The 221,364-nt window shown below is 68.1% G+C and carries 212 protein-coding genes, 3 tRNA genes, 1 other RNA gene, 6 pseudogenes and 2 riboswitches (2 of these 224 only partly in view); of the genes and pseudogenes, 123 read left to right on the forward strand and 99 right to left on the reverse strand.

Annotated features, from left to right (window positions below):
- The 6 genes from QM701_RS13680 to QM701_RS13705 form a co-directional block, all read right to left on the reverse strand.
- Positions 1–205, reverse strand: the 5' end (the start) of a protein-coding gene (locus QM701_RS13680) for an SDR family NAD(P)-dependent oxidoreductase (protein ID WP_415167600.1). 557 nt of this gene lie to the left of the window's left edge; the window shows 205 of its 762 coding nt (coding positions 1–205); its start codon is at positions 203–205; the stop codon falls past the left edge of the window.
- Between the two features lie 264 nt (positions 206–469).
- On the reverse strand, positions 470–1,525 hold the full coding sequence (locus QM701_RS13685; protein ID WP_415167601.1) for an NAD(P)-dependent alcohol dehydrogenase: 1,056 nt from the start codon (positions 1,523–1,525) through the stop codon (positions 470–472).
- On the reverse strand, positions 1,522–1,758 hold the full coding sequence (locus tag QM701_RS13690) for a hypothetical protein (RefSeq protein ID WP_415167602.1): 237 nt from the start codon (positions 1,756–1,758) through the stop codon (positions 1,522–1,524). Before QM701_RS13690 ends, QM701_RS13685 begins: the two co-directional genes overlap by 4 nt.
- 28 nt (positions 1,759–1,786) lie before the next feature.
- The gene (locus QM701_RS13695; RefSeq protein WP_415167603.1) at positions 1,787–3,010 is read right to left on the reverse strand and encodes an MFS transporter; all 1,224 of its coding nucleotides are present in this window, start codon (positions 3,008–3,010) and stop codon (positions 1,787–1,789) included.
- Between the two features lie 106 nt (positions 3,011–3,116).
- Complete coding sequence (locus QM701_RS13700) at positions 3,117–4,226, reverse strand: alpha/beta hydrolase (RefSeq protein WP_415167604.1); 1,110 nt, start codon at positions 4,224–4,226, stop codon at positions 3,117–3,119.
- Between the two features lie 33 nt (positions 4,227–4,259).
- The gene (locus QM701_RS13705; protein ID WP_415167605.1) at positions 4,260–4,769 is read right to left on the reverse strand and encodes a cyclophilin-like fold protein; all 510 of its coding nucleotides are present in this window, start codon (positions 4,767–4,769) and stop codon (positions 4,260–4,262) included.
- 107 nt (positions 4,770–4,876) lie between these two features.
- On the opposite strand from QM701_RS13705, the gene QM701_RS13710 reads away from it, so the two are divergent.
- A complete protein-coding gene (locus QM701_RS13710) occupies positions 4,877–5,842 on the forward strand; it encodes a LysR family transcriptional regulator (RefSeq protein ID WP_415167606.1) in 966 nt (321 codons plus the stop codon).
- A gap of 117 nt (positions 5,843–5,959) precedes the next feature.
- On the opposite strand, the gene QM701_RS13715 is transcribed toward QM701_RS13710, so the two are convergent.
- The 3 genes and pseudogenes from QM701_RS13715 to QM701_RS13725 form a co-directional block, all read right to left on the reverse strand.
- On the reverse strand, positions 5,960–6,826 hold the full coding sequence (locus tag QM701_RS13715) for a MurR/RpiR family transcriptional regulator (protein ID WP_415167607.1): 867 nt from the start codon (positions 6,824–6,826) through the stop codon (positions 5,960–5,962).
- Positions 6,827–6,832: 6 nt separating this feature from the next.
- Positions 6,833–7,003, reverse strand: a complete 171-nt coding sequence (locus QM701_RS13720) for a 3-keto-5-aminohexanoate cleavage protein (RefSeq protein WP_415169396.1) — start codon at positions 7,001–7,003, stop codon at positions 6,833–6,835.
- 73 nt (positions 7,004–7,076) lie between these two features.
- A pseudogene (locus tag QM701_RS13725) lies at positions 7,077–7,592 on the reverse strand (3-keto-5-aminohexanoate cleavage protein); the annotation flags it as partial.
- Positions 7,593–7,737: 145 nt separating this feature from the next.
- Between QM701_RS13725 and QM701_RS13730 the strand changes: the two are divergent.
- From QM701_RS13730 to QM701_RS13740, 3 genes and pseudogenes are all read left to right on the forward strand, one after another.
- Complete coding sequence (locus QM701_RS13730) at positions 7,738–9,075, forward strand: aspartate aminotransferase family protein (protein ID WP_415167608.1); 1,338 nt, start codon at positions 7,738–7,740, stop codon at positions 9,073–9,075.
- Between the two features lie 130 nt (positions 9,076–9,205).
- A pseudogene (locus QM701_RS13735) lies at positions 9,206–9,508 on the forward strand (glutamate--tRNA ligase family protein); the annotation flags it as partial.
- A 115-nt stretch (positions 9,509–9,623) separates the two neighbouring features.
- A complete protein-coding gene (locus tag QM701_RS13740) occupies positions 9,624–10,139 on the forward strand; it encodes a glutamate--tRNA ligase family protein (RefSeq protein ID WP_415167609.1) in 516 nt (171 codons plus the stop codon).
- Here QM701_RS13740 and QM701_RS13745 read toward each other — a convergent pair whose 3' ends face one another.
- Both QM701_RS13745 and QM701_RS13750 read right to left on the reverse strand, forming a co-directional pair.
- Positions 10,140–11,252, reverse strand: a complete 1,113-nt coding sequence (locus QM701_RS13745; RefSeq protein WP_415167610.1) for an NAD(P)/FAD-dependent oxidoreductase — start codon at positions 11,250–11,252, stop codon at positions 10,140–10,142. It abuts the gene before it with no gap.
- 16 nt (positions 11,253–11,268) lie between these two features.
- The gene (locus QM701_RS13750) at positions 11,269–11,730 is read right to left on the reverse strand and encodes an Lrp/AsnC family transcriptional regulator (RefSeq protein ID WP_415167611.1); all 462 of its coding nucleotides are present in this window, start codon (positions 11,728–11,730) and stop codon (positions 11,269–11,271) included.
- Positions 11,731–11,904: 174 nt separating this feature from the next.
- Between QM701_RS13750 and leuA the strand changes: the two genes are divergently transcribed.
- Together leuA and QM701_RS13760 are read left to right on the forward strand one after the other, a co-directional pair.
- The gene (gene leuA / locus QM701_RS13755; protein ID WP_415167612.1) at positions 11,905–13,578 is read left to right on the forward strand and encodes a 2-isopropylmalate synthase; all 1,674 of its coding nucleotides are present in this window, start codon (positions 11,905–11,907) and stop codon (positions 13,576–13,578) included.
- Positions 13,579–13,737: 159 nt separating this feature from the next.
- A complete protein-coding gene (locus tag QM701_RS13760) occupies positions 13,738–15,099 on the forward strand; it encodes a citrate transporter (RefSeq protein ID WP_415167613.1) in 1,362 nt (453 codons plus the stop codon).
- A gap of 71 nt (positions 15,100–15,170) precedes the next feature.
- Here the strand turns inward: QM701_RS13760 and argC are convergent, their stop codons facing one another.
- Positions 15,171–16,109, reverse strand: coding sequence for an N-acetyl-gamma-glutamyl-phosphate reductase (argC, locus tag QM701_RS13765; protein WP_415167614.1), 939 nt, complete (start codon positions 16,107–16,109; stop codon positions 15,171–15,173).
- A gap of 76 nt (positions 16,110–16,185) precedes the next feature.
- On the reverse strand, positions 16,186–17,103 hold the full coding sequence (locus QM701_RS13770) for a DMT family transporter (RefSeq protein ID WP_415167615.1): 918 nt from the start codon (positions 17,101–17,103) through the stop codon (positions 16,186–16,188).
- 366 nt (positions 17,104–17,469) lie between these two features.
- Between QM701_RS13770 and QM701_RS13775 the strand changes: the two genes are divergently transcribed.
- The 12 genes from QM701_RS13775 (at position 17,470) to QM701_RS13830 (ending at position 30,767) form a co-directional block, all read left to right on the forward strand.
- Positions 17,470–19,410 carry a sigma 54-interacting transcriptional regulator gene (locus QM701_RS13775; RefSeq protein WP_415167616.1) on the forward strand — a complete coding sequence of 647 codons (1,941 nt, stop codon included), beginning with the start codon at positions 17,470–17,472 and terminating at the stop codon, positions 19,408–19,410.
- 222 nt (positions 19,411–19,632) lie between these two features.
- Positions 19,633–20,436, forward strand: a complete 804-nt coding sequence (hyi, locus tag QM701_RS13780; RefSeq protein WP_415167617.1) for a hydroxypyruvate isomerase — start codon at positions 19,633–19,635, stop codon at positions 20,434–20,436.
- Positions 20,437–20,457: 21 nt separating this feature from the next.
- Positions 20,458–21,354 (forward strand): 2-hydroxy-3-oxopropionate reductase, encoded by an 897-nt coding sequence (gene garR, locus QM701_RS13785; protein WP_415167618.1) that lies wholly within the window; start codon positions 20,458–20,460, stop codon positions 21,352–21,354.
- Between the two features lie 65 nt (positions 21,355–21,419).
- A complete protein-coding gene (locus QM701_RS13790) occupies positions 21,420–22,439 on the forward strand; it encodes a TRAP transporter substrate-binding protein (protein WP_415167619.1) in 1,020 nt (339 codons plus the stop codon).
- A 105-nt stretch (positions 22,440–22,544) separates the two neighbouring features.
- Positions 22,545–23,081 (forward strand): TRAP transporter small permease, encoded by a 537-nt coding sequence (locus QM701_RS13795; protein WP_415167620.1) that lies wholly within the window; start codon positions 22,545–22,547, stop codon positions 23,079–23,081.
- A complete protein-coding gene (locus QM701_RS13800) occupies positions 23,078–24,349 on the forward strand; it encodes a TRAP transporter large permease (protein WP_415167621.1) in 1,272 nt (423 codons plus the stop codon). Before QM701_RS13795 ends, QM701_RS13800 begins: the two co-directional genes overlap by 4 nt.
- Positions 24,350–24,368: 19 nt before the next feature.
- Positions 24,369–25,394: a zinc-dependent alcohol dehydrogenase gene (locus QM701_RS13805; protein WP_415167622.1), complete on the forward strand. Its 1,026-nt coding sequence runs from the start codon at positions 24,369–24,371 to the stop codon at positions 25,392–25,394.
- Between the two features lie 127 nt (positions 25,395–25,521).
- Positions 25,522–26,355: a transketolase gene (locus QM701_RS13810; RefSeq protein ID WP_415167623.1), complete on the forward strand. Its 834-nt coding sequence runs from the start codon at positions 25,522–25,524 to the stop codon at positions 26,353–26,355.
- Positions 26,352–27,299: a transketolase family protein gene (locus QM701_RS13815; RefSeq protein ID WP_415167624.1), complete on the forward strand. Its 948-nt coding sequence runs from the start codon at positions 26,352–26,354 to the stop codon at positions 27,297–27,299. Before QM701_RS13810 ends, QM701_RS13815 begins: the two co-directional genes overlap by 4 nt.
- A gap of 20 nt (positions 27,300–27,319) precedes the next feature.
- Entirely contained in the window at positions 27,320–28,456 is a 1,137-nt protein-coding gene (locus tag QM701_RS13820; RefSeq protein WP_415167625.1) for a glycerate kinase, read from the forward strand.
- Between the two features lie 230 nt (positions 28,457–28,686).
- Positions 28,687–29,877 carry a class I SAM-dependent rRNA methyltransferase gene (locus QM701_RS13825; RefSeq protein ID WP_415167626.1) on the forward strand — a complete coding sequence of 397 codons (1,191 nt, stop codon included), beginning with the start codon at positions 28,687–28,689 and terminating at the stop codon, positions 29,875–29,877.
- A gap of 44 nt (positions 29,878–29,921) precedes the next feature.
- Positions 29,922–30,767 carry an NAD(P)-dependent oxidoreductase gene (locus QM701_RS13830; RefSeq protein WP_415167627.1) on the forward strand — a complete coding sequence of 282 codons (846 nt, stop codon included), beginning with the start codon at positions 29,922–29,924 and terminating at the stop codon, positions 30,765–30,767.
- 96 nt (positions 30,768–30,863) lie between these two features.
- Here the strand turns inward: QM701_RS13830 and QM701_RS13835 are convergent, their stop codons facing one another.
- Positions 30,864–31,127 carry a hypothetical protein gene (locus QM701_RS13835; protein WP_415167628.1) on the reverse strand — a complete coding sequence of 88 codons (264 nt, stop codon included), beginning with the start codon at positions 31,125–31,127 and terminating at the stop codon, positions 30,864–30,866.
- A gap of 94 nt (positions 31,128–31,221) precedes the next feature.
- Here QM701_RS13835 and QM701_RS13840 point away from each other — a divergent pair, with 94 nt between their 5' ends.
- The 5 genes from QM701_RS13840 (at position 31,222) to QM701_RS13860 (ending at position 36,337) form a co-directional block, all read left to right on the forward strand.
- On the forward strand, positions 31,222–32,079 hold the full coding sequence (locus tag QM701_RS13840) for a formate/nitrite transporter family protein (RefSeq protein WP_415167629.1): 858 nt from the start codon (positions 31,222–31,224) through the stop codon (positions 32,077–32,079).
- 81 nt (positions 32,080–32,160) lie between these two features.
- A complete protein-coding gene (gene pflB / locus QM701_RS13845; RefSeq protein ID WP_415167630.1) occupies positions 32,161–34,497 on the forward strand; it encodes a formate C-acetyltransferase in 2,337 nt (778 codons plus the stop codon).
- Between the two features lie 79 nt (positions 34,498–34,576).
- A complete protein-coding gene (gene pflA / locus QM701_RS13850) occupies positions 34,577–35,338 on the forward strand; it encodes a pyruvate formate-lyase-activating protein (protein ID WP_415167631.1) in 762 nt (253 codons plus the stop codon).
- A gap of 184 nt (positions 35,339–35,522) precedes the next feature.
- Positions 35,523–35,756 (forward strand): hypothetical protein, encoded by a 234-nt coding sequence (locus QM701_RS13855; RefSeq protein WP_415167632.1) that lies wholly within the window; start codon positions 35,523–35,525, stop codon positions 35,754–35,756.
- Positions 35,756–36,337: an AAA family ATPase gene (locus QM701_RS13860; protein WP_415167633.1), complete on the forward strand. Its 582-nt coding sequence runs from the start codon at positions 35,756–35,758 to the stop codon at positions 36,335–36,337. The genes QM701_RS13855 and QM701_RS13860 overlap by 1 nt, the downstream gene beginning before the upstream one ends.
- Before the next feature lie 25 nt (positions 36,338–36,362).
- Here the strand turns inward: QM701_RS13860 and QM701_RS13865 are convergent, their stop codons facing one another.
- The gene (locus QM701_RS13865; RefSeq protein WP_415167634.1) at positions 36,363–37,283 is read right to left on the reverse strand and encodes a LysR family transcriptional regulator; all 921 of its coding nucleotides are present in this window, start codon (positions 37,281–37,283) and stop codon (positions 36,363–36,365) included.
- A 151-nt stretch (positions 37,284–37,434) separates the two neighbouring features.
- Here QM701_RS13865 and QM701_RS13870 point away from each other — a divergent pair, with 151 nt between their 5' ends.
- From QM701_RS13870 to QM701_RS13880, 3 genes are all read left to right on the forward strand, one after another.
- Positions 37,435–38,514, forward strand: a complete 1,080-nt coding sequence (locus QM701_RS13870) for a Gfo/Idh/MocA family protein (RefSeq protein ID WP_415167635.1) — start codon at positions 37,435–37,437, stop codon at positions 38,512–38,514.
- Positions 38,515–38,518: 4 nt separating this feature from the next.
- The gene (locus QM701_RS13875) at positions 38,519–38,788 is read left to right on the forward strand and encodes a hypothetical protein (protein WP_415167636.1); all 270 of its coding nucleotides are present in this window, start codon (positions 38,519–38,521) and stop codon (positions 38,786–38,788) included.
- A gap of 87 nt (positions 38,789–38,875) precedes the next feature.
- Positions 38,876–39,166 carry a hypothetical protein gene (locus tag QM701_RS13880; RefSeq protein ID WP_415167637.1) on the forward strand — a complete coding sequence of 97 codons (291 nt, stop codon included), beginning with the start codon at positions 38,876–38,878 and terminating at the stop codon, positions 39,164–39,166.
- Between the two features lie 79 nt (positions 39,167–39,245).
- On the opposite strand, the gene QM701_RS13885 is transcribed toward QM701_RS13880, so the two are convergent.
- Positions 39,246–40,178, reverse strand: a complete 933-nt coding sequence (locus QM701_RS13885; protein ID WP_415167638.1) for an FCD domain-containing protein — start codon at positions 40,176–40,178, stop codon at positions 39,246–39,248.
- A gap of 134 nt (positions 40,179–40,312) precedes the next feature.
- On the opposite strand from QM701_RS13885, the gene acnA reads away from it, so the two are divergent.
- The 4 genes from acnA to QM701_RS13905 all read left to right on the forward strand — a co-directional run bounded on the left by acnA (position 40,313) and on the right by QM701_RS13905 (position 46,086).
- Positions 40,313–42,916 carry an aconitate hydratase AcnA gene (gene acnA / locus QM701_RS13890; RefSeq protein ID WP_415167639.1) on the forward strand — a complete coding sequence of 868 codons (2,604 nt, stop codon included), beginning with the start codon at positions 40,313–40,315 and terminating at the stop codon, positions 42,914–42,916.
- Between the two features lie 133 nt (positions 42,917–43,049).
- Positions 43,050–44,201 (forward strand): 2-methylaconitate cis-trans isomerase PrpF, encoded by a 1,152-nt coding sequence (gene prpF, locus QM701_RS13895; RefSeq protein WP_415167640.1) that lies wholly within the window; start codon positions 43,050–43,052, stop codon positions 44,199–44,201.
- A 126-nt stretch (positions 44,202–44,327) separates the two neighbouring features.
- Positions 44,328–45,248: a LysR family transcriptional regulator gene (locus QM701_RS13900; protein WP_415167641.1), complete on the forward strand. Its 921-nt coding sequence runs from the start codon at positions 44,328–44,330 to the stop codon at positions 45,246–45,248.
- A 49-nt stretch (positions 45,249–45,297) separates the two neighbouring features.
- A complete protein-coding gene (locus tag QM701_RS13905; RefSeq protein WP_415167642.1) occupies positions 45,298–46,086 on the forward strand; it encodes an enoyl-CoA hydratase/isomerase family protein in 789 nt (262 codons plus the stop codon).
- Between the two features lie 50 nt (positions 46,087–46,136).
- Here QM701_RS13905 and ftsX read toward each other — a convergent pair whose 3' ends face one another.
- The 3 genes from ftsX to ftsY are packed head-to-tail and all read right to left on the reverse strand — an operon-like array spanning position 46,137 to position 48,800.
- Positions 46,137–47,036 (reverse strand): permease-like cell division protein FtsX, encoded by a 900-nt coding sequence (ftsX, locus tag QM701_RS13910; RefSeq protein WP_415167643.1) that lies wholly within the window; start codon positions 47,034–47,036, stop codon positions 46,137–46,139.
- Positions 47,033–47,695, reverse strand: a complete 663-nt coding sequence (ftsE, locus tag QM701_RS13915) for a cell division ATP-binding protein FtsE (protein WP_415167644.1) — start codon at positions 47,693–47,695, stop codon at positions 47,033–47,035. The genes ftsX and ftsE overlap by 4 nt, the downstream gene beginning before the upstream one ends.
- 7 nt (positions 47,696–47,702) lie before the next feature.
- On the reverse strand, positions 47,703–48,800 hold the full coding sequence (gene ftsY, locus QM701_RS13920) for a signal recognition particle-docking protein FtsY (protein ID WP_415169397.1): 1,098 nt from the start codon (positions 48,798–48,800) through the stop codon (positions 47,703–47,705).
- Positions 48,801–48,835: 35 nt separating this feature from the next.
- On the opposite strand from ftsY, the gene QM701_RS13925 reads away from it, so the two are divergent.
- The 5 genes from QM701_RS13925 to QM701_RS13945 are packed head-to-tail and all read left to right on the forward strand — an operon-like array spanning position 48,836 to position 52,884.
- Positions 48,836–50,215: a M16 family metallopeptidase gene (locus QM701_RS13925; protein WP_415167645.1), complete on the forward strand. Its 1,380-nt coding sequence runs from the start codon at positions 48,836–48,838 to the stop codon at positions 50,213–50,215.
- Between the two features lie 20 nt (positions 50,216–50,235).
- Positions 50,236–51,531, forward strand: a complete 1,296-nt coding sequence (locus tag QM701_RS13930; protein ID WP_415167646.1) for a M16 family metallopeptidase — start codon at positions 50,236–50,238, stop codon at positions 51,529–51,531.
- Between the two features lie 12 nt (positions 51,532–51,543).
- Entirely contained in the window at positions 51,544–52,107 is a 564-nt protein-coding gene (gene rsmD, locus QM701_RS13935) for a 16S rRNA (guanine(966)-N(2))-methyltransferase RsmD (protein ID WP_415167647.1), read from the forward strand.
- Positions 52,094–52,597: a pantetheine-phosphate adenylyltransferase gene (gene coaD, locus QM701_RS13940; protein WP_415167648.1), complete on the forward strand. Its 504-nt coding sequence runs from the start codon at positions 52,094–52,096 to the stop codon at positions 52,595–52,597. The genes rsmD and coaD overlap by 14 nt, the downstream gene beginning before the upstream one ends.
- A 32-nt stretch (positions 52,598–52,629) precedes the next feature.
- On the forward strand, positions 52,630–52,884 hold the full coding sequence (locus QM701_RS13945) for a YfhL family 4Fe-4S dicluster ferredoxin (RefSeq protein ID WP_415167649.1): 255 nt from the start codon (positions 52,630–52,632) through the stop codon (positions 52,882–52,884).
- A gap of 72 nt (positions 52,885–52,956) precedes the next feature.
- Here QM701_RS13945 and QM701_RS13950 read toward each other — a convergent pair whose 3' ends face one another.
- Together QM701_RS13950 and QM701_RS13955 are read right to left on the reverse strand one after the other, a co-directional pair.
- The gene (locus QM701_RS13950; protein WP_415167650.1) at positions 52,957–54,906 is read right to left on the reverse strand and encodes a dynamin family protein; all 1,950 of its coding nucleotides are present in this window, start codon (positions 54,904–54,906) and stop codon (positions 52,957–52,959) included.
- Between the two features lie 59 nt (positions 54,907–54,965).
- Entirely contained in the window at positions 54,966–55,628 is a 663-nt protein-coding gene (locus QM701_RS13955) for a hypothetical protein (protein WP_415167651.1), read from the reverse strand.
- Between the two features lie 155 nt (positions 55,629–55,783).
- Here QM701_RS13955 and QM701_RS13960 point away from each other — a divergent pair, with 155 nt between their 5' ends.
- The 6 genes from QM701_RS13960 (at position 55,784) to QM701_RS13985 (ending at position 63,508) form a co-directional block, all read left to right on the forward strand.
- On the forward strand, positions 55,784–57,034 hold the full coding sequence (locus QM701_RS13960; RefSeq protein WP_415167652.1) for a hypothetical protein: 1,251 nt from the start codon (positions 55,784–55,786) through the stop codon (positions 57,032–57,034).
- Positions 57,035–57,043: 9 nt separating this feature from the next.
- On the forward strand, positions 57,044–57,469 hold the full coding sequence (locus QM701_RS13965; RefSeq protein ID WP_415167653.1) for a hypothetical protein: 426 nt from the start codon (positions 57,044–57,046) through the stop codon (positions 57,467–57,469).
- Between the two features lie 55 nt (positions 57,470–57,524).
- Entirely contained in the window at positions 57,525–59,894 is a 2,370-nt protein-coding gene (locus QM701_RS13970) for a putative bifunctional diguanylate cyclase/phosphodiesterase (RefSeq protein WP_415167654.1), read from the forward strand.
- A gap of 73 nt (positions 59,895–59,967) precedes the next feature.
- Positions 59,968–60,582, forward strand: a complete 615-nt coding sequence (gene thrH, locus QM701_RS13975) for a bifunctional phosphoserine phosphatase/homoserine phosphotransferase ThrH (RefSeq protein ID WP_415167655.1) — start codon at positions 59,968–59,970, stop codon at positions 60,580–60,582.
- 7 nt (positions 60,583–60,589) lie between these two features.
- On the forward strand, positions 60,590–61,459 hold the full coding sequence (gene purU, locus QM701_RS13980; protein ID WP_415167656.1) for a formyltetrahydrofolate deformylase: 870 nt from the start codon (positions 60,590–60,592) through the stop codon (positions 61,457–61,459).
- Positions 61,460–61,576: 117 nt separating this feature from the next.
- Entirely contained in the window at positions 61,577–63,508 is a 1,932-nt protein-coding gene (locus QM701_RS13985; protein ID WP_415167657.1) for an ABC-F family ATP-binding cassette domain-containing protein, read from the forward strand.
- An 81-nt stretch (positions 63,509–63,589) separates the two neighbouring features.
- Here the strand turns inward: QM701_RS13985 and QM701_RS13990 are convergent, their stop codons facing one another.
- Positions 63,590–64,384 carry an NF038132 family protein gene (locus QM701_RS13990; RefSeq protein ID WP_415167658.1) on the reverse strand — a complete coding sequence of 265 codons (795 nt, stop codon included), beginning with the start codon at positions 64,382–64,384 and terminating at the stop codon, positions 63,590–63,592.
- A 283-nt stretch (positions 64,385–64,667) separates the two neighbouring features.
- Between QM701_RS13990 and bfr (QM701_RS13995) the strand changes: the two genes are divergently transcribed.
- From bfr (QM701_RS13995) to QM701_RS14005, 3 genes are read left to right on the forward strand one after another with little or no spacing between them, the layout of a single operon-like run.
- Positions 64,668–65,153: a bacterioferritin gene (gene bfr, locus QM701_RS13995; protein WP_415167659.1), complete on the forward strand. Its 486-nt coding sequence runs from the start codon at positions 64,668–64,670 to the stop codon at positions 65,151–65,153.
- A gap of 10 nt (positions 65,154–65,163) precedes the next feature.
- Entirely contained in the window at positions 65,164–65,646 is a 483-nt protein-coding gene (gene bfr / locus QM701_RS14000; RefSeq protein WP_415167660.1) for a bacterioferritin, read from the forward strand.
- A gap of 32 nt (positions 65,647–65,678) precedes the next feature.
- Entirely contained in the window at positions 65,679–65,903 is a 225-nt protein-coding gene (locus QM701_RS14005; RefSeq protein WP_415167661.1) for a (2Fe-2S)-binding protein, read from the forward strand.
- Positions 65,904–65,923: 20 nt separating this feature from the next.
- Here the strand turns inward: QM701_RS14005 and gabT are convergent, their stop codons facing one another.
- The 6 genes from gabT to QM701_RS14035 form a co-directional block, all read right to left on the reverse strand.
- On the reverse strand, positions 65,924–67,234 hold the full coding sequence (gene gabT, locus QM701_RS14010; RefSeq protein WP_415167662.1) for a 4-aminobutyrate--2-oxoglutarate transaminase: 1,311 nt from the start codon (positions 67,232–67,234) through the stop codon (positions 65,924–65,926).
- Between the two features lie 181 nt (positions 67,235–67,415).
- Positions 67,416–68,876 carry an NADP-dependent succinate-semialdehyde dehydrogenase gene (gene gabD, locus QM701_RS14015; RefSeq protein ID WP_415167663.1) on the reverse strand — a complete coding sequence of 487 codons (1,461 nt, stop codon included), beginning with the start codon at positions 68,874–68,876 and terminating at the stop codon, positions 67,416–67,418.
- Positions 68,877–68,912: 36 nt separating this feature from the next.
- Positions 68,913–69,734 carry an ABC transporter permease gene (locus QM701_RS14020; protein ID WP_415167664.1) on the reverse strand — a complete coding sequence of 274 codons (822 nt, stop codon included), beginning with the start codon at positions 69,732–69,734 and terminating at the stop codon, positions 68,913–68,915.
- Positions 69,735–69,746: 12 nt separating this feature from the next.
- The gene (locus QM701_RS14025; RefSeq protein ID WP_415167665.1) at positions 69,747–71,012 is read right to left on the reverse strand and encodes an ABC transporter permease; all 1,266 of its coding nucleotides are present in this window, start codon (positions 71,010–71,012) and stop codon (positions 69,747–69,749) included.
- Between the two features lie 213 nt (positions 71,013–71,225).
- Positions 71,226–72,272, reverse strand: coding sequence for an ABC transporter substrate-binding protein (locus QM701_RS14030; RefSeq protein WP_415167666.1), 1,047 nt, complete (start codon positions 72,270–72,272; stop codon positions 71,226–71,228).
- Between the two features lie 68 nt (positions 72,273–72,340).
- The gene (locus QM701_RS14035; RefSeq protein WP_415167667.1) at positions 72,341–73,459 is read right to left on the reverse strand and encodes an ABC transporter ATP-binding protein; all 1,119 of its coding nucleotides are present in this window, start codon (positions 73,457–73,459) and stop codon (positions 72,341–72,343) included.
- A gap of 112 nt (positions 73,460–73,571) precedes the next feature.
- Between QM701_RS14035 and QM701_RS14040 the strand changes: the two genes are divergently transcribed.
- The 9 genes from QM701_RS14040 to QM701_RS14080 all read left to right on the forward strand — a co-directional run bounded on the left by QM701_RS14040 (position 73,572) and on the right by QM701_RS14080 (position 83,483).
- A complete protein-coding gene (locus tag QM701_RS14040) occupies positions 73,572–75,053 on the forward strand; it encodes a PLP-dependent aminotransferase family protein (RefSeq protein ID WP_415167668.1) in 1,482 nt (493 codons plus the stop codon).
- A 260-nt stretch (positions 75,054–75,313) separates the two neighbouring features.
- Positions 75,314–76,903: a sigma 54-interacting transcriptional regulator gene (locus QM701_RS14045; RefSeq protein WP_415167669.1), complete on the forward strand. Its 1,590-nt coding sequence runs from the start codon at positions 75,314–75,316 to the stop codon at positions 76,901–76,903.
- Between the two features lie 265 nt (positions 76,904–77,168).
- Positions 77,169–77,996, forward strand: a complete 828-nt coding sequence (nifH, locus tag QM701_RS14050; protein ID WP_415167670.1) for a nitrogenase iron protein — start codon at positions 77,169–77,171, stop codon at positions 77,994–77,996.
- A gap of 46 nt (positions 77,997–78,042) precedes the next feature.
- Entirely contained in the window at positions 78,043–79,626 is a 1,584-nt protein-coding gene (anfD, locus tag QM701_RS14055; protein WP_415167671.1) for a nitrogenase iron-iron protein, alpha chain, read from the forward strand.
- A gap of 11 nt (positions 79,627–79,637) precedes the next feature.
- On the forward strand, positions 79,638–80,066 hold the full coding sequence (gene anfG, locus QM701_RS14060) for a Fe-only nitrogenase subunit delta (protein ID WP_415167672.1): 429 nt from the start codon (positions 79,638–79,640) through the stop codon (positions 80,064–80,066).
- A gap of 11 nt (positions 80,067–80,077) precedes the next feature.
- A complete protein-coding gene (gene anfK / locus QM701_RS14065; RefSeq protein ID WP_415167673.1) occupies positions 80,078–81,475 on the forward strand; it encodes a Fe-only nitrogenase subunit beta in 1,398 nt (465 codons plus the stop codon).
- A 45-nt stretch (positions 81,476–81,520) separates the two neighbouring features.
- Positions 81,521–82,339 carry a Fe-only nitrogenase accessory protein AnfO gene (gene anfO, locus QM701_RS14070; protein ID WP_415167674.1) on the forward strand — a complete coding sequence of 273 codons (819 nt, stop codon included), beginning with the start codon at positions 81,521–81,523 and terminating at the stop codon, positions 82,337–82,339.
- A gap of 3 nt (positions 82,340–82,342) precedes the next feature.
- Entirely contained in the window at positions 82,343–82,885 is a 543-nt protein-coding gene (locus QM701_RS14075) for a gamma-glutamylcyclotransferase family protein (protein WP_415167675.1), read from the forward strand.
- 64 nt (positions 82,886–82,949) lie between these two features.
- Entirely contained in the window at positions 82,950–83,483 is a 534-nt protein-coding gene (locus QM701_RS14080) for a pyridoxamine 5'-phosphate oxidase family protein (protein ID WP_415167676.1), read from the forward strand.
- A 56-nt stretch (positions 83,484–83,539) separates the two neighbouring features.
- On the opposite strand, the gene QM701_RS14085 is transcribed toward QM701_RS14080, so the two are convergent.
- The 4 genes and pseudogenes from QM701_RS14085 to QM701_RS14100 all read right to left on the reverse strand — a co-directional run.
- The gene (locus QM701_RS14085; RefSeq protein ID WP_415167677.1) at positions 83,540–84,367 is read right to left on the reverse strand and encodes an NAD(+)--dinitrogen-reductase ADP-D-ribosyltransferase; all 828 of its coding nucleotides are present in this window, start codon (positions 84,365–84,367) and stop codon (positions 83,540–83,542) included.
- Between the two features lie 356 nt (positions 84,368–84,723).
- On the reverse strand, positions 84,724–85,827 hold the full coding sequence (locus QM701_RS14090) for an ABC transporter ATP-binding protein (protein ID WP_415169398.1): 1,104 nt from the start codon (positions 85,825–85,827) through the stop codon (positions 84,724–84,726).
- Positions 85,824–86,705: an ABC transporter permease gene (locus tag QM701_RS14095; protein WP_415169399.1), complete on the reverse strand. Its 882-nt coding sequence runs from the start codon at positions 86,703–86,705 to the stop codon at positions 85,824–85,826. The genes QM701_RS14090 and QM701_RS14095 overlap by 4 nt, the downstream gene beginning before the upstream one ends.
- A 271-nt stretch (positions 86,706–86,976) precedes the next feature.
- Positions 86,977–87,522, reverse strand: a pseudogene (locus QM701_RS14100) (ABC transporter permease); the annotation flags it as partial.
- Between QM701_RS14100 and QM701_RS14105 the strand changes: the two are divergent.
- A complete protein-coding gene (locus tag QM701_RS14105; RefSeq protein WP_415169453.1) occupies positions 87,443–87,661 on the forward strand; it encodes a hypothetical protein in 219 nt (72 codons plus the stop codon). The pseudogene QM701_RS14100 and the gene QM701_RS14105 overlap by 80 nt on opposite strands.
- Before the next feature lie 350 nt (positions 87,662–88,011).
- Here the strand turns inward: QM701_RS14105 and QM701_RS14110 are convergent, their stop codons facing one another.
- From QM701_RS14110 to QM701_RS14120, 3 genes are all read right to left on the reverse strand, one after another.
- Entirely contained in the window at positions 88,012–89,043 is a 1,032-nt protein-coding gene (locus tag QM701_RS14110) for an ABC transporter substrate-binding protein (protein ID WP_415167678.1), read from the reverse strand.
- 82 nt (positions 89,044–89,125) lie between these two features.
- Positions 89,126–89,968 carry an inositol monophosphatase family protein gene (locus QM701_RS14115; RefSeq protein ID WP_415167679.1) on the reverse strand — a complete coding sequence of 281 codons (843 nt, stop codon included), beginning with the start codon at positions 89,966–89,968 and terminating at the stop codon, positions 89,126–89,128.
- A gap of 142 nt (positions 89,969–90,110) precedes the next feature.
- On the reverse strand, positions 90,111–91,157 hold the full coding sequence (locus QM701_RS14120) for a LacI family DNA-binding transcriptional regulator (RefSeq protein WP_415167680.1): 1,047 nt from the start codon (positions 91,155–91,157) through the stop codon (positions 90,111–90,113).
- 359 nt (positions 91,158–91,516) lie between these two features.
- Here QM701_RS14120 and QM701_RS14125 point away from each other — a divergent pair, with 359 nt between their 5' ends.
- The 5 genes from QM701_RS14125 (at position 91,517) to QM701_RS14145 (ending at position 96,091) form a co-directional block, all read left to right on the forward strand.
- Positions 91,517–92,623, forward strand: coding sequence for an ABC transporter ATP-binding protein (locus tag QM701_RS14125; RefSeq protein ID WP_415167681.1), 1,107 nt, complete (start codon positions 91,517–91,519; stop codon positions 92,621–92,623).
- A gap of 70 nt (positions 92,624–92,693) precedes the next feature.
- On the forward strand, positions 92,694–93,845 hold the full coding sequence (locus QM701_RS14130; RefSeq protein ID WP_415167682.1) for an extracellular solute-binding protein: 1,152 nt from the start codon (positions 92,694–92,696) through the stop codon (positions 93,843–93,845).
- A complete protein-coding gene (locus tag QM701_RS14135; protein ID WP_415167683.1) occupies positions 93,845–94,696 on the forward strand; it encodes an ABC transporter permease in 852 nt (283 codons plus the stop codon). The genes QM701_RS14130 and QM701_RS14135 overlap by 1 nt, the downstream gene beginning before the upstream one ends.
- Positions 94,693–95,535, forward strand: a complete 843-nt coding sequence (locus QM701_RS14140; protein WP_415167684.1) for an ABC transporter permease — start codon at positions 94,693–94,695, stop codon at positions 95,533–95,535. Before QM701_RS14135 ends, QM701_RS14140 begins: the two co-directional genes overlap by 4 nt.
- Before the next feature lie 34 nt (positions 95,536–95,569).
- Positions 95,570–96,091, forward strand: coding sequence for a 2'-5' RNA ligase family protein (locus tag QM701_RS14145; protein WP_415167685.1), 522 nt, complete (start codon positions 95,570–95,572; stop codon positions 96,089–96,091).
- Between the two features lie 12 nt (positions 96,092–96,103).
- Here QM701_RS14145 and QM701_RS14150 read toward each other — a convergent pair whose 3' ends face one another.
- From QM701_RS14150 to QM701_RS14170, 5 genes are all read right to left on the reverse strand, one after another.
- The gene (locus QM701_RS14150) at positions 96,104–96,388 is read right to left on the reverse strand and encodes an XRE family transcriptional regulator (protein WP_415167686.1); all 285 of its coding nucleotides are present in this window, start codon (positions 96,386–96,388) and stop codon (positions 96,104–96,106) included.
- On the reverse strand, positions 96,385–96,732 hold the full coding sequence (locus tag QM701_RS14155; protein WP_415167687.1) for a type II toxin-antitoxin system RelE/ParE family toxin: 348 nt from the start codon (positions 96,730–96,732) through the stop codon (positions 96,385–96,387). The genes QM701_RS14150 and QM701_RS14155 overlap by 4 nt, the downstream gene beginning before the upstream one ends.
- 116 nt (positions 96,733–96,848) lie before the next feature.
- A complete protein-coding gene (gene nudC, locus QM701_RS14160) occupies positions 96,849–97,625 on the reverse strand; it encodes an NAD(+) diphosphatase (protein ID WP_415167688.1) in 777 nt (258 codons plus the stop codon).
- 12 nt (positions 97,626–97,637) lie between these two features.
- Positions 97,638–98,813: an EAL and HDOD domain-containing protein gene (locus QM701_RS14165; RefSeq protein WP_415167689.1), complete on the reverse strand. Its 1,176-nt coding sequence runs from the start codon at positions 98,811–98,813 to the stop codon at positions 97,638–97,640.
- A 64-nt stretch (positions 98,814–98,877) separates the two neighbouring features.
- Positions 98,878–99,912 carry a CDP-6-deoxy-delta-3,4-glucoseen reductase gene (locus QM701_RS14170; RefSeq protein ID WP_415167690.1) on the reverse strand — a complete coding sequence of 345 codons (1,035 nt, stop codon included), beginning with the start codon at positions 99,910–99,912 and terminating at the stop codon, positions 98,878–98,880.
- A 39-nt stretch (positions 99,913–99,951) separates the two neighbouring features.
- Between QM701_RS14170 and QM701_RS14175 the strand changes: the two genes are divergently transcribed.
- Genes QM701_RS14175 through QM701_RS14185 form a run of 3 tightly spaced genes read left to right on the forward strand, consistent with a single transcriptional unit; the run spans position 99,952 to position 102,418 of the window.
- Entirely contained in the window at positions 99,952–100,845 is an 894-nt protein-coding gene (locus tag QM701_RS14175) for an SDR family oxidoreductase (RefSeq protein ID WP_415167691.1), read from the forward strand.
- Positions 100,832–101,254, forward strand: a complete 423-nt coding sequence (locus QM701_RS14180; RefSeq protein ID WP_415167692.1) for a CopD family protein — start codon at positions 100,832–100,834, stop codon at positions 101,252–101,254. The genes QM701_RS14175 and QM701_RS14180 overlap by 14 nt, the downstream gene beginning before the upstream one ends.
- A gap of 6 nt (positions 101,255–101,260) precedes the next feature.
- Positions 101,261–102,418, forward strand: coding sequence for a THUMP domain-containing class I SAM-dependent RNA methyltransferase (locus QM701_RS14185; protein ID WP_415167693.1), 1,158 nt, complete (start codon positions 101,261–101,263; stop codon positions 102,416–102,418).
- A gap of 21 nt (positions 102,419–102,439) precedes the next feature.
- Here the strand turns inward: QM701_RS14185 and QM701_RS14190 are convergent, their stop codons facing one another.
- The 5 genes from QM701_RS14190 to QM701_RS14210 all read right to left on the reverse strand — a co-directional run bounded on the left by QM701_RS14190 (position 102,440) and on the right by QM701_RS14210 (position 106,871).
- Positions 102,440–103,102 (reverse strand): hypothetical protein, encoded by a 663-nt coding sequence (locus QM701_RS14190; protein ID WP_415167694.1) that lies wholly within the window; start codon positions 103,100–103,102, stop codon positions 102,440–102,442.
- Between the two features lie 11 nt (positions 103,103–103,113).
- On the reverse strand, positions 103,114–103,986 hold the full coding sequence (locus QM701_RS14195) for a hypothetical protein (RefSeq protein WP_415167695.1): 873 nt from the start codon (positions 103,984–103,986) through the stop codon (positions 103,114–103,116).
- Positions 103,987–104,480: 494 nt separating this feature from the next.
- Positions 104,481–105,266, reverse strand: a complete 786-nt coding sequence (locus tag QM701_RS14200; protein ID WP_415167696.1) for an endonuclease/exonuclease/phosphatase family protein — start codon at positions 105,264–105,266, stop codon at positions 104,481–104,483.
- Positions 105,263–106,360: a quinolinate synthase NadA gene (nadA, locus tag QM701_RS14205; RefSeq protein ID WP_415167697.1), complete on the reverse strand. Its 1,098-nt coding sequence runs from the start codon at positions 106,358–106,360 to the stop codon at positions 105,263–105,265. The genes QM701_RS14200 and nadA overlap by 4 nt, the downstream gene beginning before the upstream one ends.
- 58 nt (positions 106,361–106,418) lie before the next feature.
- Positions 106,419–106,871: a rhodanese-like domain-containing protein gene (locus QM701_RS14210; RefSeq protein WP_415167698.1), complete on the reverse strand. Its 453-nt coding sequence runs from the start codon at positions 106,869–106,871 to the stop codon at positions 106,419–106,421.
- Positions 106,872–107,256: 385 nt separating this feature from the next.
- Between QM701_RS14210 and glnA the strand changes: the two genes are divergently transcribed.
- The 13 genes and pseudogenes from glnA to QM701_RS14275 all read left to right on the forward strand — a co-directional run bounded on the left by glnA (position 107,257) and on the right by QM701_RS14275 (position 118,512).
- On the forward strand, positions 107,257–108,672 hold the full coding sequence (gene glnA / locus QM701_RS14215; RefSeq protein ID WP_415167699.1) for a type I glutamate--ammonia ligase: 1,416 nt from the start codon (positions 107,257–107,259) through the stop codon (positions 108,670–108,672).
- 152 nt (positions 108,673–108,824) lie between these two features.
- Positions 108,825–109,313: a DUF4124 domain-containing protein gene (locus QM701_RS14220; protein ID WP_415167700.1), complete on the forward strand. Its 489-nt coding sequence runs from the start codon at positions 108,825–108,827 to the stop codon at positions 109,311–109,313.
- A gap of 20 nt (positions 109,314–109,333) precedes the next feature.
- Positions 109,334–110,428, forward strand: coding sequence for a nitrogen regulation protein NR(II) (gene glnL, locus QM701_RS14225; RefSeq protein ID WP_415167701.1), 1,095 nt, complete (start codon positions 109,334–109,336; stop codon positions 110,426–110,428).
- 54 nt (positions 110,429–110,482) lie between these two features.
- Positions 110,483–111,910 (forward strand): nitrogen regulation protein NR(I), encoded by a 1,428-nt coding sequence (ntrC, locus tag QM701_RS14230; protein ID WP_415167702.1) that lies wholly within the window; start codon positions 110,483–110,485, stop codon positions 111,908–111,910.
- Between the two features lie 84 nt (positions 111,911–111,994).
- Positions 111,995–112,798 (forward strand): biotin--[acetyl-CoA-carboxylase] ligase, encoded by an 804-nt coding sequence (locus tag QM701_RS14235; protein WP_415167703.1) that lies wholly within the window; start codon positions 111,995–111,997, stop codon positions 112,796–112,798.
- Positions 112,795–113,118 (forward strand): annotated as a pseudogene (locus QM701_RS14240) (type III pantothenate kinase); the annotation flags it as partial. The gene QM701_RS14235 and the pseudogene QM701_RS14240, both read left to right, overlap by 4 nt.
- Before the next feature lie 118 nt (positions 113,119–113,236).
- Positions 113,237–113,512, forward strand: a complete 276-nt coding sequence (locus tag QM701_RS14245) for a type III pantothenate kinase (RefSeq protein WP_415169400.1) — start codon at positions 113,237–113,239, stop codon at positions 113,510–113,512.
- A 73-nt stretch (positions 113,513–113,585) separates the two neighbouring features.
- Positions 113,586–114,950: a TrpB-like pyridoxal phosphate-dependent enzyme gene (locus QM701_RS14250; protein ID WP_415167704.1), complete on the forward strand. Its 1,365-nt coding sequence runs from the start codon at positions 113,586–113,588 to the stop codon at positions 114,948–114,950.
- Positions 114,951–114,967: 17 nt separating this feature from the next.
- Positions 114,968–115,651 carry an SPOR domain-containing protein gene (locus QM701_RS14255; RefSeq protein ID WP_415167705.1) on the forward strand — a complete coding sequence of 228 codons (684 nt, stop codon included), beginning with the start codon at positions 114,968–114,970 and terminating at the stop codon, positions 115,649–115,651.
- Positions 115,648–116,274, forward strand: coding sequence for a dephospho-CoA kinase (gene coaE, locus QM701_RS14260; protein WP_415167706.1), 627 nt, complete (start codon positions 115,648–115,650; stop codon positions 116,272–116,274). The genes QM701_RS14255 and coaE overlap by 4 nt, the downstream gene beginning before the upstream one ends.
- Before the next feature lie 182 nt (positions 116,275–116,456).
- Positions 116,457–117,218 (forward strand): cell division protein ZapD, encoded by a 762-nt coding sequence (gene zapD / locus QM701_RS14265; RefSeq protein WP_415167707.1) that lies wholly within the window; start codon positions 116,457–116,459, stop codon positions 117,216–117,218.
- Between the two features lie 52 nt (positions 117,219–117,270).
- On the forward strand, positions 117,271–118,125 hold the full coding sequence (locus QM701_RS14270) for a dienelactone hydrolase family protein (RefSeq protein WP_415167708.1): 855 nt from the start codon (positions 117,271–117,273) through the stop codon (positions 118,123–118,125).
- 129 nt (positions 118,126–118,254) lie between these two features.
- Positions 118,255–118,512, forward strand: coding sequence for a DNA gyrase inhibitor YacG (locus QM701_RS14275; RefSeq protein ID WP_415167709.1), 258 nt, complete (start codon positions 118,255–118,257; stop codon positions 118,510–118,512).
- 180 nt (positions 118,513–118,692) lie between these two features.
- Here the strand turns inward: QM701_RS14275 and QM701_RS14280 are convergent, their stop codons facing one another.
- Positions 118,693–123,363 carry an NAD-glutamate dehydrogenase gene (locus QM701_RS14280; protein WP_415167710.1) on the reverse strand — a complete coding sequence of 1,557 codons (4,671 nt, stop codon included), beginning with the start codon at positions 123,361–123,363 and terminating at the stop codon, positions 118,693–118,695.
- A gap of 215 nt (positions 123,364–123,578) precedes the next feature.
- Between QM701_RS14280 and QM701_RS14285 the strand changes: the two genes are divergently transcribed.
- The gene (locus QM701_RS14285) at positions 123,579–124,502 is read left to right on the forward strand and encodes a LysR family transcriptional regulator (RefSeq protein ID WP_415167711.1); all 924 of its coding nucleotides are present in this window, start codon (positions 123,579–123,581) and stop codon (positions 124,500–124,502) included.
- Positions 124,503–124,612: 110 nt separating this feature from the next.
- On the opposite strand, the gene proB is transcribed toward QM701_RS14285, so the two are convergent.
- The 4 genes and pseudogenes from proB to rplU all read right to left on the reverse strand — a co-directional run bounded on the left by proB (position 124,613) and on the right by rplU (position 127,515).
- Positions 124,613–125,731, reverse strand: a complete 1,119-nt coding sequence (proB, locus tag QM701_RS14290; protein WP_415167712.1) for a glutamate 5-kinase — start codon at positions 125,729–125,731, stop codon at positions 124,613–124,615.
- A 13-nt stretch (positions 125,732–125,744) separates the two neighbouring features.
- Positions 125,745–126,828, reverse strand: a pseudogene (cgtA, locus tag QM701_RS14295) (Obg family GTPase CgtA).
- A gap of 81 nt (positions 126,829–126,909) precedes the next feature.
- Complete coding sequence (gene rpmA / locus QM701_RS14300) at positions 126,910–127,173, reverse strand: 50S ribosomal protein L27 (protein ID WP_415167713.1); 264 nt, start codon at positions 127,171–127,173, stop codon at positions 126,910–126,912.
- Between the two features lie 30 nt (positions 127,174–127,203).
- Positions 127,204–127,515 (reverse strand): 50S ribosomal protein L21, encoded by a 312-nt coding sequence (gene rplU, locus QM701_RS14305; protein ID WP_415167714.1) that lies wholly within the window; start codon positions 127,513–127,515, stop codon positions 127,204–127,206.
- A 162-nt stretch (positions 127,516–127,677) separates the two neighbouring features.
- On the opposite strand from rplU, the gene ispB reads away from it, so the two are divergent.
- The 7 genes from ispB to QM701_RS14340 all read left to right on the forward strand — a co-directional run bounded on the left by ispB (position 127,678) and on the right by QM701_RS14340 (position 133,823).
- A complete protein-coding gene (gene ispB / locus QM701_RS14310) occupies positions 127,678–128,646 on the forward strand; it encodes an octaprenyl diphosphate synthase (RefSeq protein WP_415167715.1) in 969 nt (322 codons plus the stop codon).
- Positions 128,647–128,661: 15 nt separating this feature from the next.
- A tRNA-Pro gene (locus QM701_RS14315) sits at positions 128,662–128,738 on the forward strand.
- Between the two features lie 103 nt (positions 128,739–128,841).
- Positions 128,842–129,072, forward strand: a complete 231-nt coding sequence (locus tag QM701_RS14320) for a PP0621 family protein (protein ID WP_415167716.1) — start codon at positions 128,842–128,844, stop codon at positions 129,070–129,072.
- Positions 129,073–129,096: 24 nt separating this feature from the next.
- Positions 129,097–130,665, forward strand: coding sequence for a two-component system sensor histidine kinase NtrB (locus tag QM701_RS14325; RefSeq protein ID WP_415167717.1), 1,569 nt, complete (start codon positions 129,097–129,099; stop codon positions 130,663–130,665).
- A complete protein-coding gene (locus QM701_RS14330) occupies positions 130,662–132,044 on the forward strand; it encodes a sigma-54-dependent transcriptional regulator (protein WP_415167718.1) in 1,383 nt (460 codons plus the stop codon). Before QM701_RS14325 ends, QM701_RS14330 begins: the two co-directional genes overlap by 4 nt.
- Before the next feature lie 14 nt (positions 132,045–132,058).
- Positions 132,059–132,604: a 1,6-anhydro-N-acetylmuramyl-L-alanine amidase AmpD gene (gene ampD / locus QM701_RS14335; protein ID WP_415169401.1), complete on the forward strand. Its 546-nt coding sequence runs from the start codon at positions 132,059–132,061 to the stop codon at positions 132,602–132,604.
- A 484-nt stretch (positions 132,605–133,088) separates the two neighbouring features.
- Positions 133,089–133,823, forward strand: a complete 735-nt coding sequence (locus QM701_RS14340; protein ID WP_415167719.1) for a histone H1-like repetitive region-containing protein — start codon at positions 133,089–133,091, stop codon at positions 133,821–133,823.
- A gap of 149 nt (positions 133,824–133,972) precedes the next feature.
- On the opposite strand, the gene QM701_RS14345 is transcribed toward QM701_RS14340, so the two are convergent.
- Positions 133,973–134,914 carry a LysR family transcriptional regulator gene (locus QM701_RS14345; protein WP_415167720.1) on the reverse strand — a complete coding sequence of 314 codons (942 nt, stop codon included), beginning with the start codon at positions 134,912–134,914 and terminating at the stop codon, positions 133,973–133,975.
- Between the two features lie 114 nt (positions 134,915–135,028).
- Here QM701_RS14345 and QM701_RS14350 point away from each other — a divergent pair, with 114 nt between their 5' ends.
- From QM701_RS14350 to trhA, 4 genes are all read left to right on the forward strand, one after another.
- Positions 135,029–135,544: an SRPBCC domain-containing protein gene (locus QM701_RS14350; RefSeq protein WP_415167721.1), complete on the forward strand. Its 516-nt coding sequence runs from the start codon at positions 135,029–135,031 to the stop codon at positions 135,542–135,544.
- 15 nt (positions 135,545–135,559) lie between these two features.
- Positions 135,560–136,279, forward strand: a complete 720-nt coding sequence (locus QM701_RS14355) for a type 1 glutamine amidotransferase domain-containing protein (RefSeq protein ID WP_415167722.1) — start codon at positions 135,560–135,562, stop codon at positions 136,277–136,279.
- Between the two features lie 79 nt (positions 136,280–136,358).
- The gene (locus QM701_RS14360) at positions 136,359–137,459 is read left to right on the forward strand and encodes an NADH:flavin oxidoreductase/NADH oxidase (RefSeq protein WP_415167723.1); all 1,101 of its coding nucleotides are present in this window, start codon (positions 136,359–136,361) and stop codon (positions 137,457–137,459) included.
- 163 nt (positions 137,460–137,622) lie between these two features.
- Entirely contained in the window at positions 137,623–138,240 is a 618-nt protein-coding gene (gene trhA / locus QM701_RS14365) for a PAQR family membrane homeostasis protein TrhA (RefSeq protein ID WP_415167724.1), read from the forward strand.
- 30 nt (positions 138,241–138,270) lie between these two features.
- Here the strand turns inward: trhA and QM701_RS14370 are convergent, their stop codons facing one another.
- Positions 138,271–139,575, reverse strand: a complete 1,305-nt coding sequence (locus QM701_RS14370; RefSeq protein ID WP_415167725.1) for an MFS transporter — start codon at positions 139,573–139,575, stop codon at positions 138,271–138,273.
- Positions 139,576–139,869: 294 nt separating this feature from the next.
- On the opposite strand from QM701_RS14370, the gene QM701_RS14375 reads away from it, so the two are divergent.
- The 3 genes from QM701_RS14375 to QM701_RS14385 all read left to right on the forward strand — a co-directional run bounded on the left by QM701_RS14375 (position 139,870) and on the right by QM701_RS14385 (position 143,168).
- Positions 139,870–141,861, forward strand: coding sequence for a tannase/feruloyl esterase family alpha/beta hydrolase (locus QM701_RS14375; protein WP_415167726.1), 1,992 nt, complete (start codon positions 139,870–139,872; stop codon positions 141,859–141,861).
- Positions 141,862–141,912: 51 nt separating this feature from the next.
- Positions 141,913–142,143 (forward strand): peptidylprolyl isomerase, encoded by a 231-nt coding sequence (locus QM701_RS14380; protein ID WP_415169402.1) that lies wholly within the window; start codon positions 141,913–141,915, stop codon positions 142,141–142,143.
- A gap of 116 nt (positions 142,144–142,259) precedes the next feature.
- On the forward strand, positions 142,260–143,168 hold the full coding sequence (locus QM701_RS14385) for a helix-turn-helix domain-containing protein (protein ID WP_415167727.1): 909 nt from the start codon (positions 142,260–142,262) through the stop codon (positions 143,166–143,168).
- 45 nt (positions 143,169–143,213) lie between these two features.
- Here QM701_RS14385 and QM701_RS14390 read toward each other — a convergent pair.
- From QM701_RS14390 to ruvC, 16 genes are all read right to left on the reverse strand, one after another.
- Positions 143,214–143,289 (reverse strand) — tRNA-Lys (locus QM701_RS14390).
- Positions 143,290–143,331: 42 nt separating this feature from the next.
- Positions 143,332–143,407, reverse strand: a tRNA-Lys gene (locus QM701_RS14395).
- Between the two features lie 60 nt (positions 143,408–143,467).
- On the reverse strand, positions 143,468–144,166 hold the full coding sequence (gene queC, locus QM701_RS14400; RefSeq protein WP_415167728.1) for a 7-cyano-7-deazaguanine synthase QueC: 699 nt from the start codon (positions 144,164–144,166) through the stop codon (positions 143,468–143,470).
- A 47-nt stretch (positions 144,167–144,213) separates the two neighbouring features.
- Complete coding sequence (locus QM701_RS14405) at positions 144,214–144,576, reverse strand: PilZ domain-containing protein (protein WP_415167729.1); 363 nt, start codon at positions 144,574–144,576, stop codon at positions 144,214–144,216.
- Between the two features lie 23 nt (positions 144,577–144,599).
- On the reverse strand, positions 144,600–145,259 hold the full coding sequence (queE, locus tag QM701_RS14410) for a 7-carboxy-7-deazaguanine synthase QueE (RefSeq protein WP_415167730.1): 660 nt from the start codon (positions 145,257–145,259) through the stop codon (positions 144,600–144,602).
- 4 nt (positions 145,260–145,263) lie between these two features.
- Complete coding sequence (ybgF, locus tag QM701_RS14415; protein WP_415167731.1) at positions 145,264–146,052, reverse strand: tol-pal system protein YbgF; 789 nt, start codon at positions 146,050–146,052, stop codon at positions 145,264–145,266.
- 1 nt (position 146,053) lies between these two features.
- Complete coding sequence (gene pal, locus QM701_RS14420; RefSeq protein WP_415167732.1) at positions 146,054–146,578, reverse strand: peptidoglycan-associated lipoprotein Pal; 525 nt, start codon at positions 146,576–146,578, stop codon at positions 146,054–146,056.
- A 48-nt stretch (positions 146,579–146,626) separates the two neighbouring features.
- Positions 146,627–147,925: a Tol-Pal system beta propeller repeat protein TolB gene (tolB, locus tag QM701_RS14425; protein ID WP_415167733.1), complete on the reverse strand. Its 1,299-nt coding sequence runs from the start codon at positions 147,923–147,925 to the stop codon at positions 146,627–146,629.
- Between the two features lie 104 nt (positions 147,926–148,029).
- Positions 148,030–148,869, reverse strand: coding sequence for an energy transducer TonB (locus QM701_RS14430; RefSeq protein ID WP_415167734.1), 840 nt, complete (start codon positions 148,867–148,869; stop codon positions 148,030–148,032).
- Positions 148,870–148,887: 18 nt separating this feature from the next.
- Positions 148,888–149,289, reverse strand: a complete 402-nt coding sequence (locus QM701_RS14435) for an ExbD/TolR family protein (protein ID WP_415167735.1) — start codon at positions 149,287–149,289, stop codon at positions 148,888–148,890.
- A gap of 12 nt (positions 149,290–149,301) precedes the next feature.
- Positions 149,302–149,979, reverse strand: coding sequence for a protein TolQ (tolQ, locus tag QM701_RS14440; RefSeq protein ID WP_415167736.1), 678 nt, complete (start codon positions 149,977–149,979; stop codon positions 149,302–149,304).
- Entirely contained in the window at positions 149,976–150,431 is a 456-nt protein-coding gene (gene ybgC / locus QM701_RS14445; protein ID WP_415167737.1) for a tol-pal system-associated acyl-CoA thioesterase, read from the reverse strand. Before ybgC ends, tolQ begins: the two co-directional genes overlap by 4 nt.
- 74 nt (positions 150,432–150,505) lie before the next feature.
- Positions 150,506–151,579 (reverse strand): Holliday junction branch migration DNA helicase RuvB, encoded by a 1,074-nt coding sequence (gene ruvB / locus QM701_RS14450; RefSeq protein ID WP_415167738.1) that lies wholly within the window; start codon positions 151,577–151,579, stop codon positions 150,506–150,508.
- Position 151,580: 1 nt separating this feature from the next.
- Positions 151,581–152,657, reverse strand: coding sequence for an AI-2E family transporter (locus QM701_RS14455; protein WP_415167739.1), 1,077 nt, complete (start codon positions 152,655–152,657; stop codon positions 151,581–151,583).
- A complete protein-coding gene (gene ruvA / locus QM701_RS14460) occupies positions 152,657–153,232 on the reverse strand; it encodes a Holliday junction branch migration protein RuvA (RefSeq protein WP_415167740.1) in 576 nt (191 codons plus the stop codon). The genes QM701_RS14455 and ruvA overlap by 1 nt, the downstream gene beginning before the upstream one ends.
- A complete protein-coding gene (gene ruvC / locus QM701_RS14465; RefSeq protein WP_415167741.1) occupies positions 153,233–153,802 on the reverse strand; it encodes a crossover junction endodeoxyribonuclease RuvC in 570 nt (189 codons plus the stop codon).
- Positions 153,803–154,084: 282 nt separating this feature from the next.
- Here ruvC and QM701_RS14470 point away from each other — a divergent pair, with 282 nt between their 5' ends.
- The 4 genes from QM701_RS14470 (at position 154,085) to QM701_RS14485 (ending at position 158,938) form a co-directional block, all read left to right on the forward strand.
- Positions 154,085–155,608 (forward strand): DASS family sodium-coupled anion symporter, encoded by a 1,524-nt coding sequence (locus QM701_RS14470; protein ID WP_415167742.1) that lies wholly within the window; start codon positions 154,085–154,087, stop codon positions 155,606–155,608.
- Positions 155,609–155,737: 129 nt separating this feature from the next.
- Entirely contained in the window at positions 155,738–155,959 is a 222-nt protein-coding gene (locus QM701_RS14475) for a hypothetical protein (RefSeq protein WP_415167743.1), read from the forward strand.
- Between the two features lie 22 nt (positions 155,960–155,981).
- Entirely contained in the window at positions 155,982–157,601 is a 1,620-nt protein-coding gene (locus QM701_RS14480) for a sensor histidine kinase (protein WP_415167744.1), read from the forward strand.
- Positions 157,598–158,938 carry a sigma-54-dependent transcriptional regulator gene (locus QM701_RS14485; RefSeq protein ID WP_415167745.1) on the forward strand — a complete coding sequence of 447 codons (1,341 nt, stop codon included), beginning with the start codon at positions 157,598–157,600 and terminating at the stop codon, positions 158,936–158,938. Before QM701_RS14480 ends, QM701_RS14485 begins: the two co-directional genes overlap by 4 nt.
- 243 nt (positions 158,939–159,181) lie before the next feature.
- Here QM701_RS14485 and QM701_RS14490 read toward each other — a convergent pair whose 3' ends face one another.
- The 7 genes from QM701_RS14490 to ilvD all read right to left on the reverse strand — a co-directional run bounded on the left by QM701_RS14490 (position 159,182) and on the right by ilvD (position 168,200).
- Positions 159,182–161,578, reverse strand: coding sequence for a protein kinase domain-containing protein (locus tag QM701_RS14490; protein ID WP_415167746.1), 2,397 nt, complete (start codon positions 161,576–161,578; stop codon positions 159,182–159,184).
- A 2-nt stretch (positions 161,579–161,580) separates the two neighbouring features.
- Positions 161,581–162,237: a 4Fe-4S single cluster domain-containing protein gene (locus QM701_RS14495; protein WP_415167747.1), complete on the reverse strand. Its 657-nt coding sequence runs from the start codon at positions 162,235–162,237 to the stop codon at positions 161,581–161,583.
- Between the two features lie 20 nt (positions 162,238–162,257).
- Positions 162,258–164,102 carry an AAA family ATPase gene (locus QM701_RS14500; protein WP_415167748.1) on the reverse strand — a complete coding sequence of 615 codons (1,845 nt, stop codon included), beginning with the start codon at positions 164,100–164,102 and terminating at the stop codon, positions 162,258–162,260.
- A complete protein-coding gene (locus QM701_RS14505; RefSeq protein WP_415167749.1) occupies positions 164,099–164,842 on the reverse strand; it encodes a hypothetical protein in 744 nt (247 codons plus the stop codon). Before QM701_RS14505 ends, QM701_RS14500 begins: the two co-directional genes overlap by 4 nt.
- A gap of 472 nt (positions 164,843–165,314) precedes the next feature.
- Complete coding sequence (locus tag QM701_RS14510; RefSeq protein ID WP_415167750.1) at positions 165,315–165,656, reverse strand: c-type cytochrome; 342 nt, start codon at positions 165,654–165,656, stop codon at positions 165,315–165,317.
- Positions 165,657–165,719: 63 nt separating this feature from the next.
- Positions 165,720–166,337: a homoserine/homoserine lactone efflux protein gene (rhtB, locus tag QM701_RS14515; protein WP_415167751.1), complete on the reverse strand. Its 618-nt coding sequence runs from the start codon at positions 166,335–166,337 to the stop codon at positions 165,720–165,722.
- A 3-nt stretch (positions 166,338–166,340) separates the two neighbouring features.
- Complete coding sequence (ilvD, locus tag QM701_RS14520; RefSeq protein WP_415167752.1) at positions 166,341–168,200, reverse strand: dihydroxy-acid dehydratase; 1,860 nt, start codon at positions 168,198–168,200, stop codon at positions 166,341–166,343.
- A gap of 93 nt (positions 168,201–168,293) precedes the next feature.
- Between ilvD and lgt the strand changes: the two genes are divergently transcribed.
- The 5 genes from lgt to dsbD all read left to right on the forward strand — a co-directional run bounded on the left by lgt (position 168,294) and on the right by dsbD (position 173,463).
- Positions 168,294–169,091 carry a prolipoprotein diacylglyceryl transferase gene (gene lgt, locus QM701_RS14525; RefSeq protein WP_415167753.1) on the forward strand — a complete coding sequence of 266 codons (798 nt, stop codon included), beginning with the start codon at positions 168,294–168,296 and terminating at the stop codon, positions 169,089–169,091.
- Between the two features lie 117 nt (positions 169,092–169,208).
- Positions 169,209–169,619: a methylmalonyl-CoA epimerase gene (gene mce / locus QM701_RS14530; protein WP_415167754.1), complete on the forward strand. Its 411-nt coding sequence runs from the start codon at positions 169,209–169,211 to the stop codon at positions 169,617–169,619.
- Between the two features lie 112 nt (positions 169,620–169,731).
- On the forward strand, positions 169,732–171,360 hold the full coding sequence (locus QM701_RS14535; protein ID WP_415167755.1) for a hypothetical protein: 1,629 nt from the start codon (positions 169,732–169,734) through the stop codon (positions 171,358–171,360).
- Between the two features lie 13 nt (positions 171,361–171,373).
- Entirely contained in the window at positions 171,374–171,709 is a 336-nt protein-coding gene (gene cutA, locus QM701_RS14540; protein WP_415167756.1) for a divalent-cation tolerance protein CutA, read from the forward strand.
- Positions 171,709–173,463 (forward strand): protein-disulfide reductase DsbD, encoded by a 1,755-nt coding sequence (gene dsbD, locus QM701_RS14545; RefSeq protein WP_415169403.1) that lies wholly within the window; start codon positions 171,709–171,711, stop codon positions 173,461–173,463. Before cutA ends, dsbD begins: the two co-directional genes overlap by 1 nt.
- On the opposite strand, the gene QM701_RS14550 is transcribed toward dsbD, so the two are convergent.
- The 5 genes from QM701_RS14550 to QM701_RS14570 form a co-directional block, all read right to left on the reverse strand.
- Positions 173,435–173,710: a TIGR02647 family protein gene (locus tag QM701_RS14550; protein ID WP_415167757.1), complete on the reverse strand. Its 276-nt coding sequence runs from the start codon at positions 173,708–173,710 to the stop codon at positions 173,435–173,437. The two genes, dsbD and QM701_RS14550, sit on opposite strands and share 29 nt — an antisense overlap.
- A 51-nt stretch (positions 173,711–173,761) precedes the next feature.
- Positions 173,762–175,315 carry a protein adenylyltransferase SelO gene (locus QM701_RS14555; RefSeq protein ID WP_415167758.1) on the reverse strand — a complete coding sequence of 518 codons (1,554 nt, stop codon included), beginning with the start codon at positions 175,313–175,315 and terminating at the stop codon, positions 173,762–173,764.
- 138 nt (positions 175,316–175,453) lie between these two features.
- Positions 175,454–175,638, reverse strand: a non-coding RNA gene (gene ssrS / locus QM701_RS14560) — 6S RNA.
- Positions 175,639–175,651: 13 nt separating this feature from the next.
- The gene (locus tag QM701_RS14565) at positions 175,652–176,002 is read right to left on the reverse strand and encodes a cell division protein ZapA (protein ID WP_415167759.1); all 351 of its coding nucleotides are present in this window, start codon (positions 176,000–176,002) and stop codon (positions 175,652–175,654) included.
- Positions 176,003–176,010: 8 nt separating this feature from the next.
- Positions 176,011–176,217, reverse strand: a complete 207-nt coding sequence (locus tag QM701_RS14570) for a hypothetical protein (RefSeq protein WP_415167760.1) — start codon at positions 176,215–176,217, stop codon at positions 176,011–176,013.
- A gap of 141 nt (positions 176,218–176,358) precedes the next feature.
- A riboswitch (cobalamin riboswitch) is annotated at positions 176,359–176,566 on the forward strand.
- A 123-nt stretch (positions 176,567–176,689) separates the two neighbouring features.
- Here QM701_RS14570 and QM701_RS14575 point away from each other — a divergent pair.
- The 7 genes and pseudogenes from QM701_RS14575 (at position 176,690) to QM701_RS14605 (ending at position 184,591) form a co-directional block, all read left to right on the forward strand.
- On the forward strand, positions 176,690–178,516 hold the full coding sequence (locus QM701_RS14575) for a TonB-dependent receptor domain-containing protein (protein ID WP_415167761.1): 1,827 nt from the start codon (positions 176,690–176,692) through the stop codon (positions 178,514–178,516).
- A 5-nt stretch (positions 178,517–178,521) separates the two neighbouring features.
- Positions 178,522–179,511 carry a FecCD family ABC transporter permease gene (locus tag QM701_RS14580; RefSeq protein WP_415167762.1) on the forward strand — a complete coding sequence of 330 codons (990 nt, stop codon included), beginning with the start codon at positions 178,522–178,524 and terminating at the stop codon, positions 179,509–179,511.
- A gap of 1 nt (position 179,512) precedes the next feature.
- Positions 179,513–180,289, forward strand: coding sequence for an ABC transporter ATP-binding protein (locus QM701_RS14585; RefSeq protein ID WP_415167763.1), 777 nt, complete (start codon positions 179,513–179,515; stop codon positions 180,287–180,289).
- Between the two features lie 176 nt (positions 180,290–180,465).
- Complete coding sequence (cobO, locus tag QM701_RS14590) at positions 180,466–181,092, forward strand: cob(I)yrinic acid a,c-diamide adenosyltransferase (RefSeq protein WP_415167764.1); 627 nt, start codon at positions 180,466–180,468, stop codon at positions 181,090–181,092.
- A 2-nt stretch (positions 181,093–181,094) separates the two neighbouring features.
- A pseudogene (locus tag QM701_RS14595) lies at positions 181,095–182,379 on the forward strand (cobyrinate a,c-diamide synthase).
- 77 nt (positions 182,380–182,456) lie between these two features.
- Positions 182,457–183,803, forward strand: coding sequence for an NfeD family protein (locus tag QM701_RS14600; RefSeq protein ID WP_415167765.1), 1,347 nt, complete (start codon positions 182,457–182,459; stop codon positions 183,801–183,803).
- Positions 183,800–184,591, forward strand: coding sequence for a slipin family protein (locus QM701_RS14605; protein ID WP_415167766.1), 792 nt, complete (start codon positions 183,800–183,802; stop codon positions 184,589–184,591). Before QM701_RS14600 ends, QM701_RS14605 begins: the two co-directional genes overlap by 4 nt.
- Here QM701_RS14605 and cobA read toward each other — a convergent pair.
- From cobA to QM701_RS14675, 14 genes are all read right to left on the reverse strand, one after another.
- Positions 184,588–185,349, reverse strand: coding sequence for a uroporphyrinogen-III C-methyltransferase (gene cobA, locus QM701_RS14610; protein WP_415167767.1), 762 nt, complete (start codon positions 185,347–185,349; stop codon positions 184,588–184,590). The two genes, QM701_RS14605 and cobA, sit on opposite strands and share 4 nt — an antisense overlap.
- An 82-nt stretch (positions 185,350–185,431) precedes the next feature.
- Complete coding sequence (gene cobJ, locus QM701_RS14615; RefSeq protein ID WP_415167768.1) at positions 185,432–186,415, reverse strand: precorrin-3B C(17)-methyltransferase; 984 nt, start codon at positions 186,413–186,415, stop codon at positions 185,432–185,434.
- On the reverse strand, positions 186,412–186,807 hold the full coding sequence (locus QM701_RS14620) for a cobalamin biosynthesis protein (protein WP_415167769.1): 396 nt from the start codon (positions 186,805–186,807) through the stop codon (positions 186,412–186,414). The genes cobJ and QM701_RS14620 overlap by 4 nt, the downstream gene beginning before the upstream one ends.
- Positions 186,804–187,547, reverse strand: a complete 744-nt coding sequence (locus tag QM701_RS14625; RefSeq protein WP_415167770.1) for a cobalamin biosynthesis central domain-containing protein — start codon at positions 187,545–187,547, stop codon at positions 186,804–186,806. Before QM701_RS14625 ends, QM701_RS14620 begins: the two co-directional genes overlap by 4 nt.
- The gene (gene cobI, locus QM701_RS14630) at positions 187,544–188,335 is read right to left on the reverse strand and encodes a precorrin-2 C(20)-methyltransferase (protein ID WP_415167771.1); all 792 of its coding nucleotides are present in this window, start codon (positions 188,333–188,335) and stop codon (positions 187,544–187,546) included. The genes QM701_RS14625 and cobI overlap by 4 nt, the downstream gene beginning before the upstream one ends.
- On the reverse strand, positions 188,332–189,627 hold the full coding sequence (gene cbiE / locus QM701_RS14635) for a precorrin-6y C5,15-methyltransferase (decarboxylating) subunit CbiE (protein WP_415167772.1): 1,296 nt from the start codon (positions 189,625–189,627) through the stop codon (positions 188,332–188,334). Before cbiE ends, cobI begins: the two co-directional genes overlap by 4 nt.
- Before the next feature lie 111 nt (positions 189,628–189,738).
- A complete protein-coding gene (locus QM701_RS14640; RefSeq protein WP_415167773.1) occupies positions 189,739–190,872 on the reverse strand; it encodes a cobalt-precorrin-5B (C(1))-methyltransferase in 1,134 nt (377 codons plus the stop codon).
- Between the two features lie 196 nt (positions 190,873–191,068).
- The gene (locus QM701_RS14645; RefSeq protein WP_415167774.1) at positions 191,069–191,743 is read right to left on the reverse strand and encodes a precorrin-8X methylmutase; all 675 of its coding nucleotides are present in this window, start codon (positions 191,741–191,743) and stop codon (positions 191,069–191,071) included.
- Between the two features lie 26 nt (positions 191,744–191,769).
- Entirely contained in the window at positions 191,770–192,657 is an 888-nt protein-coding gene (locus QM701_RS14650; protein WP_415167775.1) for a sirohydrochlorin chelatase, read from the reverse strand.
- Positions 192,650–193,441, reverse strand: a complete 792-nt coding sequence (gene cobM, locus QM701_RS14655; RefSeq protein WP_415167776.1) for a precorrin-4 C(11)-methyltransferase — start codon at positions 193,439–193,441, stop codon at positions 192,650–192,652. The genes QM701_RS14650 and cobM overlap by 8 nt, the downstream gene beginning before the upstream one ends.
- Positions 193,442–193,464: 23 nt before the next feature.
- Positions 193,465–194,340 carry an energy-coupling factor ABC transporter ATP-binding protein gene (locus QM701_RS14660; RefSeq protein WP_415169404.1) on the reverse strand — a complete coding sequence of 292 codons (876 nt, stop codon included), beginning with the start codon at positions 194,338–194,340 and terminating at the stop codon, positions 193,465–193,467.
- A 5-nt stretch (positions 194,341–194,345) separates the two neighbouring features.
- The gene (gene cbiQ, locus QM701_RS14665; RefSeq protein WP_415167777.1) at positions 194,346–195,086 is read right to left on the reverse strand and encodes a cobalt ECF transporter T component CbiQ; all 741 of its coding nucleotides are present in this window, start codon (positions 195,084–195,086) and stop codon (positions 194,346–194,348) included.
- A gap of 6 nt (positions 195,087–195,092) precedes the next feature.
- Positions 195,093–195,449, reverse strand: coding sequence for an energy-coupling factor ABC transporter substrate-binding protein (locus QM701_RS14670; protein WP_415167778.1), 357 nt, complete (start codon positions 195,447–195,449; stop codon positions 195,093–195,095).
- Positions 195,446–196,123, reverse strand: a complete 678-nt coding sequence (locus QM701_RS14675) for an energy-coupling factor ABC transporter permease (RefSeq protein ID WP_415167779.1) — start codon at positions 196,121–196,123, stop codon at positions 195,446–195,448. Before QM701_RS14675 ends, QM701_RS14670 begins: the two co-directional genes overlap by 4 nt.
- Before the next feature lie 152 nt (positions 196,124–196,275).
- Positions 196,276–196,500, reverse strand: a riboswitch (cobalamin riboswitch).
- Between the two features lie 160 nt (positions 196,501–196,660).
- On the opposite strand from QM701_RS14675, the gene QM701_RS14680 reads away from it, so the two are divergent.
- On the forward strand, positions 196,661–197,473 hold the full coding sequence (locus QM701_RS14680) for an acid phosphatase (protein ID WP_415167780.1): 813 nt from the start codon (positions 196,661–196,663) through the stop codon (positions 197,471–197,473).
- Positions 197,474–197,559: 86 nt separating this feature from the next.
- Here the strand turns inward: QM701_RS14680 and QM701_RS14685 are convergent, their stop codons facing one another.
- The gene (locus tag QM701_RS14685; protein WP_415167781.1) at positions 197,560–198,813 is read right to left on the reverse strand and encodes an MFS transporter; all 1,254 of its coding nucleotides are present in this window, start codon (positions 198,811–198,813) and stop codon (positions 197,560–197,562) included.
- Between the two features lie 2 nt (positions 198,814–198,815).
- Positions 198,816–199,283 (reverse strand): rhodanese-like domain-containing protein, encoded by a 468-nt coding sequence (locus tag QM701_RS14690; RefSeq protein ID WP_415167782.1) that lies wholly within the window; start codon positions 199,281–199,283, stop codon positions 198,816–198,818.
- Positions 199,284–199,404: 121 nt separating this feature from the next.
- Between QM701_RS14690 and QM701_RS14695 the strand changes: the two genes are divergently transcribed.
- From QM701_RS14695 to corA, 7 genes are all read left to right on the forward strand, one after another.
- On the forward strand, positions 199,405–200,229 hold the full coding sequence (locus QM701_RS14695) for an undecaprenyl-diphosphate phosphatase (RefSeq protein ID WP_415167783.1): 825 nt from the start codon (positions 199,405–199,407) through the stop codon (positions 200,227–200,229).
- Positions 200,226–200,795, forward strand: coding sequence for a YqiA/YcfP family alpha/beta fold hydrolase (locus tag QM701_RS14700; RefSeq protein ID WP_415167784.1), 570 nt, complete (start codon positions 200,226–200,228; stop codon positions 200,793–200,795). Before QM701_RS14695 ends, QM701_RS14700 begins: the two co-directional genes overlap by 4 nt.
- An 8-nt stretch (positions 200,796–200,803) precedes the next feature.
- The gene (locus QM701_RS14705) at positions 200,804–202,726 is read left to right on the forward strand and encodes a ribonuclease catalytic domain-containing protein (RefSeq protein WP_415167785.1); all 1,923 of its coding nucleotides are present in this window, start codon (positions 200,804–200,806) and stop codon (positions 202,724–202,726) included.
- A 13-nt stretch (positions 202,727–202,739) separates the two neighbouring features.
- A complete protein-coding gene (locus QM701_RS14710) occupies positions 202,740–203,633 on the forward strand; it encodes an energy transducer TonB family protein (RefSeq protein WP_415167786.1) in 894 nt (297 codons plus the stop codon).
- A 49-nt stretch (positions 203,634–203,682) separates the two neighbouring features.
- Positions 203,683–204,498, forward strand: coding sequence for a shikimate dehydrogenase (aroE, locus tag QM701_RS14715; RefSeq protein WP_415167787.1), 816 nt, complete (start codon positions 203,683–203,685; stop codon positions 204,496–204,498).
- Positions 204,495–205,214 carry a monofunctional biosynthetic peptidoglycan transglycosylase gene (gene mtgA / locus QM701_RS14720; RefSeq protein WP_415167788.1) on the forward strand — a complete coding sequence of 240 codons (720 nt, stop codon included), beginning with the start codon at positions 204,495–204,497 and terminating at the stop codon, positions 205,212–205,214. Before aroE ends, mtgA begins: the two co-directional genes overlap by 4 nt.
- A gap of 119 nt (positions 205,215–205,333) precedes the next feature.
- Complete coding sequence (gene corA / locus QM701_RS14725) at positions 205,334–206,638, forward strand: magnesium/cobalt transporter CorA (RefSeq protein WP_415167789.1); 1,305 nt, start codon at positions 205,334–205,336, stop codon at positions 206,636–206,638.
- A gap of 18 nt (positions 206,639–206,656) precedes the next feature.
- On the opposite strand, the gene hemL is transcribed toward corA, so the two are convergent.
- Together hemL and thiE are read right to left on the reverse strand one after the other, a co-directional pair.
- Entirely contained in the window at positions 206,657–207,940 is a 1,284-nt protein-coding gene (hemL, locus tag QM701_RS14730) for a glutamate-1-semialdehyde 2,1-aminomutase (RefSeq protein ID WP_415167790.1), read from the reverse strand.
- Positions 207,937–208,584, reverse strand: coding sequence for a thiamine phosphate synthase (thiE, locus tag QM701_RS14735; RefSeq protein WP_415167791.1), 648 nt, complete (start codon positions 208,582–208,584; stop codon positions 207,937–207,939). The genes hemL and thiE overlap by 4 nt, the downstream gene beginning before the upstream one ends.
- A gap of 378 nt (positions 208,585–208,962) precedes the next feature.
- Between thiE and QM701_RS14740 the strand changes: the two genes are divergently transcribed.
- Genes QM701_RS14740 through QM701_RS14760 form a run of 5 tightly spaced genes read left to right on the forward strand, consistent with a single transcriptional unit; the run spans position 208,963 to position 218,075 of the window.
- Positions 208,963–209,322, forward strand: a complete 360-nt coding sequence (locus QM701_RS14740) for a response regulator (RefSeq protein ID WP_415169405.1) — start codon at positions 208,963–208,965, stop codon at positions 209,320–209,322.
- Between the two features lie 56 nt (positions 209,323–209,378).
- A complete protein-coding gene (locus QM701_RS14745; RefSeq protein ID WP_415167792.1) occupies positions 209,379–209,741 on the forward strand; it encodes a response regulator in 363 nt (120 codons plus the stop codon).
- Between the two features lie 13 nt (positions 209,742–209,754).
- Positions 209,755–210,264: a chemotaxis protein CheW gene (locus QM701_RS14750; protein WP_415167793.1), complete on the forward strand. Its 510-nt coding sequence runs from the start codon at positions 209,755–209,757 to the stop codon at positions 210,262–210,264.
- 52 nt (positions 210,265–210,316) lie between these two features.
- A complete protein-coding gene (locus tag QM701_RS14755; protein ID WP_415167794.1) occupies positions 210,317–212,485 on the forward strand; it encodes a methyl-accepting chemotaxis protein in 2,169 nt (722 codons plus the stop codon).
- Positions 212,486–212,519: 34 nt separating this feature from the next.
- Complete coding sequence (locus tag QM701_RS14760) at positions 212,520–218,075, forward strand: Hpt domain-containing protein (protein ID WP_415167795.1); 5,556 nt, start codon at positions 212,520–212,522, stop codon at positions 218,073–218,075.
- On the opposite strand, the gene QM701_RS14765 is transcribed toward QM701_RS14760, so the two are convergent.
- Entirely contained in the window at positions 218,056–219,501 is a 1,446-nt protein-coding gene (locus QM701_RS14765) for a cryptochrome/photolyase family protein (protein WP_415167796.1), read from the reverse strand. The two genes, QM701_RS14760 and QM701_RS14765, sit on opposite strands and share 20 nt — an antisense overlap.
- A gap of 67 nt (positions 219,502–219,568) precedes the next feature.
- Between QM701_RS14765 and QM701_RS14770 the strand changes: the two genes are divergently transcribed.
- The 4 genes in view from QM701_RS14770 to QM701_RS14785 are tightly spaced (each overlapping or abutting the next) and all read left to right on the forward strand, a layout consistent with a single transcriptional unit that may run on beyond the window.
- Entirely contained in the window at positions 219,569–220,132 is a 564-nt protein-coding gene (locus QM701_RS14770; RefSeq protein WP_415167797.1) for a YqgE/AlgH family protein, read from the forward strand.
- Positions 220,125–220,613 carry a Holliday junction resolvase RuvX gene (gene ruvX, locus QM701_RS14775; RefSeq protein WP_415167798.1) on the forward strand — a complete coding sequence of 163 codons (489 nt, stop codon included), beginning with the start codon at positions 220,125–220,127 and terminating at the stop codon, positions 220,611–220,613. The genes QM701_RS14770 and ruvX overlap by 8 nt, the downstream gene beginning before the upstream one ends.
- Positions 220,582–221,097, forward strand: coding sequence for a bifunctional pyr operon transcriptional regulator/uracil phosphoribosyltransferase PyrR (gene pyrR, locus QM701_RS14780; protein ID WP_415167799.1), 516 nt, complete (start codon positions 220,582–220,584; stop codon positions 221,095–221,097). Before ruvX ends, pyrR begins: the two co-directional genes overlap by 32 nt.
- Positions 221,090–221,364, forward strand: partial view of an aspartate carbamoyltransferase catalytic subunit gene (locus tag QM701_RS14785; protein ID WP_415167800.1) — the beginning only. Its footprint extends 685 nt past the window's final position; 275 of the gene's 960 nt are visible here — the first part of the coding sequence; the start codon lies at positions 221,090–221,092; the stop codon falls past the right edge of the window. Before pyrR ends, QM701_RS14785 begins: the two co-directional genes overlap by 8 nt.

The raw sequence follows: 221,364 nt of genomic DNA on the forward strand, positions 1-221,364 counted from the left end.
GGTCCGACAGGTCGCCGATCGTGGCGGCGGCGCCCTGGTCCACGAGTTCCTTCACGGCCGGCAGCCGGGCCTCGGAGCGGACATGCACGACGACTTCGTGGCCGTCGGCGAGCAGGGTTTTCGCCGCGGCACGGCCCAGCCCGTCGGCGGAGCCGGTGATGAACACGCGGGCCTTCCGGCCTGCGCCCTGTCGCGCGTTGGACATGGGGGACTCCTTTCGGGCATTCGGCGTTGTCTGCGCCCGGGCGGGCGTGGCGGCCAGCAGCGATCCAGCGGCCAGTGCCGAACCCAGTCCGGCGCCTGCGGCGATAAATCTTCGACGATCCATGGGCATCTCCTCCGATCAGGTCGCCAGGCCCTTCGCGGCACCCGGCGCCTTGCGATTCTCAAAGCGATTCATCGGGATGAAGCGGGCGGCGGCGCAACTTGTCCTTTGCAGTGGCGGGGAACGTTCATGAATGTCCTCCGGTCAGGTTCGGACCGCCAACGAAGCGTTGTCGATCACGAAGCGGTACTTCACATCGCCCTTGAGCATGCGTTCGTAGGCGGCGTTGATCTCATCGGCGCGGATCATCTCGATGTCCGCCACGATCCCGTGCCCGGCGCAGAAATCGAGCATCTCCTGCGTCTCGGGGATGCCGCCGATCATGGAACCGGCCAGGCTGCGGCGCTTCATGATCAGACTGAACACCTGCGGCGACGGGTGCGGCGTGGCAGGCGCGCCGACCAGGGCCATCGTGCCGTCGCGCTTGAGCAGGTTGAAGAACGGATCCAGGTCGTGCGGCGCGGCCACCGTGTTGAGGATGAAGTCGAAGCTTTTGGCATGGGCCGCCATCTCGTCCGCGTTGCGCGACACCACGACCGCATCGGCGCCCAGGGCGAGGGCCGCCTCGCGCTTGGATTCGGAGGTGGTCAGCGCCACCACGTGCGCGCCCATGGCATGCGCGAGCTTGATGCCCATGTGGCCCAGGCCGCCGATGCCGACCACGCCTACCTTGTGGCCCGGCCCCACCTGCCAGTGGCGCAGCGGCGACCAGGTGGTGATGCCCGCGCACAGCAGCGGCGCGGTGGCAGCCAGTTGCGACTCGGGGTGGCGGATGCGCAGCACGTAGCGCTCATGCACCACGATCCGCTGGGAATAGCCGCCCAGCGTGTGGCCGGGCGCGTCGGGCGTGGGGCCGTTGTAGGTGCCGACCATGCGGTCGCAGTAGTTCTCCAGCCCTTCTTCGCAGTCGGCGCAGTGCTTGCAGCTATCGACGATGCAGCCGACGCCGACCAGATCGCCGACCGCGAAGCCCGACACGTGCGCGCCGACCGCGGACACGCGGCCCACGATCTCGTGGCCCGGCACGCAGGGATACAGCGTGCCCGCCCATTCGGAACGCACCTGGTGGATGTCCGAGTGGCACACGCCGCAGTAGGCGATGTCGATCTGCACGTCGTGCGCGCCGGGCGCGCGCCGCGTGATGTCCATGGGTTCGAGGGGAAGGTCGCCCGCATGGGCTCCGTAGGCTTTGATGTTCATGAGAATTTCCTTAGGTTGGGGATGTGGGAATCAGATTGAGGATCGTTGAGTTGCCTTGCCGTATCTCTTTCGACGTATTTCCATTGGCGCCGATAAGAATCACGTTCTTCATTTTTGAACCAGCCTTTTGTGCGCCCGCTTGCATGAGAGCCGCCGGCGCCGTTGAATACGTTGACCCCAATGCCCGGGAAAGATGCGGCGAGGAAGCCGAACAGCAGGGCGATCTCCCGCATCAATTCGACATCCGGTTTGACGCGCGGCTCAGGCCGCTTGCCGGGGCTGCGAGCGCGAGGCCAGCAAGATCAGGCCCGCCGCGATCAGCAGCATGGCCGCGCTGGCCACGAAGGCGCTCCGGTAGCCGCCGTGGTCGAACAGCAGCCCGCCCACGGTGGAGCCCAGGGCGATGGACAACTGGATCATCGCCACCATCAGCCCGCCGCCCGTTTCGGCGTTCTTCGGAAACGTCCGGGGCACCCAGGCCCACCAGCCCACGGGCGCGGCGGTGGAGATCAGGCCCCAGAAACCCAGCAGCCCGACGACGGCCGCCGTCCGGCCGCCAAGCGCGATCAGGGACAGGGCGATGGCGGCCATCAGCACCGGGATGGCGATCAGCGTCTGATAGAAACCCCGTTTGAGCACACTGCCGATCAGGATCGTGCCAACGAAGCCCGCGACACCGATCACCAGCAGCACGAGCGTCACCGTGGATACATTCACCCGCGTCACCGTTTCCAGGAACGGCCGCACGTAGGTGAACAGCGTGAACTGCCCCATGAAGAAGAGGCCCACGCCTAGCATGCCCAGGGCCACGACCCTGCTGCGGAACAGTTCGAAGACGCTGCCCGGCCCGGCGCCGCGCTGCTCGATGCGCATGGACGGCAGGCTGATCCATTGCCAGACGAAGGCGATCAGCGCCACCGGCACCAGGCAGAAGAAGGCACCGCGCCAGCCGATGACGGAACCCAGCCAGGCGCCCAGAGGGGCGGCGATCACCGTGGCCAGCGCATTGCCGCTGTTGAAGATGGCCAGGGCGCGAGGCACCTTGCCGGGCGGCACCAGCCGCATGGCGGTCGCCGCCGACATGGACCAGAAGCCGCCCACGACCACGCCGATGAGCGCCCGGCCCGCCATGTAGGCGAAATAGTTCGGCGCCAGCCCGATGATCGCGCCGGACACGGCCATCGCCCCGGTCAGGCCCAGCAGCAGCGTCTTGCGGTTCATGTTGCCGGCCAGCACGGAGATGAACAGGCTCGTCACCACGGCGAAGGCGCCGGAGATGGCGATGCCTTGGCCGGCCATGCCTTCGGTGACGTGAAGATCCGCCGCCATCGGCGTGAGCAGGCTGACGGGCATGAATTCCGAGGCAATCAGCGCGAAGACGCACAGCGTCATCGCCAAGACGCCGCTCCAGTGAGCGGTTTGATGTCCAGCGTCCGGCCGGGAGCCGGTGCCGCCCATCGGGGCGTCGATTACGGTGGTGGTCATGAAGGACTTGGTCGTTCTGACGGGCTCAACAGGAAACGCCGCGCGCCCCGGAAGGTGCGCGGTCATGGAAGCGAGCGTGGGAGGCGGCCCGCACGCCCGGATGGCCTTACGCCGGTCTTGCCAGGTTCTTCCGGAAGAATGCCGTCAGCGCGTCCCAGGGAATCAGGCCCACGCAGTCGTACAGGTCGACGTGGCCCGCGCCCGGCACGACGTGCAGTTCCTTCGGCTCGGCGGCCAGCCGGTAGGCGTCCTCGCTGAACTCCCTGGAGTGCGCCTGGTCGCCGGTGATGAACAGCAGCGGGCGCGGCGAGATCGTCTCGATGTCGTTGAACGGATAGAAGTTCATGAACTTCACGTTGCTCGTCAGCATCGGGTGCGTGGTGGTCTGCGGCGTGGCGCCCGCGGGCGTGACCTCGCCGCGCGGCGTGCGGTAGAACTCGTAGAACTCGCGCTCGATCGGCGTGGACCGGGCGGTCAGTTCATGTACCGTGCCGCTGGTGTACTTGAGCGGGCCGCCGGCGAACTCCACGTCGCGCTGCCGCGCCGCCTCGGCGATGATGGCCTGGCGCTGCGCCGGCGTCAGCGATTTGTTCAGCGCATGGCGGTTGGCCGCGCCCATGTCGTACATGCTGACGGTGGCGACGGCCTTCATGCGCGGGTCGATCTTGGCCGCGCTGATGGCGAAGCTGCCGCTGCCGCAGATGCCGATGACGCCGATGCGCTCGCGGTCGATCATCGGCTGCGCGCCGAGGAAATCGACCGCCGCGCTGAACGCCTCGGCGTACATGTCCGGCGCAACGAGGTTGCGCGGCCCGTCGCTCTCGCCCCAGCACGGCAGGTCGATGGACAGCGTGACGAAGCCGCGTTCGGCCATCTTCGTGGCGTACAGGTTCGCGCTCTGCTCCTTGACCGCGCCCATCGGGTGGCTGACGACGAGGGCCGGATTCCCGGCGTTGCGGTCCAGCGACCTGGGCGCGTAGAGGTTGCCCGCCACTTCCGTCTGGTACTGGTTCTTGAAACGCACCTTCTGCACGGTCACTTGGTCGCTCGTGTAGAAATTGTCGGCATCGTCGGGTTTGGCCGGCGCTTGTGCCCGGGCTTGTGCGGGCGAGGCGGCCAGCGCGCCGCCAACGACCGACAGCGCGCCCAGCGCGGCCGCGCCGGTGCCTACCGTGCTCAGGAATTCGCGCCGCTTGGCGTCTTGCGGATCGGACATGGTTCGTACTCCTTGCGATTGGGGTCGGATGATTCAGGGCTCGATGCGCTCGATCCGCACCTGGTACGGCCCGGGCCGGGCCAGGGTGGACAGACCTTGATCCACCTTGCCCAGCGGCAGCAGGCTTCGCGACCAGGGGCGGCCCTGGATGAAGATCGCCAGGTTGCCCCAGGGGGCGTAGTGGGCCAGTTCACCGGCCACGGGCGCCATGCCCTCGGGCGCGCCCCGCGTGGACAGCTTGCGCGGCAGGTCGGAGACGCGCTCGATGCCGGCGTAGTCCGTCAGCGTCAACGACAGCGGCAGCAGCGTCGCGAAATCTCTCGCGGTGGCGTTGTCGTACAGCGTGGCGGTGGCGACTTGTTCGCCAACGATCAGGCGAATCTTCATGGGGAACTTCTTTGCGGGCGCGGACGAAGCGCCGGACGATGGCTGGGCCACCGCGCCATCCGAGGCGCAAGCTGTCAGCCCGAGGAACGAACTGGCCAGCAGCGCCAGCGTTCCGCGCCGCAACTGGCGCATGGACATGGGGATGGGCTTTTCCATGCCCCATATGATCCTTGTCGGAGGCCGGCTTGACTAGCTAATGAATACTTAAAACCGTTATAAGCTATGCTAATCAGTATTGCATGGGATTCATGGGAAACTGAGCCATGGCCAGACGCAACCTCAACGATCTTTTGTCCTTCGTCACCATCGCGCGCGAAGGCAGCTTCACGCGCGCCGCGGCTCTGCTTGGCGTGACGCAGTCGGCGCTGAGCCAGGCGATCAACGGCCTGGAGGCGCGACTCCAGATTCGTTTGCTGACCCGCACCACGCGCAGCGTCTCGCCCACGGCGGCGGGCGAACGCCTGTTGAACGCCATCGGCCATCGTTTCGACGAGATCGAGGCGGAACTGGACGAGCTGACGGAGCTGCGCGACAAGCCCGCGGGGACGGTGCGCATCACCTGCGGAGATCACGTCTTGCGGACCACGCTGCTGCCCAGGCTCGCGCCCTTGCTGCAGGGATATCCCGACATCAAGATCGAATTCGATGTGAACTACGGTTTCCGCGACATCGTGGCGGATCGTTTCGATGCGGGCGTTCGGCTGGGCGACACCATCGACCGGGACATGATCGCCGTGCCCATCGGGCCGCAACTGCGCATGGCGGTAACCGCGTCGCCCGGGTATTTCGCCGCGCACCCCAAGCCCAGGAGTCCGCGGGATCTCATGAACCACAACTGCATCAACATGCGCATGCAGTCCGGCGGCGGGCTTTACATTTGGGACTTCCAGCGGCGGGGCCGGCAGTTGAACGTGCGCGTGGACGGGCAGCTCGTTTTCAACACGTCGCCCAACATCGTGGATGCGGCCCTGGCGGGACTGGGCGTCGCGTGGCTGCCCGAGGAGGAGTTCGCGCCGCACCTCGAGGACGGCCGCCTGGTGCGTGTGCTGGACGACTGGTGCGCTCCCTTTTCCGGGTACTACCTGTACTACCCCAGCCGCCGGCAGCCGTCGCCGGCTTTCTCGCTGGTTGTCGATGCGCTGCGCTACAGCGAGCCTGACTCGAGCAGGGGGCGGCCTGGCATTGCCCCCGGGAAAGCTGGATCAGGGCGGAAGACCTCCGCGCAATAAGCCGGTTGCGGCTTCAGTTACTTCTCCTTCCTGCACGGGCTTCCTGACGGCCGCGTGGATTTCTCTCCGTTTCCCGGCCACCCTCCCGCGAAGCCTGTCCGCCGGCGGGCCGGATGCTCAGGAATGCCGCCGCTGCGGACGCTGGAGATAGGCTCCCGCTTCAAAAAGCTGGCTTTCCGACGCTTCCAGTTTTTTTACCCCCATTGCGCCCGCCTCCACGACAAGGAGTTCGAGCAATGCCTCGGTCAGCGCCACGGCGGCGGCGACCGAGGGAAAGAACGACGGGCTGCCGGCGGCGAACAGCAGGGATTCATCCGCCCCCAGCGCCAGCGGAGATGCCTGGCTGTCGGTAAGCGCAATGACGCGGGCGCCCACGCGCTTCGCCGTCTCGACGACGAATGCCGCCTCCCTGGAATAGGGCGCGAAGCTGGCGACGACCACGGCATCCTTGGCCTCCACGAGGCGCAGCTGCATTTCGATGCCGCCGCCGTTGCCGTCGATGAGCTGCACGGAGTTGCGGAACAGCCGGTATCCGTACGCCAGGGAATAGGTAATGGGCAGGCTGGCGCGGAATCCAGCGACATGCACCGTCCTGGCGCGCGTCAATGCCGTCGCCACATCCTTCAATGCCGATGAACACTTCGCTTCCGTGGCATCGAGGTTTTCGTGCTGCGCGGCGAAAAATTCCCCGAGCAGCCGCGCATCGGCGCCGCGCATCGCCAGGTCCTTCGCGCGCTGGCCGTACTGCGCCGTCTGCAGGCCCATGTCCGCGGCGAACGCCACTTTCAGTTCGGGCCACCCCGAATAGCCGAACAGCCGGGCGAGACGCACGAAGGTGGCCGGCTGGATGCCGGAACGTTCCGCGATGCCGCGCATGGACAGCACCACCACTTCGTTGGGATGGTCGAGGACGAAGCGCGCCGCCTCCTGCATCCTGGGAGGCAGGGCGGTGAAGCGTGCCAGGATGGCGTCCTTGACGTTCATCGCGGCCTACTTCCCCGACCAGATGCGCTTGACGTCTTCTGGCGTCGCCAGCTCCCGTCCGACCGCCCTGGCGATGCCGGCGATCCGTTCCACGAGCGCCGCGTTGGTCGAGAGCACGCCTTTCGAGAAGTACACGTTGTCCTCGATGCCGACCCTGACGTGTCCGCCGAGGGCGATGGCGACCGTCGAACAGGGCGACGTGCTGCGGACCGATGACGGACACGCTCCACAGGGCGCTGGGCGGCAGGCTGTCCACCAGGAAGAACAGGTTCCTGGCCGTCGCGGGCAGCGAGCCCTTCACGCCGAGAACCAGATTGAACAGCAGCGGCGCCTCGATCAATCCTTTCTTCTGCAACTCGACGGCGTTGGCGATCATCGCGCAATCGAAGACCTCGATCTCCGGCTTGATCTTCCGTTCGAGCATGACCTGCGCCATGTATTCGACCAGCTTGGGCTCATTGGCGTTGACGCTGGCCGGGAAATTGGACGAGCCGGTGGCCAGGCTCGCCGACTCAGGGCCGAGGGCGAGCGCCTCGCAGCGCGCCTCGCCCGACTTGCCGCCGCGCGCGCCGGTCGAGATCTGCTTGACGATAGGACACCGCGCCGCATCGAGCTTGCCGACGATCTCGGCGAAATACCTGAGGTCCGTGGTCGGCTGCCCGGCTTCGTCCCGCGCGTGGATGTGGGCGACCGAAGCGCCCAGCGCGTGGCAGGCGATGACGTCCTGGGCGATCTCATCGGCGGTGATCGGAACGTGCGGCGTCATCGCCTTGGTCGGGACGTTCCCGGTCGGCGCCAGCGTGATGATCAGTTTTTCCACGATGCTGCTCCTCTCGATCGGATTACAACGTTTGTTTCTTTGACTTAGTATATACTACATTTGTTTCAAAATACCGGACTGGAGAGAACGCATGAGCAACATCATCCACCGTTCGCTGCTCTCGACCCCCGCGATCGCCGAGACAGCCCATGGAATGTATTTCACGGACAAGCAGGGGAACACCTTCCTGGACGCCTGCGGAGGCGCGGCGGTGTCGTGTCTCGGCCACGCGCACCCCGACGTGCTCGCGGCCATGCACGCGCAGATCGACAAGCTGGCCTATGCGCACACCAGCTTCTTCACCAACGAGCCTTCGGAGGAACTGGCGGATTTCCTGGCCAAGGCGGCGCCTCCGGGTCTCGACAAGGTGTATTTCGTCTCGGGCGGGTCCGAGGCGGTCGAAGGGGCGCTCAAGTTCGCCCGGCAATACTTCGTCGAAATCGGCCAGCCGGAGCGGACGGTCTTCGTGGCCCGGCGGCAGAGCTACCACGGAAACACGCTCGGCGCGCTCGCCGTCGGCGGCAACGAATGGAGAAGGAGGCAGTTCGCGCCGCTGCTGATCGACGTCGGGCGCGTCTCTCCCTGCTACGAGTACCGCGACCGGCGCGCCGACGAAAGCCGGGACCAATACACGCAACGCCTGCTGGCGGAACTGGATGCCAAGTTCCAGGAAATCGGCCCCGAAAAGGTCATCGCCTTCGTGGCCGAGACCGTCGTCGGCGCCACGGCCGGCGCGCTGACGCCGACGCCCGGCTACTTCAAGGGCGTGCGGGAGCTCTGCGACCGCTACGGCATCCTGTTCATCGCCGACGAAGTGATGTGCGGCATGGGGCGCACCGGAACGCTGTTCGCTATCGAGCAGGAGAACGTCGCCCCCGATCTGGTCACCATCGCCAAGGGCCTCGGCGGCGGTTACCAGCCGATCGGCGCGTTCATGGCGTCATCGAGGATGGTGGAGGCGATCCGCAGCGGCAGCGGGCTGTTCCAGCATGGGCACACCTACATCGGGCATCCCGTCGCCTGCGCCGCGGCCCTGGCGGTGCAGAAAACGATCGAGCGGGACGGCCTGCTCGCCGCCGTCCGCGAGAACGGCGCGTACTTCAAGGCTGGGCTCGACGAACGGCTCGGCGCCAGTCCCTTCGTCGGGGACGTTCGCGGCCGAGGACTGTTCCTCGGCGTCGAACTGGTCCGGGATCGCGCGGACAAGACGCCGTTCGATCCCTCGCTCAGGCTGCATGCCAGGGTGAAAGCGCAGGCGATGAAGAACGGGCTGATGGTCTATCCGATGGGCGGCACCATCGACGGCCGCCTGGGGGATCACGTGCTGCTGGCGCCGCCGTTCATCGCCACGAAGGAAGACCTCGACCGGATCGCCGATCTCCTGGCCGTTTCGATCGGGCAGGCGATCGAAGCGGCCATGGAAGGATGATCGTCCGGCCCGGCTAGTCCGGGCGTTTTCGCCCGCAAATCGATACACTCCCATCTCCGCCCGGTACGGACGGCGAGCCGTCCAGGTATCGGCCTACTTGATGGGTTTCTCCGTGATTCGTGACACTGCAATGCCCGGCGGGCGCCGGATCGACTCTCCGGCGCCCTGTCGCGGCCGCTTCGCGCCGTCGCCGACCGGGCCGCTGCATTTCGGTTCGCTGGTGGCGGCCGTCGGCAGCTATCTCGACGCCAGGGCCCGCGGCGGCGAGTGGCTGGTGCGCATCGAGGACATCGACGCGCCGCGCACGGTGCCCGGCGCCGCCGACGGCATCCTGCGCACGCTGGAGGGGTTCGGCTTCGAGTGGGACGGCGAGGTCGTCTTCCAGAGCCGGCGGCTCGACCTGTACCACGCGGCGCTGGTGCGCCTGCAGCTGGCCGGGCTGGCGTATCCGTGCTCCTGCTCGCGCAGCGAGATCGCGGCGTCGGCCACGCGCCGCTCGGTCGAACGGCGGCCTGCTCTATCCCGGCACCTGCCGCGCCGGCCTGCGCGTGGGCGCCGCGGCGCGCGCCTGGCGGCTGCGCGTGCCCGACCGCGAGTTCGTCTTCCGCGACCGCGTCCAGGGCGAAGCGCGCCAGAACCTCGAACGCGAGGTCGGCGATTTCGTCCTGCTGCGCGCCGACGGCCAGTATGCGTATCAGCTGGCGGTCGTGGTGGACGATGCCGATCAGGGCATCGATTCGGTCGTGCGCGGCGTCAACCTGCTCGATTCGACGGCACGCCAGATCTGGCTGCAGCACTGCCTCGGGCTGCCGGTGCCGAGCCATGCGCACCTGCCGGTAGCCGTTAACGCGACAGGGGAGAAACTGTCCAAGCAGACGCGTGCGCCGGCCGTCGATCCGGCGCAGGGCGTCGGCCTGCTGGCGCGCGTGCTGCGCTTCCTCGGCCAGCCGGTTCCCGGCGAGGCGGAGGGCATGGCGCTCGCCGAGTTCTGGCGCTGGGCCGTCGAGCGCTGGGACATTGCCCGGGTGCCGGCGGTGCGCGCCGTTTTCCCCGGCGACGCCTGATCAGTCGCGCAGCCGGTCGCAGGCGTAGGCCGCGAGCGGCAGGCAGGCGGTGAGGCCCGGCGATTCGATGCCGAACAGGTTGATCAGGCCGGCGATGCCATGTTCCGCCGGCCCCTGGATCGCGAAGTCGGCGTTCGGCGCGCCCGGACTGGCGATCTTGGGGCGGATGCCGCTGTACGCCGGCTGCAGGGAATCGTCCGGCAGGCCGGGCCAGTATTTGCGGACCTCCGCGTAGAAACGCTCGGCGCGGCGCGGGTCGACGCCGTAGTCGATGGTTTCGATCCATTCCACGTCCGGGCCGAAGCGCGCCTGTCCGCCGAGGTCGAGCGTGAGGTGGACGCCCAGCCCGCCCGCCTCCGGCACCGGGTAGATCAGCCGCGAGAACGGCGAGCGGCCGGCCAGCGCGTAGTAGTTGCCCTTGGCCAGCCAGGCGCGGGGCAGCCGCGCGGCCGGATAGCCGGGAACGGTCCGTGCCAGCGCGACAGCCGAGAGTCCGGCGGCGTTGATCACCGTGTCCGCGTCGAGCAGCAGGGTTTCCCCCGCGCTGTCGAGGGTCAGCCGGATGGCGCCGTCGCCGGCCCCGATCGCGCGGACTACCGTGTTCGGCGCGAACATCGCGCCGCGGCTTTCGGCGTCGCCGAGCAGCGCGAGCATCAGCGCGTGCGAGTCGACGATGCCGGTGGAAGGCGAGTGCAGCGCGGCGGCGCAGCGCAGTGCCGGCTCCATGCGCACGGCTTCCCCGGCGTCGAGCAGCCGCGTGTCGTCGACGCCGTTGCCGGCGGCCTGCTCCTGCAACGTGCGCAGGTAGTCGAGCTGCGCGTCGCTCGCGGCGACGATGAGCTTGCCGCAGCGCCGGTGCGCGATGCCGCGCTCGGCGCAGTACGCGTACAGCGCCCGGTTGCCTTCGACGCAGAGCCGGGCCTTCAGGCTGCCCGTAGGATAGTACAGGCCGGCATGGATGACTTCGCTGTTGCGCGAGCTGGTCTCCTGGCCGAACGTCTCGTGGCGCTCGACGATGATCGTCTCGACGCCGCGGCCGGCCAGTTCGCGCGCGCAGGCCAGTCCGACGACGCCGGCGCCGATCACCACGGCGCCCGTTTTCTCGATATTCACGATGTTCTCCGCTGGATCAGACCGGCAGGACGGTCGTGTCGACCACCCGGCGCAGGACGAAGCTGGATTGCACGCCGGTGACGCCCTGGATGCGCGTGATGCGGTTGAGCAGCAGTTCCTGGAAGGCGTCCATGTCCTTGACCACGACCTTGATCTGGTAGTCGGCGTCCTGCCCGGTGATCATCAGGCATTCGAGGACTTCGGGGTTATCGCGGATCTGCCGCTCGAAGTTGTCGAAGCGTTCCGGCGTGTGCATGTCCATCGAAATGTAGATCAGCGCCATCAGCGAATAGCCCAGCGCCTTGGCGTCGAGCAGCGCGCGGTAGCCCTTCACGATGCCGGCCTCCTCCAGCGCGCGCACGCGGCGCAGGCAGGGCGACGGCGACAGGCCGATGCGGTCGGCGAGGTCCTGATTGCTGATGCGCCCGTCCTTCTGGAGATGCTCCAGAATCTGCCGATCGTAGCGATCCAGTTCCATTAAATTGCCCTCGTTTCGTCAATGTGGGCATTTTATTGCCATTTCGTATTTGAAGATTTATTTTTATTCTAAAGTTCCTCGTTTCTTGGTCGAACAACGCAAACATCTGCCTCGCCTTCGCGCCTATCATTTCACCATTGCGACAGGCCCGTCGGCCAGACAAAGGAAAACACCATGATGTTGAAGAATCCCGCCGCCAAGTACACCGCTTTCCCGCCGGTCAGGCTCGCCGACCGCCAGTGGCCCGGCCGCACCATCACCGAGGCGCCGATGTGGATGAGCACCGACCTGCGCGACGGCAACCAGGCGCTGTTCGAGCCGATGAACGTCGAGCGCAAGATGCGCATGTTCAAGCGGCTCTGCGCGATCGGGGTGAAGGAGATCGAAGTGGCCTTCCCGTCGGCCTCGCAGACCGACTTCGATTTCGTGCGCAAGCTGATCGAGGAAAAACACATTCCCGACGACGTCACCATCGAAGTGCTGACCCAGGCCCGCGAGCATCTGATCCGCCGCACCTTCGAATCCCTGAAGGGTGCGCGCCGGGCCATCGTGCACGTCTACAACGCCACCAGCCCGACCTTCCGCGAGCACGTGTTCAACATGAGCAAGGCCGAGGTCGTGGCCATGGCCACCGACTCGGTGCGCCTCATCCGCGCGCTGGCCGAGGAAATCCCGGTAACCGAGATCATCCTCGAATACAGCCCCGAGCTGTTCACCGCCACCGAGCTCGACTTCGCCAAGGAAGTCTGCGACGCCGTCACCGCCACCTGGGGCGCCACGCCGGACCGCAAGGTCATCCTCAATCTGCCGACCACGGTCGAGATCGCCACGCCGAACGTGTACGCCGACCAGATCGAATGGATGCACCGGCATCTCGCCCGGCGCGACAGCGTGATCATCAGCCTGCACCCGCACAACGACCGCGGCACGGCGGTGGCCGCCGCCGAACTCGGCATGATGGCCGGCGCCGACCGCGTCGAGGGCTGCCTGTTCGGCAACGGCGAGCGCACCGGCAACGTCAACCTCGTCACGCTGGCGCTCAATCTCTACACCCAGGGCGTGCCGCCGAACCTCGACTTCTCCGACATCAACGCCGTGGCGCGCGACTACGAGCACTGCACCCAGCTGCCGATCCATCCGCGCCATCCGTACGTCGGCGACCTGGTGTTCACCGCCTTCTCCGGTTCGCACCAGGACGCGATCAAGAAAGGCTTCGCCCGCCAGCGTCCGGAAGAGTTGTGGAATCTGCCCTACCTGCCGATCGATCCGGCCGACCTCGGGCGCAGCTACGAATCGGTGATCCGCATCAACAGCCAGTCCGGCAAGGGCGGCATCGCCTACCTGCTGGAGAACGAATACGGCGTCGCCATGCCGCGCCGTCTGCAGGTCGAGTTCTCCGGCGTGGTGCAGCGCCACACCGACGAGCACGGCGGCGAGATGGAAGCGGCCGACATCTGGGCGCTGTTCTCGCAGACCTACCTGGAAAACGACCAGCCGTTCCGCTACGTCGGGCACCACCTGTTCGAGGAAGGCCAGGCGCAGGGCATCCGCCTGTCCGTGGAGAGGAACGGCGAGACCTACGTCCTCACCGGCAAGGGCAACGGCCCGATCGACGCCGCCGTGCATGCGTTCGGCACGCTCGGTGTCGCCGTGCAGGTGCGCAGCTACGAGGAAAAATCGATGGGCAAGGGCGAGGACGCCAAGGCCTGCGCGTTCATGGAGGTCATGCTGGCCGGCGGCGACCGGGAATGCTTCGGCGTCGGGATGGACGCCAACATCGTCACCGCGTCGATCCGCGCGCTGGTGAGCGGCGTCGATCGCCTGTCGGCGGGCGCGGCGGGCAAATAAGCCCCCGTCGTCACGCGCGAACGGGCCGCCGCGAGCGGCCCGTTCCTTTTTCCGGGCGCCTCGGGAAGCGCCACATTCGTTTCACGCCCGTTCCTTTTGTATTAGGGTTCGTAGATAATCAAAAATTGTGGTTTTTTATCTTTAGCCAGGGAGAAAAAGATGGGCCGGGGCGTGTTGCGTGCCGTTTTGTCGATGTCGGTGTTGTCGGGGATCGCGCTGCCCGCGGTGGCCGGCGAGCTGGTCATGGTGGGCGGGATTCCGCTGGATTTCATCCTGTTCGCGCTGACCCTGCTCGGCGTGGCCCTGTTCCACGGGCATACGCTGTACGTCGGGCTCGCCGGACTGGTGACGATCACTCTCTACAAGCTGCTGTTCACCGGCTTCAAGACGGGCGACGGCGTCGCCGGGCTGGTGGCGCACTTCGGCCACGAGTGGGTGATCCTGGTCAATCTCTTCTGCCTGCTGATGGGTTTCGCCATCCTCTCCCGCCATTTCGAAAAGAGCCACGTGCCGGTGATCCTGCCCAAGTACCTGCCCGAAGGCTGGAAAGGCGGCTTCGCCCTGCTGGTGATGGTCTTCGTCCTGTCGAGCTTCCTCGACAACATCGCCGCCGCGCTGATCGGCGGCGCCATGGCGCACCAGCTGTTCAAGGCGCGGGTGCATATCGGCTACCTCGCCGCCATCGTCGCCGCGTCGAACGCGGGCGGCTCGGGCTCGGTGGTCGGCGACACCACGACGACGATGATGTGGATCGACGGCATCAGCCCCATCGCCGTCTTCCACGCCTACGTCGCCGCCGGGGTGGCCCTGTGCATCACCGCGTACTTCGCCGCCAAACAGCAGCATGCCTACTCGCCGATCATCAAGGGGGCGCACGAGCACACCAAGGTCGATCAGGCGCGCGTCGGCATCGTGGTGCTGATCCTGCTGTTCGCCATCATCGCCAACGTGGTGGTGAACCTGCAGTTCAACGAACTGGCCGATCACTTCCCGTTCATCGGCGTCGCCGTCTGGCTGGCGATCCTCCTGTCCGTGCCGGTGCGCCGGCCGGACTGGGAAATCCTGCCGGAAACCTGCAAGGGCTCGATCTTCCTGCTCTCGCTGGTGACCTGCGCGTCGATGATGCCGGTCGAGCAGCTGCCGCCGGCCTCGGCGATGGCGGCGCTGAGCCTCGGCTTCGTCTCGGCGGTGTTCGACAACATCCCGCTCACCGCGCTGGCCCTGAAGCAGGGCGGCTACGACTGGGGCTTCCTCGCTTACGCCGTCGGCTTCGGCGGCTCGATGATCTGGTTCGGCTCGTCGGCGGGCGTGGCCCTGTCCAACATGTACCCGGAAGCCAAGTCGGTCGGCAACTGGCTGCGCCACGGCTGGCACGTCACCCTGGCCTACGTGGTCGGCTTCGCGGTGCTGTACTTCACGCTCGGCTGGCAGCCCACGGAACCGCACAAGTCGGCAATGTCCGACCCGGACCGGCCGGCGGCGGTCGCGGTGGAACAACGGAGCGGCATGGCCGCGCTATAAGGTGGCGGGCAGCCCGGAAAGCAAGACGCCACCTGCGCGGTGGCGTCTTCGTTTCGGGGATGCGGGAAGCGTCAGACCAGCCCGAGGCTTTCCTCGACGCCCAGGTGCACGTTCATCGCCTGCACGGCGGCGCCGGACGCGCCCTTGCCGAGGTTGTCGAGGCGGCCGACGACCAGCATGCGCTCGTCGTTGCCGAAGACGAACAGGTCGACGCGGTTGGTGTCGTTGTTCGCCTCGACGTCGAAGAACCCGCCGTCGGTGTTGGCGTCCAGGTCGACCGGCGCGACGCGGATGAAGGCTTCGCCGGCGTAGTAGTCGGCGAGGATCTGGCGCACGTCCGCGGGCGTCGCCCGGCGGGAGAACTGCCGCGGATGCAGGTAGGCCGTGACGGCCAGGCCCTTGTAGAACGGTCCGACGATCGGCTGGAAGATCGGCGCGACGGACAATCCGGTGTAGGCGCGTATTTCCGGCAGGTGCTTGTGGGTCAGGCCGAGCGCGTAGGGGCGCGGCGCGTCGACGCGCTGCGGACCGCGGTAGCTCTCGATCATCTTCTTGCCGCCGCCGGAGTAGCCGGTGATGGAGTTGGCGGCGATCTGCGTGTCCGTGGGCAGCAGGCCGTCGGCGACCAGCGGGCGCAGCGCCAGGATGAAGGCGGTGGCGTGGCAGCCGGGGTTGGCGATGCGCTTGCCGGCGCGGATCTTTTCACGCTGGTCCTTGGCCAGTTCGGGCAGGCCGAAGGTCCAGGCGGGATCGACGCGGTGCGCCGTCGAGGCGTCGATGACGCAGGTGCGCGGGTTGTCCACCAGCGCCACCGCCTCCCGCGCGGCGGCGTCCGGCAGGCACAGGAAGGTCACGTCGGAGGCGTTGATCAGGCGCTTCCTCTCGGCGGGGTCCTTGCGCTTTTCCGGATCGATGCGCAGCACCTCGATGTCGGCGCGCCGCGCGAGGTATTCGTTGATCTGCAGGCCGGTGGTGCCTTCCTGGCCGTCGACAAAGATTTTGTACGCCATGCGGAACCTTCGCTGGAGGGGTTGTACGGAGCGGCCATTATCCCACAGGGAGATGGCGGCACGACGGACGCGGCGGTCAGCCGGTGGGGCTGCCGGCGCTCGTATCGTCCAGCCGCGCCAGGCGGCGCTGGCGGGTCGCGATGTACACGCCGCTGGCGATGAGGATGGCGATGCCGCACAGCGACCAGCCGTCCGGGAAGTCGCCGAAGGCGATGAAGCCGATGAGCGCCACCCAGATCAGTTGCGAGTAGCTGAACGGCGCCAGGCGCGACGCGGGCGCGTGGTCGTAGGCCTTGATCAGGATCAGGTGCCCGAGCGCGCCGAGTAGGCCGATGGCGGCGAACAGGGCCGCGTGTTCCAGGCTTTGCGGCGGTGTCCACACGCCGGGGACGACGGGGGCGAACAGCACGGTGCCGACCAGTCCGGCGTAGAAGATCGAGGTGTAGGGGCTCTCCACGCCGGCCAGCCGCCGCGTGACGAGCTGGTAGGTGGCGAACGAGGTGGCGTTGGCGACCGGCAGCAGCGCGGCCCAGGTGAACACGCCGCTGCCCGGACGGATGATCACCAGCACGCCGATGAAGCCGCAGAAGACGGCGACCCAGCGCGCCGGCTCGACCTTTTCCTTGAGGAAGACGACCGACATCAGGGTGACCAGCAGGGGCGCCAGGTAGGCGATGGCCGTGGCTTCCGCGAGCGGCATGAATTTCAGGGCGGCGACGAAGAACAGCGAGCCGAGCAGCAGCAGCACGCCGCGCAGGATCTGGGTCCCCGGCCGCGTGGTGCGCACCAGCCGGCGCCCGTAGCGCGGCCCGAGCAGGGCGACGACGAGCAGCAGGTGGATGGAGAAGCGCGCCCAGACGATCAGCGGGATCGGATAGAAGCGCGTCAGATACTTGGCCGAGAGGTCGCCGACGGAGAAAAAGATCACCGCCGTCATGACCATCAGGATGCCGCGGGAAACGTCGGCGTGGACGGTGGACGTGGTACTGCTCATGGCGATTGGACGATGGGGGCGGGTGGGAAAGGGGCCGGGTCGACGCGCGGCGGAAGCGCGCGCAAACGCTATTTTATTCCGGTTTCAAATCGAGACGGCGGGTGCAGTGAGAGCTTTTTAACCACGGCGACACGGCGGGCACGGCGAGAGGCAAGAATGTTTTAACCACAACGGACACGACGGGCACAACGCAAAACAAGAAACAAGATTTTTGCTTTTCGCCGTGCCCGCCGTGTCGCCGTGGTCAATTCAAGATTTTGTCTTTCGTCGTGCCCGTCGTGTTCGTTGTGGTTAACAACGTTCTTTTTCAAAACCCGGAGTATCCTCGCTGCCAATCGCGGAAGATACCGCCTGCCCAGGAGGACCATGAAGGAAATCGTCGTCGTCACCCCTTTCAGTTCCATGGCGGAGGTCACGCGCCGCGTCATCGCCGAGAACGGCTACGTCAACGTCAACCTGCTGGAGGCCGAGCCGGGCAACGTGCTCCAGCGCGCGCGGCAGGCCGTTGACGGCGGCGCCAAGGTGATCGTCTCGCGCGGCGGCTTCTACGAGCTGATCCGGTCCGAGTTCGACATTCCCGCGGTCGAGGTCAAGGTCACCGCCTTCGACCTGATCGACGCCTTCAGCAAGGCCAGGGACGGCGGCTGCGCGGAGCCGGTCGGCGTCGTCGGCTTCGGTAACGTGATCTACGGTGCGGACATCATCGCCCGGGTCATGAACCTGCCGGCGGTCTGCTGCGAGATCACCAAGAACAGCGACGTCGTGGCCGAGGTCGAGCGGCTGCTCGGCCTGGGCATCCGCACCTTCGTCGGCGACAACAACGCCAAGATGGCGGCGTCCCGCGCCAACTGCTGGGCCTATCTCGTCCATTCGGGCAGCCAGGCCATGCAGATCGCTATCCAGCAGGCCAAGGACATCCTCTATGCCTCCCGCCTGCAGAAGGAAAAGGCGCAGCAGTTCGCCACGATCATCGATTTCGTGCGTGACGGCATCATCGCCATCGACCGGCAGGGCAGCGTCACGGTGTTCAACCGCGCGTCGGAAAAGATCACCGGCTTCGGCCGGCAGGACGCGATGGGCCGGCGGATCACCGAGATCATCGCGGAGACCCGCCTGTTGAGCGTGCTCGAAAGCGAGCAGCCGGTGATCGGCGACATCCAGACGCTGGAGAACGGCACGGTGGTCGCCACCAACCGCATCCCCGTGGTGGTCGACGGGGAGGTGCGCGGCGCCGTGGCGACGTACCAGGACATCACCGACGTGCAGCGGCTCGAACAGAAGATCCGCATCAAGCTGGCCGAGCGCGGCTTCGTCGCCCAGTACGGTTTCGCCGACATCATCCACCGCAGCGAGGCGATGGCCGAATGCATCCGGGCCGCGCAGAAATTCGCCCGCTACGACACCTCGGTGCTGATCTTCGGTCCCTCCGGCGTCGGCAAGGAGCTGTTCGCGCAGGGCATCCACAGCGGCAGCGGGCGCCGGAACGCGCCCTTCGTGGCGATCAACTGCGCCGCCCTGCCGGAAACGCTGATCGAGAGCGAGTTGTTCGGCTACGCGGAAGGCTCCTTCACCGGCGCGGTGCGCAAGGGCAAGGCCGGGCTGTTCGAGATGGCGCACGGCGGGACGATCTTCCTCGACGAGATCAGCGAACTGCCGCTGCTGCTGCAGGGGCGCCTGCTACGCGTGCTGCAGGAAAGGCAGGTCATGCGCCTCGGCGACAACAAGCTGATCCCGGTGGACGTGCGCATCGTCTGCGCCACCAACCGCGACCTGCGCGGGCTGGTCGACTCCGGCCAGTTCCGCGGCGACCTCTACTTCCGCATCGCCATCCTCAGCCTCTACGTTCCCCCGCTCAACGACCGCGTCGAGGATGTCGAGCTGCTGAGCGACCACTTCCTCAAAGAATTCTCGGGCCGCTACCGCAAGGGGCCGATGCGCTTCAGCCCGGAGGCCATCGACTATCTCTGCCGCTACGACTTCAAGGGCAACGTGCGCGAACTGCGCGGCATGGTCGAGCGCGCCGTGGTCGTCGCCGAGGAAAGCGCCATCGGCATCGCCGACCTGGAAGGCATGCCGCGCCTCGCCGGCCAGCCGTCCGATGCCGGCGACTCCGCCGAGCGCCTGTTCCGGGAGGACATGACGCTCAAGGACATGGAGGAGGCGTACATCGGCCACGTCTTCCGGAAAACCGGCGGCTCGATCAAGGCGTCGAGCGCCATCCTCGGCGTGGGGCGGACGACCCTGTGGCGCAAGGTGCGCGGCAAGGCGGAGCTGCGCGGGCGGCGGGAGGCCGAGGACGAGGCCTGAGGCGTGCCGGCGCCAATGTTCCGAAATGAAACACCGGTGTTTCTTTCTGAAATTTGACCGGCCGCTCCGCCGGCCCGGCGCGCCCGGCGAGACGGTTCCGGATAAAAAATGAAAACAAGAGGTTAGAGCCGTTTCCGGGCGGCTGGCCCGGATATTGCCATAAGCCTTCCATCGCCGCGGCGGCAGCGCCTGCCGCCGCCAGACCAACTACAAGGGGGACACGTGGACGCATGCGCACGGGCGCCGAAATTTTCGGCCAATCTATCGATTCTTTTCCAGGAAGTGCCGTTTCTCGAACGCTTCGGCGCGGCGGCCAGGGCCGGATTCAAGGCCGTCGAGTTCATGTTTCCCTACGAGTACGCCGTCGCGGACCTGCGCAAGGCGCTGTCGGACAATGGCCTGCAACTGGTGCTGATCAACCTGCCGGCCGGCAATTTCGCGGCGGGCGAGCGCGGCATCGCGGTGAACCCGGCGCGCCGTGAGGAATTCCGGGAGGGCGTGGCGCGGGCGATCGAGTACGCAAAGGCGCTCGGCGTGCCGCAGATCAACTGCCTGGTCGGCCGCACGCTGCCCGACGTTCCCGCCGCCGAGCAGCGGCAGGCGCTGGTCGAAAATCTGCGCTTCGCCGCCGAACGCCTCGCCGAAGCGGGCATCCGCCTGCTCGTCGAGCATCTCAACTCGCGCGACGTGCCGGGCTTCGCGCTGGACACCACGGCCAAGGTGCTCGACGTGCTCGCCGAGGTTGACCATCCGAACGCCTGGCTGCAATACGACATGTACCACGCGCAGCGCATGGAGGGCGAGCTGGCGGGCACCCTGCGCGCCCACCTGCCGCGCATCGCGCACATCCAGATCGCCGACAACCCCGGCCGCCACCAGCCGGGCACCGGCGAGATCAACTACCGCTGGCTGCTCGCCGAGATCGTCGCTGCCGGCTACTCGGGCCACATCGGCCTGGAATACGTCCCGACGCCGGACAGCGCGGGCTCGCTCGGCTGGGTGGGCGAGTTCGGTTATTCCCTGTAACCCATGCATTCAGGAGAACGTATGAGCAAGAAGATCGGTTTCATCGGCCTGGGCATCATGGGCAAGCCCATGAGCAAGAACCTGCTCAAGGCGGGTTACGACCTGACCGTCTGCGACATCAACGCCGCCGCCGTGGCCGAGGTCGTCGCGCTCGGCGCAAAAGCGGCGGCCACGCCCGCGGCAGTGGCCGCGCAGACCGAGATCGTGATCACCATGCTGCCGAACTCGCCGCAGGTCAAAACCGTGGCGCTCGGCGCGGGCGGCATCGCCGAGGGCGCGCGTCCCGGCACCATCGTGATCGACATGAGTTCGATCGCCCCGCTGGCGGCGCAGGAAGTCGCCAAGGCGCTGGCCGAGAAGGGCGTGCGGATGATCGACGCGCCGGTCAGCGGCGGCGAGCCCAAGGCCATCGACGCCACGCTGTCGATCATGGTCGGCGGCGATCCGGCCGTGTTCGAGGAATGCCTGCCGATCCTCAAGTGCATGGGCGCGTCCGCCGTGCGCGTCGGCGACGTCGGCGCCGGCAACGTGACCAAGCTGGCCAACCAGGTCGTCGTAGCGCTCAATATCGCCGCGCTGTCCGAGGCGATGACGCTCGCCACCAAGGCCGGCGTCGATCCGGAGCTGGTCTTCAACGCCATCAAGGGCGGCCTGGCCGGCAGCACGGTGATGAACGCCAAGGCGCCGCTGATCCTGGAGCGCAAGTTCGCGCCGGGATTCCGCATCGGCCTGCACATCAAGGACCTCGACAACGCGCTGGACACGGCGCACGAGGTCGGCGCGCCGCTGCCGCTGACGGCCGGCGTGATGGAAATCCTGCAGGCGCTCAAGGTGGACGGCTGCGCCGGGGACGACCACGGCGCCATCGTCAAGTACTACGAAAAGCTGGCTCAGGTCGAGGTGCGCAGGCAGGCATGATCCGGCAGTCCCGAGTAGTTCGCTGTTCCAGGAAGCACCACAACCAATAACGAGGAGGCTCAAAAATGCATCGTTCCATTACCAGAAAACTGCTTGTCTCGACGCTCGGCGCGGCGGTGTTCGCCACTTTCGCAGCCTTGCCGACGGCCGCCTCGGCGGCGACCACGCTGCGCTTCGGCCACGTGCACGTCAATGGTGAACTGGCGGCCGAGCTCGAACAGGAGTTCGCCGACCGCGTCACCCAGCGCACCAAGGGCGAGGTGACCGTCAAGGTCTTTCCGGGCGAGCAGCTCGGCAAGGAAGTCGACCTGATCCAGCAGGTCAAGTCCGGCGCGCTCGACATCACCACGCCGTCGATGGCCGCGCTGTCGAACCTGGTGCCGGCGCTCGAGATCGCCAGCGCGCCCTTTCTCTGGAACGACTGGACGCAGGCGGAAAACATCATCCGCGGCCCGGCCTTCCAGCCGATCTTCGACGAACTGCGCGACAAGCACAACGTGCTGATGCTGTCCAAGATCTGGTACTGGGGCTGGCGCAACCTGACCACCGGCACCAAGGCGGTGAACAAGCCGGAAGACATGGCGGGCCTGAAGATCCGCGTGCCGGAATCGCCCGTGTGGGTGGAGATGATCCGCGCCATGGGCGCCGCGCCGACGCCGGTGCCGTTCGGCGAGGTCTACACCGCGCTGCAGCAGAAGCTGGTCGACGGCCAGGAAAACCCGATTCCGACGATCTACGCGCGCAAGTTCTACGAAGTGCAGGGCAACCTGTCGATGACCAAGCACATGCTGCAGAACAACGTGTGGATCATCAACAAGCGCTCGCTGGAAAAACTCTCGCCTGAAATGCAGAAGGTGCTGCTTGAGGAAGCCGCGGCGGTCTCGGAAAAGAACACGAAGCTGCAGCAGGAGCAGGAAACCAAGATGCTCGAGGACATCCGCAAGGCCGGCAAGACGGCCGTCGTCGACAAGCCCGACCGCGCGGCGTTCGCCGCGAAGATGGGGCCGGCCTACAAGAACCTGGAGGCGCGCTGGGGTTCCGCCAACCTGCAGCGGGTTAAGGCGGCCATCGAATCCGCCAAGTAATCCGTCCGTCCGCATGCCCCGCGGCGCATCCCGGCGGTCACGCTGCACCGCCGGCGGCCGGGTTGCGCCGGGCAGACGCGCTTCTCCATAACAACAGGGTGGTCCATGAACTCTCTTCGTCAACTTTTCCGCCGGCTCGATGACGCCATCGCCGCGGTCGAGGATTTTCTCCTCATCGTCCTGCACGGACTGATCGCCGGCCTGGTGGTCCTGGCCGTGATCCTGCGCTATGTCTTCAACGATCCGCTGACCTGGGGCGAGGAACTGATCGTCGCCCTGCTCACCTGGATGGTCTTCCTCGGCGCCGCCGCCGCCGTCCGCTCGCAGATGCACATCCGCATCGACGTCATGGCGCCGGTCTTCCGCAAGCCCATGTTCGCCTGGCTGAACACGGTGACCGTGCTGTGCGGCATCGTCATCCTCGGCGTCGCGGCCTGGGCCTGCACCGAGCAGTTCATGCTGGAACTGGTCGTCAACTCGCCGATGATGGGCGTCTCCAAGGCCTGGTTCTTCGCCGGCATGCCGATCGGGCTTTTGCTGATGCTGTTCCACGTGCTCCGGGTCTGGATGGATTCCGGCGCGGCGCCGGTCTTCCGCGGCGAGACCGAGGCCCTGGTGATCAAGGAAGGGGGCCTGCAATGACCCTCCTGCTCATCTCGTTTGCCCTGCTGCTGCTGGTCGGCCTGCCGATCGCCCTGGCCATGCTCGGTTCGTCGCTGCTGGTCATCGGCCTGGAGGGCGTGCCGCTGTCGCTCGTCGCGCAGCGCGTGGTGACCGGCGTGCAATCCTTCCCGCTGCTGGCCATCCCGCTGTTCACGCTGGCCGGTTCGCTGATGAACGATTCGGGCATCAGCGAACGCCTGTTCGGCTTCACGCGCGCCGCGATCGGCCACATCCGCGGCGGCGTGGCGCACACGGCCGTCGTCGGGGAAGTCTTCCTGTCGGGCATCTCCGGCTCGTCGGTCGCCGACTGCTCCGCGCTGTCGCGGGTGTTCGGCGCGGAGTTCAGGCGTTCGGGCATCGGCGCCGGCTTCGGCGCCGCGCTGTGCGCCATCGCCGCGACGCTGGGGCCGATCATCCCGCCCTCGACGCTGATGGTCATCTATGCCTGGCAGGCCAACATTTCGCTCGGCGACCTGTTCTGGGCCGGCATCTTCCCCGGTCTGCTGATGGCCGGAGGGATGATGGCCGTGGTGGCCTACGTCGCCCGCAAGCGGCAGTTCCCCAGGGAGGAGCGGGGCTTCGCCTGGAGCAACCTGAAGACGGCCTTCCGCGAAGCGTTCTGGGCGCTGATGATGCCGGTGCTGATCCTCGGCGGCTTCCGCGCGGGCTTCTTCACCGCCACCGAGATCGCCGGCGTGGCCGCCTTCTACTCGCTGCTGGTCGGGCTGTTCATCTACAGGACGCTGAAATGGTCGCACATCCCGGCCATCCTGCTGCAGACGGCCAAGGAAACGGCGGTCATCCTGCTGATCGTCGCGGCGGCGTCGCCGTTCAGCTGGTTCATCGGCGTCGCCGAGATGCCGCAGGTCCTGTCCACGGCGCTGACCCAGGCCACCGACAAGCCGTGGGTCGTCCTGCTGCTGCTCAACGTCGTCCTGCTGGTCCTCGGCTGCTTCATGGAGACGATCGCCATCATGATCATCCTGGTGCCGATCCTGATCCCCGTGCTCAACCAGTTCCACATCGACCTGGTGCATTTCGGCATCGTGCTGCTGGTCAATCTGACCATCGGCCAGGTGCATCCGCCGGTCGGCGTGCTGCTGTTCGTATCCAGTTCGGTGGCCAAGGTCCGCTTCGGCGAGATCGTCAGGGAAGTGTGGCCGTTCCTCGGCATGCTGGTCGTCGTGCTGGCCATCCTGACCTATGTCCCGGCGGTCTCCGTGTGGCTGCCCTACGCACTCAAGTAACGCGATTCAGGAGAAGACGATGCTGCAAGTGAAGATGACGGAAGCCTTCAAGATGAGCTTCCTGGACGCGCCGGTCCCCGAGATCGGCGAGGACGAGGTGTTGATCCGGATGAAGCGCGTCGGCGTCTGCGGCTCCGACATCCAGATCTACCACGGCCGGCACAAGTACATGACCTTCCCCGTCGTGCAGGGGCACGAGGGTGCCGGCGTGGTCGAGCGCGTCGGCGGCAAGGTCGCCGGCTTCAAGGCAGGCGACAAGGTGACCGTGCAGCCGCAGGTGTTCTGCGGCGCGTGCGCGCCGTGCCGCAGCGGCCACTACAACGTCTGCCAGAACCTCAAGGTCTACGGGGTGCATACCGGCGGCATGCTCGCCGAGTACTTCGCCGCGCCCGCCGCCAAGGTGCTGCGGCTGCCGGATGCGATGAGCCTGGATGAAGGCTCGCTGGTCGAGCCGGCCGCCGTCGCCACCGGCGCCATCCGGCGCTGCGGCGACCTCGCGGGCGCCAACGTCGTCGTGCTCGGCGCCGGCACCATCGGCAACCTGGTGGCGCAGGTGGCGCGCGCCTCGGGAGCGAGGAAAGTGGCGATCACCGACATCAACCCGAGGCGCCTCGACATCGCGCGGGCGTGCGGCATCCCGGCGTGCGTGGACACCCGCGGCCGGAAGCTCAAGGACGTCATCCTGGAACAGTTCGGCGAGGACGAGGCGGACGTCATCATCGACTGCGCCGGCGTCAAGGCCATCTTCAACGAGGCCGTGGCCGCCGCGCGCTGCTCGTCGAAGCTGGTCGTCGTCGCCAACTACAAGGAGCCGGTCGAGGTCGAGCTGCCGCTGTTCCAGCGCCGCGAGGTCGACATGCTCGGGATCATGATGTACCTGCGCCAGGACTTCGAGCGGGCCATCGACCTGATGACCCGCAAGGCGATCGATACCGCGCCGCTGATCAGCGACCACTTCGACATCCGCCGGATGGAGGACGTCTATCCGTACATCGACGACAACCCCGACAGCGTGATGAAGGTGGTCATCGACATCGGGGATTGAACGCGCGCCGGAATCCGCCGCCGGGCGGATTCCGCGCCCATGCCACGAAGGTTTCGGCAACGCGGCGCCCATGCCGGGCGCCGCAGGGCGGTCGTGTGCCCGGAATTTGAACGACAAGGAGAAACAGATGAGTTTGAGCAAGGAAAGAAAGGACGAGCTGGAACGGCTGTGCCTGCGCCTGCGGCAGGACCTGATCCGGCTCCTGTACGGCATCCAGACCGGCCATCCCGGCGGGTCGCTGTCGGCGACCGAGATCCTGGTGACGCTGTACTTCGAGAAGCTGCGGGTCGATCCGAAGAATCCCAGGGACCCGGACCGCGACCGCTTCATTCTCGGCAAGGGACACGCCGCGCCGATGCTGTACCAGATCCTTTCGGAACGCGGCTTCTTCCCGCAGGACGACCTGGTCACGCTGCGCCAGCTCGACAGCCATTTGCAGGGCCATCCCTGCGCCCGCAAGACCTGCGGCGTCGAGCTGTTGACCGGCCCGCTCGGGCTCGGCCTGCCGGCCGGGCTGGGCATGGCCATGGCCGCCCGGCTGGACGGCCGCGCCTACCGCACCTACGTGCTGATGGGCGATGGCGAGCTGCAGGAAGGCATCGTCTGGGAGGCGGCCATGTCGGCGGCCAAGTTCGGCGCCGACAACCTGCTGGCGATCGTGGACAACAACGGCGTGCAGCTCGACGGCACCGTCGAGGAAATCATGCCGATGGGCGACATCGCCGCCAAATGGCAGGCCTTCGGCTGGAACGTGATCAACATCGACGGCCACTGCGTGTCGGCGATCGCCGACGCGGTCGACCTGGCCGCCACGGTCAAGGGCCGGCCGACGGTGATCGTCGCCAAGACGGTCAAGGGCAAGGGTGTGTCGTTCATGGAAGGCAAGAGCGCCTGGCACGGCAAGCCGATCAGCAAGGATGAATACGTGAATGCGATGAAGGAACTGGGGGTGACGGTATGACCGCTGTGAAGAGAGCCATCCGCGACGTCTACGGCGAGACGCTCGCGCAACTGGGGCGCGAAAACCCGGACGTCGTGGCGCTGGACGCCGACGTCGGCAGTTCGAGCAAGAGCATCGTCTTCGGCAAGGAATTCCCGGCGCGCTACTTCAACGTCGGCGTGGCCGAGGCCAACATGGTGGCCATGGCCGCGGGCCTCGCCACGGCCGGCAAGATTCCCTTCGCCAACACCTTCGCCGCGTTCATGGTGCTGCGCGCGGCCGATCCGGTGCGCAGCCTGGTGGCCTACACCGGCCTCAACGTCAAGCTGGCCGGCACCTACGCCGGCCTTTCGGATTCGTACGACGGCGCCAGCCACCACGCGATCGCCGACATAGCCTTCATGCGCGCCCTGCCGAACATGACGGTGGTCTCGGTGTCCGACCCGGTCGAGGCCGAACTGGCGACGCGCGCCGCCGCCGCCTTCAAGGGGCCGGTCTACCTGCGCCTGAGCCGCGCCGAAGTGCCGGTAGTGCTGGACAAGGCCACCTACACGTTCGAGATCGGCCGGGGCGTGACGCTGGTCGAAGGATCGGACCTGACCATCGTGGCCACCGGCTACATGCTGGTCAAGGCGCTGGAAGCGGCCGAGACGCTGGCGGCCAGGGGCGTCAAGGCGCGCGTGGTCAACATGCACACCATCAAGCCGATCGACAAGGAACTGCTGATCGCCTGCGCGCGCGACACCGGCGCCATCGTCACCGCCGAGGAACACAGCGTGTTCGGCGGCCTCGGCGGCGCCGTGTCCGAGGTGCTGGCGAAGCACTGCCCGGTGCCGCTCGAATTCGTCGGCGTCGAGGACACCTTCACCGAGTCCGGCGACTACGAGAAGCTGCTGGTCAAGTACGGGCTGTCGGCCGCCAACATCGTGGCCAAGGCCGAACGGGTCCTGCGCCGGAAGAAGTGACGAAACAGGAAGGATGCGTCGTGCGCATAGTCGTCGCCCCGGATTCGTACAAGGGAAGCGTTTCGGCGCCGGACGTGGCCGAGGCCATGGAACGCGGCATCCTGCGGATATTCGCCGAGGCGGACGTGCGCAAGGTGCCCATCGCCGACGGCGGGGAAGGGACCGTCGCGGCGCTCGTCGCCGCCACCGGCGGGGAGCTGCGGCATAGCCAGGTCCTCGATCCGCTGGGGCGGCGGATCGACGCGCAGTGGGGCATCCTGGGCGACGGCGCCACCGCCGTCATCGAGATGGCCGCCGCGTCCGGGCTGCCGCTGGTTCCCGAGCGGCTGCGCGATCCGGAGCGGGCCACCTCGTTCGGCACCGGCGAGCTCATCCACGCCGCGCTCGACGCCGGATTGCGCCGGATCATCCTCGGCATCGGCGGCAGCGCGACCAACGACGGCGGCGCGGGCATGGCCCGCGCGCTCGGCGCGCGCTTCGTTGACGCGGCCGGCAGGGAACTGGCCGAAGGCGGCGCCGCGCTGGCCGGCCTCGCCGCCGTCCATCTCGACGGACTCGATCCCCGCCTGCACGAAACGGAAATCACCGTCGCCTGCGACGTCGACAACCCCTTGTGCGGCCCGCGCGGCGCGTCCGTCGTGTTCGGGCCGCAGAAAGGGGCGACGCCCGGCATGGTCGCCGCGCTCGATGCCGCGCTCTGGCACTACGCCCTGATCGCGCAGGCGGCGACCGGGCGCGTCGTCGCCGAGGTGCCGGGCGCCGGCGCGGCCGGCGGGCTGGGCGCCGGCCTGCTGCTGTTTACTCCCGCCGTGCTCCGGCCCGGCGTCGAGATCGTGCTCGAAGCGGTCAAATTCCAGGAACTCGTCGAGGGCGCCGCCTTCGTCCTCACCGGCGAAGGGCGCACCGACTTCCAGACCGCCTTCGGCAAGGCCCCGGTCGGCGTGGCGAAAGCCGCCAAACGCCACCGCGTTCCCGTCTTCTGCCTTTCCGGCAGCCTCGGCGAAGGGGCGGACGAAACCTTGTCGCAAGGGGTTGACGCGGTGATGAGCATCTGCGACCGGCCGATGGGCCTTGAGGAATGCATGCTGCGCGGCCAGGAACTGATCGAAGCGGCCTCGGCGCGCCTGTGCCGGATTCTCCGGGCCGCACGCCTGTAGCGCGGCCAAAAAAAATCCCGAACCGGTGTGGTTCGGGATATAAATCCCATCGTTGCGATGGGTCAGGGAGGGTCAAACATTGCCAGCGGGGGACGCTGAAGCAACGAGTGCATCTTAGGACCGCGCCCCTCCAGAGTCTGTTGCGCTTGTGCGGTCGTTGCGTAACCGAGTGTAATCGGCGCGCCGGGCGGCCGCCGGCGCCGCCGCCGCGGTGGCGTAGAATGCCGCCCATGCCGGAACTCTTACTCAAGCCGGGCAAGGAGCGCTCGCTCTTTCGCCGCCATCCCTGGATTTTCGAAGGCTCGATCGAACGCCTCGTGGGCCGCGCGCGGCCGGGCGACACGGTCGACGTGCTCGCCGCCGACGGCCGTCCGCTGGCGCGCGCGGCGTGGAGCCCCAGGTCGCAGATCCGCGCGCGCGTCTGGAGCTTCGATGCGCAGGCCATCATCGACGACGCCTTTTTCCGGCGCCGCGTCGACGCGGCCGTGGCGCGCCGCCGGGCCATGGGCCTGCTGGCGGCGCAGGACGGCGTGCGCCTCATCCACGGCGAATCCGACGGCCTGCCCGGCGTGATCGCCGACCGCTACGGCGACACGATTTGCCTGCAATTGACCGCCGCCGGGCCGGACAAATGGCGCAAGGCCATCGTCGGCGCGCTGGCCAGGTTGACCGGCGCGGCGCGCATCTACGAGCGTTCCGATTCCGACGTGCGCGGGCTGGAAGGGTTGGCGCCGGTCACCGGCTGGGCGCACGGCGAAGCGCCCGGCGCGCCGCTGTCGATCGACGAGAACGGCGTGCGGCTGGGCGTCGACGTGATCGACGGGCACAAGACGGGCTTCTATCTCGACCAGCGCGACAACCGCCTGTTGACGCGCGAACTGGCGGCCGGCCGCAGCGTGCTCAACTGCTTCTGCTACACCGGGGGGTTTTCGCTGCAGGCCCTGGCCGGCGGGGCGGGCCGCGTGCTGTCGATCGATTCGTCCGGCCCGGCGCTGGCCGGCGCGCGGGCGAACCTGGCGATGAATCCGGGGCTCGACGCGGCGCGCGCGGAATGGCTGGAGGCGGACGTGTTCGAGGCGCTGCGCGTCTTCCGCAAGGAGGAGCGGCGCTTCGACCTGATCGTCCTCGATCCGCCCAAGTTCGCGCCCTCGGCGGCGCATGCCGAACGGGCGGCGCGCGCCTACAAGGACATCAACCTGCTCGGCTTCCGGCTGCTCAATCCGGGCGGCTACCTGATGACCTATTCGTGTTCGGGCGGCATCGGGCTCGAACTCTTCCAGAAGATCGTCGCCGGCGCCGCGGTCGACGCCGGGCGCGACGCGCGCATCCTGCGCCGGCTCGCCGCCGGTCCCGATCATCCGGTGGCGCTGCATTTCCCGGAGGGCGAGTATCTCAAGGGACTGCTGGTCCAGGTCGACTGAACCGGGCGGGTCCGTTCTTCCGTAACCTTTCAAGGAGCATGATCATGGCGAAAGTGGCATTTCTCGGTACCGGACTGCTCGGCGGCGCCTTCGCGGAGGCGGCGGCCAAACGCGGCGACACGGTGGCGGCCTGGAACCGCTCGGCGGACAAGGCGCGGGCGCTGGCGCAATTCGGCGTCGCGGCCGCCGCCACGCCGGCCGAGGCCGTGGCGGGCGCGGACAGAGTGCACCTGATCCTCAAGGACGACGCCGTGGTCGAGGAGGTCGTCGCGGCGGCGCGTCCGGGGCTGCCGGCGGACGCCGTCCTGATCGACCATAGCACGACCCTGCCGGCGCTGACCGCCGAGCGCGCCGGCCGGCTCGCCGCGCAGGGCGTCGCCTATCTGCATTGCCCGGTGTTCATGGGGCCGGCGGCGGCGCGGAAGGCGCAGGGGTCGATGCTGGCGGCGGGGCCGAAAGCGGTGTTCGAGCGCGTCAAGGAGGCGCTGGAAGGCATGACCGGCCGCCTGGAGTACCTGGGCGAGCGTGCCGACCTGGCCGCGGTGTACAAGCTGCTCGGCAACGCTATGTTCATCGGCACCTGGGGCGTGCTGGCGGACATCCTGGCCGTTGCCCGGGGCGGCGGCGTCGCCGCCGAGGACGCCGTGAGGATGCTCGGCATGCTGGACCTCAACGCGGTCGTCGCCGGGCGCGGCATGAGCATGGCCCGGAGCGACTTCACCCCGACCTTCGAACTGTCGATGGCGCGCAAGGACGTGCGGCTGATGCTGGAGACGGCCGGCGGCCTGCCGCTGGCGGCGCTGCCCGGCATCGCCGCGCGCATGGACGCGCTGATCGCGGCCGGGCTGGGCGAGCGGGACGCGAGCGTGCTGGCCGTCGATTCGGTGTGACGAGTCCGTTCGCTGCGGAAGGCTGCCGCTGAAGCCCGGCACGCTTTCCTCGCTGCTTCGCCTCGGGTGCAATCGGTTCCGCCGGTTGCACCCGCTTCATTTGCGCATCAGGTTGCCCAGGCATTCCATTTGTTGCCAGGGAAGAACATTTTGTGTCAAAAATTTCACATACAAAAACGACTTTTCATATAGCGGAAAATTGTCGGCTCGATTACAATACCCGGATTGATTTTTTCCGGTTCCCGGATTCCGCTTGCCGGTCTGCATGTTTCGTGGGTCGTCCGGCGTTCTCCGTTGAATCAATTGGCCTGATCCAGCCAGATTCCCAAGGCTGGTTCCCCGGGCGGAAAGTTCAAGCAAGTTTCTCCTCATCCGGCGGGGCGCGCATCGTCCTGCCGTGCGAATCCGGTCAGCGGACCGGACGGCGGTATTTTTTTGTTCTTTGGACGTGGCGATGTATCTCGAAACAGTCGACAAGTTTGCCGATCTGGCGGCCAAGAAGGTCAAGTACCAGAAAAAGTCACCGGGCGCCTTCTTCGTCGGCGCGATGATGGCCGGCGCCTACGTCGGCCTGGCGATCATCCTGATCTTCACGCTCGGCAACGACGTCGATCCTTCGGTGCGGCGGCTGGTCATGGGGGCCTGCTTTGGCATCTCCCTGACGCTGGTGATCTTCGCCGGCTCCGAGCTGTTCACCGGCTACACCATGTACATGTCGCTCGGCTGGCTGCGCGGCCGCACCGCGCTGGGCGATTCGGTCCGGCTGTGCGCGATCACCTGGCTCGGCAATCTGGCCGGCGCGCTGCTCGTCTCCTCGCTGTTCATCGTCGCGGGCGGCGGCAACCTGGTCGGCGGCACGGTCCTCTACGACATCGTCGGCCACAAGATGCACGCGCCGGCGCTGCAGATCTTCGCCAAGGGCATGCTCTGCAACTGGCTGGTCTGCCTGGCCGTGTGGATGACGGCGCGCACCACCAACGACGCGGCCAAGTGCATCCTGATCTTCTGGTGCCTGCTCGGCTTCATCGCCAGCGGCTACGAACACAGCGTCGCCAACATGACCGGCCTGTCGATCGGCGTGCTGGGCGGCGGCGATCCGACGGTGAACGTCGCCGGCTGGCTGCACAACCTGCTGTGGTCCACGCTGGGCAACGCCACCAGCGGCGTCTTTTTCATGGGGGCCGCGTACTGGTACGCATCGCGCCCGTCGATCTCGGAAGAAACGCTGCCGGGGGAGGTCGAGGAGCCCGCGACCGCCCTGCGCATGAGCGCCCGCAAGATCGACAAGGTTTTCGAGGAAGTGAATCGTTGAGCGCGCGTCGTGCGCGCAGTCGCATTTCGCGAATGTCGCGGGTGCGGCGGCCAATTTTCTGCAAACAGGAGGTAGTGAATCATGGCTAGAAGCTCTGCGAAATCCGCAGCCAAGGCGAAAGTCGTCCCGATCTCGGACAGCGTTTCTGTTCCCGACGTCGCGCCCGGCCGCGAAAACGCCTGGGAAGGTTTCGAGGCGGGAACGTGGACCAAGGAAATCAACGTCCGCGACTTCATCCACCGCAACTACACGCCGTATCTGGGCGACAGCGCCTTCCTCGCGCCGGCGACCGAACGGACGCAGCAGCTCTGGCAGCAGGTGCTCGACCTCTACAAGCAGGAAATCGCCAAGGGCGGCGTGATCGACGCGGACACGCATGTGGTCGGCAACATCGCCACGCACGCGCCGGGCTACATCGACCAGGGCCTGGAGAAGATTGTCGGCCTGCAGACCGACAAGCCGCTGAAGCGCGCGATGATGCCGTTCGGCGGCATCCGCATGGCGGCGCAGGCGCTCAAGGAATACGGCTACCAGATCGATCCGGAGATCGAGCGGGTGTTCAGCGAATACCGGCGCACGCACAACCAGGGCGTGTTCGACGCCTACACCGATGACATGCTGCGCGCGCGCAGCTCGGCGATCATCACCGGCCTGCCCGACGCCTACGGCCGCGGCCGCATCATCGGCGACTACCGCCGCGTGGCGCTGTACGGCCTCGACCGCCTGATCGAGGACAAGCACGCCCAGAAGCACGAGCTGCGCCTCGACGTGATCAAGGAAGAGACGATCCGCCTGCGCGAGGAGCTGTCGCGCCAGATCGCCGCGCTCGGCGAGCTCGGGCAGATGGCCAGGAGCTACGGCTTCGACATCGCCAAGCCGGCGCGCAACGCGCGCGAAGCGATCCAGTGGACCTATTTCGCCTACCTGGCCGCGATCAAGGAGCAGAACGGCGCGGCGATGTCGCTCGGCCGCGTCAGCACTTTCCTCGACATCTACATCGAGCGCGACCTGCGCGAGGGCCTGCTGACCGAAGCCGAGGCGCAGGAGCTGATCGACGACCTGATCATCAAGCTGCGCATGGTGCGCTTCCTGCGCACCGAGGACTACAACGCGCTGTTCTCCGGCGACCCGACCTGGGTCACCGAGGCCATCGGCGGCGTGGGCATCGACGGCCGGCCGCTGGTGACCAAGAACAGCTTCCGCTTCCTGCACACGCTGACCACGCTCGGCGCGGCGCCGGAACCGAACCTGACCGTACTCTGGTCGCACCTTCTGCCGCAGGGCTTCAAGGACTACTGCGCGGCGCAGTCGATCGAGACCAGCTCGATCCAGTACGAGAACGACGACCTGATGCGCCAGTACTGGGGCGACGACTACTCCATCGCCTGCTGCGTCTCGGCGATGCGCACCGGCAAGCAGATGCAGTTCTTCGGCGCGCGCGTCAACATGGCCAAGGCGCTGCTCTACGCGATCAACGGCGGCCGCGACGAAATGAGCGGCAAGCAGGTGACCACGCCGTTCGCGCCGATCACCGCCAACGTGCTCGACTACGACGAAGTCATGTCGCGCTTCGACATCATGCTCGACTGGCTGGCCGGCACCTACGTCAACGCGCTGAACGTCATCCACTACATGCACGACCGCTACGCCTACGAGCGCATCGAGATGGCGCTGCACGACATGCACATCCTGCGCACCATGGCCTGCGGCATCGCCGGGCTGTCGGTGGTGGCCGATTCGCTGTCGGCGATCAAGTACGCCAAGGTGCACGTGATCCGCGACGAGAGCGGCCTGGCGATCGACTACCAGATCGACGGCGAGTACCCGGCCTTCGGCAACGACGACGACCGCGTCGACGAGATCGCCACCACGGTGACCAAGAGCTTCATGGAAAAGCTGCGCCAGCACCCGACCTACCGCGACGCGCTGCACACGCAGTCGGTGCTGACCATCACCTCGAACGTGGTGTACGGCAAGAAGACCGGCAACACGCCCGACGGCCGCAAGGCCGGCGAACCCTTCGCGCCGGGCGCCAACCCGATGCACGGCCGCGACAAGAAGGGCGCGCTGGCGTCGATGCGCTCGGTGGCCAAGATCGACTACGAGCATGCCCAGGACGGTGTCTCCTACACCTTCTCGGTGGTGCCCAAGGCGCTCGGCAAGACGGGGACGGAGCGGGTCGGCAACCTGGTCGGCCTGCTCGACGGCTACTTCGGCGAGGGCGGCCAGCACATCAACGTCAACGTGTTCACCCGCGAGACGCTGCAGGACGCCATGGACCATCCGGAGAAGTACCCGCAGCTGACCGTGCGCGTCTCGGGCTACGCGGTGAACTTCATCAAGCTGACCCGCGAGCAGCAGCTCGACGTGATCAGCCGGACCTTCCACGAGAAGTTGTCAACGGCGGCGAACGCCTGAGTAGTGCCTGATTGAGCAAGGCCGATTGAACTTCCGCGGTTCAATCGGCCTCTTTGTTTGATCCCGGAGCTAGCAAGCCATGAGAATCCGATCCGGTCCGCGCCAGACGCAATCCGTCAACGGCTACATCCATTCGGTCGAAACGCTCGGCACGGTGGACGGGCCGGGGGTGCGTTTCGTCATCTTCACCCAGGGCTGTCCGCACCGCTGCCTTTACTGCCACAACCCCGACACCTGGCGCCTCAAGGCCGGCCGCCAGGTGGCCTCGGCCGACCTGCTCGACCAGATCGAGAACGCCGCGACCTTCCTCAAGCGCGCCCGCGGCGGCGTGACCCTGAGCGGCGGCGAGCCGTTGGCGCAGCCGAAGTTCATCGCCTCCATCCTGCGCGGCTGCAAGGAAATGGACCTGCACACTGCGCTCGACACGACCGGCTATCTCGGCGCCAGGGCGAGCGACGAACTGCTCGACGACATCGACCTCGTGCTGCTCGACATCAAGTCCTACGACCCGGAGACGTATCGCCGCGTGTGCGGCGTCGAACTCGCGCCGACGCTCGATTTCGCCCGGCGCCTGGAAAGCCGGGGACGCAAGATGTGGGTCCGCTTCGTGCTGGTGCCCGGCCTGACCGACGCACAGGCCAACGTCGAAGGCCTGGCCGACTTCGTGGCCTCGCTGAAGATGGTCGAACGGGTCGAAGTCGCGCCGTTCCACAAGCTCGGCGAATTCAAGTGGAAGGAACTGCGCATGCCCTACCGGCTGAGCGAAACACAGCCGCCGACGCCGGAATCCGTCGCCGAAGTCCGGCGCGCGTTTTCGTCGAGGGGGCTGACGGTCGTTTGAGGTTGGTTATTGGTTAACCACAACGACACAACGAAAAGCCAATTCCTTGTTTTTTTGCCATGCCGGCGTTCCGCCACGCCTTCCGCAGTCTGGCATCGGTCTGGCCGTAACCTTAGCGGGGCGGCTGCAATAGGCCAGCCGCCACCGTACAATGTGTCTGTGAAGTCAGATGAAAGGACGTGCCATGCTTTCCAGCGCCATGACGACGAATGAAACCTTCCTGTCCTCGGTAGAACTTGAAAAGGCGATTACCGACGATGACGGGCTGGCGGCACGGCAGCACCTGGCGGCGGGGCGTCCGATTTATTACGGCGACGCGGATTACCCCGAAGGCTTGGTGAAGAAATACCCGGACGGTCGAAAGCAACTCGTATCGGTCAGCAATGACGGCAAAATCACCGTCATCCGCGATCTCTGATGCCGCAGCTTTGGATCGTGGCAGGGCCAAACGGGGCAGGTAAAACGACAATTGCCGACCGTTGGCTCGCGCCGCGTATTCCCGTGGTGTCGCCCGATGCCATTGCCGTGTCGAACCGTCTCAGCCCAATCCAGGCAGGGAAAGCAGCCATAACGGAACAAGAGCGGTTGCTGGCCGCTGGAGCGGATTTCGGGCTGGATACCACTTTTTCAGGAACTCGCGAGCTGTCGCTGATGAGCCGGGCTGCCAGCGCCGGCTACAAAATCAGCCTGGTTTTCGTTTGCGTCGATACGCCGGCGCTCTGTCAGGCGCGCATCGTCGAGCGGGTAGAGAGCGGCGGGCATTCCGTCCCGCCGCAGGACGTCGCGCGTCGATACGGCAGAAGCCTTGCCAACCTGGCCGGCGCCTTTGACCTGGCCAACCGTGTATTTGTACTGGACAACACCGGAGAAAAGCGACGGCTCTTGTTCTCGGCGGAAAATGGTCGCGTCAAGCACCGAGCCGGCAATCTTCCGTCGTGGGCGCGAAAAGCCATTCCCGACCGACTGCTCCTCTCTCACAGAAAGCGGTTCGAGCCTTGAACGAAGCGGTTACGCCGATTGTGGATCAAGGGCCTTTGGCTCGCAGGGAATAGGGGCCTTCCCGCAGTTGGGCCACGAGGAATTCCACGGTGTGGCGGATCTTGGCGCTCGACGCCGAACGGGTGGTGGTCACGGCCATCACGTCGGCCGGCTGCGCGTGGTTGGGCAGCACGCGGACCAGGGCGCCGCTGTCCAGGTCGGCGGCCACGTCCCAGTCGGACAGCATGATGATGCCGTAGCCGTCGAGCGCCCAGTTGCGCATGATGTCGCCGTGGTTGGAGCCGGCGCGGCCGCTCACCTTGATCGACTCGACGCCGCCCGGGCCTTCCAGGCGCCAGACGCCGAACGGCTGGTCGCGGCCGCGGAACAGCAGGCAGTCGTGCCGGGCGAGCTCGGCCACGCCGGCCGGCGTGCCGCGCTTTGCGAGATAGGCGGGCGAGGCGCATAGAATCCGCTCGCTGCTGACGACCCGCTGGGCGATCAGGTTCTGCTCGCTGACCTCGCCGACGCGGATGTCGATGTCGATGCCTTCCTCGATCATGTCCATGCGGCTGTTGACCAGCTCCAGCCAGATCTCCAGCTGCGGATACTTCTTGCCGAGCAGCGCCAGGATCGGCGACACGTGGTTGCGGCCCAGGCGCAGGCTGGTGCTCACGCGCAGCGGTCCGGACGGGGCGGCCTGCGCGTTCGACATCTCGGTGGCCAGCCCGTCAACGTCGGCGAGTATGCGGCGCGCCCAGGCATACGCGGCCTCGCCCTGCGTGCTGAGGTGCACCCGCCGCGTGGTGCGGTGGAACAGCGTGACGCCGAAACGCCGCTCAAGCTCGGCGATGCGCTTGCTGACGTAGGCCGGCGAGATGCCGAGTTCCTGCGCGGCCGCCACGAAGCTCGACAGGCGCGCGACGCAGCACAGGACACGCAGGTCGATGAACTCGATGTCGCTCATTTATTATTCACTAATGGTGAATTGTGATTTCAACAAATCGGTGATTATAGTCCAAACGGTTTTTAGTATCGTTACGCCTCACCAGTGATCGCGGGAGGCTCCGTCCGGTTGGCGGCGAGGCGTTCCGCCCAGAACCAACGAGGAGCCCGTAGTGAAAAAAGTGCGTATCGCGGTGGCTGGCGCCGGCTTGATCGGCTACCGCCATATCGAGGAAATCCAGAAGAACCCGGCATGCGAACTGGCGTCCATCGTCGATCCGCATCCGCCCGCCAGGATCGCCGGCCTCGGCGCCAACGCCGGGCTGGCCGCGACGGCGGGCGTGCCGATGTACGCCTCGCTCGGCGAGATGCTGGCCAAGGACAAGCCCGACGGGGTAATCCTGGCGACGCCGAACCAGCTGCATGCGGAGCAGGCGCTCGAATGCATCGCGGCGGGCGTGACGGTGTTCATCGAGAAGCCCGTCGCGCACACGCTGGCCGAGGGGCTGCGCGTCTGCGCGGCCGCCGAGCGGGCCGGCGTCAAGGTGCTGGTCGGCCATCACCGCCGGCACAGCCCGATCCTGCACAAGGTGGTCGAGGTGGTGCGTTCCGGCGTACTCGGGCAGATCGTCGGGGTAATCGGCAGCGCGGTGTTCTACAAGCCGGACAGCGACGGCTACTACGACGGCCCGAACGCCTGGCGCCGCGAACCGGGCGGCGGCCCGATCCTGCTCAACCTGATCCACGAGGTCGGCAACCTGCGCGCCATGGTCGGCGAGATCGTCGCGGTGCAGTCCTTCACCTCGAACGCCACGCGCGGCTTCAACGTCGAGGACACGGCGGCGATCAACTTCAAGTTCGCCAACGGCGCGCTCGGCAGCTTCCTGCTCTCCGACGCCGCGGCCAGCCCGCGCAGCTGGGAACAGACCTCGCAGGAAAACAAGCGGTACACGACCTATCCCGACGAGGACTGCTACACGATCATCGGCAATCGCGGCTCGCTGGCCGTGCCGACCATGCGCCTCAAGTATTACCGGCAGGACGCGGACCGCTCCTGGTACAAGCCGTTCGTCTGCGAGACGCTGCCCGTCGAGCGCACGGACCCGCTGGCCGAACAGATCGCGCATTTCGCCGCGGTCATCCGCGGCGAGGCCGAACCGCTGGTTTCGGCGCGCGACGGCTTGCAGAACCTGCGCGTGACCGAAGCGGTCGTCGAAGCGGCGCGGACCGGCTCGGTGGTCAAGACGGTTTGAGGCAATGGCCGTTTGCCGCACGGCGGTTCACCCGCAAACGGGTAAAACGGCCGAAAGCAAGCGTTTCAGCTCTTTGACGCGCCATCCTCCGGCGAAGCCTCTCCCTTGGCTTCGCCGGATCGGCCATGACATCGGCGGTTCAGGCGCGGGTTCGCCGGACAGCCTGAAGAAGACGATGACGGTGATCGCGCCGTCGCCCGGGGAACCGACCAGTATCCGCGCCAAGATCGAGCCGATCTCGACAAAGGCCGCAAGAAACGGCGGTTGCGGATGAGGGGTGTGGCGGAAGCCGTCTCGTCCTCCTTGGCATGGGCGTCCGCAGTCGGGATTTTTCCAACATTCCAGGGAAAAGGTGCCAAGAATGCTTGCCAAAACAGAACGCAGTTCGGATCGCGCCGTGTGGCGGCGCGCTGGTGGCGCGCGGCTTTCGGAGGCGGAGCTCAGGCATTGCCGGTACTCGGCCAGAATCCTCGAGGCCTGCGTTCGCCTGGAGTTGAACGTGCCGTTCGGGCAGGTCCTCGACGAACTGGTCGCCACGGGGATTTCGGAGATCGAGGCCCGGTACTTCATGGAGCTGGGCTTCGCCGGGGCGTTCAGCGCGCTGACCGAGCGGGCCGCGGGAATACGCGGCGCGGCGACCCCTCCCGATTGAGCCTGCGTGCCGCGGGCGGAGGAAGGTCGACGGCGCGCGCGCAGAATATCGTTGCTCCGCTCGGAAGCGGGGTTTCGGCTCATGCCAAAAGATTGTCCGACAGCACCTTTTCCCGTAACGCCCCCGCGAGATGCGCGCGCATCAATGCCGCCGCCCTTTTTTTGTCGTTCGCGGCGATCGCGTCGAGGATCTCCAGGTGCTCGATCACTTGCGCGCGCCGCGGGCCGCGGCCTTGGCTGGCGTTGCGGTATTCGATCAGCCGGCGCAGGCGGTTGGTGCCGCGCACGCCTTGCAGGATGAAGCGGTTGCCCGACCACGCGGCCAGCGTCTCGTGGAAATGGCAGTTGGCTTCGAACAGTTCGAAAGCCGTCATCGTGGCGTACCCCCCCGCGACGATCGTTTCCTGTTCCCGGCGCAGGGCGGCGAGTTCGTCCGGGTCGGCGCGGAAGCGGCGGCTGCCCAGCCCGACCGGTTCGATGGCCAGGCGGAAGACGTAGCTCTCCCCATAGGCCTCGGCCGAATCGATCATCGGCTGGAACGCCCAGCCGTAGCCGGCCGACTTCTCGATCCAGCCTTCCTGCTGGATGCGCTGCAGCACCTTGCGCAGCGCGCTGCGCGAAACGTCGTAGAGGCGCATCAGGTCGAGTTCGCTGACCTCGTCGGCCAAGCGCCGCGCCAAGCGGTCCTCGGCGATGCGCAGGTACAGCGGATCGTCCGGCTGCGCGGCGATCTGGCCGGCCAGCTCGCCGAGCGTGGCGGCGTCGCGGTTCAGGAAATAGCCGCGGTGCAGGTCGTGCGACAGCACGCCCTGCGCGGCGAGGTGCCGCAGCGCGACGTTGATCGGCGAGCGCGAGGTGCCGATGCGCTGTGCCAGGCTGCTTTCGACCAGATGATCCCCCGTTTGCAGGTTTTCGCGCCGGGCGAAGGCGACGATGTCGCGCACGGCGCGCGCCTGCAGGCGGGTCAGGGGCAACGCTGCGGCGTCGCCGGAATTTTCGAGGGTGGCGTTCATGGAACCGATCCTACCTTTCGTGCCGCGGAGCGGCAACGGCGCCGCCATGCGGGAGTGAAATGGCTTGACATTGCGTTTTGTGGTTATAAAATGCGTTTATTCGACATTTTACACAATCGTTCCGGAGAACATCAGTGACGCCAACCATCCTCCCATTGCCCGGCTTCGACTGCCGCGTGATCGCCCTGCGCGACTGCGTCGAAGCCTGCCGCCCCGGCCTGTTCGAACGCCTGCCCTATGCCCGGCGCGTCTTCGCCGAGAACGTCCTGCGCCGCGCCGCGCCGGCCGACCGCGAAGCGGCGCTGGAGCAGGTGCTGGACGGGCGCTCCGACCGCGACTTTCCGTTCCATCCGGCGCGCGTCGTGCTGCAGGACATCCTCGGCGGCACCGCGCTGGTGGACATGGCCGGGCTGCGCGACGCGGTGGCCGAGGGCGGCGGCGATCCGCGCCGGATCAACCCGGTGGTGCCGTCGCAGCTGGTGGTCGACCACTCGCTCAACGTCGAATTCGCCGGTACCGACGCCGAGGCCCTGCGCAAGAACATGGCCGTCGAGGCGCGCCGCAACGCCGAGCGCTTCGAGTTCATGGCCTGGGCGCAGCGCGCCTTCGACAACGTCAGCGTGGTCATGCCGGGCAACGGCATCCTGCACCAGATCAACCTGGAGAAATTCTCGCCCGTCGTGCAGTTGCAGGACGGCCTGGCCTTCCCCGACACGCTGGTCGGCACCGACAGCCACACGCCGATGATCAACGCGCTCGGCGTGCTCGGCTGGGGCGTCGGCGGCATCGAGGCCGAATCGGTGATGCTCGGCCGGCCGATCTGGATGCGCCTGCCCGAGATCGTCGGCGTCGAGCTGCACGGCCGGCGCCGGCCGGGCGTGCAGGCCACCGACATCGTGCTGGCGCTGACCGAGTTCCTGCGCGCCCAGGGCGTCGTCGGCGCGATCCTCGAATTCCACGGCGAGGGCGTCGCCCAGCTCTCCTTGCCCGACCGCGCGACGATCGCCAACATGTCGCCGGAGTTCGGCGCGACCGCCGCGCTGTTCGCTATCGACGCGCAAACCATCGACTACCTGCGCCTGACCGGCCGCGCGCCGGAAGTGGTCGCGCTCACCGAGGCGTATGCCCGCGCGCAGGGGCTGTGGGCCGACGACCTCGCCCGCGCCGAGTACCCGCGCCGCCTGCGCTTCGATCTCTGCCAGGTCGAGCTGGCCATCGCCGGCCCGGCCAATCCGCACCAGCGCGTGCCGCTCTCGGCGCTCAGGGCGGCCGGCGTGGCCCGCGCCGTCGGCGAGCGCGACGAGCCGCGCGCCGGCGGACCTCTGCCCGAAGGCGCGGTGGTCATCGCCGCGATCACCAGTTGCACCAACACCTCCAACCCGCGCAACCTGATCTCCGCCGCGCTGCTGGCGCGCAACGCGGCGCGGCGCGGGCTCACGCGCCAGCCCTGGGTGAAGACCTCGTTCGCGCCCGGCTCGCGCGCCGTGGCCGGCTACCTGGCCGCGGCCGGGCTGCTCGACCCGCTGCGCGAACTGGGCTTCGGCATCGTCGGCTTCGCCTGCACCTCGTGCAACGGCATGTCCGGCCCGCTGGACGCGGCGATCGAGGCCGAGATCCTAGCGCGCAAGCTGCCGGTCGCCGCCGTGCTCTCGGGCAACCGCAACTTCAACGGGCGCATCCATCCGCGCGTGCAGGAGGCGTTCATCGCCTCGCCGGCGCTGGTGGTGGCCTACGCCATCGCCGGCAGCATCCGCATCGACCTGCAGCACGAAGCGCTGGCCGTCGACGCGCAGGGGCGGCCGGTGACGCTGGCCGATCTGTGGCCGGACGACGCGGAAGTCGACGCGCTGCTCGCCGAGCACGTGCGCGGCGAGCATTTCGCCGCCGCCTACGCCGGGCTGTACGGCGGCGCGGACGGCCAGGCAGGCGCGGCCGACGCGGCGCCGGTTGCCCCGCGCTTCGCCTGGCGCGAGGACAGCACCTACATCCGCCGGCCGCCCTACTGGCAGAGCGACCTGACGCGCCCGGCGCGCGCCGGCGCGATGCGCCCGATCGCCATCCTCGGCGACAACGTGACCACCGACGACCTGTCGCCCTCCGGCGCCATCCTGCCCGAGAGCCCGGCCGGCCAGTACCTGCTGGCGCGCGGCGTGCCCCAGGAGGAATTCAACACCTACACCACGCACCGCGGCGACCACATCGTCGCCGTGCGCGCGACCTTCGCCAACAACCGCCTGAAGAACGAGATGTGCCCCGGCGTCGAGGGGCCGTTCACGCGCCTGATGCCCGAAGACGCGGTGACGCCGCTCTTCGAGGCCGCGCAGAAATACCTCGAACGCGAGCAGGAACTGATCGTCGTCGCCGGCCGGAACTACGGCTGCGGCTCGTCGCGCGACTGGGCGGCCAAGGGCGTGCGCCTGATCGGCGTGCGCGTGGTGGTGGCCGAGAGCTTCGAGCGCATCCACCGCACCAACCTCGTCGGCATGGGCGTCCTGCCGCTGGAGTTCGCGCCGGGCGTGACGCGCCTGACGCTCGGCCTCGACGGTTCGGAGCTGTACGCGCTGGAAGACTACGACGGCTCGCCGCCGCCGGGCGCCACGCTGACCCTGGCGATCACCCGCCGCGACGGCAGCGTCGTGCGCACGCCGGTGCGTTCGCGCATCGACACCGACGACGAGCGCGCGATGTTCTCGGCCGGCGGCCTGCTGCCGCGCATCGCCGCCGAGCTGCTGGCGTAGGAGAAAAAGCAAAAAATCGTTTTAACCACAACGACACGACGGGCACAACGAAAAAAACAGGATTTTGTCTTTCGTCGTGCTCGTTGTGCCCGTTGTGGTTAACGAAGTCTTCACATACGAAAGGAGCACGACCATGACCCAGCGCCGCATCCCCGCCGTCTACATGCGCGGCGGCACCAGCAAGGGCGTTTTCTTCCTCGCCGGCGACCTGCCGGCCGATCCGGCCGAGCGCGACCGCATCCTGCTGCGCGTGATCGGCAGCCCGGACCCGTACGGCAAGCACATCGACGGCATGGGCGGGGCCACCTCCAGCACCAGCAAGGTGGTGATCATCGCCAAGTCGGCGCGGCCCGACTGCGACGTCGATTACCTGTACGGCGGGCTGGCGGTGGACAAGGCGACGGTCGACTGGAGCGGCAACTGCGGCAACCTGACCACGGCGGTCGGCCCGTTCGCCATCGCCCGGGGGCTGGTCGCCGCGCCGGCCGAGGGCTGGGCCACGGTGCGCATCTGGCAGGCCAACATCGGCAAGCGGATCGTCGCGCACGTGCCGATGCGCGGCGGCGAAGTGCAGGAGGAGGGCGATTTCGAGCTCGACGGCGTGACCTTCCCGGCCGCCGAGATCAGGCTCGAATTCCTCGATCCGGGCGCCGGCGACGGGGAAGGCGAGGGCGGCGCCATGCTGCCGACCGGCCATGCCACGGACCTCCTCGACGTGCCGGGCGTCGGCCGGCTGGAAGTCTCGCTGGTCAATGCCGGCCTGCCGACGATCTTCGTGGCGGCGGAGAGCCTGGGCTTCAAGGGCACCGAACTGCAGCCGGACATCAATCCGCATCCGGAAATCCTGGCGCGCATCGAGAAGATCCGCACGCACGGCGCCGTGGCCATGGGCCTGGCCGCCTCGCCCGACAAGGCGGCGACGCACACGCCGAAGCTCTGCTTCGTCGCGCCCAGCGCGGACTACGCCGCATCCGACGGCCGCATGGTGAAGGCGGCGGACATCGACCTGCTCGCCCGCGTCTTCTCGATGGGGCCGCTGCACCACGCGATGACCGGCACCGGCGCGGTGGCGATCGCCGCCGCGGTGGCGCTTCCGGGCACCATCCCCAACCGGCTGGCCAGGAAGAGCGCCGACGGCTGGGTGCGCTTCGGCCATCCCTCGGGCACGTTGAGCGTCGGCGCCGAGGCGCGCGAGGAGAACGGCGCGTGGTCGGTGAGCAAGGTGATGATGAGCCGCTCGGCGCGCCGCCTGATGGAAGGCGTGGTGTTCGTGCCGGAAAGGTAAGGAACGCCGGAGCGCGGACGGCGTCCCCGGCGCCCGCGTGAAATCGAAAATCGCCGCGTTTCCTTGGTGGCCGTATTCGTTGGGCCGATAATACGGCACCCGGCGGACGGCCACGGAGGCGCGACGATGCACGATCACCACGACACCAGCGATTACTTCGACGTCAGGCAACTGCAGCTGCTCGACGTGCTGTACACCACGCGCAGCGTCACCCGCGCGGCCGAGCGCCTGGGGCAGACGCAGCCGACGGTGAGCACCTGGCTCAAGCAGATCCGCGACAAGGTGGGCGATCCGCTGTTCGTCCGTACCGCCAAGGAGATGGTGCCGACGCCGCGCGCCGACGTGCTGGTCGAGAAGGCGCGCGAAATCCTCGAAGCGATGCGCCAGATCAGCGGCGCGGTGCCGCGCTTCGATCCGGCCACGTCGAACCGCGTCTTCCGCATCTGCGCGCCCGATTCGGCGCACATCACCATGATTCCCCGCCTGCTGCAGTGCATCCGCGGCATCGCGCCCAACGTCCAGGTCGAGACCCTGCCGGTCAACGACAATTCGGCGCGCCTGCTCGAAAGCGGCGAGGCCGATCTGGCCTACGGCGGCTTCATCCCCGGCATGGACACCGGTTTCTACCAGCAGGCGCTGATCAAGCAGGACTTCATCTGCCTGGCCAGCATGGACCATCCGCGCATCCAGGGGCGGATGGCGCTGGAGGACTACGGGCGCGAAGCGCACGTGGCGGTCAGCTACGGCGGCATCCACGGAGTCAACGCCTTGATCAAGTCGGCCCTGCACGCCAGCCACATCGAGCGGCGGGTGCTGCTGACGCTGACCGGCTTCCTCGGCATCGGCAAGGTGATCGCCACCACCGACCTGATCACCACCCTGCCGCGCAACATCGGCGAGACGCTTGCCAGCCAGTACGGCCTGCAGATCCTGGAATGCCCGGTGGGCATCCCGACGTACATGATCAAGCAGTACTGGCACGCCCGCTATCACCGCGATCCGGGCAACCAGTGGCTGCGCAAGCTCTGCGCGCAGTACGCGGAGTAGCGCCTCCGGCGCCACCGCTCCGGCCACACCTTTCCCCCGAAAGAACCCAATGGACTACACCAATTTCGACTACCGCCTCGAAAACCACGTCGCCCACATCACCATCGACCGTCCCAAGGCCTACAACGCCCTCGACCTAGAGTGCATGAAGGAGCTCTGCGACATCGTCAACCGCTGCGGCTCGGATCGCTCGGTGCGCGCCGTGGTCATTACCGGCAGCGGCAGCAAGGCGTTCTGCGCCGGCGGCGACGTCGCGTCCTTCGCCCGCGATCCGGAAACCGTCGATCTGCTGCTCAAGGAAGTGACGGGATTCATGCACCTGGCCATCTCCCGCCTGGCCTGGATGGACGCGCCGGTCATCGCGGCGGTCAACGGCGTCGCCGCCGGGGCCGGGCTGGGGCTGGCCGCCGCGTGCGATCTGGCGATCGCGGCGGACAACGCGGTATTCACCAGCGCCTACACGTCGATCGGCCTGACGCCGGACGGCGGCGCCAGCTATTACCTGCCGCGCCTGATCGGCCGCCGGCGGGCCATGGAGCTGTTCTTGACCAATCGCGTGCTGAGCGCGCAAGAGGCGCTCGACTGGGGGCTGGTCAACCGCGTGGTGCCGCAGGCCGACCTGGAGAAGGAGGCCGGCGCCCTGGCCGAGCAGCTGGCGAACGGCCCGACGCGGGCCTGTGGCGGCGTCAAGAAGCTGCTGGCGCTGGCGCAGAACGATTCGCTGGAGTCGCAGATGGAACGCGAATCCAGGCAGATCGCTGAACTCGCCCGCTCGCCCGACGGACTTGAAGGGGGGCGCGCCTTCGTCGAGAAGCGCAAGGCGGCGTTCGCCGGCTGAATGCGCGGCGCGCCCGCCGCGCCCTGGGCGCCGGCGGCGGAGCGCAAGGATCAGCCGATGCGCCGCAGGTGGATGGCCACCGAAATCTGCGCGCCGAGCCAGCCGAGCGCGGCGCCGAGGCCGACGACCGCGCCGGCCTCCGGCAGCGTCGGACCGTGCGGGGCGAAGGCGGCGCCGTAGAGATCGAGCAGCTCGCCGGCCGGTGCGGCCAGCGCCCCACCGATGCCGGCGACGAGCAGCAGTGCGAACAGCCCGCCAAGCGCGCCCTGCAAGGCGCCGAAATAGTGGAACGGCCGGCGGATGAAGGCGTCGGTGGCGCCGATCAGCCGCGAGACCTCGATTTCGGCGGCCTGGGCCAGGATCTGCAGGCGGATGGTGTTGAAGGTGACCGCCACCAGCGCCCCCGCGAACAGCCCGGCAAGCAGCGTCACCGCCAGCCGGCCGATGCGCAGGAAGGCCTCCAGGCGCCGGCTCCAGGCCGAGTCGAGCTGGACGTGCGCCACGCCGGGCCAGCCCTTGAACGTCTCCGCCAGGCGCTCCAGCGTGGCCGGCCGGCCATCGTCCGGCTCCACGACGAAGGCATCGGGCAGCGGATTGCGCGCCAGGCCGGCGACGATGTCGGCCATGCCCTCGGTTTCCTTCAGGCGCTTCAACGCTTCGTCGCGCGCGACGAAGCGCCATTTGCCGGGCTTCGCCTCGCGCAGGCGCGCTTCGATTTCCGCCGTTTCCTTCCTGCCGCCGTCGGTCGTCATGAACACGCTGATCTGCTGCACGCCCGAGACGTCGCCGGCGAAGCGCTGCAGGTTGTCGAGCACCACCCAGCCGGCGGCGGGTAGCGCCAGCGCGGTGCCGATGACGATCAGCGACAGCAGCGTGTTCAGCGGCGAGGAAACGAGGCGGCGCACCGCGCTTTTCAGCGCCGCCCCGTGCTGGAAGAACACTCCGTTCATGCGCCGTCTCCGACCAGCCGGCCGTGTTCCAGGCGCAGCACGCGCGGCGCGAAGCGGGCCATCCACTGCGGGTCGTGCGTGGCGACGACCAACGTGACGCCGACCTGGTGGAAGGAGCGGAAGATGTCCAGGATGCGGCTCGCCGATTCGCTGTCCAGGTTGGCCGTCGGCTCGTCGGCGAGCAGCAGCGACGGGCGGTTGACCACGGCGCGGGCGATCGCCAGGCGCTGCTGCTCGCCGCCGGACAGGGCGATCGGGCGGGCGCGCTCGCGGTCGAGCAGGCCGACCTTGTCCAGCGCGGCACGGGCGCGGCGGTGCGCCTCGCGCGCCGGCAGGCCGACGATGGACAGCGGCAACAGCACGTTGTCGAGGACGCTGCGGTCGAAGAGCAGCTTCTGGTCCTGGAAGATCAGGCCGAGCTTGCGGCGCAGGTAGGGAATCGCGCGGCGCCGCAGGGCGGCGAGGTTCTGGCCGTCGACCACGATGCTGCCCGCGGTCGGCTTCTCGATGGCCGCCAGCAGGCGGAACAGCGTGGATTTGCCGGCGCCGGAATGGCCGGTGATGAACACCATCTCGCCATCCGCGATCTCGAAGCTGACGTCCCTCAGGGCTTCGAGGCCGTGCGCATAGCGCTTGGTGACGGCGCTGGCGGAAATCATCGCGGGGCTACTCGAAGAGGGCGTCGACGAAGTCCCGGGCGACGAAGGGGCGCAGGTCGTCGATGCCCTCGCCGACGCCGACATAGCGGATCGGCTTGGGGCACTGGCGGGCGATCGCCGCGATGACGCCGCCCTTGGCCGTGCCGTCGAGCTTGGTGACCACCAGGCCGGTGACGCCGATCGCCTTGTCGAAGGCCTTGACCTGCGCCAGGGCGTTCTGCCCGAAGTTGGCGTCGAGCACCAGCAGCGTTTCGTGCGGCCCGCTCGGGTCGGCCTTCTGGATGACGCGGCGCACCTTGGCGATCTCCTCCATCAGGTGCAGCTGCGTCGGCAGGCGGCCGGCGGTGTCGGCCAGCACCACGTCGATGCCGCGCGCGCGGGCCGCCGAGATGGCGTCGAAAATGACCGCCGCCGGGTCGCCGGCTTCCTGCGCGATCACGGTCACGCCGTTGCGCTCGCCCCAGGCCTGCAGCTGCTCGCGCGCCGCGGCGCGGAAGGTGTCGCCGGCGGCCAGCAGCACGGATCGGCCCTGCGCCTGGAAGTGCTTGGCCAGCTTGCCGATCGAGGTGGTCTTCCCGGCGCCGTTGACGCCGGCGATCATGATGATGAACGGCCGGTGCGCGCTCACGTCGAGCGGCTGTTCGAGCGGCAGCAGCAGGTCGTGCAGCGCGCCGGCCAGCGCCTCCTGGATGCCTTCCGGCGTGTCGATGCGGTCGCGGCGGGAACGGGCCTTCAGCTCGTCGAGCAGGTACTCGGTCGCGTCGAGGCCGACGTCGCTGGTCAGCAGCAGGCTTTCGAGCTCTTCGAGCAGTTCCTCGTCGACCTTGCCGCGCGAAAAGATGGATTTGAGCTTGCCGCCGAGTTGGGCGCGCGTGCGCGCCAGCCCGGCCTTCAGGCGTTCGCGCCAGGACGGCGCGGGCGTCGGCGCGGCGGGCGTCGCGTCGTCCGGCGCGGGCTCGGCGGATTTCTTCAGGAAACCGAACATGGGGCTTTGGTGTCTCTGGGGATCGGGAGTGATGGCGGGGGTAGTGGCAGAATCGGACGCCGGAGACCGTCGTGGCCGGAATCGATTAAGATGCCGAGTCCGTGTGTCGCTCTCCGTCAATCTGTCCACGATTTTATCAGAAGCCGTTTCCGCCTATGTCCCAGATACCGCGAATCATCCGCCTGGCCGCCGCCGCGGCCGTCCTCGCGCTCGCCGCGTCCGCGTGGGCCAACCCGTTCGAGCGGCAGCTGACGAACGGGTTGCGCATCATCGTCAAGGAGGACCGGCGCGCGCCGACCGCCGTGCACATGGTCTGGTACCGCGCCGGCAGCATGGACGAAACCAACGGCACGACCGGCGTCGCGCACCTGCTCGAACACATGATGTTCAAGGGCACGCCGGCGGTCGGCGCCGGCGAGTTCAGCCGCCTGGTGGCGGCCGCCGGAGGGCGCGACAACGCCTTCACCAGCCGCGACTACACCGCCTATTTCCAGCAGGTGCCGAAGCAGCAGCTCGAACGCATGATGCAGCTCGAAGCCGACCGCATGCGCCACCTGACGCTCGACCCGAAGGAGTTCGAGCAGGAGATCAAGGTGGTCATGGAGGAGCGCCGGCTGCGCACCGACGACCAGCCGCCGGCGGCCTTGGGCGAACAACTGCACGCGGTGGCCTTCCAGGCGCATCCGTACCGCGTGCCGGTGATCGGCTGGATGAACGACCTGGAGGCGATGACCGCGCAGGACGCGCGCGACTGGTACGACCGCTGGTACGTGCCGAACAACGCCTACGTGGTGATCGTCGGCGACGTCGATCATGACGAGGTCTTCCGCCTGGCCGAGCACTACTACGGCCCGCTCGCCGCGCGCCCGCTGCCGACGCGCAAGCCGCAGCAGGAGCCGGTCCAGGCCGGCATCCGGCGGCTGGTGTTCAAGGCGCCCGCCGACCTGCCGGTGCTGCTGATGGCCTACAAGGTGCCGGTGCTGCGCGACGTCGAGCGCGACGTCGATCCCTACGCCCTGGAAATGCTCTCGGCCATCCTCGACGGGCACGAGGCGGCCCGCTTCTCCCGCCGGCTGGTGCGCGAGCAGCGCCTGGCGGTGTCCGCCGGCGCCGGCTACGACGCCACCGCGCGCGGCCCCGGCCTGTTCTACCTGCAGGGCTCGCCCAGCGCCGGGCGCACGCGCGTCGAGCTGGAGGCCGGTTTCCGCGCCGAGATCGCGCGCATCGCCCGCGAGGGCGTCGGCGACGACGAACTGGCGCGGGCCCGCGCGCAGCTCGTCGCCGGCGAGGTGTACAAGCGCGATTCGATGTTCGCCCAGGCCATGGAGATCGGCCAGTTCGAAGCGGTCGGCATCCCGTACGGCGAGGACCGGCGGCTGATCGAGAAGCTGCAGGCGGTGACCGCCCCGCAGGTGCAGGACGTGGTGAAGCGCTACCTGGTCGACGACGGCCTGACGGTCGCCGAGCTCGACCCGCAGCCGCTGTCCCGCGCCCCCGCCCGTCCGGCGCCGCCGGCCACCTCCCACCGTCACTGAGCAGGCAAGCGATGAATGCAATGAAGAAAATCAGGGTGTTGGGCGTCATCTTCCTGGCGGCTGTCAGCGGCTTGGCCGCGGCCGGGCCGCGGATCGAGCACTGGGTCGCGCCGTCCGGCGCGCGCGTCTACTTCGTCGAAAACCGCGCCCTGCCGATGCTCGACGTGCAGGTCGACTTTCCCGCCGGCAGCGCCGGCGACCCGGCCGGCAAGCCGGGGCTGGCGTCGCTGACCCACGCGCTGCTCGACATGGGCGTCGAAGGCCTGGACGAGAACGGCATCGCCGACCGGCTGGCCGATCTCGGCGCGCAGATTTCCGGCGGCGTGGAGATGGATCGCGCGTCGGTCAGCCTGCGCACGCTGTCCGCCCCGGCAACTCGCGGGTCGGCGCTGGCAGTCTTCCGCGCCGTGCTGTCCACGCCGCAATTCCCGGCCGACGTGTTCGAGCGCGAGAAGGCGCGCAAGGTGGCATCGCTGAAGGAGGCGCTGACCCGCCCCGACACGATCGCCAGCCGCGCCTTCTGGGCGGCGCTGTATCCGGGCCACGCCTACGGCCGCAGCGCCACGCCCGAGTCGATCGCGGCGATCGCGCGCGACGATCTCGCACGCTTCTACAGGACGCATTACGGCGCCGGCGGCGCGGTGGTCACCATCGTCGGCGACGTCGGGCGCGGCGAAGCCGAGGCCCTGGCCCGGGAACTGACGGCGCAACTGCCGGCCGGCGCCGTGCCGCCGCCGGCCGGGGCGCCCGGCCCGGCCGCGGGCGGCGAGCAGCGCCTGCCCCATCCGGCGGCGCAGGCTCACGTGCTGATCGGCCTGCCGGCGTTGAAGCGCGGCGATCCGGACTTCTTCGCGCTGCAGGTCGGCAACTACACGCTGGGCGGCGGCGGCTTCGTCTCGCGCCTGATGCGCGAAGTGCGCGAAAAGCGCGGCTTCGCCTACAGCGTGTATAGCGCCTTCCTGCCGATGGCGCAGGAGGGGCCGTTCCAGATCGGCCTGCAGACCCGCAAGGAACAGGCCGGCGAGGCCCTGCGCGTGGTGCGCGAGGTGCTCGCCGGCTTCCTGGCCGAGGGGCCGGACGAAGCGGAACTGCTGGCCGCCAAGCAGTATCTCGCCGGCAGCTTTCCCCTGCGCCTCGACAGCAACCGCAAGCTGCTCGACAACGTGGCGGTGATCGGCTTCTACGGCCTGCCGCTCGATTACCTGGACACCTACGTGGCCAACGTCGAGAAGGTGACGGCGGCCGAGGTGCGCGCCGCCTTCGCCCGGCACGTCCGGCAGGAAAACCTGGCGACGGTGGTGGTCGGCGGGGAGTAGGGCGGGACGGCGATGAATTCGGTGCGCATCATCGGCGGCGCCTGGCGGCGGCGCGTGCTGCGCTTCCCGGACGGCGAAGGCCTGCGCCCGACGCCGGACCGGGTGCGCGAGACGCTGTTCAACTGGCTCGGGCAGGACCTGTCGGGCCTGGCGTGCCTGGACCTGTTCGCCGGCAGCGGCGCCCTCGGCTTCGAGGCCGCCTCGCGCGGCGCGGCGCGCGTGGTCATGGTCGAGCGCGCGGCCGGGGCGGCCGCCGCGCTGCGCGCCAACGCCGGGTCGCTGGGAGCGGCGGAGCGGGTGGAGATTGTGCAGGCGGATGCGGTAAAATTCGCGTCCTCGCGCGCCGCGGCCGCGCCGCGCTTCGACGTGCTCTTCCTCGATCCGCCCTACCACCAGGGCTGGCTCGGGCGCCTGGAACCGCTGCTGCCGGAGCTTCTGGCCGACGACGGCGCGCTGTACGTGGAGGCCGAGGCGGCGCTGGACGGCTGCGGCCGCTGGCGCACGGTGCGCAGCGGGAAAGCGGGACAGGTCTTTTATCACTTGATGCGGAACGGAGAGCCCGATGGCGCTCAATAAACGGATGGCGATCTACGCCGGAACCTTCGATCCCCTGACGCGCGGGCACGAGGATCTGGTGCGCCGGGCGGCGAACCTGTTCGATCACGTCATCGTGGCGATCGCCGCCAGCCACGCCAAGCGCCCCTTCTTCACCCTGGAGGAGCGCAGGGAGATGGCGCAGGAAGTCCTCGAACGCTACCCGCAGGTGGAAGTCTGCACCTTCGACGGGCTGCTCATGGACTTCCTCCACGCGCGCGGCGCGAAGGTCATCCTGCGCGGCCTGCGCGCCGCGTCGGACTTCGAGTACGAGTTCCAGATGGCCGGGATGAACCGCAATCTGTATCCCGAAGTCGAAACAGTGTTCCTGACGCCCAGCGAGAAATACATGTTCATTTCGGCGACGATGGTGCGCGAGATCGCCATCCTCGGCGGCGACGCGAGCAAGTTCGTCCATCCCTCCGTCAGCGAGCGCCTGAAGCGGAAGGTGGCCGGCCAGCAGCCGGCCTGACCCCGCCCTTAAATATACGGAAAGAGAGCACCATGTCTTTGATTATCAGCGATGAATGCATCAACTGCGACGTCTGCGAGCCGGAATGCCCGAACGGGGCCATTTCGCAGGGCGACGAAACCTACGTCATCGATCCGGCGAAGTGCACCGAGTGCGTCGGCCACTACGACACGCCGCAATGCGTCGAGGTCTGCCCGGTGGACTGCATCTCCAAGGACCCCGCGCACGCCGAGAGCAACGACCAGCTGTGGGTCAAGTACGAGAAGCTGACCGGCAACAAGCGCTGACCGGCGCCGTCAACGAAGCGAGCCGCCACCCGGCGACGGGATGGCGGCTCGTTCTTTTCGATCCTGCGCGCGTCAGGCGGCGTCGCGCAGGGGCGTTTCGGCGGTGCGCGCGCGCAGGACGCGGCGCACGGCCTGCGCGGCGTTGTCAACGTCGCGCATCTCGTCGAGCAGCTGGCATTCGACGTGCAGCAGCTCGTTGATGCGCTCTTCCAGCGTGTCGGTCGCCTGGTGGATGCGCTTGATGCTTTCCAGCCGGCGCTTCAACTGGATCTGGCGCTCCCGGATCTGCGTCTCCATCGGCGCGATCAGCGCCTTGATCCACGATTCGGCGTCGCGGTTGGCGCTTTCGAAGAGCCGCCGGACCTGATGCGCGACCTCGTCGAAGAAGCGCTGCGTGAGCTGCCGCTTCTGGTGCGTCATCAACTGGAAGACGGTGTTCAGGTGGGTGTCGCACCACTGTTCCAGGCGGTCGATCTCGCGGTGGCAGCGGTTGAGCGAGAGCGTGGCCGGGTTGCTCAGCTTGAGGCCGTGCTCGACGACGAATTTCCTCTGGATGGCGTCGATCATTTGCGTGATTTCGCCGATCTCCGTTTCCGATTCCTTCAGGCTGCGCCGCGCTTCGGCGAAGAACCTGCGCATGGCGTCCGACAGCGTGCGCGAGAACGTCGCGTCGAGCATGGCTTGGCGGGTCGAGGCGGTCAGCGCGCGCAGCGAATCCATGCCGAGGCGCCCGAACAGCCGGTTGCTCAACTGCGAGAAGACGCTGCGCACGGCATAGAAGCGCTGCAGGCCGGTCTCGAATTCCTCCTTTTCCACCCGCACCTTGCCCATCATGTATTCGACCACGCCTTTGTTCTTGCCGCGCAGTTCGGCCATTTCGCCGAGCTGTTCGCGCAGGCCGGCGAGGCGCGCCTCGAGCAGGCCGCGCACGCGCGCGTGGATGTCGGCGAATTCGGCCTCGGTGCTTTCGCGCACGATGTCCTGCTTGGCGGGGATCAGCTCGAACGACAACGCGTGTTCGAGCGCCGGCAGCCGGCTGCGTTCGAGCAGCGCCTCGTCGCCGTTGACCCGCGCCACCAGCCCCTTCTGCGCGGACACCGGAAAGATCTGGTCGGCGGGCAGGCCCAGCGTCTGCGCGCTTTCCTGCACCTGGCGGTCGATCTCGGCCGAGATTTCCTCCTCGGACTTGAGGCCGTCCCACAGGCCGTCGATCTTGTTCAGCACGACGATGCGCCCGCGCGTGCTGTCGCCCCGCTGGCCGATGTGCTCCTTCCACACGGTGAGGTCGGACTGCGTCACGCCGGTGTCGGCCGCCAGGATGAACAGGATGGCGTGGGCGCTGGGCAGCAGCGACAGGGTGAGCTCGGGCTCCGTGCCGATGGCGTTGAGGCCGGGCGTGTCGAGGATGACCAGGCCCTGCTGCAGCAAGGGATGCGGGTAGTTGATGACGGCGTGGCGCCAGCGCGGGATTTCGACCAGCCCGTCCGCGTCGGCGTTGGCGGCGTGCTCCCCGTCCTCGGGAAAGCCCAGCCGGACGGCGGTTTCGCGCGGCACCCGGCGCACCTCGCTGACCGAGCGCAGCGTTTCCTGCATGGCGTCCGGCGCATCGACGTCCAGCGGCAGCGACGTCCACTCGGCCGGGTAGCGCTTGTAGTCGGCGATGCCGATCTCGCTGGCGCGGGTCTCGATCGGCAGCAGCTCGATGCAGGGCTCCTTGCCCGAGTCGTACATCAGCTCGGTCGGGCACATGGTCGTGCGCCCGGCCGTCGACGGCAGCATGCGGTTGCCGTGATAGGCGAAGAAGACGGCGTTGATGAGTTCCGACTTGCCGCGCGAAAACTCGGCGACAAAGGCGACGTTGAGGCGATCCTCGCGCAGCTTTTCGAACAGGCGCTCGAAGCGCAGATCGGTCTGCGCGTCGCCGAGCTCGTTATCGGCCAGCCGGCGGTGGAAATCGGCCAGGCTCCCGGAGAGCCGGTTGCGCCATTCGGAATAGGCGGCGAACTGTTGGGCAAGCGTCATGATTCATTCCATGAGAATACTTCCCCGGCACTCTACCACAGCCGTCCGGGCAATCAAGCTCACGGTTCCTTGCCCGTCCCGGCCGCGGGTGGCGGCAGGGGCGAGCCGCCCTGGTTTTCCCTGGCCGCCTTCTCGGCCGCCTTTTGCTCGGCCTTGGCGCGCTCCCGGGCTTTCTTCTCGATCTGCGCGGCCTGTTTCTGCGCGCGCTTTTCTTCCTTCACCTGGCGCTTGGCCTGTTCCTCGGCCGATTTCCTGCGGTTTTCCTCGGCCTTGCGTTCCTTGTCCAGCCGTTTCTCTTCGCGCGCAGCCGCCTTGGCGGCTTCGTCGGCCCGGTAGCGTTCGGCCCGTTCCTGCTGCTCGGCTTCGCGGGCCGGGCGTTCGGCCGCGCGCCGGTCCTTTTCGGCCTCGATTTCGCCGCGCCGGGATTCCCGCTCGAATTCGCGGGCCGGCGCCTCCAGCCGCCGCGCCCCGACGATCGTGTTCGTGTAGCGCTCCTTGGCTTCCTTGAGGCAGTCGTTGACCAGGATCTTGCGGTAGCAGGCGGCTTCGTCCGCCGCGTAGCGCCGCTCGGCGTCCTGGCGCATGGCTTCGGCCCGCTGGCGCTGCGCCGCGGCCTGTTCGAGCGTCTGCGGCACGGGCGCGGCGTCCGCCGGCTGGGCCCGCAGCGGCGGGCCGGCGGCCAGCAGCAGGACGGCAAGGAGCGGGTGGAACGGGCAACGCATGGTGATTCTCCTGGGAAGCTGCGGCACCGCCGGCGGCACGCGGCGCGGCGGGCCGGAACCGCCTAATCTATCAGAAACGCGGCGGCGTGTTGCGCATCCGGCCGCGGGGTGCGTGCTACCATCCGGGGGTTCCGTTCTCCACGGTTGCCGCCATCATGATGATCGAAAATCGGCACGGGCTTTGCGCGGGAGGCTGCCTGATCGCCCTGCTTTCCATCTCGCATGCCGTGCCGGCGCAGGAACAGAGCAGCGGCATGGCCGCCCTGACCGTGCGCGGCTTCGGCACGCTGGGCGTGGCGCGGTCCACCAACGGGCAGGCGGAGGTGGCGCGCGACCTGCTGCAGCCGCGCGGCATTCCGGACCACTGGTCGGCGCGGAACGATTCCAACCTCGGCGTGCAGGCCAATTATCTGGCGAGCGATACCGTCGAGGCGGTGGCGCAGGCGGTCAGCCGCTACAACTACAAGGGCAATTTCACCCCGGAGGTGACGGAGCTGCTCGTCAAGTACGATCCGAGCGCCTACCTGAGCCTGCGCGGCGGCCGTATCGGCACCGATTTCTTCATGCACGGCGACAGCCGGCTGATCGGGTATTCCCAGCTCGCCGTCCGGCCGAACATCGATTATTTCTCGTCGCTGGCGGTCACCTACCTCGACGGCGGGGACGGGCAGGTCACGCTGCCGCTCGGCGACGGGCTGCTGCGCGGCAAGCTGTATTACGGCTTCCTCGCCGAAAAGCTGCCGTTCGCCGGCGGCCAGCTCGACCTGCGCGGCTCGCGCTCGATCGGCGGCTACGTCGATTACCAGACGGGGGGCTGGCAATGGCGCGGCGGCATGGCGCAGATCAGCTTCAAGCATGCGATGCCGGCGGCCGTCGGCGAGCTGCAGGCGGACCTGCGCGACACGGGCGCCGCCTCGGCGGCGCGGGCGGCGGACGCGCTGGAGCTGCAGGGCACGGACGTCCGCTATTACTCGATCGGCGCGGTGTACGACCGCGGGCCCCTGCTGCTGCAGTTGATGCTCAGCCGGCTGAGCTACGAGTCCGAGGCCGTCCGGGACCAGGATTCCGCGATGTTCCTGGCGGGCTACCGCATCGGCGAGGTCAAGCCTTTCGTCGGCTATTCGCGCGTCAGGTCGCGGCGCGCGCACCTCGCCCCGGGCCTGCCGGACACCGGCAGCGGCGCGCAGCTCAACGCCGCGCTGGCCGGCGTGCTGGCGCAGTCGTACGCCGACCAGCATACCGTGTCGCTGGGCATGCGCTGGGATTTCCGTCGCGACATGGCGCTCAAGTTCCAGGCCGACGCGATCCGCGGCAGCGACGATTCGATCTACATGGTCCGCCAGGAGACGCCCCGTTGGAACGGGAAGACCAACGTCTTCACCGTGGCGCTGGATTTCGTCTTCTGAGGGGCGGGCGTGTCGGGACGGCTGCTCATCCTCCTCATGCTGGCGCTGCTGGCCTTCGCGGCGCGCGCGGAGAGCATCGTGGTGGTGGTCAATCCGGGCAGCGGCGTGGAGTCGCTCAGCCGCAACGACGTGATCAACATCTTTCTCGGCGGCTTCCGCCAGTTTCCGTCGGGCATCCCGGCGCTGCCCATCGACCTGCCGCAGGGGCATCCGGTGCGCGAGGAGTTCTACCGGCTGCTGGTGGGCAAGAATCCGTCGGAAATCAACACCTACTGGTCGCGTCTGATATTCTCGGGAAAAACACGCCCGCCGATCCAGGCCGGGCGCGTCGAGGACGCGCAGTCCATGGTTCTGGGCTCGGCCGGCGCGATCACGTACATGGAGCGCAGCAAGGCCGGCGGGCGCGTGAAGATAGTTTTCGAACTGACGCCCTGAAGCGCGCGGCCACGGCCGCGCCGGGGGACTTCGGGCATTTTTTACGGGTGGGGGCATGCAGGCTTTCTGGCGGCGGAGCATTCTCGTGCGCGCGGCGATGCAGGTCGTCGGTATCGGGCTGGTGGTCGGCCTCGGCTTCGTCTTCCTCACCGCGCACCTGACCGAGCGCTATCACCAGCAGGGCGTCTCGCAGCGCATCCGCGAGCTGATGACCACCGTCGAGAGCACCGCCCAGATCGCCTGCTTCACCAAGGACCCGGCGCTGGCGCTGGAAGTGGTGAACGGCCTCGCGCGCAACAGCGAGGTGTTCGGGGCGACGATCGTCGGCGGCTCGGAAATCCTGGCCGAGCGCAGGAAGAACGGCGAAGGCGCCGACCGGCTCCGGCTGGCGACGAACGGGCGCATCAGCAAGGCGATCGCCTCGCCCTTCGACGCCGCGCAGATCGTCGGCGAGCTGATCATCGACCCGGACCCGGAGATCGTCAGCACGCGGGTGAAGGAAAGCGGCGCCTTCGTCGCCCTGCTGCTGGGCCTGCAACTGCTGGTGGTGGTGTCCGCGGTGGCGGCCGCCGTGCTGCTGTGGATCGTGCGCCCGATCAAGCGCATGTCCGACAAGCTGCACGTGATGGACGCGCATTCGATCGAGCAGCTGGCGGTGCCCCGCGGCCACGAGAACACCGAGATCGGGCGCCTGGCGGCCGACATCAACCAGCTCGGCCAGCGCCTGGTGGCGTCGCTGGACGAGGAGCGCCATCTGCACGTGCAGCGCGAAATCGGCGAGCGCAAGTACCGCGCCATCTTCGAGAACGCCGACTCGGGCATCTTCGTGGTCGATCGGCAGCTGGCGCTCGAATCCTGCAACCACGCCTTCTACCGCCAGCTCGGCCTGCCGCCCGGCGAGAAGCCCGACCTGCCGCGCCTGCGCTGGCGCGATCCCGAGGCGCTGCCGCGGCTCGTCGAGCAATGCGCCGTGTTGAACCGCTCGGTGTCGGACGACTGCGAGTACGCGGTCGGCGACGGCGCGGTGCGCTGGTTCAGCGTGACCCTGACGCCGATCGGCGACGGGCTCATCCAGGGGCAGCTGACCGACATCTCCCGGCACAAGCAGGCGGAACTGTCGGCGCAGCAGGAAGCCGTCACCGACGCGCTGACCGGCCTGCTCAACCGCGCCGGCTTCCTGCAGAAGATCGACGATGAGGTCGCTGCCTGCGCGGACGACGAGAATGCCGGCTTCGCGCTGCTGATCGTCGATCTCGACGGCTTCCGCCGGGTCAACGAATCGCTGGGCCTGGCCTCGGGCGACCGCATCCTGTCGATCACCGCCCATCGCCTGCGCGCCTGCGTGAAGAGTTCGGACCACGTCTCGCGCCTGGGCAACGACTCCTTCGGCATCGTGCTGCGCGCCACGGCCGACGAGAAGGCGGCGGCCGGCGTCGCCATGCGCATCTCCGTTTCCCTGAAAGGCTTCTTCGAGGTCGGCAGCGCGCCGCTGCAGCTCGGCGCGAGCATCGGCATCGCGCTGTTCCCGCACGACGGAGGCGACCGGGAGCTGCTGCTGCGCAACGCCGAGATGGCGCTCGAACACGCGCGGCTCGGCGGCAGCCGGTACTGCTTCTTCGACTTCACCATGGCGCGCAACGCCGAGTACCGGCGCCACCTGGAGAACGACCTGCGCTTCGCCGTGCGGCGCAACGAGCTGATCATCCATTTCCAGCCGATCATCGACCTGTCCGTGCGCCGGATGGCCGGCGCCGAGGCGCTGATCCGCTGGGCGCACCCGCAGCGCGGGATGATCCCGCCCGACGTCTTCGTGCCGCTGGCCGAGGAGACCGGCGCGATCATCAACATCGGCCTGTGGATGGTCGAGGCCGTATGCCAGCAGCTGGCGAACTGGAAGCGGCAGGGCCGCGCCGACCGCTACATCTCGATCAACGTTTCCGCGCGGCAGATTCCCGACGGGCTGCCGCCGATCACCCTGATCGAGACGGCCAACCGCTACGGCGTCGATCCCGGCAATCTGGCGATCGAGATCACCGAGAGCGTGTTCATGGGCGACTCGGAGGCGGCCAAGACGTGGCTGGACGCGGTGCACGAGCTCGGCTTCCGCATCTATCTCGACGACTTCGGCACGGGCTACTCGTCGCTGTCGTACATCAAGCGCTTCCCGGTGGACGTGCTCAAGGTGGACAAGTCCTTCGTGCGCGACATGAGCGAGGACAACAGCGACCGCGCCCTGGTCGGGGCGATCATCAACATGGCCCGCAGCCTGGAACTCACGGTGGTCGCCGAGGGCGTCGAGTCGCAGCGCCAGCTCGACCTGCTGGAGGCGGCCGGCTGCCGCTGCGTGCAAGGCTACTATTTTTCCCGCCCGGTGCCGGCGGATGCGATCGAGGACGCCAGCCGGCGCATCGAACAGCTGCTCTGAACCGGCGGCCGCGCCGGCTTTTGGTAGAATCACGGGTTCGTTCCGCCACCCACCACCAGCCAGGGAGTTTCCCGTGAAGATCGTCTGCCTCGACCTCGAGGGCGTGCTCGTCCCCGAAATCTGGATCGCGTTTTCCGAGCGGACCGGCATCCCGGAGTTGCGCCGCACCACGCGCGACGAGCCGGACTACGACAAGCTGATGCAGTTCCGCCTGGACATCCTGGCGCGGCACCAGCTCGGGCTGAAGGACATCCAGCAGGTGATCGGCGCCATGGGGCCGCTGCCGGGCGCGCGCGAATTCCTCGACGCGCTGCGCGAGGATTACGAGGTGATCATCCTCTCCGACACCTTCTACGAATTCGCCCACCCGCTGATGCGCCAGCTGGCCTGGCCGACGCTGTTCTGCCACAGCCTGGAGACCAGCGCCGACGGCATGGTGGTCGACTACCACCTGCGCATGCCCGAGCAGAAGCGCGAAGCCGTCAAACGCTTCCGCGAGATGAACTTCACCGTGGTCGCCGCCGGCGATTCCTACAACGACACGAAGATGCTCGGCGAGGCGCATGCCGGCATCCTGTTCCACCCGCCCGAGAACGTCATCCGCGAATTCCCGCAGTACCCGGTGACCCGGACCTACCCCGAACTGCGGACGCAGATCGACCAGGCCTTCGCGCGCCTCGCCGGCTGATCCCGTCATGTACTCACAGCAACGCTACTACACGCTTTCCGCCTCCTGCCCCGACCGCGTCGGCATCGTCGCCCGCGTGGCCGGCTTCATCGCCGAGCACCACGGCTGGATTCTCGAATCGCGCTACCACTCCGACGACAACAACGGGCACAGCCAGTATTTCATGCGCATCGACATCAAGGCCGATTCGCTGCCCTTCCACCTCGCCGAGTTCCGCGAACGCTTCCGCCCGATCGCCGAGGCGCTCGAGATGGACTGGAAGATCAGCGATTCGGCGGTCAAGAAGCGCGTGGTGATCATGGTCAGCAAGCAGGAGCACTGCCTGTACGACCTCCTGGCGCGCTGGCAGTCGAAGGAGCTGGACATCGAGATCCCGTGCATCATCTCGAACCACGACACCTTCCGCGGCTTCGTCGAATGGCACGGCATCCCCTTCCACCACGTGCCGGTCGCGGCGGACCACAAGGAGGCGGCCTACGCCGAGATCCGGCGCCTGTTCGAGGAGGTCAAGGGCGACACCATGGTTCTGGCGCGCTACATGCAGATCATCCCGCCGGACATGTGCGCCGCCTACCCCGGCCGCATCATCAACATCCACCACTCCTTCCTGCCCAGCTTCGTCGGCGCGCGGCCGTACCACCAGGCCCACCAGCGCGGCGTCAAGCTGATCGGCGCGACCTGCCACTACGTGACCAGCCAGCTCGACCAGGGGCCGATCATCGAGCAGGACGTGATCCGCATCGACCACACCGACTCGGTCAACGACATGGTCCGCTACGGCAAGGACATCGAGAAAGCCGTGCTCGCGCGCGGCCTGCGCTACCACCTCGAAGACCGCGTGTTGGTGCACGGCAACAAGACGGTGGTGTTCCGATAAAACGAAATCAACCACGGCGACACGGCGGGCACGGCGAGAAGCGGACTTCATGAATCCATTTCGTTTTTCGCCGTGTGCGCCGTGCCCGCCGTGGTTGAAGGTCTTTGAGTTTTTCCCATGATCACCCTCAAGGGCGTCACGCTGCGGCGCGGCGCCAAGGTTCTGCTCGATGACGCCTCGGTCGTCGTCAATCCCGGCGAGAAGGTCGGGCTGGTCGGACGCAACGGGGCGGGCAAGTCGTCGCTGTTCGCGCTGATCAACGGCAGCCTGCACGAGGACGGCGGCGAGTTCGCCATGCCGCCCGGCTGGCGCATCGCGCAGGTGGCGCAGGAGATGCCGGAGACGGCGGCCGGCGCCACCGCCTTCGTGGTGGCCGGGGATTCGGCATTGACCGCCGCCCAGGCCGAAGTCGCCGCCGCCGAGGCCGCCGGCGACGGCGAGCGCATGGCGCACGCCTACATGGCGCTGCACGACGCCGGCTCGCACGACGCCGAGGCGCGCGCGCAGGCGCTGATTCTCGGCCTTGGCTTCAAGACGACGGAACTGGAGAACCCGGTCAACAGCTTCTCCGGCGGCTGGCGCATGCGCCTGCAGCTGGCGCGCGCGCTGATGTGCCCGTCCGACCTCTTGCTGCTCGACGAGCCGACCAACCACCTCGACCTCGACGCCCTGGTCTGGCTGGAAGCCTGGCTCAAGCGCTACGCCGGCACGCTGCTCGTGATCAGCCACGACCGGGAATTCCTCGACGCCATCACCGACGTCACGCTGCACATCGAGGCCGGCCGGCTGGCGCGCTACGGCGGCAACTACAGCACCTTCGAGGAAACGCGCGCGCAGCAGCTCGAACTCCAGCAGAACGCCTACCTGCGGCAGCAGGAAAAGATCGCCCATCTGCAGCAGTTCATCGACCGCTTCAAGGCCAAGGCCACCAAGGCCCGCCAGGCGCAGAGCCGGGTCAAGGCGCTGGAGCGCATGGAACGGCTGGCGCCGGTGCTGACCAGCGCCGAATTCACCTTCGAGTTCAAGGAGCCGGCCAGCCTGCCCGACCCGATGCTGGTGCTGCGCGACGCCGACTGCGGCTACCCGCCGGCGGACGATGCGCCGCCGGGCACGCCGCCCGCGCTGATCGTGCGCAAGGCCACGCGCACGGTCACCGCCGGCCAGCGCATCGGCATCCTCGGCGCCAACGGGCAGGGCAAGTCGACGCTGGTCAAGACGATCGCGCGCGTGCTGGCGCCGCTCGGCGGCACGGTCAGCGAGGGCAAGGGGCTGGCCATCGGCTATTTCGCCCAGCAGGAACTCGACGTGCTGCGCCCGCAGGACAACCCGCTCGAACACATGACGCGGCTGGCCCGGGAGGCGCTGCCCGAGGGCGAATCGGGGCGCGAGCAGGACCTGCGCAATTTCCTCGGCTCGTTCAACTTCACCGGCGACATGGTCAAGCAGCCGGTCGGCACCATGAGCGGCGGCGAAAAGGCGCGGCTGGTGCTGGCCATGCTCGTCTGGCAGCGGCCGAACCTGCTGCTGCTCGACGAGCCGACCAACCATCTCGACCTCGCCACGCGCGAGGCGCTGGCCGTGGCGCTCAACGAGTTCGAGGGCACGCTGATGCTGGTCAGCCACGACCGCGCCTTGCTGCGCTCGGTGTGCGACGAGTTCTGGCTGGTCGCGCGCGGCGGCGTGGCGCCGTTCGACGGCGACCTGGACGACTACCAGCAGTTCCTGCTCGACGAGGCGAAGCGCGTGCGCGAGGAAGTGAAGGTCGCGCAGAAGGAGGAAAGGAACGCCGTCCAGGCGCCGCCGCCGCCGTCGGCCAACCGCAAGATCACGCCGCAGATGAAGGCGCTGAAGCGAGATCTCGGCAAGGCCGAGCAGCGCCTGGCGGAGCTGGAAACCCGGCGGGCGGATCTGGAGGCGCGTCTCGGCGGGGAACTCTCGCCCCAGGAGATCGGCGAACTCGGCCTCGAACTGCAGGCGGTCAACGACGCGCTGGCCGAGTGCGAGGAAACGTGGCTCGCCCTGTCGGAACGGATCGAGGCGGCAGACTGAGGCCGACAAAAAACCCCGCAACGAAGGCGTTGCGGGGTTTTCCCGGAGTCCGCAGCGTCACGCGCTCCGGACCCAGCGAACTCACTCCCTGCGCCGGCGCAGGGTGCCGAGTCCGGCCAGACCGAGGCCGAGCAGCGCCAGCGTCGCGGGTTCGGGCGTCTCGTTGATGGGCACGTCGTTGATCGCCACGCCGGCGATCGCGAAGGCCGTGTCGTACGCCGTGTCCAGCGCATTCGTCACGCCGAAGCCGAGGGAATACGTGCCGGCGGTAGTGAAGATGTATTCCATCTTGATCCAGTCAGTGTAGCCGCAGCCGGTACTCCAGCAGTCCCCCGAGGAACCTCCCAGCGGCGAGAAGTCCGGACCGCCGGGGATGATCGCCGTCGATGCCGGATCAAGCGTCACGCCGGACCCGAGACCGGGCAGCCCGAACCCCGGCACGGTGTTGCCGGAGGTCGTGGTGCGGGCGGTGAACAGGAACGAATCGAAGACGCTCGTGCCCTGGAACAATCCGGCCCAGGCATACTCGGTGTACTGCGCGCCGTCCGAGGTGATGTAGTTGAAGTAGAAGTTCAGCTTGTCGCCGGAATTCACCGTAAAGGTCGGCGTCTGCGCGTACGAACCGTTGGTCTCCTGCCCGGTCGCTCCGACGGGCAGCTTGCCGGCACCGGTCGGGCTGCTGGTGGTCGAAATCCACTGGTAGGAACCGAAGCCCGGGGCCAGCGTCACGTCGCCGTCGGCGGCGGTATTGGTGCCGCAATTGCCCACGCAACTCCAGCCGCTCGGCAGCGGGGCTGCCACCGCCGAGGTTCCCGTCAACGCCAATGCGACGGCGGCACTGGCGAATCCCAGGCTTGCTCCAAGTTTCTTGCTCATCATCTTCGCCTCCTCACATTTGCAGTTGACCTGCACTCAGGCCTGCCAAAGCAAATCCGGGACCATGCATCGAAAGATTTTTTTAATCATATCGTTAGGTGGTCTTTGTGGCTTCGCGTAGCCGGCCACTGTAAGAAAATTCGACGTCGCCGGCGGATACTCTTCCCGGTCTCCCGAAGCCAGGGTCGCCGCCGCGCCGGCCGGAACTCGCCTCGCCACCGGCAGTCTATCGGGAGCGCCGAATTCCAATGCCGTCGGACCAACACTGCGGAGAAAAGACACCATGAAAGGCGACAAGAAAATCATCGAAATCCTGAACGAACTGCTGGCCGGCGAGCTGACCGCCGTCGACCAGTACCTGGCCCACGGCGAGATGTACGCCAACATGGGCTTCCAGCGCCTCGCCGAGAAGGCGCTGCACGAGTCGGAGCACGAGCGCCAGCATGCGCGGGCGCTGATCCAGCGCATCCTCTTCCTCGAAGGCGCGCCCAACCTGGCCAAGCGCGAGGCGCTCCGGATCGGCGCGGAGGTGTCCGAAATGCTCAAGGCCGACCTCTCCGTCGAATACAAGGTCGTCGGCGACCTCAAGCGGGCCATCGCCGCCTGCGAGAAGGCGCAGGACTACGTTTCGCGCGACATGCTGAAGATCCAGCTCGAGGATACCGAGATGGATCACGCCTACTACCTCGAAAAACAGCTGCGCCTGATCGAGCAGGTCGGCGTGCAGAACTACAAGCAGAGCCAGATCGACGGCGCGGCGGCGGCCTGAGGGGCGGGCGATGAAAGGCGACAAGAAGGTCATCGAGGCGCTGAACGGCGTGCTCAGGAACGAGCTGACCGCGATCAACCAGTATTTCCTGCACGCGCGCATGTTCCGCAACTGGGGGCTGGAGAAGCTCAACGACTACCGCTACCGGCAGTCGATCCGGGTCATGAAGGAGGCCGACGAGCTGATCGAACGCATCCTCTTCCTGGAAGGGCTGCCCAACCTGCAGAACCTGGGGCGGCTGCTGATCGGCCAGAGCGCCGCCGAGTGCCTGGCCTGCGACCTCAAGCTCGAACGCGGCGTCAACCGGCCGGCGCTGGTCGAGGCCGTGGCCCTGGCCGAGGCGCAGCAGGACTACGTCAGCCGTGACCTGCTGGAAGACCTGCTCGAACACTGCGAGGAAGCCATCGACTGGCTGGAGACGCAGCAGGACCTGATCGAAAGCGTGACGCTGCCCAACTACCTGCAGGCGCACATGGGGCCGGACGGCGACTGAGCGCGGCGCGCGGTGCGCCGCCGGGAGATGAAATGTACGTCTGCATCTGCAAGGCGGTCAGCGAGCAGGACATCCGGGATGCGGCCGCGCGCGGCGCGCATTCGCTGAAAGACCTGCGGCGCGAACTCGGCGTCGCCAGCGAATGCGGCCAATGCGCGGAGGACGCCAAGCGCTGCCTGAAAAAGGCGCTGGAGGAATCTGGCCACGCGCATCACCACCACCATCACGGTCATCACCATCACCACAAGAAGCACTGACGGGGACGGCGCGGCGTCGTTTACCGGTCGCCGGCGACGGCGGCGAGCGCCGCTTCCAGGATGGCGAATCCTTCGTCCAGCACCGCGTCCTGGATCGTCAGCGGCAGCATCAGGCGCAGGGTGTTGCCGTAGCTGCCGCAGTTGAGCAGCAGCAGGCCGCGTTTGGCAGCCTCCGCCTTGAGCGCCTCGGCGACGTCCCTGGCCGGTTTTTTCGGATCGCCGTCGTGGCAGAACTCGACGGCGGTCATCGCGCCCAGCCCGCGCACGTCGGCGATGCAGGAGAAGCGCGCGCGCAGGGCCTCGAAGCGCGCGCGGCAGGTCTCGCCGAGCCGCGCCGCGCGTTCGGCCAGCTTTTCCTCCTCGATCACGTCGAGCACCGCCAGCGCGGCGGCCACCGCCACCGGATGCCCGGCGTAGGTGGAGCCGAGGCCGCCCGGCACGGCGGCGTCCATCACCGCCGCCTTGCCGATCACCGCGGACAGCGTCATGCCGCCGCCGAGGCCCTTGGCCAGGGTGATCACGTCGGGTTCGATGCCGGCGTGCTCGACAGCGAAGAAGCTGCCGCAGCGCGCCGCGCCGGTCTGCACCTCGTCGACGATCAGCACGATGCCGTGCCGGTCGCACAGCGCGCGCAGGCGTTGCAGGAAGTCGGCGGGCGCCGGCAGGTAGCCGCCTTCGCCCTGCACCGGCTCGACGACGATCGCGGCGACGCGGTTCGGGTCGATGTCGTTCTTGAAGATCAGTTCGATGCCGTGCAGCGCGTCGTCGACCGTGACGCCGTGCAGCGGATCGGGGAAGGGCGCGTGGAAGATTTCGCCCGGGAAGGGGCCGAAGCCCTTCTTGTACGGATCGACCTTGCCGGTCAGCGCCAGCGTCATCATGGTGCGGCCGTGGAAGGCGCCGTTGAAGGCGATGACGCCGCCGCGCCCGGTGTAGGCGCGCGCCACCTTGATGGCGTTTTCCACCGCCTCGGCGCCGGTGTTCATGAAGAAGGTCTTCTTCGGCGTCCGGCCGGGGGCCAGCGCGTTCAGGCGTTCGGCGAGACGCACGTAGGATTCGTAAGCGACCACCTGGAAGCAGGTGTGCGTGAACCGGTCGAGCTGGTCGCGCACGGCGGCCATCACGCGCGGGTGGCGGTGCCCGGTGTTGACCACCGCAATGCCGGCGCAGAAGTCGATCCAGCGGCGCCCTTCCACGTCCCAGATCTCCGCGTTCTCGGCGCGCACGGCGAACACCCCGTGCGATTGCCCGACGCCGCGCGGCAGCGCCGCCGCGCGGCGCGCCATCAGGGCGTCGTTGGTCTGGGTGTTCAGATCGGTCATGGAATTCATGGAAGCTCTCCTGTTGGGCAATAGTGAGATATGAGAATTGGTTTGAACCACAACGACACGACGGGCACAACGAAAAGCAAATGAAAGACATGCTCCGGAGGAGTTCGGTGCTGCCCGATATCGGGTTGGCGTCGTGTTCGTCGTGTCGTTGTGGTTAATTTCCTTCTTCAGATTCAATTCATCAGCGGCTCAGACCCGCGATGCAGACGTACTTGATCTCAAGGTAATCGTCGAGGCCGTGGCGCGAGCCTTCGCGGCCGAGGCCGGAGGATTTCACGCCACCGAAAGGGGCGATCTCGGTCGAGATGGCGCCGGTGTTGACGCCGACCATGCCGTATTCGAGCGCCTCGGCGACGCGGAAGATGCGGCCCACGTCGCGGGCGAAGAAGTACGATGCCAGGCCGAATTCGGTGTCGTTGGCCAGGCGCACGGCGTCTTCCTCGGTGGTGAAGCGGAACAGCGGGGCGACGGGGCCGAAGATTTCCTCGCGCGCCACGCGCATCGCGGGCGTCACGTCGGCGAGGATCGTCGGTTCGTAGAAAGTGCGTCCCAGCGCATGGCGCCTGCCGCCGCACACCACGCGCGCGCCCTTGGCACGGGCGTCGGCGACGAGTTCCTCGACCTTTGCCAACGCCGGGGCGTCGATCAGCGGGCCCTGCGTGACGCCCGGCTCGACGCCGTTGCCGACCTTCAACTCGCCGACCGCGCGGGCCAGCTTTGCGGCGAAGGCGTCGTAGACGCCGTCCTGCACCAGCAGGCGGTTGGCGCACACGCAGGTCTGCCCGGCGTTGCGGTACTTCGAGGCGATCGCGCCGGCCACGGCGGCATCGAGGTCGGCATCGTCGAAGACGATGAACGGCGCGTTGCCGCCGAGTTCCATCGACAGCTTCTTGACCGTCGGCGCGCACTGCGCGATGAGCTGCGCGCCGATCTCCGTCGAGCCGGTGAACGAGAGCTTGCGCACGCTCGGGTTGGCGCAGAGCTCGCCGCCGATGGCCGCGGCCGAGCCGGTGACGACGTTGAACACGCCGGCCGGGATACCGGCGCGCGCGGCGAGCTCGGCCAGGGCGAGCGCCGAGAACGGCGTCTGGCTGGCGGGTTTGGCGACCATCGTGCAGCCGGCGGCGAGCGCGGCGCCGGCCTTGCGCGTGATCATCGCGGCCGGGAAGTTCCACGGCGTGATCGCGGCGCACACACCGACCGGCTCGCGCGTGGCCAGGATGCGCCGGTCGGCGAGGTTGGGCGGGATGATCTCGCCGTAGGCGCGCCTGCCTTCCTCGGCGAACCATTCGAGATAGCCGGCGGCGTAGGCGATCTCGCCCTTGGCCTCGGCGAGCGGCTTGCCCTGCTCGGCGGTCATCAGCAGGCCGAGGTCGTCCTGGTGGGCCATCAGCAGGTCATGCCAGCGGCGCAGCAGCCGCGCGCGCTCGCCGGCCGTCCGGGCGCGCCAGGCGGGCAGCGCGGCCTGGGCCGCCGCGATGGCCCGGCGCGTTTCCGCGGCGCCCATCTTCGGCACCGTGCCGAGCGCTTCGCCGGTGGCCGGGTTGTGGATGGCGAGCGTCTCGCCCGAGTCCGCGTCCGGCCAGTTGCCATCGATGAGGCATTGCTGGCAGAAAATTCCGTTGTCCTTTAGATTGAGCATGTCCGGCTCCAGTGGGGTATCCGTTGAACGGGAAAATCAGCGTCCGCCGCGCAGGCGCTCGCCGCGCCGCCGCAGCCATTCCAGTGTAATCAGCATCAGGGTCGAGAGCACGGTCAGCAGCGTCGCCACGGCGGCGATGGTCGGGCTGATGTTCTCGCGGATGCCGGCGAACATCTGGCGCGGCAGCGTGCTCTGCTCGGGACCGGCGAGGAAGAGGGTGACCACCACCTCGTCGAACGAGGTGCCGAAGGCGAACAGGCCGCCCGAGACGACGCCCGGCGCGACCAGCGGCAGGGTCACCTTGAAGAAGGCGGTCAGCGGATTGGCGCCAAGGCTGGCGGCGGCGCGCACCAGGTTGAAGTCGAAGCCCTGCAGCGTCGCCGACACGGTGGTCACCACGAAGGGTACGCCGAGCGCGGCGTGCACCAGGATCAGCCCGAGGTAGCTGCCCGACAGCCCGGCCGGGGCGAACACGAGATACGTGGCGACGCCGACGATGACCACCGGCACGACCATCGGCGAGATCAGGATCGAGGTGAGCAGCGCCTTGCCGGGAAAGTCGATGCGGGTGAGGCCGACCGCCGCGGGCGTGCCGAGCAGCATGGCCAGCAGCGTGGCGAACGGCGAGACGATGCAGCTGTTGACGAAGGCCTGCCGCCACGCCGGCGAGGTGAAGAAGTCCTCGTACCAGCGCAGCGAGAAGCCGGACATCGGGTAGAGCATGAACGAGTCGGCGTTGAACGACAGCGGCGCGATGACCAGGATCGGCAGCATCAGGAACACCAGCACCAGGCCGCAGATGATGCGGAAGGCGTAGTGCCAGGCGCGTTCGAGCGGGGAAGCGTAGGCGGCGATCATGCTTTTTTCCTCTCAGCGGATCTGGGCGGCGGGGTCCTGCCGGCCGACCAGGCGCGCATAGACCATGTACAGCAGCAGGGTGGCGACGAACAGCAGCGTGGACAGCGCGGCGGCCATGCCCCAGTTGATCGTCTGGTTGGTGTAGAAGGCGACGAAGTAGCTGGCCATCTGTTCCTTGGGGCTGCCGAGCAGGGCCGGCGTGATGTAGTAGCCCATGCACAGGATGAACACCAGCAGGCCGCCGGCGCCGACGCCGGGCAGGGCCTGCGGGAAATAGACCTTCCAGAAGCTCCGGAACGGCGGGCAGCCGAGTGAGATCGCCGCGCGCACGTAGATCGGCGAGATGCCCTTCATGACGCTGTACAGCGGCAGGATCATGAACGGCAGCAGGATGTGCACCATGGCGATGTACACGCCGGTGCTGTTGAAGACGAGCTGCAGCGGCCGCTCGATGACGCCCAGCGCGCGCAGCGCCTGGTTGACCAGTCCCTCGCTCTGCAGCAGCACCAGCCAGGCGGCCACGCGCACCAGGATCGAGGTCCAGAACGGCAGCAGCACGAAGATCATCAGCACGTTGGCCACGCGCGCGGGCTGCGTGGCCATCAGGTAGGCCAGCGGGAAGCCGAGCAGCAGGCAGAGGCCGGTGACGACGGCCGACATGCCGAAGGTGCGCTTCAGGACGTCGACGTAGATGGCCTCGTCGGCGTCGGCGCGCACGATGGCGCCGGCATCGTCGTACTTGCGGTCGACCGAGGCCAGCAGGTAGCGCGCGGTGTAGGGCGAGGCGTTGCGTCCGAGGTACTGCCAGGTGGCGACCTCGCCCCAGCGCGCATCGGCGGCGACCAGCGCCGCGCGCGCCGGCTGGCCGTCCCCGGGCGGCAGCGCCCGGGCGGTCTTCATCATCAGCGAGCGGAAGCCGGGCAGTTCCATGTTCAGGCGCTTGGCGGCGCTGGCGAAGACCGGCGTGCCGCGCGTCCCGGCCATCTCGTCGGCGAATGCCGTGAAGACCGCGTCGTCCGGCAGCGATTGCCCGTCCCATTGGCGCAGCAGTTCGCTGGTCGCCGGGAAGGCGGCGACGATCTCGGGGTTGTCGACGCTGCGCTTCAGGAGCGCGGCGATCGGCCAGACGAAGGTGAACAGCAGGAAGACCACGAGCGGGAGGATCAGCGCCCCGTACTTGAGCTTCTTCATCCGCTCGGCGCGGCGCAGCCGGGTCTTCAGCGGCAGGCTGGCGCCGTCCGCGGCCGGGACGGGCAGGATGGCGGCCAACTGGCTCATATCGTGATCCTCGCTCATGAAAGTGCCTTGATCCGAAGGAAACGGGCGGGCGCGGTCAGGACAAGCGCACGCATGTCCGGCGCATCGACTCCTCCCCCTTCAAGGGGGAGGCTGGGTGGGGGATGGGGCAAGGCGCGGCTACCCCATCCCCACCCCAGCCCTCCCCTTGAAGGGGAGGGAGAGGATGTGCCCGGCCGTCATCGATCGTCGCAACTACTTCGCCGCCCAGGCGTTGAAGCGCTGCTCCAGATCCTCGCCGTGCTCGACCCAGAACTGCACGTCGCTGGCGAAGGCGCCCTTCATGTTCTGCGGCGCGGTCGGCAGCTCGGGGACGATGGCCTTGGCGACCAGCGGCGTGCCCTTGACGTTGGTCGGCCCGTAGGGAATCTCGCCGGCGAAGACGGCCTGGTTCTCCGGCTTGCTGGCCAGCGCGATGAACCTGTATGCCTCGTCCCGCTTCGGCGTGCCGACCGGGATGGCCCACGAATCGAAGTCGTAGATGTTGTTGGTCCACACCATCTTCAGGTTGGTCTTGCCTTCCTTCTGCGCCGTCGAGATGCGGCCGTTGTAGGCCGTGGTCATTACCACGTCGCCGGCGGCGAGCAGTTGCGGCGGCTGGGCGCCGGCCTCCCACCACTGGATGTGCGGCTTGATCTGGTCGAGCTTCTTGAAGGCGCGCTCGACGCCGGCTTTGGTGGCGAGCGTCTTGTAAATGTCCTCGGGCTTGACGCCGTCGGCGATCAGCGCGAATTCGAGGGTGAACTTGGCGCCCTTGCGCATGCCGCGCTTGCCGGGGAATTTCTTGACGTCCCAGAAATCGGCCCAGGACGTCGGCGCGGTCTTCAGCGCGTCCGAGTTGTAGGCGAGTACCGTTGACCACACGAAGATGCCGATGCCGCATTCGGACACGGCGGCGGGAACGAAGTCGCCTTTCGGCCCGATCCTGCTCATGTCGAGCTTTTCGTAGATGCCTTCCTCGCAGCCGCGGGCGAGCTCGGGCGACTCGACCTCGACCACGTCCCAGGAAACGTTCTTGGCTTCGACCATGGCCTTGATCTTGGCCTGCTCGCCGTTGTACTCGCCGGGAACGACCTTGCCGCCGGCCTTGGCGAAGGGCTCGTAGAACGCCTTGACCTGCGCCTTCTGGTTGGTGCCGCCGAACGAGATGACGGTGACGTCGGCGCTGGCCGCGCCCGCCAGAAGACTCATGGCGGCGAAGGCGGCGGCGATCGGGCCTGCATGCGGAAGAGCGTGTTTCATCTGTTTCTCCTGAGTGGATGGATTGCGGGCTGCGGGGTTGAAAAACACGGGTGGAAAAAAAGAGCGGTTCACGCGCCGGCCGACGGACCGAGCGCGCGCAGCTGCTCGGGGTTGATGCCGACGTGGATCGCGTCGCCCAGGTCGAAACGGTGCTTGTGCTGCGCCGCCGGCGCCTTGACGATGAGCTCGCGGCGTCCGGCCAGCTCGACGCGCACGCGCAGGTGGTCGCCCAGGTAGATGACCTCGCGCACGTAGCCGCCCAGCCGGTTGGCGCAGCCGAGCGACTGGACGTTCAGCTGGACGCACTCGGGGCGGACCGAGAGGACGGCGCGGTCGCCGCGCTTGACCGGCGCGCCGCAGCTCGCCTGCACGCGCGAACCGTTGTCCAGCCGGACCTGGCAGGTTTCGCCATGCACCGACTCGACGCAGCCGTCGAGCGCGTTGTTCTCGCCGATGAAGTTGGCCACGAAATCGTTGGCCGGCTTCTCGTAGAGCGCCATCGGGTCGTCGATCTGCTGGATGACGCCGTGGTTGAACACGGCGATGCGGTCGGACAGGGTCAGCGCCTCGCCCTGATCGTGGGTGACGAAGACGATGGTCACGCCCAGCTCCTGGTGGATGTGCTTCAGCTCGATCTGCATGTGCTCGCGCAGCTGCTTGTCGAGCGCGCCGAGCGGCTCGTCCATCAGCACCAGCTCCGGGTCGAAGACCAGCGCGCGGGCCAGCGCCACGCGCTGCTGCTGGCCGCCCGACATCTGCTGCGGATAGCGGTCGCCGAAGCCGCCGAGCCGGACCATGTCCAGCGCGCGCGCCACCTTCCCGTCGATCTCGGCGGCGGGCAGCCTGCGGATGGCGAGCGGGAAGCGCAGGTTCTCGCGCACCGTCATGTGCGGGAACAGCGCGTAGTTCTGGAAGACCATGCCGATGTTGCGCTTGTGCGGCGGCACGCTGTTGATCACCCGGCCGGCGAGCCGGATCTCGCCGCCGGTCGGCGTCTCGAAGCCGGCCAGCATCATCAGGCAGGTGGTCTTGCCCGATCCCGACGGGCCGAGCAGCGTCAGGAACTCGCCGCGCCGCACGTCGAGATTCAGGTCGCGCACGATCAGGTTCTCGCCGTCGTAGGTCTTCTGCACCTTGCGGAAGGTCACGTGCGGCGTGGCGTCGGTCGGTGTGGCGCGGGTCGTCATGATGGGCTCCTTCTGCCGCCGGAGAATGTGTTTTTCTCGGCGTCGGGTTGATCATAGGTCGTCCATTGGTCAAAATGAGAACCAATTTTTTTGACTTTGGTGGGACCAATCCATGGAACCGCACCTGATCGTCGAACTGGTCATGCAATATCTGGACCGCCAGCCGGCCTCGGACAAACTGCGCATCCGCCTGTACATGGCGCTGCGCCAGGCCATCCTCGACCGGGCGCTGGCGCCGGGCGTCCGGCTGCCGCCGACGCGCGCGCTGGCGGCCGACCTGGGCTTCGGGCGCAACACCGTGGTGCGTGCCTACGAGCAACTGCTGGTCGAGGGCTACCTCACCGGGCGCGTGGGCGACGGCACCTACGTTTCCGACGTGGTGGACGCGGCCGGCAAGCCGGCCGCGCCGAGGCGGCTGATCGGCACCCGGCGCGAAGGGTTGTCGCGGCGCGGCACCGCGGTGGTCAACAGCGCGGCCAGCAGCGTGATCCAGAATGGTGCGTTCATGCCCGGCGTGCCCGATGTCGAACTCTTTCCCTTCGGCCTGTGGCGCCGCCTGCTGGCGAAATACCTGCACGCCGGGCAGGCCCGCCTGCTGCACTACTCGCACCTCGGTTACGGGCCGCTCAAGGTGGCGCTGGCCGGCTACCTGCGGGTGACGCGCATGATGGTCGTCGATCCGAAGCAGATCGTGGTGGTCAACGGCTCGCACCAGGCCTTCGACCTGTGCGCGCGCATGCTCGCCGACCACGGCGACGGCGTCTGGGTCGAGGAACCGGGCTACTGGGGCGCGCGCAACGTGTTCGCAGCCGCCGGCCTCGCCATCCGGCCGATCCCGCTCGACGCCAGGGGGTTGGCGCCGGCGCCGGACGACTGGGCGGCGCCGCCGCGCCTGATCTTCACCTCGCCGTCGAGCCAGTACCCGACCGGCGTGGTGATGACGCTCGACCGCCGGCTGGAACTGCTCGAACGCGCCTTCGAGTCCGGCGCCTGGATCATCGAGGACGATTACGACAACGAGCTGCGCTACGACGAGCGGCCGGTGGCCTCGCTGTTCGGACTATGCCGCCGGCAGCGCGTGATCTACCTGGGCACGCTGAGCAAGGTCATGTTCCCCGGCATCCGCCTGGCCTACATGGTGCTGCCCGAGGACCTGGTCGACGCCTTCGTCATCGGCAACTCCGAGCTCTACCGGGGCGGGCGCATGACCGAACAGGCGGCGCTCGCCGAATTCATCGACGACGGCCATTTCACCGCGCACATCAAGCGCATGCGCGGCATCTACCGGGCGCGCCGCGACATCCTGCGCGGCGAGATGGAAGCGCGCCTCGGCGGCGCCGTCGGCGTCTCGGGCGGGCATGCGGGCCTGCAACTGCTCTTCCGCTTCAACGCGCCGGTCGACGACGCGCAGATCGCCGCGCAGGCGCTCGCCGAAGGCGTCGTCACGCGGCCGCTGAGCACCTACTACGCCGACCCGCGCAACGGTAGCCCCGGCCTCAACCTCGGCTTCGCCGCCGTGCCGGAAAAGGCCATCGCGCCCGCCGTCGCCACGCTGACCCGCGTGATCGAACGGCATTGGGGCGGAAGCTCATGATCAAATACTGGCGGCACGCTGCATGCGGCTCGTTATGTGCGAGACAAGACAATAATGTGCCGGTCCGAACAAAACCGTCGAACCGCTTTTTGGCCGAAAGTGCCTGAAATCCGTCGGATTCCCCCTTCGGACGTATCGGAACGTTATTTGCTTTTGTATATAACGCAGTGATCGGCCTGCCGCGTGTGCCGGCGATCGCGCATGGGATGCGCCGGAACGTGCCTGCCTCCGGGCCGTCGTTTCCGGGCAGGAGAACGACGATGCAAGCGACCAGTCAGCCAATCGCGGGTCCGTATCCGCGCTTTTGCGAGATCGATCTTGGAGAATGCCGGACCGATCTCATTCCCCTGCTCAACGAAATGAGCGAACTCGCCGGCGGCAGCGGCGAACTCGGCCAGCTCCTGAGGATCCTGCTGCGCATCATGCAGCGGCACATGAAAGTGATCCGCGGCATGGTCAACCTGTACGACCCGACGACGGGGAAGATCTTCATCCACCGGAGCCTCGGGCTGAGCGAGGAGGAACAGGCCAAGGGGGTGTATCTGCTCGGCGAAGGCGTCACCGGCAAGGTGGTGGAAAGCGGCGAGGCGATCGTCGTTCCCCGCATCGGGGACGAGCCGGATTTCCTCAACCGCACCGGAAGCCGCGGCGCCGGTCCGGCCGACACGCAGCGCTCCTTTCTCTGCGTGCCGATCAAGCGCGGCCGGAAGGTCATGGGAACGATCAGCGCCGAGCGCCTGTACGACAATCCGCGCCTGCTCGAACTCGACCTCAAGATCCTGTCCGTGCTGGCCGCCATGACCGCGCAGGCCGCCGAACTCTACCTCGTCGAGCATCAGCTCACCCAGGAGCTTGAGGACGAGAACCTGCGCCTGCGCAAGGCGCTCAGGGAAAAATTCCGGCCGACCAACATCATCGGCAATGCCAAGCCCATGCTTGAGGTGTACAAGCTGATCGAACGGGTCACCCGCTCCAAGACGACGGTGCTCATTCTCGGCGAGAGCGGCGTGGGCAAGGAGCTGGTGGCCAGCGCCATCCATTTCAACAGCCCATGGGCGAACGGTCCCTTCGTCAAGTTCAATTGCGCCTCGCTGCCGGAAAGCGTCATCGAAAGCGAACTCTTCGGCCACGAAAAAGGCGCCTTCACCGGGGCGACGGCCCAGCGCCGGGGACGCTTCGAAGAAGCGGACGGCGGCACCATCTTCCTCGACGAGGTCGGCGAGATGTCCTTGCCGATGCAGGCCAAGCTGCTGCGCGTATTGCAGGAGAGAAGCTTCGAGCGCGTCGGCGGCAATGCGCCGATCCACGTGGACATCCGCATCCTGGCCGCCACCAACCGCAACCTGGCGGAGATGGTGGAGAAGGGGAGCTTCCGCGAGGATCTGTACTACCGTCTGCACGTCTTTCCGATCACCATTCCGCCGCTGCGCGACCGCGGCAACGACGTCATCGCGCTGGCCGACCACTTCGTCGCCAAGTTCTCGCGCGAAATGGAAGTTCCGGTCGAGCGCATCTCGACGCCGGCGATCAGCATGCTGTTGTGCTACCACTGGCCGGGCAACGTGCGCGAACTGGAGAACGTCATCGAGCGCGCCATGCTGCTTGCCGAGGACGGCGCGATCCACGGCTACCACCTGCCGGCATCGCTGCAGATGCCGGTCGTCGAGGCCGCCGCCTCCGGCGGCAGCCTCGACGCCAGGCTGGCCGCCGTCGAATACGAAATGATCGTCGACGCCCTGAAGGCCAATCACGGCAACATGACGGTCGCCGCCGCACAACTCGGTCTGACGCGGCGCATCCTCGGCCTGCGCATGGATCGCTACAAGCTGGCGTACAAGGATTTCCGCTGACCCCGCGCCGGCTGTACGGGTAGGAACTAATCCCGACAAAGCGTTCGCGCGCGAACTGCGCGGACGTGCAAAATCTCCTGCGATTTTGCCGGCTTATTCGTGAAATCAACGGGTTGTGCAAGTGGCACGCTTTCTGCAAAGAGACGGACGAGTTCGTAGCATTCCGTGAATGCCGTCTGCGTCCGCGGGCGTTCCGATGCGTCGAATGGCAAGTCGTCCGGGCGCCGCAAAGCCCGGCGTCCGTTTCGAAAGACAGGAGACCAGCATGACACGCAAGATTGCAATCTACGGCAAGGGCGGCATCGGCAAGTCGACCACCACGCAGAACACGGCGGCGGCGATGGCCTATTTCCATGACCAGAAGGTGTTCATCCACGGCTGCGATCCCAAGGCCGACTCGACGCGCCTGATCCTCGGCGGCAAGCCGCAGGAGACGCTGATGGACGTGCTGCGCGACAAAGGCGCGGAAAAGGTCACCAACGACATGGTGATCAAGGTGGGTTTCAAGGACATCCGCTGCGTCGAATCCGGCGGACCGGAACCGGGCGTGGGCTGCGCCGGCCGCGGCGTCATCACCGCCATCGACCTGATGGAGGGCAACGGCGCCTATACCGAGGATCTCGATTTCGTTTTCTTCGACGTGCTCGGCGACGTGGTCTGCGGCGGCTTCGCCATGCCGATCCGCGACGGCAAGGCGCAGGAGGTATACATCGTCGCCTCCGGCGAGATGATGGCCATCTACGCCGCCAACAACATCTGCAAGGGCCTGGTGAAGTACGCCAAACAGAGCGGCGTGCGCCTGGGCGGCATCATCTGCAACAGCCGCAAGGTGGACGGCGAGAAGGAGTTCCTTGAGGAGTTCACCGCCGCCATCGGCACCAAGATGATCCATTTCGTGCCGCGCGACAACATCGTGCAGAAAGCCGAGTTCAACAAGAAAACCGTGACCGAATTCAGCCCCGGCGAGAACCAGGCGCTCGAATACAGCGAGCTGGGGCGCAAGATCATCGAGAACGAGGACTTCGTGATTCCCCGGCCGCTGACCATGGACCAGCTCGAATCCATGGTGGTCAAGTACGGCCTCGTCAACTGAGCGGGCGGCCGGGCCGATTGCCGCGCTCCACCTCCGGAGAATCCATATGCCATACCATGAGTTCGAATGCAGCAAGGTCATCCCCGAGCGCAAGAAGCACGCGGTGACCAAGGGCCAGGGCGAAAACCTCACGTCCTGTCTGCCGCTGGGCTACCTGAACACCATTCCGGGCTCGATCTCGGAGCGCGGCTGCGCCTACTGCGGCGCCAAGCACGTGATCGGCACGCCGATGAAGGACGTGATCCACATCAGCCACGGTCCGGTCGGCTGCACCTACGACACCTGGCAGACCAAGCGCTACATCAGCGACAACGACAACTTCCAGTTGAAGTACACCTTCGCCACCGACGTCAAGGAGAAGCACATCGTCTTCGGCGCCGAGAAGCTCCTGAAGCAGAACATCAAGGAAGCCTTCAAGGCCTTCCCCGACACCAAGCGCATGACCATCTACCAGACCTGCGCGACGGCGCTGATCGGCGACGACATCGACGCCATCGCGCAGGAGGTGATGGACGAAATGCCGGAGGTGGACATCTTCGTCTGCAACTCGCCGGGCTTCGCCGGCCCGAGCCAGTCGGGCGGCCACCACAAGATCAACATCGCCTGGATCAACCAGAAGGTCGGCACGCTGGAGCCGGAGATCACCAGCGACTACGTGATCAACTACGTCGGCGAGTACAACATCCAGGGCGACCAGGAGGTGATGCTCGATTTCTTCAAGCGCATGGGCATCCAGGTGCTGTCGACCTTCACCGGCAACGGCAAGTACGACGACCTGCGCGGCATGCACCGCGCCCATCTCAACGTGCTCGAATGCGCGCGTTCGGCCGAGTACATCTGCGACGAGCTGCGCGAGCGCTACGGCATTCCGCGGCTGGACATCGACGGTTTCGGCTTCAAGGCGCTGGGCGACTCGCTGCGCAAGATCGGCCTGTTCTTCGGCATCGAGGAGCGCGCCGAGAAAATCATCGAAGAGGAAACGGCCCGCTGGAAACCGGAACTCGACTGGTACAAGGCGCGCCTGCAGGGCAAGAAGGTCTGCCTCTGGCCGGGCGGCTCCAAGCTGTGGCACTGGGCCAACGCCATCCAGGAGGAAATGGGCGTCAAGGTGGTGTCGGTCTACACCAAATTCGGCCACCAGGGCGACATGGAGAAGGGCGTGGCGCGCTGCGGCGAGGGCGCGCTGGCAATCGACGACCCGAACGAGCTGGAGGGCCTCGAAGCGCTGGAAATGCTCAAGCCCGACGTGATCTTCACCGGCAAGCGGCCGGGCGAAGTGGCGAAGAAGGTCAACGTGCCTTATCTCAACGCGCACGGCTACCACAACGGGCCGTACAAGGGCTTCGAGGGCTGGGTGCGTTTTGCGCGCGACATCTACAACGCCGTCTATTCGCCGATCCACCGCCTCGCCCTGCTCGACATCAGCAAGGACGAGATTCCCGCCGGCCAGGGTTTCGTCACGCGCCGCATGCTTTCCGACCAGGACTTGCCCGAAAACGTCGCTTCCTCGACGGATACGCGGCCATACACCGGCAAATTCGACAGCGTCAGCTACCTGCGCCAGAAGACCTACCCGGTTTTCGAGCGCGCCACGGAGCCGGACGCCGAAGCCCGCGTCGTCAACGGCTGAGGAGTCGCCACATGCAATACACATCGAGCCCGAAGGTCCTGGCCGCCCGCAAATACGAGCGCGTGTACCAGGAAGATCCGCTGGCCGGCGCTGATCCGGAAATGCGCGAACGCGTCGCGCCGCTGGAGAACTACATCATGAAGCACTGCCTGTGGCAGTTCAATTCGCGCGGCTGGGACCGCCGCAAGCAGAACGCCGGCATTCTCGGCAAGGCGACGCTGCTCCTGTGCGGCGAACCGGTCGAGAATCCGACGCTGCAGGAGAAGTGCTACTGGGTGGACGCGGTGATGCTCGACCGCAATTGCCGCGAACGCTTTCCGTGGCTGCCGGCGCTGCCCAAGGACCAGATCAAGGCCTTGATGGGGCTGCTGCATGCCCGCATGGACTGGCTGACGATCGACGGTTCGCTCAATCTCGAATTGACCGTACTGAATTATTGAGGAGACCCGGCATGGCCTGCGAAATCAAGGAAAAAGAGCGCATCGGCACGATCAATCCGATTTTCACCTGCCAGCCGGCCGGTGCGCAGTTCGCCAGCATCGGCATCAAGGACTGCATCGGCATCGTGCACGGTGGGCAAGGCTGCGTGATGTTCGTGCGCCTGATGTTCTCGCAGCACTACAAGGAGAGCTTCGAACTGGCTTCGTCCTCGGTGCATGAGGACGGCGCGGTGTTCGGTGCGCTCGACCGCGTCGAGAAAGGCGTTGACGTGCTGCTGGCGCGCTACCCGCACGTCAAGGTGGTGCCGATCATCACCACCTGCTCGACCGAGGTGATCGGCGACGACATCGATGGCGTCATCCGCAAGCTCAACGAAGGCCTGCTCAAGGAGAAGTACGCCGGGCGCGAAGTCTATCTGGTGCCTGTCCATTCGCCCAGCTTCGTCGGCAGCATGATCAGCGGCTACGACGTGGCGGTACGCGACTTCGTCAAGTATTTCGCGGCGAAGAGCAGGAACGGCGAATCCAATGGCAAGCTCAACCTGATCACCGGCTGGGTCAACCCGGGCGACGTCAAGGCGCTCAAGCACCTGCTGCGCGCCATGGACATCGACGCCACGGTGCTGTTCGAGATCGAGAAGTTCGATTCGCCGATGCTGCCCGACGGCAGCGCCGTCTCGCACGGCAACACCACGGTCGAGGATCTGCGCGGCACGGCCGACGCCATCGGCACCGTCGCGCTCAACCGCTACGAGGGCGGCAAGGCCGCCGAATGGCTGCAATCCGAGTTTGGCCTGCCGACCATCGTCGGCCCGACGCCGATCGGCATCCGCAATACCGATACCTTCCTGCGCAACCTGAGGACGCTCACCGGCAAGCCGATTCCTGCTTCGCTGGTCGAGGAGCGCGGCGTGGCCATCGATGCGCTGACCGACGTCACGCACATGTTCCTGGCGGACAAGAAAGTCGTCATCTACGGCAATCCGGACCTGGTGATCGGTCTGGCCGAATTCTGCATCGATCTGGAAATGAAGCCGGTCCTGCTGCTGATGGGCGACGACAACGTGAACTACAAGAACGATCCGCGCCTGCTGGCCATGACCGAGCACGTTGACTGGAAGATGGAAGTCGTCACCAACGCCGACTTCTGGGAACTGGAAGACCGCATCAAGAACGGCGGCCTTGAAGTCGACCTGATCCTCGGGCATTCCAAGGGACGCTTCGTCGCCATCGACAACGCCATTCCGATGGTGCGCGTCGGTTTTCCGACCTACGACCGCGCCGGCATGTTTCGCCATCCGGTGCTGGGTTACGAGGGGGCCATATGGCTGGCCGAACAGATGTCCAACGCCTTGTTCGCCGACATGGAGTACAAGAAGAACAAGGAATGGATACTCAACGTCTGGTAGGCCGCATGCCCGCCAACGGAAACGCGGAGGAGAGGAGACGGGGCCATGAGAATCGCCTGCTATCTCGATGCGCAAGGCCGGCCGGCCAGCCTCTACCGGCCCGGCCGGGTGCATCTCTTCGAAGAGGTGGACGGACGCTGGCGGGAATGCGGTCGGTTCGCCTTTCACCTCGACCATGGGATGTCGCTGGCGGCGGTCAAGGAAGCGCTCGCCGGACTGGCCGCGGCGCTCGATCCCGGCTGCCGCGTGCTGCTCTCCGACGAGGTGCGCGGCCTGCCGTATTCGCTGCTGCAGGAGCAGTACGGCTTCCGCGTCTGGAAATCCGACGGAGCGCTGGAGCAGCAGCTGGCCGAAGTGCGGGAGCACGAGGACAGGGCACGGGCCCGGCGCAAGTACGAAATCGTCCTGCGCGCCAGCCAGCCCGTGCCGTCGCCGGTCCGCCTCGCCGACGGCCGGCCCGGCCATTACTGGATCGATCTGCGCGCGGCGCTCGAACATCATTCCAATCCGACGTCGCGCAACATCCTCATTCCCTTCCTGGCGGCGGGGCAGTTCGTCAAGCTCGAAGTGCTTTGCGACCACCTGCCGAAATGGATGGCCTGGGAACTCGAACGCATGGACCTGAGCGCCGAATCGGAACCCGTTGACGCGACCGGCGCCGGACTGCGCGTAAGCATCCACTCGCGCAAGTCGCCCGAGGGACGCATGCGTCCGCCGGGGCTCGCCGACGGTGCCAGGGTGCTCTGTCTGCCCTGCCCGCGCGAGCACGGAAGCGGCAACGCGCTGCCGCTCTCCCGGCCCCTCGAATCGCTGGACTGGCAGCGCCTTCCCGCCGAACCGGCCGGGGCGCCCCCGGAGGGATGACGGATGACCGACACCCACCTGGTTTTCATTTTCGACGCGCTGATGCATCCGGCCCAGATCGCCGCTTGTTGCGAGGCTCCGGAAATCGCGGCCGTCGCCTGCCTGCCGGACCACCGGCTTGGCTTCCATGGCCTTTCGATGCGTTGGGACGGCGGCAATGCGGCCATCGTGGCCGAACGCGGCGCCGAAACCTGGGGCGTGGTCTATGCCCTGTCGCTGCTGGACGCACAGCGGCTGGACCTGATGTACGCCGTGCGCGAGGACGGAACCGGCCTGCATTTCCATTGGCCCGGCGAAGTGCGGGATGCACGCGGAAACCGCCACGACGTGGTTTGCCATGTGCGCAACACGCTGGGCGAGCCGTGTCCGCCGAGCACCGAGCATCTCCGGGTTCTTTCCGAGGGGGCTCGATTGCGGGGCTTGCCTTCCTCCTATATACACTTCCTGCAAACCGTTCCCAGCCAGGCGGCCAGGTTCTCGGTACCCCGTTTCAGCCATCTCGATCCGCGGCGCATCACGCAGTTCGGCTGCGAAAGCTGCGTCTAGGCAGGATGGTTGAAGCCGCCCCGGGAGCAAGCACGATCTTTCCAAGTACCCAAGGACAAACTTCATGGACAACGCACCGCACTCTCACTCCCAGCCCAGCACCATGCCGCCGGGCCATCCGCATCGCGCCATGCGCCGCAGCGACCGGGAAATCACCGACCGCCAGGCCATCGACGACATCCTGCGGCGCGGCAAGGTGATGCGCATCGCCCTGGTCGACGGCGACCGGCCTTTCCTGGTGCCAGTGTTCTACGCGTACGACGGCAAGTCGCTGTATTTCCACTCCGCGCAGTCGGGCAGCAAGGTGGAGATCATGAAGAAGAATCCGCGCGTCTGCTTCGAAGTCAGCCTCGATCACGGCCTCATCGAGGACAAGATGGCCTGCGACTTCGAGGCCCGGCACCGCACCGTCATCGGCCAGGGTGAAACGCATTTCGTCGGCGACGCCGAGGAAAAGGTGCGGGCGCTCGACGCCATCGTCGCCCGCTTTACCGACCGGCATTTCGACTATCCGTCCGAGAATCTCAAGCGCACCCTGGTCGTGCGCATCGACATCGGGACGATCGCCGGCAAGCAGCACGGCGTTGCGGGATTCTAGGAAGAGCTTGCGGAGCGCTGCGACAGGAAAGGGGGTGGCGCCGGCGGCGATGCCGTTCAATGCGGCCAGCCGCGATGCGTATCGACCTCGTAGCAGCCGCCGATCACCAGATACTCCCCTTCGCTGCGCAAAACCGGATCGGCGAGCAGACCCGGAAAAAGCAACATCTTGGCGTGCGGCACGGCTGCCTGCAGCAGCCAGTCGCCGAAAACCTCCGCTGCGTCTGGCCGGCTGCTGAACGAGACCAGGTTGTTCAGGCGCATGACGCAGCAGCCGTCGCGCAGCCGGCCCTCGACGAGCTGGCATTCGCAATCGTTGCTGCCGCGCCAGAGGGAAACGTGGCCGGCAGTGTTTCGAGAACCATCGCCGAAGCGCGCCAGGCTCCATTGGCAGTATTCGTACAGCATGTCCAGCTGGAGTTGGATGCAGTTGTTGTGGAAGCGGCTGTGGTACTTCTCTTCCAGGTAGCGCACCCAGGCCGGCGAGGGAAAGCGTTCCAGGCGTTCGCCGTGGAACACCGGGAGCAGCCCGAAACGGCTTTCCACCCAGCCCTTCAGCACGGCGCCCTGCGGGCTGCTCGAATCGAAGCCCCAGCCGCGCAGTAATTCCACGTAGCTGCTGCTACGGTAGCCGGTTTCGCCGGCTTCGCGGCGACTGTCGGCCAGATTGAACTGCAAGGCCATGTAATGCTGGAACACCTCGGCGGCTTCGTCCTGCGCGCGGCAGCTCTCGAGCAGGCGGAACAGGCCGGGGTTGGCCGCCCGCGTGCCGTGGATGCACAACGACCGGGGATGGCGGTTGAACGCGGTCGATGCCAGCAAGGACGACGACAGACCGACCAGATTGGTGCAGTACCAGCGCTCGGGGTCGTCTTCCGTGGCCATGGGGCTAAGCGAGCAGCCCCCTGGCGGCATGGTTTGCGCGGATATTCCGCCGGTTGGCAACGCAAGTGGTGAAGGGAGGGGACTTCATGATTTCCCTCGTCAAGGCAGGAAAACGGCCTGGAGTGAGACCGGAAAGTCTGCTCCGAGCAATATATGCGCCAAGATGGCGAAAGACTCGCCCGAGCCTTTCCCTCGATACCCGGGCGCCTGCTTTTGCATTTATCGACATGTTTTTGCCGATGAATACCGAGGCCTACCCGGCGTGCCTTGTCACGAACGCGACACGGGCTTGTGTGGAGTCGTGGACAAGATGACGAGTTGACGACGGGGCGCGGCTCATGGAGCCGCGCATGCGCTCACCGCGCGGACCCGGCGGCGCCGACGATCGCCAGCCCGCGCTCGGCGAAGCCGATGCCGACGCGGCTGCCCAGCGGGTGCGGCTCGGCCACCTCGTCCGAGCGGACGAACAGTTCGCCGAGCGGCGTGTGCAGTGTGTACTGCATCTCCGTGCCGAGGAAGGACGCATAGACGACCTCGCCCTTGAGCGGGTGCGGCTCGGCGTCGCCGAACAGCCGGATCGCGTCCGGCCGCACCGCCACCCGCACGTCGCCGAGGCGCGCCTGGCGGTCGGGAATGGTGGCGAGCACGCCGCCGATCACGCATTCACTGCGGCCGGCCTCGCTGCGCCGCGCCTCGCCGGTGACCAGGTTGGCGTTGCAGATGAAGTCGGCGACGAACTCGTCGGCCGGCGTCTCGAACAGTTCGCGCGGCGGCGCATGCTGCACGATCCGCTGCTTGTTCATGACGATGATCCGGTCGGAGACCGCCATCGCTTCCTCCTGGTCGTGCGTCACGTACACCGCCGTCAGGTTGAGCTTGAGCTGGATGCCGCGGATCTCGTCGCGCACGCGGCGGCGCAGCTTGGTGTCGAGATTGGAAAGAGGCTCGTCGAGCAGCAGCACCTGCGGTTCGAGCACCAGCGCCCGCGCCACGGCGACGCGCTGCTGCTGCCCGCCGGAGAGCTCGCTGGGCAGGCGCGGCCCGTAGTCGGCGAGCCCGACGAGGTCCAGCCCCGCGATGGCGCGCCGGTCGGCCTCGCGTGCCGCCAGGCCGCCGACGGTCAGGCCGTAGGCGACGTTTTCCAGCACGGTCATGTGCGGGAACAGGGCGTAGGACTGGAACACCATGCTGACGTTGCGCTCGATCGCGGACTGCCGGGTCACGTCCTCGCCGTTGAGCAGGATGCGCCCCGCGGTCACCGATTCGAGCCCGGCGATCATGCGCAGGGTGGTCGTCTTGCCGCAGCCCGAGGGGCCGAGCAGGGTGACCAGCGAGCCCTTCGGGATGCTGAACGAGATGTCGTCGACGGCGAGCACGCGGCCGTATTTCTTCGTCACGTGGTCGAAGACCAGCGAGACGTCGCCGCTCCGGTCCGGGGCAACGGGTGTGGGCTGAGTCATTGGGCGGGTTCCTTTTCGAGGACGGGCCGGGGCCGGAGTTCGCCGAGCACGCGGTCCTGGCGGCGCAGGCGGCGGCGGCCGACCAGCTTCTGCACGCCGAGCACGCAGGCGAGCATGACGACGATGAGCATGCTGGAATAGGCGATGGCGGTGCCGTACTGGCCGTTTTCCACCAGGCCGATGATGTACGACGTGGCCATGTCGTACTTGGCGCTGACCAGGAAGATCACCGCGCTGATCGAGGTGATCGAGCGCACGAAGCTGTACACCAGCGCCGTGGTGATCGCCGGCTTGAGCAGCGGGAAGATGATCCGGCGCGCGGTGGTGAAGCTGTCGGCGCGCAGCATCGTCGAGGCTTCGTCGAGGCTCTTGTCGAGCTGGCTCATCGCCGCGACGCCGCCGCGCAGCCCGGTCGGCATGTTGCGGAAGACGAAGCACAGGATGAGGATCAGGCCGGTGCCGGTGATCTCGATCGGCGGCACGTTGAAGGCCAGGATGTAGCTGACGCCGATGACCGTTCCCGGCACCGCGAAGCACATCATCGTGCCGAACTCGAAGACGCTCTTCAGCGCGAACTTCTGGCGCACCAGGAGCCACGCCGTGGTCATGCCGAGCACGGCGGTGAGCGGCGCGGCGATGCCGGCGATCGACATGCTGGTGAAGAAGGACGACCAGGCGGTGCCGGTCCATTGCAGTCCGTGTTCCCCGACGTCGATGCCGAACGCGTTGATGTAGTGCTTGAGCGTGAAGCTGTTGTCGCGTCCCCACTGCCTGACGAAGCCGCCGCTCAGCACCATGCCGTAGATGACCAGGGTGAAGGTGGTCCACGCCACGACCACGGCGGTGATCAGCCGGGAGAATTTGGGCGACAGCGCCACGTGCTGGCCGTTGTCCGCCTTGCCGGTGACGGTGGCGTACGACTTGCGGCCGAGCCAGCGGCGCTGGAGCAGGAAGGCAGCGACGGAAAAGCACAGCAGGACGAAGCCCAGGCTGGCGGCGCGCCCCTCGTCGGTCTGCGCGCCGACGATGGCGAAGTAGATTTCGGTCGAACAGCACGCTGTAGCTGCCGCCGAGCACCATCGGGTTGCCGAAGTCGGCCATGCTTTCGATGAAGGTGACCAGGAAGGCGTTGGCTAGCCCCGGCTTCATCAGCGGCAGCGAAACCCGGCGCAGCGTCTGCCAGCGCGACGCGCCGAGGGTCTGCGACGCCTCCTCGACCGACGGGCTGACGCCTTCGACGACGCCGATCAGCACCATGAAGGCGATCGGCGTGTAGGCCAGCACCTGCGCCAGCCACACGCCGAAGAAGCCGTACACCCAGCGCCCCGGTGGAATCCCCAGCCAGCTGGCGACGAGGCTGGTCAGCGCGCCGTTGCGCCCGAGCAGCAGGATCAGCGCCAGGCCGATGACGAAGGGCGGGGTGATGATCGGCAGCAGGGTCAGCGCGCGCAGCGAACGCTTCCAGGGAAAGTCCGTGCGCGTCACCACCAGCGCGAAGCACAGGCCCAGGGTGGTGCAGGTGAAGGCCGTCATGGCGCCGAGGTAGAGGGTGTTCCAGGCCACGCCGCAACGCCCGCCGGACAGGCAGTTCAGCCCCCACACGCGCGGGTCGGTCATGCGCCCGAAGAAGGAGGCGATGCCGGCCACGCCTTCCGCGTCGACGAAGGCCTTGGCCAGGACGTGGCCGACCGGCATGATCACGAACAGCGAGATGAGCGCGATGATCAGCCCGATCATGCCGCTGACGAACAGGTCGCCCCGGCAGGCGCCGAGCAGCGCGGCGCCGCCGGTCAGCAGGAACAGGAAGCCGGCCGCGGCGAGCAGGGCGCCGTAGCCCAGGCCGACTTGCGGCCCGAGCCCGAGCCAGGCCGGCGCGAAGCCGAGCACCAGCAGATATGCTATTCCGCCACCTCCGCAGCCCAGCAGCAGGAGGCCGCGCAGGGCGCGGGCGAGGGGCGCGAAGACGATCGCGGCGGCGAGCACCAGCAGGCCGGCCAGCGGCCACAGCTCGCCGGCGCCGTGCCGCAGCATCAGGTAGAACGCCGAGGCCGCGTCCTTCTTCGCCAGCCAGTCGGCCGCGAGCCACTGCCCCGAAAAGAAGCCGGCCTCCTGCTGGTGCCAGGGCAGCAGCGCCAGCGCGGCCGCCATCAGGGCGAGCCACCCGCCCAGCGTTCTCCGCACGGCCTACTTCCTCTGAGCGGCGAAGATTTCCTCGTCCCAACGCTTCAACAGGCGCTTGCGCACGTCGTCCGCGCCGTACTTGGCGAAGTCGTAGTTGATCAGTTTCACGTTCTCGGGGCGCGGCGCCTTGGGCGGAATCTCGGCGGAGGCGTTCGACGGCACCTGCAGCGCGTTGGCCTTGATGCCGAGCGACTGGACGTCGGCGCGCAGCGCGAACTCGTAGAACTTCTTGGCATTGGCCAGGTTGCGCGCGCCCTTGACGATGCTCATCGAGCCGATCTCGAAGCCCGTGCCCTCGCACGGCGCCAGCACCTCGACCGGCATGCCGGCCATGGTTTCCTTGAGCAGGTCATGCAGGAAGGTGACGCCGATGCCGGTTTCGCCGCGCGCCAGCGCCTTGGCCGGCGCGGAGCCCGACTTGGTGTACTGGCTGACGTTGTTGCCGAGCGATTTCATGTAGGCGAATCCCTCGTTCTCGCCGCCGTACAGCTGCACGAAAGTGGCCATCGCCGTGTAGGCCGTGCCCGACGAGTTCGGATTCGGGATCTGGATCTCCCCGGCGAATTCCGGCTTGAGCAGATCGCTCCAGCACTTGGGCGGGGCGAGCTTCTTGGCCTGCAGCACTTCCGGGTTGTAGCCGATGCCGAGCAGGCCCATGTAGATGCCCACGGTGCGGTAGCCGGAAATGCGGGCCTGCTCCTGCGCCCAGGCGTGCAGCTTCGGCAGCTGCGGCGATTGATAGACCTCGGTGAAGCCGGCGTTGGCCGCCTGCAGGTGGGGATCGCCGGTGCCGGCCCACCAGATGTCGGTCTTCGGGTTGGCGGCCTCGGCGCGGATCTGCGCGAAGATTTCGCCGGCGCTCTTGCGCACCATCGAGACCTCGATGCCCGTCTCCTTCTGGAAGGTGTTGCGCATCAGTTCGCACCACTCGTTGTCGGAGGCACAGAGCACGTTGAGCTGTTCGGCGGCGTGGCCGGCGAGCGGCAGCGCGAGCGTTGCCGAAACGAAGATGGTGTGCAGAAGACGTCGTGTCATGTTCCCTCTCCTTCGTGTGTGTTGGTGTGGGCCGATCAAGCGGGAGGCGACGCAGGGGCGCGCCCCCCGGAGGATTTCCGTATTACCTGGCGGCGACGGCCGCCGGCGCGGCGACCGGCGGCAGCCCCGCGTGCGCGGCGAGCCGCCGCCAGACCGCCGGGTTGGCGACGATGACCGCGTTGCCGCGCAGGAGGCCGCCGTTGTCCAGGAAGGCGTTGCATTGCCCGCCCGCCTCCCGGACCAGGACGAAGCCGGCGAGCGCGTCCCAGGCGTTCATGTGCGGCTCGAAGTAGCCGATCAGGCGCCCGGCGGCGACGTAGGCGATCATCAGCGCGCCGGAGCCGTTGCGGATGAACATCCCGTCGTCGCGCAGCACGGCTTCGAGGAACGGGATGAAGTCGCCGACGCCGACGCGGAACGAGGTGCCGACCCCCAGCACGCCGTCCTTGAGCGACTGGCCCGCATGCACGGCGATCGGCTTTTCCCCGCAGAAGGCGCCGCCGCCCGCGCGGGCGTGGAAGAGTTCGTTGGCGTTCGGATCGAAGACCACGCCGATCACCGGCTCGCCGCGCTGCAGGACGGCGATCGAGACGCACCAGGAATGCATGCCGTTCACGAAGCACGCGGTGCCGTCGATCGGGTCGACGACCCACACGAATTCGGCGTCGGCGAGGTCGATGCCGCCTTCCTCGCCGAGGAAGCCGTCCGCCGGGAAGACGGCCCGGACCTGGTTCTTGATGAAGCGTTCGACGTCGCGGTCGGCGGCGCTGACCATGTCCTGCGTGCCCTTGAACTCGATCACCAGTTGATCGCGCCGGCGGAACAGGTCCAGCGCCATCATACCCGCGTGCCGGGCGACGGTCTGCGCGAGAAAGTAGCGGGACTCCAGCAGGCGGGACGGTGCTGCATCGGCGGGCTGCCGCATGGATGGCCTCCTTGGAACTGGAATCGGAAGTGCCGGGTGGGATGCAGCAAGTGCGACCGGTGCTGCACACGTGTGCAGTTTAGGTCAATGGAAAACGATTTGCAATAACGGAATTAATCGAAACGATTTTCTGTTTTGGCGCTCAGCGCGGCGCCGGCGGCAGGGTCGTCTGGCGCACCACCAGCTCCACCGGCAGGGTCTGCGAGCGCGCTGGCACGGACGGGTCGGCCATGCGCTCGGCCAGGCGGTCGACGGCTTCGCGCGCCAGCCCTTCGATGTCCTGGCGCACGGTGGTCAGCCGGAAGGACGCCGCCGCGGCCAGCGGCACGTCGTCGAAGCCGACGACGACGACGTCCTCGGGAATGCGCAGCCCGAAGGTGTGCCGGGCCACGTCCATGAAGCCGAAGGCGAGCGTGTCGTTGGCGCAGAAGACGCCTTCCGGCCGCTGTTCCGGCGGGCGGTCCAGCAGCTGCTCGGCGATGGCCGCGCCGCCTTCGTAGCCGGACAGCTTGCCCTGCAGCAGCTCGACGCTGATCGCCGCCTGGCCGGACAGCGCGGCGGCCTCGCTGAAGCCGGCGGCCCGCGAGACGCCCGAGTAGGTGCCGCTCGGCAGATTGACGTAGGCCAGCCGGCGCGCGCCGGTGGCGATCAGGCAGCGCGCCGCCAGCGAACCGCCGAGATGGTTGTCGCTGCTGACCACGTCCACGTTTTCCAGGCTGGCGCCGCGGTTGATCATGGCCACCGGCACCTGCAGGCGCAGGTATTCCCGCGCCAGCTCGATCGGCGGCGAGCCCGAGGTGAAGATCACCCCGGCTACCCGGTACTGCAGCAGGTAGCGCAGCGAGCTTTCCATCTGCACCGGGTCGCGCACGTCCATCAGCAGCGGGGCCAGCGAGTAGCGCGCCAGATGGCGCACGATCGGCCCGAGCAGCTGCACCACGAATTCGTTGTTCATGCCCGGCACCACCACGCCGACCAGCGTGCTCTGCTTCTGGATGACGCTGCGCGCCAGGCGGTTGACCTGGTAGCCGAGCTCGTCCGCCGCCTTCTGCACCCGCTCGCGCGTCGCCTTCGACACGCTCGCCCCCGGCGTGAAGGTGCGGGAAACGGCCGAGCGCGAGACGCCCGCCCGGGCCGCCACGTCGGCCGCAGTGGCCCAGCCGGGCTGGCTTTCTCCGTTCTTTGCCATGGTCTCATCCGCCGGTTCGGAACTAAATCGTCCGCGCTCGCTCTTAAAAAGTTGCACACGTGTGCTTGATTAACTAGCATCATACTGGCTCGCCGCCGTTTTTCCAATCCGCGGCGCCCGCGAGCCGGAACAGGACGGAAAAACCGGTAGTAAAAAGAAAAATCCTTTTCATATCAGAGTGTAATTCGCAAATGTGGCAATGAGGTGAACATCGGCAGTTCTTTGCAACACGGTGTCTTGTAACGGGTTCGTCATCTTCGTCTGCCAATCTGGCGTGATTGGACAGGTGTGCAAGCCGGAGACGAAGCATGGCGAAGCGGCGGAGTGAGCGGTCGGCAGCGACGGATCGGGGGAAAACAATGCTGGCGGAACCCATCATTTCCTTGCGCGGCTTGCGCGTGGCCTACGGCGCGAACGAGGTGCTCAAGGGCATCGACCTGGCGATCACGCCGGGCAGCTTCGTCGCGCTGCTCGGGCCGTCGGGCTGCGGCAAGACGACGCTGCTGCGCACCCTGTCCGGCTTCACCCCGGCCTGCGGCGGCTCGATCACGGTCAACGGGCGGGACATCCAGGACGAGCCGCCCGAGCGCCGTGGCATGGCCATGGTGTTCCAGTCCTACGCCCTGTGGTCGCACATGAGCGTGGCGCAGAACATGGGCTACGGGCTGAAGCTGCGCCGCGTGCCGAAACCCGAGATCCGGCGCCGGGTCGACGACCTGCTGTCGATGTTGGGGCTGGAGGGCTACGGCGACCGCTCGGTGAACGAGCTGTCCGGCGGTCAGCGCCAGCGCGTCGCGCTCGGGCGAGCGCTGGCCGTGGAACCCGAGATCCTGCTGCTCGACGAGCCTCTGTCCAACCTCGACGCGCGCATCCGCCTGCAGATGCGCCACGAAATCCGTTCGATCCAGCAGCAATTCGGCGTCACCGCCATCCTGGTCACGCACGACCGCGAGGAGGCGATGGTCATGGCTGACCAGGTGGTCATCCTCGACCAGGGCAGGATCGCCCAGATCGGCTCGCCGGAGGAGGTGTACCAGCATCCCGTGACCCCCTACGTCGCCGCGTTCATGGGCGCGGAGAACGTCGTCGATTGTGAGGCCGAGCGGGACGCCGGCCAACTGGTGCTGCGCATTCCCGGCGTGCCGCAGGCCTGCGTGCGCTTGGCCGAAGACGGCGCACCGCGGCCGCCGGCCGGGCCGGTGCAGGTGCATTTCCGCAGCGAGATGGCCTCGCTGGACACCTCGGGCAGCGCCGGCGGCGACAGCCTGAGGATTCCCGGCACGATCGCCCAGGTCAGCTACCTCGGCGGCGGCTACCGCTGCGAGATCAGGACGGACTGCGGCCATTTCTTCATCGATCACCCGACTCCGGCGCATGCCGGGGACCTCGCCACCGTAAGCGTTCCGGCGCCGGCCTTGCACGTCTTCGCGCGCGATCCGGCCCGGGCAGCCCTGCGGCCGTCGTGAGCCGGATGCCCGGCGCCCGCGGCGGCCGTATTCGCAGCACATGCAGTTCTCAATCGTGAAGGAGAGAGTTATGAAATGCTTGCATCGAATGCTGGCCCTTTCCGTCGTCATGTCGCTGGGCGCCTTTGCGGGAGCGGCGCCTGCGCAGGTGACGCTCAACGTCATCAGCGGCGGCTCGCAGAACATGGTGGACTACGTCACCGACTACCTCGGCCCGCTGTTCGAGAAACAGAATCCCGGCGTCAAGGTGAGCGTGGTCGGCACGGGGCCCGACGACGCGGGATCGCAGAAGATGCTGGAAAAGCTGCTGGCGCAGAAAAACGCCGGCGTGGCCGTCTGGGACACCGACGTGGTCATCCCGAACCAGCAGAAGACCGGTGAAATGGTGCGCGAAGGCCTGCTGATGCAGTACCGCGACAGCATCCCGACGGGCAAGTACGCCGTCAGCCAGTCCGCCAGGCAGGCGCTCGGCGTCAACGTTGACGGCTACGTGATGCCGATGTTCGAAAGCCAGACGGCGCTCGCCTACAACCCGGCCCTGATCAAGAACCCGCCGTCCTCCTACGACGAGCTGCGCGCCTTCGTCGCCAGGAACCCGAAGAGCTTCGGCTACAACGGGCTCAAGGGCGGCATGTCCGGCGTCGCGTTCGTGGTGGGCTGGATGTACGCTTACGGCGGCAACCCGGACGTCATCCAGCAGGGGCCGTACGACGCCAAGGCCACCGGCGGCTGGGACAAGGCCTTCACCGAGTTGAAGGCGTTCAACCAGCAGGTGGTGTTCACGCCGGGCAACGCGGGCACGCTGGACATGCTCAACCGCGGCGAGATCGCCATGGGGCCGGTGTGGGTCGACATGTTCCAGACCTGGAAGGCCGAAGGCCGGCTGGCGCCCAACATGAAGCTCAAGATCCTCTCGCCCGGCATGCCCGGCCAGCCGTACTACTACGCGATTCCGGCCAAGGCGAAGAACGTCGAGCTGGCGAAGAAATTCATCGCCCTGGCGACCAGCCCGGAAGTGCAGGCGGAAGGCATCGTCAAGCGCTTCAACTGGTATCCCGGCATCGACGCCAACGTGGTCAAGCCCGCGCTGGACGCCAAGACGTGGAACCAGCTGTTCGTTGACGTGACGCCGGAGGATCTGGCGAAGAATGCCAAGCCGTTCCCGCTGGCCCCGTTCTTCAAGGACATGCGCGAGCAGTACGAAGCCAAGGTGCAGAACTGATGGACGCGCCCCGCCTGAGCCGGCATCTGCCGCTCGTGGCTCTGCTGCTGCCCGCCTTGCTGATGGTGGGGCTGCTGTTCGTCTATCCGTTGCTGTTCTCGCTGGCCTACGCCTTCCGCGACGAGGCGCAGGGCGGCTGGCACCTCGGCAATTTCACCAAGGCGTTCGCGCTGTACGGCGCGGACGTGTCGCTGACGGTCGGCGTCACCCTGCTGTCGACGGCGCTGGTCGGCCTGTTCGCCGTCGCCGTGGCGGGCTACCTGACGCTGGGCGAGAATCCGCGCGCGGTGGCGGTGCTGCGCTGGATCTACCGCTGGCCGATGTTCATCCCGTTCGTCGTCGCGGCGCAGCTGATGCGCACCTTCCTCGCCAAGAGCGGCATGCTCAACAACGCGCTCATGTCGCTCGGCCTGCTGGAGCCGCTCAACGCCATGAGCCTGCTCGACTGGCGCGGCGTCGTCGTGACCTTCGTCTGGAAGCAGTTGCCGTTCGCGGCGCTGCTGATCAGCGGGGCCATGGCGGCAATGGACCGCTCGCTGATCGAATCGGCGCGCGGCCTGGGCGCCGGCCGGCTGCGCATCCTGGTGGAGATCGTCCTGCCGCAGGTCAGCGCGACGGTCTGGGTCAGCCTGATCCTGTCGTTCGTGACCATGCTCTCCGCGCTCTCGGTGCCGATGATGATCATCGCCGGCTCGCCGACCATGATCACCGTCGACATGGCGTGGCGGGTCAATTCCTACGGCGATTACGGCGTGGCCAACGCGCTGGGCTTCGTCTCGTTCGCCATGAGCGGCGCCGCCGCATGGTTCTACCTGCGCCAGGGTGTGCGCGAAGGAGGGCAGCCGAAATGAGCCCGCGCCGGTTCTCGCTCCGGCACCTGCGCGTGCCCCGCACGGCCGAGGCCTTGCTGCGCTTTGCCCTGATCGGCCTGCTGGCGGCGGCGATCTTCGGCCCGCTGCTCAACATGCTCGTCTGGACGGTCGCCGAAGCCTGGTACTTCCCGGCCAAGCTGCCGCAGCGCTGGGGCTTCGCCTTCTGGACGCGGGTCTTCCGCCCGGAGGCGGGCGCCATGAAGGCGCTGTCGACCAGCATGGTGATCGCCTGCATGACGGTGGCCCTGAGCCTGATCCTGGCGATCCCGGCCGGCTACGCGCTGTCCAAGCGCTCGCTGCCGATGCGCAGCCTGTTCCTGCTCTTCTTCCTGCTGCCGCAGGCCTTCCCGACCGTGGCCGTGCATATGAACATCGCCCGCATCTTCTACGGCTTCGGGCTGACCGGCACCATCTGGGGGGTGATGCTGGTGCATGCCATCCAGGGCCTGGTGTTCGCCGTGTGGATCGCCTCCGCCTCGTTCGCCGCCATCGGCGACGAGCAGGTCGAAGCAGCGCGCAACCTCGGCGCCTCGCCGCTGCGCGCCTTCATGACCATCTCGCTGCCGCTGGCGGCACCGGGCCTGATGGCCAGCGCGATCTTCGTGTTCCTGATCTCGCTCGACGAGTTCTCCGGCACCTTCTTCGTCGGCGTCCCCGACGTGCGCACGCTGCCGCTCACCATGCTCAACGCCGCGCTGGAAGGCAACTACCAGATCGCTTCGATCACCGCCCTGCTGCTGCTGGTGCCGTCGATCCTGTTCATGCTCTTCGTGGAACGCTTCCTCAAGGCCGACGTGCTGGCCAGCGTCGGCAAATGACGAGGCGCCGCCGCGAGCCGACCCGGACCTTCCCATGAAACCCGAATACTCGATCTGGCTGCTCCCCGAGGCCGCGCTCGAACGGACGCTGCAAAAGACCGTCTCCGAACTCGCGGTGATCCAGGGCGAGAGCGCCTTTTTCCCCCACGTCACGCTCCAGGGCGACCTGTGCCGGCCGCTGGACGAACTGAGCCGACCCGTCGCCGGCATGGCGCGGGGCCTGCCCGCGCAGCGGTGGCGCGTCAGGGCGGTGGAATGCGGCGACCATTTCTTTCGCTGCCTCTACCTGCGCTTCGACGCGGACGCCGCGCTCGCGGCGCTGCAGGACAGGGTGCGCGCCTTCACCGGGACCGCCGACGGCCTCTCGCCTTTCCCGCACCTGAGCCTGGCCTACGGCATGGTCGCGGACGCCACGCGCCGGGCGCGCGATGAGCTGGCGCAAAGCTTCGCGGCGCGGGAGATCGTCTTCGACCGCATCGCGGTCGTTCACTCGTCGAAGGACGTGCCGATCGCCGAATGGCGAATACTTGAACAGTGCGCCTTGACGGGACGCTGAACACAATTCCGATCAGGCCGCCAGTTCAATCCTGACGTGCTTGCCGAGGGCGGCGGCGGCACTCGCCAGCGTGGTCAGCGTTAGGCTGGTATCGCTGGCGTCCAGCAGCCGGTTGAGCGCCGCCCGGCTGGTGCGCATCTTCGCGGCCAAAGCGGTCTTGGTCAGCTTCTGCGCCTTCATTTCCTGCTCGATCTGCCAGGCGATCACCCGTTTCACGGCAGTGGCGGTGGCTTCTTCCAGCAGGGCTTCTTCGGCGAGGAAGTCGTCAAAATCACTGCCCACGTGTTTCTTGCTCATGATTCGCTCCTTACCTTGTCGCGACGGCTCGCCGCCAGCTTCAGATCGTTCAGCGGGGTGTCCTGCGATTTCTTGATGAAACCATGCACGAGCACCATTACACCTTCGTCGACGGTGAACAGGATGCGCGCGATCCGGCCTTCCAGATGCATGCGGACTTCCCACAAGTCCTTATCCATCTTGCGCACCAGCGGCATGCCGAGCGGCCAGCCGAACTGTACCGTCTTGATATCCTCGCCGATGGTCTTGCGATCTTGCGCGGAAAGCTTCTTCAGCCATTCGCGTACAGGTTCGCCGCCGGCCTCGCCGTGATAGAAACGGACGGACAGGATGGGTTCGCTCATGAGTGGATTGTACCAATCTTGGTACGATTTTCAAATCGCGGCCATCCGTTCATCGAAGACGCGCCGATCGCCGAATGGCGAAATACTCGAACGACACGTTCCGGCAGGCAGCTGAGTCAGCGCATGCCGGCGCGGCACGCCGCCTCTATCAGATGCCGGGCAATGCTGGCCTGGTCGGGTAGGGGCGGCAGGGCGTCGCGCGGAAACCAGCCGGCGGCTTCGATCTCGGACGGGTCGGGCGTGATCTCGCCGCCGGCGTAGTCGGCGAAGAAGGCGATCATCAGCGAGTTGGGGAAGGGCCACGGCTGGCTGCGGAAATAGCGCAGGCCGGCGATCTCGATGCCGACTTCCTCGCGCACTTCGCGCACGGCGCACTGCTCGACGGTTTCGCCGGCCTCGACGAAGCCGGCCAGCGCGCTGAACATGCCGGGGCGGAAGTGCGGGCTGCGCGCCAGCAGCAGTTCGTCGCCGCGGCCGACCAGCACCATCACCGCCGGCGAGATGCGCGGGTAGGCGAGCAGGCCGCAGGCCGGGCAGACCATGGCGAATTCGTCGGACTTCTTCACCGTCGGCGTGCCGCAGTGGCCGCAGAAGCGGTGGTTCCGCTGCCAGTCCAGCAGTTCGCTGGCGCGGCCGGCCAGCGCGAAGGCTTCGGCGCCGGCGAGTCCGTAGAGTGGGCGCAGCAGGGACAGCTCGCCGGCGACGCGGTCCGGCGGGCCCGCAATCTCGGCGGCGAGGCAGGGCCGCCCCTGCCAGTCGCCGATGCGCAGCGCCGTCGTCGGGTCGCAGAAATCGGCGGCGGCGCCGAGCGGGAAGGTCTTGCCGGACTGTCCGCCGTCAACGACGAAGAACTGGTTCCCGCAGCGCAGCACCCAGTAGGAAGATTCGTCCATGGCGCCGGACTCCTAGATCTGCATCGTTTCGGCGAAGGACAGGGCCTGCATCTGCGCCTGGTTGAAGGCGTCGGCCGACAGGCCGAGCATGCCGGCGCGGGCGGCGATGGCCTCGCCGTCCTCGCCCTCGCAAGCGATCGCCAGATCGAGGAAGGGGCCGTAGACGCCGCCGTGCCCGAGCAGCGCGTCGCAGATCGCCTCGGGCAGGCTCATGGATTCGAGCGCCTTGTCCATGCTCACGCCGAGCAGGGCTTCGAGCATCGAGAAGGCGCCGGTGATGAACAGGTTGTCGTATTCGCCCTTGTCGACCAGGCCGCGGCCGAGCAGCTCCATCAGCCGGGCGCGGCACAGCGCGGTGTGCATCTGGGCCTGCGCCATCGGGTCCTTGCTGGCCGTGACCAGCAGCAGGGACAGCCATTTGTTGAGCTTGTCGTTGCCGAGGATGGTTACCGCGTGGCGGAACGACTGGATTTCGCACGACAGCCCGAAGCCGGCGGAATTGATGTAGCGCAGCAGCTTGTAGGACAGCGTCACGTCCTGCTTCAGCGCCGCCTCGATCTCCTTGATCTCGGCGTTCTTGCGCACCAGGTTGAGCACGCGGATGATCTGCGCCTGCGCCGGATTGAGCGCCTTGGCCGGCGCGCCGGACGGATGCAGGAAGAACCAGCTGGCGGCGGCGTTGAGGCCGGCGTCCAGGCAGTTCTGGAAGGTCTGCCGGTCGGACACGTTGAAGGCCACGCCGATCCCGTAGGGCTGCGTCTGCGCGGCCAGCGTCTTCAACTGGGCCGGCGGGAAGCGCCGCGCGTCGAGGCCGATGAAACGGAAGGCGACGCCGGACGACAGCGCGGTCTTGGCGTGTTCGTCGATCATCAGGCACAGCGAGGCCTGGCCGGCCTGCAGGCTGGCGACCAGCGCCGCCGCCTCGGGGCCGGCGAACGCCGCGCCCGGCAGTTCGAGGGTGGTGTTGGACGGCACGCTCCATTCGAGCAGCCCGGCGTCCCACGGCGTCTTGCCGCAATTGAGGAATACCGGCTTCTCTTCCGCCGGCCAGAACTCCGCCAGGGATTGCAGGGCCGCGGCCGCGTCGCGCGGCGTGGCGCCGTTGAGCAGGTGCAGGCTGAGGCGGTTGGCGAGAATCCGGTTCTGGCGGTTGATCAGCGGCTGGCGGGAAATGAAGACGTCGGGCATGGCGGTTACCTGGAAAGCGTGCGATCGGTTGGGTGCATGTGAGAGGGTCGGGACGGGAGCAGGGTCAGCCGGACGCGGCGTCCGCCTGCGCGTCGGCGGCGAATTCGAAGGCGTCGGCGATGAATTCGGCTGCGGGCAGGCCGCATTGTCCGACAAAATCGCGCCGGGCGGCGGCGACCATGGCCGGCGCGCCGCAGACGTAGGCCTGGTGCCCGGACAGGTCCGGGACGTCGCGCATCGCCGCGGCATGCACGAGGCCGGTGCGGCCGCTCCAGCCGGCATCGGGCTCGGACAGCACGGGGACGAAGCGGAAGCCGGGATGCCGCTCGGCCCAGCCTTCGGCGAGCGTGCGCAGATACAGATCCGCGCCGCGCCGCGCGCCCCAGTAGAGGGCCATCGGCCGCGTTGTCCCCGTGGCGATGGCGTGCTCCACCACCGCCTTGATCGGCGCGAAGCCGGTGCCGCCGGCGACCAGCAGCATCGGCTTGCGCGAGTCCTCGCGCAGGAAGAAGCCGCCGTGCGGCCCGTTGATGCGCAGCAGGTCGCGTTCCTTCATGGCGGTGAACACGTGCTCGGTGAAGCGTCCGCCGGGAATGCGGCGGATGTGCAGCTGCAGGCGGGCGCCGTCGTGCGGCGCGTTGGCCAGCGAAAAGGCGCGGCGGCGGCCGTCCTTGAGCAGGATCTCGACGTACTGGCCGGCCAGGAAGCGGAACGGTTCGCCGGCCGGCAGCCGCAATTCGACAAGCATCACGTCGGGCGCCGCGCGGATCATCCGGTCCACGCGCGCCGGCAGCGTGCGCGCCGGAATGGCCTGCGCGTCCGCCGTTTCCCGGGGTTCGATCACCAGATCTTCCAGCGGCGCGGCGCGGCAGAACAGGGCCTGGCCCGCCGCGCGGTCGGCCGCGGAGAGTACCTCCGCCCGAGTCCCGTCGTGGTCGACGGCGCCGCTCAGCACCTTGCCGCGGCAGCTGCCGCAGGCGCCGTCACGGCATCCGTGGGGCAGCATCAGTCCCTGGCGCAACGCGGCGTCGAGGATGGTCTCCCCCGGCTCGGCCTCGAACGTCCGCCGGCCCGGTTCGACCGTGATCTTGAACCCCATGAAATCTCCCCTGCAGAGTGATTCCGGTAAAATCCGCGCGTGCAAACACTTCTCATGGTCGGCTGCGGCGACGTCGCGCGGCGGACGCTGCCCCACCTGCTTGGCCGCTACCGGGTCGTCGCGCTGTTGCGCGATCCCGCGCAGGCGGCGCTCTGGCGCGCGCGCGGCGCGCTTCCCCTGATCGCCGACCTCGACCGGCCCGCCAGCCTGCGACGCCTCGCCGGGCTGGCCGACGCCGTTCTGCATTTCGCGCCGCCGCCCGAATCCGGCCCGCGTGATTCGCGGATGCGCCGGCTGCTGGCGGCGTTGAGCCGAGGGCTCAGTCTACCACGGCGCCTGGTCTACATCAGTACCAGCGGCGTTTATGGCGATTGCGGCGGCGCGCCGGTGGCCGAGACGCGCCCGCCGCGTCCGCTCACCGCGCGCGCCCGGCGGCGCGTCGACGCCGAGCGCCAGCTGCGCCGCTTCGGGCGGGACGCCGGCGTGCGCGTGAGCATCCTGCGCGCGCCCGGCATCTACGCGGCGGACCGGCTGCCGCTCGACCGGCTGCGCCGGGGCACGCCGGCCCTGCGCGAAGAGGACGACGTGTTCACCAACCACATCCACGCCGACGACCTGGCGCGGCTGGCCTGCGCGGCCCTGCGCCGGGGCGGCGCGAACCGGGTGTACAACGCCGCCGACGAGTCGCGCCTGAAGATGGGCGACTATTTCGATCTGGTCGCCGACCGCTTCGGGCTGCCGCGGCCGCCGCGCATCTCGCGGCAGGAGGCGGAAAAGGCGCTTTCGCCGGTGCAGCTCTCCTTCATGAGCGAGTCGCGCCGGCTGGACAATGGCCGCCTGCGCCGCGAGCTCGGCGTGCGGCTGCGCTACCCCGACATCATCGACGGACTCGACGCCGCCCGGCGGCAAGGAGAAGCGAATGGCGTATCTTGAAATGAAGGCGCTGCACATCGTGCTGGTGGTGAGCTGGTTCGCCGGCCTGTTCTATCTGCCGCGCATCTTCGTCAACCTGGCGATGGTGCCGGCGGACAGCGCGGCCGAACGCGATCGCCTGCTGCTCATGGCCGGCAAGCTGTACCGCTTCATGACGCCGATCGGCTACCTCGTCCTGCTCTCGGGCGGCTGGCTGTGGCTGGTCAACGGCATTTCCGGGCCGTGGCTGCACGCCAAGCTGGTGCTGGTGGTGCTGCTGGTCGGCTACAACCACTACTGCCGGCGGCTGCTGCGCGACTTCGAGCAGGGCGCCAACCGGCGCGGCCACGTCTGGTTCCGCTGGTTCAACGAGGCGCCGACGCTGCTGCTGGCGGGGGCGGTGTTCCTCGTTGTGCTCAAGCCCTTTTAGGATTCCATGGAAAAATTCTTCGCCACCTGTCCGCGCGGTCTCGAACCGCTGCTCTCGGACGACCTCGCCGCAGCCGGCGCCACGGACCTGGAGACGGTGCACGGCGGCGTGCACTTCACCGCCGACTGGCGGGCCTGCTACGCCGTCAACCTGCACTCGCGCATCGCCACGCGCGTGCTCTGGCGCGTAGCGCACGGCCGCTACGCCAGGGAGGACGACATCTACCGGCTGGCGCTCGACGCGCCGTGGCCGAAGTGGTTCGGCGCCGCGCGCACGCTGCGCGTCGACGTAGTCGCCGTGAAGAGTCCGCTGAAGAGCCTGGAATTCATCACGCTGCGCATCAAGGACGCGGTGTGCGACCGCTTCCGCGCCGACACGGGCGCGCGGCCGAACGTCGACACGCGCGAGCCGGACGTGCGCGTGCACGGCTTCCTGACCGCCGATGCGTGCACGCTGTATCTCGATACCTCCGGCGCGCCGCTCTACCAGCGCGGCCTGCGCCAGAAGACGGTGGAGGCGCCGCTCAAGGAGAACCTGGCGGCCGGCATCCTGCGCCTGTCGGGATGGCAGCCCGGCACGCCGCTGCTCGACCCGATGTGCGGCAGCGGCACTTTCCTGACCGAGGCGGCGCAGATGGCGCTGAACATCGCGCCGGGGTCGGGCGGGCGCGCGTTCGGCTTCCAGCGCCTGCGCAACTTCCGGCTGGAGACCTGGAAGGAGTTGCTCGATGCCGCGCAGGAGGCGGAAAAGACGGCGCAGCCCATGCAGATCTACGGCAGCGATATCTCGCCGGTGGCGGTGCGTGCTGCGCTGGCCAACCTCGACCGCGCCGGCCTGCTGCCGGCGGTCGAGCTGAGTTCCGGTGATCTCCTGGAGATCGACGCGCCGGCGCCGGCCGGCGTGCTGATCGCCAACCTGCCCTACGGCGAACGCCTGTCGGACCAGGAGGAGCTGGCGGCCTTCTACCCGCAGCTCGGCGCCGCGCTGAAGCGCAAGTTCGCCGGCTGGACCTGCCACCTGCTCACCGCCGACCTGCGCCTGCCCAAACTGATGCGCCTGACGCCGGGCCGGAAGACGCCGCTGTTCAACGGCGCGATCGAATGCCGCCTGTTCGAGTTCGCCATGGTCGCCGGCAGCAACCGGAACGCCGACCGGCCGCGCTGATTCCCGGCCGGCCTTCCCGGCCTACAACAGTCCGGCCGTCCGCAGGCGCCGCAGGCTCCAGCCCCTGCCGAGCAGGATCATCCGCGTGTGCAGGTCCTCGCGCAGGGCAGGCTCGATCTCGGCGCCGAGGTAGCGCATGCGCTTGTCGCGGATGGCCACGAAACCCAGGCAATGACGCCGCCCCAGGGCGTGCCACAAGGCGTACGCGCCTTCCGACTGGCGGGCGCCGCTGATCAGGCAGAAACCGCGCCCCAGCGCCCATTCGTAAACCGCCGTGGCAATGCCGCGCCCCTGGTATGCGGGGGCGTACTTGGAATGGGGCGCACGCACGTGGCGGTCGGTGCGGCGGTCGACCTCGATCAGGCGGTTGAACACGGTATAGCCGGCGAGGCGTCCGCGCGCGGGGTCCTCGACATAGACGTAGTGTTCCCCGTCGGCTTCGCGGTGGCGGAAGACCAGGCCGGGCGGCGCGCCCGGCAGCGCGGCGCAGCCGGACAAGGCGTCGCCGGGCGTGCGCAGCCGCCGGTGCAAGGCATCGAGCTCGGTCTCGATGGTTGCCGGCGGATGCCTGACGTCGATGCGCAATTCGGTCCGCACCGCGTCGAGCGCGCGGGCCGCGCGGGCAAGGAAACGGCCGTACGGCAGGCGGAGGGGGGTTGGCGGCGGGAGGGCGAGCGCGGTCATGGCGATCTCCCTCAACACGGCGCCGGGCCGCACCACCACCCGCTCATCAGTCCGTCGGGCTTGCGCCGGGCGCTGACCCGGGCGCAGCTTTCCCAGGCGTCGACCGGGACGTCGAGCCCGGCGAAGACACCGTAGCCCGCGCCGGCATGGATGGTGTCGCCCGCCTGCAGGCTTTCGCCGGCGCGGATGCTGCCTTCGGCGCGCAGCGTTCCGCCGGCCCTGACGCCCCAGCCCGCGGCCACGTGCATGCCGCAGCGGATCGAGCCGGCGGCGGCGATGCCCCGGTCCGCGCGCAGGCTTCCCTCGACCTCGACGTCGCCGGCCGCGCGCAGGCCGCCGGCGCAGTATGCGTCGCCCGCGCAGTGCAGGCCGGCGCCCAGCTCCGCGTCGCCGCCCAGATGCAGGCGTCCGCCGCAGCGCAGGTCCCAGCCGATCCGGCTTCTGCCGCCGCAGCACAGGTCGCCGGCGGCTTCCACGCACCAGCCGGCGCGCAGATTGCCGGCCACGCTGAGGCGGCCTTCGGCGCGCACGTTGCCGCCGATCCGCGCGTCCCCGCCGACGCTCAGGTCGCCGGCCACGCGCACGCCGCCACCGGCCAGCAGGGCGCCGCCGACCACCGCCGGCCCGCCGATGTGGACGTTGCCGCGCACCTGCAGCGTGCCGGCGAACACGACGGCGTCGGCGTCGAGCGCGTCGAGCGCGCGCACCGCGTCGGTGGGGCCGAACTGCTCCAGCAGCCAGCGGGCGTTGTCGACGCGGCCCGCGGCCACCAGCGCGTCGAGCAGTCCCTGATAATCGCCGTGGTCGTCGAAGCGCTGGATGAACCAGCGGAAACCATCGGCGCAGGGCCGCTTCGCCCTGATCAGACTTTTCGTGAGAACCATGCAACCTCCGTACTCGGCAATGCCGCCGCGACTGCGTCGCGGCCGTTCGGGGCAGTTCCGGCGGAGGTGGTCCGAAGGCGTTCGTTTCCCTGCGGAAGTCAGGCGCACGGGGAAGAGGCCGGCCTCGGCCTCAGACCCCGCGCTTCCCTCTGTCGCGGGCGGATCGTTGGAATGGAGCGCGCCACCGCGCGGACTGCACGTTGAACCCGGCGCGCGTCACGCCGCCGGGCAAGGTGCCGTGCGGGGAGGCTGGGGCGTCAGGCCCGGTGCCGGCCCCGCACGGCCGGAGAGAGCACAGCCGGGGACCCCGTGACCTTGAATGCCCGTTCAGGCAGGACTCCGAGCCGCAGCGAAGGATCGACGCCCGGCCGGCGGCCCGCGGCGCGAAGCGCGTGCCGGTAGGCGTCGGGGCGGCTGGAGTGCATGGCGAAGGGCGGTGGCGGATGGATGGAGGAGTGGCGGATTATAGGCCGGATCGCCGCGGAAATGCGGGATCAGGCGGCCTTGCCGGCGCTGATGGCGAGCTGCGCGGACAGGGCGGCGTGGTCGGAAATCCTCGACCAGGGGTTGCCGCAGTAGACCTGGGCCTGCTTGACCGAAAAGCCGCGCACGTAGATCCGGTCCAGGCGCAGCACCGGCCGTTTGGCCGGGAAACTGCGCACCGGCACGCCCGCCGCGCCGGCGTCCCCGAATATCTCGACCAGGCCGAGGCGCTGGGCCAGCCAGGCGTCGGCTTCGTTGCGCCAGTCGTTGAAGTCGCCGGCGATGATCAGCGGCGAATCCTCGACGGCGGCGCTTTCGAGATAGGTGGCCAGCGCATCCATCTGCCGGCGGCGGGAACGGGCGAACAGCGACAGGTGCACGCACACGCAATGCACCGGGGTCGGCCACTCCGGCACGTCGATCCGGCAGTGCAGCAGGCCGCGCCGCTCGAAGCGCAGGTGGGTGACGTCCTGGTTGAAGGAGTGCCCGATCGGGAAGCGGGAGAGGATCGCGTTGCCGTGGTGGCCGTGGTCGTACGCCACGTTGCGGGCGTAGGCGGTGGCCTGCCACACGTCGGCGGCGAGGAAGTCGTACTGCGGCAGCTCGGGCCAGTTGTCGATGCGCTCGGCGTGCAGGCTGTGTTCGCCCTGCACTTCCTGCAGGAAGACGATGTCCGCGTCGAGCAGGCGCAGCTGTTCGCGCAGTTCATGCACCATCATGCGCCGGTTGAACTGCGAGAATCCCTTGTGGATGTTGTACGTGACGATGCGCAGGCCACGTGTCTTTATGGGACTCACGATACGGCGAGCATCCTTTCCAGCGTCAGCCGCGCCGGGGCGGCCTCGTGTCCGGGCACTTTGATGGGGTTGACGACGTGGCCGTCGGCCAGATTCTCCAGCGTCCAGGCGAGGTGCTGCGGATCGATGCGCTGCATGGTCGAGCACATGCACACGGTCGGCGCCATGAACTGCACGATCTTGCCCTCGGGCTTCACCTCCTCGGCCAGGCGGTTGACCAGGTTGAGCTCGGTGCCGACCAGCCAGCGCGTGTTCGGCGCGGCCTCCTTGACCACCTTGACGATGTGCTCGGTCGAGCCGACGTGGTCCGCCAGCCGGCAGACCTCGAAGGCGCATTCCGGGTGCGCGATGACCAGTCCGTCGGGATGCTCGGCGCGGAACCTGCGGATGTGCGCGGGCTGGAACATCTGGTGCACCGAACAGTGGCCCTTCCACAGCAGCAGCCGCGCCTTGCGGATCTGCTCCGGGGTCAGGCCGCCCAGTTCGAGGTCCGGGTCCCAGACCAGCATCTCGTCGAGCGGGATGCCCATGGTGTGGCCGGTCCAGCGCCCGAGGTGCTGGTCCGGGAAGAACAGGATCTTCTCGCGCTGGCCGAACGCCCACTCGGCGATGGTGCGCGCGTTCGACGAGGTGCACACGATGCCGCCGTGCCGCCCGCAGAAGGCCTTCAGGTCGGCCGCCGAGTTGATGTAGGTGACCGGGGTGAAGTGTTCGTCGGGGTTCAGCACCTCCTGCAGTTCGCGCCAGCAGCGTTCGACCTTGGCCAGGTTGGCCATGTCGGCCATCGAGCAGCCGGCGGCCAGGTCGGGCAGGATCGAGGTCTGCTCCGGCTTGGACATGATGTCGGCGACCTCGGCCATGAAATGCACGCCGCAGAAGACGATGTAGTCGGCGTCGGCCTGCGCGGCGAGGCGGGACAGCTTGAGCGAGTCGCCGGTCAGGTCCGCGTACTGGTAGACGTCGGCGCGCTGGTAGTGGTGGCAGAGGATCACCGCCTTCCGGCCGATGCGGGCGCGGGCGGCGCGGATGCGCTCATGGCATTCGGCGTCGGGCATCTGGCTGAAGCGGGCGAAATCGATGCGGGGGGTGTTCATGCGTGCGGTCTTTCGGAAGCGCCGGCCGCGGCCGGCTCGGATGTCGGGGGTGGAAGCGTCAACTGTGCCAGGGCAGCCCGGCGAACCGCCAGCCGCCCAGCGTACCGCGCCGGCCGGTGGCGGGGTCGATGCCGCCTTCGAAGCCTTCGAGCACGTTGTAGCTCTCGGCGTAGCCGGCCGCCAGGGCCATGCAGGCCGCCTCGTGGGAGCGCGCGCCGCTGCGGCAGACGAACATCACGATCGACTCCGGCGCCACGCGGCGCCTGAGCTCCGCCAGGAAATCGGGATTCGGCTCGCCGCCGGGATAGGTCTGCCATTCGATCTCGATGGCGCCGGGAATGCGTCCGACCCAGTCCCATTCGGCGCGCGTGCGCACGTTGACCAGTTTGGCCGCCGGCGCCTGGCGCCACACCGCCCAGCTCTCCGCCGGCGTCAGCGCGCCTGCGTAGGGCAGGTCGAACGCCTCGGCGCGGCGCCTGGCGTCGTGCAGGATTTCGGTCAGCTCAGTCACGTTTTCCATCGGCTGTCGGTCGTCGATCGGCGAGGGCGGAGTATAAACCCGGAAGCCTCGGGGGAGGGCATCGGGGCGCGGGCGGCGGCGTGCCGCGCCGGCCTTCCTCAGACAGGCGGGGCCGGCGTCCGTTCGCGGGAATTGGCTACCTGGGCTTGCCTGCGTCCGTATCCGTGCATTTTTTCCAGAGGGCGCACTTTGGCGGTGCCCGCCGGGTAGAATCGCGCACCATAAAGGTGCGTTCACGGCGGCCTTATGGCTCAAAAAGGACCCGGCGCACGCCGGCGAACCGTTTTCGGGCCAGTGGCACCGTTTTTGCTAAGTCGCTATCGCACCTTTTTAATCGTCGCCGGAACGTCCGGTAACCGCTGAGGAGATTCTGCAAATGGCAAGCCCACAAGACGTACTCAAGATGATCAAGGAAAACGAAGCCAAGTTTGTGGACTTCCGTTTTACCGACACGCGCGGCAAGGAGCAGCACGTGACCGTCCCGGTCAGCGCGTTCGACGAGGACAAGTTTGAAAACGGCCATGCCTTCGACGGCTCGTCGATCGCCGGCTGGAAGGGCATCCAGGCCTCCGACATGCTGCTGATGCCCGATCCGGCCACGGCGTACGTCGACCCGTTCTTCGACGAGACCACCGTGGTGCTGGCCTGCGACGTGGTCGATCCCGCCGACGGCCGCGGCTACGACCGCGACCCGCGCTCGATCGCCAAGCGCGCCGAAGCCTATCTGAAGTCCTCGGGCGTCGGCGACATCGCCTATTTCGGCCCCGAACCCGAATTCTTCATCTTCGACGGCGTCGAGTGGTCCACCGACATGTCGGGCTGCAGCCTCAAGATCCACTCCGCCGAAGCGGCCTGGAATTCCGGCGAGCGCAACGAGGGCAACGGCTTCTCCGGCCACCGTCCGGGCATCAAGGGCGGCTATTTCCCGGTGCCCCCGGTTGACAGCCTGCACGACATCCGTTCGGCCATGGTGCTCACGCTCGAATCGCTGGGCATCCCGGTCGAAGTGCATCACCACGAAGTGGCCAACGCCGGCCAGTGCGAGATCGGCACCGTGTTCAGCACGCTGGTCCGCCGCGCCGACTGGACGCAGACGCTCAAGTACGTGGTGCATAACGTCTCGCACCAGTACGGCAAGACCGCCACCTTCATGCCCAAGCCGATCGTCGGCGACAACGGTTCCGGCATGCACGTGCACCAGTCGATCTGGAAGGACGGCAAGAACCTGTTCGCCGGCAACGGCTACGCCGGCCTGTCCGAACTGGCGCTCTACTACATCGGCGGCATCATCAAGCACGCCAAGGCGCTGAACGCCATCACCAATCCGGGCACCAACTCGTACAAGCGCCTCGTGCCGCACTTCGAGGCGCCGGTCAAGCTGGCCTACTCGGCGAAGAACCGTTCGGCCTCGATCCGCATCCCGCACGTCGCCTCGGACAAGGCGCGGCGCATCGAAACCCGCTTCCCGGACCCGATCGCCAACCCCTACCTGTGCTTCTCGGCGCTGCTGATGGCCGGGCTGGACGGCATCCTGAACAAGATCCATCCGGGCGACGCGGCCGACAAGAACCTGTACGACCTGCCGCCGGAAGAGGATGCGAAGATCCCGACCGTGTGCGCCAGCCTGGAAGAGGCGCTGGCCTCGCTGGACAAGGACCGCGAGTTCCTGACCCGCGGCGGCGTCTTCTCCAACGAGTGGATCGACGCCTACCTCGAACTGAAGATGGACGAAGTGAACAAGGTGCGCATGACTACCCATCCGGTCGAGTTCGAGCTGTACTACTCCTGCTGACCGGCGGGCCGGCGTGAAAAGGAAAGGACGGGGCCGCCCCGTCCTTTTTCCATTCGCCGCCTCCGGCATGGCGCGTTTGATATTGCCTGATCCATCCCATACACTGATGCACGGTGAATCGAAGCGCAACCGGACAATTACGGATGAATGGGATGATGAGGCTATTCTGCAGGTTCTGCCTGGCGGCGCTGGCGGCGACGGCCGCCGCGGCGCAGGCGGACGTCATGTATCAATGTATCGACGAACAGGGCCACAAGACGTTTTCCAACGTCAAGCTGGCGGACAAGGGCGTCAAATGCACGGCCATGGATCTCGGCCCGGCGACCACCATTCCGGCGCCCAGGCCGGCGGCGTCCCCGGCCGCCCGGCCGGGCTCCCCCGCCGGTTTCCCCCGGGTCGGGGAGTCGGCCCAGAAGGAGCGCGACAATGACCGGCGGCGCATCCTGGAAAACGAACTGGAGGCGGAGCGGCGCAACCTCGACCAGGCCCGCAAGGACCTGGCCGAGCAGGAGGCCATCCGCACCGGCGACGAGCGCAACTACCAGCGGGTGCTCGATCGCCTCGAACCGTACAAGAACAAGGTGGCCTTGCACGAGCGCAACATCGAGGCCATCGAAAAGGAAATCGCCAAGCTGCGCTGAACGCCGCGCGGGGATCGCACATGACTGAGGCGGCGGCTCACCCGTTCGGCGGCCTCGATCTGCTGTCCTCGTCGGTCGTCCTGCTCGACGCGGACCTCGCCATCCGCCACATGAATCCGGCGGCCGAGCATCTGCTGGCGGTCAGCGGCAAGACGGTCTGCGGCAGCCGCCTCGACGCCGTGGCCGGGTGTCCGGGCACGCTGACGGAGGCGCTGGCCAACGCACTCGCGCACGGCTGGAGCTACAGCGGGCCGAACACCGAGATCCGGCGCAACGACGACGAAGCGCTGCACCTGAACTGCTCGGTCAGCCCGGTCGAGGCCGGGGCAGTCCGGCTGCTGGTCGAGTTCTGGCCGATCGACCCGCAGATCCTGCGCGCCACGCGCGAGGAGCGGCTGCTCGAACAGCAGTTGGCCAGCCGCGAACTGATCCGCAATCTGGCGCACGAGATCAAGAACCCGCTGGGCGGCATCCGCGGCGCGGCGCAGCTCCTGGAGCGCGAGCTCAACAATCCGGGCCTGCGCGAATACACGCAGGTGATCATCAAGGAGGCCGACCGGCTGCAGGACCTGATGAAGCGCCTGCTCTCGCCGCACCGGCCGATGCAGCCCGGCGCGGTCAACATCCACGAAATCCTGGAGCGCGTGCGCAGCCTGCTGACCGCCGAGTTCCCGGATTCGCTGGTGATCCGCCGCGACTACGACACCAGCCTGCCGGAGCTGGTGGGCGACCGCGAGCAACTGATCCAGGCCGTGCTCAACGTCGCGCGCAACGCCGCGCAGGCCATCATGAAGCGGCCGGAAGGGGAGGCGGCCGGCCAGATCACCTTCCGCACCCGGGTCGCCCGCCAGGTCACGCTGGCCAAGCGGCGGTTTTCGCTGGCCCTGGAGCTGCAGGTCATCGACGACGGTCCGGGCATCCCGGAGGACATCCGGGAGCGCATGTTCTACCCGCTGGTCTCGGGCCGCGAGGGCGGCAACGGCCTCGGGCTGACCCTGGCGCAGAGCTTCATCCTGCAGCACCAGGGCACCATCGAATGCCAGAGCCGGCCGGGGCACACCTGCTTCACCATCCGCCTGCCGCTGAGCTTGGGCGACGGCAAGGCGGCGGGCTGATGGCAAGCTAATTGCTTGAACCCGCCCATTGCGATCACCATGCTTGAGAAGTCAATGAAACCTGTCTGGATTGTCGACGACGACAAGTCGATCCGCTGGGTACTGGAAAAGACCCTGTCGCGCGAGCAGACCCCGTTCAAGAGCTTCGCCTCGGCCAGCGAAGCCCTGGCGCAGCTCGAAACGGGCGGCGAGGCGCCGCAGGTCCTGGTGTCCGACATCCGCATGCCGGGCGAGTCCGGGCTGGACCTGCTGAAAAAGGTCAAGGAGCGCTTCCCCGCGCTGCCGGTGATCATCATGACCGCCTATTCCGACCTGGACAGCGCGGTGGCCGCCTTCCAGGGCGGCGCCTTCGAATACCTGCCCAAGCCGTTCGACGTCGACCAGGCGCTGGAACTGATCCGGCGGGCCATCGACGAGAGCCTGCACCAGGGTGGTGCGGCCAGCGAGGTCGGCATGGTGCCGGAAATCCTCGGCAAGGCGCCGGCCATGCAGGAGGTGTTCCGCGCCATCGGCCGGCTCAGCCAGTCCTCGGCGACGGTGATGATCACCGGCGAGTCGGGCACCGGCAAGGAACTGGTGGCGCGCGCCCTGCACCGGCACAGCCCGCGTTCGGACAAGCCGTTCATCGCCATCAACACCGCGGCGATCCCCAAGGACCTGCTCGAATCCGAGCTGTTCGGCCACGAGCGCGGCGCCTTCACCGGCGCGGCCACGCAGCGGCGCGGCCGCTTCGAGCAGGCCGAGGGCGGCACGCTGTTCCTCGACGAGATCGGCGACATGCCGGCCGAACTGCAGACGCGCCTGCTGCGCGTGCTGTCCGACGGCAACTTCTACCGCGTCGGCGGGCATTCGCCGATCCGCGCCAACGTGCGCATCATCGCCGCCACGCACCAGAACCTCGAAGCGCGGGTCAAGGACGGGCTGTTCCGCGAAGACCTGTTCCATCGCCTGAACGTCATCCGGGTGCGCCTGCCGAGCCTGCGCGAGCGGCGCGAGGACATCCCGATCCTGGCCCGCCACTTCCTGCAGAAGAGCGCGCAGGACCTCGGCGTCGACGCCAAGCGCATTTCCGACGCGGCGCTGCGCCAGCTGTCGGTCCTGGATTTTCCCGGCAACGTGCGGCAGCTGGAGAACGTCTGCCACTGGCTGACGGTGATGGCGCCCGGCCAACTGGTCGACGTCGGCGACCTGCCGCCGGAACTGCGCGAATCGGCGCCCGCATCCGGCGGCGCTGGGGACTGGGAGAGCGGGCTGGCGCAGGCGGTCGACCGGATGCTGGCGAGCGGCGACGGCCCGGTGCACGAAAAGCTCACCGACGCCTTCGAGCGCGTACTGATCAACCGCGCCCTGGCGCACACCGGCGGCCGGCGCATCGAGGCCGCGCTGGCGTTGGGCATCGGCCGCAACACCATCACCCGCAAGATCCAGGACCTCGGCCTCGACGGCGGCCGGGCCGACGAAGCGGAGCACCCCGCCGGCTGATTTTCTCCCTGCCCGGAGCGGAACGCGAGAAACGAGCGGCGGGCGGCGGATTCTAGGATAATGGCGGCCTCGAACGGTGCCGCCATGTCCGATGCTCCCTCCCTGCTGATCGATCCGCTCCGCCTGCATGCCCTCCTGGAAGAGGCCAGCGGCCGTCTCGACGTGGTCGCCGTGGCCGAATGCGCGTCCACCAACACCGCGCTGATGCGGCGGGCGGCGGCGGGCGCGCCGTCGGGGACGGTGCTGGTCACCGACCGGCAGACCGCCGGGCGCGGCAGCCGGGGGCGCGCGTGGGCCGCCTCGCCCGAGGCGAGCCTGACCTTTTCCGTGTTGTGGACGTTTCCCGGCGGGCTGACACGCCTTTCCGGGCTGTCGCTGGCGGTCGGCGTGGCCGTCGTGCGCGCGCTCGCCCGCTGCGGCGCGGCCGGCGTCATGCTCAAGTGGCCGAACGACATCCTGCACGGCGACGCCAAGCTGGGCGGCATTCTCGTCGAGTTGGACGCCGACGACGCGGCGGCGCGCGTCGTGGTCGGCATCGGGCTGAACCTGCGCCTGCCGGCAAGCATCGGCGAAGGCGCCGCGCTACCGCCGGCGGCGCTGGACCGGATCGTCGCCGCGCTGCCCGACCGGCACCTCCTGCTGGCCCGCCTGCTGGTCGAACTGGCGCGGGTCTTCGACCGCTTTTCCGCGGACGGCTTCGCCGGCCTGCGCGACGAATGGCATGCCTGCCACGCCTGGCAGGAGCGGCCGGTGCGCCTGCTGCGCGACGGCCGCGTCGAGAAGGAGGGCGTCTGCGCCGGCGCCGACGCCGACGGCGCGCTGCTGGTGCGCACGGCGGACGGCCTGGAACGCTGCCTGTCCGGCGACGTGTCGCTGAGGCCGCGATGATCGTCGCCATCGACGCCGGCAATTCCCGCATCAAATGGGGGCTCCATGACGGCCGGGCCTGGGTGGAGCGCGGCAGCCTGCCGACCGAGGAGGTCGACCAACTGGCCGGGGTCGCGGGCCGCTGGCCGGGCGGCGCGGACGTCGCGGCGTGCTGCGTCGCGGGGCCGGCGGTCGAGGCGGCCATCGCGGTGGCCGCCGCCGCGTCCGGCCATCGGCTGCATTGGGTGCGCGCCGGCGCGCCGTCCGCGCACGGCGTGCGCAACGGCTACGAGCAGCCAGAACGGCTCGGCGCGGACCGATGGGCGGCGCTGATCGGCGCGCGCGCCAAGACGGCGGGCGCCTGTCTGGTCGTCTGCGCGGGCACCGCGACCACCGTCGAACTGGCTCGACGCCGCCGGCAATTTCCGCGGCGGGCTGATCCTGCCGGGCGTGCGCCTGATGTGCGCGGCGCTGGCCCGGAACACCGCCCAGCTGCCCGACGCGGTGGGCGAGTACCGCGAGGCGCCGACCAACACCATGGACGCCATCGTCTCCGGCTGCCTGCACGCGCAGGCCGGCGCCATCGAGCGGATGTTCGCCCGGGTGGCCGCCGAGGGGCCGGCGCTCTGCCTGCTGACCGGCGGCGCCGCGCACCGCATCGCGCCGTGCCTCGGCATCCCCTGCCGGATGGAGGAGACGCTGGTCCTCGACGGGCTGTTGCGCTGCATCTCCTGACCATGCCGTCCCGGTATACTTGGGCCCGTTGCCGGCCCGCCGTGCCTCGATAAACCACTCACCCGGAGTCTTCATGGAGTCGTTGCGTTTCGTCCTGCCCCAATCCGAAATTCCGACCCACTGGTACAACGTGGCGGCCGACCTGCCCAATCCGCCGCTGCCGCCGCTCGGCCCGGACGGCCAGCCGGCGACGCCGGAACAGATGGGCGCCATCTTCCCGGCGGCGATCCTCGAACAGGAAATGTCGGCCGAACGCTGGATTCCGATTCCGCAGGAAGTACGCGAGATCTATCGCCTGTGGCGTCCGTCGCCGCTGGTCCGCGCCGCGCGCCTGGAGGCGATGCTGGGCACCCCGGCCAAGATCTACTACAAGAACGAGGGCGTCTCGCCCGCCGGCTCGCACAAGCCCAACACCGCCGTGCCGCAGGCCTACTACAACCGGCAGGCCGGCATCCGGCGCCTCACCACCGAGACCGGCGCCGGCCAGTGGGGCTGTTCGATCGCGCTGGCCGGCCAGATGTTCGGCATCGACGTGCGCGTGTTCATGGTCAAGGTCAGCTACGAGCAGAAGCCCTACCGGCGCTCGATGATGCGCACCTGGGGCGCCGAGGTCTTCGCCAGCCCGTCGACGCTGACGCAGAGCGGGCGCGACGCGCTGGCGCACGACCCCGGCAATCCCGGCTCGCTCGGCCTGGCCATCTCGGAGGCCGTCGAGGAGGCCGCCTCGCGCGCCGACACCAACTACGCGCTGGGCTCGGTGCTCAACCACGTCATCCTGCATCAGACGATCATCGGCCTGGAGGCGAAGAAGCAGTTCGAATTGGCCGGCGACTGGCCCGACGTCGTCTTCGCGCCGTGCGGCGGCGGTTCGTCGTTCGCCGGCCTGGCCTTCCCCTTCCTCGCCGACAACGCGGCCGGCGGGCGTAGCGGCAGGATGGTGCGGCTGGTGGCGGTCGAGCCGACCTCGTGCCCGTCGCTGACCCAGGGCAAGTATGCCTACGACTACGGCGATTCCTCCGGCTTCACGCCGCTGATGAAGATGTTCACGCTGGGGCACGATTTCACGCCGCCCGGCATCCATGCCGGCGGCCTGCGCTACCACGGCGCCTCGCCGCTCGTCTCGCAGCTCTACCATGAAGGCCTGATCGAAGCGGTGGCGGTGCCGCAGCTGGCCACCTTCGAAGCCGGCGTGATGTTCGCCCGCGCCGAGGGCGTGGTGCCCGCCCCGGAATCGTGCCACGCCATCCGCGCCACCATCGACGAGGCCCTGCGCTGCAAGCACACCGGCGAGCCGCGCACGCTGCTGTTCAACCTGACCGGGCACGGGCATTTCGACATGGCCGCCTACGACCGCTACTTCGCCGGCGAGCTCGAGGATTTCGAGTATCCGCGCGAGGCCATCCGCGAATCGCTGCGGCACCTGCCCGATTTCGGCTGAGATCGGGAGCGTCGCCGATGCGCACCCTGGTCTTCCTGCTGGTCCTCGCCAACCTGCTGTTTTTCGCCTGGACCCGCGGCGCCCTGGGCCTCGGCGAAGCCGACGCCCCGCGGCCCGGCGAGCCGCTGCGGGCCGACCAGATCCGCCTCGTGTCGAACGACCGGCCCCCGGAAGCAGGCCGGGCGCGCGCCGAAGAGCCGTCGCCGCCCGCCGAGCCACCGCCGCAACCGGATGTCTGCGTCGCGCTGAGCGAGGTGCCGCAGGCCGAGGCGGACGCCCTCGAACGCCTGCTCGCCGAAAAGCTGCCGGCGTTCAAGCTGGTGCGCGCGGCCGCGCCGGGAAATTCCAGCTACTGGGTGCACATTCCCCCGTTCAAGGCGAAGCGCGAGGCCGAGAACAAGGTGGCCGAACTGAAGAAGCTCGGCGTCAAGGAGTACTTCATCATGCAGGAGGCCGGCATCGAGGGCTTCGCGATTTCGCTCGGCCTGTACTCCACGCAGGAAGCCGCCGAAGCCGCGCTCGCCGCGTTCAAGGAAAAAGGGGTCCGCTCGGCCGTCCTGGCCGAACGTCCCCGCAAGCCGGCGCCGGCGCAGATCGAGCTCCACGGCCCCGAAGCGCAGGCCGGGGAAATGCGCCAGCTGCTCGCCCAGGCGATGCCCCGCGCCGAACCGGGCGGCTGCGGCCGGAGCGCGGCGCGATGAGCCTGGTCGTCGGCCTGACCGGCGGCATCGGCAGCGGCAAGACCACCGTCGCCGATCTCTTCGCCGAACTGGGCGCGGCGATCGTCGACACCGACGTGATCGCGCACGAACTGACCTCGGCGCAGGGCGCCGCCATGCCGGCCATCGTCCGCGCCTTCGGCACCGCGGTATTGCAGAAGGACGGCGGCCTCGACCGCGCGGCCATGCGGCGGCTCTGTTTCTCCGACCCGGCCATGCGCAAGCGCCTCGAAGCCATCCTGCATCCGCTGATCCGCGGCGAAAGCGTGGCGCGCTGCCGGCGGGCCGGGCATGCGCCCTACGTGCTGCTGGTCGTACCGCTGCTGATCGAATCCGGCGCCTACCGCGAATACGTCGACCGGATTCTCGTGGTCGATTGCGACGAAACGCAGCAGATCGCCCGCGTCATGGCGCGCAGCGGCCTGAGCGAGGACGAGGTGCGCGGCATCATGGCCACCCAGGCCGGCCGGGCCGAACGCCTGGCCGCCGCGGACGACGTGCTGGCCAACACCGGCGCCCGCGACGAACTGCAGACAGGCGTCCTCGCGCTGCACCGGCGCTACCTCGAACTGAGCCGGCGCGCCGACGTCCAGGGACATGCCTGAGCGGCCGTCCGGCTTGCCATCCGGGTATGACGCGGCCCTGCCGGCTTCCCAGTCGGGGCGGGCGCCCCGCCGCCGTGCCCCCGGCATTATCCGGGGCGGTTTTCCAAGTGAACCATTGAGATTTGTTCGCAAATGCCTCAGAATATTGGGAAATTCACCCTGATCACCTGACCGGCGGCAATGTGATTACCTACGAATATCCCTTCAACGAGCGCATCAGGACGTTGCTGCGCCTGGAGGATTTGTTCGAGAAGACCGGCCATTTCATCCAGCAGCCGGGACGGCGGGAACATCATGTCGTGCTGCTGTCGCTGTTCGAAATCCTCGAAGTGGCCGGCCGCGCCGACCTCAAGATGGACCTGATCCAGGAACTCGAACGGCAGCGGCAATCGCTGCTGGCCTTCCGCAACAACCCGGAAATTTCCGAAGAGGCGCTTTCCGGCGCGCTCTACGAAATCGAACAATCGTCCGCCGCGCTGCTGGCCATGACCGGGAAGATCGGTCAGTACCTGCGCGAGAACGACTGGCTGATGGCGATCAAGAGCCGCGCCGTCATTCCCGGCGGCGTCTGCGAATTCGATCTGCCTTCGTACCACTACTGGCTGCACCAGGAAGCCGCCGTCCGCCAGGAGGCGTTGCAGGAATGGCTCAGACCGCTGATCCCGCTGCGCGACGGCCTGTCGATCGTGCTGCGCCTGCTGCGCGCCAGCGGCGCGTCCGAACACCACGTCGCGCGCAGCGGTTCCTTCCAGCTGATGCTCGGCGGCAGCACCTCGCAGATGGTGCGCGTCTCGCTCAAGAAACAGCTGCCCTTCATTCCCGAAATCAGCGCCAACAAATACGCGCTGAACATCCGCTTCATCCGCCAGGACCTCGAATCGCGCCAGCGCCACACCGACAACGCGGTGGACGTGCCGTTCGACATCGTGTTCTGCAATCTGTAATCACGCATTCCACATTGAGAGCCGCCGCTGCCGGGTTTTTCGGGGTGCCGCGATGAGGCATCTTCTTCGTGCGCTGCTGCTTTTTATCGCATGGATCGGCGGTGTCGGCGCCGTCACTCCAGTGGCGCTTGAAATTCCGCCCGCCGGCCTGTCGTCGTCGCCCGCGCCGCTGAAGGCCTATCTGTTCAGACCCGCCGGCGAGGGGCCTTTCCCGGCCGTGGTCATGCTCCACGGTTGCGGCGGCGCCTACGCGCGCAGCGGCGCGCTCAACGAACGCCATCTCATGTGGGGCCGGTTCCTGGCCGACCACGGCTATGCCGCGCTGATGCTCGACAGTTTCACCTCGCGCGGGATCAAGGAAATCTGCACGATCAAGTTCAAGGAGCGTTCGCTCAAGGCGTCCGACCGCGTCGGCGACGCCTACGCCGCGTTGGCCTACCTGCAGGGACGGGAGGAAATCCGGCCCGACCGCGTGGCCCTGCTGGGCTGGTCGAACGGCGCCGGAGTCGTGCTGGATGCCGCCGCGCGCAGCCCCCGACCCGCTGCGGCCTTTCGCGCCGCGGTTGCCTTCTATCCGGGCTGCACGGCGCGCAACCAGGCCGCCGATCGCTTCCATCCCTACGCGCCGCTCCTGCTGCTCATCGGCGAGAGCGACGACTGGACGCCCGCCGCCCCTTGCCGGGCGCTGGCCGCCACGGTCGCGGCCCGCCACGAGCCGATGCGGATCGTCACGTTCCCGAACGCTTACCACGACTTCGACAACCCCGCGCTCAAAGGCAAGCACGTGCGCAAGGAAGTGCCGAATGGCGTGAATCCGGGCCAGGGCGTGACCACGGCGCCCGATCCGGCAGCGCGGGAAGAGGCGAAGGTGCGCGTGCTTCAGCACTTCGATGAGTATCTGAAATGACCGTCCGGCGGAACTCCCGCTTTCGTCCGCCTCTCGAAAAGCGGGCATAATTTAGCCATTGGCCGCCGGTTTCGTCAGCGGCTTGCGTGACCAACAACGAATCTGGATCGCCATGCGCCGGCTGGCGGCATGGTGTTCCAGACCGCGTTTCAGAATGTTCCAGGATCGACGATGGCGGCAAAAGTTACCAAGGTTCGTTGCCCGCAATGCGGGGGTGAAGCGTTGTGGGGCCCGGAAAACAAATACCGGCCCTTCTGTTCCGAACGCTGCAAACTGATCGATCTCGGCGCCTGGGCGTCGGAAACCTACCGCGTCCCGGTGCAGGAAGAGACGGCCGAGCCGTCGGCCGATTTCTCTACTTCAGGAAAGCCGCCTCTCTCGAAATGACTATGGCCGAAACAGCGGTTTCCGGAACGATCCCTCTTCTTGGTTTGCGAGGGATGCGGTGCCGATAATTCATACAAGCGAATCGTCAGTGGTCTTCTTCGTTTTCGTGCTTCAACGGGCTACGCGATAAAAAAACCGGGAGACGGTTCGTCTCCCGGTCGTGCGCGGATGGATCGCGAATCAGTGGTTGAGCAGGATGCGCTTGACCTCGGTCAGGCCGGCCGAGAGCATGGCCAGATCCTGCGGCGCGTTGCGCTTGAGCTCTTCGATCACGCTGCGTGCCGCGCCCGTTGCCGTGGCGTCGGCGGCGTCGCGCTGCAGCAGGGCTTGCCGCATGGCGCGCAGATCGCTGGCCAGTTGCGCCCTGGCCCGCGCCTGCCAGCGGTTGCCGGCCGGCAGGTTGCCGATGGCGTTGCCGAGCCAGGTGAGGTCGAAGGCGGCGTCGAGCTTGGCGCAGGCGGTCGCGACTTCTTCGAGCGGACGGTTGCCGCTGCGCGCCAGGTCGACCAGTTCGAACACCCGGGCGACGTCGGTCCGCGCGTCGAGCAGCGCGGCGATCGATTCCACGCCTTCCTTGCCGGCGCGGGCGGCGGCGATCGCTTGGGCGACGGCGTCGCGGTAGGTGTCGACGATCTCGGGGATGCCGGCACCGGCCATCTGCGAGGCGAGGATCTGCCGCGTGGCGGCGCCGACCATGTCGCGCAGGGCCATCATCAGCGCCATCTGGCGTGCGGAAGGAATCTTGAGGTCGAGCGCCTCGATTTCCTTCCAGAGGCATTCCGCACCCAGCAGTTCGCTGGCGGCGTACCAGGCCGAGATGATCTGTTCGAGTTCGGCGCCGGTTTCGTCGCCGATCTGCTGGGTGAACACCGTGCCCATGCGGTTGACCAGGCGGCTGACGATCTGCGTGGTGATGATTTCACGGCGCAGCGGGTGCGCCGGAATCTGGTCGGCGCATTTTTCCGCGACCGCGTCGGGGAAGTAGCTCACCAGCAGTTTCTGGAACACCGGCGTATCCGGCAGCTGGGTCGCCAGGATGGCCTGCTTCAGCGCGATCTTGGAGTACGCCAGGAGCACGGCGATTTCCGGCGCGGTCAGTCCGATGCCCATCTGCGCGCGCTCGATCAGATGCTTCTCGTCCGGCAGGAACTCGATGGCGCGGTTGAGGCCGCCCTTGGCTTCGAGGAAGCGGATGAGCTGCCCGTGCGCGTTGAGCAGGTCGCGGCCGTAGGCGGTTTCCAGCGATACGGCCTGCGTCTGCTGGTAGTTGTCGACCAGCACCCGGCGGCCGACGTCGTCGGTCATCGAGGCCAGCAGGGTGTCGCGCTGCTTGATCGTCATGTCGCCGCTCTGCAGCAGGCTGGAGGTCAGGATCTTGATGTTGACCTCGTGGTCGGACGTGCCGACACCGGCCGAATTGTCGATGGCGTCGGTGTAGTTCAGACCGCCGTTCATCGCGTATTCGATCCGCGCCTTCTGCGTGAAGCCGAGGTTGCCGCCTTCGCCGACGACCTTGGCGCGGATTTCCGTGGCGTCGATGCGGATGGCGTCGTTGGTGCGGTCGTTGGCGTCCTGGTGGCTCTGGCTGCTGGCCTTGACGTAGGTGCCGATGCCGCCGTTGTAGAGCAGGTTGACGGGCGCCTTGAGGATGGCGTTCATCAGTTCGTTCGGCGTCATCTGTTCGGCGTTGACGCCCAGCCGGGCGCAGACCTGCGGCGAGAGCGGGATGCTCTTGACGCTGCGCGGCCACACGCCGCCGCCCTCGGAGATGAGCGACTTGTCGTAGTCGTCCCACGAGGAGCGGGGCAGGTCGAACAGGCGCTGCCGTTCGGCGAAGCTCTGCTCGGGATTCGGGTTCGGATCGAGGAAGATGTGCCGGTGGTCGAAGGCCGCGACCAGCGTCGTCTTGTCGGAACGTAGGAGGCCGTTGCCGAAGACGTCGCCGGACATGTCGCCGATGCCGACCGCGGTGAACGGTTCGCTCTGCGTGTCGCGCCCGAGTTCGCGGAAGTGGCGCTTGACCGCCTCCCACGCGCCGCGCGCGGTGATGCCCATGCCCTTGTGGTCGTAGCCGGCCGAGCCGCCCGAGGCGAAGGCGTCGCCGAGCCAGAAGCCGTATTCGATGGCGATGGCGTTGGCGATGTCGGAGAAGGTCGCCGTGCCCTTGTCGGCGGCGACGACGAGGTAGGGATCGTCGCCGTCGTGGCGGCGGACGTTCTCAGGCGGAACGACCTTGCCGCCGACGAGGTTGTCGGTGACGTCGAGCAGGCCGCGGATGTAAGTCTGGTAGCAGGCGATGCCTTCGGCCATCCAGGCGTCGCGCTCGCTGGCCGGCGGCAGGCGCTTGCCGATGAAGCAGCCCTTGGCGCCGAGCGGCACGCCGACGACGTTCTTGACCATCTGCGCCTTGACCAGCGCCAGGCCTTCGGTGCGGTAGTCCTCCATGCGGTCGGACCAGCGCAGGCCGCCGCGCGAGACGGAGGAGCCGCGCATGTGGATGCCTTCCATGCGCTGGCTATAGACGAAAATTTCGTAGAGCGGCACGGGCTTGGGCAGGAAGGGGATGAGCTTGGACGAGATCTTGAACGACAGGTAATCCTTCGGCTGGCCCTTGGCGTCCTTCTGCCACGCATTGGTGCGCATGGTGGCGTGGAAGGCGGTGCGGTAGCCGGAGAGGATGCGGTCGTCGTCCAGGTTGCTCACCTGCGCGAGCGCGGCCGCCAGTTCGCGGTCGGTCTCTTCCGCCTGGGCGTCGGTGGCATCCGGGGAGAAGCGCGTGTGGAAGAGGTCGGACAGCAGGCGGGCGATCTGCGGGTGGCTGGACAGGCAGCGTTCGATGTACACCTGGCTGAACGGCAGCCCGGCCTGGCGCAGGTAGCGGCCGTAGGCGCGCAGGATGTTGATGCGCGGCGCGTCGAGCCCGGCCAGCAGGGTCAGGCGGTTGAAGCCGTCGTTCTCGGCCTCGTTGCGCAGAAGTTTGCCGAGCAGGTCGATGAAGGCGTTGCGGGTCGATTCATCGTCGAGCGCCTCGGGGCGCGGCAGCTGCACGGCGAAATCGGCGATGTGCAGTTCCAGGTCGGTCAGCTTGAACGGCTGCTCGGAGAGGACGGTCAGCCCCAGGTTCTCGAACACCGGCAGCACGGCGGACAGCGGCCGCGGGTTGCCCTTCAGGAACAGCTTGATGTGCTGATGCGAGCCGTCTTCGCCGTACGGCGCGTTGAGCTTGATCTCGACGCGCCCGCTGGCTTCTGCCGTTTCGAGCCGTTCGAGGTCCGACACCGCGGAGCTCGGCGGCACCTGGTCCTGGTAGGCCAGCGGCAGCGCCCCGGCGTAGCGGCGCAGCAGCGTGTTGCCGCGTTCCTCGCCGGCGTGCTCGATCAGGTTGTGCTGCAGCTCGTCCTGCCAGCCGCGCACGATGCGCGCGACGTCGCGCTCGATCGCTTCCGCGTCGTACTGGTAGCAGGTGCCGTCCGGCGTGCGCGCGATCAGGTGCAGGCGCGCCAGCCGCGATTCGTCGACGTTGATGAAGAAGTTGACGCTGTCGGCGCCCAGCGTGTTGCTGAGTAGCGCCATGATGCGCAGGCGCACGGTCGTGTCGAAGCGGTCGCGCGGCGTGTAAACCAGCGCCGAGACGTAGCGGCACCAGCGGTCGTCGCGCAGGAAGACGCGCACCCGCTGGTGTTCGTGCAGCATGACGATGCCGTGGGCGATGCGCTGCAGGTCGGCGGTGTCGATCTCGATCAGCTCGTCGCGCGGATAGGTTTCGAGGATGTTGCGCAGCGTCTTGTCGTTGTGTCCGCCCGGAGCGAATCCGCAGGCCGTGCGCACGGCCGCCACCTTGCGGCGCACCACGGGAATCTCGGTCGTCGAGATGTGATAGACGTGGGCGGCGTACAGGCCGACGAAAACGTGCTCGCCGACGACCGCGCCCTTGGCGTCGCGCTCGCGCACGCCGATGTAGTCCAGGTAGCCCGAACGGTGCACGATCGAGCGGGCGTCGGCCTTGGTCAGCGTCAGCGCCGAGGGCAGCGCCTGGAGTTCGGCGATGCGGCTCGGCATGCCGGTGCGGCAATGCCCGAAGCGCGGATGGTCGGCGCGGCGCAGCAGGCCGAGGCCGCCGTCCGGCGCGCGTTCCAGCGAGGCCGCGTCGGCTCCCGCCTGGTAATGCGCATAGCCGAGGAAGATGAAATTCTCGCTGGCCGCCCAGCGCAGGAAGTCGACGATTTCCTCGCTGTCGGCGGATTTGGCGCCGCCCAGGCCGCCGATGGCGGTCTCGACGCGCTGGCGCATTGCGGCGAAGTCGTCGACCGCGGCGCGGATGTCGGCCAATACGTCGGCGATTTCGTTGCGCAGCTCGTCGAGCACCGCGCTGTCGCCGATGCGGTCGATCTCCAGGTGTATCCACGATTCGCCGTGCGTGCCGGCCGTGCCGCGCTCGGCGCTCCGGCACAGCAGGCCGGCGGCGTCGCGCTCGATGCCGAGCACCGGGTGGATGAGGCGATGGATCGCCAGGCCGCGGTTATAGACGACCATGGTGACCGAGTCGACCAGGAACGGCATGTCGTCGGTGACGATGTCGATGACCGTGTGCGGCGAATGCCAGCCGTGCCGGTCGAAATCGGGCGTGTACAGGGCGATGACCGCCTGCCCGGCGGACCGCGACTGGCCGAGCCGGTTGTGCTGGATGGCCGCGCCGTGGAGTTCTTCCAGGTTGACGTCGAGGAAATTGTCGGCGTCGATGTCGGCGAAATAGCGTTCGAGGTGGTCGGCGAGCGCCGGGGAGAGTTTGTGTTTTTCAGACAGCTCGCGCAGGTTGCGTTGGAGGGTATTGCTGGTGCCTGTGTCGTTCATGGTGGAATTCCTCCTCGCCCCAGGGTCAGTGCCGGCATGGCAAACCGGAGAGCGTCCCCCTGGACGATGTTGTTATGGAAACAGACTTGAATTGAAAGCGTTAACTTACGTAGTTCAACAACAATCGTTTAATAAAACGATAGGCCATTTTTTGCACGTTTTCATGTAATAGCAAACGATGTATATTCAGCAAATTGTTCTATTTTGGAATGACCATGCGAAGAAAAATTCCGGGAACGGACCTGCTCGTCGCTTTCGAAACGGCGGCCCGGCACCAGAGTTTCACGCGCGCCGCGGAAGAGCTCTCGCTGACGCAAAGCGCGGTGTGCCGGAAGATTTCGGCCTTGGAGGATTATCTGGGCGTGCAGTTGTTCAATCGGGTCAAGAAGCGGGTGTCGCTTTCCGGCGCGGGGCAGATCTACGCCAGGCAGATCCGCGAGAATCTGAAGCGCATCGAACACGACACCCTGTCGCTGATGGCCCACCGCAGCGCCGGACGGGTGCTCGAACTGGCGGTCATTCCCACCTTCGCCACCCGCTGGCTGATTCCGCGCCTGGCGGATTTCCAGCTGCACCACCCGGAGATCACGCTCGACCTGACGACGCGCAACGAGCCGTTCATGTTCATCGATACGCCGTTCGACGCGGCGATCCATTTCGGCGACCCGGTGTGGCCCGGCGCCATCACCGAGTACCTGTTCGGCGAGGAAATGGTGCCGGTGTGCAAGCCGTCGCTGCTCGACGGGCGATTGTCGGTGGAACCTTCGGAACTCGAACAGATGCCGCTGCTGCACCAATCCTCGCGCCCCGACGCCTGGCGGGAGTGGTTCGAAGTGGCCGGCCTGGCGAACGTCAACGCCATGGGCGGATCGCGCTACGAAGTCTTCGCGATGCTGGTCGAAGCGGCCAAGGCCGGCCTGGGCGTGGCCCTGATGCCGCGCTTTTTCGTGCTCAGCGAAATCGCCTCGGGCGAACTGGTGGTGCCGTGCCCGTACGTGCTGCACAACCAGCGCAGCTACTATCTCGTGTACCCCGAGGACAAGCTGGAGTCGGAGTCGTTGCAGGCCTTCTGCGGCTGGCTGCGCACGCAGGCGAGAATCTATCGGGAAACCGAAACCGAAATCGAGGCAGTGGCCTAGGGAGGCGCTGAACTACTCCCCATGCGTCCTTCCGGTGAAAGCCGGAATCCAGGAAAACCGACGCACTGGACCCCGGCCTGCGCCGGGGTGACGAACAAACCAGTATTTCCCTAGCAGACCACCATGTTGTCCCGGTGGATCATCTCCGGTTCGTCGATGTAGCCGAGGATGTTCTCGATGTCCGCGCTGGCATGGCGCGCGATGCGCCGGGCGTCGCTGCTGCCGTAGTTGCTCAGGCCGCGCGCCACTTCCTTCCCAGCCGGCGACACGCAGGCCACCGCCGCGCCACGCTCGAATTCGCCCTGCACCTCGACCACGCCGATCGGCAGCAGGCTTTTCCCTTCGCCGAGCGCCTTGACCGCGCCGGCGTCGAGAATCAGGCGGCCGTTGAGCTGCAGATGGTCGGCCAGCCACTGCTTGCGCGCGTTGAGCGGCTGCATCTCGGACACCAGCAGCGTGCCGATCGGTTCGCCGCGCGCCAGCCGCGGCATCACGTCCCGCTCGCGCCCGCTGGCGATGACCGTGTGCGCGCCGCTGTTGGCCGCGCGCTTGGCGGCGATGACCTTGGTGATCATGCCGCCCTTGCCGTACTGCGTACCCGCGCCGCCGGCCATCGCCTCCAGCGCCGGGTCGCCCGCCCGCGCCTCGGCAATCAGCGTCGCCTGCGGGTCCTTGCGCGGATCGGCCGTGTACAGGCCGCGCTGGTCGGTCAGGATGACCAGGCAGTCGGCGTCGACCAGGTTGGCGACCAGCGCGCCCAGCGTGTCGTTGTCGCCGAACTTGATTTCGTCGGTGACCACCGTGTCGTTCTCGTTGATGATCGGCACCACGCCGAGCGACAGCAGCGTGGTCAGCGTCGAGCGCGCGTTGAGATAGCGCATGCGGTCGGCCAGATCGTCGTGGGTGAGCAGCACCTGCGCCGTGTGCAGTCCGTGCGCCGAGAACGCGCTTTCATAGACCTGCACCAGCCCCATCTGCCCGACCGCCGCGCAGGCCTGCAATTCGTGCACGGCGCTCGGGCGCTTCTCCCGGCCCAGGCGCTGCATGCCGCAGGCGATCGCCCCGGAGGAGACCAGCACCACCTCCCGCCCGAGCGCGCGCAATTCGGCGATCTGCCGGGCCCACTCCCCGATGGCCGCCGTGTCGAGTCCTTCGCCGTTGTTGGTGACGAGCGCCGAGCCGACCTTGATGACCAGCCGTTTCGCTTCGGCGATGCGTGTCGCGTTCATAGCCATTTTTCGCTCAATCCGTTTCCGTGTCGTCGGGAAAAAACTCATCCGCCGGGTCGTCGGCGATCGCCGTCGGCGGCGCCAGCTCGTCCAATGCTTCCTGCAAGGCGAAGATCAGCGGCCGGCAGCCGTCGCCGCTGATGGCGCTGATCCGGAAGCAGGGCGTTGCCGCCGGCGCTCCGTAGGCGCGCAGGAAATCTGCGGCACGTTCTTCGCGCTCGTCCTCCGGGATCAGGTCGAGCTTGTTGAGCACCAGCCAGCGCGGCTTGGCGGCAAGCTCCGGGCTGTATTTCTCCAGCTTCGCCCACGATCGCGTGCGCGTCGCGCACCGGATCGGCGTCCGGGTCGAGCGGCGCCAGATCGATGATGTGCAGCAGCACGCGCGTGCGCGCCAGGTGCTTGAGAAAGCGGATGCCCAGGCCGGCGCCTTCGGCCGCGCCTTCGATCAGGCCCGGAATGTCGGCGATGACGAAGCTCTTGTTCTCGTCGACGCGCACCACGCCGAGGTTCGGGTGCATGGTGGTGAACGGGTAATCGGCCACTTTCGGGCGCGCCGCCGACACCGCGCGGATGAAGGTGCTCTTCCCCGCGTTCGGCAGGCCGAGCAGGCCGACGTCGGCCAGCACGCGCAGTTCGAGGCGCAGGTCGCGCTCCTCGCCCGGTTCGCCCTTGGTGCACTGGCGCGGCGCGCGGTTGGTGCTGGACTTGAAGTGGATGTTGCCGAGGCCGCCCTTGCCACCCTTGGCGATCAATACGGTCTGTTCGTCGTGCGCCAGGTCGGCGACGACCTGGTGGGTATTGATGTCGGTGATCACCGTCCCGACCGGAACGCGCAGCACGATATCCTTGCCGCCCTTGCCGTAGCAGCCGGCGGACGCCCCGTTCTCGCCGCGCTGCGCGACGAACTTGCGGGTGTAGCGGTATTCGACCAGCGTGTTGATGTTGCGGTCGGCGATCACCCGGACGCTGCCGCCGCGGCCGCCGTCGCCGCCGTCCGGTCCGCCCTCCGGCTCGTACTTCTCGCGCCGGAACGAGACGACGCCGTTGCCGCCGTCGCCGGCGGCGACGTAAATCTTCGCCTCGTCGATGAATTTCATGCGCGCTTCCCTACAAAGTAAAAAGCCCTATCGCAAGGATAGGGCTTTCGTTGCCGCCGCAGCGGACCGAGCGCAGCCCGATCAGGCCGCCGCCGGGACGATGCTGACCGTGCGTTGCCGCTTCGCGCCCTTGAGCGCGAACTCGACGCGCCCGTCGATCAGGGCGAACAGCGTGTGATCCTTGCCGATGCCGACGTTCACGCCCGGGTGGAACTGCGTGCCGCGCTGGCGGACGATAATGTTCCCCGCCAGGACGTCCTGGCCGCCGTAGCGCTTGACGCCGAGGCGTTTCGATTCGGAGTCGCGGCCGTTGCGCGAACTGCCGCCTGCTTTTTTGTGTGCCATGTGACTCTTTCCTTTCCGTTAGGCCGCCGCTCAGGCGGAAATCCCGTCGATGCGGATTTCGGTGTAGTTCTGACGATGGCCCTGATGCTTCTGATAGTGCTTGCGGCGACGCATCTTGAAGATCTTGACCTTGTCGTGACGGCCTTGCGAAAGCACAGTAGCCTTGACCGCCGCACCGGTGACGAGCGGAGCGCCGATTTTCACGGACTCGCCCTCGCCGACCATGAGCACCTGATCAAGCGTGACTTCTGCGCCAACTTCTGCCGGTATCTGTTCTATTTTCAATTTTTCGCCGGCGGCGACGCGATACTGCTTGCCACCGGTTTTTATGACCGCGTACATGTTGGACTCCAAAAAAACCAAGAAAAAAGTAAACCGAAGAACCGCGCATTATACGCATTTCCCCTGCCGAGTCAAAGGGTTCGCTTTTCAACGGGGGCGTCGGCTTGACGCCAGGCACGGGCGCCACCTACTATCTCATAGTTTTTTTCTAGGCCAATCCCGTTGAAACCCGAGCACTTCTACAACCTGATCGGACCGGACATGCAGGCCGTCGACGCGGTGATCCGCCGCGAGCTGCACTCCGACGTGGTCCTCGTCCGGCAGGTCGCCGAGTACATCATCAACGCCGGGGGCAAGCGCCTGCGCCCGGCCCTGGTACTCCTGAGCGCCGGGGCGCTGGGCTATGGCGGCACGCGCCACCACGAACTGGCGGCGATCATCGAGCTCATCCACACGGCCACCCTGCTGCACGACGACGTGGTCGACGAATCCGACCTGCGGCGCGGCAGGAAGACGGCCAATGCGCTGTTCGGCAACGCGGCCAGCGTGCTGGTGGGGGATTTCCTCCATTCGCGCTCGTTCCAGATGATGGTCGAGGTCGGCGACATGCGCATCATGCGCGTCCTGTCGGATGCCACCAACATCATCGCCGAGGGCGAGGTGCTGCAGCTGATGAATTGCCACGACGCCGACGTTGACGAGGAACGCTACCTGCAGGTCATCCGCTACAAGACCGCCAAGCTGTTCGAAGCCGCCGCGCAGATCGGGGCGATCATCGGCGGCGCCGATCCGGCGACCGAACGCCGGCTGGCCGAATACGGCGCCCACCTGGGCACCGCCTTCCAGCTGATCGACGACGTGCTCGATTATTCCGGCGCCGAAGCGGAAACCGGCAAGCATCTCGGCGACGATCTCGCCGAAGGCAAGCCGACGCTGCCGCTGATCCACGTCATGCAGCGCGGGACGGAAGCGCAGGCGCGCAGCGTGCGCCAGGCCATCGAGAGCGGCGGACGGGACGATTTCCCGGCGGTGCTGGCGGCCATCCGCGCCACGGGTGCCCTGGAGCACACCCGCCGGCAGGCCGAGGCCGAATCCGGCCGCGCGCAGGCTTCCATCGAGTCCTTGCCTGCTTCCACATACAAGGATTCTTTGTTAGAATTAGCGTCCTTTGCAGTCGCCAGGACGTTTTAGCGGCTGTTTCCCGGTCGGGGCGTAGCTCAGCCTGGTAGAGTACTACGTTCGGGACGTAGGAGTCGGAGGTTCGAATCCTCTCGCCCCGACCAACCATTCAAAAGCCAGATCAGCCGTGCGGCTGATCTGGCTTTTTTCATTCCGCCGGCCGGCTTCTGCTATGCTTCGCGGGATTCGCACAATTCCACTCAAGCCATGAAATACCTGCTCCTGATCGGGTTGGCGCTGGCCATTCTCTGGTTTCTCCGCCGCCCGGAAAACCGCCGGACCCGGACGGCAGGAGCGCCGGCCGCGCGCCGGCCGGAGCGGATGGTCAAATGCGCCCGCTGCGGCGTGCACTTTCCCGAAAGCGACGGCGTCCGGGACGGCGCCATCCACTACTGCTGCGCCGAACACCGGCGCGCGGCGCAGGATCGGGCGGACTGACCCGCCATGCCGGATGCGCAGAACGTGAACGCCCCGCAAGTATCGTTGACGCACTGGAAAACCCTGCGCTATTTCAGCATCTACCGGCTGTGCATCGCCGCCCTGCTGACGCTGTCGTCGTTCTACCAGGCGCCGGCCCTGTCCGTGATCGGCCAGGAGCGCATCCCCTACCAGACCGCGATCGTCGGCTTCTATTTCGTGGCCAACGCGGCATCGCTCGCCGTGCTGCACTTTTACCGGCAGCACTTCAACCGGCAGCTCAGCATCCAGGTGCTGCTCGACGTGCTGGTGCTGACCGGGCTGACTCACGCGGGCGACGGCTTGCGCGGCAGCCTGGGGATCATGCTGCTGGTCACGCTGGCCGGCGCCGGGCTGGTCGGGCAGGGGCGCCTGGTTCTGTTCTACGCGGCCATGGCGACCCTGGCCGTGCTCGCCGAGGAGTCCCTGCGCGTAGTGAGGAACAGCGGCGAGAGCGTCGATTTCTTTCAGGCCGGGCTCTTCTGCGCCGGGTTCTTCGCCGTCGCCATTTCCGCCCGCCTGCTGGCCAACCGCGTCATCACCAACGAGGAACTGGCCCGCAAGCGCGGCGAGGCGCTCAGGAACCAGACGATCATCAGCCAGCACATCATCGAGGAGATGCAGGACGGCGTCCTCGTCCTCGACCGCGAGGGGCTGATCAAGCAGCACAATCCGCGCATCGAGCAGCTGCTCGGCCTCGGCAATCCCGAGGAACGCAAGCTGTCGACCTATTCGACCGAGCTGGCCCTGAGTTTCCGCAACTGGTGCGCGCGCGGCGGCGACGAACCGGTCCTGATCCGGGCGCCGGCCAGCGGCATCCATCTGCGCGCGCGCTTCATCGCCACCGAGAGTTCGGAGGGCGACGTGCTGATCCTCCTCGAAGACCTCGGGCGCCTGCAGGAGCAGGCGCGGCAGCTCAAGCTGGCCGCGCTCGGGCGGCTGACGGCCAACATCGCGCACGAGATCAGGAACCCGCTCTCGGCGATCAAGCACGCCGGCGAGCTGATGCGCGAGGAATCCGCCGGCCCGACCAGCGACCGCCTGCTGCGCATCGTGCTCGACAATGCCCGGCGCGTCGAGCGCATCGTCAGCGACGTGCTCGAACTCGGCCGGCGCGACCGCGCCCACCGCGAGCTGATCGACCTGCGCCAGACCCTGCCGCTCTTCGTCGAGGAGTTCGCGGTCAAGGAGGGCGTTCCCGCCGGCGTCGTGCAGGTCGAGATTACTGATCGCGGGGCCATCGTGTTCGACCGGTCGCACCTGCACCAGGTCCTGTGGAATCTGGTCGGCAATGCGTGGCGGCATTCGCGGCGGGGCATCGGCAGCATCCGCCTGCGCGTGCAGGACGGCGACCGCGGCCATCGCATCGATCTGCACGTGATCGACGACGGCGATGGCGTTGACGAAGCGCATCGCGAACAGATTTTCGAACCGTTCTTCACCACGCACAGCCGCGGCACCGGCCTGGGGCTCTACATCGCGCGCGAGCTGTGCGAGGCCAACGGCGCCCGTCTCGAACTGCTGAGCAGTCAGGCCGGCGCCGATTTTTGCATATCAGGGAGGAGCATCGAGTGACCACGGACAAAATCGACAGGAAGCGCGAAGAGCTGCCGCGCGTGCTGGTCATCGACGACGAAGAGGACATCCGCGAGCTGCTCGATCTGACCCTCGCGCGCATGGGGCTGTCGGCCGACTGCGCCGGCACCGTGGCCGAAGCGAAGCGGCTGCTGAAGAAGGAACGCTACAGCCTGTGCTTGACCGACATGCGCCTGCCCGACGGGGAAGGCCTGGAGATCGTGCGCCTGATCAGCGCCGAGTACGGAGAGACGCCGGTCGCCGTCATCACCGCGTTCGGCAGCGCCGACAACGCCGTCGCCGCGCTCAAGGCCGGCGCCTTCGACTACCTGGCGAAACCGGTGGCGCTCGATCAATTGCGCACGCTGATCAAGTCGGCCATCAACCTGCCCCGGACGGGCGCGGCGAAGGAGGTGGCGACGGACAAGCCGGCCGGCGACACCGGCCAGCTGACCGGCGAGTCGCCGGCCATCGCCGCCGTCCGCGAGATGATCGCCAAGCTCGCGCGCAGCCAGGCCCCGGTTTACATTTCCGGCGAATCGGGCAGCGGCAAGGAACTGGCGGCCCGCCTGATCCATCACTGCAGCTCGCGGCGCGGGGCGCCGTTCATTCCGGTCAACTGCGGCGCCATTCCGGAAAACCTGATGGAGAGCGAGTTCTTCGGCTACCGCAAGGGCGCGTTCACCGGGGCCGACAGCGACCGCGACGGCTTCTTCCAGGCGGCCAGCGGCGGGACCCTGTTCCTCGACGAGGTCGCCGACCTGCCGTTGCCCATGCAGGTCAAGCTCCTGCGCGCCATCCAGGAAAAAAAGGTGCGCAAGGTCGGCAGCGCGGTCGAGGAGGCCGTTGACGTGCGCATCGTCTCCGCCACGCACCGCATGCTGAAGGAATGCGTCGACGCCGGCGCGTTCAGGCAGGACCTCTACTACCGGCTGAACGTGATCGAACTGAAAATGCCCGCCCTGCGCGAGCGCCAGGAAGACATCCCGCTGCTGGTCGAATCCCTGCTGGCGCGCATGTACCCGGACGGCGGCCCACGGCTGACCGAGGAGGCCATGCGCGCGCTGCGCGACTACGGCTATCCCGGCAACGTGCGGGAGCTGGAGAACATCCTCGAACGGGCGACCGCGCTGTGCCACGACGACGTGGTCGAGCTCAAGGACCTGCAGCTCGCCGAGGACCCGGCGGTCAGCGACGGCGAAAGCCTGTCCGGCGAAACGCTGGACGATCACCTGAACCGCGTGGAAAGGCAGAGCATCCTCGACGCCCTGGCCAAGACCGGCTTCAACCGCACCGCGGCGGCGCGGCTGCTCGGCATCACCTTCCGCTCCCTGCGCTACCGGATCGAGCGGCTCGGCATCGAAGAGGACGCCGGGTGAGCGCTGCCGGCACGATGACGGACGGATGGCTCGACGGCGTTCGCCGCGTGCCGTCGCCCAACTGCGACGACCGCCCCGAGGGCGAGGCCGTCTCGCTGATCGTGATCCATGCGATCAGCCTGCCGCCGTCGCAGTTCGGCGGCGGCGACATCGAGCGGCTGTTCACCAATACGCTCGATCCCGGCGCCCATCCCTATTTCGCCGGCATCTGCGTGCTGCGGGTCTCGGCGCACTTCCTGATCCGCCGGGACGGCGAGGTGATCCAGTTCGTCTCCTGCGACCGGCGCGCCTGGCACGCCGGCGTCTCGCGCTGGCAAGGACGGGAGCGCTGCAATGATTTCTCCATTGGCATAGAGCTCGAAGGCTGCGACGAGCTGCCGTTCGAAGACGTGCAGTACGCCCGGCTCGTCGGCCTGATCGGGCGGATATGCGCGTATTACCCCGTCGTCGCGCTGGCCGGCCACGCCGACATCGCACCCGCACGGAAGACCGATCCCGGTCCGTGCTTCGCCTGGCGGCGCCTGGCCGTCGCGGGCATGCCACCGCGCGTCGCCGCATGACCCGCCGGCGTTGCTCGATTGCGACACCCCATATGACAAGAAACACGACGCACAGAAAACACCTTGCGTCAAGTCATACCCATTACTACAATTAGTCGGAAAATCGGACGGCGGCACAATATGTAGTAGCACCGGGTTCGCCGTTCCGGCCGCATCGCTTGTTGGCAACACTGCTTCGGGCCGACCGGCCGCCGCGATCCGGCGGCGCATTTCAGTGGCACACATGAGACGGATGTAACTGGATTGCATAGCAACTACCATCACAGCCGCCAGCCTCTTCGCCGGCACTCTTCAGCTCCCTCACCGAGCTTGTCGGCAACCTTCTTCCCCGCCGTTCGGCAAAACCGGCATTCAGCATCGAGCATCGCCAGAAGATTCAATCAGCGCTCCATCCGGGCGCGCCTTGAATGGTTCGGCCATTCCGGACCGAAGTTCGCAGCACCTCTAAGCTAGATGTTCCTTTTGCCCTTAAAGGAGGTTGACCATGGCAACAAGCGTGAAGAAAACCGCGGCGGCGACCAAGCCGGCCGCCAAACCCGCCGTAAAGAAGGCTGCTGCCCCGAAGGCCGCCGCTCCCAAGGCTGCTGCCGCCAAGCCCGCGGCCAAGAAAGCCGCCGCTCCCAAGGCTGTCGCCGCCAAGCCGGCCGCGAAGAAAGTCGCGGCGCCTAAGGCCGCCGCCAAGCCCGCCGCTGCCAAGCCCGCCGTGAAGAGGGCCGCCGCGCCCAAGGCTGCTGCCGCCAAGCCCGTAGCGAAGAAAGTCGCGGCACCCAAGGCCGCCGCCAAACCCGCTGCCAAGCCGGTTGCGAAGAAGGCCGCCGCGCCCAAGGCCGCTGCCGCGAAACCCGCCGCCAAGCCGGTAGCCAAGAAAGCTGCGGCGCCCAAGGCCGTCGCCAAGCCCGCCGCCAAGCCCGTGGCGAAGAAGGCCGCCGCGCCCAAAGCTGCCGCCAAGCCCGCCGCCAAACCGGTAGCCAAGAAAGCCGCGGCGCCCAAGGCCGCGGCCGCCAAGCCGGCGCCTGCCAAGGCGGCTGCCAAGCCCGCCGCGAAAAAGGCTGCAGCACCGAAGGCCGCGGCACCGAAGGCCGCAGGCGCAAAAAAAGTAGCGGCGCCCCCGCCCGAACCCACCGCCCCTGCGCCATCGACCGCAGCCACTCCCGGCATCAAGTCGGCGCTGAATCCAAGCGGTGCCTGGCCGTTCCCCACCGGATCGCGTCCGAAGTAAGCGGGGCATCGCAGGCGGCAGCCCATGGGCATCGCCTGCGGCGGATGATCGAATGAGGCGTCGATGCGGCGCCTCATTTTTTTGGTGTATGACGAAAGGGATGAAATGGGGGCGCGGCGCCACCGGGAAGAATCGCGGCGGCAAAATGCTCATGGCCTTGGGCTTGCGGGCCGGCCGCGTTCCTGGCGCAGCGTGGCAAGCATGAAGTCGACGAAGGCACGAACCCGCGCGGACAGGTGGCGGTTCTGGGGATAGATGATCGAGAACGGCCGTGAGCGTCCGCCGTAGTCCTGCAGGACCTCCACCAGTTCTCCCCGCCCGACCGCCGGTTCGGCGATGAAATGATAAATCTGGAACAGGCCGCCGCCGGCGGCGCACCAGCTGATGCACCCCAATGCGTCGTCGAGGACGCGCAGACGGCTGCGGAAGGTGTAGTCGATTTCCCGGCCTTCCCGATCCCTGAAAATCCAGGGCATGGAGCGGCCGGTGCTGGGCAGCACGAACTGGATGCGGTCATGGCCGGCCAGCTCTTCCAGGCTGCGGGGGATTCCCTTGCGGGCCAGGTAGGCCGGGGTGGCGAAGATGCCGACGGAAGCATCCTCCAGTTGGTGGGCGATCAGCCGCGAATCGCGCGGAGTGCCCAGGCGGATCGCCAGATCGAACCCCTCGTCGACCAGATCCACCACCCGGTTGGAAAGGCTCAGTTCCAGGTTGACCTGGGGGTAGGCTTCGGTGAAGCGGGGCAGCAGGGGCAGCAGCCGGTAGTTGGCATACAGCGTTCCCACGCTGATGCGCAGCAGGCCGCTGGGGACCTTCTGGTTGCCGGTGATGGCCCGTTCGACCTCGGCGATCTGCTCCAGCGCGCGCTGGCATTCCTGCCGGTACAGATCGCCCTCGTGCGTCAGGCGGACGCTGCGGGTGGTGCGCGAGAAGAGGCGCGTTCCCAGCCGTTCCTCCAGGCGCTTGATCGAACGGCTGACCGAGGCGGGCGTCAGGCCCAGTGATTCGGCGGCGGCCGTGAAGCTGCCCAGTTCGGCCGCCTTGCAGAAGAGCTCGATGCTGCTCAACTGCACCGGATTGAAAGTCCCCACGATTTGTTCCTCGATGTAATAAAAGAAATGGTTTTGCGTAAGTTTATTGCCTCGACGAAGTCGAATAAAGTTCACTCGTACCAGGCGGAAACCATTGCAAAGGAACGGAACACCATGAGCGACATCATCTGGCCCGAGGGGTATCTCCCGGGCATGACCGACAATTACGTCTCCAACGAAATCATCGTGCATGGCCTGCAGGCGAAGCAGGTGTGGCCGCTGATCGACCGCCCCGCGTTGTGGCCGTCCTACTACGGCAACGCGGCGGACATCGTCCTGCATGACGGGGCGGGCCCCGCATTGTGCCTCGCCACCCGTTTCCGCTTTACCACCTTCGGCTTCCCGGTCGAGGCGGAAGTGACGGAGCACGCGCCGCCAGCGCCGGGCGCGCCGGGCCGGATCGCCTGGCACGGCTGGGTGGAGGGTGATGCCGAGACTCGTCTGGACGTGCATCATGCCTGGCTGTTCGAGGATCTGCCGGGCGGCCGGGTGCGCATCCTCACGCAGGAAACCCAGCGCGGCGGGCCGGCCCGGCAGTTGGCGGCGACTCTGCCCAACCCCATGCTCAATGCCCACCAGGCGTGGATCGAGGGACTCGCGCGCAGCGCCCGGCAGGCGGCCGGGACTTGAAGGGAGGATGACACGATGGCTCATGTCGCCAGGATTCTGATGATGCTCACCTCGCAGGCGAGTATGGGTGCCGGCGGAGCGCCGACGGGCGTCTGGTTCGAGGAACTGTCCACCCCGTACTACGCCTTCGTCGATGCCGGCGTGGCGGTCGACATCGCGTCCATCGATGGCGGCCGGGTGCCCGTCGATCCGCACTCGCTGCATCCGTCCGGAAAGAACCCGGCCAGCGTCGAACGTTTCCTGCGGGACGAAGCGGCGATGCAGAAAATCGCCAACGCCGGAAAGGTGGATGAACTGGCCGCCGACGACTACGCGGCGGTCTTTCTGCCCGGTGGTCACGGCACCATGTGGGATCTGCCCGGGAGCCGGGCTCTGGCCGATCTCCTGGGCCGGGCCTGGGCGGACGGCAAGGTCGTCGCGGCGGTCTGCCATGGCCCGGCCGGGCTGGTGAACGTCAAGGACGCCGCGGGCCGGCCGCTGGTGGCGGGGCGCCGGGTGAGCGCCTTCACCAACTCGGAGGAAGCCGCCGCGGGGCTCGCCGATGCGGTGCCGTTCGCGCTGGAAAGCCGCTTGCGGGAATTGGGCGCAGAATACGTGTCCGGCCCCGATTTCCAGCCCTGCGCCGTGCGCGACGGGCGCCTGATCACCGGGCAGAACCCGGCGTCGTCGGAGGCGGCCGCCCGCCTGGTGCTGGAAGCTCTGGGAGAATCCGCTCAGGCCGAAGCTTCCAGATGATCCCGTAACCCGATTCATCAACCCGTGGACGGCACGCCTTGCAGGGTGTGCCGTTCCGTTTTTTCCGAAAGCCATCATCATGTCCGCGTTATTTTCCAGTTTCAAACTCAAGGACGTCACCCTGCGCAACCGCATCGCCATTCCGCCCATGTGCCAGTACAGCGCGGAAGGCGGCTTCAGCAACGACTGGCACTGGGTGCATTACGGCAGCCTGGGGCGCGGCGGCGCCGGTCTGGTCATCGTCGAGGCGACCGCCGTGGCGCCGGAAGGGCGCATCACGCCGGCCTGCCTGGGGCTGTGGAACGATGAGCAGGCCGCGGGATTGGCGCGCATCGCCGCGGCGATCAAGGCCGGCGGCGCGGTGCCGGGCATCCAGATCGCCCATGCCGGGCGCAAGGCCAGCGCCAACCGGCCGTGGGAAGGCGACGACCACCTGCCGGAAGGCGACCCGCGGGGCTGGACGCCGCTCGCCCCGTCCGCCGTCGCCTTCGGCGCCAATCTGCCTCGGGTGCCCCGCGCCATGAGCCTGGACGGGATCGCCCGCGTGCGCGGCGATTTCGCGGCGGCGGCGCGGCGCGCGCGGGAGGCCGGCTTCGAGTGGCTCGAACTGCATTTCGCCCACGGTTATCTGGCGCAGAGCTTCTTCTCCGCGCATTCCAATCGGCGTACCGATGCGTATGGCGGCGGTTTCGACGGACGCAGCCGTTTTCTGCTGGAAACGCTGGCCGCGGTGCGCCGCGAATGGCCGGAGCATCTTCCCCTGACGGCGCGTTTCGGCGTCATCGAGTACGACGGCAGGGACGAGGAGACGCTGGCGGAATCGATCCGTTTGGCGCGCGCCTTCCGCGAGGAGGGCCTGGACCTGCTCAACGTCAGCGTCGGTTTCTCCACTCCCGAGGCCGACATTCCCTGGGGACCGGCCTTCCTGGCGCCGGTCGCCGAGCGGGTCCGCCGCGAGACGGGTCTGCCGGTGGCGTCCTCCTGGGGCATCGATGCGCCGGAGACGGCCAACCGGGTGGTGGCCGAACGGCAGATGGATCTGGTGATGATCGGCCGCGTGCATCTGGCCAATCCGCATTGGCCCTACCAGGCCGCCCTGCGATTGCAGGAGGCGCGGGCCTCGTGGGTGCTCCCCGCGCCGTACGCGCATTGGCTGGAGAGGTACCGGCCGAACGCCTGAGCGGATTCAGGACGCCCGTTCGCGGACGGGCGGGGCCGTCCGGTGGAAGCGGAAACGGACGGCGGTCGTTCGGTCGCCTATACTGTTCCGAGGATACCCGGGCACGGCCCCCTTCATCGCCGGACGCCCGCGGGTATCGAAGAGGCGAAGCAAAGGACAGACGATGTATTACGGTGAGCGATTCAACGGTTACAGCCATCTTGCCGGCGCGCTGCTTGCCCTCGCGGGAAGCGTGGTGCTGATCGTGCTCGGTTCGCTGACGGGCAACGCATGGAAGATCGTCAGTTTTGCGATCTATGGCACGACCCTGGTACTGCTTTACAGCTTCTCCACGCTGTACCACAGCACCCGCGGCCGGCTCAAGGCGGTGTTCCGCGAACTGGACCACGGTTCCATCTACCTGCTGATCGCCGGCACTTACACGCCGTTCGCACTCGTCAGCCTGCGCGGCGACTGGGGCTGGTGGCTCTTCGGCGCGATCTGGGGCCTGGCCGTGGCGGGCATCGTGCAGGAGTTCTGGCTGGGAAAAGGGGCGAGAAGGCTTTCCCTTGTGATTTACCTGCTGATGGGCTGGATCGCGCTGCTCGCGACCTTTCCCATCATCGACGCGATCACCCTGAGCGGTTTCGCCTGGGTGGCCGCCGGCGGGATCGTCTATACCGCCGGCGTCGTTTTCTACGTCTATGACCACCGGTTCGCGCACTGGCACGGAATCTGGCACCTCTTCGTGCTGGGCGGCAGCGCCCTGCACTATGTCGCGATCGCCCTGTACGTGCTCTGATTCCCGGCAGGGAAAGCGCCGCCCCGGCGCCTATCTCGTGTCCAGTTCCTGCATCGTCTTGTCATAGGTTTCGGGGGTCAGGAAGATCACGCTCGCCGACACGCTGCAGCAGACGCTGGTCAGCAGAGCAGCGTAAGTCCAGTCGGAGGGCGTTCGCTGCGCGATGAAGGCCACCAGCGCGGGCGCCTGCGCGGCCAGGGTAAAGCCGATCTGCGTGCCGATCGCCACGCCGGAAACCCGGACCGGGCTGGGGAACATCTCGCCATACAAGGAGGGCCAGACGCCATTGGCGGCACTGTAGAAGACGCCGGCGAGCGTGATGCCCAGGAAAAAGGCGAGCGGGGCATTCCCCGCGCCCAGCGACCAGAAATACGGCCAGACCAGGATGCAGCAGCCGGCCGCGCCGATGAGAAAGATCGACCGCCGGCCGATTCGATCCGACAGGTATCCCCACAGCGGGATGGCCAGGACGGCAATCATCGCGTTCACCGTCATGAGCCACAACATGGTCGCCTGGGTCACTTTGGTATACCGCACCGCCCAGGACAACGAGTAAACGCCGAAAATGATGCTGACCACGGAGATCTGCGCGGCCAGAACGACCTTGCCGACTTCTTTCCTGAACCGGGCCCACAGCATTCGGAAAGGCGGCGGGCGGCCTCCTTGGACGGAACGGGGACCGAGCCGGGGACTTTCCGGCAGAACGTAGTGCAGCCAGATGCCGACGGCAACCAGGGCCAGGCTCGACCAGAAGGGAATCCGCCATCCCCACGCGCGGATGTCCTGCTCGGGCATGAACAAAGACAGCAGGATGAACACTAGGCTGGAACCGATGACGCCGATTTGAGTGCCGCTGAGCACCAGGCTGGCATAGACGCCCCGCCGTTCGGCGCTGGCCAGTTCGAGCACCAGGGCGCTGGAACTCGCATGTCCGCCCGAGATGGCGATCCCCTGCAGAAGCCTGAGGCCGATCAATAAAATGGGGGCCCATAGGCCGGCTTGCCGATAGGAGGGCAACATGCCCATGGCCGCCGTCGAAATGCCCATCAGCACCAGGGCCGAGACAATGACGCTGCGCCTGCCGTACCGGTCGGCCAGATGGCCCAGCAGCACCGCGCCTAGCGGCCGCGAGAGGAATCCCGCGCCTATCGACGCGAAGGCGGCGAGTTCGACCAGTTCCGGTTCCGTGTCGGGAAAAAAGACCGGCCCCAGATACAGCACGGTTGCCGTGCCGAACAGGAAAAAATCGTAAAACTGCAAGGCGTTGGCCAGCCAGACCGCCCAGGCGGCCCGCAAGGCCGCCGGAGTGTGCAGAGGAGAATCGTCTTGCCTCATCGCAATTCCTCTCCTTGTCACCGTGGGGACGCCGTACATGGCAAAGGCCGTTCTGCGGGCTTTGGCCGGTGGCGTCCGTTCATGGGAAATCGATTGGCGCTCCCACGCCGTTGAAGATTTTTTGTTTGGTAATCGACACGCGGAGTGTACGGCAGATGAAAGCGCGTGAGGGCGTCCCGCCTCCATCGAAAGTCATGTTTGTGCAAGTCCGTTCACCGTTTTGTGAGAGTCCGGACCTACCGGGCTTTATATCCTCTGCTCACGGTCATTACGCCGTTCACCAGTGGAGGGATCATGCATTACCGGATAAAAAAGGGCACGACTGTGGGGGTGGCGCGTCTGCCCAAGGGAAATCTGCACGCATTGGCGTTCTGCGGCGTCCTGGGGACGTCCGTGCTGCTGGCGGGCTGTCTGGGTGGCGGCGGCGGGAGCGACGACGATGCCAGCGTCGTCCAGCCCACGACCTTGAACTGCGATGACAGCATCGCCAAGAATTTCAAACAGGATTCCGCGCAACTGGGCGGCGACACCAAGGTGCTGCTGGTCAAGCACTTCAGCAAGGGCGACAAGCTGGCGCTGCCCGACTCGACGCTCCCGTCGTCCGTCGCGCCGCTCGTCGCCTCTGCGGACGTCTGCCTGGTAAAGCTGGTCGTCGGTCCGGGGTACACCTCCGAGCCGAGCAGCGCTCCGTCCTGGTCGCAGGGCATCGGGATCGAGGTCTGGCTGCCGGAAAAAACCGCCTGGAACAACATCATTCGCGCCTATGGGTCCGGTGGCGCGGGCGGAGGTTTCCATACCGACATCACGAAACTGGGGCCGAACTCGGGTCAGGGTACAGCTTCTCACGTCGCCGCCTTCGGGAAAGGCTACGTCGTCAGCCATTCGGACGGTGGGCACGTCGGCGGAACGACCGGTAACCTGGGGGGCGGCACCTTCACTTGGGCAATGAAAGTCGATGGCACGCCGAACATCGTCCTGTGGAAAGATTTTTCCGAACGCAGCATGCACGTCCAGGCGATTACCACCAAGGCGCTGGCGGCGGCCTACTATGGCAAGGCACACACTTACGCCTACTGGGACGGACAATCGACGGGCGGGCGCCAGGGCTACAAGCTCGTGCAGAAATATCAGACGGACTTCGACGGCTACCTGCTCGGCGCTCCGGTCGTTAACAACAATCACGTGACGCTGAGCTCATTGTGGCCGCAGATGATCATGAACGTTGAATTCGGCGGCGCGATGATTCCGGCCGCCAAGGCCAATTTCGTGAGCGCGCAAGCCGTCAAGGCGTGTGACACGTTTGGCATCGGGCTGATCGCCGATCCGCTGTCGTGCAAGTACGACCCCACCAAGGACGCCGCCGCCTTGTGCAACGGCGTCACCGGCAACGGGGGCGTCACGGGAACGAACACGGACGGCAGCACCTGTGTGAGCAAGGCCGAAGCCACGGCCTTCAACAAGGTGTGGTATGGCTGGACCAGGGACGGCCACGCAACCGATCCGTCTGTTGACGGCAACGGCATGGGTATCGCGCTGGCCGGCAACCAGCTCTGGTATGGCATCACCCGGGGAAGCAACCTGACCGGCATCAGCCAGGCGGGGGTTCTGCCGACGGGTCCGGCGCTCGCCACGATGAACGCTTTCGGCCCGCAGACGCTTGCCGCCGATCTGGTGGCGGTGGTCCTGCAGAATCCCGCGTACGGCTGGACGAACTTCACCAACGCCACCGGCAACGGGCAAAGCAAATACCTCGAACTGACGTACGCGTCGTTCGCCGACGTGCTCGATCGTGCGCTGGCGATGGACGACCTCTACTTCAGCCATTACGAGGCGAACAACAATGATCTGACTGCGGCGCGCGACAGCAACCGCAAGATCCTGCACTATCACGGGTGGCACGACGAAGTCGTTCCTCCCGGCGGGTCCATCAACTACTACCAGCGCGTGGCGGGCTACATGGGCGGCATCGCCGAAGTGCAGAAGTTCGATCGCCTGTTCATGATCCCGGGGTATGCCCACGACTCGACGTTCTCGCGCAGCGGACAGATCGACCCGGCGACGAAGACTCCGGTCTTTGAAAACGTGCCCTTGCCGCAACCCGCGACGGGTCGGGATGAGCTGTTCTCCGCAATCCGCAACTGGGTTGAAAACGGCGTGGCGCCGAGCAGTATTGTCGTCAGTTCGTCGAACAACTCGGTTTCGATGCCGATCTGCATGTATCCCGCCAAGCCTGCTTACAACGGCAGCGGCGATGTCAAGGCGGCGGCAAGCTATACGTGTAAGTAAGTGATCTCACTGTAAATCCGCAGGCAATGCCGGCTCCTTCCGGGGGCAGGCATTGTCGCAACGGGCTCGTTATCCGCCGCACTCTTGGCCTTGGGCAAGGGGGGATATACTGAAACGCCGGTCAAGACGGAGTTCGGGTTCCACATGATCCAGCTCGACGACTCCCGTCCGGCACAGCGGCCTTCGTTCGAGGCGCTCAAGCCACGGCTGTTGCAGCAGGCACAGGCGCAATTGATAACGAAGCTTCTCGATTCGCTGCGCACACAGGCAAAAATCGATTGAACAATAATTGGCGCGACCCACCGGCCCAGCGCCGCGGAAGGCAGATCCACCCGGGGAGACCGTCCATCCGCATAGAGATTCATGGCCGAAAGTTGATCACAGATCGGGGGAACGTGATGCAACAGAGGATATCGACAGAAATCGCGACATCAGCCAGCGTCGCCAAGGATGCGCAGCAGAAGCCCTTATTGGTGCTGCCCGACCATTGGAGCGGAGTGCCGCTCGGCATTTTTCCATTGCCCTGCGCCGAGGAGCGGGGGCCGTCGCACGCGGCTGATCCGATGCTGTTCCTGGTCTTGAGCGGTTATAGCCAGCGCAAGTACCGATACAACAGCAACGTGATCGACCTCGAGACGAAGCCCGGCGGAATCGAACTCAAAGGCCGGGATTATCAGCGGGAATGGGCGCGCTGGGACGGCACGCCCGGGTTTACCGTCGGCGTGCGGTTTTCCGCGCCCGTGGTCAATCGGCTGCTGAGAGGGGTCTCGGACTTCAACATCGCGACAAAGCACGAGTTCTTCGACCCGAAGATCCAATGGCTGGTGAACGAACTCGTGTCGGAAGCACGCCAGGGCGGCCCGAACGGCGGGCTGTACAGCGAAAGCCTGTCCTGCGCCCTGCTCGGCTATCTGGCAAAACACCACGGCAACCAGCGGGGGTTCGACCAGTACTCGGGAAAACTGTCTCCCGGCAATCGAAGGCGAATAATCGACTATATCGAGGCAAATCTGGGCGAGGAGCTGAGCGTCAGCAGGATGGCCGAAGACGTCAACCTGAGCCCCCATTATTTCTCCCGATGCTTCACGGCCTCATTCGGCATGCCGCCGCATCGCTACGTACTGCAACGCCGGATAGAGGCCGCGCAAAGGCTGATGCTGATGACGGAGAAATCGTTCGCCGAAATTGCCGTTGACCTGGGCTTTTGCAGTCACGCGCACCTCACCCGTGCATTCCGCCAAGTGACGGGCATCACCCCCAAGGCGTTGAGGCGATCGAAACCGGATAACGCGTCCGAGCCGAGCTGAACTCGGAATGAAAAAGGCCTGCATTGCTGCAGGCCTTTGAAATACTGGTAGGGCGTGTAGGGATCGAACCTACGACAAACGGATTAAGAGTCCGCTGCTCTACCAACTGAGCTAACGCCCCACGAAATGGGAGTCCGGATTATACATCAGGCTCCGGGTTTCCTGGTAGGTCGGGGGAGATTCGAACTCCCGACCAACGGATTAAAAGTCCGCTGCTCTACCGACTGAGCTACCGACCCAAAAAAACAGGAACGGCGGATTATAGTGACCGGTCCGATGCCTGTCAATGCAAGGGGTTGCTAGGCGGCGTAGTGCGTCGGGTCGGTCACGCCGGCCGCATGGAAGCCGTCGCGGCGCAGGCGGCAGGAGTCGCAGACGCCGCAGGCTTGGCCGTGCTCGTCCGCCTGATAGCAGGAAACGGTGATGCCGTAATCCACCCCGAGCGCGCTGCCCTGGCGGATGATTTCGGCCTTGGTCAGGTCGATCAGCGGCGCATGGATGGTCATCCGGTTGCCTTCCACGCCGGCCTTGGTGGCGAGATTGGCCAGCCGTTCGAAAGCAGCGACGAATTCCGGCCGGCAGTCGGGATAGCCCGAGTAGTCCACGGCGTTGACGCCGACGAAAATGTCCCGGCTCTCCAGCACTTCCGCCCAGGCGAGCGCCAGCGAGAGCATGATGGTATTGCGCGCCGGCACGTAGGTGACGGGAATGCCGTCGTCGGCGCCTGCCGTCGGGACGTCGATGTTGCGGTCGGTCAGCGCCGAGCCGCCGAAGGCGGCGAGGTCGAGGCGCACGACGCGGTGTTCCCTGGCCCCGAGTGCCATCGCGACGCGGCCGGCGGCTTCTAGCTCGACGCGGTGGCGCTGGCCATAGTCGAGCGACAGGCAGTAGCAGTCGAATCCGGCATCGCGGGCGATGGCCAAGCAGGTAGCCGAATCGAGCCCGCCGGAAAGCAGGACGATGGCGCGGCGCGGGGATGTGGCGGATGGAGCGTTCATGGCATGTCGGGCGGATTCGCCGGGAGAATGTTTTTTCGCGGCGCGGACTAGTTGACGATCAGCGCCGAGAGTTCGCGGTCGAGCAGGGCCGGATCGCCGAGATTGAGCTCGACGAGGCGGCGCAGGTGCGTGATGCTGTCGAGGTCCAGCGTCACGGCGCGCAGGCCCGCGTAACGGCCTTCCACATGGACGACGCGCGCGTCCATGGCGATTTCGGCCAGCGTTTCGTCGAGCCGCACGCGCAGCTTGCAGAGCGCCTGATCCGCCGCCGTGGTTCCGGCGGGCAGGCGGACCAGCGCGCCTTTCAGCGACAGGTCGAGGACCACCGCCTCGCAGGTCCGGTCGGGAAAGGTCAGCGTCGCCGGAGCGTGGAAGGCGATACGGGAGTACTTGCGGCGTTCTTGGACCATGGGGGACGATCTGGGCGGGAGATTCACTTGCCCTGCATGTTACCCCAAAGCAGCTTGTGCAGTTGCAGCTGGAAACGTACCGGCAGGCGGTCGGCCAGAATCCATTCCGCCAGATCCCGCGGTGCGATTGCACCCTGCACGGGGGAGAAGAGGATCGGGCAGCGCCGGTCCAGGCCGTGTTCGGCGATGGCTTGCCGGGCCCATTCGTAGTCGGCGCGGTCGGCGAGCACGAACTTGAGCTCGTCATGCGGCGTCAGCAGCGGGATGTTCTGCCAGCGGTTGCGTGCCGATTCGCCCGAGCCCGGCGCTTTCAGATCGACGATGCGCGACACGCGCGGATCGACGCCGGCGATGTCCAGCGCGCCCGACGTTTCGAGCGAGACGTCGTAGCCCGCGTCGCACAGCGCGGCGAGCAGGGGCAGGCAGTTCTTCTGCGCCAGCGGCTCGCCACCGGTGACGCACACCTGCCGCGCGTCGTATCCGGCAACCGCGTTGACAATTGCCGCCAGCGTCATGCGCCGGCCGCCCTTGAAAGCGTGCTCGGTGTCGCACCACGTGCAGCGCAGCGGGCAGCCGGTCAGGCGGACGAAAACGGTGGGCAGGCCGATGCGCGAAGCCTCGCCCTGCAGGGAATGGAAAATCTCGCTGACGAGCAGCGATGGTTCTGTCCGGCGCTCGGCCATCAGGCTACTTTTTCAGGCGCTGTTTGGCCGTGGCGGCCGCGGAACTGTCCGGATACTTGATCAGCACGGCTTCCAGCGTGGTGCGGGCGCTCTTGGCATCGCCCAGCTCCTGCTGGCACGAGGCCACGCCGATCAGCGAATCCGCCGCCCGCGGGTTTTGCGGCCACTTGGCGACGACCACGCGATAGACGTCGATGGCCCGCTTGCAGTCGCGCTGGGCGGTGAGCGCATTGCCCTGCCAGTAATAGGCGTTCGGCGCGAGCGTGCTGTCGGGATGCGCCTTGGCGAAGGCTTCGAAGGCCGCCGCCGATTCCTTGAGCTTGTTGGCCTTGAAGAGGTTCAGCGCGGCTTCGTATTCGCGGGTCTCGGCCGCCGGGTCGGACGGCTTTTTGTCCGCCGCCGCATCGGCCGGAGGCGGCGGGGCGCTGCCGTCGGCTTGGGCCGTATCCGCCGCGGCCGGCGGCGTCTCGAGCTTGCGCACGCGGCCGTCGAGATCGACGTAGAAATCCTGCTGGCGCTTCTTGGCGGATTCGAGCTCGTACTGGAGCGTTTCCACCTGGCCGCGCAGCCTGGCGTTTTCTTCGCGCAGGGACTGGATCTGGTTCATCAGCTCGATCTGCGCCTTGGAGAGGGTGTCGACGCGCTCGTTGACCTTGATCGACAGATCGTTGACCTGCCGTCGGGCTTCATCGTCGTCGAACAATCCCGCACGCGCCTGCTGCGTGCCGAAAACGGCCAGCAGCAGGGCGATCGCGGAAATCGCCGGGCGAAAACGCAAGCGGCGCGCCGGCATCTCAGAACTCGCCGCTGTACAGCATGTCGCTGCGGCGGTTTTCGGCGAAGGCCGCCTCGTCATGGCCCGCGTTCTTCGGCTTTTCCTCGCCGAGGCTGACCGATTCGACCTGGTCTTCACGGGCGCCCAGCAGAACCAGCTGTTTCTTGACCGCGTCGGCGCGCTTCTGGCCGAGCGCCAGGTTGTATTCACGGCTGCCGCGTTCGTCGGTGTTGCCCTGGATCAGCATCCTGAACTGGCGGTTGTTGGTCAGGAATTTGGCGTGCGCGGCGACGAGATCCTTGTACTCGGCCTTGATCTCGAACTTGTCATAGTCGAAATAGACGCTGCGTTTGGACAGGATGCTCTTCGGGTCGGTGAGTTCGGGCGGCAGCTTGCGGCTGTCCATGCCGTTGGCGGTAACGGTGGCGATCTTGCCGTCATTGCTGCGCGATTCGACCGGGGCACCGGCTTGTTCGGCATCGGGGGTCGAGCTGCAGCCAGCAACCAGGAGAATGAGAAGAGTCGGGATGATGAGGCGTTTCATTTATGAATCTCCAGCGTCAATAAAATGTCCGGTTGTTCGAAAGGTCCGTTACCGACGGTAGGGGCCCCAGGCCGGCTCACGGACGTCGCCGGCCGGGATGGAAAGGCGCTGCTTGATGCGGCCGTTGACCGACACGGCCGACAGCACGCCGCGACCGCCGACTTCGGTGGCGATCAGGATCATGCGGTTGTTGGGCGCGAAGGACGGCGATTCGTCTTTGGCCGAGTCAGTCAGCACCTGCACCTGGCGGCTGGCCAGGTCCATCACCGCGAGGCGGAAAGCGCCGTCGCGCCGGCTGATGAAGGCCATCGTCTTGCCGTCGCGGGAGATGCGCGGCGAGACGTTGTAGCTGCCTTCGAAGGTGACGCGCTGGTCGCCGCCGCCGTTCAGGCTCGTGCTATAAATCTGCGGGCTGCCGCCGCGGTCGGAAGTGAAATAGAGCGTCTGGCCGTCGGGGGCGAAGCACGGTTCGGTGTTGATGCCGGAACCGGTTGACAGGCGCTGCACGCCGGAGCCGTCGGCGTTGATCAGGAAGATTTGCGAACCGCCGTCCTTGGACAGCGTGACCGCCAGCCGGCGGCCGTCCGGCGACCAGGCTGGCGCCGAGTTGGAGCCCTTGAAGTTGGCCACCACGACGCGCTGGCCGCTGACCAGCGAGTGTACGTAGATCACCGGCTTCTTGTTCTCGAACGAGACGTAGGCCAGCCGCGCGCCGTCGGGCGACCAGGTCGGCGAGATGATCGGCTCGCGCGAGATCAGTGCGGCCTGGGCGTTCTGCCCGTCGGCGTCGGCGATGTGCAGTTCGTAGCGCGCCGCGCCGCTCTTGACGACGTAGGCGATGCGCGTGGAAAAGACGCCGGGTTCGCCGGTCAGCTTTTCGTAGATGAAGTCGGCGATGCGATGGCCGGCCGCGCGCAGCATGCTGGACGAGGTGCTCAGCGCTTCGCCGCCGAGCGGCGCCTGCCGGGTGACGTCGTACAGCTGGAAACGCGCTTCGAGGCGGCCCCCGCTGTCCGGCTTCACGCTGCCGGCGGCCAGCGCGTCCGCCCCGCGGTTTTTCCAGTCGCCGAAGCCCGGGCTGGTCGTTTCGGTCATCGAGATGCCCGAGGTATCCACCATCCGGAATACGCCGCTGCGTTCGAGGTCGGCGCGCACGACGCTGGTCAGGGCGCGCGCGGAACCGAATTCGCCGCCGAAGTCGGCAATCGCGACGGGAATCCGGTTGGCGCCGGCGCCGGTGATTTCGATGGTCAGTTCGGCGCGCGCCGGGGACGTCAGGGAGAGAAGGACCAGAGCGCTGCTCGCGATCAGGCTCAGGCCGCGCAATGAGAGCGAGGGTCGAAACATGGGACGCAGGCTTCCGGAAAAGAGTTTTCGATTATATCGTCTGAGCATGGCAACGATTTGTAACGAAAGGTAATTCCAATTCCCTCTCGGGCAGCGGGGCGCGTTCATTCGTCGAACGGCTTGTACTTCACTTCGAGGTCGCGGGTGAAGAGGCCCGGCTGGTCGGGCAGCGGCAGCGGGTCGGATTTTTTGATGGCCCGCTCGATGGCGTCGTCCAGCAGCTTGTTGCCGCTCGACTTGCTGAGCCTGACGTCGATGATTTCACCCGAAGGCAGCTGGGTCACCTTGAAAATGGCCTCCGGATTGCCCTTGATCGAAGGCGGCAGGACGATGTTCCCCTTGATCTTGCCGCGAATCTTGGCCGCGTAGTCGGCCAAGCCGCGCGCGCGCGCCGACGACGCCTGGTCGGCCCGCATCTGCCCGAGTTGCTTGAGCTCGGCGTCCAGGCCCGCGCGGTGATCCTGCGCCGTCTGCGCCGCCGCTTTCTGCCGCTGTGCGTCTTTCAATTCCTGTTCGAGCTGCTTCTGGAAGTCGGGAACCTCGCGTTTCGGTTCTTCCTTCTTGGGTTCCTCTTTCTTCGGCTCGGGCTTCTTGGGCTCTTCCTTCTTCGGCTCCTCTTTCCTGGGCTCGGGCTTCTTGGGTTCTTCCTTCTTTTTCTTGTCGTCCTTGACGGCGATGTCCGGCTTGACCGGCGGCGTCGGCTCGGCCTTGGGCACGGGTTTGGGTTCCGGCGGCGGGGGCGTGGGCGCGGGTTCGGGCTTGGGAGCGGCGACCGGCGCGGGCGCGCCGCGCCACACTTCGACGGCGACCGACGACGGCGACTGGCTTTTCCATTGCACGCCGAAGAACAGCGCGCCGAGCAGCAGCAGGTGCACCGCCGCCGACAGCACCAGCGCCGTGACGTTGGTTTTTTCCTCGGGAGTAATCGGGGTGAGGTTGTCCACTGTCGCTTCCGGGCCGGCCTACTTGCCGGTCGGCTGGACGAGCAGGCCGATGCGCTTGACCTGCTGGCGCTGGAGCTCGTCCATGACCCGCAGCACCGCTTCGTACTTGACGTTCTTGTGGCCGACGATCAGCACCGGCCGTTCGGGGTCCTTGCGCTGGGCGTTGATGATGGCCTGCGCGAGTTCGTCGCGGCCGAGCGGGGTTTTTTCCCCCTTGTCCATCAGGGACAGCGCCTCGTTGGCGTCGATGTTCACCTGCAGGGCCTCGGCGGGCGCCTGCGAGGTCTTGCCGACCGACGGCACGTCGATGCTGGCGGTGGTCATCATCGGCGCGGTGACCATGAAGATGACCAGCAGCACGAGCATGACGTCGATGTAGGGGACGACGTTGATTTCGTTTTTCAGGCGGCGTTCGCGCATGCTTCCTCCCGCCTAGCGCATCTGGCGCTGCAGGATGTTGGAGAACTCTTCCATGAACGACTCGAAGCGCGTGGCCAGACGGTCGATCTCGTGCGAGAAGCGGTTGTAGGCGACCACCGCCGGGATGGCGGCGAACAGGCCGATGGCCGTGGCCACCAGCGCCTCGGCGATGCCCGGCGCGACGGCCGACAGCGTGGCCTGGCCGACGTTGGACAGGCCGCGGAACGAGTGCATGATCCCCCACACCGTACCGAACAGGCCGACGTAGGGGCTGACCGAGCCGACCGAGGCGAGGAAGGCGAGGTGCGCGTCGATGTTGTCGACCTCGCGCTGGTAGGTGGCGCGCATGGCGCGGCGCGAGCCGTCGATGATGTCCTTGGGGTCGAGGTTCTTCTGGCTGCGCAGCTTGGCGAACTCGCGGAAGCCGGCCTCGAAGATGCGCTCCATGCTGCCGGTGCCGTGGCGGTTGTTGACCGCGCTCTGGTACAGGTTGTTGAGGTCGCCGCCGCTCCAGAAATCGCGCTCGAACTGTTCGGTCTGCGTCCTCGCCTCGCGGACGGTGAACCACTTGCGGAAGATGTAATACCACGACATGAAGGACACGCTGGCCAGGATGGCCATGACGAACTGGACGACCGCGCTGGCGTTGAGAATCAGGTGCAGGATGGAAAGGTCTTGCGAGACGTTCATTGGATGGCTTCCAGTTGAGCCCGCATCGGGGCGGGAATGGAGGTGACTTTCATCTGTCCGGAGCCCGTCTCGATGCTGACGCAGACGATCTGAATCCTGCCGCTGGCCAGCTCTTCCCAGCCGTCCTCGCCCGCCGGGCCGCCGCGCCGGACGTGCTGGCGGAAAAAGATCTGCGAGCGCGCGATCTTCTCGACTTCGAGGCTGACGGTGAGCAGGTCGTCGAGGCGGGCGGGCTTGAGGTAGTCCAGGCTGACGTTGCGCACGACGAAGGCGATGCCGGGGTCGCGCAGCAGTTCGGCCTGGCCGTGGCCGATGGAGCGCAGCCATTCGGTGCGGCAGCGTTCGAGGAATTTCAGGTAATTGGCGTAGTACACCACGCCGCCGGCATCGGTGTCTTCGTAGTAGATGCGAACAGGGATGGTGAAGGCGTTGGGCTTCTGTTCGTGTTTCATGGGCGGAACATTCTAGGCGCGCTGTGAAGGTTTTGATGTAAGAATTTGTGACAACCCATTGTTTTATGGCATGTTCATGGGGTCTGCCAAAGCTCGTTCTGGGTTTTTTGGGATGGCGTGTCGAGGCCCATATGGCGGTAGATGGCGGCCGTGGCGACGCGGCCGCGCGGCGTGCGCTGCAGGAAGCCCTGCTGGATCAGGAAGGGTTCGAGCACGTCCTCGATGGTGTCGCGCGCCTCGCCGATCGCGGCGGCGAGGTTGTCCACCCCGACCGGCCCGCCGCCGAACTTGTCGATCACCGCCGCGAGCAGCTTGCGGTCCATCACGTCGAGGCCGCCGTGGTCGACGTCGAGCATCGACAGCGCCTCGTCGGCGACTGCGCGGGTGATGTGCCCGGCGGCCTTGACCTCGGCGAAGTCGCGCACCCGGCGCAGCAGGCGGTTGGCGATGCGCGGCGTGCCGCGCGAGCGGCGGGCGATCTCCAGCGCGCCGCCGGCGTCCGTCGGCACCTGCAGCAGTTGCGAGGAGCGCGTGACGATGTGCGTCAGCTCCTCGGGCGTGTAGAACTCCAGCCGGGCGACGATGCCGAAGCGGTCGCGCAGCGGGTTGGTCAGCATGCCGGCGCGCGTGGTCGCGCCGACCAGGGTGAACGGCGGCAGGTCGAGCTTGACCGAACGGGCGGCCGGGCCTTCGCCGATCATGATGTCGATCTGGAAGTCCTCCATCGCCGGATAGAGGATTTCCTCGACGACCGGCGAGAGGCGGTGGATCTCGTCGATGAACAGCACGTCGTGCGGTTCGAGGTTGGTGAGCATGGCGGCGAGGTCGCCGGCGCGTTCGAGCACCGGCCCGGAGGTCTGGCGCAGGCCGACGCCCATTTCGGCGGCGACGATGTGCGCGAGCGTGGTCTTGCCCAGGCCCGGCGGGCCGAACAGCAGCACGTGGTCGAGCGTGTCGCGGCGGCGCTTGGCGGCTTCGATGAAAATGCCCAACTGCTCGCGGATCTTGGCCTGCCCGACGTAGTCGGCGAGGCGCTTCGGGCGCAGCGCGCGCTCGATGGCGTCTTCCTGGCTCGACTTCGATTCGGGCGAGATCAGGCGGTCGGTCGGCGTGTCGCCGGCGCGGTCGAAGGAATCGGTCTCGATCATGTCAGATGGAAGGCTGCTCTTCGTATTCGGTCAGCGCCAGCCACTCGCGGATCAGCACCTGGCCGAGGGCGAGCAGCATCGGGCCGAGGAACAGGCCGATGAAGCCGAAGACCATCACCCCGCCGAAGATGCCGACGACGATCAGCAGCAGCGGCAGGCTGGAGGTGCGCGAGATGAGGATCGGCTTGATGAAGTTGTCCACGCTGCTGATGCCGAACATGCCCCACAGCAGCATGAAGATGGCCCAGCCGGTCTGGCCGCTGTCGTACAGCCACCAGGCCGCGCCGAGCCAGATCAGCGTGGCGCCGATCACCGGCACCATGGAAAAGATGAAGGTGGTGAAGGTGAGCATGGCGACGCCGGGGACGCCGGCGATCAGGTAGCCGATCATGGCCACCAGTGCCTGCGCCGCGGCCGTGCCGACGATGCCGATCATCACGCCGGTGACCGTGCCCGCGGCGAGCTTGAGCATGCGCTGCCCGAGGCCGCCGGCCAGCTTCTGGCTGCCGTTGCGCAGGGCAGCCGCGTATTTCTCGGCGTCGCGGAAGATGAAGAAGACGAAGAAGATGACCAGCATCAACTGCAGCAGCCCCTGGCCGAAGATCGAGACGGTGGCCAGCGCCATCCGGCGCGTCGGGTCGATCAGCTGGCGCAGCAGGTTGTTCATTTCCTCCCGGCTGGCGGCGAGTTCGTGCCAGTAGGTGTCGATGATCGGGCCGGCCAGGGGCAGGTCGGACAGCCAGCGGGGCGGGTTGGCGGACAGTCCCGTCTCCATGATTGGCCGCAGGTAGCGCACCGCCGATTCGATGCCCTGGGCCAGCGTGCCGGAGAGCAGGGCGAGTGGCGCGAGCAGCAGCAGGACCAGCAGGGCCGACATCAGCAGCGCGGCCAGGTGGCTGCGCCCGCGGCACAGCTTGAGCATGTAGTCGCGCAGCGGGGCGGTGGTCACGCAGATCACCACGGCGAACATCAGCGTGCCGGTGAAGGGCAGCAGCACGGCGATGCAGCCGATCAGCAGCAGCGCGACGATGGCGATCTGGATGATCTGTTTCTGGGCGGAGGTGATGTGTTGTTGCATTATGGCTTGGCGAGAAGTTTGAGTGCCTGGCGGATGCCGTCCGACGTTGACAGCTCGGACGGGAGTTGTTTCATGACGGCCGCTGCTTCGCGGTCATTGTATCCCAGCGCCAGCAGCGCATTGAGGATGTCATGCCGGCTGTCCTCGGCGGGCAGCCGGGCGGCCGGCAGGGCGTCGGCCAGCTTGCCCTTGAGTTCGAGGAGCAGGCGCTCGGCGGTCTTCTTGCCGATGCCGGGCACCTTGGTCAGCCGCCCGGCCTCCTGGCGCGCGATGGCCTGGGCGAGATCGTCGACGGACAGCCCCGAGAGCACGGCCAGCGCCGTGCGCGCGCCGACGCCCGAGATCTTCACCAGCTGGCGGAAGGCGAAGCGTTCGGCCTCGGTGCCGAAGCCGTAGAGGAACTGGCCGTCCTCGCGCACGACGAAGTGCGTGAGCAGCGTGCAGGCCTCGCCCACCGCCGGCAGGTTGAAGAAGGTGCTCATCGGCACGTCAACCTCGTAGCCGACGCCGCGCACGTCGAGGAGCACCTGCGGCGGTGTCTTTTCCAGCAGGGTTCCGCTCAAACGCCCGATCATCTACTCGCTCCCTTTCGTTTTTCCCTGGATCAGCCGCCCGTTGCGCACCCTGAACCCCTTCGTCGCCAAAGCCCCGAGCCCCTGCCCGCCGTGCGCATGGGCGATGGCGCAGGCCAGCGCGTCGGCGGCGTCCGGGCTCGGATCGCCGGGCAGCGACAACAGCCGGCGCACCATGTGCTGCACCTGGACCTTGTCCGCGTGCCCGTTGCCGACCACGGCCTGCTTGACCTGCAGCGCGGTGTATTCGGCGACCTCGACGCCGCCGGCGACCAGCGCGGCGATCGCGGCACCGCGCGCCTGTCCGAGCAGCAGCGTCGATTGCGGGTTAACGTTCACGAAGACGATTTCGATGACAGCCTGCTCGGGCTGGTAGTGCGCGAGCAGTTCGCCGATGCCGGCGTGGATGGTGCCCAGCCGCGCCGGCAGCGCCTCGTCGGCGTCGGTGCGGATGCAGCCGCTGGCCAGGTAGGCGAGCCGGGCGCCGGTCTTCTCGATGACGCCGAAGCCGGTCGCCCGCAGTCCGGGGTCGATGCCCAGGATGCGGATCGTGCGATGCGGGTTCGGATTCAAAGTCGGCGGGTTCGTCGTGGCGTGGCGCGGGGGCGCGCGGTCGACAGTATACAGAGTCTACGGGGGGCCGCCCGGCAGGTATGAACGTGTGCGGAATTTCGCGTCGCGCGACGCGGGAATTCCGGATTTCCGCCGCGCGGAGGCCGCGTCCGGCGCCCGGGCCGGGAAAAAATTCCTTTGCACCTCAGCGGGTTGCGTGTCCGGCGGCGGGGCCGCAGGGCAGGAACAGTATTTGCGAGGGCTGCCGCGTTTGACCATTCTCGAATAATCCAAGGAGGGGAGATGAACACCAAGGTCATGACGCAGGCGGTCGGGAGTGGCGCTCCCGCGGCCGCGGGGCAAAAACACGTCTTGTCGCGCTACGGCCTGCATCTGGGCGTGGCATTCCTGCTGCTGATCGTGCTGCTGCCGCAGCAGCCCGGCCTGCCCGTCGCCGGGCACTACATGCTGGGCATCCTGGCGTTCGCCGTCACGGTGTGGATGACCGAGGCGGTGTCGTATCCGGTCAGCGCCGTGGTGATCACCGCGCTGATGGCCTTCATGCTCGGCTTCGCCCCGGACGTGGCCAAGCCCGACACGCTGATGGGCACCAGCAAGGGCCTGTCGATTGCCCTCGGCGGCTTCAGCAACACGGCCTGGGCGCTGGTCGGCGGCGCCCTGTTCCTGGCGGCGGCGATGACCCGCACCGGCCTCGACCGGCGCATCGCCCTGCTGGTGCTGTCCAAGGTCGGGGCGCAGACCAGCCGCATCCTGATCGGCGTGATCTTCATCGGCTTCGTGCTCAGCTTTTTCGTGCCGAGCACCACGGCGCGCGTCTCGGGCATGGTGCCGATCGTGATGGGCATCATCGTCGCCTTCGGCGTGCCGCTGCGCAGCCGTTTCGCCGGCATGCTGATGATCGCCGTGGCGCAGGCCGACAGCCTGTGGAACGTCGGCATCAAGACGGCGGCGGCGCAGAACATGGTCGCCGTCAGCTTCATCGAGAAGCAGTTGGGCGTGAACGTCTCGTGGCTCGACTGGTTCATCGCCGCCGCGCCCTTCTCGGCGATCATGTCGGTGGTGCTGTATTTCATCCTGATGAAGATGATGCCGCCCGAGAAGCAGGAGATCGAAGGCGGCCGCGCCATCGTCGCCAAGGCGCTCCAGGACCTGGGGCCGATGCGCGCCGAGGAGAAGCGGCTGCTGGCCATCTCGCTCGTCCTGCTGTTCTTCTGGGCGACGGAAAAGCTGGTCCATCCGTTCGACACGTCGACCACCACCATCGCCGCCATCGCCCTGATGTTCCTGCCGCGCGTCGGCGTGATGGACTGGAAGGAAGTGCAGAACGCCATTCCGTGGGGCACGCTGGTGCTGTTCGGCATCGGTATCAGCCTGGGGTCGGCGCTGCTGTCGACCAAGGCGGCGCCGTGGCTGGCCACCTGGATCAGCGCGGCGTTCGGCCTGCAGACCGCCTCGGCGCTGATGATCCTGGCCGTGCTCGCGCTGTTCCTGATTCTCATCCATCTCGGCTTCGCCAGCGCCACGGGCCTCGCCGCGGCGATGATCCCGATCGTCATCTCCGTGCTGCAAAGCGTGCAGACGCCGGGCATCAACGTGGTCGGCATGACCATGATCCTGCAGTACGTGGTCAGCTTCGGCATGATCCTGCCGGTCAATGCGCCGCAGAACATGGTGGTGTACGGCACCGACACCTTCGAGGTGCGCGACTTCGTGCGCACCGGCATCCCGCTGACCGTCATCGCCTACCTGCTGGTCCTGCTGATGGGCGCGACCTACTGGCGATGGCTGGGCTACGTGGGCGGTTGAGCGGGCCAAGCCGTCCGCAGGTGACGCGGACGGCATCGAGGCCGCATAATCCAGGACGCTCCCCGCACGGGAGCGACCGCGCCGGCGGACATGCCGTCCGCCGGCGTGCCTTGCTTCGGAACGGCATGCATGTGTTTCGCAGGTTTTCTTCCTTCCCTCGCCGCGCATTCCGGCCGGGCCCGCTGGCGGCTCGGGCTGCGCCTGCTGGCCGCGCTGGCCGTCTGCGTGCTGGCCGGCTGGGGCGCGCGCGAGGCCTTCCTCGCCCGCCAGCTCGACACGCTCGCCCGGCAATCCCGGCAGCACGTGGAGTTCTACCGGACGAGCCTCGACTCGCTGTTCGACGCGCAATGAATCGCTGCCGCGCATCGCGGCCATGGAAGGCCGGCTGCGCGAATTGCTGCGCGCTCCGGCGGATGGCCGCAAGGTGGCGGCGGCGAACGACTATCTCGAAGAGGTGAAGGAACGCGCCGGACTCAACGCGGCCTTCCTGATGGACCGGGGCGGGCTCACGCTGGCGGCCAGCAACTACCGCTCGCCGGGTTCCTACGTCGCGCACAACTACGCCTACCGCCCTTATTTCCAGGCGGCGATGGAGGGCCGGCTGGGCGTTTTCTACGGCGTCGGCGCGACCACCGGCGAGCCCGGCTATTTTCTGGCCGCGCCGATCGAGGAGGCGGGCCGGGAAACCCTCGGCGCGATCGTGGTCAAGATCAGCCTGGAGGATTTTGAGGCGGCGCTGGCGCGCAGCGGTGATCCGATCCTGCTGGTCGATGCCAACGGTGTGGTGATCCTGGCGTCGATGCCGGATTTCAAGTATCGCTTCCTGACGCCGCTCGAATCCGGCGTGCTGCGGCAGACCGGCTCGTCGCGCCAGTACGGCGCCCAGCGCCTGCGCCCGTTCGACGCGGAGCTGCGGGTGCAGGACGGGCCGCGCCGCGTGCGGGTCGCCCTGCCCGGCAAGCCGCGGGAGGAATACGTGGCGGTTTCCGCGCGCACGGGGCGCCTGGGCTGGTCGATCGTGCTGCTCAGCCAGACCCGCCAGGAGCGCCAGAGCGCCCTGCTGGCCGGCGCGGCCGCCGGCCTGGCGGCGGCCTTTCTGCTGTCGCTGGCGATCTTCCATCGCTTGAATGCCGAGCGGTACCGGGAGCGGCGCCAGGCCGAGGCCGCGCTGCGCCAGGCGCATGCCGGCCTGGAAAAGCGCATCGCGGCAAGGACGGCCGACCTGACCGCGACCAACGCCGCGCTGGAGGAGAAGGTGGCCGCGCTGAAGACGACGGAAACCGTGCTGCGCGAGGCCCGCGACACGGCGGTGCAGGCCGGCAAGCTGGCCGTGCTCGGCCAGATGGCGGCGGGCATCAGCCACGAAGTCAATCAGCCGCTGACGGCCCTGCTCACCTTCGCCGACAACGCGGTCGACATGCTCGGCCGCGGCCGCGTCGACGAGGTGCGCGAGAATCTCGGGCTGATCCGGCAGATGGCCGACCGCATGGCCCACATCGTCGGGGAGATCAAGAATTTCGCGCGCCGGCCGGCGGCGGACAGGAGCGCCGTCGAGGTGGCCGGCGTCGTGGATCAGGCGCTGATGCTGGTGGAGGCGCGGCGCAAGCGCGCCGAGGCGCGCATCGACGCGCACGGGATTCCCGGCGACGTGCGGGCGCTCGCCGACCCGCAGCGCCTGGAACAGCTGCTCGTCAATCTGCTGCTCAACGCGCTGGATGCCGTCTCCGATACGGCGGAGCGGCGGGTGACGGTGGCCGCCGTCCGCGCCGGCGAGCAGGTCCGCATCGTCGTGGGCGACAGCGGCGCGGGGATCGCGGCGGCAGTCTTGCCGCACCTGTTCGAACCCTTTTTCACCACCAAGGCGGCGGGGCAGGGGCTCGGACTGGGGCTGGCGATCTCGCGCATGATCGCGACGGAGCTGGGCGGGCGCCTCGACGCCCGCAACCGCGAGGCGGGCGGCGCGGAATTCACGGTGACGCTGGAGGCGGCATGAATACGGAAAGCAATCTTGCGCACGGGCCGGTCTATCTGGTCGAGGACGACGAGGTCGTCATGCGCGCCTGCGCGCAGGCGCTCCGGCTCGCCGACATCGACGTGCGCGCCTTTCGCAGCGCCGAGCAGGCGCTGGCGGCGCTCGACGAGGAGCCGCCCGCCGCCGTGGTCAGCGACGTGCGCATGCCGGGCATGAGCGGGCTGGACCTGCTCGGCGCGATCTGGCGGCGCGACCGCGAGATCCCAGTGATCCTGATCACCGGCCACGGCGACGTGTCGATGGCGGTCGAGGCGATGCGCGCGCATGCCTACGACTTCATCGAGAAGCCGTTCAACTCGGCCCGGCTGGTCGATGTCGTGCGCCGGGCCCGCGAACGGCGGGCGCTGCTGCGGGAAAACCGGGCGCTGCGCGAACAGCTCGGCAACCTGCGGGAGATGCCGCTGATCGGCGCGTCCGAGGGCATCCAGCGGGTCGCCCGCACCATCGACTCGCTGGCCGCCACCGACGTCGACGTGCTGATCCACGGCGAAACCGGCACCGGCAAGGAGGTCGTGGCGCACGCCCTGCACACGCGCAGCGGGCGCACCGGCCCCTTCGTCGCGCTGAACTGCGGCGCGCTGCCCGAATCGGTGTTCGAGAGCGAGATCTTCGGCCACGAGACCGGCGCCTTCACCGGCGCCGACCGGCGGCGCATCGGCAAGATCGAGCACGCCACCGACGGCACGCTGTTCCTCGACGAGATCGAATCGATGCCGCTCGCGCTGCAGGTCAAGCTGCTGCGCGTGCTGCAGGAGCGCCGCATCGAGCGGCTCGGCAGCAACGTCAGCCTCCCGGTGAATTGCCGCCTGGTCGCCGCCACCAAGGCCGACCTCAAGCGCCTGTCCGAGCAGGGCGGCTTCCGCGCCGACCTGTACTATCGCCTGAACGTGGTCACCATCGAACTGCCGCCGCTGCGCCAGCGCCTCAACGACATCGGCCCGCTAATGACCTATTTCCTGCTCCAGGCCAGCCGGCGCTTCAACCGCGAAGCGCCGGCGTGGGACGAGCAGGACCTGTTCCGCTGGCAGCACCACGACTGGCCGGGCAACGTGCGCGAGCTCAAGGCGGTCGCCGAACGCCTGTGCCTCGGCGTCGGCGACGGGCTGGCAGGGCTCGCCGCGCCCGCCGTGTCGCTGGCCGCGCGCCTGGAGAACTACGAGCGCGGCCTGATCCGCGAGGCGCTGCGCGCGGTGCGCGGCAACGTCGCGGAAGCCGCCGAACGCCTGCATCTGCCCAGGAAAACGCTCTACGACAAGCTCGCCCGCCACGGCCTCGATCCGGACGCTTTCCGGGGCTGAACGACGCGCCGTGGCGACGTCTTTGCTCCATGTCGGATAGGAAATGCCAAGCTTACCCGATGAATTGAAATTTTATGGGGTAACCATGGCCTCCCGGCTTTATCAGTCTGACGGCCGCGATCCGGCCGATCATCGGCAGACTCATCGAGGTCGCCGCGGCACATCCGGAACTGGTCGGCGTACTTCGGACCTGCGGCGATTAGGCGGTGTTCGCCTGATCCGCGAGGCGCCGCGCGTGCCCGCCTACTTCGATTCCAGTTTCTCCAGCCAGCCGCGCAGGCGACGCAGGGCGGCGAACTCCAGCCCGTAGCGCCAGAACAGCACGCCGCCGCTGGCGGCGAGCAGCGGGTAGAGCAGGCCGCGGCCGAAGATCGCCGGCGCCAGCACCAGCGCCATGGCGTAGAAACCCAGGGTCGGGCCGTTGATCCAGCCGCGGCTGACGGCGCGCCGCTCGACGATGTCGTCGCGCAGCAAGGCCGCACGCTTGACCAGGGGTTCGAGGCGCAGCACGTCGCCGCGCAACTGCTGGAAGGCGGGGCCGCTGTCGCCGTGGGCGCGGATCTCGGCGGTCAGCGCCGCCAGTTGGTCGAGGGATTGGCCGAGCCTGTCGAGGTCCAGGTCGCTCCACCACCACAGGCCGTGGCCGAAGCCGCTCAGGCGGCTCGCGGCCAGGCAGGCTTCGGTGCGCAGGCGGCGGGAAGTGTCCTGCATTTCGTCCCTGGCCTGTTGTTCGCGCTCGCGCGCACGCTGGGCCTGCTTGCGCGCTTCGGGCAGCAGGCAGTCGAGCGCCAGCAGTTCCGCCGCCGTGCGTCGTTCAAGCGACGTCGGCGCCGGCAGCCAGGGGCAGTACACCGCGAGCGGCGGGATTTCGCGCTGCAGATGGGCGCGCAGCCGTCGGCTCCAGCCTTCGTCGTAGGCGAGCGCCAGCAGGCGGGCGTGCAATTGCCGCCTGCCGGGGCGGGAGGGGCCACTCTGGCCGAACAGCAGGTCGTCGACGTAGACCACCTCGCCCGGCGGGCGATGTGCCTTGACCTCGGCGGTGATGCGGGTCCAGGCGTCGTCGAAGTTCTCGCAGGCCGATTGCCAGTGGCGGGCGATGTCGCCGGCCTCGGCGTTGCCGGCCGCGGCGTAAGTGGCAAGCACATGCTGCGCGTCGATATCGTCGAGCAGCGCCGCCGCGGCTGCGTCATTCTTCAGCGCGCGGTCGACCGTCATCAGGATGTCGCGCAGGCCGATGCGCTGGCCGCGCCAGACCAGCGGCAGGCCCGGTGCCAGATCGAGGATCAGGCGCAGCAGGCGGCGATCGGGGGGCAGGCCGCTCTCGTAGTTGAGATCGATGAGCAGGCGGGCGCGGTTCTGGTCCTTGAGTTCGTGGCGGAACCAGTGCAGCAGCAGGCCGTTGTCGAGGTCGGAAAGCGCCTTTTGCCAGTTGCGCGCCAGCGCGACGCCGAGCTGTGCGGGCGTCCGGCACAGGTCCTCGCCGATCTGGTAGGCCGTGCCGGCCGCCACCGGCTGCGTCTCGTCGACGGGCGGCGGCAGCGTCGGATCACCGGCCAGCCAGCGGCGCAGTTCGGCCTCGCCCCAGCGCATCTTCGGGTCGCGCAACAAAAGGCCGCGCACCAGCGTCTTGAGCGCTGGCTCGTGAATGCCGGACAGGTCGATGGCGCGCGTGGTCAGCCGATGCAGGATAACGGCATCCGACAAGCCGGCGAAGGGATGGCTACCCTGTGCCGCTTCGAGCAGGATCATGCCCAGCGACCACCAGTCGGCCTGGCCGTCGAGCACGCCGGACAGGGCTTCGGGTGCGCTGTAGGCCAGCGTGCGGGCCATGCCGGTGAAATGCACGGTGGCGTTCTGCACCGAGGCGGTGCCGAAATCGGTGAGCACCAGATCGAGCGGCGTGCGGCGGCGGACCAGCACGTTTTCGGGTTTCAGGTCGCGGTGGATCAGGCCGGCGGCGTGGACGGCGGCGATCGCCCCGGTCAGCTCGGCGATGGCCTCGCGCAACACCGGCGCGGCCAGCGGCGCTTCCCGGCGCAGCAGGTCGCGCAGCGAGCCGGCGGCGCAATAGGCCATCACTTCGTAGGCGAAACCGTCGGACAGGCCTTTTTCGAGCAGCTCGATGCAATGTGCCGGGCCGATCGCGGCAAGACGCCGCTGCACGTTAACGTCAGGCCGGATGCCGTGGCGGTAGATCTTGGCGACGCGTTCCGGGCCACCTGCGCTGGCGCGTACCACGAGCAATTCGGCCTCGGCGCCGGCGGTCGGCAGCGCGCGCTCGATGCGGTAGCGCTGGCGCAGCGCGGCGGGCAGCGCGACCAGCGAGGGCGTGCCGGGCGCCGCGCCGGACAGGCCGGCGCCGGCGTCATCCAGCAGCCGGTCGCAGTAGAGGCAGCATGTCGTTCCCGGCGGATTCGTCTGTCCGCAGTCGGCGTGCGGACAGACGGGGCCGGCGGCGGGCTCCGCGTTCTCCGCAGCCCTGGCCGCCCCCGGATCGCTTGCCGTGGCGGCGGCGGGCGCCGTCGGGTCGACGCCGAACAGCAGCGCGCCGCAGTCGCAACGCATGACTTCCGTCGGATTTTCGCGGCCGCAGGTCGGGCAGCGGCGGATCTGCGCCGGCACTTCCACGGCCTGCGCCATGGCTATTGCCTCCAGGAAACCCGGTCCAGGCGCAGGCCGCGTTCGGCGGCCATGCGCTCCAGCGCGGCCAGGTCGCCGCGCTCCGGAATGCCGATGGTCCACAACCGTTCGCCATCGACCTGCACCTGGAGGCGTTTGCCCAAGGCGGCAGCCGGGGCATCCAGGAAGTCGCGGTAGACGCGTTCGCCGCGCGGCGACAGGGCGACCAGCGGCTGGTTCTGTGAACCGCGCCAAAGATGGGTGAGCGGCAGGCCGTTGACGTAAGGCTCGGGAATCAGCGCGTCGAGCCGGGCCAGCAGGCAGGCGTGGCGTTTTCGCAGCCTGGCCAGCGGATAGCCGCTGTAGCACAGGATGTCGAAATCGAGGCCGGCTTCGCGCCGCCATTGTTCGAGCGCGGCCAGCAGCGCGCTGAGCGCCTGCGGCTGGTCGAACGGCTCGCCGCCGCTCAGCGTGACGCCGTCGAAGCCGGCGCCACCGACCCGGCGGCACCAGGCGAGGAGTTGGGCGACGTTCATCCGCCGGCCCGGATCGTCGGCCCAGGTGTCCTGCGAGACGCAGCCCGGGCAGCGGATGCGGCAGCCCTGCAGCCACAGGCCGATGCGCCGGCCCGGGCCGAGCACGGTGACCGGGAAATGCGCCTTGTTGATCGCGATCTGCACGGCGTTCCCGAGGTGGCGCGTCAATCGAGGGCGACGTCGAGCGACGCCACCTGGTCCTCTTCGCGCAGCGCGGTGACGGTGACACGCCGGCGGCCGGCCAGGTCGAGGCCGAACAGCGCCCGCGACAGCGGGTTGATGAACAGCGACTCGATCCTGTTGCCGATGCCGCGCCCGCCGTGCGCCAGGTCGGCCAGGCAGCGGGCGAGCAGGGCCTCGCGCACCGCGTCGGCGAGCGCCAGTTGCAGGCCGAATTCCTCCTGCAGGCGGCGGGCGACGTTGGCCAGCATGCCGGTGAAGATCTGGCGCCCGACGTCGGGCGCGATGAAATCGAAGACCACGATGTTGTCGCCGATGCGGTTGAGAATCTCCGGCCGCGACAGGCGGTACTTGAAATAGTCGCCGATCGCGCCGCGCACCTTGCACTCGATCTGCTCGTACGGGTCGCCGGGGCGCACGCTCTGCACGCGGCGGCCATGCTCGTCCTCGACGTAGATGCCGAGGTTGGAGGTGAAAATCAGGATGGTTTCGGAAAAATACGCGGTGTCGCCACGGCCGTCGGTCAGGCGGCCGTCCTCCAGAATCTGGAGGAACTTGTCGAGGATGCGCGGGTGGGCCTTTTCGATCTCGTCGAACAGCACCACCGAGAACGGCTTTTCGCGCACCGCGTTGGTCAGCTCGCCGCCGGCGTCGAAACCGATGTAGCCCGGCGGCGCGCCGAGCAGGCGGGCGCCCGTGTGCTCCTCGGCGAATTCGCTCATGTCGAAGCGGATGTAGGCGCGCTCGTCGCCGAACACCAGCTGGGTCAGCGTCTTGGCCAGTTCGGTTTTGCCGACGCCGGTCGGGCCGGCGAAGAACAGCACGCCGCGCGGCCGGTTGCCGGCGTTGCGGGCTTGGGCGCCGGTCAGGTTCATGGCCGAGCGCATCAGGATGTCGAGGGCCTTGACCACGGCCTGGTGCTGGCCCTTGACGCGCGTCTCGATGAAGCTGCCGGCGTCGCGAATCCGGGCGCGCAGGTAATCCTTGCGCCACGGGTTGTCGAGGACGCCGACCTTGTAGCAGCGCACCGCGTCGTCGATGGCACGCAGGCCGAGCTGCTGGCGGCTGGCCAGCTCGGTGATGTCGGCCAGGGCGTTCAGCGTCATGCCTTCGGTGCCGTCGCAGAAGGCCTTGACGAAGGCTTCGCGCTCGCCGGCCGCGGCCTGCGCGTAGCCCTCGAACAGCGGCGCCAGCTGGTGCGCCGCGGCCAGCCGGGTCTCATAATCGGGTCGGGCGACGGTGAGGCTGGCCACCCGCTCGCTGTCCAGCGCGAACCACGATGGCAGGTCCTGCGGCCGGTTGAGCAGCCAGAGCACCGGGTTGAACAGCGGCCGGCCGCCGTCGCGCGGCACGATCGGCGCCGCGGTCAGCGACAGCTTTTCGGCGGCGACGAAAAAGCGGTGTTCGCCTTCGCCGGGATGGTCGGGCTGGCGCGTCAGCCGCGAAGCGAAGTCGACGACCAGCGCGCAGCGCACCTCGCGCTGCGCGGCCACCGCCTGCATCAGCTTGCCCAGGCTTTCGAGGCTGATCATCCGGCTGCCGGCCGACGGCTTGAGGTCGAACAGCCGCTCCGCGAGCTCGCGGCAAGGCGCTTCGTCCGGGTAGACGCGGATGCCGTCGCTCGGGTCGAAAACCAGCAGGCAGCGGTAATCGCGGCCGCTCAGCGTTTCCCATAAGGCGCGCAGCAACGGCACCAGCGAGGGGCCGCCGGCCAGCGGCACGAGGAAACTGTCGCGGATGTTGCCGGAGACGATGAATTGCGAGCGGATCGGCAGCAGGCGGTCGAAGTCGCGCAGCCAGCGGGGGATCGGCACGGCGTCCTGGCTCATCGGATTTCCTTTTGCCGCAGTTGCGTTGGCGGACGGGCAGCGTCTTCGTCGGTGAAGCGCGGCAGCTGCGCGCGCTCGACCAATTGCACCGGCAGTTCGCCGGCGGCCAGGCGGCGGGTGACCTCCAGCCGCAGGCCGCGCAACGCGAGCGCCTGCAGCAGCGCCGGGAATTCGGCGCACCAGCGGTCCTCGGCCAGATGGTCGAGGACCGAGCGTTCGTTGTCACCTGCGTCGACGGCGCGCACGACGTTGAAATTGGCGCCTGCCTCGAATCCGGAACCGCCGGCATGCGCCTTGACGCGCAGGCGGACCTGATAGTCGCCCCAGCCGGGGCGGCGGAAGTGCACCAGTCCGCCTTCGACGAACAGCGTCTCGCTGACTCCCTCAACCTGGTAACCGAGGTCTTCGAGCGTCTGTTCGAGCACCAGGGCGCCGGCGGCGCGTGCCGCTTCTTCCTGGAATCGCTGGATGGCGCGCCGCAGTTCAATTTCCAGCAGTTCGCGGCGTTCCTGGCCGGACGCCGCGGACAGCTCGCGGGCCAGGCGTTCGATGTCCTCGGGCAGCGGGCCGAGCGCCGCCGCTCGCGCCAGCAGGCGTACCGCGGCCGTCGGCTCGAGAGGCACCGCGGACGCCTGCATGGCAGCCAGCGCGTCCAGCGACAAGCCGGCCGGCGGCGCGTCTTCATCGCCGGCGAGCATGGCGTGCAGGCCGGTTTCGAGACGCTCGTTGAGTGCCAGCACGTGCTCGAGGTAGGCGGCCAGATCGGCGGCATCGGTTCCGGCTGGGCGCGGTGGAAGCGTCGCACGCAACGCGGAGGCGGCGCCGTAGGGAGCGGACAGTTCGCACAGCCGCGCGTGGCGCTGTTCGGCCTCCCGACAGCGCGCGTCGAGCGCGGCTTGGCCCGCCGTCGTCGCGGTCTCCTGGCGTGCCGCTCGCCCAGTTCGGCGGCCTCGCGGTAGCCCGCCTGCACGGCCCTGGCGGCCCGGATAGCCGCGGCAGCCAGCAACAGGGTCAGCAGATCGCCGGTGAAGATGACGGAAGTCGGGCCGCTCATGATGGTTGCAAAAACGGAACAGCTCGCATTTTGCAACAGAAGCCCGTGTTTGTGCGGTTTTCGGAGGGCCGCCGGGACCGGTCGTCGGCGCCGGCGGCCTCGCTTGCGGTCGCTGCCGGAAAAAACCGGTCAGCCGTGCCGCGCAAGCGGGGGAAGGATCACTTCAGGCCGAGAATCCACTTGGCCAGTTTGTCGGCTTCGTCGGGCTTGACGGTGGTGTTGGGCGGCATGAACGGCAGCGTCGCCTTGCCTTCCTTCTGCCAGCCGGCGCCGGCCGGTACCGGCGTGCCCTTCACGATTGTTTCGGCAACCTTGGCCTCGGCTCCCTTCTGGCCCGCGTACTTCTTGGCGACTTCCTTGTAGGTCGGCCCGATCAGCTTCTTGTCGACGGTGTGGCAGGCCAGACACCCCTTGGCCTTGGCCAGCGCCTCGTCGGCCAAGACCGGGCCGGAAACCAGGACGCCGGCGGCGAGTAGCAGGGAAAGGTGGGTAGTTTTCATGCATGCGCTCCTGTTGATGGGAAAAAGACTCGATTCGAATGCGGGTTCATGGCGGATTTCTTTTCAATGCCGGCTGGAAGCGGCAAGCAGCGCGCCCGCCCCGATAAAGATTCCGCCGAAAAAGCGGTTTTGCGCCTTCATCGCGCGCGGGTTGCGCAGCCAGCGCCGCAGCCGCGTGGCGAGCAGAGCGTAGCCGGACATGACGATGCTGTCCACGCCGCACATGGTCGCGCCGATGATCGCGAACTGCAGCCATTGCGGCCGCGCCGGGTCGATGAACTGGGGCGTCAGGGCGGCCATGAAAACGATGGCCTTGGGGTTGGTCAGATTGACCAGCAGTCCCTGCGTGAACAATCCCTGCGGCTTGACGGCGGCCTCCTCGTCGCCGGGCGCCTGCGTCGCGTCGCGCCATTTCTGGATGCCGAGCCAGATCAGATAGGCCGCGCCGAGGAACTTCATGATGTTGAACGCCGTGGTCGAGGCGGACAGCAGGGCGCCCAGGCCGGCGGCGACGATGCTCAACTGGATGAGCAGCGCGCTCTGCAGTCCGCCGATGGCGCGCAGGGCGGCCAAGTAGCCGTGGCGCAGGCCGACGCTCATGCTGGTGGCGGCGCCCGGGCCGGGCGACACGGCGATCAGGATGGCGGCCAGCAGGAAGGCCAGCCAGGTGGCGAGGGCCATGGCTCAGCGCCGCTTGAGTTGGGAAACGTCGCGCACCGCGCCCTTGGCCGCCGAAGTGGCCATCATCGAGTACGCCTGCAGCGAGGCGGAGACCAGGCGTTGGCGCGGCGCCGCCGGCTGCCAGGCCCGTTCGCCCTTCGCGTCCATCGCCGCGCGCCGGCGCGCCAGTTCGGCCTCGGGCACGGCGAGGTGGATGCGCCGGTTGGGGATGTCGATCTCGATGGTATCGCCCTGCTCGATCAGCCCGATCGTGCCGCCCTCGGCCGCCTCCGGGGAAACGTGCCCGATGCACAGGCCCGACGAGCCGCCCGAGAAGCGCCCGTCGGTGACCAGCGCGCAGACCGTGCCCAGGTGCCTGGATTTCAGGTACGAGGTCGGGTAGAGCATTTCCTGCATGCCCGGACCGCCCTGCGGGCCTTCGTAGCGGATGATCACGATTTCGCCGGGCTTCACCTGGTCGCCGAGGATGCCCTGCACCGCGGCGTCCTGGCTCTCGAAGACGTGGGCGGTGCCGGTGAATTTCCAGATGCTTTCATCGACCCCGGCGGTCTTGACGATGCAGCCGTCCTCGGCCAGGTTGCCGTAGAGCACGGCCAGCCCGCCGTCCTGCGAATAGGCGTGTTCCCGGTCGCGGATGCAGCCTTGCGCGCGGTCGCGGTCCAGGTCCGGATAGCGCGTGCTCTGCGAGAAGGCGACCTGGGTCGGCACGCCGCCCGGGCCGGCCCGGTAGAATTCGTCCGTCGCCGCGCCGCGCGTCGGGCGCATCACGTCCCAGCCGTCCAGCGCCTCGCCGAGCGTCCTGGCATGCACGGTGCCGACGCCGCGGTGGAGCAGGCCGCAGCGGTCCAGTTCGCCGAGGATGCCGAAGATGCCGCCGGCCCGATGCACGTCCTCGATGTGGTACTTCTCGGTGGCGGGCGCCACCTTGCACAGGCAGGGCACCTTGCGCGAAATGCGGTCGATGTCGGCCATGGTGAAGTTGACGCCGGCCTCGCGGGCGATCGCCAGAAGATGCAACACGGTGTTGGTCGAGCCGCCCATGGACACGTCGAGCGACATGGCGTTCTCGAAGGACGCGAAGGTGGCGATGCCGCGCGGCAGGACCGAGGCGTCGTCCTGCTCGTAGTAGCGCCGGCAGAGTTCGACGATGCGCCGGCCGGCTTCCAGGAACAGCCCTTTGCGGTCGGCGTGCGTGGCCACCACCGTGCCGTTGCCCGGCAGCGCCAGACCGAGCGCCTCGGCCAGGCAGTTCATCGAGTTGGCGGTGAACATGCCCGAACAGGAGCCGCAGGTCGGACAGGCGGAGCGTTCGATGGATTCGACGTCGGCGTCGGAGACGGTGTCGTCGGCGGCCTTGACCATCGCGTTGACCAGATCGAGATGGATGGTTTTGCCGGCGATGACCACTTTGCCGGCCTCCATCGGGCCGCCGGAAACGAAGATCGTCGGGATGTTGACGCGCATCGCGGCCATCAGCATGCCCGGGGTGATCTTGTCGCAGTTGGAGATGCACACCATGGCGTCGGCGCAGTGGGCGTTGACCATGTATTCGACCGAATCGGCGATCAGGTCGCGCGAGGGCAGCGAGTAGAGCATGCCGTCGTGGCCCATGGCGATGCCGTCGTCGATGGCGATGGTGTTGAATTCCTTGGCGATGCCGCCGGCCGCCTCGATGGCGCCGGCCACCAGCTGGCCGAGATCCTTGAGGTGGACGTGGCCCGGGACGAACTGGGTGAAGGAATTGACCACGGCGACGATCGGTTTGCCGAAATCGCCGTCCTTCATCCCGGTGGCGCGCCACAGGGCGCGGGCGCCGGCCATGTTGCGGCCATGGGTGGAGGTGCGGGAGCGATAGGCGGGCATGGCGGTTCTCCGGAACAAAAAAGCGCCTGGGGCGGCGCGCGGGGCGGAACGATATAATCGCGATTCTATCCGAAAGACCCCGGCCTGAGGCTCATGCTGATTTATCCCAAGATCGATCCGGTGGCGCTGCAGATCGGCCCGCTGGCGGTGCGCTGGTACGGGCTGATGTACCTGGCGGCGTTCTTCCAGTTCTGGTGGCTCGGCCGGCGGCGCATCCTCACGCAGCCGTGGCTCGCCAAGGCCGGCTGGAGCGTGCCGGAACTCGACGATCTGCTGTTCTTCGGCGTGCTCGGCGTGATCGTCGGCGGGCGGCTCGGCGAGGTGCTGTTCTACCAGCCGGACTACTACCTGCGCCACCCGCTGGAGATCTTCGCCGTCTGGCACGGCGGCATGTCCTTCCACGGCGGCTTTCTCGGCGTGCTGCTGGCGATGGCGCTGTACGTGCGCAAGACCGGGCGCAACTGGCTCGACGTCACCGACTTCATCGCGCCGCTGGTGCCGCTCGGGCTGGCCGCCGGGCGCCTTGGCAACTTCATCAACGGCGAACTGTGGGGGCGCGTCGCCGATTCGTCCCTGCCGTGGGCCATGGTCTTTCCCCACGTCGACCTGCTGCCGCGGCATCCCTCGCAGCTCTACCAGGCCGGGCTGGAGGGCGTGGCGCTGTTCGTCGTGCTCTGGCTGTATTCGCGCCGGGAGCGGCCGCGCGGCGCCGTATCGGGCGCGTTCCTGACGGGCTACGGGGTCTTCCGCTTCGTCGCCGAGTATTTCCGCACGCCCGACGCGGGCATCTTCGGGCAGTCCGACGTCGTCAGCATGGGCCAATGGCTGTCGCTGCCGATGATCCTCGCCGGCGTCGCCATGCTCGCCTGGGCCGGCCGGCGCCGCGCATGAGCCGGCGGCCTGCGGTTTTCCACAGGCGGGTCCGCAAGGCGGGCGTTTTGTTGGATAATCGCGCTTTGCCTTGTATCAGCCACATCGTATTTTTGCCATCGTTAAAGGACAGTCGCCATGAACCTCTCGCATATCGAACACATCGGCATCGCCGTCAAGAGCCTCGACGAAGCCATTCCGTTCTGGGAAAAGCAGCTGGGCATGAAGTGCTACTCGATCGAGGAAGTCAAGGATCAGAAGGTGCGCACCGCCTTCTTCAAGATCGGGCAGTCCAAGATCGAACTGCTCGAATCGACCGATCCGGAAGGCCCGATCGGCAAGTTCATCGAAAAGAAGGGCGAAGGCATCCACCACATGGCGATCGCCAGCACGGGCCTGCAGGAGAATCTCGACGAGCTGTCCGGCAAGGGCGTGCAACTGATCGACAAGGCGCCGCGCAAGGGCGCCGAAGGGCTCAACATCGCCTTCCTGCACCCCAAGGCGACCGGCGGCGTGCTGCTGGAACTGTGCGAAGACCCCAACAAGTAAGTCTCCGTCGGCATCCCTGCGGGACGGGGAAGGTTTCGGCCGGCCGCCTCGGCGGGCCGGCGCATGCCATGGCCGCCCGTCCGGGGCGGCTTCGTTTCTCATGGGGGCGTCGATGAACGGATTTTCCCTGCCGGCGGCCCGGGCCGCCAATCGGGCTTCCCCTCGACCCGCGACCCGCGCCGCCTTCCGCGACGCGGAAGGCGCGTCGCGGTGGCTGGCCGCGCAGCCGCAAGCCAACGTGCCGGCCATGCTGGCCGGCCTCCAGGACCAGATCGAGGCGCTCAACCGCCACGACCTGCCTCCCCGCGAGCGGTTCAAGACCCTGGAAGTGCTGCGCAAGGCGGTGTTCGCCGTCGGCCACGATTGCCGGCGTCGTTGCGAGGGCAAGCCGCTGCCGCTGGCCGCCGCCGAACGGGCCACGCTCGACGCGGCGCGCCGGCTGTGGCGCGGCTACGCCGCCGGCTATCAACACTGCCTGCAGGCTTGCCTGGACGGCGATGCTTCCCTGTCCAAGCGTTCGGCGCGCGTGGCGCACCGGGTTGCCGCGTGCCTGCGCATGGAACAGCTGACGGGCTACGCCGGAGGCGCCGCGCCGGGGCCGGGATTCTGGAAGGCTTTCCACGCGCTCTTCCTCTCGGCCGAACGGCTCGGCTGCGCCAGCGAGCCGGTGGAGGACCGCTTGCTCGGCGAAACCCGCACGTCGTCGGTTTCCGGGCAGTACGCCATGGCGCTGATGCTGCACCTGGCGCAGCCGTTCTCGCTGAGCGGCGGGCAGCTGGCGGCGGCGGTGCGCTGGCTGGCGCGCTGGCGCGAGCGGGTGCGGATCGCGGCGCGGCCGGACATCGAAGCGAAGTCCTGCCCGCTGCTTCTGGATCTGGCCGAGGACCAGCCGCTGCATGAAGGCCGCCGCGAGGCCTACCTGCCCCGCTGGCTGGTGCTCGATTCCGTGCTGGGCAAGATGCGCGGGCGCCGCGAGGCGCTGGCCGCCGGCGAGTCGCCGGAAAGCCTCAAGCTCGGCGACCGCCTGCCGGCGGAGGGCTGCATGGCCCTGCTCGAAACGCTGGCCGACCGCCTGCAGCACCCGCCGCAGGCGCTGCCCGCCGACCCGGCCGGCATGCCGGAACTGTCGGTCGGCGCCGGCCTGGACGTCATCCACCGCCTGCTGGGCGGCGGCGGACTGGCGGAAGCGCTGCATCCGGCCTCCGCCACCGACGATCACCTCGCCAGCGAGCAGCTGGCGGTGTTCGGGCACGTCGTGCGCGAGGCGCCGCCGCGCGCCGAGGCCGGGCTGGAACGCTGGCGTCTGGCGCGCCGGGAACGCAAGGAACTGGTGCTGCTGCGCCCGCCGGGCAACGGCGCGTCGCGGCTGGCCCTGCGCGGCCTGCTCGCCATCCGCCGGCAGGAGGGCTGCCTGCTGGCGGTGATCACCGGGCTTCGGCAAGGCGAGGACGGGACGCTATGCTGTACCGCCACGCTGCTTGCGGACGGCGCCGCGCCGCGCGGCGTCGAGGTGCGCGACCGGATCACCGGCAAAGTCGAGCGCCACCCCGCGCTGCTGCTGGCCGCGGGCGGCGAGCGCGCCCGGCCGGATCTGCTGCTGACGCCGGCCGGCGTGATGGCGCGGGCGTCCGGCGCCCGCTTCCTCGACGGCGGCGGGCAGGCGTTGCCCGGACTGCGCCTGGGCGACTGCCTGGAGCGCGGTGGCGAAGTGGACTTCTGGCGGCTGGCCTCCGACGGGTGAGAGGGTCGTCCCGATGCGCGTCCTGCTCGTGCTGACCAATCTGCCGGACCGCGAATCGGCCGAGTCCCTCGCGCAAACCCTGGTGGAAAGGCGGCTGGCCGCCTGCGTCAACGTCCTGGCGCCGTGCCGCTCCGTCTATCGCTGGAAAGGGACGGTCGAAGCGGCCGGCGAAGTGCCCGTGCTGATCAAGACCACCGAGGCGCGCTACGCGGCACTGGCCGCGGCGATCCGCGAGCGGCATCCCTATGAATTGCCGGAAATCATCGCCCTGCCGGTGAGCGCCGGCCTGCCGGACTACCTGGCCTGGGTCGCCGCCGAGACCGGGGACGACGAAAGGCCGCCCGCATGATGCGCGCCGTGTTCCTCTGCCTGCTGTGGGCGGCGAGCGCGCTGGCCGGCGGCGCGGAACTGCTGCGCCCGGAGGAGGCCTTCAAGGCGTCGGCGCGCGCCCTGGACGGCCAGACCATCGAAGTGCGCTTCGAGATCGCCGGCGGCTATTACCTGTACCGCGACAAATTCCGTTTTTCCGTCGAGCCCGAGGGCGTGCGGCTCGGGCCGGCCGTCCTGCCGAAGGGCCGGGAGAAGATGGACGAGACCTTCGGCAAGGTCGAGGTGTTCTATCGCGAGGTAGCGATCCGGTTGCCGGTCGAGGAACGCAACGCTTCGGGCGTCCTGCCGCTGACCCTGCAGGCCACGTCGCAGGGCTGCGCCGACGCCGGCGTCTGCTATCCGCCGCACAAGCAGGCGATCCGCCTCGAACTGCCCGATCCGTCCGCCGCGCCGGCGGCGGTGGCTCCGGCCGGCAGCGACGAATCCGGGCGCATCGCGCGGCTGCTCGCGGACGCCACGCTCGGCTGGGCGGCGCTCAGCTTTTTCGGCTTCGGGCTGTTGCTGTCGCTGACGCCCTGCACGTTCCCGATGCTGCCGATCCTGTCCGGCATCGTCGTCGGCGCCGGCCGCCACGGCCGGCCCGTGTCGCGCCTGCGCGCCTGCGCGCTGTCGCTGGCCTACGTGTCCGGCATGGCCGTGGTCTACGCCGCGGCGGGCGTGGCCGCCGGGCTGTCCGGCACGATGATCTCCGGCGCCCTGCAGAACGCCTGGGTGCTCGGCGCCTTCGCGCTGGTCTTCGTCGTGCTGGCCCTGTCGATGTTCGGTCTGTTCGAACTGCAATTGCCGTCCTTCCTGCAAAGCCGCGCGTCGGAGGGGGCATCCCGGCTGCGCGGCGGCTCGCTGCCCGGCGTGGCGGTCATGGGCGGGCTGTCGGCGCTGATCGTCGGGCCGTGCGTCGCGGCGCCGCTCGCCGGGGCGCTGCTCTACATCGGCAGCACCGGCGACGCGCTGCTCGGCGGCCTGGCCCTGTTCTGCATGGCGCTGGGCATGGGCGTGCCGCTGCTGGCCGTCGGCGTCTCGGCGGGCGCCCTGCTGCCCAAGGCCGGGCCGTGGATGGTGGCGGTCAACCGGGTCTTCGGCGTGGTCCTGCTGGCCAGCGCGGTGTGGATCGTGGCGCCGCTCGTGCCGGTTGCCGTGCAGATGCTGGCCTGGGCGCTGCTGCTGATCGTGCCGGCGATCTTCCTGCGCGCCCTCGATCCGCTGCCGCCGCAGGCCAGGGGCTGGCAGCGTTTCGGCAAGGCCATCGGCGTGGTCCTGCTGCTGCTCGGCGCCGCCATGCTGGCCGGTGCGCTGGCCGGCGCGCGCGATCCGCTGCGGCCGCTTGCCGCCTTCGGGCAGGCCGGCGCCGAAGCGCGCCCGTTGCCGTTCGAGCGCGTGCGTTCGCCGGCCGAACTCGACGCGCGCATTGCCGCCGCCGGGCGGCCGGTCATGCTCGATTTCTACGCCGACTGGTGCGTGTCGTGCAAGGAGATGGAGCGCTACACCTTCACCGATCCGCGCGTGCGCGCAAAGCTGTCCGGATGGCTGCTGCTGCAGGCCGACGTGACGGCCGACGCGCCGGACGACCGGGCGCTGCTCGCGCGCTTCAAGCTGTTCGGACCGCCCGGCATCATCTTCTTCGATCCGGCCGGCCGCGAAGTGGCGGGCGTCCGCGTCGTCGGCTACCAGGCGGCCGACGAATTCCTCAGTTCGCTGGCTGCGACGGGGCTGTGACCGACGCGGCGACGCCCGCGGTCAGGATGCCGAGCATCGCCTGCGCGTGTTCGGCGGCTTCGCGGCCCAGGCGGGTCAGATAGCCGCCGTCGGGCAGGGTGATCAGCCCCTTGGCGTGCAGGCGCAGGGCCGCCGCCCTGACGTTCTCGTCGGCGCTCTTGTGCACCTTGATCCCCTGGTGGCCGGAGTCGAGATCGAAGCGGATCAGGGTGTTCAGCTCGTGAACCAGGTCGGGCGTGTAGGGCATGATCGTTCCCGCGGACGGAAAATGGAGGGAGGCCCCCATTCTAGCCAGCTTTCATGAGCTGCACGAGAGCATCGAGCAGCCCGGCTTGTGCCGTGCCCAGTCCGGCCGCTTCTGCGCGAAGCGTTCCCTGCCCGGCTGTTCGGCGTACGGCCGGCGCAGCACGTCGAGCAGTTCGCCGATCGGCGCCGCATCGCCCTGCTCGGCCCGGTCGATGGCCTCCTGGGCCAGGTAGTTGCGCAGCACGTAGCGCGGATTGGCGGCGTCCATGCGCGCCTGCCGCCGCGCCGCCGGCTCGCCGTCGGCCCGGACCCGCTCGGCCCAGCGTTCCAGCCAGGCCGTGAACGCGGCGGCGTGCGCGGCGCGTTTTTCCGCGTCGTAGAAGGCCGCGTCGAGCGGCGCGAGCGACGGCGCCTGCGGATCGACGGCGGCCAGTGCGCGGAAAAACAGCGTCATGTCGACTTCCGCCGCCTGCAGGAGGTCGAAGGCCTGCTCGACGAGCGGCGTGTCGTCCTCGCGCCATTGCGCGAAGCCGAACTTGGCGGCGAAGGCGCGCTGGAATTCCGCCGCGTACGTCGTGTTGTAGCGCTCCAGCTCGGCGTGCAGCGTGTCGGCGTCGGGCCCGATCAGCGTCAGCGCGTCGGCCAGCCGTTCGAGGTTCCAGCGCGCGATCGCCGGCTGGCGGGCGAAGCAGTAGCGGCGCCCCTGCGCGTCGGTGGTGTTCGGCGTCCACGCTGGATCGAAGTCGTCGACCCAGCCGTAGGGACCATAGTCGATGGTCAGGCCGAGGATCGACATGTTGTCGGTATTCATCACCCCATGCACGAAGCCGACGCGCATCCAGTGCGCCATCAGGCGCGCCGTGCGCTCGCAGACCTCGGCGAACCAGCGCACCAGGCGCTCCTCGGGCGCGCCGGCGATCTCCGGGAAGTCGCGCGACAGGGTGAAATCGACCAGTTGCCGCAGCAAGGGCGCGTCGCCGCGCGCCGCCGGCAGCTCGAAATGCCCGAAGCGGATGAACGACGGCGCGACGCGGCAGAGCACCGCGCCGGGCTCGTCGACCGGGTGGCCGTCGTAGAACATGTCGCGCACCACCGCCTCGCCCGTGGCGACCAGTGCCAGCGCGCGCGTCGTCGGCACGCCGAGGTGGTGCATGGCCTCGCTGCACAGGAATTCGCGGATCGACGAACGCAGCACCGCGCGCCCGTCGGCGCGGCGGCTGTAGGGCGTCGGGCCGGCACCCTTGAGTTGCAGCTCGAAACGCTGCCCGGCGGCATTGACCGCCTCGCCGAGAAAGATGGCGCGCCCGTCGCCGAGCTGGTTGGCCCAGGAGCCGAACTGGTGCCCGCCGTAGCAGGTGGCGTACGTCGCCATCCCCGGCAGGAGGCCGTTGCCGGAGAGCGCGGCCAGCCATTCCGGGGAATGCAGCTCGCGCTCGCCCAGGCCGAGCAGATCCGCCATCTCGCGCGACCACGCGATGAGCCGGGGCGCGGCGACCGGGGTCGGCGCGACGGGGGACCACAGGGCGCCGAGCACTTGGCGCGGATGGTTACGCACGTCGGCGTCGCCTGGCAGTTCGCGCACGAGGCGGTTGTCGAAACACAGCATGGGAGTCGGCCGGAAAAGGGTGTCCGTGTTGGTCAGGAGCGGACGGCGCGAGTTCCCGCAGGCGCGGCATGGAAGGGCCGCTAGGCGGGCGGCCAAAGGAAACAGCCCAGAAGGTTTGCGCCTTCCGGGCTGTCGGATAATGTCCCCGCCTGTGCCGTTAGGCCGGCATCCTGAACCGGGGTCCAGAGGGGGTAGCTTCCCTTCCGCATCAGGTCCACCCGGCAAAGGGGCGGGCACAACAACGGATTTTCAGGTCAGCCAACCGATGCCAATTTAGCATTGGTTCAAGGAATCTATGGCCTTGACGAACACTGCAGGGAACAACTGGCGGAAGGGTCAGATCAACTTGTCCTGCGGTTCCAGCACCGAGTCGAGCTGCGCTTCCATGAGGGTGATTCTACGCTTTACCGCGCCGAAGTCCAGCCCCGGCTCGGGGCGGTGGACCGGCATCGAATTGCCTTCGGCGGGCCGGTTTTGCAGGGAGAGGAATTCGTGGGCGATGTTCAGCGCCACCATCACGGCGATGCGCTCGGCGATGTTGCTGCGGGTCTTTTCGGCGATCTCGTGCATCTTGCCGTTGACGTAGGCGACGGCCTTCTGCAGCGCTTCCCGGTCCTCCGGCGGGCAGGCGACCCGGTATTCCTTGCCGAGCAGGGTGATGTCGAGGAAATTGGCGTCGCTGGGCATGGAGTGGGTCAGGCGGGGGTCTTGGTTTCCGGCAATTGCCGCACGAGCTGTTCGATCCGGTTGCGCGCCGTTTCCATGCGTTCCGCGAGCCCGTTCCGTTCGGCCTCGGCGGCGGCCAACTGCTGCCGGAGCTGGGTGTTCTCGGCGCGCAGCGTGCGGCAGAGCGAAGCGACCTGGACGATTTTGCTTTCCAGCGCGTTGAGTTCGTTGACCATGGGCGGACTATAGTTTCACAAACCTTGTCGAGTCAAGGGATAAGCCTTGTTTTTGAATGTGAATTGTACGTCACGATCGATGTCGTGGCGAAGCGCCGGCGGGCTTGCGCTATAATCCCTCGGCTCACCGCCCTGCGGGCGGTGGAAGCGAATGCGCAAGGTGCCGCCAAGCGGATTCTCCGCGGCGGTTGAACGGGAAACAGGTGCGTGTCCTCGACACAATGCCTGTGCTGCCCCCGCAACGGTAAGCGAGTGTGGACGCGTTGACATGCCACTGGGCACATGGCCTGGGAAGGCGGCGCGTCAGGACTTGCGAGCCCGGATACCGGCCTGTGCGCTGAAGGAGGGAGTGCCGCGGGGAGGCGGGCACGGGCTGCGCGTTGGCTGTGAAGGCTTCTCCAGGACGGAATTCCCATTTGTATGGTATGCGCCGGTGCGCGGGGACGTGCGCCGGCTGCCGGGAGGAGTCGAAGTGAACAATCCGTGCAGTTTCCTGACGGCGGGCGCCCTGGCGCTGGCCGCCGCCTTTCCTGTCGCCGCCGCCGAGACGCAGGGCGACGTCATCGTGGTCACCGCCACCCGCCAGACGCAGCGGGCCAACGAGCTGCTCGCCGACGTGACGGTCGTGGACCGCGAGGAGATCGAGCGCAGCGGCCAGAACACCATCGCCGAGCTGCTGGCCCGCCAGCCGGGCATCCAGACCTCCACGTCGGGCGGTCCGGGAACGACCACCAGCTTCTACGTGCGCGGCGCGCGGCCGGAGCAGACCAAGGTGCTGGTTGACGGCATCCCGATCAATTCGGTCGATCTTTCGGGATCGCCGCTGCGCTTCCTGTCGCTGGCCGACGTCGAGCGGATCGAGATCCTGCGCGGGCCGGCCTCGGCGCTGTACGGGGCCGACGCCATCGGCGGCGTGATCCAGATCTTCACGCGCGGCGGGACGCCGGGGTTGCGCGGCGACGCCTTCGCCGGCTACGGCTCGCATGACACCTGGCAGGCAAACGCCGGCGTCTCGGGCGGCAACGAGCAATGGCGTTTCCGGATCGAGGGCAACACGACGTCGTCCGACAGCGTGTCGGCGCAGAAGCACGCGACCAACAAGGACGCGGACAAGGACGGCTACCGCAATTCCGGCGGCGCCGCTTCGCTGTCCTTCCTGCCGGCCGCCGGGCACGAGCTCGGCATCAAGCTGCGGCGCAACGAGGGGACGACGCATTACGACAGCGGCAACACGCCGGCCGACGGCGATTTCAACGATCGTATCGATTTCGAGACGACGCAGTGGCAGGCGTTTTCCCGCAACCGGCTCACCGAGGCGTGGACCAGCAAGCTGCAGTACGGCGAATCGATCGACTTCCAGAAGAACTATTCGGCCTGGTCGCCGGACGGCGACTGGCTGCGTACCAAGAACAGCCAGGCGAGCTGGCAGAACGACATCGTGCTGCCGCTGGGCAAGGCGCTGGTGGCGATCGAAAGCCTGCGCCAGCAGGCTTCTCCCGAGGACAGCTTCAGCGACAAGTCGAAGCAGACGACGAATTCGCTGCTGGCCGGCTGGACGGCGCACCTGGGCGACCACCGCTGGCAGCTGAGCGCGCGCCAGGACGATCATTCGGAATTCGGCCACAAGGGCACCTACGCGCTGTCCTACGGCTATCAGATCACCGACGCGCTGCGCGCGCAGGCGAGCTACGGCACGGCGTTCAAGGCGCCGAGCCTGTACCAGCTGTACGTGCCGCTGTACGGCAACGCCGATCTCAAGCCCGAGGAGGCGAAGAACCGCGAGGCGTCGCTGATCTGGGAACGCGGCAGCCATACGCTGTCGGCGACGTGGTATCTGAATAAGGTCGAGAACCTGATCGACTTCTCGGCGGCGACCTGGACCTACGAGAACGTCTCCAGCGCCCGCCTCGAAGGCGCGACGCTGGCCTATGCCGGGCAGTTCGGCGACTGGTCGCTGCGCGCGGCCTACGACTGGCTCGACGCGGTCAACGAGGATACCGACCTGCGCCTCGGGCGGCGCGCCAGAAACAAGGCCACGCTGGCGGTGTCGCGGAACTGGGGCGCGCTCGACACCGGCGTCGAATGGGTGGGCGTCGGGCGGCGCTACAACACCAACGACGAGACGGAGGAGATGGGCGCCTACGGCCTGGTCAACCTGACGGCGCGCTACGCGATCAACAAGGAGCTGTCCGTCGAGGGCCGGGTCGACAACCTGTTCGACAAGCAGTACGAATCGGTGCGCGGGTACAACACCACCGGCCTGGCCGCCTTCGTCGGGCTGCGCTACCAGCCGAGATAGGCTCCGTGCCCTCCCGCCGCCGCGCCCTGCTCATCCTGGCGCTCCTCGTCGGAGTGTCGGCGGCGAGCGTGTCGCTGGCGCTGATGGCGGGCAGCCTGCGCATTTCGCTGCCGGAAGTGTTCGCGGCGCTGTCCGGGAACGGCGGCGGCATGGCCGCCGAGGTGGTGACCAGCCTGCGCCTGCCGCGCGCGCTGGCCGGCTTCGCCTGCGGCGGCCTGCTGGCGCTGGCCGGCGCGCTGCTCCAGGTGCTGCTGCGCAATCCGCTGGCCGATCCTTACATCCTCGGCATCTCGGGCGGCGCCGGAGTGGGGGCGATCCTGTCCATCCTCTTCGGCCTGGGCGTCGCGGGCGTCGCCGGCGCCTCGTTCGCCGGCGCGCTGGCCGCCATGCTGCTGGTCTTCGGTCTGGCGCACGGCGACGGCAGCTGGACGCAGACGCGCCTCCTGCTCACCGGCGTCATCGTGGCCGCCGGCTGCGGCGCGCTGGTCGCGCTGATCCTGTCGATCGCTCCCGACCACAAGCTGCACGGCATGCTGTTCTGGCTGATGGGCGACCTGTCGCAGGCGACCTATCCCGGGCTCTCGCTGTGGGCGCTGGCAGTGGTGTTGCTCGCTTCGCTGCCGTTCGCGCGCGAGCTCAACCTGCTGGCGCGCGGGCCGGACATGGCGCTCGCGCTCGGCGTGCGGGTCGGCGCGCTGCGCCGGGGCGTCTACCTGGTCGCCTCGCTGGCCACGGCGGCGGCGGTGGCGCAGGCCGGCTCGATCGGCTTCATCGGGCTGATCGTGCCGCATCTGGTAAGGCTGGCGGCGGGCAACGACCAGCGCCTGTTGCTGCCGGCCTCGGCGCTGGCTGGCGGCAGCCTGCTGGTGGTGGCCGACACGCTGGCGCGCACGCTGATCGCGCCGCAGCAGCTGCCGGTCGGCGTGCTCACCGCGCTGATCGGCGTGCCGGTCTTCCTCTTCCTGCTGGCGCGCGATTCGCGCCTGAGGCGGTGACGTGAGCCCGCCGCCGCTCCTGCAGGCGCGCCGCTTGAGCGTCGGCATCGGCGCGCGGGTCTTCTGCCGCGAGCTCGATCTCGAACTGCGCGCCGGCGAGCGGCTGGCCATCCTCGGGCGCAACGGCGCCGGCAAGTTGACGCTGCTTTCGGTGCTGGCCGGGCTGCGCGCGCCGCTCGCCGGCGAGGTGCGGCTCAAAGGCGTCGGCTATGACGAACTCGGGCCGCGCCGGGCCGCGCGGGTGCGCGGCTGGCTGCCGCAGTCGCGCAACGACGCCTTTGCCTCGACGGTGCTGGAAACGGCGCTGGTCGGGCGGCATCCACATCTCGAACGCTGGGGCTGGGAGTCGGCGCAGGACGCCCAGATCGTCCGCCAGGCGCTGGCCTCGGTCGGCCTGGCCGACTTCGAGCAACGCGATATCCAGACGCTGTCGGGCGGCGAGCGCCAGCGCCTGGCGATCGCCACGCTGCTGGCGCAGCAGCCGGAACTGTTCCTGCTCGACGAGCCGGTGGCCTATCTCGACCTCAAGCACCAGATCGCCATGCTCGCGCTGTTCGCCGGCGCGGCGCGCGAGTGCGGCGCGGCGGTGGCGATGGTGCTGCACGAGCCGGCGCTGGCCTGGCGCTTCTGCGACCGCGTGCTGCTGGTGCATGGCGACGGCCGCTGCGAAAGCGGTCCGGCGCCGGAGATGCTGAGCGCGGAGCGGCTCTCGGCCCTGTACGACTATCCCCTGGAGGTTTTCGAGCGCGACGGGCAGCTGTGCCTGATGCCGCGGTGATTCGTGATTGACCACGGCGACACGGCGGGCACGGCGAAAGGCAAGAGCTTTTTCAACCACAACGACACAACGTGCACAACGAAAAACGAGGTTTTGCTTTTCGCCGTGCCCGCCGTGTCGCCGTGGTTGGAATCAAGGTTTGTCATAGCGTTTCGTTTTATAGCGAGGTTCCCGACATGACCGATCCGGACAAGGATGTGGAAAAGGAAGCGCGCCACGTGCGGCGCATGGAACGCAAGAAGGCCGTGGTGGACGCGGCGATCGCCGCGGCGCAGCAGGAGCGCGGGGTGCTGGTGGTCAATACCGGCACCGGCAAGGGCAAGTCGTCGGCGGCCTTCGGCGTCGTCGCGCGCGCGCTCGGGCACGGGATGAAGGTGGCCGTGGTGCAGTTCGTCAAGGGGCGCTCGGATACCGGCGAGGAGGCCTTCTTCAAGCAGGCCGCCGACCCGGAGCAATTGCGCTGGCACGTCACCGGCGAGGGCTTCACCTGGGAGATCCAGGACACCGAACGCGACGTGGCGGCCGCGCGGGCGGCGTGGGGGATCGCCTGCGGCTATCTCGGCGATCGGCGGTTCGGCCTGGTGGTGCTCGACGAGATGACCTACGCCTTCAAGTACGGCTGGCTCGACCTGCCGCAGGTGCTCGCGACGCTGGCCGCGCGGCCGGCGCTGCAGCACGTGGTCATTACCGGGCGCGCCGCGCCCGAGGCGCTGATCGCCGCCGCCGACACGGTCACCGACATGACCCTGGTCAAGCATGCCTTCAAGGCCGGCGTCAAGGCCATGCCCGGCCTGGAGTGGTAGCCGTGCCCGCGTGCCCGGCCTTCCTCGTCGCCGCGCCGGCGTCCGGCCAGGGCAAGACCACCGTGGTCGCCGCGCTGGCGCGGCTGCACACGCGGCTGGGGCGGCGCGTGCGCGTGTTCAAGTGCGGCCCGGATTTCCTCGATCCGCAAATCCACGCCGTCGCCAGCGGCGCGCCGTGCCAGAACGTCGACCTGTGGATGTGCGGCGCGGCGGACGTCGCCTGGCGGCTGGCCGAGGCCGCGCGCAACGCCGACCTGATCCTGGTCGAGGGCGTCATGGGCCTGTTCGACGGCGAGCCGTCGGCGGCGGAACTGGCGCGCACGCTCGGGCTGCCGATCCTGGCGGTGATCGACGGCGCGTCGATGGCCGCCAGCTTCGGCGCCATCGCCTTCGGCCTGAAGCACTACCAGCCCGGCACGCCGCTGCAGGCGGCGTTCGCCAACCGCGTCGGCAGCGCCTACCACGCCGAGCTGCTGGAAAAGAGCCTGCCGCCCGGCATCGACTGGTACGGCGCCTTGCCGCGCGATGCCGAGGCCGCGCTGCCGGAGCGCCATCTCGGCCTGCTGCCGGCCGCCGAGATCGAGGGGCTGGCGCAGCGCATCGAGCGCATGGCCGACCGGCTGGCGACGACCGCCGCGGCGCAGCTGCCGCCGCCGGTCGACTTCAGGGACGTGCCGCCGCCGGCGCTGCCGCCGCTGCTGCGCGGGAAAACGATCGCCGTGGCGCGCGACGCCGCGTTCTGTTTCCTCTACCCGGCCAACGTCGACTGCCTCGAACGGCTCGGCGCCGAACTGGTTCTACTTCTCGCCGCTCGCCGGCGCGGCGCTGCCGCCGTGCGACGCGGTCTGGCTGCCGGGCGGCTACCCGGAACTGCATGGCCCGGCGCTGGCGGCCAGGCGCGCGCTGTGGGCGCAGCTGGCCGCGCACGTTGACGCGGGCCGGCCGCTGCTCGCCGAATGCGGCGGCATGATGGCGCTGTTCGACGCGCTGCGCGGCGTCGGCGGCGATGAATTCCAGCTGGCCGGACTGCTGCCCGGCCGGGTCGTCATGCAGAAGAAGCTGGCCGGGCTCGGCATGCAGGAGGTCGCCTTGCCCGAAGGCGTGCTGCGCGGCCACGCCTTCCATTATTCGCGCACCGAAACGCCGCTGGCGCCGCTGTGCGTCTCCAGCCGGCCCGACGGGCGCCACGGCGAGGCGGTCTATCGCCGGCAGCGGCTCACCGCGAGTTACATGCACCTGTACTTCCCGTCGAATCCCCCGGCGGCGGCGCGGCTGTTCGGCGGCTAGCCGTCCCGGCAATTCCCGGCGGCGGCTGCTATGCTGGGAGGGCGGCCATCCCCGGCCGCGCCATGCCGGGAGAGACAATGAAGCGCCTCTTCTTCCTTGCCGCCGTCCTGCTTTTCCCGCTGCTCGCCTTTCCCGCGACGGTCAAGGTGGCCGAAATCCGCGGCGCGATCAGCCCGGCCACCGCCGGCTACTTCCTGCGCGCGCTGGGCGAGGCGCAGCGGGCGCGGGCCGATCTGCTGGTGCTCAAGCTCGACACGCCGGGCGGCCTCGATACGTCGATGCGCGAGATGATCCAGGCCGTGCTGGCCTCCGACGTCCCGGTCGCCGTGTGGGTGGCGCCGTCCGGGGCGCGGGCCGCCAGCGCCGGCACCTACCTGCTCTATGCCAGCCACGTGGCGGCGATGGCGCCGGGCACCAACCTCGGCGCGGCGACGCCGGTGGCGATCGGCATCGGCGGCGGCAAGCCCGGCGAGGAGAAGCCGGAAAAAGGAAAGGGCGAGGGCAAGGACGACGCGCCGCCCGGCAACGCGATGGAGAGAAAGGCGGTGCATGACGCCTCCGCCTACATCCGCAGCCTGGCGCAGCTGCGCGGCCGCAACGCCGAGTGGGGCGAGCGCGCGGTGCGCGAGGCGGAAAGCCTGTCGGCCGACGAGGCGGTCGAGCGCAAGGTCGCCGACTTCATCGCGGCCGACCTGCCGGCGCTGCTGCGCGGCGCCGAGGGGCGCAAGGTGGCCGTCGCCGGCGGCGAGATCACGCTGGCCCTCGGCGCCGCCGCCGTGCAGACCATCGAGCGCAACTGGAAGGAGCGCCTGCTGGCGGCGATCGCCGATCCGAACGTGGCGCTGATCCTGATGATGCTCGGCGTCTACGGCCTGCTCTTCGAGTTCTACACGCCGGGCTTCGGGGTGTCCGGGATCATCGGCTCGATCTGCCTGCTGCTGGCGCTCTACGCGCTGGCCATGCTGCCGGTCAACGCGGTCGGCGCGCTGCTCCTGGTGCTCGGCCTGGGGCTGATGGCCACCGAGGCGTTCGTGCCCAGCTTCGGCGCCTTCGGCATCGGCGGCATCGTCGCCTTCGTCGCCGGCGCGCTGATGCTGATCGAGGGCGACGTGCCCGGCCTGCAGGTGTCGCTGGCCTTCATCGTGCCGCTGGCCGCGGTCAGCGCGCTGGTGCTCGGCGGGGCCGGCGCGCTGGCGCTGCGTTCGCGGCGGCGGCCGGTCGTGTCGGGCGTCGAGGCGATGCTGGGCACGACGGCCGAGGCGCTGGAGGCGTTCGAGCGCGAAGGCTGGGTACGCGCTTCCGGCGAACGCTGGCGGGCGCGCAGCGCCGCCCCGCTGGCATGCGGCGAGCGGGCGCGGATCGTGGCGGTCGAAGGACTGCTCCTGGTGGTCGAACCGGAGGTCGGGAAAGGAGAACGGATATGACGATCTGGAACATCGGCTGGGACATCGGCTGGGGCGGCGCGGTCCTGCTGCTCGTTGTGCTGGCGGCGAGCAGCATCCGCATCCTGCGCGAGTACGAGCGCGGCGTGGTGTTCCTGCTCGGCCGCTTCTGGCGGGTGAAGGGGCCGGGCGTGGTGATCATCGTTCCCGGCATCCAGCAGATGGTGCGGGTGGACCTGCGCCTGGTGGTGATGGACGTGCCGAGCCAGGACGTGATCTCGCGCGACAACGTGTCGGTGCAGGTCAACGCCGTGGTCTATTTCCGCGTGGTCGATCCCGAAAAGGCGATCATCCGCGTGGCCAACTTCTTCGAAGCCACCTCGCAGCTGGCGCAGACGACCCTGCGCTCGGTGCTCGGCAAGCACGAGCTGGACGGCATGCTGGCCGAGCGCGAGCGGCTCAACGCCGACATCCAGCAGATCCTCGACGCGCAGACCGATTCGTGGGGCATCAAGGTGACCAACGTCGAGATCAAGCACGTGGACATCAACGAATCGATGGTGCGCGCCATCGCCCGCCAGGCCGAGGCCGAACGCGAACGGCGGGCCAAGGTGATCCACGCCGAGGGCGAATTGCAGGCCTCCGAAAAGCTGCTCGAAGCCTCGCGGGTGCTGGCCCGCACGCCGCAGGCCATGCAGCTGCGCTATCTGCAGACGCTGACCAGCATCGCCGGGGACAAGAGTTCGACCATCGTCTTCCCGATGCCGGTGGAACTGGCGGAGACCTTCGCCAGCCTCGTTGCGCGCAAGGCGGCGGACGACGGCGGTTAGGCCGCGCCGGCCGCGGGCTCGCGCATCAGCCCGACCACGCTGCCGATGACGATCAGCGTCGGCGGCTTGACCTGGTTGTCGCGGGCCACCGCCGGCAGGGTGGCCAGCGTGCCGCGGTGGATCTTCTGGTTCGGCCAGGTGGCGCGGTAGACCAGCGCGGCCGGCGTGCCGCCGGGCAGGCCGGCGGCCTGCAGGCGGGCCGAGATGATGTCGAGCCCGGTGACGCCCATGTAGATGACCAGCGTCTGGCCGGGGCGGGCGAGCGCCGGCCAGTCCAGCTCGACGCTGTGGTCCTTGAGGTGGCCGGTGACGAAGACGCAGCTCTGCGCATGGTCGCGGTGGGTGAGCGGAAAGCCGAAGGCGGCGGCGGCGCCGAGCGCGGCGGTGACGCCGGGAACGATCTCGACCGGGATGCCGGCCGCCTGCAGCGCTTCGATCTCCTCGCCGCCGCGCCCGAAGACGAAGGGATCGCCGCCTTTCAGGCGCACCACGAATTTGCCGGCGCGGGCCAGGTTGACCAGCAGCCGGCAGATGTCCTCCTGCGGCAGCGTGTGATGGCCGGCCTTCTTGCCGACGAAGACGCGCTCGGCGTCCGGCCGCGCGAGTTCGAGAATGCCCTGCCCGACGAGGTTGTCGTAGACCACGGCGTCGGCCTGCCCGAGCAGGCGCGCGCCCTTGAGCGTGATCAGCTCGGCGTCGCCCGGCCCGGCCCCGACGAGGGCGACACGTCCGGCGGAAGGGGAAAGAGGTGCGGTCACGGTGATTCTCCTGGCGATTCTGCAAAAAGGGTTGGTCGCGGCGGGCGGCGGCCCGTAGGGTCGGACCGCCGCGCCGGGCCGTTCATTCGGCGTCGTCCGCCGCTGCGTCCGCCTCGGCGGCCCACGGTTCGCTCAGCACGGCGGCGACGTAGTCCTCCGGCAGGCGGTAGGTCCGGGCGAGCTCGGCCGGCGTGCGGCCGCCGGCATGCGCCGCGTGGAGCGCGGCCAGCCAGCCGGTCAGGCCGGTAGACAGCGAGACGCCGGCCTTTTCGCCGTCGCGCGCGGCGGCGAAGCCGCTCTCCGCCTCGTACTTGTTGGCGTAGCCGCGCGGCGTGATCATCAGGCCGTCGCGCACGTAGGTGTTGGAATTGCCGATCAGCACCGTGGTCATCATGCTGATCTCGGCCTCGCGCATCTTGGCCAGGGTGGTGAACTGGATGTCCTGCTTGGGCCGGAAGGCGGCCTTGACCACCGCCACCGGCGTGTCCGCCGCGCGGTGGCGCAGGAAGATGCGCTGCGCCTCCTCGATCTGCCGCGTGCGGCGGCCGCTCTTGGGGTTGTACAGGGCGACCACGAAATCGGCGCAGGCCGCCGCGTCGAGGCGGCGGGCGATGGTCGGCCAGGGCGTCAGCAGGTCGGAGAGCGAGATCGCGCAGAAGTCGTGCGTCAGCGGCGCGCCGACCAGCGACGCGCAACTGTTGATCGCGGACGCGCCGGGCACGATGTTGACCTCGACGCCCGAACCGGGCGTCCAGCCGGCCTGGAACAGCACTTCGAAGGTCGGCCCGGCCATGCCGTAAACCCCGGCGTCGCCCGACGAGATGATCGCCACCTTCCTGCCGGCGCGGGCGCGCTCGTAGGCTTCGATGGCGCGGTCGAGCTCCTCGGTCATGGCCTTTTTGATCACCTCCTTGCCGTCGAGCAGGTCCTTGATCAGGCGGATGTAGGTGACGTAGCCGATCACCGTGTCGGCCTCGGCGATGGCCGCGCGGGCGCGGCCGGTCAGGTCGGCGAGGCTGCCCGGGCCGAGGCCGACGAGCGAGATTTTTCCGGTGGCTGGAGTCATGCGGGAATCCTTGCGATGGAGACGGTGGCGTTGCGGCCGTCCGGGCCGCGCAGCCGGTGTTTTTCGATGAGCAGATGCGTCCGGTCGGCGCCGGCCGCGAGCAGCGCCGCGGCTTCCGAGACCGACGGCGTGCCGGTGTGCCGGCGCACGGTTGCCGACGGATTGGGGACGTTGACGCGCGCGAGTTCGGCGGCGGGGTGGAAACGGATCGTCCAGCCGCGTTTTTCGGCGAGCTGGAGCAGTGCCGGTTCGTCGGCCTTGAGGTCGATGCTGGCCACGGCGGCCACGTCGGCGAGGCCGGCGCCGCATGCGCCCAGCGCCTGTTCGACGGCGGCTTCCAGCGTCGCCAGCGGCGTGCCGCGGTCGCAGCCGAGGCCGAGGGCGAGCTTCATGCGTCGGCTCCGGGGCGGTAGATCACGCAACGTCCGGCCAGCCGCGCGGCGTACGCCTCCGGCATGGCGCGCGCGCTGATCCACAGCACGGCGGCGAAGCGCTCCGGATCGACCTCCTCCAGCCGATCGAACAGCGTCACGTTGGCCGGCAGCGGGCCGCGGCGGCCGTTGGCGTGGTTGCGCCACCAGTCCCGGCTGCCGGCTTCCTGCACCAGCGCGACCGGCTCGTCGTTGACCACCGCGGCGCTGGCGCGCACCAGCGTGTCGTGGCCGGCTTCCAGCGTCCAGCCGAGTTCGCGGCCGAGCAGGTTGACGCCGATCGTTTCGCGCGCGTCGGACGCGGTGGTCAGCACCGTCTGCGCGCCGAGCGCCGCCGCCAGCCGCCCGGCCAGCGCGTTGGCGCCGCCGAGATGGCCGGAGAGCACGGGAATGACGAAGCGCCCGCCATCGTCGAGCGCGACCACGGCCGGGTCGCTGGTTTTCGATTCGAGGTGCGGCGCGAGCATGCGCACCAGCGCGCCGAGCGAGAAGATCGCCACGATGGCGTCCTGCCCGGCGAACAGGCGGCCGATCTCCTCGGCGGTCGTTCCGTCGTAGGCGTGCGCGGCGCCGGGCGCCGCCGCCTCGGCCTCTACGGCGAACTTGCGCGGCGCATGCAGGCGCGCGCCGGGCAGCGCGGCGACGACGCGGCCGGCCAGGGCGACGCCGTGGCGGGTGATCGAAAGCACGGCGATTTTCATGCGCCGGCGGCCTCCCGCGCTTCCTGGCGCTGCCGGCAGCCGCGCCGCAGTTCGCCGCGCTGGCGTTTCGGGTTGCGCACCAGCAGCAGCGACAGGTAGTTGACCTGCTCGCCCTTGAGCGTCGCCAGGTCGCGCACGACGCGCTCGTCGGGCGCGCCGACCTTCTCGATGAAGCAGCTGGTGGCCAGCAGTCCGCGCCGTTCCAGCAGTCCCAGCACGTCGTCGAGCAGCGGCTTGACCTTGAGCAGGATCAGCGTGTCGAACTCGTCGAGCAGGTGGTCGATGACTTCGATGCCGTAGGCCGTCGGGATGACCGCCAGCGTTTCGTCCTCCTCGGCGAGCGGCAGGCCGGTGGCGGCCGCGGCGGCGGCGAAGGAGGACACGCCGGGAATCGTCTCGACGTCGATGTGCGGGACCAGTTCGCGCACCACGCGCGCCAGGTGCCCGAAGGTGGCGAACGTGGACGCGTCGCCTTCGACTAGGAACACCGCGTCGCGTCCCTCGGCGAGCAGTTCGACGGTGCGCGCCGCTGCCAGCGCCCAGGCTTTGCCGAGGGCTGCGGGATCGCGCGTCATGGGGAAGACCAGTTCGACGGCGTCCGCCGGCACCGGCAGGCCGCCGCGCTCGACGATCGACAGCGCGTAGGAATTTTCCTCGGCCTTCTTCACCGGGTAGATCCAGCGCGCGCCGGATTGCAGCGCCGCCCAGCCGCGGCGGGTGATCAGTTCGGGATCGCCAGGGCCGAGCGAGGCGCCGATCAGTTTTCCGTATGTCTTGGGAGTAGTCATGGTTTTTCGTCGGTCTTTCCGGGTTGGCATGCGGTGACGATCCACACCGGGTTCAGCGCCGCCATGCGGTGCATGTCGAGGATCGGCTGGCTGCGGCTGGCCTGCAGCTGGACGACGTCCCACGCCACGGCGGCCTCGGCCAGCGCCGCCGTGGCGGTCGCCAGGTTTTCCAGGGTGACGAAGTTCATCACCAGCCGGCCGCCGGGCTTCAGCCGGGCGAGGATCAGGTGGATCAGCGCGGCGAGTTCGCCGCCCGAGCCGCCGATGAACACGGCGTCCGGGTCCGGCCAGGCGTCGAGATGCTGCGGCGCCTTGCCGTCGAACAGCGTGTAGTTGGTCTGCCGCCGGCGCGCCGCGTTGGCGCGCGCGTTGGCCGCGTCGGCGGCGCTCTTCTCGATCGCCCAGACGTGGCCGCGCGGCGCGAGGCGCGCGGCTTCCAGGCCGACCGAGCCGGAGCCCGCGCCGATGTCCCAGACCGTCGCGCCGGGACCGATGCGCAGTTTGGCAAGCGATACGGCGCGCGCCTCCTGCTTGGTGATCAGGCCTTTCTCGGGCGTACGCTGCCGGTATTCGTCGTCGTCCAGGCCGAAGGCGGGGGCGGTGTCCTCGCCTTCCCAGCGCCGGACCAGCGCCACGTTGGGCTGCGGGAAGTCGGTCCGCGCCGCTTCTTCGAGCGGCAGCCCGGCGAACAGCCGCTCGTCCGGCAATTGCAGGCGGCAGGCTACCGACAGGCGGATTTCGTCGCTGCCGTAGCCCGCCGCCAGCAGCGCGCGCGCCAGCCGCGCCGGGGTGTTTTCCGGGCCGGTGAACAGGAACACGCGCGGGTGCAGCGCGATGGCGCGCAGGGCCGCGTACAGCCCGTGCGCCGGCGTGGCGCCGGGCGTCCACTCGCCGGCGTCGCGGCCGTGGCAGGAGGCGATGACGACGTCGTCCCACGGCTCGCGCCAGCGGGCGCAGGCGAGCTGCAGCGTCGACACGTTGGGCAGGATCTCCGGCGGCGCGTCGAGCTTGCCGGCCAGCCACGCGCCGAGGCCGTGGCAGAGCGGGTCGCCGGTGGCCAGCACCACGGCCGGGCGCCTTTCCGCCCGCGCGGCGCGCAGCCATTCCGGCACCCGGGCGAGCGCGCCGTCCATGTCGCGGCACTCGGTGCCGGCGGTCAGGTGCGGGCGGACGAGTTCGAGCGTGCGGCCCGCGCCGACCACCACGGCGGCTGCGCGCAGCCGTTGCCGCGCGGCGTCGGCCAGGCCGGCCCAGCCGTCGTCGAGGATGCCGATCAGGGTGCAGTCAGTCATACATACCCCAAAAAAATCCGTCACCCCGGCGAACGCCGGGGTCCAGTCTGCGGCCGTACTGGATTCCGGCTTGCGCCGGAATGACGGCGTGTGGATTGTCCGTCGTGCTCATTAACCTTCCTCCTCGTTGACGCGCACGATGAATTTTCCGTCGAAGTCGCAGGCCAGCACGGTCAGGCGGTAGGGGCCTGGATAGCATTCCTTGAGGCTGCGGATGGCCTTTCTGGCGAGCGCGCGGTGGAAATCCACGGCGAGGTCCAGCGCGGCCAGCCGCTCGGCGGCGAAGCGCGCCGTCTCGGCCGAGCGGATGGCCTCGATCAGATCCGGCGGGGCGCCGACCTCGCGCGCGCAGTCGGCGATCAGGGCGCGGTCGATGGCCGCCTTCCAGGCGTGCGTGACGGCCAGGCCCTGGCCCATCTTGGTCAGCTTGCCGGCCATCGCGCCGATGGTGATTGCGCGCATGCCGCGCTGGATCGCCGCCTGGAACGCGGCCTTGACGAAATCGCCCATCTGCACGAAGCAGACTTCGGGCAGTTCCGGCAACTGGCGCATGGCGAACTTTTCGCTGCGCCCGCCGGTGGTGAACACCACGTGGGTCTGCCCCTGCCGGGCGGCGACGTCGATGGCCTGCACTACGCTGGCGCGGAAGGCGGCGGTCGAATACGGGCGGACGATGCCGGTGGTGCCGAGGATGGAGATGCCGCCGAGGATGCCGAGGCGGGCGTTGAGCGTCTTTTTGGCCATCTCCTCGCCGCCGGGCACCGACACCGTGATCTCCAGCCCGTCGTGTTCCAGCAGCGTGCCGGCCGCGGCGCGCGCGTTGACCGCGATGTTGCGGCGCGGCACCGGGTTGATCGCCGGGCCGCCGACTTCCAGGCCGAGCCCCTCGCGCGTGACGGTGCCGACGCCGGGGCCGCCTTTCAGTACGATGCGCCCGGCAGCGCCGGGCAGCCGGCGCACGTCGACGGTCACGTGCGCGCCGTTGGTCGCGTCCGGATCGTCGCCGGCGTCCTTGACGATCACCGCGCGCGCCTCGCCGTCGGCCAGCCGCGCCTCGGCCACGGCGAAGGCCACGTCCTGCCCGTTCGGCAGGCGGCAGACCACGCGCGCGGGAATCTCGCCGTCGCGCAGGCCCAGCGTCGCGGCACGCGCCGCCGCCGCCGCGCAGGCGCCGGTGGTGAAGCCGCTGCGGTCGCCGCGCCGACGCTTCGGCTCGCTCTTGCGGATTTTCGGGTTATCGCTCAACGCGCGGCGTCCGCGGGGCAGGCTCCTCCCCCTTCAAGGGGGAGGTTGGGTGGGGGATGGGGTGCCGGTGATGATGAGAGGCGTGGCGCGGCCGCTACCCCATCCCCACCCCGGCCCTCCCCTTGAAGGGGAGGGAGAGGAGGGCGCTGGCGCGATTGGCTTGCCATCATCGTCTCGCTTTTACTGGCCGGGCTGCTCAGCGCCCCGCCTTCCTCTGCTCCACTTCGGCGAGGCCGAGCAGGGCGTGGATGGCGGCGACGACCAGCGTCGAGCCGCCCTTGCGGCCGCGGATGGCGACCCACGGCACGTCCTCGACCGCCATCAGCAAGTCCTTCGATTCGGCGGCGGAGACGAAGCCGACCGGCATGCCGACGACCAGCGCCGGCCGCGCGCCTGCCTCGCGGATCAGGCGGATGACCTCGATCAGCGCCGTCGGCGCGTTGCCGATGCCGACGATGGCGCCGTCGAGGCGGCCGGCGCGGTGCGCCTTGCGCATGGCCTGCACGGCGCGCGTGGTGCCCTCGGCCTGCGCCTGCTCGATCACGTCGGCGTCGTTGATGTAGTGGTGGGTGCTCATGCCGAAGTGCCCGAGGCGCGGCGCCGACAGGCCGACGCAGATCATCTCGACGTCGGCGACGACCGGCGTGCCGCCCTGCAGCACGGCGGCGAGGCCGGCGCGCATGGCCTCGGGGTGGAAGACGGTGAGGCCGTTGAACTCGAAGTCGGCATTGGCGTGGATCATGCGCCGCACCAGCGGCCATTGCTCGGCGGTGTAGGCGTGCGGCCCGGCCTCGGCGTCGATGATCGAGAACGAGTCGTGCTCGATGGCGCGGCCGGCGGCGGTCAGTTGTTCGGTGATCGTGTTGGTCATCGTGGCAGTCTAGCGAAAAAGGGTTCTCAACCGTGCGCATGCGCGTGCGCGCAGCCGCCCGTGGCCGTGTGGCTGTGGTCGTGCAGGTGTTCGGCTTCGGCCGCCTCGCGGTACTTGCAGCCATCGCATTCGAGCAGGCTGGCCATCGGCGCGTCGTAATGGGCGACGCGCGCGTCGAGCAGGTCGAAGATGCCCGGCTCGAAACCGAAATGCGCGCCGAGCGCGAAGGCGATCTGCGGGTACTGCTTCCGCAGCCGCTCGATCTGGCCGCCGATGCGTTCGATCAGCACGCCGGTGAACAGGTAGACGGGAATCACGCAGATCTGCGTCATGCCCAGCCGGGCCTGACGCTGCACGACCGTCTCCAGGCGCGGCCAGGTGACGCCGGTGAAGGCCAGGTCGACCAGCTCGTGGTCGTTGGCCTCGAAGACCCAGCGCGCCATGCGCGCCAACTCGCCGTTGGCGCCGGCGTCCGACGAGCCGCGGCCGAGCAGGATGACGCCGGTGGTGCGCGGATCGGGCACGTCGAGCTCCTTCATCAGGCGCTTCAACTGCGCCTGCAGGATCTCGAAGATCTCGCGCCCCATGCCGAGGTGGCGGGTGACCACGAACTCGACGTCGGGATGGCGCTCGCGCGCAGCTTCCACCGCCGCCGGCAGTTCCATCTTGACGTGCCCGGCGGCGTTGAGGATGAAGGGAATCAGCACCACCCGCCGGGCGCCCCGCGCCGCGCGGTCGAGGCCCTCGTCGAGCAGCACCTCGGCGTGCTCGATGAAGCACACCTCGATGCGCTCGCCGGGGCGGCGCTGCCGCCAGGCCTCGGCGAATTTCTCGATCTCGTCGTTGCCTTCGACGTTGCGCGAGCCGTGGCCGGCGAGCAGCAGCGTGGTGGGCGGGGAACAGGCGTCAGTCATGGTCGTTCTCCGTGGCTTTGCGGAAGCGGTGGGTGAAGGCGGGGTCGTAGAGCTTGGAGCGCGCCAGCGATTCCCAGCCGGCGGCGCCGAGCGTCGGGCTGGCGACGATCATCGCCTGGCTGCCGATCCTTGCCGCCTGGCATTTTTTCTTGATGTCGGCGAGCGTGCCGCGCACGATCTTCTCCTCTCCCGGCCAGCTCGCCTTCTGCACCACCAGGATCGGCGCATCCTCGGCCCAGCCGGCGGCGCGCAGGGCGTCCTGCACCTCATGCAGCAGGGTGATCGAGAGGTAGATGCACAGCGTGCAGTGGTGGCGGGCGAGCGATTCAAGGTCCTCGCCCCCGGGCATCGGCGTGCGCCCGGCGACGCGGGTGAGGATCACCGTCTGGGTGACTTCCGGCAGCGTCAGCGTCTCGCCGGCGGCGGCCATCGAGGCCATCGCCGAGGATACGCCCGGCACCACGGCCCAGTCGACGCCGGCGGCGGTGAGCGGGCGGGTCATCTCGATCAGCGCGCCGTACAGGCCGGGATCGCCGGTCTGCAGGCGGACGACGGTGGCATGGCGCGCGGCCCGTTCGAGCAGCCAGGCGACCATCTCCTCCAGCGTCATGTCCTTCGAATCGCGGATTTCGCAGCCCGCCGGCGCGTAGCGGGTGGCGGCCTGGTCGACCAGCGAACCGGCGTACAGGATCGCGCCGGCCTCTTCGATCAGCGCGCGGCCTTTGATGGTGATCAGGTCGGGGTCGCCGGGGCCGGCGCCGACAAACCAGATTTTTCCGGGCATCGGGAAGTTCTCCGGGTGAAGGTTCAAGAGAGCGGGCCGGCGGCGGGCACGGGACCCAGCCGCCCGATCAGTTCGCCGAGGCTGCGCGGCGGCGCGCCGGCGCGGTCGACGTGGCCGCGCAGCGCCAGCTGCCGGTGCAGTTCGATGACGCCGGGCAGCGGCAGCCCCGCCGCCTGCAGGACGGCGGCCAGGCCGGGGTCGGCGGCGAGCTGCCCGGCGGCGAAGGAGGCCGCGCAGCGGCCGGCGGCCATCAGGTGGATCGCGTCGGCCCAGCGGTAGGCGAAGTCGATGTCGTGCGTCGCCAGCAGCAGGGTGATGCCGCGCCGGTGCAGGCCGTCGAGCACGGACAGCAGTTCGGCGCGCATGGCGTGGTCGAGGCCGGCCATCGGCTCGTCGAGGATCAGCAGGCGCGGTTCCATGGCCAGCACGCCGGCGATGCAGACGCGCTTTTTCTGGCCGAAGGAAAGGTTGTGCACCGGCCGGTCGGCGTAGGTTTCCATGCCCACCGCGCGCAGCGCCTCCGCGACGCGGCGGCGCACGGTATCCACGTCCAGCCCGAGGTTGAGCGGGCCGAACGAGACGTCCTCGCGCACGGAGGCCGAGAACAGCTGCTGGTCCGGGTTCTGGAACACCAGGCCGACCTCGCTGCGCAGGCGGCGCAGGCCGGCGCGGCTGTAGTCGAGCGGCGCGCCGGCGTAGCGCACGGCGCCGGACTGCGGCCGGAAGAGGCCGTTGGCGTGCTGGAACAGCGTGGTCTTGCCGGCACCATTGGTGCCGATCAGCGCGTTGCGGCTGCCGCGCCGGATGGCCAGCGAGCAGCCGTCGAGGCCGACGTTGCCGTCCGGGTAGCGGAAGGCGACGGCTTCGAGTTCGAGCAGAATGTCCGTCGCGTCCGCCATCGGGGTCACGCGAGCACTCCGGCGACGGCGATCAGCAGCAGGCCGCCCGCGGCGGCGCAGGCCAGATCGCGCCCGGCGTGGGCGAATTCGGGGGCGAGGAAGCGCAGCGGGCCGTCGTTGTTGCGCGCCTGGGCGGCGACGTGCAGGGCGTGCGCGCGCCGCCAGATCTGCACCGTCAGGTTGGCGGCGAGGCCGGCCAGCGAGCGCAGCGTCAGGCGCAGCGAGGCGTAGCCGAGGCGCGCGGCCTGCGCCGTGCGCGTGTCGCGGGTCGCTTCGGAGAAGACGAACAGCATGCGGTAGCAGAGCACCATGATCTCCAGCAGGACTTCCGGCGTTTTCAGCCGGCGCAGCAGGGCGATCAGGTCGATCATCGGCGTGGTCAGCGCGAGGAACAGCAGGGCGGCGAGCGCGGCACAGGAGCGGGCGGCGAGCTGCAGGAGCGGCGTCCAGCCGGCCGGCAGCCAGCGCCACACCAGCCCGCCGTCGGCGAAATCGAGCGAACACGCCAGCGACAGGCAGCCGAGCGCCAGGAAGCCGAGCGGCGGCAGCGCGGCGCGCAGGAAGCGGCTGGCGGCAATGCCGGCGCCGGCCAGCGTGGCGAGGACGATCAGGGCGGCGACGGCGAAGGCGGCCTCGGGCCGCCCGGCGACGAACGCGGCGACGAAGCCGCCCAGCGCGAACAGCCCCTTGGCGGCGGGGGAAACCGACCGCCAGCGGTTGGCGTAGGCGCACTGCTCGACCAGCACCGCGCCTCAGTCCTGCCGTCCGGCCGCGGCCTTTTCCCGTTCGCGCCGCATTTTCTCGCGCGTGACGCCGGTGCCGACGTAGTAGCCGATGAAGCCGGCGCCGAGCGCCGCCTGCAGGGCGAACAGCATCGAGGCGATCTCGCCGCTGGCCGGTTCGATGATCGGCTCGAACCACGGCCGGTAATCCGGCCGGATTTCGCCGATCAGGTTCTTGGCCTTGTCGTCGGAGCCGCCGAAGATTTCCACCTCCTCGCCGTCGACGCCGGCCGCGGGCTTCTCGACGATCCACAGGGGAACCAGCGCCAGCACGACGACGCCGAGGATCAGCAGGATGTTCTGGGTGCGCTTCTGGGTGAGCTTCATGCGCGGGCCTCCTTGGCGTCGATGAGGTTCATGTCCTTGAGCTCCTGCGGGTTGAAGCGGGCCAGCGCGTTGAAGATGAGCACGGTGAGCAGGCCCTCGCTGATCGCCAGCGGAATCTGCGTGACGGCGAAGATGCCGGCGAACTTGGCGAACGACGCCATGAAACCGCCGGCCGGGTCCGGGAAAGCCCAGGCCAGCTGCACGGAGGTGGTGACGTAGGTCAGCAGGTCGGCCAGGCTGGCGGCGCAGAAGACGCCGACGGCGAGCGAGCCGCCGAGCCTGCGCACCAGGCGGAACACGGCCCAGGCGGCGAACGGGCCGACGATGGCCATCGAGAAGATGTTGGCGCCGAGCGTGGTGAGGCCCCCGTGCGCCAGCAGCAGCGCCTGGAAGAGCAGCACCACGGCGCCGATCGGCGCCATCGCCGCCGGACCGAAGAGCAGCGCGCCGAGGCCGGTGCCGGTGGGGTGCGAACAGCTGCCGGTGACCGACGGCAGCTTCATCGCCGACAGGACGAAGGAAAACGCGGCGGCCACGCCGAGCAGCATGCGCTGCTCCGGATTGGCGGCGATGCGCTTCCTGATCGAATGAATTCCGTAGGCCACCACCGGCGCCGAGGCGACGCTCCAGCCGATGGCATGTTCGACGGGCAGAAAGCCCTCCATGATGTGCATGATTCTTTCCCTTCGCGAAAACGACGAACGACTCGCTCGAGGGGCATGGCACGGAAGAAAGGCCGGCGAGATTCGTGAAGCGGGCGTTGGCCGGATGCTGACGAATGGACGGACGGCGAATCCACAGAACCTTTCCCCTCACCCCGAGGATTGGTACCACATGCGTTCCGGGCCGGTCTTCTGACTCGCCTTCGTCCTCTTCCGGCGCCTTCCCATGCACGATATTTCGCACAGTGGCGTATTGCCGGAATCGTCAGGCCTACAGCAGCGGGGGGCTGTGCCGGAATGTCCGCGCATGGCGATGGACGGAGTCACCGGCTTCCCGTTTCACCCGCTCCGCGGTCGCGGAGCAAGGAACCTGAAACAGGCGGAGTATACGCCGGAACGGCCGCGCGGAGGAAGGGGCGGGCGCCTGCGGAAATCCACAGGCAGGCCGTCCGCCGGCCATTGGAAACCCCGTCAACCGGCTGCTACGATGAAAGCCGATGCCGCGCCGGCACCGCAACGATATCCAGACAATTTCATGGGAGGAGCATCATGCGCTCACGCTTCACGCCGTACCTGTTCACGCTGTGCGGGCTGTCCCTGGCGGCCTGCTCGACGCAGACGCCGCCGACATCGCCGGACGGGCTTTCCGGCGGGCGTCCGGGGTACGTGATCGGCTATCTGGCGTCGTCGGAGCAGCCCGATAGCGCCACCTTCCTGCCGCCGCCGCCGCAAGCCGGCAGCGCGGCGCAGGCCGCCGACGACGAAGCCTACCGCAACACGCGCGCGCTGAAAGGCACGCCGCGCTGGGCCCTGGCGGTGCGCGACGCCGATCTCTCCTTCCCGCACGCCGCGCAGGTGTTTTCCTGCGCGCTGGGCATCCGCATTTCCGAGCAGGACACGCCGCACCTCAACATGCTGATCCGCCGCGTCCGCGCCGACGCCAGCCGCTCGAACGACAAGGCCAAGGACCTGTACAAGCGCCGCCGGCCCTACCTGACGTTCGGCGATGCAAGCTGCACGCCCGCCGAGAAGCACAAGGACGATTCCTACCCCTCCGGCCACACCTCGATCGGCTGGGCCTGGGCGCTGGTCCTGGCGGAACTCGCCCCCGACCGCGCCGACCGCGTCTTCGCGCGCGGTCTGGCGTTCGGCGAAAGCCGCGTGATCTGCGGCGTGCATTGGAAGAGCGACATCGACGCCGGCCGTATCGTCGGCGCGGCGACGGTCAGCCGCCTGCATGCCAACCCGCTGTTCGCCGCGCAATTCGTGCTGGCCCGCCAGGAAGTCGAAAAAGCCCGCGCGGCCGCCACCCGGCCGCAAGCCGACTGCGCCGAAGAAGCCAAGGCGCTGGCGGTGCGTTGATGCCGTAAAAGTCTCCCGGAAGGCTTTCCAAAAAAATGGCGCGGCTGGAATCCGCGCCATTTTTTTATCGCCGGAATCCGTCGCGGCTACTTCATCTCGTCCCGCGTCGCCAGCGCGGGGAACAGCCGGAGCCAGGCGGCGGCGACCAGCAGCGTGCCGATGCCGCCGAGCACCACCGAGCCGACCGGACCGAACAGCGCGGCGGTGGCGCCGGACTCGAATTCGCCGAGCTGGTTCGAGGCGCCGATGAAGATGGTGTTGACCGCGGCGACGCGGCCGCGCATCTCGTCCGGCGTTTCCAGCTGCATCAGGGTCAGGCGGGTGACCACGCTGACGTTGTCGGCGGCGCCGGAGACGGCCAGCGCGAGCAGCGACACGGCGAAGCTCGACGACAGGCCGAAGACGATCATGCACACGCCGAAGGCGGCCACGCAGGCCAGCATGCGCCGGCCGACGCGCCGCTGCAGCGGCCAGCGCGCCAGCGCCAGCGACATGGTCAGCGCGCCGACGGCCGGAGCCGCGCGCAGCAGGCCGAGGCCGACCGGGCCGGTGTGCAGGATGTCGCGCGCGAAGATCGGCAGCAACGCGGTGGCGCCGCCGAGCAGGACGGCGAAGAGGTCGAGCGACATGGCGCCGAGCAGCACCTTGTTGTTCCACGCGAAGGTCACGCCGGCGAACACGCTGCGCAGGGTGCTGGCCGAGTGCGACGGCCGGTGCGCGTAGCGCACGGCGAGCGTGAGCACGAAGGCGATCAGCAGCAGCGCGCCGCCCGTGCCGTAAACGGTCATCGCGCCCATCGTATACAGCACGCCGCCAAGCGCCGGGCCGCAGATGATGGCGGCCTGCACGCCGCTGGTGGACAGGGCGATGGCGCGCACCAGCAGGTGCGGCGGCACCAGCTGCGGCGTCAGCGCCTGCTGCGACGGCTGCTGGAAGGCGCGGGCCACGCCGAGCACCACCGAGACGCCGAGCATCAGCCCGCGCGTGGCGAAGTTGCCGGGGATCGCCGCCAGCAGCAGCAGCGCGACGCAGGACTGGGTGATCATGCAGGCGGCGAAGACGCGGCCGCGGTGCAGGCGGTCGACCACGTGTCCGGCCGGCAGGGTCATCGCCAGCTGCGGCACGAACTGGAACAGGCCGACCAGGCCGAGATCCCAGGCACTGCCGGTGATGTCGTACATCTGCCAGGCGACGGCGACCATCAGCATCTGGTTGGCGACGGTGCCGAACAGGCGCGCCAGCCAGAACAGCACGAAGGGGCGCTGGGCGAGCAGCGCGGCAAAGGAGGCGTCGGGCGTCGCCGCGGACGCCGCCGGGCCGGAGGCGGCGGGGGCGTTCATGCTCAACAGGCGACTCCCGGCGTGCAGGCGGCGGCTTTTTCCGCCGGGACGACGGGGCGCTTCTCGGCCAGCCAGCCGTTCATCCCGTTCGTCACGTTGTACACCGTCGCGTAGCCGGCCCGCTCGGAGAGGAACTGCGCCGCAGCGCGCGTGCGGTTGCCGCTGCGGCAGATCAGGATGAGCGGCTGGCCGGGTTTGGCGAAGCCCTTGGCGGATGCCAGCCACTGCGCCGGATTGGCTTCGCTCTTTTCGTTGAAGAAGGTGAGCAGCCGGCTGCCGGCGATGACGCCGGAGCTCTTCCACTCGCCGGGCGTGCGGATGTTGACGACCGGCACGCCGCCGGCCGCCAGCCGGGCCAGTTCGGCGTTGTCGATGTCGATCACTTCCGCGCCGGCCGGTCCGGCGAGCAGGCCGGCGGCGAGGAGCGCGATGACGGCAGGGAACCGGCGGGGCGATGGCGGTCGTTTCATGGTCGGATCGTGGGCGGTGTCGGACGGGGGCGCCAGTATACTCCGTCGCCGGGGCCGGACCGGGCGCGCGGCGGGAAACCGTCGTCATCCTGATAGAATGCTTTCCTTTTTGGATCAATCCGTGGACGCCCTGCTGCTGCTCAAGGCCCTGATTCTCGGCATCGTCGAAGGCCTGACCGAATTCCTGCCGGTCTCCTCGACCGGCCACCTGATCCTGGCCGGCGACCTGCTCGATTTCAACGACGACCGCGGCAAGCTGTTCGAGATCGTCATCCAGTCGGGCGCCATCCTGGCGGTGGTCTGGGAATACCGCGCGCGCATCGCCGGCGTGGTGCGCGGACTGGGCCGCGAACGGCTGGCCAACCGCTTCGTGCTCAACCTGTTCATCGCCTTCCTGCCGCTGGCCATCCTCGGCCTGCTGTTCAAGCAGGCGATCGAGGCGCACCTGTTCAAGCCGCTGCCGGTGGCGCTGGCGTTCATCATCGGGGCGCTGGTCATCCTGTGGGCCGAGCGGCGCGAGCACACGATCCGGGTGCCGTCGGTCGACGACATGACCCCGCTCGACGCGCTCAAGCTCGGGCTGGCGCAGGCGCTGGCGCTGATTCCCGGCACCTCGCGCTCGGGCGCGACGATCATCGGCGGCCTGCTGTTCGGCCTGTCGCGCCGGGCGGCGACCGAGTTCTCCTTCTTCCTGGCCATCCCGACGCTGATCGTGGCCACGGTGTACAAGCTCTACAAGGACCGCGCCCTGCTCAGCGCCGACGACGTCGGCATGTGGGCGGTCGGCTTCGTCGCCGCCTTCGTTTCCGCCTTCCTGTGCGTGCGCTGGCTGCTGCGCTTCATCTCCAGCCACGACTTCACGCCCTTCGCCTGGTACCGCATCGCCTTCGGCATCGTGGTCCTGGTCACCTGGCACTTCGGCTGGGTCGAGTGGACGGTCTCGTGAGCGCCGGCATCCTCTACCTGCACGGCTTCAGCTCCTCGCCGCAGTCGTTGAAGGCGCGCCTGCTCGCCGACGCGCTGGCCGCGCGCGGGCTGGGCGACCGGCTGTGCTGCCCGTTCCTGTCGCACGTGCCGGATGCGGCGATCGCCCAGGCCGAGGCGATCATCGCCGGGCACGACGGGCCGCTCGCCGTGGCCGGCAGTTCGCTGGGGGGCTTCTACGCCACCTGGCTGGCCGAGAAATACGACCTGCGCGCCGTGCTGATCAATCCCGCCGTGGTGGCGCCGATCTCGCTGGAAAAATACCTCGGCCCGCAGACCAACCTGTATACGCACGAGCCGTTCGAATTCACCCTCGAACACGTCGCCCAGCTGCGCGCGCTGGAAGTCCCCCGGATCACGCCGTCGCGCTACCTGCTGATGGTGGAGACCGGCGACGAGGTGCTCGACTACCGCCAGGCCGTCGCGCGCTATGCCGGATGCCGCCAGATCGTGCTTCCGGGCGGCGATCACAGCTTCACGCGCTTCCCCGAGTACGTCGCGCAACTCATTGAATTCTGCGGGTTATAATCCAGCCGATGCACGTATTGTTCGAAGAAGAGGGCGCTTTCCGGGCGGGCACGATCCTGGCCGACAACGACACGTCGTTGCAGGTCGAGACGGCGTCGGGCAAGCGCGCCAAGATCAAGTCGTCGAATGTCCTCCTGCGCTACAAGGAGCCGGCGCCCGGCGAACTGCTGGAGCGTGCCGAGCAGGCGGCGGCGGACATCGACAGCGAATTCCTGTGGGAGTGTGCGGGCGATGGCGAGTTTTCTTTTTCTGATTTTGCCGACGACTACTTCGGCGGCGCCGGACACATGGCCTCGGCGGTCGAGGCGGCTGCGCTGCTGCTGGCCCTGCACGCGGCGCCCGTCTATTTTCATCGCAAGGGCAAGGGGCGCTTCCGCAAGGCGCCTCCCGACATTCTCGCGGCTGCTCTGGCCGGTCTTGAAAAGAAGCGTCAGCAGGCGCTGACCGTCGAGCGCATGGCCGCCGAGCTCAAGGCCTTCACGCTGCCGCCGGAGTTCGCGCCGCTGCTCGACCAGCTCCTTTACAAGCCGGACCGCAACCGGCCCGAAACCAAGGCGCTCGAAGCGGCCTGCGCGGAGACGGGGCTGTCCGCGCCGCATCTGCTGGAAAAGTGCGGCGCCATCCGCTCGGCGTACGACTATCACTACCAGCGTTTCCTGCGCGAGCAGTTTCCGCGCGGCACGGGCTTTCCCGACGCCGAGACGCCCGCGTTTCCCGCCGATCTGCCGCGCGCCGACGTGCGCGCCTTCTCGATCGACGACGCGGCGACCACCGAGATCGACGATGCCCTGTCGCTGCAGGCGCTGCCGGGCGTCGGCTGGCGGGTCGGCATCCACATCGCCGCGCCGGGGCTGGGCATCCTGCCGAATTCCCCGCTCGACCAGGTGGCCCGCGCGCGGCTGTCGACCGTCTACATGCCCGGCGCCAAGATCACCATGCTGCCCGACGCCGTGGTGGACGATTTCACCCTGGCCGCCGGGCGCGACTGCCCGGCGCTGTCGCTCTACCTGACGGTGACGACGGACTTCGAGATCGTCGCGCACGAGTCGCGCGTCGAACTCGTGCCGATCGCCGCCAACCTGCGCCACCACGACGTCGAGCCGCTGTTCAACGCGCAGACGCTGGCCGAAGGGCTGGCGGAATTCCCCTTCCGCGACGAGCTGAAGACGCTCTGGCACCTGGCCAACGCCTGCGAGGGCCGGCGCGGCAAGCCGTCGGCGGTGCAGGGCGTGCACGACTACAACTTCGCCATCGTGGGCGACCTCGCCGATCCCGAGGCGTGCCGGGTCGAGATCAGCGAGCGCCGGCGCGGCAGCCCGCTCGACAAGCTGGTCTCGGAACTGATGATCGTCGCCAACAGCACCTGGGGCGGCCTGCTGGCCGAAAAGGGCATCCCCGCCATCTACCGCGCGCAGACCGCCGGCAAGGTGCGCATGACCACCTCGCCGCTGCCGCACGAGGGCCTGGGCGTCGACCAGTACGCCTGGGCGTCGTCGCCGCTGCGGCGCTACGTTGACCTGCTCAACCAATGGCAGCTGGTGGCCTGTCTGCGCGGCGAGGCGCCGCCGTTCAAGCCGCGTTCGGAACTGCTGTTCGCGGCCATGCGCGACTTCGACCTCACCTATGCCGCCTATGCCGAATTCCAGCGCGGCATGGAGCGCTACTGGTGCCTGCGCTGGCTGCGCCAGGAGGGCGTGCGGACCCTCGACGCTACCGTCCGCCGCGAGAATCTGGTTAAACTCGACCATCTGCCGCTGCTCCTGCGCGTGCCTTCGATGCCCGAGCTCGCTCAGGGGCGGCGCATCCGGCTGGCGATCGAAGCGATGGATCTATTGACGCTCGAACTGGGCTGCCGCTACCTCGAAACGCTGGAAAGCGCGGTGGCGGAAGCCGACATCGAGGACGAGGCAACGGAAGAGGCGGCGAACTGACGTGGACGGGAGCATGGCGTTGACAGGAACGGGAATGGCGGCGGGCGCGCCCGGCGGCCCGCGCACGCTGTGGATGGCGATCGGCGTCTCGCTGCTGCTGCATGCCGTGCTGCTGTCGCTGCATTTCAAGTTTCCCGAGGCATCGCGCACCCTGCAGGACAAGGCGCTCGACATCATCCTGGTCAACGCCCGCTCGGCGCGCAAACCCACCGAGGCGCAGGCGCTGGCGCAGGCCAATCTCGACGGCGGCGGCAACTCGGAACGCAATCGCCGCGCCAGGACGCCGCTGCCGCCGTCGCAGCGGGAGCAGTCCGGCAACGATCTCGAACAGACGCAGAAGCGCGTGCAGGCGCTGGAAGCGCAGCAGCGGCGCCTGCTGGCGCAGGCCCGGGGCAAGCAGGCGCTGCCGCCGGCCGAGGAGGTGCGGCCGCAGCCGTCGCCCGAGCCTTCGCCGGAACCGGCGCTGAGCGGGCGCGATCTGGCCAGCAGCGCGCTGGAGATGGCGCGCCTGCAAGGCGAAATCGCGCGCCAGACCGACGAATACAACAAGCGCCCGCGGGTCAAGAATCTCGGCACCCGCGCCGAGGAATACCGCTTCGCCCGCTACATGGAAGACTGGCGCATCAAGATCGAGCGCATCGGCACGCTGAACTACCCGGAGCCGGCGCGGGGCAAGCTGTCCGGCAGCCTGATGCTGACCGTGCGCATCCGCGGCGACGGCAGCGTCGAGCGCGTGGACATCGACCGTCCGTCCGGGCACCGCGTGCTCGACGAGGCGGCGCGGCGCATCGTGCGCATGGCCGAGCCCTTCGCCGAATTCCCGCCCGACATCCGCCGCGAATTCGACGTGCTGGAGATCACCCGCACCTGGACCTTCACCAGCAGCAACGCGCTCGAAACGAGATGATTCCCTCGCCTGAAACGTTCCGTCCCACCCCCACCACAGGTATCCGCACATGACCGACAAATACTGCGTCTTCGGCAATCCCATCAGCCACAGCAAGTCGCCGATCATCCACGCGGCGTTCGCGCGCCAGACCGGCCAGGATATCGAGTACCGGGCGATCCTCGCGCCGACCGACGGCTTCGCCGACGCGGTCGACGCCTTCATCGCCGAGGGCGGCAAGGGCGCCAACGTCACCCTGCCGTTCAAGCAGGAGGCCTTTCAGCTGGCCACGCGCCTGACTCTGCGCGCCGAGCAGGCCGGCGCGGTGAACACGCTGGTGTTCAAGGACGACGAGGTGGTCGGCGACAACACCGACGGCGTCGGCCTGCTGCGCGACATCATGATCACCCTGAACTACCCGATCCGCGGCAAGCGCGTCCTGCTGCTCGGCGCCGGCGGCGCGGCGCGCGGGGTGGTCGGCCCGCTGCTCGGCGAGCATCCCGCATCGCTGACCATCGCCAACCGCACGGTGGTGCGCGCTCGCTCGCTGGCCGAGCATTTCGCCGCGACCGGGCCGGTCACCGGCTGCGGCTACGACGAGCTGGCCGGCCGCCAGTTCGACATCGTCATCAACGCCACCTCGGCGAGCCTGAGCGGCACCATGCCGCCGCTGCCGGATGGCATCTTCGCGCCGGGCAGCCTGGCCTACAAGATGATGTACGGGCTCGGCGACACCCCGTTCCGCGCCTTCGCCCGCGAGCAGGGCGCCGGCATGATCTCGGAAGGGCTCGGCATGCTGCTCGAACAGGCGGCCGAATCGTTCTACGTCTGGCGCGGCGTGCGCCCGGATTGCGGGCCGGTCGCGGAGCTCCTGCAGAAGAAATGAGCGGCGCGCCGCACGCCGCCGCCTCCTTTCTCGCGCGCTGGCTCCGGCGGCTGCTGGCCGGCCTGGTCGGCCTGGCGCTGCTGTACCACCTGTGGCTGTTCGGCTGGGTCGTCCTGTGGAGCCGGGTCGACCCGGACATGACGCACTTCATGGAAATCCGCCTGGACGAGCTGCGGGCCAAGGACCCGCGCGCGCAGCTGAAGAAACAGTGGGTCGAGTACGCGCGCATCTCGGTGCATCTCAAGCGCGCGCTGATCGTCGCCGAGGACGACCTGTTCACCCAGCACGACGGCTTCGACTGGGACGGCATCCAGAAGGCCATGGAGAAGAACCAGCGGCGCGGCCGGATCGTCGCCGGCGGCTCGACCATCTCCCAGCAGCTGGCCAAGAACCTCTTCCTGTCGCCGCAGAAGACGCCGTGGCGCAAGGCCGAGGAGGCCGCGATCACGCTGATGATCGAAAGCGTCTGGAGCAAGCGGCGCATCTTCGAGGTGTATCTCAACGTGATCGAGTGGGGCAACGGCGTGTTCGGCGCCGAGGCCGCCGCGCGCCACTATTTCGGCGTCGGCGCCGCGCAGCTGACGCCGGAACAGGCGGCGCGGCTGGCCGGCATGGTGCCCAGCCCGCGCTTCTACGACCGCAACCGCGGCGCGCCGGGCCTTTCCGCAAAGGCGGCGATCATCCAGGCGCGCATGCCGTCCGCCAGAATCCCCTGACACTCTGCTAGAATCGCCGCCGGCATTCGAGGTCGCGCCGCCCGCCGCGCGCGCGGCGCCCCGGCCCGACCTCCCGATCCATTGCCCGATTGATTGCCTTATCCACGGGGGCTTTCCCGATGAGCGAAGAAAAGAACGGCCCGGAGTTCATGGCGGCGGTGCGCGAACTGCTCGCCAGGCAAAAGCTCGTCGAGGACCCGGCGTACCGCTCGGAGATGCCGCGCCACGATGCCGCCGAGGATGTCGCGCAGACGCAGCACCTGGCCGAACTGCGCGCGCTGCTGGAAAGGGTGCCGCTGGACGGAGTCGCCGGCATCCTCGAAGCGCTCGAACCCGAGGAGCGCCTGGTCGTCTGGCACCAGGTGCGCGAGGAGCGCGGCGAGGCGATCCTCGAAATCCTGTCGGACGAAGTGCGCCAGGACCTGATCTGCGACAGCCACCTGCGCAACGAAAAAACCTCGGTGACCGCCTTCGAGCTGCGCAACGGGCGCCTCAGCCAGATCAACGTGACCACGCCCTACGATCTGAAATGCCTGAAGCCGATCTGGATCGACCTGGTCGCGCCGACGCCGGAGATCCGCGCCTGGGTCGGCCGCTTCTACGACGTGCAGCTGCCCAACCCGAGCAGCCTGACCGACCTGGAAGCCAGCGCGCGCTTCTACGTCGAGGACAACGGCGAAGTGCACCTGCACTCCGACTTCCTGCTCGATACCAAGGACGAGTCGCGCAACGTGGCGGTGGCGCTGATCCTGCATCGCGACGTGCTGTTCACGGTGCGCACCGAGGAACTGCCGGTGTTCCGCCTGCAGCGCCTGCGCGCGCGCACCCAGCCGGGCTACGTGACCGACGGCAAGGACGTGCTGCTCGACCTGTACGCCGCCGACGTCGAATACTCGGCCGACGCGCTGGAGGACGTCTACGCCGCGCTGGAAGTGGTCAGCCGGCACGTGCTCGGCACCGAGGTCACCGACGACGAGGCGGCCAAGATCCTGGCCGACATCGCCAGCGAGGAGGATTTGAACGGCCGCATCCGGCGCAACGTGCACGACACGCGCCGCGCCGTGTCCTTCCTGATCCGCGGCAAGCTGCTGGCGCAGAGCCAGATCGACGACGCGCGGCAGATCCTGCGCGACATCGAATCGCTCGACGGCCACACCTCCTTCCTGTTCGGGAAGATCAACTTCCTGATGGACGCCACCGTCGGCTTCATCAACATCAACCAGAACAAGATCATCAAGATCTTCTCGGTGGCCTCGGTCGCCATGCTGCCGCCGACGCTGATCGCCAGCATCTACGGCATGAACTTCCAGGAGTGGTTCCCGGAAATCCACTGGCAGTACGGCTATCCCTTCTCGCTGCTGCTGATGCTGGTGTCGGTGGCGGTGCCGTTCTGGTTCTTCTACAAGAAGGGCTGGCTGCGCTGAGGCGGCCAGCCCTGCCGCCTACCGCCAGTTGCTGAACACCGTTTCGGCCGCCGCGACGGTCGCCGCGATGTCGGCGTCGGCGTGCGCGGCCGACACGAAGCCCGCTTCGTAGGCCGACGGCGCGAAATAGTGCCCGGCGTCGAGCATGGCGTGGAAGAAGCGGTTGAACGCCGCCTTGTCGCACTGCATGACCTCGGCGAAATTCTGCGGGCAATGCGCGCGGAAATAGACGCCGAACATGCCGCCGACGGACTGCGCCGAGAACGCCACGCCGTGCCTGACAGCGGCGGCGCTCAGCCCCTCGCACAGGGCTTCGGCCCTGCGTTCCAGTTCGACGAAGAAGCCGGGCGCCTGAATCAGCCGCAGCGTGGCCAGCCCCGCCGCCACGGCGAGCGGATTGCCCGACAGCGTGCCGGCCTGGTAAACCGGGCCGAGCGGGGCGATCTTCTCCATGATCTCGCGCCGGCCGCCGAACGCCGCGACCGGCATGCCGCCGCCGATCACCTTGCCGAGCGTGGTCAGGTCCGGGCGGATGCTGTACAGCCCCTGCGCGCACGCCGGCCCGACCCGGAAGCCGGTCATCACCTCGTCGAAGATCAGGACGCTGCCGTACCGCGTGCATTGGGTGCGCAGGCACTGCAGGAACTCCGGCCGCGGCGCGACCAGGTTCATGTTGCCGGCGACCGGCTCGACGATCACCGCGGCGATGCGCTCGCCGTGCTGCGCGAAGGCCTGCTCGACCGCCTCGTCGTCGTTGTAGTCGAGCACCAGCGTGTGCTGCGCCAGATCGGCCGGCACCCCGCCCGAGCTCGGATTGCCGAAGGTCAGCAGGCCCGAGCCGGCTTTGACCAGCAGGCTGTCGCTGTGGCCGTGGTAGCAGCCCTCGAACTTGATCAGCAGGTCGCGGCCGGTGTAGCCGCGCGCCAGGCGGATCGCGCTCATCGTCGCCTCGGTGCCCGAGCTGACCAGCCGCACCATGTCGAGCGACGGCAGCAGGCCCCACAGCAGCTCGGCCATGTCGACCTCGATTTCGGTCGGGGCGCCGAAGGACAGCCCCTTCCCGGCGGCCTCCCGCACCGCCGCCACGACCTCCGGATGGGCGTGGCCGAGGATCAGCGGCCCCCAGGAGCCGACGTAGTCGAGATACGTCTTGCCGTCCGCGTCGGTCACCCGCGCTCCCCGGCCGCTGACCAGGAAGGGTGGCGTGCCGCCCACGGAGCCGAAGGCGCGCACGGGAGAATTGACGCCGCCCGGAATGCGCTGCCGGGCGCGCTCGAACAGTTGCTGATTGCGGCTTGTCACGCGGGTTCTCCTTGAAAAAGCGGCTGATAGGCGCGGACGCGGGCGGCGATCGTCGCCGCGTCGTCCGCCTGGAAGATGTCGCTGATCACGGCCAGCAGGTCGGCGCCGGCGGCGACCACGGCCGCCGCGTTGTCCCGCGTGATGCCGCCGATGGCGCAGGACGGGACGCCCAGTTCGTCGCGGCAGCGGCCGAACAGCGCGAGGTCGGCGCGCACCGCGTGCGGCTTGGTCGGCGAGGCGAAGACTGCGCCGAAGGCGACGTAGTCGGCGCCCGCCCGCGCCGCGGCGCGGGCGCGCTCGAAGTCGGCGTAGCAGGAGGCGCCCAGGATTCTGCCGGGACCGAGCGCCCGGCGCGCGGCGGCCAGGTCGCCGTCGTCGCCGCCGAGATGCACGCCGTCGGCGTCCACGGCCAGGGCGAGCGGCAGGCTGTCGTTGACGATCAGCAGCGCGCCGGCGTCGCGGGTCAGCGCGCGCAGCGCCTGCGCCGTCGCCCGCTGCCGCGCCGCGTCGGCGGACTTGTCCCGGTACTGGACGATCCGCACGCCGCCGCGCAGCGCCGCCTCGACGCGCGCGAGGCAGTCGGCGGCGTCCGGCGTCTCCGGGGTGAGCGCGTAAAGTCCGCGCAACTGGCCGCGATGATTCATGCTTCGTCTCCGTTTTCCGTTCGCCCGTCGGGATCGGGCGGCCGCGCATCGGAAAATTCCTGGTGCGGCGAACCGCCATTGGCTAGAATCGATTCCCGCCGTCTCCGGCGATTTTAACCGAAACGCTTGGCCAGCCCAGGGACGGCGCGGGCGGCGCGCCGAGGCGGTTATTGGCCCGGCGAAGGCGGCGCGGGCCTGCCGATTCGAGACAAAACCTTCAAATTCCGATAGAAGCGGTTGAAATATATGAGTTTGATGTATAGTGTTCCATTGGATGTAATCATGGGGCATGGTCGAAGGGCGCGTCAGCCGGCCGGACCGAGAGTTCTTTGGAGGTGTTGATTGACCACTGTTGCAAGCCTGAATGGCATCAAGGTGATGATCATTGACGACAGCAACACCATCCGGCGGAGCGCCGAGATTTTCCTCGTGCAGGCGGGCTGCCAGGTGGTTCTGGCGGAGGACGGGTTCGACGCCCTGGCCAAGATCGCCGACCACGAGCCCGACGTCATCTTCTGCGATATCATGATGCCGCGTCTCGACGGCTACCAGACCTGTGCGCTGATCAAGAAGAATCCGCGTTTCAGCGCCACCCCGCTGATCATGCTGTCGTCCAAGGACGGCCTGTTCGACCGCGCCCGGGGGCGCATGGTCGGTTCGGACCAATACCTGACCAAACCGTTCACCAAGGACAGTCTGCTGCAGTCGGTGGCGACGTTCGCGCCGAAGCGGGAATAGTCGGTTTTTTTTCATGCCATAGTTGCACGTGCCAAAGGTTATTGGGAGTAAATGTCATGCCGGTAAAAACGATTCTCGTCGTCGATGATTCGCCCACGGAGCGCCACGTTCTGTCCGAATTGCTGACCAGCAACGGTTATCAGATCATCACCGCCGAAAACGGCGAGGAAGGCGTCGAGAAGGCCAAGAAGGAACTGCCCGATCTGATCCTCATGGACGTCGTGATGCCGGGCCTGAACGGCTATCAGGCGACCCGCACGCTGACCCGCGACGAGACGACCAAGCACATCCCGATCATCGTCTGCACCTCCAAGGGGCAGGAGACCGACCGCATCTGGGGGCTGCGCCAGGGCGCCCTCGACTACATCGTCAAACCGGTCGATGCCGACGATCTGCTGTCCAAGATCGCGGCGCTCTGAGCGGCCTTGACCCATGGCCAGGAAAAGCAGTCTCCGTGAGTTTCAGGCGCATCTGGCGGCCCGTCTGGCGGGTGTCGGGGACCAGCGGGCGGCGGGCTTTCTCGGCGTCCAGTCGGGCGCGGACTACTGGCTGATCGGCCTGCCGGATGTCGGCGAGATCGTCCCGCTGCCGCCGCTGACCGGCGTGCCGTTGACCCAGCCGTGGTTCGTCGGCATCGCCAACATCCGCGGCAATCTCCACGCGGTGGCCGATTTCTCGGCGTTCCGGGGCAAGGAGGCGACACCCCGCAACGCCACCTCGCGCCTGCTGCTGATCGGCACGCGCCACGGCAACAACGCGGCGCTGCTGGTGACGCGGATGCTCGGCCTGCGCAATATCGACGACCTCACGCCGGCGGCGGCCGACCCGGAGGCGCCGCCCTGGGCGAACGAGGCCTACACCGACAAGGAAGGGCGCCGTTGGCGGGAGTTGAACGTCCGGCGCCTGTTCCTCGACGACACGTTCATGGATATCCGAATCTAGTTTTCATTGCAATCAAACCGTTATAACAACACGGCCAACCCGGAGAAGCACTATGGCGTTCAAGCTGAATCTGACGAAACCATTATTTTCTGGTAGCACGGGGAGCGGCGACCAGACCGTCACGGCCCAGCCCGCGCCGGAGGCGGAGGCCGGCGGCGCCAAGGGAGTCGCCGGCTTCGGCGCGAAGTACCTCGCCCAGTATCCGATCACCCGGCAGCTGCAGATCCTGGGCGCCGCGCTGCTGGCCCTGCTGCTGATCGTCGGCGTGCTGGTCTACCGCGACAACCGGGCGGCCACCTACAACGCCGCCTACATCGCCACGGCGGGCGAGCTGCGCATGCTCTCGCAGCGCCTGGCCAAGGCTTCCAACCTGGCCCTGCAGGGCGATCCGTTCGCCTTCATGCTGCTGCGCGACTCGCACAGCAAGTTCGCGTCCAACCTGGAGCGCCTGAAGACCGGCGGCGACCTGGCCGGCACCACCGTGCCGCCGTCCCCCGGCGGCGTCGCGCCGCAACTCGACAACCTCGCCGCGAACTGGGAGTCCACCGAACGGAATGCCGCGCAGCTGCTGAAGATGGAGGCCAAGATGGTCTCCTTCGGCATGCGCGCCTTCGCCATCGGCGAGAACAACACGGTGCTGCTCGATCTGGCCGAGCAGCTGTCCGCGCACAAGCTGCAGACGAACGCCGGCGTCCGTGAAGTCGCGGCGGCCAACCAGCTGGCGATGCTCACGCAGCGCATCGCGAAGAGCGTCAGCGCCCTGCGCCTGAGCGACGCCATCAGCCCGGAAATCACCTTCCAGCTCGGCAAGGACACCAACACCTTCGGCGAGTACCTGACCGCTTTCAGCAAGGGCAGCGACGCGCTGCACATCGGGGCGGCGGCGGACGCGGAAACCCGGCGCATCATCGCCGAGCTCGATACGTCGTTCAAGGACTACAAGGCGGCGATCGGCGACATTCTGAGCAACATGCAGGACATGGTGTTCGCCAAGCAGGCCGCCGCCCGCATCTTCGTGGATAACGAAAGCCTGCTCGACGCCGCCGACTCGCTGGCCGGCGCCTATCAGACCCGGACCACCGAGCAGAACATCTACGAGGGCTCGCTGGTGGTGCTGATCCTGCTGGTGCTGGCCGTGCTGGCGATGATGGCCAAGGTCTATCTCGACGACGCGCGCCGCCAGGCCGAACTGTCCGAGCAGAGCCGGCGGGAATCGGAACTGGTGAACCGCCAGAACCAGGACGCCATCCTGCGCCTGATGAACGAACTGGGCGACTTGGCCGACGGCGACCTGACCGTGACCGCGACGGTGTCCGAGGACATCACCGGCGCCATCGCCGACTCGATCAACTACACCGTCGAGGAACTGCGCGTGCTGGTCGGCCGGATCAACGACGCGGCGACGCGTGTGACGGCGGCGACCGAGATCGCGCAGCGGACCTCGGTCGAGCTGCTCGACGCGGCGCAGCGGCAATCGCGCGAAATCCAGGAGGCGGGGCACTCCGTGCTGGAAGTGGCGAGTTCGATGACCCGCGTGTCCGGCGACGCCGACCAGTCGGCGCAGGTCGCCCGGCAGTCGCTGGCCGCCGCCGGCAAGGGCGCCCAGGCCGTGCAGGACTCCATCAAGGGCATGAACGAAATCCGCGAGCAGATCCAGGAAACCTCGAAGCGGATCAAGCGGCTCGGCGAATCGTCGCAGGAGATCGGTGAAATCGTCGAACTGATTTCCGACATTACCGAGCAGACCAACGTGCTGGCGCTCAACGCCGCCATCCAGGCGGCCTCGGCCGGCGACGCGGGGCGCGGCTTCACGGTGGTGGCCGAGGAAGTGCAGCGGCTGGCCGAGCGTTCCGGCGAGGCGACCAAACAGATCGCGGCCATCGTCAAGACGATTCAGACCGACACGCAGGGCGCGGTGTCGGCCATGGAGGAATCGACGCACGGCGTGGTCGAGGGAACCAAGCTTTCCGACGCTGCCGGGCAGGCGCTGGCCGAGATCGGCGCGGTGTCCCAGAACCTGGCCGAGCTGATCGAGCGGATTTCGGACGCCACCCGGCGGCAGGCCGATGCGGCGACGGGCGTGGCGGGCAAGATGCAGGACATCCTCCGGGTCACCGAGCAGACCACGGCGGGAACGCAGAAGACGGCGTCGGCGGTCGGCGAACTGGCGGGACTGGCGACGGAACTCAAGGGCTCGGTGGCGGGCTTCAAAGTGGGCTGAACGGCGAGTCCCGTGATCGGAGAGTGTGCTTCAGATGAATGCCGCGACGGAATTTGATGTCGGCCCACTGACCTGGGTCAAGAGCGAGATCGACCTGGCCCTGGAGCGCGCGCTCCAGGCGCTCGATCAGTTCGGCGCCAGCGCCGCGTCCGGGGCGGCGGACCCGACGCAGATCAGGTTCTGCCGCACGCACCTGCACCAGGTGCAGGGCGCGTTGACCATCGTCGGGCTGGACGGCGTCACCCAGTTCGCCGAAGCCCTGGAAGGACTGCTGGAAGCGCTCGAAACGCGGACGCAGCCCGTCGGCGAAGCCTCGGTCGCGCTGGTGCGCAAAGCCCTGGAATCGATCGGCCTGTACCTCGGCGGCGTGATCAACGGGCAGCCCAACCAGCCGCTGCGGCTGTTGCCGCTCTATCGGGAAATCCAGGCCGAGCGCGGCGTGCGCCGCTACTCCGCCGCCGACCTGTTCTTCCCGGACCTGTCCGTCCGGCCGCCGCGCCAAGGAGTGACGGCACGGAAACTGGAACCCGCCGACCGCGCCCGGCTGCTGAAACAGGAACGCGGCCGCTTCCAGCGCGGGCTGCTGGCCTGGCTGCGCGCGCCGCAGGACAGGGCCGGCGTCAGGGACATGCTGGCCGCGGTGAGGCACATCGAGGAGACGCAGGAAGCGGGGTCCGCGCGCGCCTTCTGGTGGGTCGCCGAAGGGCTGCTGGCCGCGCTGACGGAAGGCGGGGTGGACGACGAGGCGGCCGCGAAGCAGCTGTGCGCCCGCATCGACCTGCAGATCCGCCGCCTGCTCGAAGGCTCGCGGAACGTCGCCGAAAGGCTGATGCGCGACGCGCTGTATCTCGTCGCCGAGGCCGCCAGCGATGATACGGCGGTCCGGCAGATCAAGCAGACGTACCGCCTGGACGCCTTCATCCCGGTCGCCGACGATGCGGTCGTCCCGGATGCGGCCCAGGCGGCGGCCGTCCGCCTGCGCGACGCGATCTCGGCGCTGGAGGAATCCTGGAACAAGTTCTGCGCCGGCGGCGCTGCGTCGCTGTCGGTATTCAAGGAAAACGCCGGCATCCTGTCCGGGCTGGTGGAGCAGACCGGGCACACCGACTATCGCCGCCTGGCGCAGGCCGTCGCCGCGGCCGCCAGCTGGCTGGCGGAAAAGCCGGCGCGCCATTCCGAAACCCTGGCCATGGAAATCGCCACGGCCATCCTGCTGCTGCAGAACGCGCAGGAGAACTATCCGCATCTGGGCGGCGACTTCGCGCACCAAGTCGATGTGACCGTCGAGCGCATCCATGCCTGCATCGCCGGGCGGCCGCCGCAGCCGGGCTCGGAGATTCCGCTGCTCGACGAGATGTCGCGCCGGGCGCAGGAAAGGCTGCTGATCGGGCAGGTCGCCAAGGAAATCCAGAGCAACCTGGTGCAGATCGAACAGGTGCTCGACGGCTTCTTCCGCGACGCGGAGAAGCGCCCGGAACTCGCCGGCCTCGAAACGCCCTTCCGCCAGATCATCGGCGCGCTGGCCATGCTCCGCCAGGACGGCGCCATGGCGGCGTTGCAGGACTGCCTCGCCACCGTCCGCCGCTTCGCGGTCCCCGACTACGTTCCCGCGGAGGGCGAATTCGAGCAGCTGGCGAGCCAGCTGTCGATGCTGGGCTTCTTCGTCGAAGCCATGCCGCGCGGGGTGGAGGATTTCGAGAGCTTCGTCCGGCAGATGCGGGCGCCGTCGCGCGCCGACGCGGAGGCCGTGGAAGAGGACGAACCCGCCGTCTCGGTCGAGCAGGAAGTCGTGCAGAGCCGGCGCGAGACCCATGCGCTGCTGGAGGCGCTCAAGGAACAGCCGGCGGACGCCGGCCTGCGCGAAGAGATCCGGCAGAACCTCGAAACGCTGAAGAGCGACGCCGACCTGGTCGCCGACGCCAAGCTGGGCGAACAGGCCAAGGCCATGCTGCACGTCCTGGCCAGCGGCGCCGACGTGGCGCCGCAGATCGAGCGGGTCATGGCGGCGCTCAAGCCCGAAAGCGCGGAGGCCGCGCCGCCCTCGCAGGAAACCCTGCAGCTTTCGCAGGCGAGCAGCGAGGAAATCGACGCGGAACTGCTGGCGATCTTCATCGAGGAAGCCAAGGAAGTACTGGAGGCGATCGACGCGAATCTCCGCCGCCTGCGCTCCGACATGCACGACGGCGGCGCCCTGACCACCATCCGGCGCTCCTTCCACACCTTGAAGGGCAGCGGCCGCATGGTCGGCCTCAAGGACCTGGGCGAAGCCGCCTGGGCCATCGAACAGACGCTGAACCTCTGGCTGCGCCTCGAACTGGCGGTCGATGCCGCCCTGACCGGCCTGCTGGGCGAAGCGTACGGCGTGTTCGCCGAGTGGGTGCGCCATCTGGAGACGCGGACCGGGCAGGCGCCCGACGCGCAAGGCCTGGTCGCGCGGGCGGACGCGCTGCGGACGGGCGCCGAGACCGGCCAGGGCGCGCCGACGGAAGCGCCCGCCACGACGGCGGAGGACGCGGCGCCGGGCGCCGGCGCCGAACCGCCGCCGGAAGAGGCCGAGCCGGGCGCGGAGCTCATCCAGATCGATTTCTCGCCGGTCAGCCCGGAGGAAACCACCGACGTGCTCGCCCTGTCGCTGGAAGGGGATGAACCGCCGGTCGCCGAACCCGCGGTCGCCGAAGTCATCCCGATGTTCCCCGGCGCCGCGGCGCGCGCCGATGCCGAACCCGAAGCGCGGCAGCAGCGCATCAGCATTTCGCCGGCGCTTTTCGCGATCTTCTCGGAAGAGGCCAGGACGTATCTGCACACCCTGCGCCGCGAGCTGCCGATCCTCGAAAAGGACGACGTGCAGCCCACGCCGCACGACATGTATCGCGCGGCGCACACGCTGGCGGGCATTTCCGCCACGGTCGGCCTGCTGCCGGTCAATCAGCTGGGCTATGCGCTGGAACACGCGCTCCAGCGCCGCGACCACGCCGAAAATCCCGGCAGCTTGCAAGCCCTCGGCGTGATCCGCCGGGCGATCGGGGAACTGGAGTCGATGTTCGCCGCGCTGACCGAACAACGCAGCATCGACGTTCCCCAGGACCTGATCGAGGAACTTGACGGCTTGTATTCGCCGAGTTCGGTGGCGGCGATTCTGCCGCGCGGCGGCGAGGGGACGGTCGAGGCCGTACCCGCCGCCGGGGCGGCACCGGCTGAAGCGGCCGCACCGGGTACGCCGGCAAGCGCGCCGGAACAGGCGCCCACCGTGCCGACAGCTCCCGCCGCGCCGGCGATCGCGCCGGTCCACGACGAAATCGACGCGCAGCTGCTGCCCATCTTCCTGGAAGAAGCCATCGACCTGGGGCAGGCCATCGCCGGCCAGCTGCGCGCCTGGCGGGCCGATCCCGCCAACGCCGAGACGGTGCGCATCCTGGCCCGGCAGCTGCATACGCTGAAAGGCAGCGCCCGCATGACGGGCGCCATGACGCTGGGCGAAATCACCCATGCGCTGGAAGCGCGCGTCGATCAGGCGGGCCGTGACGGCAACGTCTCGATGGACGTGCTCGACGGCATCGAAAGCGCGTTCGAATCGATCCGGCAGATCATCGAGCGCCTGCAGCGCGGCGAGACGCTGGATGCGGCCGGCGCCGCGGAGGCGGCGGTGGCCGCGCCGGCACAGGAAGCGCCGCCGGCGCGGGAGCCCGTGGCCGTCGAGCGCCGCACCGACCGGACGCGCCTGGCGGAAGCCGAGGCCGAAAGCGAAGCGGCACAGGCGCAGGCCACGCTGCGCGTGCGGGCCAGCGTGGTCGACCGCCTGGTCAACGAGGCCGGCGAATTGTCCATCGCCCGTTCGCGCATCGAAGGCGAAATGCGCGGCCTGAAGGACTCCCTGCTCGATCTGACGGAAAACGTCATCCGCCTGCGCCGCCAACTGCGCGAAATCGAAATCCAGGCCGAACTGCAGATGCAGTCGCGCACGGCCTCGCTGGCCGACGAGGAGCATGACGGGTTCGATCCGCTGGAATTCGACCGGTTTACCCGGTTCCAGGAGCTGACGCGGATGATGGCCGAATCGGTCAACGACGTGGCCACCGTGCAGCAGCACCTGCTCAAGAACCTGGACGACGCCAATGCCGCGATCATCGCGCAGTCCCGACTGAACCGCGAGGTGCAGCAGGAACTGATGGCGATGCGCATGATGCCGTTCAACAGTCTGGCCGACCGCCTGTACCGCGTGGTGCGGCAGGCGTCGAAGGACCTCGACAAGCGCGCCAACCTGGAGATCAAGGGCGGGCAAGTCGAACTGGACCGCAGCGTGCTCGACAAGATCGCCGCGCCGCTCGAACACATGCTGCGCAACGCCGTCGCGCACGGGCTCGAAGGGCGGGCGGAGCGCCTGGCCCGCGGCAAGCCGGAAATCGGCGAAATCGCGGTGTCGCTGCGGCAGGAAGGCAATGAAATCGTCCTGGTCCTGGCGGACGACGGGGCCGGCCTGGATCATGGGCGTATCCGCGCCCGCGCCGTGGCCGCCGGCCTGCTCGGCGCGGACGAGGCGGCCGACGAGGCGCGCCTGGCCGAATTCATCTTCGCGCCGGGCTTCTCCACCGCCGAGGAGCTTTCCCAGATCGCCGGCCGCGGCGTCGGGATGGACGTGGTCAAGACCGAGATCGCCAGCCTGGGCGGGCGCGTCGAAACCGAATCCACGCCGGGGCGGGGCGCCGAATTCCGGCTGATCCTGCCGCTCACCCTGGTGGTGACCAAGGCGTTGCTGATCCGCGCCGGCAGCCGGACGTTCGCCGTTCCCTCGTCGATGATCGAGCAGGTGCTCGACCTCAAGGAAGCGGAAATCAACCGGATTCGCGAGACGGGCAGCGCCGAATGGCAGTCCTACCGCTATCCGTTCAGCTACCTGCCGCACCTGCTGGGCGACCGCGCGGCCCTGCCCGAACAGCATCGGCAATACTGGGTCCTGCTGCTGCGCAGCGGTACCCGGCGGATCGCGGTGCAGGTTGACGAACTGCTCGGCAACCAGGAAATCGTGGTCAAGAACATCGGCCCGCAGCTGGCCCGGGTGATCGGCGTGAATGGCGCCACCGTGCTGGGCAACGGGCAGGTGGTGCTAATCCTGAATCCGGTGGCGCTGAGCACGCGCGCGCTGACGGACGTTCCCCCGCGCGCGGCCGCCGCGCCGCGCGAAGTCCGCGAAGACGTCGTGGCGTCGCCGGCCACGCTGCCCACGGTGATGGTGGTGGACGATTCGCTGACCGTGCGCAAGATCACCGGCCGCCTGCTGGCCCGCGAGGGCTACCAGGTGCTGCTGGCCAAGGACGGCGTCGAGGCGCTCGAGGAACTGCTCGACGTCGTGCCGGACGTGATGCTGGTGGACATCGAGATGCCGCGCATGGACGGCTTCGACCTGACGCGCAACGTGCGCGCCGACCCGCGCCTGAAACACGTGCCGATCATCATGATCACCTCGCGCACCGCCGAGAAGCACCGCAATTTCGCGGCGGAGATCGGGGTCAATCACTACCTCGGCAAGCCGTACCAGGAGGACGAACTCCTGCACCTGGTGGCCGGCTACATGGCTAGCCGCCGGACCGCCTGATCGCCGCGTAGCGTGCCAGCGTCCGGCGCCGGGCGGCGTCGTGGTCGACGACCGGCGCGGGCGTGTCGTGTCCGACGATCACCCCGCATGCTTCCTGCTCACCCGGCGGCATGCGCCAGGGCGCGTGGATGTAGCGGTCCGGAACGGCCGCCAGTTCGGGCAGGTGGCGGCGGATGAATTCGCCGCGCGGATCGAAGCGTGCAGACTGGGTGACCGGGTTGAAGATCCGGAAATACGGCTGTGCGTCGCAGCCGCTCGACGCGGCCCATTGCCAGCCGCCGTTGTTGGCGGACAGGTCGAAATCGAGCAGGCGCTCCGCGAAGCAGGCCTCGCCGCGCCGCCAGTCGATGCCCAGATCCTTGGTCAGAAACGACGCCGTCACCATGCGCAGCCGGTTGTGCATGTAGCCGGTGGAATTCAGCTGGCGCATGGCGGCGTCGACCAGAGGAAAGCCGGTGCGCCCGGCGCACCAGGCGGCGAACAGCCGTTCCGCGTCTTCGCCCGTCTCCCAGGCGATGCGGTCGAATTCGGGCTTGAACGCCCGGTCGGTAACATGCGGGAAGCACTCCAGGATCATGAAGTAGAAATCCCGCCAGATCAGCTCGTCGAGCCAGGCGGACGGACCCTCGCGGCCGGCCGCCGCACCGGACGAGAGGGCGGCGGCGGCGAGCTCCCGGATCGCGATCGTGCCGAAACGGAGGTGCACGGACAGGCCGGAGACGCCGGCGCGCGCCGGAAAATCGCGCTGATCGCGGTATTGCCCGATCCGCGCCAGGAAGTCGTCGAAGCGCCGCCGCGCGCCGTTCATGCCGGGAATGACGCCGTGCTCGCGCAGGCCGGCCGCCGCGAAACCGAGCTGCGCGAGCGTGGGAATCCCGCCCGGCCGGGGTGCGGCGGCGAGCTTCGCCGGATCGACGCGATAGGGAGCCAGATCGTCCTCGGTCAGCCGCTTGCGCCAAGCGTTCCGGTACGGGGTGAACACGGTGTGCGGCCGGCCGTTCGCCGTCGCCACTTCCGGAAATTCGAGCACCGCCTGGTCCTTGAAGGTTGCGAAGCCGATGCCGCCGTGCGCGAGCGCATCGGCTACCGCGGCGTCGCGCCGCCTGGCCTGCGGTTCGTAGTCGCGGTTGGCGAATACCGCCGAGACGCCGAGCTCCTGCGCCAGGCGCGGGATTTCGTCCACGGCCCGGCCGACGCGCACGATCATGCCGCCGCCCGTCGAGCGCAGGGCCGCATCCAATTCGACCAGCGACTCGCGGATGAACTCCACGCGCCGATCCCGCCGGGACGGCAGCGCGTCGAGAATCTCCCAGTCGAAGACGAAGGCGCAATGCACGCGGCCCGCACGGCGGGTCGCTTCCGCCAGGGCCGCGTGGTCGTGGTTCCGCAGATCCCTTCTGAACCAGACGAGCGTCGCATTCGGCACCGTTGTCTCTCCTTGTGTTCGGCCGCATTTTGTCGCGTCGGCCGCCGGCGATAAAATACGCCGCATCATGGCCGCGCGCATCGACCTGACCGATCATTTTCTCATCGCCATGCCGGCCATGGAGGACCCCTGCTTCGCCAAATCCCTGGTTTACATCGCCGAGCACAGTGACCAGGGGGCGCTCGGGGTGATCGTCAACCGCCCGATCGACATGACGCTGGCCGCGCTGTTCGAGCGCATCGAGCTGCCTTTTGCGGCGGCGGAGATGGCCAACCTGCCGGTCTTTTTCGGCGGGCCGGTGCAGACCGACCGGGGTTTCGTCCTGCATCGGCCGCTCGGCGCATGGCAGTTGACGCTGGCGGTGAACGCGGAGATCGGCCTGACGACCTCGCGCGACGTCCTGCAGTCGGTCGGACAGGCCGGGCATCCGGGCGACCTGGTCGTCACGCTCGGCTATTCGGGCTGGGCGAGCGGGCAACTCGAACACGAGATCAGCCAGAACGCCTGGCTGACCGTGCCGGCCGATCCGCGCATCCTGTTCGAACTGCCGTACGAGGAACGCCTGCCGTCGGCGCTGGAACTGCTGGGCATCGATCTGGCGAATCTCGCCGGGCAGGCCGGGCATGCCTGAGCCCGGCGCGCGCCGGCGGGGAACCGTGCTGGCCTTCGATTTCGGCACCAAGCGCATCGGCGTCGCGGTCGGCGAACTGGAACTGGCGCAGACGCATCCGCTGGCCACCATCCGCGACGAACGCAACGACCGGCGCTTTGCGGAAATCGCCGCGCTGATCGGCGAATGGCAACCCGTCCGCCTCGTGGTCGGCCTGCCGGTCGCGCTCGACGGCACGCCGCACGAGATGACCGCGCGCTGCACCCGCTTCGCCAACCAGTTGCGCGGCCGCTTCCGGCTGGACGTTGACTACGCCGAGGAGCGCCTCAGCTCGGCCGAAGCGGAAGAAAGGCTGCGCGAAAGTGGCTACAATGCGCGGGGCGCCCGGGACCACCTCGACACGCTGGCCGCGCAGATCATCCTGCAATCCTATTTCCAACGACTTTCCGAAAATCCTCCGGACCCTTGCCATGCCTCCTCTGCCCATCCCCCCGCTGCCTGACGCCGAGGCGCAATGCGTTGCGCTGGCCGAACTGATCCGCCCGAAACTCCAACCCGACACCGTGCTGGTCGGCATCCACAGCGGCGGCGCCTGGGTCGCCCGGCGGCTGAAGGAGCTGCTCGGCCTGCCGGGGGAGATCGGCCTGATCGACGTGTCGTTCTACCGCGACGATTTCGGCGAAAAGGGGCTGCATCCGCAGGTCAAGCCGACCTCGATTCCCTTCGAGGTGGAAGGGCGGCCGCTGATCCTGGTCGACGACGTGCTCTTCACCGGCCGGACGACCCGCGCGGCGATCAACGAACTGTTCGACTACGGCCGCCCGGCCAGCGTCCGGCTGGCGGTGCTGGCCGACCGCGGCGGCCGCGAACTGCCGATCTACGCCGAATTCTGCGCCTGGCAGGCCGAACTGGCCGATGCGCAGGAACTGGTGCTCGAACCGGACGCGGCCGGCCGCCTGCAGTGGAGGTGCGTCGATCATGCTTAATCCGCAGCTCAACGCCAACGGCGAACTGAACCACCTGCTGTCGATCGACGGCCTGCCCCGCGAGGTGCTGGCGCACATCCTGGACACCGCGTCGAGCTTCCTGGAAGTGTCCGACCGCGACGTGAAGAAGGTGCCGCTGCTGCGCGGCAAGAGCGTGTTCAACCTGTTCTTCGAGAATTCCACGCGCACGCGCACGACCTTCGAGATCGCCGCCAAGCGGCTGTCGGCCGACGTGATCAACCTCGACGTCGGACGTTCCTCGACGGC

The sequence above is a fragment of the Propionivibrio sp. genome (assembly GCF_047602565.1).
Lineage (GTDB): Bacteria > Pseudomonadota > Gammaproteobacteria > Burkholderiales > Rhodocyclaceae > Propionivibrio.

What these genes read in the sequence shown, in the direction of transcription:
- QM701_RS13685 (WP_415167601.1), bottom strand. Translation starts at nt 1,525, where the DNA reads ATGAACATCAAAGCCTACGGAGCCCATGCGGGCGACCTTCCCCTCGAA.
- QM701_RS13690 (WP_415167602.1), bottom strand. Translation starts at nt 1,758, where the DNA reads ATGCGGGAGATCGCCCTGCTGTTCGGCTTCCTCGCCGCATCTTTCCCG.
- QM701_RS13695 (WP_415167603.1), bottom strand. Translation starts at nt 3,010, where the DNA reads ATGACCACCACCGTAATCGACGCCCCGATGGGCGGCACCGGCTCCCGG.
- QM701_RS13700 (WP_415167604.1), bottom strand. Translation starts at nt 4,226, where the DNA reads ATGTCCGATCCGCAAGACGCCAAGCGGCGCGAATTCCTGAGCACGGTA.
- QM701_RS13705 (WP_415167605.1), bottom strand. Translation starts at nt 4,769, where the DNA reads ATGGAAAAGCCCATCCCCATGTCCATGCGCCAGTTGCGGCGCGGAACG.
- QM701_RS13710 (WP_415167606.1), top strand. Translation starts at nt 4,877, where the DNA reads ATGGCCAGACGCAACCTCAACGATCTTTTGTCCTTCGTCACCATCGCG.
- QM701_RS13715 (WP_415167607.1), bottom strand. Translation starts at nt 6,826, where the DNA reads ATGAACGTCAAGGACGCCATCCTGGCACGCTTCACCGCCCTGCCTCCC.
- QM701_RS13730 (WP_415167608.1), top strand. Translation starts at nt 7,738, where the DNA reads ATGAGCAACATCATCCACCGTTCGCTGCTCTCGACCCCCGCGATCGCC.
- QM701_RS13750 (WP_415167611.1), bottom strand. Translation starts at nt 11,730, where the DNA reads ATGGAACTGGATCGCTACGATCGGCAGATTCTGGAGCATCTCCAGAAG.
- leuA (WP_415167612.1), top strand. Translation starts at nt 11,905, where the DNA reads ATGATGTTGAAGAATCCCGCCGCCAAGTACACCGCTTTCCCGCCGGTC.
- QM701_RS13760 (WP_415167613.1), top strand. Translation starts at nt 13,738, where the DNA reads ATGGGCCGGGGCGTGTTGCGTGCCGTTTTGTCGATGTCGGTGTTGTCG.
- argC (WP_415167614.1), bottom strand. Translation starts at nt 16,109, where the DNA reads ATGGCGTACAAAATCTTTGTCGACGGCCAGGAAGGCACCACCGGCCTG.
- QM701_RS13770 (WP_415167615.1), bottom strand. Translation starts at nt 17,103, where the DNA reads ATGAGCAGTACCACGTCCACCGTCCACGCCGACGTTTCCCGCGGCATC.
- QM701_RS13775 (WP_415167616.1), top strand. Translation starts at nt 17,470, where the DNA reads ATGAAGGAAATCGTCGTCGTCACCCCTTTCAGTTCCATGGCGGAGGTC.
- garR (WP_415167618.1), top strand. Translation starts at nt 20,458, where the DNA reads ATGAGCAAGAAGATCGGTTTCATCGGCCTGGGCATCATGGGCAAGCCC.
- QM701_RS13790 (WP_415167619.1), top strand. Translation starts at nt 21,420, where the DNA reads ATGCATCGTTCCATTACCAGAAAACTGCTTGTCTCGACGCTCGGCGCG.
- QM701_RS13795 (WP_415167620.1), top strand. Translation starts at nt 22,545, where the DNA reads ATGAACTCTCTTCGTCAACTTTTCCGCCGGCTCGATGACGCCATCGCC.
- QM701_RS13800 (WP_415167621.1), top strand. Translation starts at nt 23,078, where the DNA reads ATGACCCTCCTGCTCATCTCGTTTGCCCTGCTGCTGCTGGTCGGCCTG.
- QM701_RS13805 (WP_415167622.1), top strand. Translation starts at nt 24,369, where the DNA reads ATGCTGCAAGTGAAGATGACGGAAGCCTTCAAGATGAGCTTCCTGGAC.
- QM701_RS13810 (WP_415167623.1), top strand. Translation starts at nt 25,522, where the DNA reads ATGAGTTTGAGCAAGGAAAGAAAGGACGAGCTGGAACGGCTGTGCCTG.
- QM701_RS13815 (WP_415167624.1), top strand. Translation starts at nt 26,352, where the DNA reads ATGACCGCTGTGAAGAGAGCCATCCGCGACGTCTACGGCGAGACGCTC.
- QM701_RS13825 (WP_415167626.1), top strand. Translation starts at nt 28,687, where the DNA reads ATGCCGGAACTCTTACTCAAGCCGGGCAAGGAGCGCTCGCTCTTTCGC.
- QM701_RS13830 (WP_415167627.1), top strand. Translation starts at nt 29,922, where the DNA reads ATGGCGAAAGTGGCATTTCTCGGTACCGGACTGCTCGGCGGCGCCTTC.
- QM701_RS13840 (WP_415167629.1), top strand. Translation starts at nt 31,222, where the DNA reads ATGTATCTCGAAACAGTCGACAAGTTTGCCGATCTGGCGGCCAAGAAG.
- pflB (WP_415167630.1), top strand. Translation starts at nt 32,161, where the DNA reads ATGGCTAGAAGCTCTGCGAAATCCGCAGCCAAGGCGAAAGTCGTCCCG.
- pflA (WP_415167631.1), top strand. Translation starts at nt 34,577, where the DNA reads ATGAGAATCCGATCCGGTCCGCGCCAGACGCAATCCGTCAACGGCTAC.
- QM701_RS13855 (WP_415167632.1), top strand. Translation starts at nt 35,523, where the DNA reads ATGCTTTCCAGCGCCATGACGACGAATGAAACCTTCCTGTCCTCGGTA.
- QM701_RS13860 (WP_415167633.1), top strand. Translation starts at nt 35,756, where the DNA reads ATGCCGCAGCTTTGGATCGTGGCAGGGCCAAACGGGGCAGGTAAAACG.
- QM701_RS13865 (WP_415167634.1), bottom strand. Translation starts at nt 37,283, where the DNA reads ATGAGCGACATCGAGTTCATCGACCTGCGTGTCCTGTGCTGCGTCGCG.
- QM701_RS13875 (WP_415167636.1), top strand. Translation starts at nt 38,519, where the DNA reads ATGGCCGTTTGCCGCACGGCGGTTCACCCGCAAACGGGTAAAACGGCC.
- QM701_RS13880 (WP_415167637.1), top strand. Translation starts at nt 38,876, where the DNA reads ATGCTTGCCAAAACAGAACGCAGTTCGGATCGCGCCGTGTGGCGGCGC.
- QM701_RS13885 (WP_415167638.1), bottom strand. Translation starts at nt 40,178, where the DNA reads ATGAACGCCACCCTCGAAAATTCCGGCGACGCCGCAGCGTTGCCCCTG.
- prpF (WP_415167640.1), top strand. Translation starts at nt 43,050, where the DNA reads ATGACCCAGCGCCGCATCCCCGCCGTCTACATGCGCGGCGGCACCAGC.
- QM701_RS13900 (WP_415167641.1), top strand. Translation starts at nt 44,328, where the DNA reads ATGCACGATCACCACGACACCAGCGATTACTTCGACGTCAGGCAACTG.
- QM701_RS13905 (WP_415167642.1), top strand. Translation starts at nt 45,298, where the DNA reads ATGGACTACACCAATTTCGACTACCGCCTCGAAAACCACGTCGCCCAC.
- ftsX (WP_415167643.1), bottom strand. Translation starts at nt 47,036, where the DNA reads ATGAACGGAGTGTTCTTCCAGCACGGGGCGGCGCTGAAAAGCGCGGTG.
- ftsE (WP_415167644.1), bottom strand. Translation starts at nt 47,695, where the DNA reads ATGATTTCCGCCAGCGCCGTCACCAAGCGCTATGCGCACGGCCTCGAA.
- QM701_RS13925 (WP_415167645.1), top strand. Translation starts at nt 48,836, where the DNA reads ATGTCCCAGATACCGCGAATCATCCGCCTGGCCGCCGCCGCGGCCGTC.
- QM701_RS13930 (WP_415167646.1), top strand. Translation starts at nt 50,236, where the DNA reads ATGAAGAAAATCAGGGTGTTGGGCGTCATCTTCCTGGCGGCTGTCAGC.
- rsmD (WP_415167647.1), top strand. Translation starts at nt 51,544, where the DNA reads ATGAATTCGGTGCGCATCATCGGCGGCGCCTGGCGGCGGCGCGTGCTG.
- coaD (WP_415167648.1), top strand. Translation starts at nt 52,094, where the DNA reads ATGGCGCTCAATAAACGGATGGCGATCTACGCCGGAACCTTCGATCCC.
- QM701_RS13945 (WP_415167649.1), top strand. Translation starts at nt 52,630, where the DNA reads ATGTCTTTGATTATCAGCGATGAATGCATCAACTGCGACGTCTGCGAG.
- QM701_RS13950 (WP_415167650.1), bottom strand. Translation starts at nt 54,906, where the DNA reads ATGACGCTTGCCCAACAGTTCGCCGCCTATTCCGAATGGCGCAACCGG.
- QM701_RS13955 (WP_415167651.1), bottom strand. Translation starts at nt 55,628, where the DNA reads ATGCGTTGCCCGTTCCACCCGCTCCTTGCCGTCCTGCTGCTGGCCGCC.
- QM701_RS13960 (WP_415167652.1), top strand. Translation starts at nt 55,784, where the DNA reads ATGATGATCGAAAATCGGCACGGGCTTTGCGCGGGAGGCTGCCTGATC.
- QM701_RS13970 (WP_415167654.1), top strand. Translation starts at nt 57,525, where the DNA reads ATGCAGGCTTTCTGGCGGCGGAGCATTCTCGTGCGCGCGGCGATGCAG.
- purU (WP_415167656.1), top strand. Translation starts at nt 60,590, where the DNA reads ATGTACTCACAGCAACGCTACTACACGCTTTCCGCCTCCTGCCCCGAC.
- QM701_RS13985 (WP_415167657.1), top strand. Translation starts at nt 61,577, where the DNA reads ATGATCACCCTCAAGGGCGTCACGCTGCGGCGCGGCGCCAAGGTTCTG.
- QM701_RS13990 (WP_415167658.1), bottom strand. Translation starts at nt 64,384, where the DNA reads ATGAGCAAGAAACTTGGAGCAAGCCTGGGATTCGCCAGTGCCGCCGTC.
- bfr (WP_415167659.1), top strand. Translation starts at nt 64,668, where the DNA reads ATGAAAGGCGACAAGAAAATCATCGAAATCCTGAACGAACTGCTGGCC.
- bfr (WP_415167660.1), top strand. Translation starts at nt 65,164, where the DNA reads ATGAAAGGCGACAAGAAGGTCATCGAGGCGCTGAACGGCGTGCTCAGG.
- QM701_RS14005 (WP_415167661.1), top strand. Translation starts at nt 65,679, where the DNA reads ATGTACGTCTGCATCTGCAAGGCGGTCAGCGAGCAGGACATCCGGGAT.
- gabT (WP_415167662.1), bottom strand. Translation starts at nt 67,234, where the DNA reads ATGAATTCCATGACCGATCTGAACACCCAGACCAACGACGCCCTGATG.
- gabD (WP_415167663.1), bottom strand. Translation starts at nt 68,876, where the DNA reads ATGCTCAATCTAAAGGACAACGGAATTTTCTGCCAGCAATGCCTCATC.
- QM701_RS14020 (WP_415167664.1), bottom strand. Translation starts at nt 69,734, where the DNA reads ATGATCGCCGCCTACGCTTCCCCGCTCGAACGCGCCTGGCACTACGCC.
- QM701_RS14025 (WP_415167665.1), bottom strand. Translation starts at nt 71,012, where the DNA reads ATGAGCCAGTTGGCCGCCATCCTGCCCGTCCCGGCCGCGGACGGCGCC.
- QM701_RS14030 (WP_415167666.1), bottom strand. Translation starts at nt 72,272, where the DNA reads ATGAAACACGCTCTTCCGCATGCAGGCCCGATCGCCGCCGCCTTCGCC.
- QM701_RS14035 (WP_415167667.1), bottom strand. Translation starts at nt 73,459, where the DNA reads ATGACGACCCGCGCCACACCGACCGACGCCACGCCGCACGTGACCTTC.
- QM701_RS14040 (WP_415167668.1), top strand. Translation starts at nt 73,572, where the DNA reads ATGGAACCGCACCTGATCGTCGAACTGGTCATGCAATATCTGGACCGC.
- QM701_RS14045 (WP_415167669.1), top strand. Translation starts at nt 75,314, where the DNA reads ATGCAAGCGACCAGTCAGCCAATCGCGGGTCCGTATCCGCGCTTTTGC.
- nifH (WP_415167670.1), top strand. Translation starts at nt 77,169, where the DNA reads ATGACACGCAAGATTGCAATCTACGGCAAGGGCGGCATCGGCAAGTCG.
- anfD (WP_415167671.1), top strand. Translation starts at nt 78,043, where the DNA reads ATGCCATACCATGAGTTCGAATGCAGCAAGGTCATCCCCGAGCGCAAG.
- anfG (WP_415167672.1), top strand. Translation starts at nt 79,638, where the DNA reads ATGCAATACACATCGAGCCCGAAGGTCCTGGCCGCCCGCAAATACGAG.
- anfK (WP_415167673.1), top strand. Translation starts at nt 80,078, where the DNA reads ATGGCCTGCGAAATCAAGGAAAAAGAGCGCATCGGCACGATCAATCCG.
- anfO (WP_415167674.1), top strand. Translation starts at nt 81,521, where the DNA reads ATGAGAATCGCCTGCTATCTCGATGCGCAAGGCCGGCCGGCCAGCCTC.
- QM701_RS14075 (WP_415167675.1), top strand. Translation starts at nt 82,343, where the DNA reads ATGACCGACACCCACCTGGTTTTCATTTTCGACGCGCTGATGCATCCG.
- QM701_RS14080 (WP_415167676.1), top strand. Translation starts at nt 82,950, where the DNA reads ATGGACAACGCACCGCACTCTCACTCCCAGCCCAGCACCATGCCGCCG.
- QM701_RS14085 (WP_415167677.1), bottom strand. Translation starts at nt 84,367, where the DNA reads ATGGCCACGGAAGACGACCCCGAGCGCTGGTACTGCACCAATCTGGTC.
- QM701_RS14090 (WP_415169398.1), bottom strand. Translation starts at nt 85,827, where the DNA reads ATGACTCAGCCCACACCCGTTGCCCCGGACCGGAGCGGCGACGTCTCG.
- QM701_RS14105 (WP_415169453.1), top strand. Translation starts at nt 87,443, where the DNA reads ATGCGCCCGAAGAAGGAGGCGATGCCGGCCACGCCTTCCGCGTCGACG.
- QM701_RS14110 (WP_415167678.1), bottom strand. Translation starts at nt 89,043, where the DNA reads ATGACACGACGTCTTCTGCACACCATCTTCGTTTCGGCAACGCTCGCG.
- QM701_RS14115 (WP_415167679.1), bottom strand. Translation starts at nt 89,968, where the DNA reads ATGCGGCAGCCCGCCGATGCAGCACCGTCCCGCCTGCTGGAGTCCCGC.
- QM701_RS14120 (WP_415167680.1), bottom strand. Translation starts at nt 91,157, where the DNA reads ATGGCAAAGAACGGAGAAAGCCAGCCCGGCTGGGCCACTGCGGCCGAC.
- QM701_RS14125 (WP_415167681.1), top strand. Translation starts at nt 91,517, where the DNA reads ATGCTGGCGGAACCCATCATTTCCTTGCGCGGCTTGCGCGTGGCCTAC.
- QM701_RS14130 (WP_415167682.1), top strand. Translation starts at nt 92,694, where the DNA reads ATGAAATGCTTGCATCGAATGCTGGCCCTTTCCGTCGTCATGTCGCTG.
- QM701_RS14135 (WP_415167683.1), top strand. Translation starts at nt 93,845, where the DNA reads ATGGACGCGCCCCGCCTGAGCCGGCATCTGCCGCTCGTGGCTCTGCTG.
- QM701_RS14140 (WP_415167684.1), top strand. Translation starts at nt 94,693, where the DNA reads ATGAGCCCGCGCCGGTTCTCGCTCCGGCACCTGCGCGTGCCCCGCACG.
- QM701_RS14145 (WP_415167685.1), top strand. Translation starts at nt 95,570, where the DNA reads ATGAAACCCGAATACTCGATCTGGCTGCTCCCCGAGGCCGCGCTCGAA.
- QM701_RS14150 (WP_415167686.1), bottom strand. Translation starts at nt 96,388, where the DNA reads ATGAGCAAGAAACACGTGGGCAGTGATTTTGACGACTTCCTCGCCGAA.
- QM701_RS14155 (WP_415167687.1), bottom strand. Translation starts at nt 96,732, where the DNA reads ATGAGCGAACCCATCCTGTCCGTCCGTTTCTATCACGGCGAGGCCGGC.
- nudC (WP_415167688.1), bottom strand. Translation starts at nt 97,625, where the DNA reads ATGGACGAATCTTCCTACTGGGTGCTGCGCTGCGGGAACCAGTTCTTC.
- QM701_RS14165 (WP_415167689.1), bottom strand. Translation starts at nt 98,813, where the DNA reads ATGCCCGACGTCTTCATTTCCCGCCAGCCGCTGATCAACCGCCAGAAC.
- QM701_RS14170 (WP_415167690.1), bottom strand. Translation starts at nt 99,912, where the DNA reads ATGGGGTTCAAGATCACGGTCGAACCGGGCCGGCGGACGTTCGAGGCC.
- QM701_RS14180 (WP_415167692.1), top strand. Translation starts at nt 100,832, where the DNA reads ATGGCGTATCTTGAAATGAAGGCGCTGCACATCGTGCTGGTGGTGAGC.
- QM701_RS14185 (WP_415167693.1), top strand. Translation starts at nt 101,261, where the DNA reads ATGGAAAAATTCTTCGCCACCTGTCCGCGCGGTCTCGAACCGCTGCTC.
- QM701_RS14190 (WP_415167694.1), bottom strand. Translation starts at nt 103,102, where the DNA reads ATGACCGCGCTCGCCCTCCCGCCGCCAACCCCCCTCCGCCTGCCGTAC.
- QM701_RS14195 (WP_415167695.1), bottom strand. Translation starts at nt 103,986, where the DNA reads ATGGTTCTCACGAAAAGTCTGATCAGGGCGAAGCGGCCCTGCGCCGAT.
- nadA (WP_415167697.1), bottom strand. Translation starts at nt 106,360, where the DNA reads ATGAACACCCCCCGCATCGATTTCGCCCGCTTCAGCCAGATGCCCGAC.
- glnA (WP_415167699.1), top strand. Translation starts at nt 107,257, where the DNA reads ATGGCAAGCCCACAAGACGTACTCAAGATGATCAAGGAAAACGAAGCC.
- QM701_RS14220 (WP_415167700.1), top strand. Translation starts at nt 108,825, where the DNA reads ATGATGAGGCTATTCTGCAGGTTCTGCCTGGCGGCGCTGGCGGCGACG.
- glnL (WP_415167701.1), top strand. Translation starts at nt 109,334, where the DNA reads ATGACTGAGGCGGCGGCTCACCCGTTCGGCGGCCTCGATCTGCTGTCC.
- ntrC (WP_415167702.1), top strand. Translation starts at nt 110,483, where the DNA reads ATGAAACCTGTCTGGATTGTCGACGACGACAAGTCGATCCGCTGGGTA.
- QM701_RS14235 (WP_415167703.1), top strand. Translation starts at nt 111,995, where the DNA reads ATGTCCGATGCTCCCTCCCTGCTGATCGATCCGCTCCGCCTGCATGCC.
- QM701_RS14245 (WP_415169400.1), top strand. Translation starts at nt 113,237, where the DNA reads ATGTGCGCGGCGCTGGCCCGGAACACCGCCCAGCTGCCCGACGCGGTG.
- QM701_RS14250 (WP_415167704.1), top strand. Translation starts at nt 113,586, where the DNA reads ATGGAGTCGTTGCGTTTCGTCCTGCCCCAATCCGAAATTCCGACCCAC.
- QM701_RS14255 (WP_415167705.1), top strand. Translation starts at nt 114,968, where the DNA reads ATGCGCACCCTGGTCTTCCTGCTGGTCCTCGCCAACCTGCTGTTTTTC.
- coaE (WP_415167706.1), top strand. Translation starts at nt 115,648, where the DNA reads ATGAGCCTGGTCGTCGGCCTGACCGGCGGCATCGGCAGCGGCAAGACC.
- QM701_RS14270 (WP_415167708.1), top strand. Translation starts at nt 117,271, where the DNA reads ATGAGGCATCTTCTTCGTGCGCTGCTGCTTTTTATCGCATGGATCGGC.
- QM701_RS14275 (WP_415167709.1), top strand. Translation starts at nt 118,255, where the DNA reads ATGGTGTTCCAGACCGCGTTTCAGAATGTTCCAGGATCGACGATGGCG.
- QM701_RS14280 (WP_415167710.1), bottom strand. Translation starts at nt 123,363, where the DNA reads ATGAACGACACAGGCACCAGCAATACCCTCCAACGCAACCTGCGCGAG.
- QM701_RS14285 (WP_415167711.1), top strand. Translation starts at nt 123,579, where the DNA reads ATGCGAAGAAAAATTCCGGGAACGGACCTGCTCGTCGCTTTCGAAACG.
- proB (WP_415167712.1), bottom strand. Translation starts at nt 125,731, where the DNA reads ATGAACGCGACACGCATCGCCGAAGCGAAACGGCTGGTCATCAAGGTC.
- rpmA (WP_415167713.1), bottom strand. Translation starts at nt 127,173, where the DNA reads ATGGCACACAAAAAAGCAGGCGGCAGTTCGCGCAACGGCCGCGACTCC.
- rplU (WP_415167714.1), bottom strand. Translation starts at nt 127,515, where the DNA reads ATGTACGCGGTCATAAAAACCGGTGGCAAGCAGTATCGCGTCGCCGCC.
- QM701_RS14320 (WP_415167716.1), top strand. Translation starts at nt 128,842, where the DNA reads ATGAAATACCTGCTCCTGATCGGGTTGGCGCTGGCCATTCTCTGGTTT.
- ampD (WP_415169401.1), top strand. Translation starts at nt 132,059, where the DNA reads ATGACGGACGGATGGCTCGACGGCGTTCGCCGCGTGCCGTCGCCCAAC.
- QM701_RS14340 (WP_415167719.1), top strand. Translation starts at nt 133,089, where the DNA reads ATGGCAACAAGCGTGAAGAAAACCGCGGCGGCGACCAAGCCGGCCGCC.
- QM701_RS14350 (WP_415167721.1), top strand. Translation starts at nt 135,029, where the DNA reads ATGAGCGACATCATCTGGCCCGAGGGGTATCTCCCGGGCATGACCGAC.
- QM701_RS14355 (WP_415167722.1), top strand. Translation starts at nt 135,560, where the DNA reads ATGGCTCATGTCGCCAGGATTCTGATGATGCTCACCTCGCAGGCGAGT.
- QM701_RS14360 (WP_415167723.1), top strand. Translation starts at nt 136,359, where the DNA reads ATGTCCGCGTTATTTTCCAGTTTCAAACTCAAGGACGTCACCCTGCGC.
- trhA (WP_415167724.1), top strand. Translation starts at nt 137,623, where the DNA reads ATGTATTACGGTGAGCGATTCAACGGTTACAGCCATCTTGCCGGCGCG.
- QM701_RS14370 (WP_415167725.1), bottom strand. Translation starts at nt 139,575, where the DNA reads ATGAGGCAAGACGATTCTCCTCTGCACACTCCGGCGGCCTTGCGGGCC.
- QM701_RS14375 (WP_415167726.1), top strand. Translation starts at nt 139,870, where the DNA reads ATGCATTACCGGATAAAAAAGGGCACGACTGTGGGGGTGGCGCGTCTG.
- QM701_RS14385 (WP_415167727.1), top strand. Translation starts at nt 142,260, where the DNA reads ATGCAACAGAGGATATCGACAGAAATCGCGACATCAGCCAGCGTCGCC.
- queC (WP_415167728.1), bottom strand. Translation starts at nt 144,166, where the DNA reads ATGAACGCTCCATCCGCCACATCCCCGCGCCGCGCCATCGTCCTGCTT.
- QM701_RS14405 (WP_415167729.1), bottom strand. Translation starts at nt 144,576, where the DNA reads ATGGTCCAAGAACGCCGCAAGTACTCCCGTATCGCCTTCCACGCTCCG.
- queE (WP_415167730.1), bottom strand. Translation starts at nt 145,259, where the DNA reads ATGGCCGAGCGCCGGACAGAACCATCGCTGCTCGTCAGCGAGATTTTC.
- ybgF (WP_415167731.1), bottom strand. Translation starts at nt 146,052, where the DNA reads ATGCCGGCGCGCCGCTTGCGTTTTCGCCCGGCGATTTCCGCGATCGCC.
- pal (WP_415167732.1), bottom strand. Translation starts at nt 146,578, where the DNA reads ATGAAACGCCTCATCATCCCGACTCTTCTCATTCTCCTGGTTGCTGGC.
- tolB (WP_415167733.1), bottom strand. Translation starts at nt 147,925, where the DNA reads ATGTTTCGACCCTCGCTCTCATTGCGCGGCCTGAGCCTGATCGCGAGC.
- QM701_RS14435 (WP_415167735.1), bottom strand. Translation starts at nt 149,289, where the DNA reads ATGCGCGAACGCCGCCTGAAAAACGAAATCAACGTCGTCCCCTACATC.
- tolQ (WP_415167736.1), bottom strand. Translation starts at nt 149,979, where the DNA reads ATGAACGTCTCGCAAGACCTTTCCATCCTGCACCTGATTCTCAACGCC.
- ybgC (WP_415167737.1), bottom strand. Translation starts at nt 150,431, where the DNA reads ATGAAACACGAACAGAAGCCCAACGCCTTCACCATCCCTGTTCGCATC.
- ruvB (WP_415167738.1), bottom strand. Translation starts at nt 151,579, where the DNA reads ATGATCGAGACCGATTCCTTCGACCGCGCCGGCGACACGCCGACCGAC.
- QM701_RS14455 (WP_415167739.1), bottom strand. Translation starts at nt 152,657, where the DNA reads ATGCAACAACACATCACCTCCGCCCAGAAACAGATCATCCAGATCGCC.
- ruvA (WP_415167740.1), bottom strand. Translation starts at nt 153,232, where the DNA reads ATGATCGGGCGTTTGAGCGGAACCCTGCTGGAAAAGACACCGCCGCAG.
- QM701_RS14470 (WP_415167742.1), top strand. Translation starts at nt 154,085, where the DNA reads ATGAACACCAAGGTCATGACGCAGGCGGTCGGGAGTGGCGCTCCCGCG.
- QM701_RS14475 (WP_415167743.1), top strand. Translation starts at nt 155,738, where the DNA reads ATGTGTTTCGCAGGTTTTCTTCCTTCCCTCGCCGCGCATTCCGGCCGG.
- QM701_RS14480 (WP_415167744.1), top strand. Translation starts at nt 155,982, where the DNA reads ATGGAAGGCCGGCTGCGCGAATTGCTGCGCGCTCCGGCGGATGGCCGC.
- QM701_RS14485 (WP_415167745.1), top strand. Translation starts at nt 157,598, where the DNA reads ATGAATACGGAAAGCAATCTTGCGCACGGGCCGGTCTATCTGGTCGAG.
- QM701_RS14490 (WP_415167746.1), bottom strand. Translation starts at nt 161,578, where the DNA reads ATGGCGCAGGCCGTGGAAGTGCCGGCGCAGATCCGCCGCTGCCCGACC.
- QM701_RS14500 (WP_415167748.1), bottom strand. Translation starts at nt 164,102, where the DNA reads ATGAGCCAGGACGCCGTGCCGATCCCCCGCTGGCTGCGCGACTTCGAC.
- QM701_RS14510 (WP_415167750.1), bottom strand. Translation starts at nt 165,656, where the DNA reads ATGAAAACTACCCACCTTTCCCTGCTACTCGCCGCCGGCGTCCTGGTT.
- rhtB (WP_415167751.1), bottom strand. Translation starts at nt 166,337, where the DNA reads ATGGCCCTCGCCACCTGGCTGGCCTTCCTGCTGGCCGCCATCCTGATC.
- ilvD (WP_415167752.1), bottom strand. Translation starts at nt 168,200, where the DNA reads ATGCCCGCCTATCGCTCCCGCACCTCCACCCATGGCCGCAACATGGCC.
- lgt (WP_415167753.1), top strand. Translation starts at nt 168,294, where the DNA reads ATGCTGATTTATCCCAAGATCGATCCGGTGGCGCTGCAGATCGGCCCG.
- mce (WP_415167754.1), top strand. Translation starts at nt 169,209, where the DNA reads ATGAACCTCTCGCATATCGAACACATCGGCATCGCCGTCAAGAGCCTC.
- QM701_RS14535 (WP_415167755.1), top strand. Translation starts at nt 169,732, where the DNA reads ATGAACGGATTTTCCCTGCCGGCGGCCCGGGCCGCCAATCGGGCTTCC.
- cutA (WP_415167756.1), top strand. Translation starts at nt 171,374, where the DNA reads ATGCGCGTCCTGCTCGTGCTGACCAATCTGCCGGACCGCGAATCGGCC.
- dsbD (WP_415169403.1), top strand. Translation starts at nt 171,709, where the DNA reads ATGCGCGCCGTGTTCCTCTGCCTGCTGTGGGCGGCGAGCGCGCTGGCC.
- QM701_RS14550 (WP_415167757.1), bottom strand. Translation starts at nt 173,710, where the DNA reads ATGCCCTACACGCCCGACCTGGTTCACGAGCTGAACACCCTGATCCGC.
- QM701_RS14555 (WP_415167758.1), bottom strand. Translation starts at nt 175,315, where the DNA reads ATGCTGTGTTTCGACAACCGCCTCGTGCGCGAACTGCCAGGCGACGCC.
- QM701_RS14565 (WP_415167759.1), bottom strand. Translation starts at nt 176,002, where the DNA reads ATGCCCAGCGACGCCAATTTCCTCGACATCACCCTGCTCGGCAAGGAA.
- QM701_RS14570 (WP_415167760.1), bottom strand. Translation starts at nt 176,217, where the DNA reads ATGGTCAACGAACTCAACGCGCTGGAAAGCAAAATCGTCCAGGTCGCT.
- cobO (WP_415167764.1), top strand. Translation starts at nt 180,466, where the DNA reads ATGACCGATCCGGACAAGGATGTGGAAAAGGAAGCGCGCCACGTGCGG.
- QM701_RS14600 (WP_415167765.1), top strand. Translation starts at nt 182,457, where the DNA reads ATGAAGCGCCTCTTCTTCCTTGCCGCCGTCCTGCTTTTCCCGCTGCTC.
- QM701_RS14605 (WP_415167766.1), top strand. Translation starts at nt 183,800, where the DNA reads ATGACGATCTGGAACATCGGCTGGGACATCGGCTGGGGCGGCGCGGTC.
- cobJ (WP_415167768.1), bottom strand. Translation starts at nt 186,415, where the DNA reads ATGACTCCAGCCACCGGAAAAATCTCGCTCGTCGGCCTCGGCCCGGGC.
- QM701_RS14620 (WP_415167769.1), bottom strand. Translation starts at nt 186,807, where the DNA reads ATGAAGCTCGCCCTCGGCCTCGGCTGCGACCGCGGCACGCCGCTGGCG.
- QM701_RS14625 (WP_415167770.1), bottom strand. Translation starts at nt 187,547, where the DNA reads ATGAAAATCGCCGTGCTTTCGATCACCCGCCACGGCGTCGCCCTGGCC.
- cobI (WP_415167771.1), bottom strand. Translation starts at nt 188,335, where the DNA reads ATGACTACTCCCAAGACATACGGAAAACTGATCGGCGCCTCGCTCGGC.
- cbiE (WP_415167772.1), bottom strand. Translation starts at nt 189,627, where the DNA reads ATGACTGACTGCACCCTGATCGGCATCCTCGACGACGGCTGGGCCGGC.
- QM701_RS14645 (WP_415167774.1), bottom strand. Translation starts at nt 191,743, where the DNA reads ATGACCAACACGATCACCGAACAACTGACCGCCGCCGGCCGCGCCATC.
- QM701_RS14650 (WP_415167775.1), bottom strand. Translation starts at nt 192,657, where the DNA reads ATGACTGACGCCTGTTCCCCGCCCACCACGCTGCTGCTCGCCGGCCAC.
- cobM (WP_415167776.1), bottom strand. Translation starts at nt 193,441, where the DNA reads ATGCCCGGAAAAATCTGGTTTGTCGGCGCCGGCCCCGGCGACCCCGAC.
- QM701_RS14660 (WP_415169404.1), bottom strand. Translation starts at nt 194,340, where the DNA reads ATGGCGGACGCGACGGACATTCTGCTCGAACTCGAAGCCGTCGCCTTC.
- QM701_RS14670 (WP_415167778.1), bottom strand. Translation starts at nt 195,449, where the DNA reads ATGAAGCTCACCCAGAAGCGCACCCAGAACATCCTGCTGATCCTCGGC.
- QM701_RS14675 (WP_415167779.1), bottom strand. Translation starts at nt 196,123, where the DNA reads ATGCACATCATGGAGGGCTTTCTGCCCGTCGAACATGCCATCGGCTGG.
- QM701_RS14680 (WP_415167780.1), top strand. Translation starts at nt 196,661, where the DNA reads ATGCGCTCACGCTTCACGCCGTACCTGTTCACGCTGTGCGGGCTGTCC.
- QM701_RS14685 (WP_415167781.1), bottom strand. Translation starts at nt 198,813, where the DNA reads ATGAACGCCCCCGCCGCCTCCGGCCCGGCGGCGTCCGCGGCGACGCCC.
- QM701_RS14690 (WP_415167782.1), bottom strand. Translation starts at nt 199,283, where the DNA reads ATGAAACGACCGCCATCGCCCCGCCGGTTCCCTGCCGTCATCGCGCTC.
- QM701_RS14705 (WP_415167785.1), top strand. Translation starts at nt 200,804, where the DNA reads ATGCACGTATTGTTCGAAGAAGAGGGCGCTTTCCGGGCGGGCACGATC.
- QM701_RS14710 (WP_415167786.1), top strand. Translation starts at nt 202,740, where the DNA reads ATGGCGTTGACAGGAACGGGAATGGCGGCGGGCGCGCCCGGCGGCCCG.
- aroE (WP_415167787.1), top strand. Translation starts at nt 203,683, where the DNA reads ATGACCGACAAATACTGCGTCTTCGGCAATCCCATCAGCCACAGCAAG.
- mtgA (WP_415167788.1), top strand. Translation starts at nt 204,495, where the DNA reads ATGAGCGGCGCGCCGCACGCCGCCGCCTCCTTTCTCGCGCGCTGGCTC.
- corA (WP_415167789.1), top strand. Translation starts at nt 205,334, where the DNA reads ATGAGCGAAGAAAAGAACGGCCCGGAGTTCATGGCGGCGGTGCGCGAA.
- thiE (WP_415167791.1), bottom strand. Translation starts at nt 208,584, where the DNA reads ATGAATCATCGCGGCCAGTTGCGCGGACTTTACGCGCTCACCCCGGAG.
- QM701_RS14740 (WP_415169405.1), top strand. Translation starts at nt 208,963, where the DNA reads ATGATCATTGACGACAGCAACACCATCCGGCGGAGCGCCGAGATTTTC.
- QM701_RS14745 (WP_415167792.1), top strand. Translation starts at nt 209,379, where the DNA reads ATGCCGGTAAAAACGATTCTCGTCGTCGATGATTCGCCCACGGAGCGC.
- QM701_RS14750 (WP_415167793.1), top strand. Translation starts at nt 209,755, where the DNA reads ATGGCCAGGAAAAGCAGTCTCCGTGAGTTTCAGGCGCATCTGGCGGCC.
- QM701_RS14755 (WP_415167794.1), top strand. Translation starts at nt 210,317, where the DNA reads ATGGCGTTCAAGCTGAATCTGACGAAACCATTATTTTCTGGTAGCACG.
- QM701_RS14760 (WP_415167795.1), top strand. Translation starts at nt 212,520, where the DNA reads ATGAATGCCGCGACGGAATTTGATGTCGGCCCACTGACCTGGGTCAAG.
- QM701_RS14770 (WP_415167797.1), top strand. Translation starts at nt 219,569, where the DNA reads ATGGCCGCGCGCATCGACCTGACCGATCATTTTCTCATCGCCATGCCG.
- ruvX (WP_415167798.1), top strand. Translation starts at nt 220,125, where the DNA reads ATGCCTGAGCCCGGCGCGCGCCGGCGGGGAACCGTGCTGGCCTTCGAT.
- pyrR (WP_415167799.1), top strand. Translation starts at nt 220,582, where the DNA reads ATGCCTCCTCTGCCCATCCCCCCGCTGCCTGACGCCGAGGCGCAATGC.